The organism is Flavobacterium cryophilum (assembly GCF_048286555.1).
In the GTDB taxonomy this organism is placed as follows: domain Bacteria; phylum Bacteroidota; class Bacteroidia; order Flavobacteriales; family Flavobacteriaceae; genus Flavobacterium.
In genome coordinates, this window is record NZ_JBLVPZ010000001.1 from 692,057 (window position 1) to 922,742 (window position 230,686).

General features: G+C 34.7%; 198 protein-coding genes, 3 tRNA genes, 1 pseudogene and 1 riboswitch (2 of these 203 cut by a window edge). Of the genes and pseudogenes, 118 read left to right on the top strand and 84 right to left on the bottom strand.

Annotated features, from left to right (window positions below; all coding sequences use genetic code 11):
- A protein-coding gene (locus ACNQGJ_RS03130) for a MarC family protein (RefSeq protein WP_417970165.1) crosses the window boundary here: on the bottom strand, nt 1-95 show its 5' portion. 484 nt of this gene lie to the left of the window's left edge; 95 of the gene's 579 nt are visible here — the first part of the coding sequence; it begins with the start codon at nt 93-95; its stop codon lies beyond the left edge, outside the window.
- A gap of 268 nt (nt 96-363) precedes the next feature.
- Here ACNQGJ_RS03130 and ACNQGJ_RS03135 point away from each other — a divergent pair, with 268 nt between their 5' ends.
- The 5 genes from ACNQGJ_RS03135 to dgt all read left to right on the top strand — a co-directional run bounded on the left by ACNQGJ_RS03135 (nt 364) and on the right by dgt (nt 7,090).
- Entirely contained in the window at nt 364-930 is a 567-nt protein-coding gene (locus tag ACNQGJ_RS03135) for a DUF3109 family protein (RefSeq protein ID WP_417970163.1), read from the top strand.
- A gap of 249 nt (nt 931-1,179) precedes the next feature.
- Entirely contained in the window at nt 1,180-2,157 is a 978-nt protein-coding gene (locus tag ACNQGJ_RS03140; protein WP_417970161.1) for a ribonucleotide-diphosphate reductase subunit beta, read from the top strand.
- Between the two features lie 242 nt (nt 2,158-2,399).
- Nucleotides 2,400-4,814 (top strand): ribonucleoside-diphosphate reductase subunit alpha, encoded by a 2,415-nt coding sequence (locus ACNQGJ_RS03145; RefSeq protein WP_417970159.1) that lies wholly within the window; start codon nt 2,400-2,402, stop codon nt 4,812-4,814.
- A gap of 335 nt (nt 4,815-5,149) precedes the next feature.
- Nucleotides 5,150-5,629 carry an RDD family protein gene (locus tag ACNQGJ_RS03150; RefSeq protein WP_417970157.1) on the top strand — a complete coding sequence of 160 codons (480 nt, stop codon included), beginning with the start codon at nt 5,150-5,152 and terminating at the stop codon, nt 5,627-5,629.
- Nucleotides 5,630-5,743: 114 nt separating this feature from the next.
- Nucleotides 5,744-7,090, top strand: coding sequence for a dGTP triphosphohydrolase (gene dgt / locus ACNQGJ_RS03155; protein WP_417970155.1), 1,347 nt, complete (start codon nt 5,744-5,746; stop codon nt 7,088-7,090).
- A 3-nt stretch (nt 7,091-7,093) separates the two neighbouring features.
- Here the strand turns inward: dgt and ACNQGJ_RS03160 are convergent, their stop codons facing one another.
- The gene (locus tag ACNQGJ_RS03160) at nt 7,094-8,128 is read right to left on the bottom strand and encodes a DUF3078 domain-containing protein (RefSeq protein ID WP_417970153.1); all 1,035 of its coding nucleotides are present in this window, start codon (nt 8,126-8,128) and stop codon (nt 7,094-7,096) included.
- Between the two features lie 38 nt (nt 8,129-8,166).
- A complete protein-coding gene (locus tag ACNQGJ_RS03165) occupies nt 8,167-9,948 on the bottom strand; it encodes a 1-deoxy-D-xylulose-5-phosphate synthase (protein ID WP_417970151.1) in 1,782 nt (593 codons plus the stop codon).
- Between the two features lie 93 nt (nt 9,949-10,041).
- Between ACNQGJ_RS03165 and ACNQGJ_RS03170 the strand changes: the two genes are divergently transcribed.
- Nucleotides 10,042-10,485: a nucleoside deaminase gene (locus tag ACNQGJ_RS03170; RefSeq protein WP_417970149.1), complete on the top strand. Its 444-nt coding sequence runs from the start codon at nt 10,042-10,044 to the stop codon at nt 10,483-10,485.
- Nucleotides 10,486-10,735: 250 nt separating this feature from the next.
- Here the strand turns inward: ACNQGJ_RS03170 and ACNQGJ_RS03175 are convergent, their stop codons facing one another.
- Both ACNQGJ_RS03175 and ACNQGJ_RS03180 read right to left on the bottom strand, forming a co-directional pair.
- Complete coding sequence (locus ACNQGJ_RS03175) at nt 10,736-12,280, bottom strand: Rne/Rng family ribonuclease (RefSeq protein ID WP_417970147.1); 1,545 nt, start codon at nt 12,278-12,280, stop codon at nt 10,736-10,738.
- Between the two features lie 326 nt (nt 12,281-12,606).
- A complete protein-coding gene (locus ACNQGJ_RS03180) occupies nt 12,607-12,897 on the bottom strand; it encodes an HU family DNA-binding protein (protein WP_066080765.1) in 291 nt (96 codons plus the stop codon).
- Nucleotides 12,898-13,029: 132 nt separating this feature from the next.
- Here ACNQGJ_RS03180 and mutY point away from each other — a divergent pair, with 132 nt between their 5' ends.
- The 5 genes from mutY to gldD all read left to right on the top strand — a co-directional run bounded on the left by mutY (nt 13,030) and on the right by gldD (nt 17,430).
- Nucleotides 13,030-14,088, top strand: coding sequence for an A/G-specific adenine glycosylase (gene mutY, locus ACNQGJ_RS03185; protein ID WP_417970144.1), 1,059 nt, complete (start codon nt 13,030-13,032; stop codon nt 14,086-14,088).
- A gap of 57 nt (nt 14,089-14,145) precedes the next feature.
- A complete protein-coding gene (locus tag ACNQGJ_RS03190; protein WP_417970142.1) occupies nt 14,146-14,955 on the top strand; it encodes a tetratricopeptide repeat protein in 810 nt (269 codons plus the stop codon).
- Between the two features lie 86 nt (nt 14,956-15,041).
- Nucleotides 15,042-15,482: a single-stranded DNA-binding protein gene (locus tag ACNQGJ_RS03195; RefSeq protein ID WP_417970140.1), complete on the top strand. Its 441-nt coding sequence runs from the start codon at nt 15,042-15,044 to the stop codon at nt 15,480-15,482.
- Between the two features lie 23 nt (nt 15,483-15,505).
- Nucleotides 15,506-16,801 (top strand): gliding motility-associated protein GldE, encoded by a 1,296-nt coding sequence (locus ACNQGJ_RS03200; protein ID WP_417970138.1) that lies wholly within the window; start codon nt 15,506-15,508, stop codon nt 16,799-16,801.
- Nucleotides 16,802-16,866: 65 nt separating this feature from the next.
- Complete coding sequence (gene gldD, locus ACNQGJ_RS03205) at nt 16,867-17,430, top strand: gliding motility lipoprotein GldD (RefSeq protein ID WP_417970136.1); 564 nt, start codon at nt 16,867-16,869, stop codon at nt 17,428-17,430.
- Nucleotides 17,431-17,493: 63 nt separating this feature from the next.
- Here the strand turns inward: gldD and ACNQGJ_RS03210 are convergent, their stop codons facing one another.
- Nucleotides 17,494-17,865, bottom strand: coding sequence for a heavy-metal-associated domain-containing protein (locus ACNQGJ_RS03210; protein WP_417970134.1), 372 nt, complete (start codon nt 17,863-17,865; stop codon nt 17,494-17,496).
- A gap of 109 nt (nt 17,866-17,974) precedes the next feature.
- Here ACNQGJ_RS03210 and ACNQGJ_RS03215 point away from each other — a divergent pair, with 109 nt between their 5' ends.
- Nucleotides 17,975-18,841 carry a DMT family transporter gene (locus tag ACNQGJ_RS03215; protein ID WP_417970132.1) on the top strand — a complete coding sequence of 289 codons (867 nt, stop codon included), beginning with the start codon at nt 17,975-17,977 and terminating at the stop codon, nt 18,839-18,841.
- 70 nt (nt 18,842-18,911) lie between these two features.
- On the opposite strand, the gene ACNQGJ_RS03220 is transcribed toward ACNQGJ_RS03215, so the two are convergent.
- Together ACNQGJ_RS03220 and ACNQGJ_RS03225 are read right to left on the bottom strand one after the other, a co-directional pair.
- The gene (locus tag ACNQGJ_RS03220) at nt 18,912-20,960 is read right to left on the bottom strand and encodes a M16 family metallopeptidase (RefSeq protein ID WP_417970130.1); all 2,049 of its coding nucleotides are present in this window, start codon (nt 20,958-20,960) and stop codon (nt 18,912-18,914) included.
- Between the two features lie 13 nt (nt 20,961-20,973).
- The gene (locus tag ACNQGJ_RS03225; protein ID WP_417970128.1) at nt 20,974-22,299 is read right to left on the bottom strand and encodes a M16 family metallopeptidase; all 1,326 of its coding nucleotides are present in this window, start codon (nt 22,297-22,299) and stop codon (nt 20,974-20,976) included.
- A gap of 232 nt (nt 22,300-22,531) precedes the next feature.
- Between ACNQGJ_RS03225 and rplU the strand changes: the two genes are divergently transcribed.
- The 3 genes from rplU (at nt 22,532) to ACNQGJ_RS03240 (ending at nt 25,840) form a co-directional block, all read left to right on the top strand.
- Nucleotides 22,532-22,954, top strand: coding sequence for a 50S ribosomal protein L21 (rplU, locus tag ACNQGJ_RS03230; protein ID WP_131990334.1), 423 nt, complete (start codon nt 22,532-22,534; stop codon nt 22,952-22,954).
- Between the two features lie 23 nt (nt 22,955-22,977).
- Nucleotides 22,978-23,244 carry a 50S ribosomal protein L27 gene (gene rpmA, locus ACNQGJ_RS03235; RefSeq protein ID WP_035669638.1) on the top strand — a complete coding sequence of 89 codons (267 nt, stop codon included), beginning with the start codon at nt 22,978-22,980 and terminating at the stop codon, nt 23,242-23,244.
- A gap of 880 nt (nt 23,245-24,124) precedes the next feature.
- On the top strand, nt 24,125-25,840 hold the full coding sequence (locus ACNQGJ_RS03240) for a T9SS type A sorting domain-containing protein (RefSeq protein ID WP_417970126.1): 1,716 nt from the start codon (nt 24,125-24,127) through the stop codon (nt 25,838-25,840).
- A gap of 199 nt (nt 25,841-26,039) precedes the next feature.
- On the opposite strand, the gene ahcY is transcribed toward ACNQGJ_RS03240, so the two are convergent.
- Nucleotides 26,040-27,356 (bottom strand): adenosylhomocysteinase, encoded by a 1,317-nt coding sequence (gene ahcY, locus ACNQGJ_RS03245; protein ID WP_417970124.1) that lies wholly within the window; start codon nt 27,354-27,356, stop codon nt 26,040-26,042.
- Nucleotides 27,357-27,610: 254 nt separating this feature from the next.
- On the opposite strand from ahcY, the gene ACNQGJ_RS03250 reads away from it, so the two are divergent.
- The 6 genes from ACNQGJ_RS03250 to ACNQGJ_RS03275 all read left to right on the top strand — a co-directional run bounded on the left by ACNQGJ_RS03250 (nt 27,611) and on the right by ACNQGJ_RS03275 (nt 34,578).
- On the top strand, nt 27,611-28,240 hold the full coding sequence (locus tag ACNQGJ_RS03250) for a 4'-phosphopantetheinyl transferase family protein (protein ID WP_417970122.1): 630 nt from the start codon (nt 27,611-27,613) through the stop codon (nt 28,238-28,240).
- Nucleotides 28,241-28,277: 37 nt separating this feature from the next.
- Nucleotides 28,278-28,994 (top strand): phosphoglycerol geranylgeranyltransferase, encoded by a 717-nt coding sequence (locus ACNQGJ_RS03255; RefSeq protein WP_417970120.1) that lies wholly within the window; start codon nt 28,278-28,280, stop codon nt 28,992-28,994.
- Nucleotides 28,995-29,008: 14 nt separating this feature from the next.
- Nucleotides 29,009-29,638, top strand: a complete 630-nt coding sequence (pnuC, locus tag ACNQGJ_RS03260) for a nicotinamide riboside transporter PnuC (RefSeq protein ID WP_417970118.1) — start codon at nt 29,009-29,011, stop codon at nt 29,636-29,638.
- Entirely contained in the window at nt 29,593-31,701 is a 2,109-nt protein-coding gene (locus tag ACNQGJ_RS03265; RefSeq protein ID WP_417970116.1) for a DUF4301 family protein, read from the top strand. Before pnuC ends, ACNQGJ_RS03265 begins: the two co-directional genes overlap by 46 nt.
- A 41-nt stretch (nt 31,702-31,742) precedes the next feature.
- The gene (gene arfB, locus ACNQGJ_RS03270) at nt 31,743-32,147 is read left to right on the top strand and encodes an alternative ribosome rescue aminoacyl-tRNA hydrolase ArfB (RefSeq protein WP_417970114.1); all 405 of its coding nucleotides are present in this window, start codon (nt 31,743-31,745) and stop codon (nt 32,145-32,147) included.
- Nucleotides 32,148-32,424: 277 nt separating this feature from the next.
- Nucleotides 32,425-34,578 (top strand): TonB-dependent receptor, encoded by a 2,154-nt coding sequence (locus ACNQGJ_RS03275; RefSeq protein ID WP_417970112.1) that lies wholly within the window; start codon nt 32,425-32,427, stop codon nt 34,576-34,578.
- Between the two features lie 60 nt (nt 34,579-34,638).
- On the opposite strand, the gene ACNQGJ_RS03280 is transcribed toward ACNQGJ_RS03275, so the two are convergent.
- Nucleotides 34,639-35,052, bottom strand: a complete 414-nt coding sequence (locus ACNQGJ_RS03280) for a Rieske (2Fe-2S) protein (protein ID WP_417970110.1) — start codon at nt 35,050-35,052, stop codon at nt 34,639-34,641.
- A gap of 162 nt (nt 35,053-35,214) precedes the next feature.
- On the opposite strand from ACNQGJ_RS03280, the gene greA reads away from it, so the two are divergent.
- The 3 genes from greA (at nt 35,215) to ACNQGJ_RS03295 (ending at nt 37,418) form a co-directional block, all read left to right on the top strand.
- Nucleotides 35,215-35,691 (top strand): transcription elongation factor GreA, encoded by a 477-nt coding sequence (gene greA, locus ACNQGJ_RS03285; protein ID WP_417970108.1) that lies wholly within the window; start codon nt 35,215-35,217, stop codon nt 35,689-35,691.
- A gap of 67 nt (nt 35,692-35,758) precedes the next feature.
- Complete coding sequence (locus ACNQGJ_RS03290) at nt 35,759-36,148, top strand: HIT family protein (protein WP_417970106.1); 390 nt, start codon at nt 35,759-35,761, stop codon at nt 36,146-36,148.
- Nucleotides 36,149-36,245: 97 nt separating this feature from the next.
- On the top strand, nt 36,246-37,418 hold the full coding sequence (locus tag ACNQGJ_RS03295) for a transglutaminase domain-containing protein (protein ID WP_417970104.1): 1,173 nt from the start codon (nt 36,246-36,248) through the stop codon (nt 37,416-37,418).
- Here ACNQGJ_RS03295 and ACNQGJ_RS03300 read toward each other — a convergent pair.
- Nucleotides 37,415-38,563: a sensor histidine kinase gene (locus ACNQGJ_RS03300; RefSeq protein WP_417970102.1), complete on the bottom strand. Its 1,149-nt coding sequence runs from the start codon at nt 38,561-38,563 to the stop codon at nt 37,415-37,417. The genes ACNQGJ_RS03295 and ACNQGJ_RS03300 overlap by 4 nt on opposite strands.
- 174 nt (nt 38,564-38,737) lie before the next feature.
- Here ACNQGJ_RS03300 and ACNQGJ_RS03305 point away from each other — a divergent pair, with 174 nt between their 5' ends.
- From ACNQGJ_RS03305 to aat, 3 genes are all read left to right on the top strand, one after another.
- Nucleotides 38,738-39,619: a flavin reductase family protein gene (locus tag ACNQGJ_RS03305; RefSeq protein ID WP_417970100.1), complete on the top strand. Its 882-nt coding sequence runs from the start codon at nt 38,738-38,740 to the stop codon at nt 39,617-39,619.
- 24 nt (nt 39,620-39,643) lie between these two features.
- Nucleotides 39,644-40,024: a DUF3127 domain-containing protein gene (locus tag ACNQGJ_RS03310; protein ID WP_417970098.1), complete on the top strand. Its 381-nt coding sequence runs from the start codon at nt 39,644-39,646 to the stop codon at nt 40,022-40,024.
- Between the two features lie 81 nt (nt 40,025-40,105).
- Nucleotides 40,106-40,744: a leucyl/phenylalanyl-tRNA--protein transferase gene (aat, locus tag ACNQGJ_RS03315; protein ID WP_417970096.1), complete on the top strand. Its 639-nt coding sequence runs from the start codon at nt 40,106-40,108 to the stop codon at nt 40,742-40,744.
- Between the two features lie 3 nt (nt 40,745-40,747).
- Here the strand turns inward: aat and ACNQGJ_RS03320 are convergent, their stop codons facing one another.
- From ACNQGJ_RS03320 to ACNQGJ_RS03395, 16 genes are all read right to left on the bottom strand, one after another.
- A complete protein-coding gene (locus ACNQGJ_RS03320; protein WP_417970094.1) occupies nt 40,748-41,458 on the bottom strand; it encodes a HesA/MoeB/ThiF family protein in 711 nt (236 codons plus the stop codon).
- Nucleotides 41,459-41,628: 170 nt separating this feature from the next.
- Nucleotides 41,629-42,792, bottom strand: coding sequence for a 2-iminoacetate synthase ThiH (gene thiH, locus ACNQGJ_RS03325; protein WP_417970092.1), 1,164 nt, complete (start codon nt 42,790-42,792; stop codon nt 41,629-41,631).
- An 87-nt stretch (nt 42,793-42,879) separates the two neighbouring features.
- Entirely contained in the window at nt 42,880-43,650 is a 771-nt protein-coding gene (locus ACNQGJ_RS03330) for a thiazole synthase (RefSeq protein WP_417970090.1), read from the bottom strand.
- On the bottom strand, nt 43,637-44,269 hold the full coding sequence (locus tag ACNQGJ_RS03335; RefSeq protein WP_417970088.1) for a thiamine phosphate synthase: 633 nt from the start codon (nt 44,267-44,269) through the stop codon (nt 43,637-43,639). The genes ACNQGJ_RS03330 and ACNQGJ_RS03335 overlap by 14 nt, the downstream gene beginning before the upstream one ends.
- Entirely contained in the window at nt 44,262-45,017 is a 756-nt protein-coding gene (locus tag ACNQGJ_RS03340; protein ID WP_417970086.1) for a hydroxymethylpyrimidine/phosphomethylpyrimidine kinase, read from the bottom strand. The genes ACNQGJ_RS03335 and ACNQGJ_RS03340 overlap by 8 nt, the downstream gene beginning before the upstream one ends.
- The gene (locus tag ACNQGJ_RS03345; RefSeq protein WP_417970084.1) at nt 44,990-45,589 is read right to left on the bottom strand and encodes a thiamine phosphate synthase; all 600 of its coding nucleotides are present in this window, start codon (nt 45,587-45,589) and stop codon (nt 44,990-44,992) included. The genes ACNQGJ_RS03340 and ACNQGJ_RS03345 overlap by 28 nt, the downstream gene beginning before the upstream one ends.
- A 38-nt stretch (nt 45,590-45,627) precedes the next feature.
- A complete protein-coding gene (thiC, locus tag ACNQGJ_RS03350; RefSeq protein WP_417970082.1) occupies nt 45,628-47,472 on the bottom strand; it encodes a phosphomethylpyrimidine synthase ThiC in 1,845 nt (614 codons plus the stop codon).
- A gap of 283 nt (nt 47,473-47,755) precedes the next feature.
- Nucleotides 47,756-47,962, bottom strand: coding sequence for a sulfur carrier protein ThiS (thiS, locus tag ACNQGJ_RS03355; RefSeq protein WP_417970080.1), 207 nt, complete (start codon nt 47,960-47,962; stop codon nt 47,756-47,758).
- Between the two features lie 63 nt (nt 47,963-48,025).
- Nucleotides 48,026-48,122: riboswitch (TPP riboswitch) on the bottom strand.
- A 91-nt stretch (nt 48,123-48,213) separates the two neighbouring features.
- Nucleotides 48,214-48,774, bottom strand: a complete 561-nt coding sequence (locus tag ACNQGJ_RS03360; protein WP_417970078.1) for a DNA-3-methyladenine glycosylase I — start codon at nt 48,772-48,774, stop codon at nt 48,214-48,216.
- A gap of 2 nt (nt 48,775-48,776) precedes the next feature.
- Entirely contained in the window at nt 48,777-49,430 is a 654-nt protein-coding gene (locus tag ACNQGJ_RS03365) for a queuosine precursor transporter (protein ID WP_417970076.1), read from the bottom strand.
- A gap of 166 nt (nt 49,431-49,596) precedes the next feature.
- The gene (tsf, locus tag ACNQGJ_RS03370) at nt 49,597-50,421 is read right to left on the bottom strand and encodes a translation elongation factor Ts (protein WP_417970074.1); all 825 of its coding nucleotides are present in this window, start codon (nt 50,419-50,421) and stop codon (nt 49,597-49,599) included.
- 133 nt (nt 50,422-50,554) lie between these two features.
- Entirely contained in the window at nt 50,555-51,367 is an 813-nt protein-coding gene (rpsB, locus tag ACNQGJ_RS03375; protein ID WP_417970072.1) for a 30S ribosomal protein S2, read from the bottom strand.
- Nucleotides 51,368-51,542: 175 nt separating this feature from the next.
- Nucleotides 51,543-51,929: a 30S ribosomal protein S9 gene (gene rpsI, locus ACNQGJ_RS03380; protein WP_073204671.1), complete on the bottom strand. Its 387-nt coding sequence runs from the start codon at nt 51,927-51,929 to the stop codon at nt 51,543-51,545.
- Complete coding sequence (gene rplM, locus ACNQGJ_RS03385) at nt 51,929-52,384, bottom strand: 50S ribosomal protein L13 (protein WP_091202984.1); 456 nt, start codon at nt 52,382-52,384, stop codon at nt 51,929-51,931. Before rplM ends, rpsI begins: the two co-directional genes overlap by 1 nt.
- Before the next feature lie 230 nt (nt 52,385-52,614).
- On the bottom strand, nt 52,615-53,427 hold the full coding sequence (locus ACNQGJ_RS03390) for a ferritin-like domain-containing protein (RefSeq protein ID WP_417970069.1): 813 nt from the start codon (nt 53,425-53,427) through the stop codon (nt 52,615-52,617).
- A 19-nt stretch (nt 53,428-53,446) separates the two neighbouring features.
- Entirely contained in the window at nt 53,447-54,199 is a 753-nt protein-coding gene (locus ACNQGJ_RS03395; protein ID WP_417970067.1) for a ferritin-like domain-containing protein, read from the bottom strand.
- Between the two features lie 434 nt (nt 54,200-54,633).
- On the opposite strand from ACNQGJ_RS03395, the gene ACNQGJ_RS03400 reads away from it, so the two are divergent.
- Nucleotides 54,634-55,656, top strand: a complete 1,023-nt coding sequence (locus ACNQGJ_RS03400) for a LacI family DNA-binding transcriptional regulator (RefSeq protein WP_417970065.1) — start codon at nt 54,634-54,636, stop codon at nt 55,654-55,656.
- 85 nt (nt 55,657-55,741) lie between these two features.
- Here the strand turns inward: ACNQGJ_RS03400 and polA are convergent, their stop codons facing one another.
- Nucleotides 55,742-58,585 carry a DNA polymerase I gene (gene polA, locus ACNQGJ_RS03405; protein WP_417970063.1) on the bottom strand — a complete coding sequence of 948 codons (2,844 nt, stop codon included), beginning with the start codon at nt 58,583-58,585 and terminating at the stop codon, nt 55,742-55,744.
- 358 nt (nt 58,586-58,943) lie between these two features.
- Between polA and ACNQGJ_RS03410 the strand changes: the two genes are divergently transcribed.
- The 3 genes from ACNQGJ_RS03410 (at nt 58,944) to ACNQGJ_RS03420 (ending at nt 62,249) form a co-directional block, all read left to right on the top strand.
- A complete protein-coding gene (locus tag ACNQGJ_RS03410) occupies nt 58,944-60,461 on the top strand; it encodes a hypothetical protein (protein ID WP_417970061.1) in 1,518 nt (505 codons plus the stop codon).
- A 182-nt stretch (nt 60,462-60,643) separates the two neighbouring features.
- Nucleotides 60,644-61,879 carry a metallophosphoesterase gene (locus ACNQGJ_RS03415; RefSeq protein WP_417970059.1) on the top strand — a complete coding sequence of 412 codons (1,236 nt, stop codon included), beginning with the start codon at nt 60,644-60,646 and terminating at the stop codon, nt 61,877-61,879.
- 73 nt (nt 61,880-61,952) lie between these two features.
- Nucleotides 61,953-62,249, top strand: coding sequence for a thioredoxin family protein (locus ACNQGJ_RS03420; RefSeq protein ID WP_417970057.1), 297 nt, complete (start codon nt 61,953-61,955; stop codon nt 62,247-62,249).
- A 9-nt stretch (nt 62,250-62,258) separates the two neighbouring features.
- On the opposite strand, the gene ACNQGJ_RS03425 is transcribed toward ACNQGJ_RS03420, so the two are convergent.
- Nucleotides 62,259-62,906, bottom strand: a complete 648-nt coding sequence (locus ACNQGJ_RS03425; protein ID WP_417970055.1) for a polysaccharide deacetylase family protein — start codon at nt 62,904-62,906, stop codon at nt 62,259-62,261.
- Between the two features lie 412 nt (nt 62,907-63,318).
- Nucleotides 63,319-66,600 carry a glycosyltransferase family 117 protein gene (locus tag ACNQGJ_RS03430; RefSeq protein ID WP_417970053.1) on the bottom strand — a complete coding sequence of 1,094 codons (3,282 nt, stop codon included), beginning with the start codon at nt 66,598-66,600 and terminating at the stop codon, nt 63,319-63,321.
- 238 nt (nt 66,601-66,838) lie between these two features.
- Between ACNQGJ_RS03430 and ACNQGJ_RS03435 the strand changes: the two genes are divergently transcribed.
- Nucleotides 66,839-66,909 (top strand) — tRNA-Gln (locus ACNQGJ_RS03435).
- Nucleotides 66,910-67,050: 141 nt separating this feature from the next.
- Here ACNQGJ_RS03435 and ACNQGJ_RS03440 read toward each other — a convergent pair.
- Nucleotides 67,051-67,875, bottom strand: a complete 825-nt coding sequence (locus tag ACNQGJ_RS03440; protein WP_417970051.1) for a universal stress protein — start codon at nt 67,873-67,875, stop codon at nt 67,051-67,053.
- Between the two features lie 176 nt (nt 67,876-68,051).
- Here ACNQGJ_RS03440 and rimP point away from each other — a divergent pair, with 176 nt between their 5' ends.
- From rimP to infB, 3 genes are all read left to right on the top strand, one after another.
- Nucleotides 68,052-68,516 (top strand): ribosome assembly cofactor RimP, encoded by a 465-nt coding sequence (gene rimP / locus ACNQGJ_RS03445; protein WP_417970049.1) that lies wholly within the window; start codon nt 68,052-68,054, stop codon nt 68,514-68,516.
- 13 nt (nt 68,517-68,529) lie between these two features.
- Nucleotides 68,530-69,783 (top strand): transcription termination factor NusA, encoded by a 1,254-nt coding sequence (gene nusA / locus ACNQGJ_RS03450; protein ID WP_417970047.1) that lies wholly within the window; start codon nt 68,530-68,532, stop codon nt 69,781-69,783.
- A gap of 113 nt (nt 69,784-69,896) precedes the next feature.
- Nucleotides 69,897-72,794 carry a translation initiation factor IF-2 gene (gene infB / locus ACNQGJ_RS03455; protein ID WP_417970045.1) on the top strand — a complete coding sequence of 966 codons (2,898 nt, stop codon included), beginning with the start codon at nt 69,897-69,899 and terminating at the stop codon, nt 72,792-72,794.
- A gap of 698 nt (nt 72,795-73,492) precedes the next feature.
- Here infB and ACNQGJ_RS03460 read toward each other — a convergent pair.
- Nucleotides 73,493-73,879 carry an SPOR domain-containing protein gene (locus ACNQGJ_RS03460; RefSeq protein WP_417970043.1) on the bottom strand — a complete coding sequence of 129 codons (387 nt, stop codon included), beginning with the start codon at nt 73,877-73,879 and terminating at the stop codon, nt 73,493-73,495.
- A 215-nt stretch (nt 73,880-74,094) separates the two neighbouring features.
- Between ACNQGJ_RS03460 and ACNQGJ_RS03465 the strand changes: the two genes are divergently transcribed.
- The 10 genes from ACNQGJ_RS03465 to queG all read left to right on the top strand — a co-directional run bounded on the left by ACNQGJ_RS03465 (nt 74,095) and on the right by queG (nt 87,741).
- The gene (locus tag ACNQGJ_RS03465) at nt 74,095-75,429 is read left to right on the top strand and encodes a c-type cytochrome (RefSeq protein WP_417970041.1); all 1,335 of its coding nucleotides are present in this window, start codon (nt 74,095-74,097) and stop codon (nt 75,427-75,429) included.
- Nucleotides 75,430-75,458: 29 nt separating this feature from the next.
- A complete protein-coding gene (locus ACNQGJ_RS03470; protein WP_417970039.1) occupies nt 75,459-78,515 on the top strand; it encodes a TAT-variant-translocated molybdopterin oxidoreductase in 3,057 nt (1,018 codons plus the stop codon).
- A gap of 38 nt (nt 78,516-78,553) precedes the next feature.
- Nucleotides 78,554-79,957: an NrfD/PsrC family molybdoenzyme membrane anchor subunit gene (nrfD, locus tag ACNQGJ_RS03475; protein ID WP_417970037.1), complete on the top strand. Its 1,404-nt coding sequence runs from the start codon at nt 78,554-78,556 to the stop codon at nt 79,955-79,957.
- Nucleotides 79,950-80,474, top strand: coding sequence for a DUF3341 domain-containing protein (locus ACNQGJ_RS03480; RefSeq protein ID WP_417970035.1), 525 nt, complete (start codon nt 79,950-79,952; stop codon nt 80,472-80,474). The genes nrfD and ACNQGJ_RS03480 overlap by 8 nt, the downstream gene beginning before the upstream one ends.
- A gap of 8 nt (nt 80,475-80,482) precedes the next feature.
- Nucleotides 80,483-81,028 (top strand): c-type cytochrome, encoded by a 546-nt coding sequence (locus tag ACNQGJ_RS03485; RefSeq protein WP_417970033.1) that lies wholly within the window; start codon nt 80,483-80,485, stop codon nt 81,026-81,028.
- A gap of 27 nt (nt 81,029-81,055) precedes the next feature.
- Nucleotides 81,056-82,528 (top strand): quinol:cytochrome C oxidoreductase, encoded by a 1,473-nt coding sequence (locus ACNQGJ_RS03490; RefSeq protein WP_417970031.1) that lies wholly within the window; start codon nt 81,056-81,058, stop codon nt 82,526-82,528.
- A gap of 19 nt (nt 82,529-82,547) precedes the next feature.
- Nucleotides 82,548-83,705 carry a cytochrome c oxidase subunit II gene (locus ACNQGJ_RS03495; RefSeq protein WP_417970029.1) on the top strand — a complete coding sequence of 386 codons (1,158 nt, stop codon included), beginning with the start codon at nt 82,548-82,550 and terminating at the stop codon, nt 83,703-83,705.
- 28 nt (nt 83,706-83,733) lie between these two features.
- Nucleotides 83,734-85,530 (top strand): cytochrome c oxidase subunit I, encoded by a 1,797-nt coding sequence (locus ACNQGJ_RS03500; protein WP_417970027.1) that lies wholly within the window; start codon nt 83,734-83,736, stop codon nt 85,528-85,530.
- Nucleotides 85,531-85,687: 157 nt separating this feature from the next.
- Nucleotides 85,688-86,710, top strand: a complete 1,023-nt coding sequence (gene ruvB / locus ACNQGJ_RS03505) for a Holliday junction branch migration DNA helicase RuvB (protein ID WP_417970025.1) — start codon at nt 85,688-85,690, stop codon at nt 86,708-86,710.
- A gap of 107 nt (nt 86,711-86,817) precedes the next feature.
- On the top strand, nt 86,818-87,741 hold the full coding sequence (queG, locus tag ACNQGJ_RS03510; protein WP_417971351.1) for a tRNA epoxyqueuosine(34) reductase QueG: 924 nt from the start codon (nt 86,818-86,820) through the stop codon (nt 87,739-87,741).
- 19 nt (nt 87,742-87,760) lie between these two features.
- Here the strand turns inward: queG and ACNQGJ_RS03515 are convergent, their stop codons facing one another.
- The 4 genes from ACNQGJ_RS03515 to ACNQGJ_RS03535 all read right to left on the bottom strand — a co-directional run bounded on the left by ACNQGJ_RS03515 (nt 87,761) and on the right by ACNQGJ_RS03535 (nt 93,466).
- The gene (locus ACNQGJ_RS03515; RefSeq protein ID WP_417970023.1) at nt 87,761-88,789 is read right to left on the bottom strand and encodes a LacI family DNA-binding transcriptional regulator; all 1,029 of its coding nucleotides are present in this window, start codon (nt 88,787-88,789) and stop codon (nt 87,761-87,763) included.
- A gap of 812 nt (nt 88,790-89,601) precedes the next feature.
- Nucleotides 89,602-90,504 carry a carbohydrate kinase family protein gene (locus ACNQGJ_RS03525; RefSeq protein WP_417970021.1) on the bottom strand — a complete coding sequence of 301 codons (903 nt, stop codon included), beginning with the start codon at nt 90,502-90,504 and terminating at the stop codon, nt 89,602-89,604.
- Nucleotides 90,497-91,828 (bottom strand): sugar porter family MFS transporter, encoded by a 1,332-nt coding sequence (locus ACNQGJ_RS03530; RefSeq protein ID WP_417970019.1) that lies wholly within the window; start codon nt 91,826-91,828, stop codon nt 90,497-90,499. Before ACNQGJ_RS03530 ends, ACNQGJ_RS03525 begins: the two co-directional genes overlap by 8 nt.
- Before the next feature lie 48 nt (nt 91,829-91,876).
- Nucleotides 91,877-93,466, bottom strand: coding sequence for a glycoside hydrolase family 32 protein (locus ACNQGJ_RS03535; protein WP_417970017.1), 1,590 nt, complete (start codon nt 93,464-93,466; stop codon nt 91,877-91,879).
- Nucleotides 93,467-93,660: 194 nt separating this feature from the next.
- Between ACNQGJ_RS03535 and ACNQGJ_RS03540 the strand changes: the two genes are divergently transcribed.
- From ACNQGJ_RS03540 to ACNQGJ_RS03675, 28 genes are all read left to right on the top strand, one after another.
- Nucleotides 93,661-95,667: a glycosyl hydrolase family 95 catalytic domain-containing protein gene (locus ACNQGJ_RS03540; RefSeq protein WP_417970015.1), complete on the top strand. Its 2,007-nt coding sequence runs from the start codon at nt 93,661-93,663 to the stop codon at nt 95,665-95,667.
- A 653-nt stretch (nt 95,668-96,320) separates the two neighbouring features.
- Complete coding sequence (locus ACNQGJ_RS03545) at nt 96,321-99,290, top strand: SusC/RagA family TonB-linked outer membrane protein (protein WP_417970013.1); 2,970 nt, start codon at nt 96,321-96,323, stop codon at nt 99,288-99,290.
- Between the two features lie 11 nt (nt 99,291-99,301).
- Nucleotides 99,302-100,885: a RagB/SusD family nutrient uptake outer membrane protein gene (locus tag ACNQGJ_RS03550; protein ID WP_417970011.1), complete on the top strand. Its 1,584-nt coding sequence runs from the start codon at nt 99,302-99,304 to the stop codon at nt 100,883-100,885.
- A 299-nt stretch (nt 100,886-101,184) separates the two neighbouring features.
- Nucleotides 101,185-104,502, top strand: a complete 3,318-nt coding sequence (locus ACNQGJ_RS03555) for a VCBS repeat-containing protein (protein ID WP_417970009.1) — start codon at nt 101,185-101,187, stop codon at nt 104,500-104,502.
- Nucleotides 104,495-107,755, top strand: a complete 3,261-nt coding sequence (locus ACNQGJ_RS03560; protein ID WP_417970007.1) for a VCBS repeat-containing protein — start codon at nt 104,495-104,497, stop codon at nt 107,753-107,755. The genes ACNQGJ_RS03555 and ACNQGJ_RS03560 overlap by 8 nt, the downstream gene beginning before the upstream one ends.
- A gap of 33 nt (nt 107,756-107,788) precedes the next feature.
- Nucleotides 107,789-109,117 (top strand): vanadium-dependent haloperoxidase, encoded by a 1,329-nt coding sequence (locus ACNQGJ_RS03565; RefSeq protein ID WP_417970005.1) that lies wholly within the window; start codon nt 107,789-107,791, stop codon nt 109,115-109,117.
- Complete coding sequence (locus ACNQGJ_RS03570) at nt 109,117-110,034, top strand: GyrI-like domain-containing protein (RefSeq protein WP_417970003.1); 918 nt, start codon at nt 109,117-109,119, stop codon at nt 110,032-110,034. The genes ACNQGJ_RS03565 and ACNQGJ_RS03570 overlap by 1 nt, the downstream gene beginning before the upstream one ends.
- A gap of 134 nt (nt 110,035-110,168) precedes the next feature.
- The gene (locus ACNQGJ_RS03575; protein WP_417970001.1) at nt 110,169-111,479 is read left to right on the top strand and encodes an MFS transporter; all 1,311 of its coding nucleotides are present in this window, start codon (nt 110,169-110,171) and stop codon (nt 111,477-111,479) included.
- Entirely contained in the window at nt 111,457-112,650 is a 1,194-nt protein-coding gene (locus ACNQGJ_RS03580; protein ID WP_417969999.1) for a glycoside hydrolase 100 family protein, read from the top strand. The genes ACNQGJ_RS03575 and ACNQGJ_RS03580 overlap by 23 nt, the downstream gene beginning before the upstream one ends.
- The gene (locus tag ACNQGJ_RS03585; RefSeq protein WP_417969997.1) at nt 112,651-113,589 is read left to right on the top strand and encodes a carbohydrate kinase family protein; all 939 of its coding nucleotides are present in this window, start codon (nt 112,651-112,653) and stop codon (nt 113,587-113,589) included.
- Between the two features lie 32 nt (nt 113,590-113,621).
- Nucleotides 113,622-114,836, top strand: coding sequence for an MFS transporter (locus tag ACNQGJ_RS03590; protein WP_417969995.1), 1,215 nt, complete (start codon nt 113,622-113,624; stop codon nt 114,834-114,836).
- Nucleotides 114,833-116,698, top strand: a complete 1,866-nt coding sequence (locus ACNQGJ_RS03595) for a trehalase family glycosidase (RefSeq protein WP_417969993.1) — start codon at nt 114,833-114,835, stop codon at nt 116,696-116,698. The genes ACNQGJ_RS03590 and ACNQGJ_RS03595 overlap by 4 nt, the downstream gene beginning before the upstream one ends.
- A gap of 71 nt (nt 116,699-116,769) precedes the next feature.
- Nucleotides 116,770-117,195 carry a CBS domain-containing protein gene (locus ACNQGJ_RS03600; RefSeq protein WP_417969991.1) on the top strand — a complete coding sequence of 142 codons (426 nt, stop codon included), beginning with the start codon at nt 116,770-116,772 and terminating at the stop codon, nt 117,193-117,195.
- 161 nt (nt 117,196-117,356) lie between these two features.
- Nucleotides 117,357-119,645, top strand: a complete 2,289-nt coding sequence (locus ACNQGJ_RS03605; RefSeq protein ID WP_417969989.1) for an NADP-dependent malic enzyme — start codon at nt 117,357-117,359, stop codon at nt 119,643-119,645.
- A gap of 96 nt (nt 119,646-119,741) precedes the next feature.
- A complete protein-coding gene (gene ruvA / locus ACNQGJ_RS03610) occupies nt 119,742-120,323 on the top strand; it encodes a Holliday junction branch migration protein RuvA (protein WP_417969987.1) in 582 nt (193 codons plus the stop codon).
- A gap of 23 nt (nt 120,324-120,346) precedes the next feature.
- On the top strand, nt 120,347-127,498 hold the full coding sequence (gene sov / locus ACNQGJ_RS03615; protein ID WP_417969985.1) for a T9SS outer membrane translocon Sov/SprA: 7,152 nt from the start codon (nt 120,347-120,349) through the stop codon (nt 127,496-127,498).
- Between the two features lie 94 nt (nt 127,499-127,592).
- Entirely contained in the window at nt 127,593-127,973 is a 381-nt protein-coding gene (gene gcvH, locus ACNQGJ_RS03620; protein ID WP_417969983.1) for a glycine cleavage system protein GcvH, read from the top strand.
- Complete coding sequence (locus ACNQGJ_RS03625) at nt 127,927-128,343, top strand: VanZ family protein (protein WP_417969981.1); 417 nt, start codon at nt 127,927-127,929, stop codon at nt 128,341-128,343. The genes gcvH and ACNQGJ_RS03625 overlap by 47 nt, the downstream gene beginning before the upstream one ends.
- Nucleotides 128,344-128,569: 226 nt before the next feature.
- Nucleotides 128,570-129,313, top strand: a complete 744-nt coding sequence (deoC, locus tag ACNQGJ_RS03630) for a deoxyribose-phosphate aldolase (RefSeq protein WP_417969979.1) — start codon at nt 128,570-128,572, stop codon at nt 129,311-129,313.
- A gap of 19 nt (nt 129,314-129,332) precedes the next feature.
- Nucleotides 129,333-131,456, top strand: coding sequence for a capsule assembly Wzi family protein (locus tag ACNQGJ_RS03635; RefSeq protein WP_417969977.1), 2,124 nt, complete (start codon nt 129,333-129,335; stop codon nt 131,454-131,456).
- Nucleotides 131,457-131,537: 81 nt separating this feature from the next.
- Nucleotides 131,538-132,440, top strand: a complete 903-nt coding sequence (gene cyoE / locus ACNQGJ_RS03640; protein ID WP_417969975.1) for a heme o synthase — start codon at nt 131,538-131,540, stop codon at nt 132,438-132,440.
- A 2-nt stretch (nt 132,441-132,442) separates the two neighbouring features.
- The gene (locus ACNQGJ_RS03645; protein ID WP_417969973.1) at nt 132,443-133,030 is read left to right on the top strand and encodes a cytochrome c oxidase subunit 3; all 588 of its coding nucleotides are present in this window, start codon (nt 132,443-132,445) and stop codon (nt 133,028-133,030) included.
- Between the two features lie 42 nt (nt 133,031-133,072).
- Nucleotides 133,073-134,050 (top strand): cytochrome c oxidase subunit 3, encoded by a 978-nt coding sequence (locus tag ACNQGJ_RS03650; RefSeq protein WP_417969971.1) that lies wholly within the window; start codon nt 133,073-133,075, stop codon nt 134,048-134,050.
- A 19-nt stretch (nt 134,051-134,069) separates the two neighbouring features.
- Nucleotides 134,070-134,420, top strand: coding sequence for a cytochrome C oxidase subunit IV family protein (locus ACNQGJ_RS03655; RefSeq protein ID WP_417969969.1), 351 nt, complete (start codon nt 134,070-134,072; stop codon nt 134,418-134,420).
- A 75-nt stretch (nt 134,421-134,495) separates the two neighbouring features.
- The gene (locus tag ACNQGJ_RS03660) at nt 134,496-135,137 is read left to right on the top strand and encodes a hypothetical protein (RefSeq protein WP_417969967.1); all 642 of its coding nucleotides are present in this window, start codon (nt 134,496-134,498) and stop codon (nt 135,135-135,137) included.
- 6 nt (nt 135,138-135,143) lie between these two features.
- Entirely contained in the window at nt 135,144-135,830 is a 687-nt protein-coding gene (locus ACNQGJ_RS03665; protein WP_417969965.1) for an SCO family protein, read from the top strand.
- 2 nt (nt 135,831-135,832) lie between these two features.
- Nucleotides 135,833-136,375, top strand: a complete 543-nt coding sequence (locus ACNQGJ_RS03670) for a DUF420 domain-containing protein (RefSeq protein WP_417969963.1) — start codon at nt 135,833-135,835, stop codon at nt 136,373-136,375.
- The gene (locus ACNQGJ_RS03675) at nt 136,365-136,652 is read left to right on the top strand and encodes a hypothetical protein (protein ID WP_417969961.1); all 288 of its coding nucleotides are present in this window, start codon (nt 136,365-136,367) and stop codon (nt 136,650-136,652) included. The genes ACNQGJ_RS03670 and ACNQGJ_RS03675 overlap by 11 nt, the downstream gene beginning before the upstream one ends.
- A gap of 69 nt (nt 136,653-136,721) precedes the next feature.
- Here ACNQGJ_RS03675 and ACNQGJ_RS03680 read toward each other — a convergent pair whose 3' ends face one another.
- Nucleotides 136,722-138,131, bottom strand: a complete 1,410-nt coding sequence (locus ACNQGJ_RS03680; RefSeq protein WP_417969959.1) for a DUF4403 family protein — start codon at nt 138,129-138,131, stop codon at nt 136,722-136,724.
- A 173-nt stretch (nt 138,132-138,304) separates the two neighbouring features.
- On the opposite strand from ACNQGJ_RS03680, the gene ACNQGJ_RS03685 reads away from it, so the two are divergent.
- The 7 genes from ACNQGJ_RS03685 to tsaB all read left to right on the top strand — a co-directional run bounded on the left by ACNQGJ_RS03685 (nt 138,305) and on the right by tsaB (nt 146,254).
- Nucleotides 138,305-139,006: an ABC transporter ATP-binding protein gene (locus ACNQGJ_RS03685; RefSeq protein ID WP_417969957.1), complete on the top strand. Its 702-nt coding sequence runs from the start codon at nt 138,305-138,307 to the stop codon at nt 139,004-139,006.
- Nucleotides 138,999-140,243 (top strand): ABC transporter permease, encoded by a 1,245-nt coding sequence (locus ACNQGJ_RS03690; RefSeq protein ID WP_417969955.1) that lies wholly within the window; start codon nt 138,999-139,001, stop codon nt 140,241-140,243. The genes ACNQGJ_RS03685 and ACNQGJ_RS03690 overlap by 8 nt, the downstream gene beginning before the upstream one ends.
- Nucleotides 140,244-140,245: 2 nt before the next feature.
- Entirely contained in the window at nt 140,246-141,511 is a 1,266-nt protein-coding gene (locus tag ACNQGJ_RS03695) for an ABC transporter permease (RefSeq protein ID WP_417969953.1), read from the top strand.
- Nucleotides 141,512-141,555: 44 nt separating this feature from the next.
- Nucleotides 141,556-142,671 (top strand): efflux RND transporter periplasmic adaptor subunit, encoded by a 1,116-nt coding sequence (locus tag ACNQGJ_RS03700; protein WP_417969951.1) that lies wholly within the window; start codon nt 141,556-141,558, stop codon nt 142,669-142,671.
- Nucleotides 142,672-142,753: 82 nt separating this feature from the next.
- Nucleotides 142,754-144,190 carry a TolC family protein gene (locus ACNQGJ_RS03705; protein WP_417969949.1) on the top strand — a complete coding sequence of 479 codons (1,437 nt, stop codon included), beginning with the start codon at nt 142,754-142,756 and terminating at the stop codon, nt 144,188-144,190.
- A 6-nt stretch (nt 144,191-144,196) separates the two neighbouring features.
- Nucleotides 144,197-145,501, top strand: coding sequence for an efflux RND transporter periplasmic adaptor subunit (locus ACNQGJ_RS03710; protein WP_417969947.1), 1,305 nt, complete (start codon nt 144,197-144,199; stop codon nt 145,499-145,501).
- An 84-nt stretch (nt 145,502-145,585) separates the two neighbouring features.
- A complete protein-coding gene (gene tsaB / locus ACNQGJ_RS03715; RefSeq protein WP_417969945.1) occupies nt 145,586-146,254 on the top strand; it encodes a tRNA (adenosine(37)-N6)-threonylcarbamoyltransferase complex dimerization subunit type 1 TsaB in 669 nt (222 codons plus the stop codon).
- A gap of 20 nt (nt 146,255-146,274) precedes the next feature.
- Here the strand turns inward: tsaB and ACNQGJ_RS03720 are convergent, their stop codons facing one another.
- The 4 genes from ACNQGJ_RS03720 to ACNQGJ_RS03735 form a co-directional block, all read right to left on the bottom strand.
- Nucleotides 146,275-147,120 (bottom strand): mechanosensitive ion channel family protein, encoded by an 846-nt coding sequence (locus ACNQGJ_RS03720; RefSeq protein ID WP_417969943.1) that lies wholly within the window; start codon nt 147,118-147,120, stop codon nt 146,275-146,277.
- Between the two features lie 81 nt (nt 147,121-147,201).
- Complete coding sequence (locus tag ACNQGJ_RS03725) at nt 147,202-147,798, bottom strand: hypothetical protein (protein WP_417969941.1); 597 nt, start codon at nt 147,796-147,798, stop codon at nt 147,202-147,204.
- 321 nt (nt 147,799-148,119) lie between these two features.
- Complete coding sequence (locus tag ACNQGJ_RS03730) at nt 148,120-148,320, bottom strand: dodecin family protein (protein WP_417969939.1); 201 nt, start codon at nt 148,318-148,320, stop codon at nt 148,120-148,122.
- A 119-nt stretch (nt 148,321-148,439) separates the two neighbouring features.
- A complete protein-coding gene (locus ACNQGJ_RS03735; protein ID WP_417969937.1) occupies nt 148,440-149,339 on the bottom strand; it encodes a NifU family protein in 900 nt (299 codons plus the stop codon).
- 168 nt (nt 149,340-149,507) lie between these two features.
- Between ACNQGJ_RS03735 and ACNQGJ_RS03740 the strand changes: the two genes are divergently transcribed.
- From ACNQGJ_RS03740 to ACNQGJ_RS03750, 3 genes are all read left to right on the top strand, one after another.
- Nucleotides 149,508-150,506 (top strand): PorP/SprF family type IX secretion system membrane protein, encoded by a 999-nt coding sequence (locus tag ACNQGJ_RS03740; RefSeq protein ID WP_417969935.1) that lies wholly within the window; start codon nt 149,508-149,510, stop codon nt 150,504-150,506.
- Between the two features lie 16 nt (nt 150,507-150,522).
- Nucleotides 150,523-151,041: a gamma carbonic anhydrase family protein gene (locus ACNQGJ_RS03745; protein ID WP_417969933.1), complete on the top strand. Its 519-nt coding sequence runs from the start codon at nt 150,523-150,525 to the stop codon at nt 151,039-151,041.
- 203 nt (nt 151,042-151,244) lie between these two features.
- Nucleotides 151,245-151,391, top strand: a complete 147-nt coding sequence (locus tag ACNQGJ_RS03750) for a hypothetical protein (RefSeq protein ID WP_417969931.1) — start codon at nt 151,245-151,247, stop codon at nt 151,389-151,391.
- Nucleotides 151,392-151,487: 96 nt separating this feature from the next.
- Here the strand turns inward: ACNQGJ_RS03750 and ACNQGJ_RS03755 are convergent.
- Nucleotides 151,488-151,742, bottom strand: a pseudogene (locus tag ACNQGJ_RS03755) (glycosyltransferase); the annotation flags it as partial.
- A gap of 307 nt (nt 151,743-152,049) precedes the next feature.
- Nucleotides 152,050-152,337 carry a hypothetical protein gene (locus ACNQGJ_RS03760; protein ID WP_417969929.1) on the bottom strand — a complete coding sequence of 96 codons (288 nt, stop codon included), beginning with the start codon at nt 152,335-152,337 and terminating at the stop codon, nt 152,050-152,052.
- 476 nt (nt 152,338-152,813) lie between these two features.
- Between ACNQGJ_RS03760 and ACNQGJ_RS03765 the strand changes: the two genes are divergently transcribed.
- Nucleotides 152,814-153,452, top strand: coding sequence for a transposase (locus ACNQGJ_RS03765; protein ID WP_417969927.1), 639 nt, complete (start codon nt 152,814-152,816; stop codon nt 153,450-153,452).
- Between the two features lie 178 nt (nt 153,453-153,630).
- On the opposite strand, the gene ACNQGJ_RS03770 is transcribed toward ACNQGJ_RS03765, so the two are convergent.
- The 7 genes from ACNQGJ_RS03770 to ACNQGJ_RS03800 form a co-directional block, all read right to left on the bottom strand.
- Nucleotides 153,631-153,870, bottom strand: a complete 240-nt coding sequence (locus ACNQGJ_RS03770) for a glycosyltransferase family protein (protein ID WP_417969925.1) — start codon at nt 153,868-153,870, stop codon at nt 153,631-153,633.
- A 36-nt stretch (nt 153,871-153,906) separates the two neighbouring features.
- Nucleotides 153,907-154,290: a glycosyltransferase family 2 protein gene (locus tag ACNQGJ_RS03775; RefSeq protein ID WP_417980321.1), complete on the bottom strand. Its 384-nt coding sequence runs from the start codon at nt 154,288-154,290 to the stop codon at nt 153,907-153,909.
- Nucleotides 154,291-154,380: 90 nt separating this feature from the next.
- A complete protein-coding gene (locus tag ACNQGJ_RS03780; RefSeq protein ID WP_417969923.1) occupies nt 154,381-155,661 on the bottom strand; it encodes an HlyD family secretion protein in 1,281 nt (426 codons plus the stop codon).
- A 45-nt stretch (nt 155,662-155,706) separates the two neighbouring features.
- On the bottom strand, nt 155,707-157,923 hold the full coding sequence (locus ACNQGJ_RS03785) for a peptidase domain-containing ABC transporter (protein ID WP_417969921.1): 2,217 nt from the start codon (nt 157,921-157,923) through the stop codon (nt 155,707-155,709).
- A 92-nt stretch (nt 157,924-158,015) separates the two neighbouring features.
- The gene (locus tag ACNQGJ_RS03790) at nt 158,016-159,608 is read right to left on the bottom strand and encodes a vitamin K epoxide reductase family protein (RefSeq protein WP_417980311.1); all 1,593 of its coding nucleotides are present in this window, start codon (nt 159,606-159,608) and stop codon (nt 158,016-158,018) included.
- Between the two features lie 169 nt (nt 159,609-159,777).
- Nucleotides 159,778-160,098 carry a TlpA family protein disulfide reductase gene (locus ACNQGJ_RS03795; RefSeq protein WP_417969917.1) on the bottom strand — a complete coding sequence of 107 codons (321 nt, stop codon included), beginning with the start codon at nt 160,096-160,098 and terminating at the stop codon, nt 159,778-159,780.
- Nucleotides 160,099-160,549: 451 nt separating this feature from the next.
- Nucleotides 160,550-160,696 carry a hypothetical protein gene (locus ACNQGJ_RS03800; protein ID WP_417969915.1) on the bottom strand — a complete coding sequence of 49 codons (147 nt, stop codon included), beginning with the start codon at nt 160,694-160,696 and terminating at the stop codon, nt 160,550-160,552.
- A gap of 753 nt (nt 160,697-161,449) precedes the next feature.
- Here ACNQGJ_RS03800 and ACNQGJ_RS03805 point away from each other — a divergent pair.
- Nucleotides 161,450-161,788 (top strand): helix-turn-helix transcriptional regulator, encoded by a 339-nt coding sequence (locus ACNQGJ_RS03805; protein WP_417969913.1) that lies wholly within the window; start codon nt 161,450-161,452, stop codon nt 161,786-161,788.
- A gap of 231 nt (nt 161,789-162,019) precedes the next feature.
- On the opposite strand, the gene murI is transcribed toward ACNQGJ_RS03805, so the two are convergent.
- From murI to ACNQGJ_RS03845, 8 genes are all read right to left on the bottom strand, one after another.
- On the bottom strand, nt 162,020-162,799 hold the full coding sequence (gene murI, locus ACNQGJ_RS03810) for a glutamate racemase (RefSeq protein WP_417969911.1): 780 nt from the start codon (nt 162,797-162,799) through the stop codon (nt 162,020-162,022).
- A gap of 110 nt (nt 162,800-162,909) precedes the next feature.
- Nucleotides 162,910-163,410: an OmpH/Skp family outer membrane protein gene (locus ACNQGJ_RS03815; protein ID WP_417969909.1), complete on the bottom strand. Its 501-nt coding sequence runs from the start codon at nt 163,408-163,410 to the stop codon at nt 162,910-162,912.
- A gap of 21 nt (nt 163,411-163,431) precedes the next feature.
- The gene (locus ACNQGJ_RS03820) at nt 163,432-164,439 is read right to left on the bottom strand and encodes an OmpH/Skp family outer membrane protein (RefSeq protein WP_417969907.1); all 1,008 of its coding nucleotides are present in this window, start codon (nt 164,437-164,439) and stop codon (nt 163,432-163,434) included.
- Nucleotides 164,440-164,476: 37 nt separating this feature from the next.
- Complete coding sequence (gene bamA / locus ACNQGJ_RS03825; RefSeq protein WP_417969905.1) at nt 164,477-167,206, bottom strand: outer membrane protein assembly factor BamA; 2,730 nt, start codon at nt 167,204-167,206, stop codon at nt 164,477-164,479.
- Nucleotides 167,139-167,879, bottom strand: coding sequence for an isoprenyl transferase (locus ACNQGJ_RS03830; RefSeq protein WP_417969903.1), 741 nt, complete (start codon nt 167,877-167,879; stop codon nt 167,139-167,141). Before ACNQGJ_RS03830 ends, bamA begins: the two co-directional genes overlap by 68 nt.
- 4 nt (nt 167,880-167,883) lie before the next feature.
- Nucleotides 167,884-168,567: a type IX secretion system protein PorG gene (porG, locus tag ACNQGJ_RS03835; RefSeq protein ID WP_417969901.1), complete on the bottom strand. Its 684-nt coding sequence runs from the start codon at nt 168,565-168,567 to the stop codon at nt 167,884-167,886.
- Between the two features lie 168 nt (nt 168,568-168,735).
- On the bottom strand, nt 168,736-169,620 hold the full coding sequence (locus tag ACNQGJ_RS03840; protein ID WP_417969899.1) for an NAD kinase: 885 nt from the start codon (nt 169,618-169,620) through the stop codon (nt 168,736-168,738).
- Between the two features lie 78 nt (nt 169,621-169,698).
- Complete coding sequence (locus tag ACNQGJ_RS03845; protein ID WP_417969897.1) at nt 169,699-170,358, bottom strand: CBS domain-containing protein; 660 nt, start codon at nt 170,356-170,358, stop codon at nt 169,699-169,701.
- A gap of 114 nt (nt 170,359-170,472) precedes the next feature.
- On the opposite strand from ACNQGJ_RS03845, the gene ACNQGJ_RS03850 reads away from it, so the two are divergent.
- From ACNQGJ_RS03850 to ACNQGJ_RS03910, 13 genes are all read left to right on the top strand, one after another.
- Nucleotides 170,473-171,186 carry a pyridoxine 5'-phosphate synthase gene (locus ACNQGJ_RS03850; RefSeq protein ID WP_417969895.1) on the top strand — a complete coding sequence of 238 codons (714 nt, stop codon included), beginning with the start codon at nt 170,473-170,475 and terminating at the stop codon, nt 171,184-171,186.
- 105 nt (nt 171,187-171,291) lie between these two features.
- Complete coding sequence (locus ACNQGJ_RS03855) at nt 171,292-172,050, top strand: alpha/beta fold hydrolase (protein WP_417969893.1); 759 nt, start codon at nt 171,292-171,294, stop codon at nt 172,048-172,050.
- A gap of 54 nt (nt 172,051-172,104) precedes the next feature.
- Nucleotides 172,105-172,449, top strand: coding sequence for a phage holin family protein (locus ACNQGJ_RS03860; RefSeq protein WP_417969891.1), 345 nt, complete (start codon nt 172,105-172,107; stop codon nt 172,447-172,449).
- Nucleotides 172,450-172,534: 85 nt separating this feature from the next.
- Nucleotides 172,535-172,906: a hypothetical protein gene (locus ACNQGJ_RS03865; protein WP_417969889.1), complete on the top strand. Its 372-nt coding sequence runs from the start codon at nt 172,535-172,537 to the stop codon at nt 172,904-172,906.
- Nucleotides 172,907-173,060: 154 nt separating this feature from the next.
- Entirely contained in the window at nt 173,061-173,939 is an 879-nt protein-coding gene (locus tag ACNQGJ_RS03870) for a DUF3347 domain-containing protein (protein ID WP_417969887.1), read from the top strand.
- A 13-nt stretch (nt 173,940-173,952) separates the two neighbouring features.
- The gene (locus ACNQGJ_RS03875; RefSeq protein ID WP_417969885.1) at nt 173,953-174,423 is read left to right on the top strand and encodes a TlpA family protein disulfide reductase; all 471 of its coding nucleotides are present in this window, start codon (nt 173,953-173,955) and stop codon (nt 174,421-174,423) included.
- A 6-nt stretch (nt 174,424-174,429) separates the two neighbouring features.
- A complete protein-coding gene (locus tag ACNQGJ_RS03880) occupies nt 174,430-174,960 on the top strand; it encodes a heavy-metal-associated domain-containing protein (protein ID WP_417969883.1) in 531 nt (176 codons plus the stop codon).
- Nucleotides 174,960-175,769 (top strand): hypothetical protein, encoded by an 810-nt coding sequence (locus ACNQGJ_RS03885; RefSeq protein WP_417969881.1) that lies wholly within the window; start codon nt 174,960-174,962, stop codon nt 175,767-175,769. The genes ACNQGJ_RS03880 and ACNQGJ_RS03885 overlap by 1 nt, the downstream gene beginning before the upstream one ends.
- A 93-nt stretch (nt 175,770-175,862) precedes the next feature.
- Nucleotides 175,863-176,573, top strand: a complete 711-nt coding sequence (locus ACNQGJ_RS03890; protein ID WP_417969879.1) for a DUF3347 domain-containing protein — start codon at nt 175,863-175,865, stop codon at nt 176,571-176,573.
- A 5-nt stretch (nt 176,574-176,578) separates the two neighbouring features.
- Complete coding sequence (locus ACNQGJ_RS03895) at nt 176,579-177,139, top strand: helix-turn-helix domain-containing protein (RefSeq protein WP_417969877.1); 561 nt, start codon at nt 176,579-176,581, stop codon at nt 177,137-177,139.
- Between the two features lie 105 nt (nt 177,140-177,244).
- A complete protein-coding gene (locus ACNQGJ_RS03900; RefSeq protein ID WP_417969875.1) occupies nt 177,245-177,694 on the top strand; it encodes a heavy metal-binding domain-containing protein in 450 nt (149 codons plus the stop codon).
- A 59-nt stretch (nt 177,695-177,753) separates the two neighbouring features.
- Nucleotides 177,754-180,288, top strand: a complete 2,535-nt coding sequence (locus ACNQGJ_RS03905) for a heavy metal translocating P-type ATPase (RefSeq protein ID WP_417969873.1) — start codon at nt 177,754-177,756, stop codon at nt 180,286-180,288.
- A gap of 38 nt (nt 180,289-180,326) precedes the next feature.
- Nucleotides 180,327-182,972 (top strand): multicopper oxidase domain-containing protein, encoded by a 2,646-nt coding sequence (locus ACNQGJ_RS03910; RefSeq protein WP_417969871.1) that lies wholly within the window; start codon nt 180,327-180,329, stop codon nt 182,970-182,972.
- 245 nt (nt 182,973-183,217) lie between these two features.
- Here ACNQGJ_RS03910 and ACNQGJ_RS03915 read toward each other — a convergent pair whose 3' ends face one another.
- Nucleotides 183,218-183,964 carry a hypothetical protein gene (locus ACNQGJ_RS03915; protein WP_417969869.1) on the bottom strand — a complete coding sequence of 249 codons (747 nt, stop codon included), beginning with the start codon at nt 183,962-183,964 and terminating at the stop codon, nt 183,218-183,220.
- 119 nt (nt 183,965-184,083) lie between these two features.
- Complete coding sequence (locus ACNQGJ_RS03920; protein WP_417969867.1) at nt 184,084-185,004, bottom strand: hypothetical protein; 921 nt, start codon at nt 185,002-185,004, stop codon at nt 184,084-184,086.
- Between the two features lie 411 nt (nt 185,005-185,415).
- Here ACNQGJ_RS03920 and ACNQGJ_RS03925 point away from each other — a divergent pair, with 411 nt between their 5' ends.
- From ACNQGJ_RS03925 to serB, 7 genes are all read left to right on the top strand, one after another.
- Nucleotides 185,416-186,741 carry a trigger factor gene (locus ACNQGJ_RS03925; RefSeq protein ID WP_417969865.1) on the top strand — a complete coding sequence of 442 codons (1,326 nt, stop codon included), beginning with the start codon at nt 185,416-185,418 and terminating at the stop codon, nt 186,739-186,741.
- 398 nt (nt 186,742-187,139) lie between these two features.
- Complete coding sequence (clpP, locus tag ACNQGJ_RS03930; RefSeq protein ID WP_103998899.1) at nt 187,140-187,814, top strand: ATP-dependent Clp endopeptidase proteolytic subunit ClpP; 675 nt, start codon at nt 187,140-187,142, stop codon at nt 187,812-187,814.
- An 86-nt stretch (nt 187,815-187,900) separates the two neighbouring features.
- Nucleotides 187,901-189,133 carry an ATP-dependent Clp protease ATP-binding subunit ClpX gene (gene clpX, locus ACNQGJ_RS03935; protein ID WP_417969863.1) on the top strand — a complete coding sequence of 411 codons (1,233 nt, stop codon included), beginning with the start codon at nt 187,901-187,903 and terminating at the stop codon, nt 189,131-189,133.
- Nucleotides 189,134-189,331: 198 nt separating this feature from the next.
- Nucleotides 189,332-189,742, top strand: coding sequence for a VOC family protein (locus ACNQGJ_RS03940; RefSeq protein WP_417969861.1), 411 nt, complete (start codon nt 189,332-189,334; stop codon nt 189,740-189,742).
- Nucleotides 189,743-189,773: 31 nt separating this feature from the next.
- Nucleotides 189,774-190,214 carry an SRPBCC family protein gene (locus tag ACNQGJ_RS03945; protein ID WP_417969859.1) on the top strand — a complete coding sequence of 147 codons (441 nt, stop codon included), beginning with the start codon at nt 189,774-189,776 and terminating at the stop codon, nt 190,212-190,214.
- Between the two features lie 23 nt (nt 190,215-190,237).
- Complete coding sequence (locus ACNQGJ_RS03950) at nt 190,238-190,672, top strand: VOC family protein (RefSeq protein ID WP_417969857.1); 435 nt, start codon at nt 190,238-190,240, stop codon at nt 190,670-190,672.
- Between the two features lie 193 nt (nt 190,673-190,865).
- Nucleotides 190,866-192,104 (top strand): phosphoserine phosphatase SerB, encoded by a 1,239-nt coding sequence (gene serB, locus ACNQGJ_RS03955; protein WP_417969855.1) that lies wholly within the window; start codon nt 190,866-190,868, stop codon nt 192,102-192,104.
- A gap of 58 nt (nt 192,105-192,162) precedes the next feature.
- Here the strand turns inward: serB and ACNQGJ_RS03960 are convergent, their stop codons facing one another.
- Nucleotides 192,163-192,312 (bottom strand): hypothetical protein, encoded by a 150-nt coding sequence (locus tag ACNQGJ_RS03960; protein WP_417969853.1) that lies wholly within the window; start codon nt 192,310-192,312, stop codon nt 192,163-192,165.
- A gap of 12 nt (nt 192,313-192,324) precedes the next feature.
- Nucleotides 192,325-193,848: a GH3 auxin-responsive promoter family protein gene (locus ACNQGJ_RS03965; RefSeq protein WP_417969851.1), complete on the bottom strand. Its 1,524-nt coding sequence runs from the start codon at nt 193,846-193,848 to the stop codon at nt 192,325-192,327.
- A gap of 256 nt (nt 193,849-194,104) precedes the next feature.
- Between ACNQGJ_RS03965 and ACNQGJ_RS03970 the strand changes: the two genes are divergently transcribed.
- The gene (locus ACNQGJ_RS03970) at nt 194,105-194,899 is read left to right on the top strand and encodes a DUF2797 domain-containing protein (protein WP_417971346.1); all 795 of its coding nucleotides are present in this window, start codon (nt 194,105-194,107) and stop codon (nt 194,897-194,899) included.
- A gap of 220 nt (nt 194,900-195,119) precedes the next feature.
- Here ACNQGJ_RS03970 and ACNQGJ_RS03975 read toward each other — a convergent pair whose 3' ends face one another.
- Together ACNQGJ_RS03975 and sppA are read right to left on the bottom strand one after the other, a co-directional pair.
- Entirely contained in the window at nt 195,120-197,738 is a 2,619-nt protein-coding gene (locus ACNQGJ_RS03975; RefSeq protein WP_417969849.1) for an AsmA-like C-terminal region-containing protein, read from the bottom strand.
- A gap of 185 nt (nt 197,739-197,923) precedes the next feature.
- Nucleotides 197,924-199,684 (bottom strand): signal peptide peptidase SppA, encoded by a 1,761-nt coding sequence (gene sppA / locus ACNQGJ_RS03980; protein WP_417969847.1) that lies wholly within the window; start codon nt 199,682-199,684, stop codon nt 197,924-197,926.
- A 137-nt stretch (nt 199,685-199,821) separates the two neighbouring features.
- On the opposite strand from sppA, the gene folK reads away from it, so the two are divergent.
- On the top strand, nt 199,822-200,961 hold the full coding sequence (gene folK / locus ACNQGJ_RS03985) for a 2-amino-4-hydroxy-6-hydroxymethyldihydropteridine diphosphokinase (RefSeq protein ID WP_417969845.1): 1,140 nt from the start codon (nt 199,822-199,824) through the stop codon (nt 200,959-200,961).
- 33 nt (nt 200,962-200,994) lie between these two features.
- Here the strand turns inward: folK and ACNQGJ_RS03990 are convergent, their stop codons facing one another.
- The 3 genes from ACNQGJ_RS03990 to ACNQGJ_RS04000 form a co-directional block, all read right to left on the bottom strand.
- Nucleotides 200,995-203,175, bottom strand: coding sequence for an Ig-like domain-containing protein (locus ACNQGJ_RS03990; protein WP_417969843.1), 2,181 nt, complete (start codon nt 203,173-203,175; stop codon nt 200,995-200,997).
- A gap of 41 nt (nt 203,176-203,216) precedes the next feature.
- A complete protein-coding gene (locus ACNQGJ_RS03995; RefSeq protein WP_417969842.1) occupies nt 203,217-203,753 on the bottom strand; it encodes an RNA methyltransferase in 537 nt (178 codons plus the stop codon).
- Between the two features lie 69 nt (nt 203,754-203,822).
- Nucleotides 203,823-204,272: a DUF1573 domain-containing protein gene (locus ACNQGJ_RS04000; RefSeq protein WP_417969841.1), complete on the bottom strand. Its 450-nt coding sequence runs from the start codon at nt 204,270-204,272 to the stop codon at nt 203,823-203,825.
- Between the two features lie 159 nt (nt 204,273-204,431).
- Between ACNQGJ_RS04000 and mutS the strand changes: the two genes are divergently transcribed.
- From mutS to ACNQGJ_RS04020, 4 genes are all read left to right on the top strand, one after another.
- Nucleotides 204,432-207,038 (top strand): DNA mismatch repair protein MutS, encoded by a 2,607-nt coding sequence (gene mutS / locus ACNQGJ_RS04005; RefSeq protein WP_417969840.1) that lies wholly within the window; start codon nt 204,432-204,434, stop codon nt 207,036-207,038.
- A 148-nt stretch (nt 207,039-207,186) separates the two neighbouring features.
- Nucleotides 207,187-207,259, top strand: a tRNA-Gly gene (locus tag ACNQGJ_RS04010).
- 14 nt (nt 207,260-207,273) lie between these two features.
- Nucleotides 207,274-207,359 (top strand) — tRNA-Leu (locus ACNQGJ_RS04015).
- Between the two features lie 174 nt (nt 207,360-207,533).
- On the top strand, nt 207,534-207,881 hold the full coding sequence (locus ACNQGJ_RS04020) for a YegP family protein (protein WP_417969838.1): 348 nt from the start codon (nt 207,534-207,536) through the stop codon (nt 207,879-207,881).
- Nucleotides 207,882-208,060: 179 nt separating this feature from the next.
- On the opposite strand, the gene ACNQGJ_RS04025 is transcribed toward ACNQGJ_RS04020, so the two are convergent.
- From ACNQGJ_RS04025 to ACNQGJ_RS04040, 4 genes are all read right to left on the bottom strand, one after another.
- Nucleotides 208,061-208,252 carry a hypothetical protein gene (locus ACNQGJ_RS04025; protein WP_417969836.1) on the bottom strand — a complete coding sequence of 64 codons (192 nt, stop codon included), beginning with the start codon at nt 208,250-208,252 and terminating at the stop codon, nt 208,061-208,063.
- Between the two features lie 188 nt (nt 208,253-208,440).
- Nucleotides 208,441-210,609, bottom strand: a complete 2,169-nt coding sequence (locus tag ACNQGJ_RS04030) for a S46 family peptidase (protein ID WP_417969834.1) — start codon at nt 210,607-210,609, stop codon at nt 208,441-208,443.
- Between the two features lie 23 nt (nt 210,610-210,632).
- Nucleotides 210,633-211,079, bottom strand: a complete 447-nt coding sequence (locus tag ACNQGJ_RS04035) for a GNAT family N-acetyltransferase (RefSeq protein ID WP_417969832.1) — start codon at nt 211,077-211,079, stop codon at nt 210,633-210,635.
- The gene (locus tag ACNQGJ_RS04040; RefSeq protein WP_417971344.1) at nt 211,066-212,307 is read right to left on the bottom strand and encodes a 3-deoxy-D-manno-octulosonic acid transferase; all 1,242 of its coding nucleotides are present in this window, start codon (nt 212,305-212,307) and stop codon (nt 211,066-211,068) included. Before ACNQGJ_RS04040 ends, ACNQGJ_RS04035 begins: the two co-directional genes overlap by 14 nt.
- 257 nt (nt 212,308-212,564) lie before the next feature.
- Here ACNQGJ_RS04040 and ACNQGJ_RS04045 point away from each other — a divergent pair, with 257 nt between their 5' ends.
- Both ACNQGJ_RS04045 and galE read left to right on the top strand, forming a co-directional pair.
- Nucleotides 212,565-213,695 carry a DegT/DnrJ/EryC1/StrS family aminotransferase gene (locus ACNQGJ_RS04045; protein ID WP_417969830.1) on the top strand — a complete coding sequence of 377 codons (1,131 nt, stop codon included), beginning with the start codon at nt 212,565-212,567 and terminating at the stop codon, nt 213,693-213,695.
- Between the two features lie 71 nt (nt 213,696-213,766).
- Complete coding sequence (gene galE / locus ACNQGJ_RS04050; protein ID WP_417969828.1) at nt 213,767-214,780, top strand: UDP-glucose 4-epimerase GalE; 1,014 nt, start codon at nt 213,767-213,769, stop codon at nt 214,778-214,780.
- Between the two features lie 35 nt (nt 214,781-214,815).
- Here galE and ACNQGJ_RS04055 read toward each other — a convergent pair whose 3' ends face one another.
- Both ACNQGJ_RS04055 and fabD read right to left on the bottom strand, forming a co-directional pair.
- Nucleotides 214,816-215,067 carry a hypothetical protein gene (locus ACNQGJ_RS04055; RefSeq protein ID WP_417969826.1) on the bottom strand — a complete coding sequence of 84 codons (252 nt, stop codon included), beginning with the start codon at nt 215,065-215,067 and terminating at the stop codon, nt 214,816-214,818.
- A gap of 114 nt (nt 215,068-215,181) precedes the next feature.
- Nucleotides 215,182-216,057, bottom strand: coding sequence for an ACP S-malonyltransferase (gene fabD / locus ACNQGJ_RS04060; protein WP_417969824.1), 876 nt, complete (start codon nt 216,055-216,057; stop codon nt 215,182-215,184).
- A gap of 182 nt (nt 216,058-216,239) precedes the next feature.
- Here fabD and ACNQGJ_RS04065 point away from each other — a divergent pair, with 182 nt between their 5' ends.
- Complete coding sequence (locus ACNQGJ_RS04065) at nt 216,240-217,883, top strand: hypothetical protein (RefSeq protein WP_417969822.1); 1,644 nt, start codon at nt 216,240-216,242, stop codon at nt 217,881-217,883.
- A 38-nt stretch (nt 217,884-217,921) separates the two neighbouring features.
- Here ACNQGJ_RS04065 and ACNQGJ_RS04070 read toward each other — a convergent pair whose 3' ends face one another.
- The 8 genes from ACNQGJ_RS04070 to ACNQGJ_RS04105 form a co-directional block, all read right to left on the bottom strand.
- Nucleotides 217,922-218,239: a DUF6370 family protein gene (locus tag ACNQGJ_RS04070; protein WP_091165475.1), complete on the bottom strand. Its 318-nt coding sequence runs from the start codon at nt 218,237-218,239 to the stop codon at nt 217,922-217,924.
- A 325-nt stretch (nt 218,240-218,564) separates the two neighbouring features.
- Nucleotides 218,565-219,725 (bottom strand): formate-dependent phosphoribosylglycinamide formyltransferase, encoded by a 1,161-nt coding sequence (purT, locus tag ACNQGJ_RS04075; RefSeq protein ID WP_417969820.1) that lies wholly within the window; start codon nt 219,723-219,725, stop codon nt 218,565-218,567.
- Between the two features lie 424 nt (nt 219,726-220,149).
- A complete protein-coding gene (locus ACNQGJ_RS04080) occupies nt 220,150-220,506 on the bottom strand; it encodes a bleomycin resistance protein (RefSeq protein ID WP_417969818.1) in 357 nt (118 codons plus the stop codon).
- Nucleotides 220,507-220,726: 220 nt separating this feature from the next.
- Nucleotides 220,727-221,029: a hypothetical protein gene (locus ACNQGJ_RS04085; RefSeq protein WP_417969816.1), complete on the bottom strand. Its 303-nt coding sequence runs from the start codon at nt 221,027-221,029 to the stop codon at nt 220,727-220,729.
- 2 nt (nt 221,030-221,031) lie between these two features.
- Complete coding sequence (locus ACNQGJ_RS04090; protein ID WP_417969815.1) at nt 221,032-221,193, bottom strand: hypothetical protein; 162 nt, start codon at nt 221,191-221,193, stop codon at nt 221,032-221,034.
- A gap of 49 nt (nt 221,194-221,242) precedes the next feature.
- Entirely contained in the window at nt 221,243-221,926 is a 684-nt protein-coding gene (locus ACNQGJ_RS04095) for a hypothetical protein (protein ID WP_417969813.1), read from the bottom strand.
- Between the two features lie 440 nt (nt 221,927-222,366).
- Complete coding sequence (locus tag ACNQGJ_RS04100) at nt 222,367-223,554, bottom strand: pyridoxal phosphate-dependent aminotransferase (RefSeq protein WP_417969811.1); 1,188 nt, start codon at nt 223,552-223,554, stop codon at nt 222,367-222,369.
- 81 nt (nt 223,555-223,635) lie between these two features.
- Nucleotides 223,636-224,730 carry a fatty acid desaturase family protein gene (locus ACNQGJ_RS04105; protein WP_417969809.1) on the bottom strand — a complete coding sequence of 365 codons (1,095 nt, stop codon included), beginning with the start codon at nt 224,728-224,730 and terminating at the stop codon, nt 223,636-223,638.
- 108 nt (nt 224,731-224,838) lie between these two features.
- Here ACNQGJ_RS04105 and rsmG point away from each other — a divergent pair, with 108 nt between their 5' ends.
- The 3 genes from rsmG (at nt 224,839) to ACNQGJ_RS04120 (ending at nt 226,120) form a co-directional block, all read left to right on the top strand.
- Nucleotides 224,839-225,468: a 16S rRNA (guanine(527)-N(7))-methyltransferase RsmG gene (rsmG, locus tag ACNQGJ_RS04110; protein WP_417969807.1), complete on the top strand. Its 630-nt coding sequence runs from the start codon at nt 224,839-224,841 to the stop codon at nt 225,466-225,468.
- A 138-nt stretch (nt 225,469-225,606) separates the two neighbouring features.
- Complete coding sequence (locus tag ACNQGJ_RS04115; RefSeq protein ID WP_417969805.1) at nt 225,607-225,840, top strand: hypothetical protein; 234 nt, start codon at nt 225,607-225,609, stop codon at nt 225,838-225,840.
- Nucleotides 225,830-226,120: a type II toxin-antitoxin system RelE/ParE family toxin gene (locus tag ACNQGJ_RS04120; protein WP_417969803.1), complete on the top strand. Its 291-nt coding sequence runs from the start codon at nt 225,830-225,832 to the stop codon at nt 226,118-226,120. The genes ACNQGJ_RS04115 and ACNQGJ_RS04120 overlap by 11 nt, the downstream gene beginning before the upstream one ends.
- A gap of 176 nt (nt 226,121-226,296) precedes the next feature.
- Here ACNQGJ_RS04120 and pruA read toward each other — a convergent pair whose 3' ends face one another.
- The 3 genes from pruA to ACNQGJ_RS04135 form a co-directional block, all read right to left on the bottom strand.
- On the bottom strand, nt 226,297-227,925 hold the full coding sequence (pruA, locus tag ACNQGJ_RS04125; protein ID WP_417969801.1) for an L-glutamate gamma-semialdehyde dehydrogenase: 1,629 nt from the start codon (nt 227,923-227,925) through the stop codon (nt 226,297-226,299).
- 326 nt (nt 227,926-228,251) lie between these two features.
- Entirely contained in the window at nt 228,252-228,638 is a 387-nt protein-coding gene (apaG, locus tag ACNQGJ_RS04130) for a Co2+/Mg2+ efflux protein ApaG (RefSeq protein WP_417969799.1), read from the bottom strand.
- 81 nt (nt 228,639-228,719) lie between these two features.
- Nucleotides 228,720-229,937 carry a type IX secretion system plug protein gene (locus ACNQGJ_RS04135; RefSeq protein WP_470303334.1) on the bottom strand — a complete coding sequence of 406 codons (1,218 nt, stop codon included), beginning with the start codon at nt 229,935-229,937 and terminating at the stop codon, nt 228,720-228,722.
- Between the two features lie 216 nt (nt 229,938-230,153).
- On the opposite strand from ACNQGJ_RS04135, the gene ACNQGJ_RS04140 reads away from it, so the two are divergent.
- A protein-coding gene (locus ACNQGJ_RS04140) for a M16 family metallopeptidase (protein WP_417969795.1) crosses the window boundary here: on the top strand, nt 230,154-230,686 show its 5' end (the start). It continues 2,278 nt past the right edge of the window; 533 of the gene's 2,811 nt are visible here — the first part of the coding sequence; it begins with the start codon at nt 230,154-230,156; the stop codon falls past the right edge of the window.

Sequence of the window (230,686 nt, forward strand, 5' to 3'; positions counted from 1 at the left end):
AAATCAACAATAATAGGAATGCTTCCCACGATATCAATAACGGCAAAAAGAACCATTCCTACCGTAATTATTTCTTTAAAATCGATGTCAAACATAATTTTTTTGGTTGTAAAGGTAAACTTTTCGATAGATTTTTTGTTAAAATTAAATTTTATTACAATAATTCTGATTCATTTTTGATAGGCTTATTTTTACTAAATTTTTTGGTTTTTGAGAGTATTTTTTACGTATTGTAAGTGAGTTATATGGCTTTAAAAACGGCTTATTTCCTTGGTTTTTCCAAAAGTTAAAGTTGGTTTTATCTAAATAATTATAATGTTCTTTAACTACCTTTGCACCTTATAATCTCACTACCCCAAAATAATGTTTCAATTAGGAAAAACGATCGTCTCAGAAGATATACTTCAAAAAGATTTTGTTTGCAATTTGTCAGCCTGTAAAGGGGCTTGTTGTGTTGATGGAGATGCTGGAGCTCCATTAAGCATCGAGGAAACGAAGATATTAGAAGAAATTTATCCCAAAGTAAAACCATTTTTACGCAAACAAGGAATTGCTGCTATAGAAGCGCAAGGTACGTGGACCACTGGAACTGATGGTGATCTTGAAACCCCGTTAATTGACAATAAAGATTGTGCATATGTAATTTTTGACGGTAAAACGGCTTTGTGCGGCATTGAGCAAGCGTATAATCAAGGGGTAATTGCTTGGAAAAAACCAGTTTCCTGCCACTTGTACCCTATACGGGTAAAAGATTTTACGGAGTTTTCTGCCGTTAATTACGACAAATGGGACATTTGTGATCCGGCTTGTTCTTTAGGTCAGGAACTTGAAGTGCCAGTGTATAAATTCGTCAAAGAAGCTTTGGTTCGAAAGTTTGGTGAGGACTGGTATGCAGAGCTTGAAATAGTCGCTCAAGAACTCAAAAAATAATTTAAAATAAATTCAAATTTTCTTTTTTACTGTTTTTAAAATCCTATATTTTACAGTAGGTCGCCGGTGTTTCATAATTTTAAAACACTGATTTTAAGGTATTTAAAATACGCATAAAAAAACCTCATTTTTTTTCGTTTGTTAAAAACTAGGTAAGATTGTGAATAAGTTTGGCTTTTAATTTCGGCAATATTTTACAATCTTTGTATTCTACAAAAAGCATAAAATCTCAAAAAATAAACAATTATAATGGCACAAATTGAACCAATTTTACAAGAAAATAAAAATCGTTTCGTAATTTTTCCTATTAAACACCACGATATTTGGGAATTTTATAAAAGTATGGAGGCCAGTTTCTGGACTGCTGAAGAAATTGATTTGTCTCAGGATTTAAATGACTGGAATAATAAACTTTCTGATGACGAGCGTTATTTTATAAAACACATTCTTGCTTTTTTTGCTGCTTCTGACGGAATTGTAAATGAGAATCTGGCTGAAAATTTTGTAAACGAAGTTAAATATGCAGAAGCGAAATTCTTTTACGGTTTTCAAATCATGATGGAAAACATCCACAGCGAAACCTATTCGTTATTGATCGATACGTATGTAAAAGACGAAGCGGAGAAAGATGACCTATTCAATGCTTTAGAAGTTTTTCCTGCGATTAAGAAAAAAGCAGACTGGGCTTTAAAATGGATTGAATCCGATTCATTTGCGGAGCGATTGATTGCTTTTGCTGCAGTGGAAGGAATTTTCTTTTCGGGCGCTTTTTGTTCTATTTATTGGTTGAAAAAACGCGGATTAATGCCAGGATTGACGTTCTCTAACGAATTAATTTCTCGTGATGAAGGAGTTCATTGTGATTTTGCGGTGCATTTGCACAACCACCACTTGGTTAATAAAGTTCCAAAAGAAAGAATCAGAAGCATTATTGTAGATGCTTTGAATATTGAAAGAGAATTTATTACAGAGTCACTGCCGGTGAGTTTGATAGGAATGAATGCCGTATTGATGACACAATATTTAGAATTTGTTGCCGACAGATTATTAGTGGAATTAGGTTGCGACAGAGAATATAACACTACAAACCCATTTGATTTTATGGATATGATTTCACTTCAGGGTAAAACAAACTTCTTTGAAAAGAAAGTGGCTGAATATCAAAAAGCAGGTGTAATGAACACGGATGGTGATGCTCAAAAAATATCTTTTGACGCCGATTTTTAAAATTTGAGTTCTTATCGATCCATTAATTTATTTTTGCGCTACTCTTGCACTAGCCCAGATAGTAATGGAAATCCTTTCTAGTCCTAAACTTGTTTCAGGATCCTGAAACAAGTTCAGGACTAGAAAGATTGCAATGGATAGCTGGAAGTAGCTCCAGAAAAAGATGCTGAATCAAGTTCAGCATAAATTACAAATAACGAAAAACAGCGAAGGGATTTTCTGTTTTAAAAACAAACAAAAGTATGTACGTAGTAAAAAGAGATGGGCACAAAGAGCCGGTAATGTTCGACAAAATCACAGATAGAATTAAAAAACTATGTTATGGTTTGAATGATTTGGTTGATGCTGTGAAAGTGGCAATGCGAGTAATTGAAGGACTTTATGATGGAGTTTCTACGTCAGAATTAGATAATTTAGCGGCCGAAACTGCGGCTTCAATGACTATTGCGCATCCTGATTATGCACAATTGGCAGCGAGAATTGCAATTTCGAATTTACATTCGAATACCAAAAAATCATTCTCGGAAACTATGAATGATATGTTCCATTATGTAAACCCAAGAAATGGTCAGTATGCGCCGTTACTTTCTGAGGAAGTGCATAAAGTGATTATGGATAATGCAGAGTTTTTAGACTCACATATTATATACAATAGAGATTTTAACTACGATTATTTTGGTTTCAAAACCTTAGAAAGATCGTATTTGCTTAAAATAAACGGTAAAATCGTGGAGCGTCCGCAACATATGTTGATGCGTGTTTCCGTTGGAATTCACTTAGACGATTTGGAATCAGTGATTGAGACGTACGACTTAATGTCTAAAAAATTCTTTACGCATGCAACGCCAACGTTGTTCAACGCAGGAACACCAAAACCTCAAATGTCTTCTTGTTTCCTGTTGGCGATGCAAGACGATAGTATTGATGGGATTTATGACACGTTGAAACAAACGGCTAAAATCTCGCAATCAGCTGGGGGTGTTGGACTCTCTATTCACAATGTAAGAGCCACAGGCTCATATATACGTGGAACAAATGGAACATCTAACGGAATTGTTCCTATGTTGCGTGTTTTCAATGATACAGCACGTTATGTGGATCAAGGTGGGGGAAAACGTAAAGGTAGTTTTGCCATTTATATCGAAACGTGGCATGCGGATATTTTTGAATTCTTAGATTTAAAAAAGAATACCGGAAAAGAAGAAATGCGTGCCAGAGATTTGTTTTTTGCGATGTGGACTTCGGATTTGTTTATGAAGCGCGTGCAGGAAGACAGCTATTGGACACTGATGTGTCCTAATGAATGTCCAGGATTGTATGATGTGTATGGCGAAGAATTTGAAGCCATGTACATTGATTACGAGAAACGTGGAAAAGGTAGAAAAACCATCAAAGCACATGAACTGTGGGAGAAAATTCTGGAATCGCAAATCGAAACTGGAACGCCTTATATGTTGTACAAAGATGCTGCCAACAGAAAATCAAACCAAAAAAATCTAGGTACTATTCGTTCTTCGAATTTGTGTACCGAGATTATGGAATACACTTCAAAAGATGAAATTGCGGTTTGTAACCTGGCTTCACTTTCATTGCCAATGTTTGTAGAAAACAAGAAATTTGATCACGATTTGTTGTACACCGTTACAAAACGCGTGACCAGAAACTTGAATAAAGTTATTGACCGGAATTATTATCCGGTAAAAGAAGCTGAAAACTCTAATATGCGTCATAGACCAGTTGGTCTTGGAGTGCAAGGGTTAGCCGATGCTTTTATCATGTTGCGTTTGCCTTTTACGAGTGATGCAGCTAAAAAACTGAATCAAGAAATTTTTGAAACTTTATACTTCGCAGCTGTTACCGCTTCGATGGAAATGGCCAAAGAAGAAGGTCCTTATTCTACTTTTGAAGGTTCGCCAATGTCACAAGGAGAATTTCAGTACAATTTGTGGGGAATGAAAGATGAGGAATTATCTGGTCGATGGGATTGGGCTTCATTGCGAAAAGAAGTAATGAAACACGGAGTAAGAAACTCATTATTAGTAGCACCTATGCCAACTGCTTCTACTTCTCAAATTTTGGGTAACAACGAAGCATTCGAACCTTATACTTCTAATGTTTATACCAGAAGAGTACTTTCGGGAGAATTTATTGTGGTAAACAAACACTTATTGCACGATTTAGTGGAACGTGGCTTGTGGAACGAAACATTGAAACAAGAGTTAATGCGAAATAACGGTTCGGTTCAAGACCTGAATATTCCGCAAGATTTGAAAGAATTGTACAAAACAGTTTGGGAAATGTCCATGAAAGACATTATCGATATGTCACGTCAACGTGGTTATTTTGTGGATCAGTCACAGTCATTGAACTTATTCATGCAAAACGCTAACTATTCCAAATTAACATCAATGCATTTCTATGCTTGGCAATCCGGATTAAAAACGGGAATGTATTATTTAAGAACAAAAGCTGCGGTGGATGCGATTAAATTTACATTGAACAACGATAAAAAAGCAGAGCCAATCGAAATTAAAGAGCAATCATTTGCTGTTCCTGCAGTTGCTGAAGCAGTAGAAATGACTGCCGATGAATACAGAGCCATGCTTGAATTGTCTAAAAATGCTGGTCCAGACGAATGTGAAATGTGTGGGTCATAAGGTTTTCTGAATGATCATTTAAGATTTTTGATTTTTGATCGAAAATCAGTAATAAATAAATTTTTTGTCATTTTGACAAAGAAGAAATTTTAAGCAGTTGTGTAATGATAGCTGCTTTTTTTTGGAGCTATTTGAATTCTTTTTATTTTTAAATAAAAAATAAAAAGAATTATACTTCAAACGAAGTTCACTGAACTCCAATTAAAATAAAAGTTAAGTGAAGTAATCTGGGCTAAATTATGAAGGGGGTACTGTTCAAATTTGTAAATAATTCATTATATTTGAGAGGTTATTATTGTTCAAAACTTTTTTGAACCAATCAAAAACGATAAAAAATGGAAAATAAAAAATTCACAGTTACAGATGATTTATTAGCTTCCAAAAGCCAGCGTCTCCTGAATTTCCTTATTGATGTATTGATTATTTATATTATCGAAATTAGCCTCGGGACCACATTAATCCTAATTGCTGAAATCACTTCTTTTCCAAGTTTATCAGCAAGTATTGAATCGATGGGTATAATTGAACAAATTTTGATTGGAATTATTATTCTGATTATATATTACAGTTTGACCGAAATTTATTTTTCCAGAACTTTTGCGAAATATTTCACCAAAACAATGGTAGTGATGTATGATGGTTCAAAACCGGATAATAAAACCATTTTTATGCGCACGTTTTGCCGATTAATTCCAATAGATCCGCTTTCCTATTTTGGAAACAATCCACGAGGCTGGCACGATAGCATTTCCAATACCTTTGTTGTCAATAAACACGAGTTGTTAGAAAAAAGAAATTTGTTTCTAACTGAATAAGGGTTGCAGGTTATATTTTAAAAAAATAAAGAGTGGTCATTTTAGACTGCTTTTTTGTTTTTAAACACAACCTTTTCTTTATATTCGCTCCTTTTAAATACCAACAATAAAATAATGAACTGGGAACAACTTTTATCACTAAAACGTCAGGGAGACAAAGGCAAAAGATTGCGTATAGAACAAGATGATACGCGACTCGGTTTTGAGGTGGATTACGATCGTATTATCTTTTCGGCGGCCTTTAGAAGCTTGCAGGATAAAACGCAGGTTATTCCGTTATCAAAAACTGATTTTGTTCACACCAGATTGACGCATAGTTTGGAAGTTTCAGTTGTGGGACGTTCTTTAGGACGATTGGTTGGTAAAAAAATAATAGAAAAATATCCGCATCTGAAAGAAGTTCATGGCTATCACATGAATGATTTTGGCGCTATAGTTGCGGCGGCATCCTTGGCGCACGATATTGGAAATCCTCCTTTTGGACATTCTGGCGAAAAAGCGATTGGGGAGTATTTTTCTATCGGGAAAGGACAGCAATATAAAGACCAGCTTACCGCAAAAGAATGGCAGGATTTAATTGATTTTGAAGGAAATGCGAATGGATTTTCGGTACTTACTGCAAGTCGTCCGGGAATTGAAGGTGGACTGCGAATTTCATATGCCACGCTAGGCGCCTTTATGAAATATCCTAAAGAAAGTTTACCAAAAAAACCAACTAAAGATATTGCCGATAAAAAATACGGTTTTTTTCAAACCGACAAAGCCTTTTTTCAGGATGTGGCTGCGGATATGGGTTTGATTCCAAATAAATCAGATGGAAATATTGGTTTCGAAAGACATCCTTTGGCTTATTTAGTGGAAGCTGCCGATGATATTTGTTATACTATTATTGATTTTGAAGACGGTATCAATTTAGGATTAGTTTCTGAAGATTTTGCTTTGGAATATCTGATAAAATTGGTTAAAGATAGCATTGATACGGCTAAATACAAGACTTTGGAAACCAAAGAAGATAGAATTAGTTATTTGCGTGCGTTGGCAATCGGGAGTTTAATAAGCGATGCTGTTAACGTTTTTATTGAAAATGAAGCGCTGATTCTTAGTGGAAATTTTCCATTTGCTATAATGGATAAAAGCAAGTACAAAGCTCAAATGGATGATATAATAAAAATTAGTGTCAATAATATTTATCAAAGTCGAGAAGTAATCGAGAAAGAAATCGTGGGATATCAAATCATACAAACCCTGTTAGATAAATTCATAACTGCTTTCAATAATAAATTTAACGGAAATGCTTCTAACTACGATTCCTTAATCTTGAAAATGTTGCCTGAGAAGCATCATCTCGAAAAAGAAAACCTTTATGGGAGATTACTTCATATTTGTCATTTTATCTCTTTGCTCACTGATGGGAATGCACTTATGTTATTTGAAACTATAAATGGTAAAATGAAGAATTAAGTTTTAAAAAATATACTCGATTCCAACACCAATAGCTTGTCTTATTTGTGTTTTTGGACCTTCCGTTACTTGTATTCCGGCAATTTCTCTTTTTGATTTGATATCGTCGTCATATATTAAATGCGCTCCAATATTGGCTTTTACGTATTGATTCACTACAAGTTCGACTTGTAAATCACAGTCTACGTCTATATTTCCAAAACGATTTACATAGTCTGAATATAAGCTTAAACGGTTTTCTAGAATGACATTTTTGAAGATTTCTTTCTTGTATTTATTGGTTACTAGAAAACCAAGTTCCATTTTTGATCTTTCGCCTTCGGTGAGTAAATTTCCATCCAAGTCGTAGGTTGCTTTAATAACTCCAAAAGCACCTTGATTCGCTAAACTTTGATCTAGAACTAAAGTTGTTTTAAATGTAAATGGCGAGATATAAAATGTTCGGTTCTTATCTTTATCAATATTTTCAGCGCCTACTCCCATAAAAATATATGCTGGAGCAAAGGGTTGTGAGATTGCTTTTTCAGTATTTGGATATGCATAACCGTTCGCGAATTGTGTATTAAAGCTGAATTTAGCCGAATGATACCAGTTCGAAAGAGTGTCTTTTCTGTAGCCAAACGTGGAGTTAAATTGAAGGGCGTCTTCAGTTTTTCGTATATCAATGCCGTCTTGTTTATTCAATCCGTATTTAACGATTAACTCATTTGACCAGTTGTAATTGCTTCTATTGTAAACTCTATGAAATTTACCTTTAAATAGCCCTGAAATCGAACTGGTTCCTCCTGCACTCCAATTGATAAAGGCGACTTCAGAGATGTCAAAGCCCAAACTGTTTTTTTTACTCCAATGGGATAATGGAAGATAATGCGTCCGGGTTTGTATTTTTAAAGCTACTTTCAACGGTTTATTTTTGGTTAAAAGCGTTGTTATTGGTCTAAGTGTGTCAGATAACGGAGTGATTCGTACTTCTTGGGAGAAACAATTAAAAGAGAAAGTGCAGGTAAGTATAAGAAAGACGTAGGTTAATAATTTCATTTTGGATTAGTTGTGATTGAGGTTGCAAAATAATTATTTTAATAACTTGAAAAAAGTTTTTCAAGACTTTTAACGTCAATTTTACAATATTGTTGTAATTCAGCTACAGTTCCGTGTTCAATAAATTCATCCGGAATCCCAAGCGTCGTTATTTGTGACCTGCAATTATTCTCTGAGGCAGATTCAAGAATTGCGCTTCCAAAACCTCCTTTTACGGCGCCATCTTCTATAGTAATTATAGTTGTAAATTTAGCAAAAATTCTCTTCAATGCATTTTCGTCTAACGGCTTAACAAATGAAAAATCGTAATGCGCAATCGTTTCTGGATGCTCAATTTTGGCTATAGCCAAAGAGACATTATTGCCAATCGTCCCATTGGATAAAACCGCTACTTTTGAGCCTTCCTTGATGCAAAAACTTTTTCCAATTTCTATTTTTTGATAACTCCCAAGATGTTGAGTTTGCCAATTTGCAGTTACGCCGCGTCCTCTTGGATAACGTACAGCGATAGGATGATTTAATCCCAATTGTGCAGTATATAAAATATTTTGTAACGCTATTTCATTACGAGGCGCATAAATAATCATATTAGGTATGCAACGCAGGTAAGCCAAATCAAAAACACCGTGATGCGTCGCACCATCTTCTCCCACTAAACCGGCTCTGTCTAAACAAAAAATAACTGGAAGATTCTGTAAGGCAACATCGTGAATTACCTGATCGTAACCTCTTTGTAAAAAAGTGGAGTAAATGTTACAAAAAACAACCATTCCTTGAGTTGCCATCCCGGCCGCTAAAGTCACCGCATGTTGCTCTGCAATTCCCACGTCAAAAGCACGTTTAGGAAACGCATCCATCATAAATTTCAACGAACTTCCCGATGGCATCGCAGGTGTAATTCCTATTATTTTTTCGTTTTTTTTTGCCAAATCCAATACGGTCAAGCCAAAAACATCCTGATATTTCGGCGGTAAATTTTCTTCTGATTTAATGTGAATTTCTCCAGTTGCAGCATCAAATTTTCCGGGAGCATGGTATTTTACCTGATTGTCTTCGGCTTGCTGCAATCCTTTTCCTTTCGTGGTAATAATGTGCAGAAATTTTGGTCCTTTTATTTTTTGCAAACGTTTCAGTTCTTTGATAACGGCAAAAATATCATGACCGTCTATCGGACCTGAATAATTAAAATTTAAAGATTTAATCATGTTGTTTTGCCTCGGATTTTTTCCTTCTTTCACGGCAGTGAGGTATTTTTTCAAAGCGCCTACACTTGGGTCAATCCCGATGGCGTTATCGTTCAGAATCACTAATAAATTTGCATCAGTAACTCCGGCGTGATTTAAGCCTTCAAAAGCCATTCCTGATGCGATGGAAGCGTCACCAATTACAGCAATGTGTTGTTTGTTGAAATCGCTTTTTAAATTAGAAGCGATTGCCATTCCTAAAGCTGCCGAAATGGAAGTAGAGGAGTGGCCTACGCCAAAGGTATCATATATACTCTCACTTCTTTTTGGGAAACCGGAAATACCACCCAGTTGCCTGTTGGTATGAAAAATATCTCTTCTGCCCGTAAGTATTTTATGTCCATAAGCCTGATGCCCTACATCCCAAATTAATAAATCGTTTGGTGTGTCAAAAACATAATGCAGCGCAATAGTCAATTCGATAACTCCCAGGCTTGCGCCAAGGTGTCCTTCTTTTACAGCCACAATATCGATAATAAAATTGCGTAATTCTTGAGCGACTTGAGGAAGTTGGGCTTGGTCAAGCAGGCGTAAATCGGTTGGATTGTTTATGTTTGAAAGTAAATTATCTGACATAAAGCAAAGATACGATTTGAAATTGTATTTTTGCAGTCGATAAAAAAAGTTGTTTTACAAAGAATTTAAATTTGCGAATTCGCGGTCCATACTATGATAAATCCTTTCACGGACGAATATTTTATGAAAAAGGCGCTGCAGGAAGCCCAAATGGCTTTTGATAAAGAAGAAATTCCTGTTGGCGCCATCATTGTCATTGATAATAAAGTAATTGCTCGGGGTCACAATTTAACTGAATTACTCAACGATGTTACGGCGCATGCTGAAATGCAGGCGATTACTGCTGCTGCGAATTATCTAGGTGGAAAATACTTAATTGGTTGTACACTTTATGTGACATTAGAACCTTGCCAGATGTGCGCTGGCGCTTTGTACTGGAGTCAGATTTCGAAAATTGTTTTTGGCGCAACCGATGAAAATCGGGGTTTTACAAAAATGGGCACACAATTGCATCCTAAAACAACTGTTGTCAGTGGAGTTCTGGCGAATGAAGCTTCAGAGTTGATGAAGCGATTTTTTGTAGAGAGAAGAAAATAATTTTGTTTACGGAAACGCCCTAGCCCAGATTACTTCATTTAATATTTATTTTTCATAGGAATTCAGTGAACTTCGTTTGAAGTGAAAATCCTTTCTAGTTCTGAACTTGTTTCAGGATCCTGAAACAAGTTCAGGACTAGAAAGATTGTAACGTATAGCTGGAAATAGCTCCTGAAAATTCTAAAAAAAAGGTATAAAAAAACCGCCAATCTCACGAAAGGCGGTTTTTATTCTGAATTTATTTCAGAATCTATTCTATAATAACATTTTCTTTTTTATCGTAGAAATGATATTCTAAATACGTGTAAGCGTCACGAGGTATGATTTTCACCCATTTTTTATGTTCAAGAAACCATTTTGAACGTAATGATGGAAAACCTTTACTGAGGTATGCAGCCACAAATGGATGTACATTAAGGACAACGTCTTTGTGGGTTTTTAAAATTCGTTCTAAATCAAAAGCGATTTTATCAATGATTTGAATTGGCGCTTCAATTTCGCCGCTTTCATTGTTTGGATCTTCTTCTCTAGTTTTAATGTTTACTTCGGGTCTTACTCTTTGTCTTGTAATTTGAACTAATCCAAATTTGCTCGGAGGTAAGATCTTGTGTTTCGCTTTATCGTCGCTCATTTCTTCTTTCAAGAAGTCGAACAAAACTTTACGATTTTCAGGATTTGACATATCGATAAAATCAACTACAATGATGCCACCCATATCACGAAGACGCAATTGTCTTGCAATTTCGGCAGCTGCAATCATATTCACTTCCATGGCAGTATCTTCCTGGTTGGTGGCCTTATTAGAACGGTTTCCGCTGTTTACGTCTATGACGTGTAAGGCTTCAGTATGTTCGATAATAAGATAAGCCCCTTTACTCATGGATACTGTTTTTCCAAAAGAAGTCTTGATTTGTCGCTCTATGTTGTATTTCTCAAAAATAGGTGTGTCTTTTGATTGATAAAACTTAACAATTGATTGTTTGGATGGTGCAATTTCTTGCAAATAATCCTTTGTTTGGTTGTACAACTCTTCATCATCAATTTGAATACCGCTAAAGGTATCATTAAATACATCTCTTAATATTGATGAGGCTCTGTTGAGTTCTCCCAATACTTTTGACGGATGATGAGCAGTTGGTAATTTTTTACACATTGCAGTCCATCTGCTAAGCAGGTTCTGCAAATCTTTTTCTAATTCGGCTGTATTTTTGCCTTCGGCTACTGTGCGAACAATAACACCAAATCCTTTTGGTTTGATGGATTGTACTAATCGTTTCAAGCGTTCTTTTTCTTTTTTGTCTTCTATTTTTTGTGAAATAGAAACGCGGTCAGAAAACGGAACCAAAACTATAAATCTTCCGGCAAGAGAAAGCTCAGCGCTAATTCTTGGCCCTTTTGTAGATATAGGTTCTTTGACGACTTGTACTAAAACAGACTGATTGGAGCTTACTACATCAGTAATAGTACCATCTTTATCTATTTCTTTTTCAAACTGAAAGGTTTTTAGGGAGAAATCTTTTAATTTACCTGCGCTTACAAGTTTTATGAATTTCAGTTGGGAAGATAAATTTGGACCCAAATCGTGATAATGTAAAAAAGCATCTTTTTCGAAGCCTACATTCACAAAAGCAGCGTTAAGTCCCGCAACGGGTTTCCTGATTTTGGCAATAAAAATATCACCAACCTGGAAGTTGCTTTTTTCTTCTTCTTTGTGTAATTCAATTAGTTTTCCATCTTTTAATAAGGCAAAATCTACGGCTTCAGAACTAGATCTAATGATTAATTCTTTATTCACACGGTAAATTTTTTATCTATTCGCGACAGCGAACAAATGGATTAAACAATATTTTAACAGGTATTGTACCCGGGGAGATTCTAGATTTCTGAGTTTTGATTCTTGATTTTAGATTTTTAAAATCTGCAATCTTAAATCGGTAATCAACAATCTTAAATCTCAATTTCAATGAACGTTTAAAAAAGAAAAAAGTAGTTTAAAACTACTTTTTCTTTTTGTGACGGTTAGCTCTCGCTCTTTTTTTGCGTTTGTGCGTTGCTACCTTATGTCTCTTTCTTTTTTTACCACTTGGCATGTCTTGTAGATTTTATGATTAATTAATATTGTTATTTTGCTTCGTTATTTGTTTTCACTCCTTCTACAAAAACTTTTGCAGGTTTAAATGCAGGAATGTTGTGTGCAGGAATTTTTATTGTGGTATTCTTGGAAATATTTCTTCCTGTTTTTTCTGCTCTAGTTTTTACTATAAAACTTCCAAAACCTCTTAAATAAACATTGTCTCCAGTTTCTAATGAATTTTTTACTTCATTCATAAAAGTCTCTACAGTTGCCTGTACATCTCCTTTTTCAAGACCTAATTTTTCTGAAATTTTTGCTACGATATCTGCTTTCGTCATTTTCTTTCCTATTTATAATGTTGTACTGTTTTTTGAGTTTGCAAATATAGGAATTTAAAAAACAATTATTCAAGCTAATTCATTAAATTTTAATCACATAAACTTTTACTTTTGCTAACAAATAATTAAAACATGATTTTTTCTAACGCGTTAATACAATGGTATTTGCAAAATAAACGTGATTTGCCCTGGAGGAATACCACGAATCCGTACGCTATTTGGCTCTCTGAAATTATGTTACAGCAAACTCGGGTTGCACAGGGAATGCCTTATTTTTTATCTTTTACCACCGCTTTTCCTACCGTTTTTGATTTGGCAAAAGCCAATGAAGAACACGTTTTGAAACTGTGGCAAGGTTTAGGATATTATTCCAGAGCGCGAAACTTGCATAAAACTGCGCAGCATATTGCTTTTAATTTATCGGGAATCTTTCCCGGGAATTATAATGATTTATTGCAGTTAAAAGGAGTGGGAGAATATACAGCAGCTGCCATCGCTTCGTTCTCTTATAATGAAGCCGTTCCGGTTGTTGATGGAAATGTGTTCAGGGTTTTATCGCGTTATTTCGATATCAATACGGATATTGCTCAGGCTTCCGCCAAAAAAGAATTCGCTGCACTGGCTTTCGAACTTATGCCAAAAGATAATCCGGCTACGTTCAATCAAGCCATTATGGAGTTTGGAGCAATGCAATGCATTCCTAAAAATCCTAATTGCGGCAGTTGTGTTTTCAACGAAAGTTGCGCCGCTTTACAAAATAATAAAGTCGATCAGTTGCCTGTAAAGTCCAAAAAACTAAAAGTGAGGATCCGATACTTTAATTATCTGGTTGTTGCCGATGAAATGGAAAATACCATTATTCAGAAACGAACGGACAAAGGAATTTGGCAGAATCTCTATGAATTTCCTTTGATCGAAACAGAAAAAGAAGAAGATTTTAATTATGTTAGTGAATCTGTTCAAGATGATTATTTTAAAGACAATACTGTCATCAGCATGTTAGAATACAACGAAAAAAGTATCATTCATAAATTGTCACACCAGCATTTACACATCAAGTTTTGGAACGTAAAAGTAAAAGGAACCATTGAAAACGGAATTGATGCGGAAACTTTGAGAACTTTTCCTTTTCCAATTGTAATTCATAATTTTATTGAAAAGAATTTAAGTACGGAAAGACTTTTGATTTGATTATTCGTAGGTTTTTTCTATCTTTAGAGCTTTTAAAACCCAAAATAAGAAATTCCTTTGAGAAAACTACTCCTATTAATTGCCACGCATTTTGTAGCAATCTCTTTAGCACAAACGCCAGAAAGTAAAGCAGAGACAATTAAGAAAAATCAAGAAGCCATTATTGAGGAATTCGTTACCATTTGTGCCCAAAAATACAATTACAATTACAATATGGCTGAATGGCAGGCCTGTTTGGATGAAGGATTAAAAAAAGACAGCACAGTTGCTTATTTGTGGCAGCAAAAGGCGATGCTATATTTTAAAGCAAAAAAGTATGAAATAGGGATGCGGTACATTGATAAAGCGGTGCAATATAATCCTGAAAGATGGCAGTCCTACAGAGCTTTTATCAAATGTATTTTTGCCAAAACCTACAAACAAGCCATTTTAGACTTTGAAGATTGTCAAAAACGTTTTGGTAATGGTTACGTGATGGATCATACCTATGGGTTTTATATCGGCTTGTCTTATTTGCAACTTAATGAGTATGCAAAAGCCGAGCAGCTTTTTAAGGAATATATAGATGATATTTTTAAAAACAGACAAGGATTAGAGCATCCGACAGTTCTATTTTATCACGGAATTGCAAAATATGAACAGAAAAAGTTGGATGAGGCTATCGTAGAATTTAATAAAGCCTTGAAAATAGATCCCAATCTCTCGGATGCAAAATATTACAAAGCCATTTGTTTAGCAAAACAAGGAAAAATTGAAGAGTTTAAAATACTGGTAAAAGAAGCCCAGGAAGCTGGGAAATTAGGTTATACAATTAACGAAGATAATACTGTTTATGAAACCTATCCGTATCAGATAAAATGGAAATGATATTGAAACAGTACAGAAAACAAAATTAAATTTTTTAAAAAAGTTTTCTAAAAAATGTACCTTTGATATAAATACCAAATCCTAAAATGAACGGAACATTAAATAAGGTTATGCTAATTGGTTTTCTTGGCGATGACATCAAAATGCATTATTTCGACGGAGGCAATTGTATCGGAAGATTTCAGTTGGCAACAAACGAAGTGTATATCAACAAAACTACGAATGAAAAAATCACTTCTACAGAGTGGCATAATCTGGTAGTACGCAATAAAGCGGCTGAACTTTGTGAAAAATACCTTTCAAAAGGCGATAAAATATACATCGAAGGACGAATTAAGTCCCGTCAATGGCAGTCAGAGGATGGAAGCACAAAACACACCAGTGAAATTCAGGTAACCGAATTCACTTTTCTTACAACCAAAAAAGACAGTGAAAACAACAGACAAATTCCTGTAGCTGATGTTGCTAAAAACACTAATTTTGACCCAGAAAATAATGTCCTGCCTATTAATGACTTGCCATTTTGATTGTTTAATTAATCTTAACTAATTTGGACCCAGAGCCCAGTTTATTTTTTGCGTACGCTATTGATACTAATGGAGTGATTGGCTTTACAGGAATAGTTGTTTTGCTATTTTGTTCGGCATTAATCTCAGGTGCTGAAGTAGCCTTATTTTCCTTGTCACAAAAGGATATTGATGAAACAGTTCAGGAAAATAACTCCAAAGGAAAAATTATTGCTAAACTTTTAGAAAAACCAAAAAAACTGCTGGCGACACTTCTCGTCGCTAACAATTTCATCAATATTTCTATAATACTGTTGTTTTCATTCGTTGGGAAAACTATTTTTTCGGGAGTAACGGTGCCACTTTTAAAATTTATTCTGGAAGTGCTGACAGCCACTTTTTTGATTTTATTATTTGGAGAGGTCTTGCCTAAAGTATATGCCAGCAGAAACAATACAAAATTTGCCAAGCTTGTTGCGTACCCCGTTGCTTTTTTGGATAAATTGCTTTCGCCAATAAGTTTGCCACTTCGCGCTGCCACAATTTATTTGCATAATAAATTAGGAAAGCAAAAAACAAATTTTTCTGTTGATCAGTTGTCTCAAGCCTTAGAATTAACAGCTTCAGATGAAACTTCGACCGAAGAGCAAAAAATTTTGGAAGGAATTGTAAGTTTTGGAAATACCGATACGAGGCAAGTGATGAGTCCTAGAATCGATATTTTTGCTTTAGAAATAGACGAATCTTTTTCTGTTATTTGTCCCAAAATCATAGAAAAAGGATATTCCAGAATTCCGGTTTATCGAGACAATATAGACCAAATAGAAGGCGTTTTGTTTGTCAAAGATTTACTTCCGCATATTAATACAAATGAATTTGACTGGAAATCATTGTTGCGAGAACCTTTCTTTGTTCCTGAAAATAAAAAACTGGACAATTTACTGAAAGACTTCCAGCGGATGAAAAGGCATTTAGCGATTGTAGTTGATGAATATGGTGGAACGTCAGGATTAGTGTCACTTGAAGATGTCATTGAAGAAATTGTAGGGGACATCAGCGACGAATTTGACGATGAGAATCTTAATTTTTCTCAAATAGACGATAGGAATTACCTTTTTGAAGGAAAAATAAACCTTAAAGATTTTTACAGAATAATTGATGTGGACGAAGAACTATTCGAAATAAAAAAAGGAGAAGCCGAAACACTGGCTGGTTTTATTCTTGAAATTTTAGGAAATTTTCCAAAAAAAAATCAGAAAATTTTATTCGAAAACTGTGTGTTTACAATAGAATCAGTTGATCAAAAAAGGGTGAAGCAAATAAAAGTAACTATTGAATAATCCTTTCTACAGTTCCCTCCGAATGAAAAGGAATCAATGAAAGATTAAATAAATTTAGTATAGAAATGTTAAAAAGAATAATCACTTTTTCCGTAATAGTAATAATGTCAGTGTTGAGTTTTAGTTGCAAAGACGATAGTATACCAAAACCAGCAAGCTATTTGCGATTGGATTATCCGGAAGCCAAATATGTAAATTTTGAAAATGAATGTCCTTTTACTTTTGAAATGAATTCAGATGCCATTATTAAAAAAGACACAGATTGTGGTTTTACGATTATGTACCCAAAAATGAAAGCAACTATTTATCTTACCTATAAACCAGTTGCTCAAAATATTACAGAACTGCTGCGTGATGCGCAAAAATTGACTTATGAACACGTGATAAAAGCGGATGATATCCTGGAGCAACCGTATTTAAATTCAGATAAAAAAGTCTATGGCATGTTTTACAAGGTAGAAGGAAATGCTGCTACAAACTCCCAGTTTTACGCTACAGACAGTACGAAGCATTTTATAACAGGCTCTGTTTATTTTTATGCAAAACCCAATTATGACTCTATTATGCCGGCGGCGAGTTATATCAAAAATGACATGCAGCGACTGATGGAAACCTTGAAGTGGAAATAATATTGTATAAAAAAAGCATTCGCTAGTAATCGAATGCTTTTTTATACAATTTGAAAGTTTGAATTACGACTTCATATTTAAAACTTTGTATGTTTTCCCGTCCGCAACTGATTCGATAACTTTAGTCAATTTTTCGGGAGTTTGAACTGTTTTGTCAAAAGTTACTTTGGCTAATTTTGTGTCGAAATTTACCGTTGCTTCTTGAACACCATCCAGCTTGGTCAAATCTTCTTGAATCGTTTTGGCACAACCGATGGCACATGTCATTCCTTCTACGGTAAAACTAGCCGTTTGAAGATTGGCAGCTGCGATTTCTTTTTTAACTATTACAGTGGTCGTTTCGGTAGTTTCGTTTGAAACAATTTCAGTTGATTTCTGTTTACAGGCTACCAATAAAGAAGCTGCAAGTGCTACCGTTACGATTGATTTTTTCATTAGGATCTAAATTTAAAAGATTAAAAGCGTATTTCTGAAATGCAAAATTAATTAAAAAAAGGAGGACTAATTCATAAAATAATTACAATTTTGGGGCAAAAATTTCTGTATGGAATCGAAGCAATTAAAATGGGTGTATTTGACAGTTCTTGCCTTGGTTTGGGGAAGTTCATTTATATTAATAAAAAAAGGGCTAATTGGTTTAACAGCGCTGCAACTGGGATCATTGCGAATTATTTTTGCAGCTGTTTTTTTAGTGTTGATAGGTTTTAAAAGTGTATCTAAAATCCCTAGGAATAAATGGAGATACATTGCCTTAACATCTCTATTTGGCACATTTGTACCTGCATACTTATTTGCGATTGCTCAAACCGAAATTGATAGTTCTGTGAGTTCTATTTTGAATTCTCTGACCCCATTAAATACGTTGATTTTAGGCGCTTTGGTTTTTGGGTTGCAGTTCAAAAAAAATCAAATTTTTGGTATTCTAATTGGTTTAATAGGAAGCGCCTTGTTGATTTTGAATGGCGCTATTCATCATCCGGAACAAAACTATTATTATGCTATTTTGGTTTTAATAGCTTCAATATGTTACGCGGTTAATGTGAATTTAATTAAGAAATACTTGCATGATTTGAGTCCGTTGAGTATTACTACCGGTAATTTTATGGTGTTGTTGATGCCGGCATTCATCATCTTGTTTTACTCCGGTTTTTTTGACGTGGCATACGATGTGAAAGTACAGGAATCAGTTTTGTTTATCATAGTTCTTGGAGTAGTAGGAACGGGAATTGCCAATATTCTGTTCTTTAAATTAATCCAAATGTCTTCTCCTGTTTTTGCCACTTCAGTAACCTATTTGATTCCTGTTGTTGCTTTTTGTTGGGGATTATTAGACAATGAAATGCTTACGCAAGTTCAGTTTTTTGGTGCCTTTATTATTTTAATCGGAGTGTATTTGTCGGCTAAAAAATAGCGTCTAAAACTTTATAAAACAATTAAGGCTGCCTAAAAAGACAGCCTTAATTCCGTATTTCAAATTTTGATTATTGAAAATCAGCATCTAAAACACCTTCATTAATTTTCACATCAGATATTTTTATATCCAATTCAAATCCTACATTTTGGATGATGTTAAAAGGAATTTTAACCCCTTTCACTTCTTTGTAATCCGCATAATTTGTAGTTTGAGTGATGCTTTGACCACCTTGTTCTACTACTTTAGATTCTGCCAGTTTTAGTCCCGAAGTCACATCGTAATAGAATGTTGTTTTTTCATTTTTTACAGCGTAGGCGTCTTTTCCATTGATTGTTTCAATACCGCTCAATACCAATCCTTCTTTTTTAGAAAGTAATAATTCTTCAAAAGTCGTCGCGCTTGCTTTCATGGTGGCAAGTGTCGTTCCTTCGATGTTTTGACGCTGTCCTTGTTGCATTACGTAAGCTCCTTTTTCATTTACGACCTGTTTCATCAAGCTCATGGTTCCCATCGCTAATTCAACCATTAATTTGCCTTTAACGTCAATTTTTGACGTAAAATTTAATGGAGAAGGCGCTTGTGGAATAGTAGTTGTTCCGGTCATCGCAATTGTTTTAACTGCAGAAGCTGCTTTTTCTCCACCAATTGCTTTGATGTAATTGTCAATCACTCCTTTTGCAGTTACGCCAGCGGGAATGTCTTTTTTGAAAACTGGTTTTTCTAATGGATTTCCGTATTTGTCAAAGTAAAACATTGGGATTTTTAGTTTTTCTAAAGTGGGAATTACTTCCGATCCTTTTCCGGCAATAATGATGCGTTTATTGTCTAATAGGAAATATTTGTTAGCTGCACGAAGTACATCATCGGCAGTTACCGCATTGATAGTTTTAATATAGTTTTCATAAAAATCTTTTGGAAGATCTTCTGTCTCTATATTTAAGGCATAACGGGCAATTGATTGTGGTTTTTCTACCTGCATTACAAATCGCCCTATGTAACCCGCTTTAGTGTTGCGCAGTAATTCCTCACTTACTTTCTCCGTACGTATTTTTTTTATTTCTTTGATGAATTCAACTACTGCGCTATCTGTAACTACGTTTCTTACGGCTGAAGTCGACCTTAATTTAGTCACATATTTTCCGCTTCCTATTACGGAACTGGCGCCGTAAGTCCATGCGTGGTGTTCTCTCAAATTCATATTAAGGTAACTATTGAAGTCACCGCCAAGAATAGAAGTGGCAATTACAGCAGGGAAGAAATCAGGATCACTCATTTTTAAATTCACAGTGTTCACTAATGAAATCTCTGATTGAACAGCATTAGGCACGTCGACAAAATTGATTTGAGTAAACGGTACATTTTCTGGAGCCGCGTAAGTCAGTTTTGGCGTGTTTCTTTTTTGCCATGATCCAAATAGTTTCTCTACAATTGGTTTTGCTTCTTTGTATTTAATGTCTCCAATAATTACTAAATAAGCATTCTCGGGAACAAAATAATTGGCATAGTTGGCTTGAATATCCGCAAGCGTTACGTTTTTAATTGTTTCTTCGGTCATGTATTCTCCAGAAGGATGGTTTTTTCCAAAGGCAAGTGCGTCAACAACTCTGTTTGCAATTGCAGCAACACTTTTTTCTTGCGATTTTAGTCCCTCTAATAGTTTCGCTTTTTCTTTCTCGAATTCTTCTTGTGTGAAATTGGGATGTAAAGCTCCTTCTGCCATCAATTCCAAGATTCGTTTAGAATATTTGGAAAGGGTACTTGCATAAGCGCCATGCGAATTAAAATTAAGATCAGCTCCTAGAAAATCGATTTCTTCATTGAAAACATCTTTTGCTAGTTTTTTACTTCCGTTTCCTATCATGCTGCTCGTCAAGTCATCGACCCCTTTTTTATTGCCCTCGGCATAAGGAGCATTGTCTAGCGAAAGACTGAAACTAACTTTTGGCAGTTTGTGATTTTCAACAATCATGACCTTCAAACCGTTTGACATAACAAAAGTTTGTGGTTTTTTAATGTTTACTATTGGGGAAGCTCCCGGTTTGGGTTGTGTGCGCTCTTGTGCCTGCATAATTCCTGTTACCAACAAAATGAATAATAATATATTTGTTTTTTTCATGATTTAAAATGTCTTAGTTTTTAACCTGTTCTGTGGAAGGAATATAATCCAAAAGCAATCTTTGGTTTGGATTCAAATATTTTTTTGCTACCTCTCTAATTTCCTCACGAGTAATAGAATGTAAAAGTTCTATCTCGGTGTTTATTAAATTGATGTCTCCGTAAAGCATATAATAGGTTGCAAGATTTTCTGCAATTCCTTCTACATTTGCATTGGCATTCACAAAATTATTATCAAACTTATTTTGTAATTTTTGGAAATCTTTTTCAGAAATTAATTCGGTTTGAATTTTAACAATTTCTTCATCAATTTCTTTCAATACATCGGCAGCGGTATTTGTTCCCATTGGTAAACCGTACAAGATATACATTCCGTAATCTTCCTGACTAAAACCTACGGCACCTATTTGTAATGCCATTTTTTTCTCGTCAACGATTTTTTTATACAATTTAGAGCTTTTCCCATCACTTAAATAAGAAGAGATGAAATCCAATACTCTGGCATCTCTAGTTTTCATTGATGGTGTTCTGTATGACGCAACTAACATTGGAATCTGGATGTTAGCATCCTGATACGTTGCTTTTATTGTTTGAGTAATTGGTTCTTCAATAAAAGTTTGTTTCGTTACATCAGTCCCTTTTTTTATTGGTCCAAAATATTTCTGAATCCATTCTTTGGCCTGGTTTTTTTCGAAATCACCGGCAACGACTAAAACAGCGTTATTTGGAATGTAGAACTTTTTATTAAATGCTTTAAATTCTCCCAAGGTTGCGGCATCTAAATCTTTCATGGAACCAATGGTAGTCCATCGATACGGATGATTTTTGAACATGTTTTCTTTGACAACCGTAAGAATGTTGCCATAAGGGCGATTGTCAAAACTGGTTCTTTTCTCCTCTTTTACGACTTCATTTTGGGTGTTAACACCAATTTGATTGATTACAGGATGCATTAATCTTTCGGATTCCATCCAAAGGGCTAATTCTAAATTATTAGAAGGAAATACTTCATAATAATATGTTCTGTCATCCGAAGTGTTAGCGTTATTTGTTCCTCCGTTTGCACTTACAATTTTCATCCATTCACCGCGTTTAATGTTTTCGGTTCCTTCAAATAATAAATGTTCAAAGAAATGGGCAAAACCAGTTCGGTCTGGTTTCTCGTCTTTGGAGCCCACATGATACATTACAGAAGTTACAACTACAGGCGCAGAAGGATCGTTGTGTAAAATGACGTGCATGCCGTTGTCTAAATTATACTCTTCGAAAACTACTTTTTGAGCCGAGGCTACTCCACCAAGCATGAGCGCTGTGCTTAAGGCCATTATTGATTTTTTCATATTGGATTAATAATTTTTTATTTACTATAAGTACCGATAAAGGGGGTATTGTTACACCAAAAATACTACGCACTAAAACTTTAACAATTGTTCGCTTCAAATTTTCTCAATTAACTTCAAAAGTATGATAAATAAGGGTGTTAGGTTCAGTAAATATTTTTTGTTTTATGAATTGCAGGTTAGATATTTAATTGTATATTTGCAACCTTAAAAATTATTAAAACAATTCAGTATGTATGCAATCGTAGAGATAGCAGGGCAACAGTTCAAAGTAAGCAAAGACTTAAAGGTTTATGTTCACCGTTTGACTAATGAAGAAGGTTCAAAAGTTTCTTTTGACAAAGTTCTTTTATTAGATGATAACGGAACAATCACTTTAGGCGCCCCAGCTATAGAAGGTGCTTCAGTAGAAGCCAAAGTGTTACAACACTTAAAAGGAGATAAAGTTATCGTTTTCAAAAAGAAAAGAAGAAAAGGATACAAAAAGAGAAACGGTCATAGACAATATCTTACTCAAATTGTAATTGAAGGTATTACTGGTGTTGGTGCAAAAAAAGCAGCTCCTAAAAAAGCAGCAGTTGAAGCAACTACAGAAGAAGTTGAAGCTCCTAAGAAAAAAGTAGCTAAAGCTAAAAAAGAAGATACACAAGAATAATAACAAAATAAAACTAATACGTCATGGCTCACAAGAAAGGTGTCGGTAGTTCGAAGAATGGTAGAGAATCAGAATCAAAACGTTTAGGTGTTAAGATTTTTGGTGGTCAAGCTGCTATTGCTGGGAACATCATCGTAAGACAAAGAGGTTCAAAACACAATCCAGGTGAAAACGTTTACATCAGTAAAGATCACACACTACACGCAAGAGTAGATGGAGTTGTTTTCTTCCAAAAGAAAAGAGATAATAAATCGTATGTTTCTATCCTTCCATTTGAAGTTGAAGCATAATTGATTTTATCAATTAGTACCAAACCCGTTTCTTTCGAAACGGGTTTTTTTGTGCCAAATAAACAATTGTATTTGACTTACTTTCACTCAGCTCTCGCAAATCGGAATAACGGATTAGTAATATTCAATTTTGTTATTATTAAATAAAACTATGTTTTAATTATTTGTTAATGAGCTAGTTAATAAAAAAAGTATTCTGACAGTTTTTATCTTTTGTGTTAAAGTTCCTATCGGTTATGTTTTTTATCGGATAAATTCGAAGTCTAACGATGTTTTATATGTTTCAATATATTATGGTCATTTGTTTGTTATCTTTAGTCATTATTTTGAAAACGTGATTGTAGTTATTTGATAAAATAACTATGAAAATTAATAAAATAACTTGGTTATTGATCTCAGTGATAAGTTGTTTTTGTAGCGTTGATGCTTCAAATTTTTTTTGAATTTGATACTATTTCTGTAAGTTGCACTCCCCAATGTGTAAATTTCAGGTTTTAGCCTATTTATTGGTTTGCAAATTTTTTTAATTGAGTTTTTTAAATTTTTTGATGTTGTGCCCAATAGAGTGTTTTTTTAATATTTGAGTTCTTCATAAATGTAATTTTTGAAGTTGTCCCTCGCACTGTAAATTGCATTTCTCCAATGTGTAATTTTTCGGTTTTCTTCCTACTTTATTTATTATGAGATTTAATGGAAATTGATAACGTATTCTATTAAATCGTGTTCTACTAAAAATAGTTGTGATTTGCCACGTTTCATTTGGCAAGTCATTAGAGTATAATTTATTTAAATATAAAAAGACTGTGGTTGATGTTTAGTTAAACAAGCAGACTTTGCAAATCAATTTTTAAAGGAGTATTCAAACTAAATCTTAGATATCGTGAAATCAAATTTTACCCTTTTTTTACTGGCATTTTTAATCTTTGTTGGTAATGTAAATTCGTATTCAAATGGTGTTAAAATTGACCCTCCAAAAGTGTCAATTTTAAGTAATGGAATTGTTCAAGTATGTCCAACCCTTGCAGTAACAGCCACTGTTGGAACAGCGATCAGCTGTACCGGCGGAACAACCACGTTGACAGTGAGTGCAACGGGTGGTGCTTCTCCCTATACCTTTAGTATAAATGGTGGAGCGTTCCAGTCCTCAAACATCTTTACCAATGTAACGGCAGGAGCTTATGTGATCATCGCCAAAGATGCCAACGGATGTTTGGGATCTACAGCAACAATAGCGGTGATTCTTAGCGTACCGGCAGCACCGGTAGCGGCAATGGTGACCCTAACGCAGCCAACTTGTTCTCTGCCAACTGGAACTATTACGGTTAGCGCTCCAATAGGTACTGGATTGACATACAGCATCAATGGTATTAATTATCAAAGCACTCTTGTCTTCGCTAATCTTGCAGTGGGCAGCTATAACGTAACGGTAAAAAATAGCGCAGGTTGTATCTCTACAGCAACAGTAGCGGTGATTCTTAGCGTACCGGCAGCACCGATAGCGGCAACAGTGACCCTAACGCAACCCACCTGTCTATTGGCTACGGGAACCATTACGGTTACCGCTCCAACAGGTACTGGATTGACTTTCAGCATCAATGGCAGTACCTATCAAAGCAGCAATATCTTCACTGGTCTTGCAGTGGGCAGCTATAGTGTAACGGTAAATAGTGGTGGATGTATTTCCACAGCCACAGTAGCGGTACTTCTTAGTGCACCGGCACCAAGGGCAGCCATTGTTTATGCAGGAGCGTCATTATGTACTACAGAGACTATGGCAGCCGTAACCTTAACTGGAACGGGAGGTGGAACATTTACTTCTTCACCTGCAGGATTAACAATTAATAGCGCAACGGGATTAATAACACCAAGTGCGAGCGTTGTAGGTACGTATCTAGTAACTTATACCATTGCGGCGAGTAGAGGCTGTCCGGCAGCAGTAGCTACCACATCAGTATCAATTGAATCTTGTAATGTTGCAGAAGGTTGTACTTTGGGATACTGGAAAAATCACACCAATAGATGGTGTTCAACCTATACCCCTTCAATGTTGTTTGGTAGTGTGTTTGTAAATGCACCATCTAGTCTTGCTAATTTAACTTTATTACAAGCTCTAAATTCACATGGCGGAGGTATTTATAATTTAGCTCGTCAAGGGGTGGCCGCTTTATTGAATGCTTGTAGTGAGGAGGTTGATTATCCAGCACCTTATTCTAGTAATCCTCAATTAGTGGTAAATGCTGTTAATGTGGCATTTGTTACTGGAAATAAAGCACCAGGAACGTTAGCAACTCAATTGGATATTCTTAATAATTCAGGTTGTCCTTTAGGTGGAACTAGTGCAACAACGAAATCTCCTGACATGAAAGTTACTGTAGCTCCAAATCCATCTTCAACTGATTTTGGGTTGTTTATTACACCTTTAAGTGATGAACCAATCACAATAAGAATAGTAGATATACATGGAAGAATCATACGTCAATTTAATTCAGAACCTAAAGAGAATATTCGTTTTGGAAATGAATTGAGTGACGGAATGTATTTTATTGAAGTAATTCAAGGAGCTAAAAGAAAAATAGTTAAAGCTCAAAAATTATAAAGCAACAATTAATTTATTTACAAGGGGTAATGAGATAAAATCTTGTTACCCTTTTTTATTAAATGTAAAGAGGGTAGGTGTATAATTCTGGTAACCTTTATAAAAATCCGATTGTAAAATCTATAAGTTTAATACAAACAAAAAACCCTCACATTTCTGCAAGGGCTGTATCTTAGTACTTAGTAGCACATTCTTACTACTAGTATCTGTAATATTCTGGTTTGAATGGACCTTCAACTGGAACACCAATGTAATCAGCTTGATCAACACGTAACGTTTCCAATTCAACACCTAATTTAGCTAAATGTAACATAGCTACTTTCTCATCTAAATGTTTTGGTAACATGTATACGTCATTGTTGTATGCCGCGCTGTTTTTCCACAATTCGATTTGAGCTAGCGTTTGGTTTGTAAATGAGTTACTCATTACAAAACTTGGATGACCTGTAGCGCAACCAAGATTTACCAGACGACCTTCGGCAAGGATAAGAATATCTTTTCCGGCAATCGTATATTTGTCAACTTGTGGTTTGATTTCAATTTTTGATGCACCGTGGTTTGTGTTCAACCAAGCCATATCAATTTCGTTGTCAAAGTGTCCAATGTTACAAACGATAGTTTTGTCTTTCATTTTTTCGAAATGAGAACCTAAAACGATATCTTTATTTCCAGTAGTGGTAATAATAATATCAGCAGTAGCAATAACTGTGTCTAATTTCTTTACTTCAAAACCGTCCATTGCAGCTTGTAAGGCGCAAATTGGGTCAATTTCAGTAACCGTAACAATAGAACCAGCACCTCTAAAAGAAGCAGCAGTTCCTTTACCTACGTCACCATACCCACAAACGATTACTCTTTTTGCGGCAAGCATAATATCAGTTGCACGACGAACCGCATCAACTGCTGATTCTTTACAACCGTATTTGTTGTCAAATTTCGATTTTGTAACCGAGTCGTTTACATTAATTGCCGGCATTGGCAATGTTCCCGCTTTTACTCTTTCGTACAATCTGTGAACTCCTGTAGTAGTTTCTTCAGATAATCCTTTAATTCCAGCAACCAATTCTGGGAAACGGTCAATAACCATATTAGTCAAATCTCCACCGTCATCAAGAATCATGTTTAGTGGTTTTCTGTCTTCCCCAAAAAATAATGTTTGCTCAATACACCAGTCAAAATCAACCTCGTTCAAACCTTTCCAAGCATAAACTTGAATTCCTGCAGCAGCAATCGCAGCAGCAGCTTGATCTTGAGTAGAGAAAATGTTACAAGAACTCCAAGTCACTTCAGCACCTAGAGCGATAAGTGTCTCAATCAAAACCGCAGTTTGAATTGTCATGTGCAAACATCCAGCAATACGAGCACCAGCAAGCGGTTGTTCGTTTTTATATTCCGCACGAAGCGCCATTAAACCTGGCATTTCAGCTTCAGCTAGTTCAATTTCTTTTCTTCCCCAAGCCGCTAGAGAAATGTCTTTTACTTTGAAAGCCACAAAAGGCGTAGTTGTAGTACTCATTTATAGTATATTTGTAAGTGTAAAATTTTTTGCAAATTTACGTAATAACTTTAGAATTTTACTGTTTTCTAAAAGATTTATGAATTGTTTAATTCGCTAATCTTTTGAACATTAACTAAATAATTTTTTTAAACTGTACTTATTTCAGTTTTTGAAGCTATTTCCCGTTATCCGCTATATCTTTTTCTACGCTAAAAAAAGCGTAAAAAAAGGATGCCGCTGCTACCGGGGCTAAAAAACGAAACCTAATCACGATGCCACTTTTTAAAATCATAAATTTCAATTCTACAACTAAAATCCTCGTTTGGAAAGTAACCGAATCCGTTACCGAATTGTTAGAACAAGTGGTGTTAAACAATAGCAATCGCATCCGGCTCGACGGAATGAAATCTGACATGCACCAGCGCGCCTTTCTCAGTGTTCGCAAGTTATTACAGGAAACGAACCACACGGATTTAGACTTATATTATGATGAATTAGGTAAACCACATCTTCATGGAGAACAGCATATTTCGATAACACATTCCCATAATTTTTCGGCAATTATCATCAGTGATGAAACCGTAGGAATTGATATTGAATTGCAAAGAGACAAAATCATTGGGATCGCCGATAAATTCTGTAACTCAGAATTTCAATTCCTAGATCGGAATGATGATGAATACGTACGGAAATTAACGGTAATTTGGGGTGCGAAAGAAGCCATTTTTAAAATTCGAAACGAAAAAGGAATTAGCTTCAAAGATCATATAAATGTTCAATCATTCGAGTTAAATGTTAAACAAAATAATGCTAAACTTCATTTTTCTAATGTAGTAAAGGATTTCAATATTCATTTTGAAGAAATAGAAAATTTCACTCTAGTTTACGCCTTCGAAAATTAAAAACAAACCGCAAATTAGCGAATTAGCGGTAAAACTTATGACGAACCTATACAGCCAAATAATAAAAGCCAAAACGAATAACCAAAAATTACTGGCTATCCTTCTCGACCCCGACAAATTAGTTTTAGAAAACCTAAATCTTTTAATTTCAAAAATAAAGCAATCGCCTGCGACCCATATTTTCATTGGCGGAAGCCACGTTACAACTACTATTCTTGACGAATTAATTATAAAAATTAAACAAAACTGTAATTTACCAATCGTTCTTTTTCCTGGAAACCCATCCCAGATTTCAGATAAAGCCGATGCAATTTTGTTTCTGTCTTTAATCTCAGGACGGAATCCCGACTATTTAATAGAACATCAGGTAAATGCTGTTCCACTTTTGAAACAAACAAATTTAGAGGTAATCCCGACTGGTTACATTCTGATTGAAAGTGGCAATGAAACCGCAGTAGAACGCGTTAGTAAAACCAAGCCATTAGACCGCAATAATATTGATTATATAATTCAAACCGCGCAAGCTGGCGAAATGTTAGGAAATAAGCTGATTTATCTGGAAGCAGGAAGCGGTGCAAAACAAGCCGTGCCGTTAGAAATGATTGCATTAGTTTCTCAAAAAATTGAAATTCCAGTACTTGTTGGTGGCGGAATTGTAGATTTACAGGGAATTCAAAAGGCTTGTGATGCAGGAGCTGATTTAGTAGTTATAGGGACTGCTTTTGAAAACGATATGAATTTTTTTAATCAATAATTTAAGATTGACTAATGATAGAATATTTTTTTTCTCAGTATAGAGATTACCCAACATTCGATATTGTTCTAGAAATTGTGGCAGTTATATTTGGTTTATTAAGTGTTTGGTACGCTAAAAAAGACAATATTTTGGTTTTTCCAACGGGATTAGTGAGTACATTTATTTATGTTTATTTACTTTGGAAATGGACTTTGTGGGGCGATATGATGATCAACGGGTATTATTTTGTGATGAGTATTTATGGTTGGTACCATTGGACCAGAAAAAAAGAGGATACGGTTGAGTTCCCAATTTCAAAAATTTCGAGTACTGAAAAACGAATTGCGATAATTCTTTTTATATTTACGGTCGTTTTTGTGGTTTCGGTGTATCAATATTTTGATAAATTCACCACTTGGTATGCTTACGTAGATACATTTATCACAGGGATTTTCTTTGTAGGAATGTGGCTCATGGCCAAAAGGAAAGTAGAAAACTGGGTATTTTGGATTATTGGAGATGTAATTTCTATTCAATTATATTTTTCAAAAGGATTTACTTTTACAAGTTTTCAATACATAGTATTTACAATAGTTGCCGTTTTTGGCTATTTAGAATGGAAGAAAATCTCAGACAACTCTCAAACGGAGTTACAAAAATAATTAAAATTGCGTTGTTTGGTCCCGAAAGTACAGGGAAAACCACATTAGCAAAACAACTCGCTGAACACTACAGAACAGAATGGGTTCCTGAATACGCACGAGAATATCTGCAAGAAAAATGGGATATAAACCAGCAAATTTGTGACGTTGACGACATGCTTCCTATTGCTTTAGGGCAAACAAAATTAGAAAATGAAAAGGCTTTAATCGCTAATAAATACCTTTTTTGTGATACTAATTTATTGGTGACTAAAGTTTTTTCAGAAGTATATTATGACTATTGTGATCCATTATTAGAGCAAGCAGCTCTGGAACATCAGTACGATTTGTTTTTTCTAACGGATATCGACGTTCCGTGGGAAAAAGATGATTTAAGAGATCGTCCTGAAGAAAGAAAATCTGTATTTGCAATTTTTAAGCAATCCTTAATTGATAATAAAAAACCATTCGTAATTCTTTCCGGCGATAAAAAATTACGATTGAAGAAAGCTGTTGCTATCGTCAATGATTTGTCAAAAATCAGAGAAATGGGGCTTTCTTCTCTTGATTATATTCAAATTTATAATAAAGGAATTCCAATAAAAAATATTCAGCAACAGCTAAGTTTTTTTACGAATGGGATAACAAGGAGTACACTGGTGGAATCGGCAACTTTATTGAATGGTATTTTAAAATTATCAGATAATGATTTTAGACTAAAAGCAGCGTATTTTGAAGCCAATAAATCCAGTTTAAAATTGGAGAAATTTGTTCCTGCATCGGGAGCGGCAAGTAGAATGTTTACGTTTTTAAGTACCTTTTTGAATGAATTTGATGTCGAAAATGAAAGTATCAACGCTTACATCAACAGGAAAAAAGATGCTGAATTATCGATTTTTATAGTTGGCATGGATAAATTTCCTTTTTTTGCAGCAATTGATAAGCAACTTAGAGAGGAGTTTACTGATTTTAATTCTTTAGATAATAGCGATAAAAATTATTATTTTATAAAACTACTTTTAGCTCCGGAATACTTTGATTTTGCCGGTAAGCCAAAAGCAATTCTGCCTTTTCATAAATACAAAACACACATTGCAACTCCTGTTGAAGAACATTTGAATGAATGTGTTCATTATGCAAATTCAAATTTACATTTTACTGTTTCTGAATCACATCAAAAACAAATTGAAAGTGTTATTGATGACATTAAAAATAAAATAGAAAATAAATCCGGCACTGTAATACACACCAGTTACTCCTATCAAAATGAGAGTACAGATACTCTTGCTGTAGATTTTGAAAACAAGCCCTTTAGAGATGAAAATGGTACGTTATTTTTTAGGCCGGGTGGGCATGGCGCATTGATAGAGAATTTAAACAGTCTTGATGCTGATATTATTTTTATAAAAAATATTGACAATATACTCCAAAACAACATTCAGAAAATTGCTTTATATAAAAAAGCATTGGTGGGAATTTTAATAGAATTACAACAGCAAGTATTTAAGTATTTACATGCTATTGATGCGGAGGAAATTCAACAAGAGGAAAGTGAAGAAATTTTACTTTTTTTAGCCGAAAAATTAAATATTAGAATCCCTAGCCGTTTTTATACGCTAAGTTTTGAAAACAAAATAATTGAAATCAAAGCTATTTTGAACAGACCTATCAGAGTTTGTGGAATGGTAAAAAATGAGGGTGAAGCAGGAGGTGGCCCTTTTTGGGTAAAAGATAAAAAAGGTTCCATTTCACTGCAAATTGTTGAGAGCTCCCAAGTAGATTTATCAGATGATAACCAAAGAAAAATAGTGAATGCTTCCACGCATTTTAATCCTGTTGATATCGTTTGTGGAATCAAAAATTATAAAAATGAGAAGTTTGATTTGGCTCAATTTGTAGACCACAATAGTGGTTTTATAGTAGAGAAAACTACTTTTGGAAGGGATTTTAAATCCTATGAATTGCCTGGTTTATGGAATGGCGCCATGGCAAAATGGATTACCGTCTTTGTCCAAGTGCCTTTGATTACTTTTAATCCGGTAAAAACGGTCAATGATTTATTAAAACCAGAGCATCAGCCGTAATAATCATATTGAAACAATCCTGAAACTTCGGGACAGCATAAATGGAAAACCAAAAAATCATATCGGAGTTAAGTTTTAAAGCCGTTCGCAGTAGTGGCGCCGGTGGTCAAAATGTAAATAAAGTTTCTTCAAAAGTCGTACTGACTTTTGATTTGAAAAATTCTCAGGCTTTAACTGACGAAGAAAAACTTTTGGTTGAAAGCAAATTATCTTCTAGGTTAACAACTGATGCTGTTTTAATCTTGAATTGTGATGAAGACCGAAGTCAGTTTAGAAATAAGGAAATTGTAACCAAACGATTTTTGGAACTTATAAAAAACGCATTGCATATTCCTAAAGAGCGAAAACCGACTAAAATTCCAAAATCAGTTATTAGAAAACGAATTAAGAATAAAAAAAACATGTCTGAGGTTAAGAAAAACAGGAGAAAACCTAATTTGGAGTAAGTGTTTTATTTTTATTTTATAAAATTTAAAACTTTAAACAAAAAAAACTACTTTTGCGCTGTCTCAAAGGGGTGCTTAAAATCTGGATTTATTTCAGATTCTGAATCAAGTTCAGAATAAAGCTGAGATTATACCCAAAGAACCTGGACAAGTAATGTTGTCAAGGGAAAAAATGACAAACAAATAGCGTGCACACTACTTTATTTGTCATAGGAAACAATCATTTTTTAATTTAACAAAAGAATAATTCCCCCTTTTATTCGTAATCTTTTTACGAATGAATACTTTATTTTATTTTATTGGCCGCAAAGGCACAAAGACGAAACCCTCAAACTTACTTAGGATTCGCCTATTTTCTCTTTTCTTTTCTCTCTTTTCTTTTCTCTCTTTTTCTCAAGTCAAAGACACTACAGAAGTAAACCAACTTGATGAAGTCTTAATTTCAGCAATTCGTGTTACTTCAAAAACGCCAGTTAGTTTTAGCAATTTAGATAAAAAGGAAATCAAATTTCGAAACTTAGGACAGGATATTCCTATCCTGATGAATTATTTGCCGTCAGTTGTAACGACTTCTGATGCTGGAAATGGAGTAGGGTATACCGGAATTCGGGTTCGTGGTAGCGATGCAACAAGAGTGAATGTCACTATCAACGGAATTCCTTACAATGATTCTGAAAGTCATGGAACCTATTGGGTAAATATGCCGGATTTTGCCTCATCGCTGGAGAGTTTGCAATTGCAACGTGGTGTGGGAACTTCTACGAATGGAGCAGGAGCTTTTGGTGCCAGCTTAAATATGCTTACCGATAATTTTGCCAAAGAAAGCACAGGAGAAATCTCGAACTCTTTTGGAAGTTTCAATACTAGGAAACACACGGTAAAATTTAGTACAGGTTTGATGAACGATCATTTTGAAATTGCAGGACGCCTGTCCGCTTTGAATTCAGATGGATATGTGGATCGCGGCGCATCTGATTTGAAATCCTATTTTCTTCAAGGGACTTATGTAGGGAAAACAACGTTAATCAAAGCATTGGTTTTTGGAGGTACTGAAAAAACGTACCAATCTTGGAACGGAATTGATGGCGACATGCTGAACAGTGACCGAACGTTTAATTCAGCAGGAGCGTTTACGGATGAACAAGGAAATGCTCGTTTTTATGACAATGAAACCGATAATTACCAGCAAGATCACGCTCAGTTGCATTGGAACGAAAAAATATCTGAAAACTGGAGTACTAATTTTGCTTTGCATTATACCAAAGGAAAAGGATTCTATGAAAATTATAAAGAAGATGCTGATTTAGCTGATTATGGATTAGAGCCTGCTGGCGCAATAACAACTACGGATTTGATTCGTCAAAAATGGTTGGACAACGATTTCTACGGAACTACATTTTCTGCAAATTACAAGAAAGATAAACTGGATGTGATTTTTGGTGGCGGATGGAATAAGTATGAAGGCAGTCATTTTGGAAAAGTTATTTGGGCACGATTTGCTTCGCAGAGTGAATTAGGAGATCGTTATTATGATGATTATGCCGTTAAAACGGATGGGACTGTTTTTGCCAAAGCCAATTATCAAATTACAGCGCAATTAAGTTTATTTGGAGATTTACAATACCGCACGGTTAACTACAAAGCTAACGGCGTACAGCCAACAATTGTAGATGACACTTTTAATTTTTTTAACCCCAAAACGGGATTAACCTACGCAATCAATTCTGGGAATTCCGTGTATTTTTCATACGCCAGAGCCAATCGCGAACCGAATAGGAGTGATTATGAAGGCGGAAACGTAAAGCCAGAGAAACTGAATGACTTTGAATTGGGTTGGAGATATAGTGCAGAGAAAGTAAAATTCAACTCAAATGTGTATTATATGGCCTATAAAGACCAATTGATTTTGACAGGAAGTTTAGATGATGTAGGTGCTCCAATACGTTCCAACAGCGAAAAAAGCTACCGTTTAGGACTGGAAGTTGATGCTACAATAGCATTGACAGACCAATTGATTATTCGTCCTAATTTTACGTTGAGTGCCAATAAAAATATTGATTTAGCAGTTGAAGGTCAGGATTATGGAACTACGGATATCGCATATTCACCATCAATTATTGCGGGAAATATTTTGGTATACACACCTGTAGAGAATCTTCATATTTCATGGTTGCAAAAATTCGTTGGGGAACAATACATGAATAACATTGAATTGCCGGCAGCAAAGTTGGCAGATTATTTTGTGAATGATTTGAACGTTGCGTATGAGTTTAAACCAAAATCGGTTTTTAAATCAATTATTTTGACAGGTTTAGTGAATAATTTTTTAGATAAAAAATATGTTTCTAATGGATACATGTATGATGTGTATCCGTATTATTACCCGCAAGCGGGAATTAACTTCCTTGCCGGTTTGACGCTAAAGTTTTAGAATGTTGTTTTAACTATAATGAGAAAAATCCTGATGGTTTACCTGTCAGGATTTTTTGGTTTAATTATAAACCCGAAGCACATTTCCGTTTACTTGAACGCGATATTGTTTCATAGGATATTGTAAAGGGCCTTGTCCGGTAAATAAACTGTATTCTTTACTGTCACATCCGCAAACGGCATTGATCCCATTTATGGTCATGGTAGAACAAGAGCTCATAGCTTGATTGGGGCAAGCGGCATCAAAAGCATTGTAACCACTGCCGGTATTAAAAATAATAATGCCACGTGCGCCTGCTCCGGGATAATAAATGGCATTGCTTACATATTTGAGATTCGAATATGCCGGCAGATTCATATTAATATCTACCGTAAAAGTATAATTAGGAACAAAAGGATTCGTGTTGTCAAAACCTGCATCACTACACGAAAAAAAGAAAGGCATTATAAAGGAAAGCAGCAGGTATTTTTTCATTTTAAAATAGTGTCAAAGTATTAGTGAAACAAATTTAATTTATTTAACTTTGAATTATATATGATTAACATATATTTATAGATGAAAAAATAATAATAGTATCTTTGTGGAAAGAAATCCCGTGCTGATGGGATTTTTTCTATTTATATAAATGATGAAGTTATGAGTACAGTATCGTATTACACCGCAGAAGGGTTAAAGAAATTAAGAGAAGAATTAGATCATTTGAAAAGCGTGATGCGTCCAAAAGCATCTGCTGATATAGCCGAAGCAAGAGACAAAGGCGACCTTTCTGAAAATGCCGAATACGATGCTGCGAAAGAAGCACAAGGAATGCTGGAAATGCGTATTGCTAAACTGGAAGAAGTCCATTCTAATGCCAGATTAATAGATGAAACACATCTTGATGTTTCTAAAGTATTAGTACTATCTAATGTGAGAATCAAAAGTCAAACCAATGGAATGGAAATGAAATATACATTAGTAGCAGAAAGTGAAGCCGATTTAAAAACGGGAAAAATCTCTGTAACCTCTCCAATTGGTAAAGGTTTACTAGGAAAATCAGTAGGGGAAGTAGCAGAAATCACCGTTCCAAATGGAGTATTGAAATTTGAAATTTTAGAGATTTCTCGCGATTAAATAGTTAGAGGTTTAAACGGTTAATTGTTTAACCGTTTAACCGATTCAACAATTAACCAATTCAACAATGTCAAGTATATTTACCAAAATTATAAACGGAGAAATTCACTGTTACAAAATCGCAGAGGATGAAAATTTCTTGGCGTTTTTAGATGTAAATCCAAATGCAAAAGGCCACACGCTTTGTATTCCGAAACAGGAAATAAATAAGATTTTTGAGTTGGAAGATGATTTGTATATGGGACTGATGCAGTTTTCAAAGAAAATTGCAGTTGCGCTTGAAAAAACGGTTCCGTGTAAACGAATCGGAATGGCAGTTGTAGGACTTGAAGTTCCTCATGCACACGTTCACTTGATTCCCTTGAATGAAATGGACGAAATGCGTTTTCAAAATAAAGTATCCTTGTCCAAAGATGAATTTGAAGCATTGGCAGAAAGCATAAAAATCAATTTATAATAGTTACACAAATAAAATAAATTGGTATGGTTTTAGTTTAGAAAGGGGATGGGTGAAAACCTATCCCCTTTTAATTTTTTAGCCTACAGTATATACTATGAAAAACATTTCTTTGGTACTTTTTTTCTTTTTAACACTGCAGTGTATTGGTCAGGTCAATGCCCAATATCATTTGGTTGATGCTAAAATGGCTGCTATTCCAGTTAATTTAACAACTTCAACCGATGCAATTGCCACTTATATTAATGCTAATTTCAAAACAGAAACGGATAAAATTAGAGCTGTTTTTTACTGGACCACATCAAATATCAGCTATGATATCGCAAATATGTACACTATAAATTTTAGTGAAACAGTACAAGAAAAAATCGTGCGAACGTTAAAGACTAAAAAAGGGGTTTGTATTCATTATGCTGTTGTTTTCAATGAGCTTTCGCAAAAAATAGGCATTCAATCCTGCATAATTGAAGGATATACAAAACAAAACGGAAAAGTAAGTGATTTAGCTCACGCGTGGATCGCTGCAAAAATTGACAAAAAATGGTTTTTATTTGATCCAACTTGGGGCTCTGGCTACGTCAATAATGGGCGATTTTTCAAAAAAATAAATAATTATTATTTCAAAGGGGAGACTGCTAAAATAATCGCTTCGCACATGCCATTTGATTATTTATGGCAATTTTCGAATTATCCCATTACCAATAGTGAGTTTTATGAGGGAAAAATTCAAATCAATAAAACCAAGAAATACTTTGATTTTGAGAAAGAAATCATCAAATACAATGCCTTGTCTGAAGCCGATCAATTATGGGCTTCGGCAGAAAGAATAGAGAAAAATGGATTGAAAAACGCTATGATTCTCGAGCGTTACGAAGGGAAAAAGCAACAGCTGACCTATTTGCGACAAAATACAAATATTGAAAAATTGAATGCCGTTGTGACTGAAATGAATTTGGCGGTTGTTCTATTGAATGATTTTATTCGTTACAGGAATAATAAGTTTAAGCCTGCTTTATCAGATGATGAAATTAGTGGAATGATTGAAACACCAAAAAAGAAACTAGCCAAATGTCAGAACACTATTTATAGCGTGGGTTCTATTGGCAGTCAAAATGCAGCTAATGTAGCATCGATTAAAAAATCGATTGAAGCAGCTTTGGCGCAAGCCGAAGAACATTCATTGTTTGTAAAAAATTATTTGAGTAAATCTAAAATAGTCAGAAAAACGATGTTTTCTAAACTAGCTCGGTTTGGCGTCCCGTTAAATTAAATTGTTTTTTTAAAACTGACTTGCATTGTTGTTCCTTTTCCAATCTCGGAATTCAACACTTTTATGGTTCCTTTATGGTATTCCTCCACGATTCTTTTAGTCAATGACAGACCTAATCCCCAACCGCGTTTTTTAGTAGTAAAGCCAGGTTCAAAGATACTTTTGAATTGATTTTTATGAATTCCACTTCCTGTATCTGAAACGTTTATTTTTACGGAATCACCTTCTTGATCAATTTCCAGTGCTAATTTTCCTTTTCCTTTCATAGCATCGATGGCATTTTTTACGAGATTTTCAATGGTCCAGCTGTGTAAAGTTGGATTCAGAGAGACCAGGATTGGAGCTTTTGGTGCTTTAAAGGAAAACTCAATTTGTTTAGAAAATCGGGATTGGAGATAGTCGTAAGATTGAAAGGTTTCTGCTATGATGTCTCTATTTTCTAATCTTGGTTCAGAACCTATTTTAGAGAAACGGTCTGTTATGGTTTGTAAACGTTCAATGTCTTTTTCAATTTCAAAAGTGGTGCTCTCGTCCACATTTTCGGATTTCAAGAGTTCGACCCAGCCAATCAAAGATGAAAGCGGAGTTCCTATTTGGTGTGCGGTTTCTTTAGCCATTCCGGCCCAAAGTTTGTTTTGCGTGGCCATTTTTGTACTTCTGTAAAAATTGTAAACGAGTGCTGCAAAAAGTACAATGATAAGCACTAATGCAACAGGGTAATACTTCAATTTTGTCAGTAATGCGGAATTGCCGTAATATAAATTTTGGAATTTTCCTGGGACATATTCAATAACAATAGGTTCATTTTCGCGTTTTAATTTAGATAAAAAATCCTTGGCCTTACTCTCGTCTTTTACAATAGCATCGTCAATGTTTACCGTATTTATGATCCGGTCGTTTTCAGTGACAATTATTGGAATAGTAGTATTGTTGCTGAAAATCTGAAGTGGAAGTTCTACATCGGTATTTTCACCGGCATTATTAAGGGTTTTTTGAGCTTTTGCCCAAAGATTCATTTTTAATCGTTCTTCATTTTTGAAGATTTGAAAAAAGGTATAGGTGTTCCAAAGAATTAATGAGATGATTAAAAAGGATGCAAAAACAATAACCCAACGAGTTGTATTTCTTCTTTCAGAAAACTGCATAAATATTATTTAGAGGCGTAAATATAACGAAATAAATGCTTTTGTATTTTAGTTTTAAAGAAAGAATTTATTTTGTGAAAATCAAACCTATATTTTATTCAAATTTGGGGTTACACTTCTTAAACTTAATTCATTTGTCTACTTTTGTATCTTTCAGCAATAAATTAAAAACGTATGATTACCATTGATCCTAAAAGTATTGAAACCGCAAAATTACAAGGGTATTTGCAAAGTTCCATTGGGCCACGACCAATTGCTTTTGCCAGTACGATGGATGCGAATGGGAATCCTAATGTTTCGCCTTTTAGTTTCTTTAATGTGTTTAGTGCTAATCCACCAATTTTGATATTTTCGCCTGCAAGACGCGTTCGGGACAATTCGATAAAACACACGTTAATCAATGCCGAAGCGACCCGCGAAGTAGTGATTAATGTAGTGAATTTTGATATGGTACAACAGATTTCCCTGGCAAGTACAGAATATGCTGATGGAGTTGATGAGTTTGTAAAATCTGGCTTGACGCCAATAGCTTCAGAAGTGGTAAAACCTTTTAGAGTGAAAGAATCACCCGTTCAATTTGAGTGCAAAGTAACTCAGATTATTGCTTTAGGAACAGAAGGTGGAGCTGGAAATTTAGTGCTTTGTGAAGTGGTGCGCATTCACATTGACGAATCCGTTTTAGACGAAAAAGGAGCAATTGATCAGCATAAAATTGACTTGGTTTCGAGATTAGGAGGCAATTGGTATTCAAGATCGAATCAAGGACTTTTTGAAGTACCGAAACCATTGTCTACATTAGGAATAGGAGTTGATTCGATTCCAAATTTTATAAAAGAAAGTCCTGTGTTTGACGGAAATGATTTAGGAATTTTAGGAAATATTGAAGTCTTGCCTACAACGGAAGAAGTTAGTATCTTTGTAAAACAAAATTTCGCTGTAAAAGGAGTTTTAAGTTCCGATGATGCCGAAACAGTACATTTGGAAGCTAAAAAATATTTAAATTGTAATGACGTGTTGTCAGCATGGAAAGTCCTTTTAGCGGAACGAAAAAAATAGAGCAAAACAATTAAAACATAGAAGATGGAAGTAACAGGAAAAATTAAAATGATCGATCAAACTAAAGAAGTTGGATCTGGAGGTTTCAAAAAAAGAGATATAGTTGTTACAACTGATGAGCAGTATCCGCAACATATTCTAGTTCAATTTGTTCAAGATAAATGTGACTTACTGAACGGTTTTCAACTAGGAGAAGCTGTAAAAATTGATATTAATTTAAGAGGTAGAGAATGGACAAATCCTCAAGGGGAAACAGTTTATTTTAATACGATCCAAGGATGGAGAATAGGAAAATTGCAAGCTGAAGCTCCTTCTGCAGCACAAATGCCTCCAATGCCAACTGCCGAAGCATTTGCACCAGCAACAAACCTAAATGAAGAAGAAGCAGACGATTTACCTTTTTAATCATTTGAATTTTTATTGCTATAGTAAAAACAAACCCGACAGGTATTCAAAATACGGTCGGGTTTTATTTTTTAATAAAGAATGTATTATTTAACTGAAGTATTATCCTTTCCGCCCGTTTCTCAGACTAGTTCCACAGGTATTCTTGCTCTTGGCGGAGATTTGTCAGCTGCGCGTTTACAGCTTGCTTACACGAATGGTATTTTTCCATGGTTTGAAGATGGAGAGCCTATAACTTGGTGGTCACCAAATCCTAGAATGGTTTTATTTTTGGATGAATTGATTGTTTCCAAAAGCATGCGAAACATTTTGAATCGGAATATTTTCAAGGTCACTTTTAATCAAAATTTCAGGGACGTAATTTCGAATTGTCAAAACATAGTGCGCGACGGTCAAAACGGAACTTGGATTACTAACGACATGATTGACGCCTATTGTAAACTAAATGAATTGGGAATTGCAAAATCAGTTGAAGTCTGGCAAGAAAATGTTTTGGTTGGCGGTTTATATGGTATCGATTTGGGACATGTTTTTTGTGGGGAGAGTATGTTTTCTAAAGTTTCTAATGCTTCAAAAGCGGCTTTCATAACATTGGTTCACCAATTAAAAAGAGAAAATTACAAATTGTTAGATTGCCAAGTTTACAATCCGCATCTTGAAAGTTTGGGTTGCAGGGAAATTGACAGAACCGATTTTATGGAAATTTTAAAAGGGAAATAACTCTTAAAATTTCAACTTCTTTAAGCTCCAATCCATAGTATTGTAAAGTATTAATTCATTTTCTAAAGTAGGTAAATCCACAATCAGTTTCAATGTTTCATGTGCCATCATGGTTCCTATAATTCCTGGAAGCGTACCTAATACACCGTTCAAATTACAATTGGGAACTTCTTTTGGATTTGGTGGTTCGGGGAATAAATCGCGAAGATTTTTATTTCCATTATGATTGAAAACCGCCATTTGTCCCTCAAATTTTAAAATACTGCCGTAAATCAATGATTTGCCTAACATCACGCAAGTATCGTTTACTAAATAACGAGTAGCAAAATTATCACTCCCATCAACAACTATATCAAAATTCATGATAATTTGCGTGGCATTTTCCATCGTTAGTTTTTCTTCAAAAGCAATAACATGAATTAATGGATTTAAAGTTTCTAAAACCGATTTGGCTGTAATTGCTTTTGATTTGCCAACTTGCTTCTCCGTATATAAAATTTGACGGTGTAAGTTGTGCAATTCGATTTTGTCAAAATCAATTATGCCAATAGTTCCTACTCCGGCGGTTGCCATATAGTGCAAAATAGGACAACCCAATCCACCTGCGCCAATCACTAAAACTTTAGCTTTTTTTAGTTTTTCTTGTCCCGAATCACCTATTTCCGGCAGCATCATCTGGCGGTTATAGCGTAAAAAATCTTGAATAATACTCATTTTTTTTAGTCTTAAAGTTGGAAAGTCATAAAGTCATAAAGTCATAAAGTTTGGAAAGTCATAAAGTCTATAAGTCAAAAGTTAAAAACATGTGAGTTCGAGCGCAGTCGAGAACTTTTTAAAGTCGGTTGCTATTAGTAAAAATATAAGGTGTTGACCCATGTTGTTTTCTAAATTTTTAGACTCTTGTCTCTTGTCTCTTTACTTTCGACATTCGACTTTTGACTAAAACTTCTGTCCCAATCCTTCCAAACGGGTTCGTATCCTTTGCTGGAAATAATTTTTGCAATCTCGGCAGCAGAACGTTCATCACTAATCTCAAATTGCTCCAAAGATTGTGGATCAACTACATAACCTCCGGGATTAGTTTTGGAACCGGCACTCATACTGGTAATTCCAATTGGAATAATATTATCTCTAAATTTTTCGTTCTCACGGGTTGACAGAGAGATTTCTAAATCTTCATTCCACAAACGATAGGCACAAATGAGCTGGGTCAAATCAGCATCATCCATGATAAAGTTGGGTTTAATAACTCCTTCTGCCGGTCGTAATCTGGGAAATGAAACTGCATATTTCGTTTGCCAATACGTTTTTTGTAAATAATCTAAATGTAAGGCATTAAAAAAACTGTCAGTGCGCCAATCTTCTAATCCTAATAAAACACCCAATCCAATTTTATGAATACCGGCAGTTCCTATCCGGTCCGGTGTTTCCAAACGAAAGTCAAAATTGGATTTTTTGCCTTTTGTATGGTATTGTTTATAAACATCACGATGATACGTTTCCTGATACACTAAAATCGAATAAATACCAGCATCATGCAATTGCTCGTATTCTTCTGTTGAAAGTGGTTGCACTTCGGCTGAAATAGTAGAAAAATCGTTTTTTATCTGAGCAATTGCCTTTAGAAAATAATGAATATTTACCGTGTGATTGGCTTCGCCAGTAACCAACAAAACATGATCAAATCCCGCTTTTTTCAAAACCTCAATTTCTTGCGTAATCTCATTTTCGGTAAGCGTTTTTCGTTTGATTTTGTTGTCTAAACTAAACCCACAATACGTACAAATGTTTTGGCATTCGTTACTTAAATACAAAGGGACATACATTTGAATTGTTTTGCCAAATCTTTTTTTGGTTAGTTCATGTGCCAGTTGCGCCATTTTCTCTAAGTAAGGTTTGGCAGCTGGTGAAACTAATGCCAAGAAATCATCGAGACTGCGTTTGTTTTTGGCTAACGTAGATTCGACTTCTTGGGCAGTGGTACTGTATATTTTTGTTTTGACTGTTTCCCAATCGTAGTTGTCTAAAACCAATTTAAATGTTTTCATTTATTAGATAATGAGTTAATTTTACTTTGCTCCATGTTTTTATACGGCTGTGGCTCCCCTCTCCTTTGGAGAGGGTTGGGGAGAGGATTACTCATACAAAAACGCTGTCAAAGGACTTGAAGCCATCGCGCGATTTACTTTTTGAGCCAACTGCGCCTCGTAGGCTTTTCGGCCTGCAATGACGGCTTCTTTAAATGCTTCTGCCATCAATATAGGATTTCCTGCAACGGCAATTGCTGTGTTTACCAAAACGGCATCAGCTCCAAGTTCCATTGCTTTTGCTGCATCGGATGGTGCGCCAATTCCGGCATCTATAATCACGGGAACTTTGCTCTGTTCGATAATTATTTCTAAAAAATCGATGGTTTTCAATCCTTTGTTACTGCCAATAGGTGACCCCAGTGGCATTACAGCCGAAGTTCCAGCGTCTTCCAGACGTTTACATAAAACCGGATCTGCATGAATATAAGGTAAAATAATAAACCCTAATTTGGCTAGCGCTTCCGTGGCTTTTAAGGTTTCAATTGCATCGGGCATTAAATATTTTGGATCCGGATGAATCTCGAGTTTAAGCCAGTTAGTTTCTAATGCCTCTCGCGCTAATTGTGCTGCAAAAATCGCTTCTTTAGCATTCCTTGCGCCAGAAGTATTGGGTAATAAATTAATTAGCGGATGTTTTAGATGTGATAAAATTGCATCTGTTTCAGTTTCTAAATCAATACGTTTTAACGCTACGGTTACTAACTCGCTCCCAGATGCTAAAATGGCTTCTTCCATTTGTTGATTTGAACCGAATTTTCCTGTGCCTAAAAGCAAGCGGGATTGAAAGGTTTTGTCTCCTATTTTAAATGGTACCATATAATTTGTCGTTAAGTTGAGTGATAAGTTGTGATGGGTTTTCGCTTTGGGTGATCAAACCAGAAACGGCAATACCCTGAATTCCGGTTTCCATCAGGTCTTCAACGTTTTCCAGTGTGATTCCTCCAATGGCATAAATGGGAATTTGGATGTTTTTTATTGTCATTTGTTGGATAATCAATCTATACCCTTTAAGTCCTAAAATTGGGCTTAAATTTTGTTTGGTAGTTGTGAATTGGAATGGACCCAAACCAACATAATCACAGTTTTGGGCTGTTCTTTGGAGGACATCTTCAAAAGTATTTGCAGTTCCACCAATAATTTTTGTTTTTCCTAAAATTAGTCTTGCTTCTTCCACTTTCATATCACTTAAACCCAAATGAACTCCATCTACATCTAATTGTTTTGCCAAATGGACGTTGTCATTGATGATAAAAGTGGCTAAATATTCTTTGCATAAAATTTTTATGGCTTCCGCCAAAGTGAAAACTTCAAGCGCATTTTGATTTTTGAAGCGCATTTGTATCCAGTCACAGCCATTATCCAGTGCTTTGTGAATGTTGTGCAATTGTTCTTCGACTGTATTTCCTTGCGAAATGTATTGCAATTGATTATACATGATGGTATCCTAATTTTGTTTGGTTCGATTCTAAGTACGTTTCTATATATATTTTCGCATTGATGCAAGCTGTTTTCAGGTCTAATCCCAGAGCTAAATTGGCAGTAATCGCGGATGACAATACACAGCCTGAGCCATGCTTTTCGAAAACCAAAGTGTTATTTGGCACAAGCCTGAAGATTTCCTTTTCGGTATATAAACAATCAACACCGATTGCCAGTGGATTGTGACCGCCTTTTAGTAATACAGCACAATATTTTGACAGCTCGTGAGCAATTAAATCAGGATTTTTTTCTGCTGCTGAAAGCTGTAAAATTTCATTGTAATTGGGTGTTATTAAGTCTATTTTTTTTAATATTTCAGTCAAAACAGCTTGATTTTCTATAGTTATAAAACGAAATTCGGTTGTAGATTTTAAAACGGTATCCCAGACGATCTTTGTTTTTGGCGAAAGCTTTTTTATAACGAAAACAATATCTTTTAAATAATCCAGTGAAGGAACAATTCCAATTTTTACGGCTTTGATAGCATAATTTTCAAATAATTTGTCCAGTGATCTCATAACAAAAGCTTGGTCAGTCCAGTGCATTTCGAAAAACTCCTTTTCGGTTTGAATGGTGTTGCCAGTATTGACAGCAAAACCATACACATGATGTTGTTCGAATGTCTTGATGTCTGCTAAAACGCCTGCACCTCCAGTAGGATCAAAGCCTGCAATTGTTACTGCGAAAGGTCTGTTTTCTTGCATTGTTTAAAATTTTCTATTGGATGGTTACTGTTCCAAAGGGTGCCTAAAAGTGCCACATCATCAAAGCCATATTCTAATGCGGTTTTGATTTTATCTGATGTAATTCCTCCGAGTGCTACTAATGAAGTTTTGTTATTCTTTCTTTGGTGCAAATCTTTTTTAAAGTCAAGTTTTGAAATGTAATTTAGTTTAGAAATACTTTCGAAAACGGGTCCGAAAAGCGCATAGTCGAAAGCATCAAATAATTTTTCAAAATCAATCATTTGATGAATTGAAGTAGAGAGTGTAAATCCATTTTTCTTCCAGTTTTTTAAACTTTCCTCGGATGTTTCAATTCTTGCTTTTTCTGTAAAATGAATCCGATGTATTCCAGATGTTGAAGCCAGTTGATGATGACTGTGCAAAACCAACTGCTGTTTGAAATCGGATTTTATTTCGGATAAAAAAGCGTTCATTTCTGTTTCTGAAAAATCAGGTTTCCGAATATGAAGCAACTCCAGTCCATTCTCAAAAAGAGAATGAATGGTGTCGATTTCATTAATTACAGGAATTGGATTTGTGATTACGATCATGACTTTGCTTTATTCTCTTTTCTAGAACTTCTAATTTTTTATATGTAAATTTCCTTTCCGCTTTCTAGAAATTCTTGTGATTTTTCTTTCATTCCTTTTTCGGCTTCGGCTACATCACGAATTTCCTGTGAGATTTTCATAGAACAAAATTTTGGTCCACACATGGAACAAAAATGAGCTACTTTGGCACCATCTGCAGGTAACGTTTCATCATGAAATTCACGAGCTGTATCGGGATCTAAGGACAAGTTGAATTGGTCTTCCCAACGGAATTCAAAACGTGCTTTGCTCAAGGCATTGTCACGGTATTGCGATCCGGGATGACCTTTGGCCAAATCAGCGGCATGAGCCGAAATTTTATAGGTGATAACGCCGTCTTTTACGTCTTTTTTGTTGGGTAAACCAAGGTGTTCTTTTGGAGTCACATAACACAGCATTGCACATCCATACCAGCCAATCATTGCAGCGCCAATGGCAGAGGTGATGTGGTCATAACCCGGAGCAATGTCCGTAGTTAATGGTCCTAAAGTATAAAAAGGAGCTTCATCACAGTGTTCTAATTGTTTTTCCATATTTTCTTTTATCATGTGCATCGGTACGTGACCAGGGCCTTCAATAAATACTTGAACATCATGTTTCCAAGCTATTTTTGTCAGTTCGCCAAGTGTTTCTAATTCGGCAAACTGAGCGGCATCATTCGCATCGGCAATAGAACCTGGGCGCAAACCGTCTCCTAATGAAAACGCCACGTCATACTGTTTCATGATTTCGCATATGTCCTCAAAATGGGTGTAAAGGAAATTTTCTTTATGGTGAAACAAACACCATTTTGCCATGATAGAGCCTCCACGGGAAACAATTCCGGTAACACGGTCAGCTGTCAAATGAATGTAACGCAATAAAACACCAGCATGGATTGTAAAATAAGAAACACCTTGTTCCGCTTGTTCGATCAACGTATCACGATACACTTCCCAAGTGAGATCTTCGGCAACACCATTTACTTTTTCTAAAGCTTGGTAAATAGGCACCGTTCCAATTGGCACAGGAGAATTTCGGATAATCCATTCTCTGGTTTCGTGAATATTCTTCCCAGTTGATAAATCCATAATCGTGTCAGCTCCCCAACGGCAAGCCCAAACTGCTTTTTCTACTTCTTCTTCGATCGTTGAGGTTACGGAGCTGTTCCCGATGTTAGCATTAATTTTTACCAAAAAGTTACGTCCCACAATCATTGGTTCGCTTTCGGGGTGGTTGATATTATTTGGAATAATGGCACGACCTCTGGCTACTTCGCTTCGGACAAATTCAGGTGTGATTTTCCCCACCCCGGCCCTCTCCGAAGGGGAGGGAGTGTTTGCGCCCCAACTGTTTCCTTCGTGTTGATGTTGCATTGCTTTAGGTTGGTCATTTAATTGTTCGATGCGCTGGTTTTCACGAATGGCGATATATTCCATTTCGGGAGTAATAATTCCTTGTTTTGCATAATACAATTGAGAGACGTTAGCTCCTTTTTTGGCACGCATGGGTTTGTGCAAATATTCGAAACGAAATTCGTTTAGTTTTTCGTCGTTAAGGCGCTTTTTCCCATATTCAGATGAGATTTCAGTTAACTCTTCTACATCATTACGATCCAGAATCCATTGTTCCCGAATGCGGGGCAATCCTTTTCGAATGTCAATTTCGATATTTGGGTCGGTAAATGGGCCGGAAGTATCATAAACGGTTACGGGCGAATTTTTTTCTATTCTGCCGTTTGACATTTTAGTGTCAGCCAATGCAATTTCTCGCATCGCTACTTTTATGCGATGAATGGTTCCGTCTACGTATATTTTTGTAGAGTTTGGAAAAGGAGTGGTTGATATTTTTTCTTCGGATTTCATTTATAGATGTCTTAAAGTTTATTGAGCGATTTTTATTTCACGCAGAAATTGGAGATTGAGCAGATTTTTTTGTTTTATTTTTTAAAGCTTATATAGTTTCTTGTATTAAAATAATTTTTTCGTATTCAGAGTTCTGCTAGGGATAATAATGGAAAGCCCGCAAAGGGGAAAGCCAAATAAAACAAGGATTAGTGAAGCGACCTTTAGGAAGCTTTGACTAAGACTATGTTTTATAGGATTGCAACTGCGGACTTGAAATGGATAGCCCGCCCGAGCAGCCAAACTATCCTCCTTGAGTTGCAGAAATGATGAGAATGTCGTCAGTTTCTTGAATGATGTGGGAATTCCAGTTGGATTTTGGAATTATAATATTGTTTATGGCAAAGGCAATTCCGTTGTGTTTTATGGGAATTTCCAAGTCAAGAAGTGCCTGAACAGTTAGACTGTCAGTTGCAAATTGTTTCGTTTGATTGTTGATTTTGAGTTCCATTCCTTTTGAATTTAGTATACAATTATACTTTAGGAATGGCTATAGGAGTACATAAATGTACAAGGAAGTCATCTTACTTTTCCCTACGCTAGTATGAACTAGATCAGGTTCAGAGGGTAATTCTCAGCCTACAATGTTGTAGACACCCCTAAAGTGTGAAACAAATGTAGGATATTTTTTTAGATGTGATTCTTAAATTTTGAAAAAAAAAGAAACTTTTTATACTTTTTTTGTTATTGATTTTTAAAAAATTACCTTTTTTTCCAGCAATCTGCTACATGATCATCAACCATTCCGGTTGCTTGCATGTGTGCATAAACTACCGTAGAACCAACGAATTTGAATCCGCGTTTTTTCAAATCTTTGCTTATTTTATCTGAAAGTGGAGTGGTAGAAGGAACTTCTTTTAAAGATTGTCGGTTATTTTGATTGGGTTGTCCATCAGTAAATTGCCAAATGTAATTTGAAAAACTACCAAGTTCTTCTTGTACTTTCATAAAGGCAATCGCATTTGAAACTGCTGCACGAATTTTTAATTGATTGCGAATTATTCCTGCGTTTAGAAGTAATTCCTGGATTTTATCTTCGGTGTATAGTGCGACTTTTTTATAGTCAAAATTATCAAAAGCTAATTGGAAGTTTTCTCTTTTTTTTAGGATCGTAATCCAACTTAGTCCAGCTTGAAAAGTTTCCAAGATTAGAAATTCAAATAATTTTTGGTCATCATAAACCGGAACTCCCCATTCTTCATCATGGTATTTTTCGTAAATAGCAATACCAACACACCATTTGCATCTTGTTTTTTCTTCCATGATTATTCTTTTTCAGAGGCTAAATAGTTTTTTATAATATAATGACCCAAGTAAATTAAAGGAGTCAAGAGAATGGCAATTCCGAGTTTAAAGGTGTAACCCGTCAATGCGGAAGTGATGAAAGTATCAAAATTTATTTTTCCGGGCAACCAAAAAGCAATTCCCAAAACAATAAAAGAATCGAATAATTGCGAAATAATAGTAGAACCCGTGGCTCTGAGCCAGATTTTTTTATTTCCTGTACGGTTTTTGAAAAACCAAAAAACAGCTACGTCAATTAATTGAGAAACCAAGAATGCGATGATGCTTCCAACGATGATCCACATGCTTTGCCCAAAAACTGCAAAGAATTGGTCGTCATTTACTGGGCTTATTCCTTTTGCGGCGGGAATATTGATGGCTAAAAACAGGAGGACGAACGCATAAGCAATTAAACCAGCGGTAATTAAAGATAGTTTTTTTACTCCTTTTTCTCCAAAATATTCATTGATTAAATCAGTAGTCAAGAAAACAATAGGCCAAGGCAAAATACCGATGCTCATGACGAATGGACCAACTTGTATCAGTTTCCCACCAATGAGTTCTGCCGTAACGGCATTAGTGATAAAGATTCCGGCGAGAATAACAAAGACAAGCTCTTTTTTGGTTTTAAACATAAAAAATAATTAGTATTCAAATTTAGTATTTTAATTTGAAATTTATGTTTGATAAACCTGACGGTTAATTTAAAATATAAAATCCCATTCGAGTGAACAAATGGGATTTTATATTTATAGTCAGAATTTAAAATAAATTTAGAATCCTGTAATTATTTTAGAACGATTATCCTAAAGCAGCTCTTTTGAAACCGGTAACGATAAGGTCTTTATCTAAAGATTTTACATAATTAGCAACGCTTAATTTGTTGTCTTTGATGTAATCTTGGTTTACTAAAGTGTTGTCTTTAAAGAAACGAGCTAATTTACCTTTAGCAATATTGTCTAACATTGCTTCAGGTTTACCCTCTTGACGTAGGATGTCTTTAGCAATTTCGATTTCTTTAGCAATAGTTTCTGCATTAACACCTGCCTCATTTAGTGCAATTGGAGCCATAGCTGCAGCTTGCATAGATACGTTTCTTGAAACTTCTTCAGCACCTTCAACATTTTCTGAAAGAGCAACTAAAGTAGCGATTTTGTTTCCAGAGTGGATGTAAGAACCAATAAAAGCGCCTTCTAATTTCTCGAAAGTTCTAATTTCTAGTTTTTCACCGATAACTCCTGTTTGCTCAATTAATTTATCAGCAACAGTGATTCCGTTGAAATCAGCCGCTAAAAATTCTTCTTTAGTATTGAAGTTCAATGCTAAATTAGCCATTTCAGTAGCCATTTTTACAAAGTTTTCATTCATTCCTACGAAGTCAGTCTCACAGTTCAATGTGATAACAACTCCGGCAGTTTTGTCAGCATTTACAACGGCAATTGCAGCGCCTTCAGTAGATTCTCTATCTGAACGGTTAGCAGCCACTTTTTGTCCTTTCTTACGTAAGTTTTCGATAGCTAAATCAAAATCTCCGTCTGCTTCAACCAAGGCTTTTTTGCAGTCCATCATTCCTGCACCAGTGATTGTTCTTAATTTATTTACGTCTGCAGCAGTAATTGTTGCCATATTGTATTATTTTTTAAGGTTAAAAGTAAAAAATTCCAAGTGTTAAATCCAATTTCCAATTTTATTAAATTATCAACTTTAGGTTTCTAATTTTTTTTGGAGAGGAATTTAAAACTTGGAATTAAATGTTAATTTATTCTTCAGTTGCAGTTGGAGCAGCAGCTTCTACAGCAGGAGCTACTTCTACAGCAGGAGCAACAACTTCAGTGGCAGCAGGAGCAACAACTTCAGCAGGAGCTTCACCTTCTTTGTCAGAACCTCTATCAGAAAGTCCTTCAACAATTGCAGCGGTAACTAAAGATAAAATTTTATCAATTGATTTAGAAGCATCATCGTTAGATGGGATTACAAATTCAACCTCTCTTGGGTCAGAATTGGTATCCACCATTGCGAAAACTGGAATGTTTAATTTTTGAGCTTCTTTTATTGCAATGTGTTCCGCTTTGATATCAACTACGAACAATGCAGCTGGTAGTCTAGACATGTCAGCGATTGAACCTAAGTTTTTCTCTAATTTAGCACGAAGACGATCTACTTGTAAACGTTCTTTTTTAGAAAGGGTCATGAATGTACCATCTTTCTTCATTTTATCAATAGTAGCCATTTTTTTAACAGCTTTACGGATAGTTACGAAGTTAGTTAGCATTCCACCAGGCCATCTTTCAGTAATGTAAGGCATGTTTGCAGCTTTTGCTTTTTCAGCAACGATGTCTTTTGCTTGTTTTTTGGTAGCAACGAATAATATTTTTCTACCTGATGCAGCGATTTTTTTCAAAGCTTCATTCGCTTCTTCAATTTTTGCTGCCGTTTTATATAGATTGATAATGTGAATACCATTACGCTCCATATAAATGTAAGGAGCCATATTTGGATCCCATTTTCTAGTCATGTGTCCGAAGTGAACACCTGCTTCTAGTAATTCTTTTACTTCTACTTTGTTTGCCATTTTTGTTCTAGTTTACGTTCTGTTGATTAGCAATGAATAAATGGCGATTGCTCGGCTTTATACATTTAGATGCTAAACTATTTCCTACCTCGATAGGAGAGCAACAACAACTTTGTTTTTTAAATTCAATAATAAATGAACGATATCTTGTCCCATTTGAACAAGACAGGTAATATTAACGTTTAGAGAATTGGAATCTCTTACGAGCTTTCTTCTGACCGAATTTCTTACGTTCAACCATTCTTGGATCTCTTGTCAATAAACCTTCTGGTTTCAAGATAGCTCTATTTTCAGCATTTACTTCACACATAACGCGTGCCAATGCCATTCTTACAGCTTCTGCTTGACCAGTTGAACCACCTCCGTAAACATTAACTTTTACGTCAAAGTTGCTTACATTTTCTGTCATAGACATTGGTTGTAAAACTTTATACTGTAAAGTTGCTGTTGGGAAATAAGTTTCGAATGGTTTTTTGTTTACAACGATTACTCCTGTTCCTTCCGAAACATAAACACGTGCAACAGCGGTTTTTCTTCTACCGATTTTGTGAATAACTCCCATTACTTAAGATCGTTAAGGTTAACTGTTCTAGGTTTTTGAGCGCCTTGTTTGTGCTCTGATCCTACAACAACATTTAAATTTCTAAAAAGTTCAGCACCAATTTTATTTTTTGGCAACATCCCTTTTATTGCTTTTTCTACTAGTAATGCAGGATTCTTCGCTTGCAATACTTTAGCAGTTAAAGTTCTTTGACCTCCAGGGTAACCAGTGTGACGGATGTATGTTTTTTCATCCATTTTGTTACCTGTTAGGTTAATTTTTTCTGAGTTGATAACGATTACGTTATCTCCGCAGTCCACGTGTGGTGTGTAACTTGGCTTGTACTTACCTCTCAAAATCATAGCGACTTTTGAAGCAAGACGACCTAAGTTGTGACCATCAGCATCTACAACAATCCACTCTTTTGTAACGGTGGCTTTGCTTGCTGATTGTGTCTTGTAGCTTAATGCGTCCATAATATATTTTTAATTAAACATTCCATCCCCAATAAAGGGGTTGCAAAAGTACAATTAATTATTTTAAATACAAACACCTGTAAAAGATAATTTTAACGATGAATCTATAGATTATTATTTTATGAAAATAATGATAATAAATGTAATAATATGGTAATATTTAGTGTGATACACAAAAAAACCATTTGAATTGTAAATTCAAATGGTTTTAATAAGGAATGGAATTATTTTTATACGATAAAAATATTTGCGATTGCTACCGCTTGAGCTGTAGTCAGTGGCTCGTCATAAGATTCTGAACCTGCATCTGCTCCAAATAATGAAGCTGTATTGTATCCTGCTTGCACTGTAACTTCTTCACCGTCATATACGGCTTGTGTTGCTGCTGGCATACCTGCACCTCTTTGATTTCCTGTAATCCAGCCTTTTAATCCTCTTAACCTTCTTACTTCCGATGCATGTCGGGCTTCAACAGAGTGAATTTGTAATGCCGCGGTTAACAAGTCGGGAGTTGAAATTAGATTTCCAGCCTGTCCTTTGTAAGCTCTTACTCCTGTGTCTTCGAAGGCTTGTGCCAAGGCAAGAAATGTTGGGTAATCGGTAAAGGGTTTAAAAGCACCATTAACGGTGAAATCAAAAGTGGGTTTAGGGACAAAGTTTGCACTTGCGGTACCTCCTAATCCTGCGATTAGAAAAGTCACATGGCTGTTTTCGTGTTTAGAAATCTGTTCAAAAACCTTTCTATCACGTCCTGCATTTTCAGATAAAGGTATTACATTAGAATCTAAAGCCATCTGGTAAAATTCTTTTTCAAGATATTCTAATGTCAAGGCTAATTGTAAAGCCCCAATTGGCGTACTCGGCGTTGGCGAAATATCCGCCGCATAAGCTGAAGTTGATACTGATGCTAATCCGAATGGAATCGCAGCTAATGCTAAATTTTTACCTAATTTACTGAATTGGCCTAAACTTTCTCTTCTGGAGCCTTTAGCTTGCATTACACTTTCATCTGCAAGAGACTCTATAAATTTTAATATGTTCATAATTTCTAAGTTTAAAAGTTTAAGGTAAATACTGAGCAGTAAATTTTGTGGTGATAAATCCTCCAGCAATTGGAATTACTTGCGATGGATTACTTGCAACATCTAATCCCGTAGTGACATTTACAACATCATCGCCTGCAAAATCTTTTGAATTTGGATTGATTAAACTTCTAATAGCTGATGCATGTCTTGCTTCAACAGAAACTATTTTCCCTGCTAACAAAAGGTAATCGGGACTTTTTAATAATTTACCAGCACCGTTGTAAGCAGCTACTCCAGTGTCTTCCAGGGCTTTGGCTGTAGCTAGGACTTGAGTGCGGTTGCTGAAATTCAAGGTTCCATAATCAAAAGCTAAGCTGGGTAGCAACTGGGTTTTAGCGTCTGGTAGAGCACCTGTTAAGGCAGTCTTGAAAAATTCTCTGTGAATAACTTCATGACGATACAAATCAGTAAGAACTATTTGATCTTGCGCTGTGAAATTCGTCGTGAATCCTGAAGCGTTTACTACTTTAGTATAAAAATCAGCTTCTAATTGTTCCAATGCATAAGCATAGGATAAGACACCAAAATCTCCGCCACCTAAATCAAAAACTCCATTTCGCAGTCCAGGGAACTTATTTACCGGATCATTCCCATCATCCCCATCATCGTCATTATTACAGCCCGCTAATAACAAACTGGTGCCCACAAGTGTGAGGCCACTAATTTTCAGGAAGCTCCTTCTGTTTGTCAAAGATGGTTTTACTTCTTGAATCGAAACTACATTTTTCATAATTTACTTTCTTTAAAGGTTATTAATAGTAATTATATGTTTAATAGGTATAAACGAAATTTTAAGGTGTTCAGTTTTAGAATTTTATAAATTTTTTAATAATAATACTTAAAAAAGTTAATTACAGAAATTTTCGGGCATGTTACGGGTAGTTTTTGGTCCTATTTATTGAATCAAAACTTCATTTTTTTCATACTCTTAACATTTAAAAGGTTACTAGTTGTATTCTTTCTGTTTAATGATTTAATATGTATATTTGCGATCAATCATTTGTTATATGCAAAAATAATAACAAAAACAAACATCTTTGTTGTTGATTTCCAATTAATTACAATGTAAAGGTGGTTTAATTTTAATGGACATTATTATAAAATTATTATAATAGTTTGTATAATTACCATATAATCGTCCTGGTTTGTTAATATCTTAAATCTATGAAAGCTAAAGCTACATTAAAACAAATTGCTAAAGAACTTAATGTTTCGGTTTCAACAGTTTCGAAAGCGTTGAACGATAGCCCCGAGATTAGCGAGCAGACGAAGGTTAAAATTAAAGAATATGCTAAGCTTAAAAATTACAAACCCAATATAATTGGTCTAAATCTTAAAAATAGGAAGACAAAAACCATTGGTGTAATTATTCCAAATATTTTAAATTCTTTTTTTGCTAAAGTATTTAGCGGTATCGAAAAAGTAGCCGATGAAAAGGGGTACAATGTTATTATGTGTATCTCTAACGAATCATCAGAAAAAGAAGCACATACGCTGGAAATGCTGAGCAATGGAACGATTGACGGATTTATTGTTTCTGTTTCTGAAGAAGCGCAAAAAAATCTGGAATACGAACATTTCTCTGCAATCATTAATGATGGAACTCCAATAGTTATGTTTGATCGCATTGCTGATGGTGTAGATTGTGACAAAGTAATTGTTGATGATTTTGATTCAGCCCTAAATTCTACTCAGCATTTAATTGATTTAGGATGTAAGAATATCGCTTTGTTATCCTCCATTGATAATTTAAGTGTAGGGAAACTAAGAACTGAAGGATATCTAAAAGCACTTGAAAATAATAATATTCCTGTAATTGATAATATTATTTTAAGAACGGATTCTGAAGATGATTTAAAGGATAAAATTGAAAAAGTTTTTGAAAATAAAATTGATGGGATTTTTGCTCTTGAAGAAAATGATTCTGTTGCCGCTTTACGTATTGCGCTTAAAAAAGGATTTAAAGTTCCGGAAGATATTTCTATTATTGGTTTTGCCGATGGAATTCTTGCTTCCCGAAGATTATCTCCAAGTTTAACGACAGTGAGTCAGCACGGAATAGAAATAGGAGAAGTGGCTGCTAAATTGCTGATTGACAGATTAGAATCTAAAGAAGAGCATCTTCCTTATGAAACTGTGGTAATCAAAACCAAATTGAAAGAAAGAGAGTCAACAAGAAAATTGTAAAAACTCAAATAATATAACTATAAAAAAATCTCTACTCGTTTTTAAATGAATAGAGATTTTTTTTATAAGTATAATGGAAGATATTTTAATGTGCTTCCAGCCAATCTTTTCCTGCTCCTAAATCAACATCCAACGGAACATCAAGCGTAAAGGCATGTTCCATTTCGTATTTTATCATCGGTTTAATTTTTTCTAGTTCCGAATTATGCACATCGAAAACAAGCTCATCATGAACCTGTAACAACATTTTACTTTTCCAGTTTTCTGATGTTAGTTTTTGATGAATATTAATCATCGCAATTTTGATGATATCGGCAGCACTTCCTTGTATTGGCGCGTTTACCGCATTTCGTTCTGCACCACCACGAACGATGGCGTTTTGTGAATTGATATCTTTCAAATAGCGACGACGCCCAAGGATTGTTTGCACATAACCATTCTCTCTTGCAAAATCTATTTGTTCCTGAATATACGATTTTAATCTTGGATAAGTTTGGTAATAGGCTTCAATCAAAGCCGCACTTTCACTTCTGGACAACGAAGTTTGATTGCTCAGTCCAAAAGCCGAAACGCCATATATAATTCCGAAATTTACCGTTTTGGCGTGACTTCGTTGCTCACGAGTCACTTCTTCAAGTGGAACATTAAATACTTTTGAAGCGGTAGATTTGTGAATGTCTTCATGATTTTGGAATGCCTTTATCATGTTTTCTTCCCCACTTAATGCAGCAATTACACGCAATTCTATTTGAGAATAATCCGCAGAAACTAAAGTATAGTTTTCATCTCGTGCCACGAATGCTTTCCGGATTTGTCGGCCTCGTTCGGTACGAATGGGAATATTCTGTAAATTTGGATTATTGGAGCTCAAACGCCCTGTTGCGGCAACAGTTTGCATATAATCGGTGTGAATGCGGCGAGAGATTTCATCTACCTGATTGGGCAGCGCATTAACATACGTGTTTTGCAGTTTCACTAATTGTCGCCAGTCCTGAATGTCTTTTACAATTGGGTTTTCGGCGGCTAAATAACTCAGGATTTCTTCCCCGGTGGCATATTGACCGGTTTTGGTTTTCTTTTGTTTGGTTCCGCCAATTTTCAATTTATCAAATAAAACATCGCCTAATTGTTTTGGTGAAGCCAAATTAAATTTCTCACCAGCAGTTTCAAATATGTTTGCTTCCAATATTTTAATATCATCATCTAATGTTTTTGATAATGATTTCAAGAAATCTACGTCTGCACGAATTCCTTCTTTTTCCATGTCAGCCAGAACTTGTACCAATGGAATTTCAATTTCCTCAAAAAGCTTCTTGGTTCCGGTTTTGTCTAATTCTAAAATGAATATTTCTTTGAGTTGCAAAGTAACATCAGCATCCTCAACGGCATATTCTTTAATTTCTTCCAGTTCAACGTCACGCATTGATTTCTGGTTTTTCCCTTTTTTTCCTATTAAGTTTTCTATCGATTTCGGGGAATATTTTAAATAGGTTTCTGCTAAAATATCCATATTATGACGCATATCCGGATTGATCAAATAATGGGCAATCATGGTGTCAAATAATTTTCCTTTTACGGAAACATTGTAATTAGAAAGAATTTTTAAATCATATTTTAAATTCTGACCAATTTTCTCAATGCTTTCATTTTCGAAAAACGGAATGAATTTTTCGATTAAAATTTGTGCTTCTTCACGGTTTTCCGGAAACGGAACATAAAATCCTTTTCCCTTTTCATATGAAAATGAGATTCCAACTAATTCCGCATGCAAAGCATCTAAACCCGTTGTCTCTGTGTCAAAACACACCGATGATTGATTTTGTAAATTTTGCAACAGCAATCTCAGCCCTAAATCCCCTTGAATTATCTGATACGAATGTTCGGTGTTTTCTAATGAATTGTAAAATTGATGACGTGTCTCTTCTGAAGAATTATCCGGTATAGTACTTCCAAAAAGATCAAATTGCTCTTCGTTTTTTGGTTGTGGTTTTTTGTACAGTTTGCTCTCGTCACTGGGATTGTTGTTAGCGGTCGCAGTTCCGCCTTTTTTAAACATGGCGTCAAATTGTTCCGCCATTCTTCTAAACTCTAATTCATTGAAAAGGGCATCTGTTTTTTCAACATCAGGAGTTGATAATTCATAATCTGTTTCGTCAAAAATAACTGGACAATCCAGTAAAATTGTCGCCAAAGTTTTGGATAATAATCCTTTTTCTTTATTGGCTTCAATGTTGTCTTTCATTTTTCCTTTTAGCTTGTCAGTATTGGCTAGAAGGTTTTCCATGGTTCCAAATTCTTTCAAAAATTTCTTAGCCGTTACTTCGCCTACTCCGGGAAGTCCCGGAATATTATCAGCGGCATCGCCCATCATACCAAGAAAGTCAATTACTTGTTCTGGTCGCTCGATTTCAAATTTTGCTAGGACCTCTGGGATCCCCCAAATCTCTATTCCATTGCCCATTCGGGCAGGTTTGTACATGAATATATTCTCAGAAACGAGTTGTGCAAAATCCTTGTCTGGGGTTACCATAAAGACTTTATAGTTTTGTTTTTCGGCTTGTTTAGCAATCGTTCCAATTAAATCATCAGCCTCATATCCTTTTACTTCTATGATAGGTATGTGCATGGCTTTCAATAAATCTTGTATGTACGGAATTGCAATTTTAATAGCTTCAGGAGTGGCATCGCGATTGGCTTTGTACTCTGGAAATATATCATTTCTCAATTGGCTTCCGCCATTGTCGAAGGCAACGGCTAAATGGTCTGGTTTCTCTCTTTTAATAACATCCATTAAGGAGTTCATAAATCCCATAATAGCTGATGTGTCCATCCCTTTCGAGTTGATTCTTGGATTTTTTATAAAAGCATAATAGCCTCGAAAAATTAAGGCATAGGCATCAAGAAGGAAAAGGCGTTTTTGTTGTGACATAAGTGTGATTTTGTAAAGTTTTCAAAAGTACAAAACTTGGCAGATAAAGGAGTGAAAAATTTCTTGTGATTGAAACTGGTGTGTTTTTTTTTAAATTGATAAAATTTCTCGTAAACTTATTTTTGTAATCCATTCGACTAGGCCGAAAAATAATGAATACTTATTTGAAAGAAAATAATTATTAATCTTTAAACACAAGTTTATCCAGAAATATTGTCTGTAAGAATTGAGATATCATTTTGCCAAAATAATGCATTTAAACGATTATTTATGTACTTAAACGTTGCTTTTCGTAAATTTACAAAGGAGATTTTGAGTCCGATGAAGTTCTTTATGTTAATCTTTAATTCGTAATATTATGAGAAAAAATTATTTTTCAAAAAAGGTATTACAAGCCTGCATGTTATTTTTCATAATAATAACTGCAAATGTGTCTGCCCAAGTGGGTATCGGAACTATTACACCCCATGCAAGTTCCGTATTGGATGTTTCGTCGACGACGCAAGGTATGTTAACACCCAGAATGACGACTTTACAAAGAACGGCTATTGCGTCTCCAGCCGACGGTTTAATGGTTTACGATACGGATTTGAAATCGTTTTATCATTACACTACAGGCACAAGTTCTTGGAATGTATTGAATAGTGGTGGTAATGGGAGACTTAAATTTAAACGTATAAAATCTTCGGATGTTTTAGCAACAGTTTTAGCAGCTGAACTTGCTTTAGGTGGAGGAAGTAAGTATGTTTTGGACTCTAGTACTTTGTATGAGATTAACGGAACTGTTGTTTTTAATTTTCCTATTGAATTGAATAATGCTTATGTTGCTGGTTTAGATTCTGGAGAGGATAAATTGGTTAAACTTAGCGGAGATCTTTTTACGGGAACAACAGGTGGGTCAATTAGGGTATTAACTTTAGTGGCATCTGGTGCGGGTGGTAAGGTTTTTAATATTACAGGAGACGGAACCCCAAATTTAATTTTTAGAGATGGTATTGTCGCAAATTCAGCTAATGTAGGTCTTATCAAAGGTTTCTCATTGGTGTTTGTAAGTATTGTACAATATGTAGGTAATACAAATGGAATTATTTATGAAAATATCACTAAATTATTGATTAATAATGCAGGTTGGTTTGGGGGCAGCTTACCTCTTGGTAATTCTGGGACTTATGAAAAGATTGTTGGTACATTTGGACAAGTAGCCAAACAAGGAGGATTTAGTGAGGTTACAGGAAGTAGTATTGGATTTGATGTTGCATCTAACCCTCTTATAGATGGCAACGCTACTATTGAATCAGTAGTTTTTTCAGGGGTTATTACTACTGGTAAATATGTGAATGGGTATACGGGAGTAGGCACTTATGTAGGGTACAATTTTAATAATAAGTGGTATATTAGTTGCCCGGGAATTTCTGAAGAAAAAGATTTAGCAGCTACTGGAGGATTGGCTTTTAGTTATGATGTAGGCTTTGGTGCTTCTACTACTTTTAGTTCCAGCAGTCCAAGTAATATTGTGAAAGTTGGAGGTGATTCAGTTGCTTCCAATCTTTTTAGATTTTCTACTGATGATCCAGCCGTTAATAATAGACTTAGGTATTTGGGTAGTGGTAAAAGATTTTTTAATATTAATGGATCAATTTCTTTCCAAGTTTCAGGAGCTTCAATTTATATCATTTATGTTGCTAAAAATGGATTTACGACGGGTTTGACACAATATAAAGTTTATGGAAGAGGAACAGCTAATGGTGATATTGTAGTAGTGCCCATAAATGCTATTGTTGAATTATCTAATGGTGATTATGTTGAGGTTTTTGCCCAGAAGTATTCAGGTCCTACTTCATTTTTAACGACAAATATGACACTTATAATAAATTAGAATAATAAAAAGAAGTATCAGTTTGAAATTCTTAAAAATTGCATTATTCGAATTACAGAATAATGCAATTTTTTTATATGTCTACTTTGGTTCTTTTTTAAGTTTAATCAACCGTTAAATTTTAATTAATTAGAAGCCGTTTTCATCAATTGTTTTGTTATTTTGTGTAAAATTTTTTTAAAATGATCTTTCGTATCGTATTCTTGGGCTTAATTCTTCTTATTATTGAGCTTTACACTTTTCAAGTACTAAAAACTTTAATAAAATCAAAGCCTGTATTGTTTTCAATTCAGCTTATAAGCCTATTGGTTTTAGTATATATTATCTATTCTTTGATGCAATTTGACCGAAACTCCGGGCAAACTAGGCAATTGATGGGTGTTGTGGGCTTACTGCTTATTGTTTATGTTCCAAAATTAATGTTGACATTGCTATTAATGGGCGAGGACATCTTTAGATTAGCTGCGGGAACTGTTAACTATTTTGTCAATTATGATAAAGACACGGATTTTCTAAATTCAAGAAGAAAGTTTGTCAGTCAAATAGGACTAGGATTAGCAGCGGTTCCATTTTTGTCCTTAATATATGGAGTTACAATAGGGAAATACAATTATAAAGTCATTAAACAACGTATATTTTTCCCGGATTTACCCGATGCTTTTGATGGGTTTACGATTACTCAAATATCAGATGTTCACAGCGGAAGTTTTGATAATCCTGAGAAAATTAATTACGCAATTGATTTAGTCAACGAACAAAACTCAGACCTGATTTTGTTCACCGGAGATATTGTTAACACTGATGCCAAAGAAATGCATCCTTGGATAGAAACTTTTAATAGGATTAAAAAACATGAATATGGTAAATATTCGGTTTTAGGGAATCATGATTATGGAGAGTATGTAACTTGGCCTTCAGAGGCGGCAAAAGAAGCTAACTTTCAAAACATTAAAGATCTGTATGGACAGATTGGCTTTAAATTAATGTTAAACGAACATACTTTTATTGAAAAAGGCGATGCTAAAATTGCATTAGTCGGCGTAGAAAACTGGGGTCATAATTTTAAAAAAGCAGGTGATATTAATAAAGCTTCTGCACTTGTAAATAAAGAAGATTTTAAAATTTTGATGAGTCATGATCCTTCACATTGGGAACGAGAAGTGCAACATCATGATAAAAATTTTCAGCTTACACTCTCAGGTCATACACACGGAATGCAGTTTGGCATAGAAATACCTGGTTATTTTAAGTGGAGTTTGGCACAATACGTTTACAAGCAATGGGCGGGATTATATGAAAATGTTGGACGATACGTTTATGTAAATCGAGGTTTTGGTTTTCATGCATATCCGGGTAGAGTAGGAATTATGCCGGAAATAACAGTGATTGAACTAAAAAAAGGTGTTAATGTGGCATAATTCGTTTAAAATGCTACATTTGTAAAATAAATATCTCTTTTTAGTGAATTTAAAAAATTAAATTTTTAGTTTTATGTCAAAATTTGGAGAACTTATAAATACTCAAGTACCGGTGTTAATAGACTTTTACACTGATTGGAACGAGCCTTCAGTTTCAATGCATCCTGTAATTAGAGATGTTGCAGCCGCTCTTGGCGATAAGGCAAAAGTCATAAAAATTGATGTGGATAAAAATCAAGAATTAGCCGATGCATTACGCATTAAAGGCTTGCCTACCTTGATGATTTATAAACAAGGTCAAATGATATGGCGACAATCTGGAGAATTAGATGCGAATACGATCATCAGTATTGTTCAAGACCAATTGTAACCAATTTCACTACAATACCTCACAATTAAAATTATTTTCTTTTAAATAAGCTAACGTTTTCGGCAATACGTGTTTTAAGTTTTTGAAGGCTTTTATGCTGTCATGGAAAACAATTATACTTCCAGGTTTTACATTTGTTAACACATTATTTAAGCATTGTTCCTGCGATACAGTTTGGTCAAAATCAGCACTTAGTACGTCCCACATAATTATTTTGTAACCCTGTTTTCGGAGTTTTCTAGATTGAGATACTTTTAACTTGCCGTATGGTGGGCGAAAGATTTTAGATTTTAGAGTAGGAGTGCTATTTTTTTGAATTGCGTCTTCACATAATTTAGTGTTTTCTACGTACGCTTTAGATGAAGTTTTCCATCCGTTCAAATGATTAAATGTGTGATTTCCGATTGAATGACCTTCGCTAATCACTTTCTTAAATAAGTCAGGGTTTTTATCAATATTATCTCCAATGCAAAAAAAAGTGGCTTTTACATCGTACTTTTTTAATTCATTCAAAACCCATTCCGTAATTTCTGGAATTGGTCCATCGTCAAATGTTAGATAGACTGTATTGCTATTTCTGGTAGTGGGAACATCCCAAGTATAATTAGAGAATATTTTTTTTATAATCCAATTCGTCTTTATCCAGTAAAATTTCATTTTTTAGTTTTAAAATTATAGGACTGTCCGTTTCTAATACCAAAAAAATATTTCAATCTCGTTATTAAAATTCAAACTTGCAAAAGTACTTTGTGAACCCCTGTAAATACTGAATTTAACAAAGAAAACATTATAATTTTTAAACAGTGAGGTTTAGATATGTGGCTTTGTCCTGTTTTAACAATGAGGTTTAGCTTTTTTTTTAACAAAGAAATAAAGATATCAAGTGGCATTCACGACATTCAGTTATTTTTTTTAGAATTTTTTCACAATATTGACTCTTAATCTCATTGTTGATGATAGTAAAAAAACAATCGTGGTCCGTTTAGCGGACAGTCCTATAAAATTAAAAAAAAATAGCGACATTTTTCAATATCGCTACCTTTTTTAATCAGGATCTTTTTGTTTAAAATTATTCTTTTTCGCGTCCAAAGCGGTCAAACATTTTAATGTAAGTATTGAATACAATTTTATTTTTATTATAGAAATCTAAATCGCCATTTTCTTTCATTACCGTCAAAAGACTTCTGTATCGTTCGATATCAGTGATGATAGGTATGGCAATGCTCGTTTGCTCGGAAGATTTTAGATTACCGTAATAATTAAGGTTTTCTTGATACTTTAGGATTAATTTGTCCAGCAGTTGTTGTGCTTTTGCTTTCTCATCGATTTTGTAATATCCGCCAGCGAAAGGTTCTACTAATGAATAATAGTCGAAATATTCTACCGGCATTTTTGTCATTGCCAATTCGATAATGTTTTTTGCTTTGTCTTTTTGTCCTTCAGCAATTAATTGATTCATTAATCTGGAAAGGTTTGCTCTGTAGGTTATGCTATTTCTACGAGTTTCAGGGTCGTGATAGATAGTACTGCTTTCACTATTACCCCAATCCCATTTCATAACTTTTGCATACATTTTATCCGTGTCTATTTGTCCCATATTAAGAGGACTTGCGTCTTTTGGTAAAGCGGTTCTTATTGGAACCAGTTTATATATCATTCCTTCTAATTGGAGATACTCTTTCATCCAGAGATACTCTTCTCCGTCAAATGCACCTCCGCTAAAATAGATTGGTCTTTTCCAATTGTTATTAGCAACAATATCAAGCATCATCAATCTGTTTTTGTACAATGCATTTCCTTTTATGTCCAAGTCAATGTACGGCACAATAGAATCATTGTGTTTAGGATTAACAACCTTGTTTTGTATAATTATATTTTTGTCAACAGGAATTCGGATTTTGTTTGTAGGGTAAAAATGAATGGTTTGTCCATTTTGCATCTCTACAGTTGATTTTGGATTTTTGATAAAATTGATAAAATCTTTTATATCCCATCGACTGTCAACTTTTGGAATGTGAGCTACATAATCTAATTTATCGCCTACATACTGGTCGTGTGTAAATGAAATAGGCAAAGGATCTGATTCGTATGTTTTGGTTTTCATCTGATCAATGTACCAGTCGGTCATAAAAAGGCTCGTGTTTACAATTTTGACATCCGTTCGCACTTTTTCGATTTCTTGTGCGTACCAAAGCGGGAATGTATCATTATCGCCAATGGTAAATAATATAGCATTTGGATCACATGATTCTAAATATGCTTTTGCCATTGCCAGCGCAGTATATTTACCCGAGCGGTCGTGATCATCCCAGTTTTGAGAAGCCATAAGAACCGGAGCTGCCAATAAACTTGCAACGATGATAATTGGGCCTGCCAGTTTTGGGGCTAAATATTTCGTGGCACTTTCGTACAATGCATAAACACCAAAGCCTATCCAAATGGCAAATACATAAAAGGAACCTACTAAAGCATAATCTCGTTCTCTAGGTTCGAAAGGTCTTTCGTTTAAGTAGATTTTTAATGCTATTCCTGTGAAAAGGAATAAGGCCAGCAGTACATAGAAACTTTTTAAGTCTTTATTGGCGTGATACATTAAGCCGATTAAACCGAGTATAAATGGCAGAAAGAAATACACATTTCGACCTTTATTGTTCAATACATCTGATGGTAGATTGTCTTGACTTCCTAAATGTAATTCATCTATGAATGTTATACCGCTAAGCCAGTTCCCATCCAGATAGTCGTATTTTCCCTGAACGTCATTTTGTCTTCCAACGAAATTCCACATCAAGTATCTCCAGTACATGTACCCAAATTGGTATTCAACCATAAATCCTAAATTGTCAGCAGTTGTCGGTTTTTCCACAATTAAATAATCACCATAGCTTTTCAGGAACGTAATATATCCTTCGTTGTCAATTTGTTGTTGAGCATAAGCTTGTCTGAATTCCGTAACTATTTTTTCGGTTTCGTTTTTTAATTGAGCGATCGCCTTATTGTAATCTTCCTCACTCAATTGACTTGGATCGATGCCGTATTTGGCTAGATCATCCTCATATGGATAATTAGGATTTAATCTGAATTGAGGCGGATTTGTGAAATTCATGTAGTTTTCGATGTGATCACCGCTCCACATTCTTGGCAATATAGTTTTTTGATTGTTGTCCGTATTTTGTTCGGCATTTTTGAAATTATTAGTAATAATATATTGCCCTGTTTTATAGTCTCTTTCGTAATTGGGCGCTTTATCCAAGTACGGATTATTTTTGTCTAAACCAGCAAAAGCTTCAGTATATTGAGGGCCGTAAAACAAAGGATTTACACCATATTGTTCTCTATTGTAGTAAGCAAGAACTTCTGCTGCATCAGATGGTTTGTTTTCGTTGATTACGGTATTTGCATTTGCTCTGATGGGTAGCATCATCCATGTCGAGAAACCAATTAAAATAAATAATATACAAAGGATTATAGTATTGTAGAATACAAAACCTTTTTGTTTGGTGTATTTTAATCCAAAGTAAAAGAAAGCAATTACCGCTAAAGTGACAAAAATAGTCCCCGAGTCAAACGGTAACCCTAAACTGTTGACCATGAAAACTTCGGTTTTACCAAAAAATCCCATAGTCATAGGAAGAAGTAATTTGAATATAAATAATAAAATGGCGATAACAACAACATTAGCAATGATGAAATTTTTGAGGGTAATTACTTTATAGTTTTTGAAAAAGTAAAGAAAACCTATCGCAGGAATTGTCAATAATGCCATGAAGTGAACGCCAAATGAAAGTCCAACGACAAGGGAAATAATTAACAGCCATTTGTTTCCTCTTGGCTTGTCCATGTCTTGTTCCCAGCGTAATCCCAACCAAAATAGTAATGCGATAAATAAAGATGCCATCGCATACACTTCGGCTTCTACAGCGTTAAACCAAAAACTATCTGAAAAGGTATAGGCTAAAGCTCCTACAAATGAACTTCCAAGAATAACAATGTCATTGTTTTTAGTAGTTTCAGAAAATCTAGAAATTAATTTTTTCAAGATTATCGAGGATGACCAAAATAAGAATAAAATAGTAAAGGCACTGGAAAATACAGACATCATATTTACCATTAAGGCAATTTTTGTATTATCTAAAGCAAACATGGCAAAAAAAGCACCAATCATTTGGTATAGTGGAGCTCCGGGAGGATGGCCTACTTCCAGTTTTGCTGCTGTGGCAATGTATTCTCCACAATCCCAAAAACTCATGGTGGGTTCAACAGTTAAAGTGTATGTTAATAATGCTATTCCAAATGTAAGCCAACCAATAATTGTATTCCATTTATTGAAATTGAATGCTGCTTTATCCATGTACTAAAATTTAATTTAATTTTGAGTTACAAAGAAAATGTTTTTTTGTTTAACCTTGCTAGCATTAACAATATTTTCTGGAAAAGTATTACATTTCAATAACACATTGATTGTAAAGGGTTTTTGTGTTTTTTTAGAGTTGGTTTGTATTTTCAGTAAATTTTTTTTCATAAAAAGGCAAAATAAATTTGTACAAACTAAAATTTATTTTAAATTTGCACTCGCTTAGCAGCAATGCTGGTCTATGGTGTAATGGTAACACAACTGTTTTTGGTGCAGTCTTTCAAGGTTCGAATCCTTGTAGACCAACGTAAAACCCCTCATTTTTTGAGGGGTTTTTTTTTATGCCACAAATCCAGAGGATTGTTTTTGGAATTTAATTCGTTGCAGTACTGGCGGTAAACCTGATGTTGGCCTAGGGTGTTTTGATTTAAATTTTATTTGGAGTACTTAAATCTTGAAAGTTAGTACAGGTTTGACAGTGTGGTTTACCAGGTCTTCACTGATGCTTCCGTTAAAGAAATGAGCAAAGCCAGTTCTTCCATGAGTGCAAAGGCCAATCAAGTCAGCATCAACGCTGTTAGTGAAATTAATGATTCCGCTTTCTATATTAGCGTCATTGTAAATGTGTGTAGAGTAATTTTCTATATCAAAAGAGGCGATAAATTTTTTCATTATTTCCTCAGACGTTTTTGTAGTTTTAAAACTATTGGGAGTGCAAATCATGACTAAGTATAAATTCGCATTAAATATTTTAGCGAATTCTATCATTTTACTGAACGGTTTCTTAGTTTCTTTCGAAAAGTCAGAAGCAAAGACGAAGTTGTTGAATTTAAAGTTTCGAATGTTCTTTTTTATAACTAGTACCGGGATTTCTGAGAGCCGTACCACTTTTTCAGTGTTTGATCCAATTAATACTTCTTCGATGCCTGAAGTGCCGTGAGAGCCCATCACAATTAAATCAATTTCATTTTTTTTATTAAAAGATAAAATACCACTAAAAGCTCTTTCGAATTGTACAGATGCGTTTACTGAAATTTCGTTTAAGTAGGGTTGATCTTTGATTTTTTGGAGCGTTTCGTTCGCTTTTTTTATAAACAACATCACTTCGGGGATGCTTCTTCCACCGGTTACTGCATCATTCATTTGGTGGGGTAATTCCAATAAATGCAATAAAAAGATTTCACAATTATTTTTTTTTGCAATTATGGCTGCAACTTTTAAAGCGTTTTCAGCATCTTCAGAAAAATCGGTAGGAACTAAAATTCGTTTCATACGAAAAAGTGTTAAATTATGATAAAAAACTGTCGTTTTAATGCTTTCATAAAGATAAGAAAATATTTTACAGCAATCGATTATTTTAGTTTATAAAAAAAAACACTATATTTGCACGGTTATTTATTAAAATCTAGATAATGAGGGGACTAAATGTCCCCTCTTTTTATAAAAATATGACATTTAAAGAAAAAGTAAATACGTCGTTGACGGAAGGCCTGTTAGAAAAGCCATCAATTTTTTTGATAGACCTTGTCATTACTGATGCTTTCAAGGTTATTGTGACTTTGGACGGAGACAATGGGGTGGCACTTCAAGATTGTATTGATGTGAGTAAATTCATAGATAGTCATCTGGATCGAGAAGAACAAGATTATTCTTTAGAAGTAGCTTCAGTTGGGGTTGGATCGCCATTGAAATTAATAAGGCAATACAAGAAAAATATTGGTCGAACATTGATTGTGAAGACTTCAGTGGAAATTATTGAAGCAGAATTAGTGAATGCTAATGATGATTTTGTAGTTTTGTCTTGGAAAGCAAGAGAGCCTAAAAAGATAGGAAAAGGGAAGGAAACAGTTCAAAAAGAACTTAAATTGCCTTACGCAGATATAAAAGAAGCAATTGTTACAGTAACATTTTAATTAAAGAATTCGCATGGAAAATTTAGCATTAATCGATTCATTCTCAGAGTTTAAAGATGATAAACTTATTGATCGTGTAACGCTTATGGCAATTTTAGAAGATGTATTTAGAAATGCATTGAAGAAAAAATACGGTTCAGATGATAATTTCGATATCATTATAAATCCTGATAAGGGAGATATGGAGATATGGCAGAGAAGAGTTATCGTTGCGGATGAAGACTTAGACTTTGATCATCTTGAAATTACTCTAACTGAAGCTAGAAAAATTGAACCTGATTTTGAAATTGGTGAGGAAGTTTCCGAAGAAGTGAAATTAATTGATTTAGGAAGAAGAGCAATTTTGGCTTTGCGCCAGAATTTAATTTCTAAAATTCATGAGCATGATAACACAAATCTTTACAAGCAATTCAAAGATTTAGTAGGAGATATTTATACTGCTGAGGTGCACCATGTACGTCCAAGAGTTGTGATTTTGGTTGATGATGAAGGGAATGAGATTATTCTGCCAAAAGAAAAACAAATTCCTTCTGACTTTTTCCGAAAGGGAGATAACGTTAGAGGAATAATAGAAAGCGTTGAATTAAAAGGAAACAAGCCGCAAATTATAATGTCAAGAACTTCTGAGAAGTTTTTGGAAAAATTATTTGAACAAGAGATTCCAGAAGTGTTTGACGGTTTAATCATGGTTAAAAAAGTAGTAAGAATTCCAGGCGAAAAAGCAAAAGTAGCCGTTGACTCTTATGATGATAGAATTGATCCGGTAGGAGCTTGTGTGGGTATGAAAGGGTCTCGTATTCATGGAATTGTTCGTGAATTAGGAAACGAAAATATCGACGTAATTAATTATACAAGTAACATACAATTATTTATAACAAGAGCATTAAGTCCTGCAAAAGTATCTTCTATAAAAATTAATGAAGAGACAAAAAGAGCAGAAGTTTTCTTGAAACTTGAAGAGGTTTCCAAAGCAATTGGTCGTGGAGGACACAACATTAAATTAGCAGGTTTATTGACTGGTTATGAACTAGACGTTATTCGTGAAGGAGATGTTGCAGGCGCTACAGCTGATGAGGATGATGTTGAATTGACTGAGTTTTCAGATGAAATCGAAGACTGGGTTATCGAAGAATTTGCGAAAATTGGTTTGGATACAGCAAAAAGTATCTTAAAACAAGAAGTCGAAGATTTAGTAAGAAGAACAGACCTGGAAGAGGAAACTATTCTAGATGTAATGAGAATATTGAAAGAAGAATTTGACAGTTAGTCAATCTGTCTTCAACGATAAACATGCCATTTTACACTAAAATTCTAGCTCGGTAGGTATCGGGTTGGGAGTAAAATGAGGAATAACAAAAAAGATAATAATAAAAAGGTTTTATGTCTGAAGAGAGAATTATTAGAATAAACAAAGTTTTAAGGGAATTGAATATTTCATTAGAAAGAGCTGTGGATTATCTAAAAGATAAGGGGATTGCTATTGAAGCAAATCCAAACGCAAAAATTTCTGATGATGTATACAATGTCTTGTGCGGTCAGTTTGCAGGTGACAAAGGGAATAAGGAGGCTTCTAAAGAAGTAGGGGAAGAGAAAAGAAAAGAAAAAGAAGCTTTGCGTTTAGAACGAGAGAAAGAGATCGAAGACAAACGTAAGATTGAGGATGAGCGAGTAAAACAACAAGAGGTTATAAAAGCAAGAGCGGTTATAGCTGGTCCGGTTCAAGTGGGTAAGATTGATCTTAATCCAAAAAAACCGACAATTGTTGCGCCTGTAAAAGCTGTTGAAAAAGCAGAGGTTATAGCAGCTAAAGCACCTGAAGTAAAAGCAGTCTCAAAAGAAGTTTCACCTGAGAAACCGTTAGCTGAAAAACCGACAATTGAGAAACCTGTTTCAGATAAAAAAGAGGTAAAACCTATTGTTGGAATAAAAGAGGTTAAAGCCGATACTGGGAAAGAAATTGTTGCAGAACCCAAAGTTGTTGCAAAACCTGAAGCAGTAAAAGCTGATGAAGCGCCTGTTGATGAAACCATCACTACACAGTATCAAAAACTATCAGGAACTACTTTAACGGGGCAGATAATTGATTTGTCTCAATTCAATAAACCAAAAAAGAAAAAAGAAGAACCAAAAATCACTCCGAATAAACCGGGTGCTCCAGGTTCGGCTGCAGCTAATGCAAATAAAAACAAGCGTAAAAGGATTGCTCCTAAACCGGGTGCTCCTAGACCGCCGGCTATACCGGGAGTTCCTGGTGCGCCAAATCCTAATAAGATTACACCTAATACAGGTGGTGGTGGATTTAATGCAAACAGAAGTGCAAGACCTGGTTTTGTAAAAGGAAACAGACCTGCAATTGTTGCAAAAGTGGAGCCTACTGAAGAAGAGGTTAAAAATCAAATTAGAGAGACTTTAGAGAAACTACAAGGTAAAGGTGGTAAATCTAAAGCAGCTAAATATAGAAGAGATAAAAGAGATACACACCGTCAGAAATCTGATGACGAGCAAAGAGCTATTGACGAAGGAAGTAAAACTATTAAGGTTACTGAATTCGTAACCGTAGGTGAAATTGCTATCATGATGGATGTGCCAATTACTAAAGTTATTGGTACCTGTATGTCGCTTGGAATAATGGTGACTATGAATCAGCGTCTTGATGCAGAAACGTTGACTATCGTTGCGGATGAATTTGGTTATGAAGTTGAATTTATTACTGTAGACATCGAAGAAGCGATTCAAGTAGTTGCGGACAGAGAAGAAGATCTAGTCTTTAGAGCGCCGATTGTAACGGTAATGGGTCACGTCGATCATGGTAAAACATCGTTATTGGATTACATTCGTAAAGAAAACGTAATCGCAGGGGAGTCTGGAGGAATCACGCAGCATATTGGTGCTTACGGAGTAACTTTGGATAACGGACAGAAAATTGCATTCTTAGATACACCAGGTCACGAAGCGTTTACTGCGATGCGTGCGCGTGGTGCTCAAGTTACTGATATTGCTATTATTGTAATTGCAGCTGATGATGACATCATGCCACAAACCAAAGAAGCTATTAGTCATGCTCAAGCAGCAGGAGTTCCTATCATATTTGCTATCAATAAAATTGACAAGCCAAACGCTAATCCTGAAAAAGTAAAAGAAAGATTAGCAGGTATGAATTTACTTGTTGAAGATTGGGGTGGAAAAATTCAATCTCATGATATTTCTGCGAAAGTGGGAACAGGTGTCAAAGAATTATTAGAAAAAGTATTGTTAGAAGCGGAGCTTTTAGATTTGAAAGCAAATCCAAATAAAGCGGCTTCCGGAACTGTTGTTGAGGCTTTCCTTGACAAAGGAAAAGGATATGTTTCTACAATATTAGTTCAAAACGGAACGTTGAAAATTGGTGATTATATGTTAGCCGGGAAGCATCATGGTAAGATTAAAGCCATGCATGACGAAAGAGGAAATATTGTAACTGTTGCGGGGCCTTCGACACCGGTTTCAGTTCTTGGTCTTGATGGAGCAGCAACTGCGGGTGACAAGTTCAATATTTTTGAAGACGAAAAAGAAGCGAAACAAATTGCTTCAAAACGTTCTCAATTGATGCGTGAGCAATCTGTACGTACACAACGTCATATTACATTGGATGAAATTGGACGTAGAATTGCATTGGGTCAGTTTAAAGAATTGAATATTATCCTTAAAGGAGATGTCGATGGTTCAGTTGAAGCATTGTCTGATTCATTCTCTAAATTATCTACTGAGGAGATACAAATTAATATTATCCATAAAGGTGTTGGAGCAATTACAGAAACTGACGTAATGTTAGCCTCTGCATCTGATGCAATTATTATTGGATTTAACGTTCGTCCTGCTGGAAATGCAAGACAATTAGCAGACAAAGAAGAAATCGACATCCGTTACTACTCTATTATTTATGCCGCTATCGATGACTTGAAAGATGCCATGGAAGGAATGCTAGCTCCTGAAATGAAAGAAGAAATTTTAGGTACTGCTGAGATTAGAGAGATATTCAAAATCTCTAAAGTAGGTTCAATTGCTGGAAGTATGGTTATGGATGGTAAAATTGTTAAGAACGCCAAAATGAGAATCATTAGAGATGGTGTGGTAGTCTTTACCGGAGAGCTTTTAGCTTTGAAGCGATTTAAAGATGATGTACGAGAAGTTGCTAAAGGTTACGATTGTGGTATTCAAGTAAAAGGATATAACGACATCGAAGAAAGAGATGTTATTGAATCGTACCATGAAGTTGCAGTTAAAAAGAAGTTGAAATAGAATTTCAATATATTTATATTTAAAATCCCGATTCGTCGGGATTTTTTAGTTTCATATGGTTTTTTACTTAACCCCGATTGTCAGTTCGTGAGAATCGAAAATCCTTATAATTAGATATGGATATGCCAACAGCTTGAGAACAGGACAAGCTACATTTAGTTCCTTGCCCTTTTGCTAGCTGCTCGCGCGCTATACGCATATACTTTAACTCACGGGCGGACAATCCGTATGGCGCTCGTTTGTGCACCTTCTTCAGTACCAATAATGTCCAAGTGCCTTCGTGAAGTAAATTGTAAATTAGGGCGTCTGTGACGCGGTTATAGAGCATTTTAGAAAAGTAGAACAACGAAAAAATTATATTCATATACCGGGTATAGGACTAAATCATTTCTCATAAAATAGATTATATGAATAGTAGTTGCAGGAATTAAAAAGTATAACATTCTACATATGGTAATGTAAATATTGAATCTTTGATGCAAACATTCTATTCAGCGACCTTTCCAGCACGTAGTGTGATTAATTGAAATCGAAAGTATACGAAATGAAAGCGAGCGTCATGATGCAAACAACCCTGACTTTGCACTCCAATGATGTTTGATAAACAAAAAAAGCAACTCTATTAGAATTGCTTTTTTATACTTTGTTTACTGGTGATCCCTTATCATTAATACGATTTGAAAGAACGATGAATTTTATTAATTGGGCTTTATTAAATGTACATTGCTGTAGCTTTTTTTTATTTCTATAAGATTACGTTCTGCTTCAATTCGTGTTTGGAAACTCCCGACCCAAACTTTATAATTCGGAGTAAAAAAAATAATTGTCCCGTCGATGTCTCTAAATTCTTGTTTAAAATCATTCAGCGTTCTTTTTGCTTGTTCTGTTTCTCCACTGAAAATTTGAATTTTATAATAGTCATTTAAAGTGTTTGAAATATTTGTTTTTCTCTTTTCATCTAATAATTGTTCAAATTTTGAGTCTTGATTTACCCTGACGTTTCCATCTTGAGCGTTTACATTACAATAGGAAATAAATAAGGTAAGAGCGATAAAAAATGCTTTTCGAATGGCTAAAATTCTCATAATGTGATTGTTTTTGTGCAAAAGTAATATTTAATGATTGATACCAAATGGCAAATGTTATTTAGAATAGATATAAATTGAAATTAAGACTATTTTAAGGTTTTGAGAACAGTTCTTAAGTCGTATTTTTGTCGAAGTTTTAAAATAAAGGATCAGTTTTCATAATTCAATTAGAAAAAACTGTGCCAATTTTTAGTAGATAATCATTATACTATATGAAAAAGGTGGGTAACCATAATTCGATCTCAAGGAAATTATTTTTTAGCGTAGCTTTAATGCTATCTTTTTCCTTTACTTCATTTGCTCAAGAAGCTACTCCTGAAGCTGACGCTGCAACTCCGGATGCTTCTGCTACTTCGCAAGGTGCAGACCCTGTGAAAGGTAAAGAGCTTTTTAATGCAAACTGTGCGGCATGTCACAAACTTGATGCTAAAGCAACAGGTCCTGCTCTTAGAGGTGTTGGGGCTAAATATGATGCTTCTTGGCTTCATGAATGGGTGCGTAATAGCTCAGACTTAATTAAATCCGGGGATGCTCAAGCTGTAAAAGTGTTTGAGGAAAACAATAAGGCTGTGATGTCTGCTTTTCCTCAATTGTCAGATGCGGATATTGATAATATCATTGCATACACTTCTGAGCCAAAAGCCGAAGCTCCTGCAGCTGCTGCTGGAACAGTTGCGGTTCCTGGAAGTGCTTCTGGGGATGGCGGAATGTCCAATGTTATCATATTAGGTGCTTTAGCGCTTGTCATGGTTGTATTGGTAGTGATGTTGTTTTTGGTGAATAATGTTTTGAGCAAAGTCGCGAAAGCGAATGGTATTGAAATAGCTCCTAAAACACCAACGACTCCGATATGGAAGGCGTTTGTTAGAAATCAATTTTTAGTGTTGGTGACTTCAGTGTTTCTGATTTTGGCAAGTGCTTATTTTGTTTACGGCTATTTGATGCAAATCGGCGTAGATCAAAATTACGAACCAATACAGCCGATCCATTTTTCTCATAGGATACATGCTGGTGACAATGAGGTCAATTGTAAATATTGTCACTCTGCTGCAAGAGTTAGTAAGAATGCTGGAATACCTTCGTTGAATGTTTGTATGAACTGTCATAAGAATATTGCTGAAGTTGCTGAAACTACTGCAACTCCAGAATACAGCAAGGCATTTTATGATGAGCAAATTCAAAAATTATATACTGCGGTAGGTTGGGATAAAACATCTCAAAGTTACACTGGCAAAACGCAACCTGTGAAATGGGTACGCATACATAATTTACCTGATTTTGTTTACTTTAATCACTCTCAACACGTAACTGTTGCTGGAATTGAATGCCAGACCTGTCACGGTCCAGTGCAAGAGTATGAAATTCAAAAACAATTTGCTCCATTAACAATGGGTTGGTGTATTGACTGCCACAGAAAAACAGATGTTAAAATGGAAGGCAATGAATATTATACTAAAATTCACGAAGAACTTTCTAAAAAATACGGTGTGGACAAATTGACTGCAGCGCAAATGGGAGGTTTAGAATGTGGTAAATGCCACTATTAATCAAATTATTAAGATTTTAATATTTATATATGTCATCAAACAAAAAATACTGGAAAAGTGTTGAAGAACTAGACAAAAATAGTTCTATTGTTGAGGCGCTTAGAAATAACGAATTTGTTGAAGAAATTCCTACTGATGAGTTTTTAGGAAATAATGACACTTTGTCGTCTTCGTCAACATCACGTCGTGATTTTTTAAAGTACGTTGGTTTTAGTACTGCAGCAGCTACGCTTGCAGCTTGTGAAGGTCCTGTGAACAAGTCGATCCCTTATGTGCTTCAGCCGGAGCAAATCATTCCGGGAGTGGCAGATTATTATGCAACTTCTGTTTTCGATGGATTTGATTTTGCTAATCTTTTAGTAAAAACTCGTGAAGGGCGTCCTATTAAAATAGATAATAATACTATTGCTGGCGCTAAGTTTAGTGCTAATGCAAGAATTCATGCGTCTATTCTGTCTTTATATGACAGTATGCGTTTGAAGGAGCCAAAAATTGATGGTAAAAAGTCATCTTGGTCTGCTGTTGATTCTAAAATTAAATCAAGTATAGTTGATGCTGCTGCAAAAGGGGGTCAAGTAGTGCTTTTGACAAACACCTTGGCAAGCCCGTCAACGGAAAAATTGATTGCGGAGTTTATCGGTAAAAATCCAAATGCTAAACATGTTGTCTATGATGCGGTTTCTGAATCGGATGCTTTAGATGCCTTTGAAACGATTTACGGAGAAAGAGCTTTGGTTGATTATGATTTTTCAAAAGCTTCCCTTATAGTTTCTGTTGGCGCTGATTTCCTTGGAGATTGGCAAGGTGGAGGATATGATTCCAGTTACGCTAAAGGAAGAATACCTAAAGCCGGAAAAATGTCTCGTCATTTCCAATTAGAAGCAAACATGACGTTGTCTGGTGCTGCTGCTGATAAGCGTGTACCGATGTCTACGGCTAATCAGAAACAAGCATTAGTTCACATATATAATATTGTAACGGGTTCTTCTGTTGCAGTAAGTTTAGAAGATAAATTTAAAACAGAAGTTACAAAAGCAGCTCAACAATTGAAAGCTGCAGGTTCAAAAGGTGTTTTGGTGTCTGGTATCCAAGATAAAAATGCTCAATTGTTGGTTTTGGCTATCAACCAAGTGTTGGCAAGTGAAGCTTTCAGTACTTCTGGAACACGACAAATCAGAAAGGGATCAGATGCAAAAGTTATTCAATTGATCAATGATATGAAAGCAGGAAGCGTTCATACTTTGATAATGAGTGGTGTTAATCCAGTTTATACTTTGGCGGATAGTGCTTCTTTTGTTGAAGGACTCAAAAAAGTAAAAACATCAGTTGCGTTTACTTTAAAAGAAGATGAAACGGCCTTAGTAAGTACTATTGCAGCAGCTGTTCCTCATTATTTAGAATCTTGGAATGATGTAAGTATCACAAAAGGGACTTATGGTATTACTCAGCCTACAATTCGCACTCTGTTTATTACAAAACAATTTCAAGATGTCTTGTTGTCTTTAAATGGATTGACCGGTACATTCTATGATTATATTAAGGCTAATGCATCCACAATAATAACTGGTTCTTCTTGGAACAAAGTATTGCATGATGGTATTTACGTAGGTGTTATTCCTGCAGTATCTGCCGGTTCTGCTAATTATAGCGCTGCAGCCAATACGTTGGCAAAATCGAAAGCATTCCAAGGACTAGAACTTGTTTTATATACTAAAACAGGTATGGGAGATGGAAGGCAAGCTGAAAACCCTTGGTTACAAGAGTTTCCGGATCCAATTACAAGGGTATCGTGGGATAACTATGTTACTGTTTCGAATGCTGATGCAAAGAAATATGAACTTTCTAATGAAATTGTAGCAAATGGTGGTTTAAACGGAAATTATGCTACTATTACGACTGCCGATGGAGTTAAATTAGAAAATGTTCCCGTAATTGTTCAGCCAGGTCAAGCTGTAGGAACAATAGGTTTAGCATTAGGTTACGGTCGTAAAGCGGCTTTGAAAGAAGAAATGATGGTGGGTTTAAATGCCTACTCTTTATATAAAGGTTTTAATAATGTACAGTCTGTAACATTAGCGAAAGCTGGAGGAGAACATGAGTTTGCTTGTGTTCAAGGTCAAAAAACGTTGATGGGAAGAGGGGATATCATTAAAGAAACTTCTTTAGAAATTTTCAATACTAAAGATGCTCACGTTTGGAATGAACAACCAATGGTTTCGTTGGATCATAAAGAAGTGGAAGCAACTAAAGTAGATTTATGGGGTTCATTCGATCGTTCAACGGGACATCATTTTAATCTTTCGATTGACTTGAACGCTTGTACCGGTTGTGGTGCTTGTGTAATTGCTTGTCATGCAGAAAACAATGTTCCAGTCGTTGGAAAATCAGAAATAAGAAGAAGCCGTGATATGCACTGGTTGCGTATTGATAGATATTATTCTTCTGAAAGTACTTTTGAAGGAGATAACGAAAGAAAAGAAAATATTGCAGGTTTATCAAGTTCATTGTCTACATTTAATGAAATGGAAAAAGCGGGTGATAACCCACAAGTATCTTTTCAACCGGTAATGTGTCAACATTGTAACCATGCACCTTGCGAAACGGTTTGTCCAGTTGCTGCAACTTCGCACTCTCGTCAAGGTCAAAATCATATGGCTTACAACAGATGTGTTGGAACGCGTTATTGCGCTAACAACTGTCCGTATAAAGTGCGTCGTTTTAACTGGTTCTTGTACAACAAAAACAGTGAATTCGATTATCATATGAATGACGATTTAGGACGTATGGTATTGAATCCAGATGTTAACGTTCGTTCTCGTGGAGTTATGGAGAAATGTTCTATGTGTATTCAAATGACACAAGCGACCATCTTGAACGCAAAAAGAGAAGGAAGAGCAATCGTGGATGGTGAATTCCAAACAGCATGTTCGAATGCTTGTTCTACTGGAGCAATGAAATTTGGAGATATAAATGACACAGAAAGCGAAGTAGCAGAATTAGTTGCTGACGAAAGAATGTATCATTTGTTGGAGCATGTTGGAACAAAACCAAATGTGATTTACCACGTTAAAGTTAGAAATACCTAGTACAAAAAATAATTAATTAAGAATCAATATAAAGGATTATGTCGTCTCACTACGAAGCAACCATTAGAAAACCCTTAGTTATAGGTGATAAATCATATCACGATGTAACTGTAGATGTAGCTGCGCCTGTTGAAGGGAAAGCAAACAAACATTGGTGGATTGTATTTTCAATTGCATTAATAGCCTTCCTTTGGGGACTTGGCTGTATTATTTACACCGTCTCTACAGGTATAGGAACGTGGGGATTAAATAAAACTGTAGGATGGGCTTGGGATATCACAAACTTTGTTTGGTGGGTTGGTATTGGTCACGCAGGAACACTTATTTCGGCAGTATTATTACTTTTCCGTCAGCGATGGAGAATGGCAATTAACCGTTCTGCTGAAGCAATGACAATTTTTTCGGTTATTCAAGCGGGTTTATTTCCAATCATTCACATGGGGCGCCCATGGTTAGCGTATTGGGTTTTACCAATTCCAAATCAATTTGGTTCTCTTTGGGTAAACTTTAATTCACCATTACTTTGGGATGTATTTGCAATTTCTACCTATTTGTCTGTTTCACTAGTATTCTGGTGGACTGGTTTATTACCTGATTTTGCTATGTTACGTGATAGAGCAATTACTCCTTTTAATAAAAGAGTGTATTCTATATTAAGTTTCGGATGGAGCGGTAGAGCAAAAGATTGGCAACGTTTTGAAGAAGTATCTTTAGTACTTGCAGGTTTAGCTACTCCACTTGTACTTTCAGTACATACTATTGTATCGATGGACTTTGCTACTTCTGTTATTCCAGGATGGCATACTACAATTTTCCCTCCGTACTTTGTTGCTGGAGCGGTTTTCTCCGGATTTGCAATGGTAAACACTTTGCTTATTATTATGAGAAAAGTATCTAATCTGGAAGCTTACATAACAGTTCAACATATTGAGTTGATGAATATAGTGATAATGATTACTGGTTCTATTGTTGGGGTTGCCTATATCACTGAATTATTTGTTGCATGGTATTCTGGTGTAGAGTACGAACAATATGCGTTCTTAAACAGAGCTACAGGACCTTACTGGTGGGCCTATTGGTCAATGATGACATGTAATGTTTTTTCTCCACAGTTTATGTGGTTCAAAAAATTAAGAACAAGTATCATGTTCTCGTTTATAATTTCGATAGTTGTAAATATTGGAATGTGGTTTGAGAGGTTTGTAATTATCGTAACTTCGTTACACAGAGATTATTTACCATCTTCTTGGACAATGTTTTCACCGACGTTTGTTGATATTGGAATTTTCATCGGAACTATTGGTTTCTTCTTTGTATTGTTCTTATTGTATGCAAGAACATTCCCTGTAATTGCACAAGCAGAGGTAAAAACAATTTTGAAAGCAACTGGAGATAATTACAAAAGAGAAAGAGAAGCAAATAAAGATTCACATCATGAGTAATAAAGTAATATACGCCATTTATAATGACGATGATATATTGATGGATGCGGTTAAAAAAACCAGAGCAGCTCATCATCATATTGAAGAAGTTTTTACTCCATTCCCTGTACACGGTTTGGATAAAGCTATGGGAATTGCACCGACAAGATTAGCGATTTGTGCTTTTCTGTATGGTTGCGTTGGTATCTCGGTAGCAACAGCTATGATGAATTATATTATGATTCAGGATTGGCCACAAGATATTGGTGGAAAGCCAAGTTTCAGTTATATTGAAAACATGCCTGCTTTCGTTCCAATTATGTTTGAACTTACCGTGTTTTTTTCTGCTCACTTAATGGTGATTACTTTTTATATGAGAAGTAAATTATGGCCTTTCAAAGAAGCGGAAAATCCCGATGTAAGAACTACAGATGACCATTTTTTAATGGAAGTTGCTGTAAATGACAACGAAGAAGAATTAGTTTCTTTTTTCCAAAGCACGGGAGCTGTAGAAGTTAAAGTAATAGAAAAGCATTAATTATAGATATGAAAAGCGTATATAAAATAACACTTTTATTTGGTATAACTATTTTAGTTTCCTCTTGCCATAATAATGCGGCACCAAACTATCAGTATTTTCCAAATATGTATGAGTCAGTAGGGTATGAAACTTATTCTGAATCAAATGCATTTAAAGATGGTAAAGAAGGTCAACTTCCAGCGGAAGGAACTATCAACAGAGGGTTTGAACCTTTTGAATATGAAAATTCCACCGCAGGGTATGAGTTAGCAAAAGCAAATCTTAAATCTCCATTAGATTCTTTGAGCAGAGACGCCGAAAAAGGCACAGCCCTTTATGAAATATATTGTATCAGTTGTCATGGTGCTTCTGGAAACGGTAAAGGAAAGCTTGTAGAAAGAGAAAAATTTCTGGGTGTTCCTAGTTATAAAGATAGAGTTATCACTGAAGGAAGTATTTTTCATGTTGTAACTTATGGTTTAAATTCAATGGGTTCACATGCGAACCAATTGAATGCCCATGAACGTTGGTTAGTTGCTGACTATGTTCTAAAACTAAAAAGCGAATTATAATTGTTGAACAAACTGATCGTAATAGATATGTATACATTTTCAAGTAAATTAAAAACTTTTTCTTTCATCTTAATGGCTGTAGGTCTTTTGGGAATTGGATATGGTTTTTTAACTGCACCTAAAGATATTCAAGAAGTTGAAAAACTTCTTGCGGCAGAAAGTCATGGTGGTCATGGTGAAGCTAAACATGAAGCGACAACTTCTGCTGAACCTTCGCATGCTACTGTCAACCATAGCGAAGCTGTTGAAGAAAAAATAATAGAGGAATCTAATGTAGCCGTTGCTCCAACGGATGATACTGCTACAGTTGCTGAATCGATTCCTGGTGAAATAGTTCACGCAGAGACAGCTGTGATAAAAAAAGTTCATGAAGTGAGTGAAGAGGCAGAACATACGGAGCATTTGAATCACGTTTTGCACCAACTACAAAACAAACCTTGGTCTGCTTTATATGTTGCTTGTATTTTCTTTATGCTTGTTTCTCTTGGCGTTTTAGTCTTTTATGCAATACAACAAGTGGCTCAGGCGGGTTGGTCTCCGGTATTATTTAGAGTAATGCAAGGTATAACATCTTATTTACCAGTTGGTTCTGTTATCTTTTTTGTTATTTTAATACTATGTGGTTTACATTTGAATCACATTTTTATATGGTTAGATCCTGAAGTTGTTGCGAATGATAAATTGATCGCTAATAAAGCTGGTTATTTGAATTTTCCGTTTTGGATTGTTAGAGCGGCTATATTTTTGACTGTTTGGAGTTTATATCATTACTTTTCAAGAAAAAACTGTTTGGCACAAGATGAAGCAAATGATGACTTGTTCTACAAGAAAAATTTCAACATATCAGCTATGTTTTTAGTGTTCTTCATAGTGTCTGAATCTATTATGTCATGGGATTGGATTATGTCTATCGATCCTCACTGGTTTAGTACTTTGTTTGGATGGTATGTTTTTTCAAGCTTCTTTGTTAGTTCAATTACTACAATTGCGTTAGTTACTTTATATTTGAAAGCGAAAGGTGTTCTGGAACATGTTAACACGAGTCATATTCATGATTTAGCTAAATTCATGTTTGGTTTTAGTATTTTTTGGACGTACTTATGGTTCTCGCAGTATATGTTGATATGGTATGCTAATATCCCTGAAGAGGTAACATATTTTATCACCAGAATCGAATTGTACAATCTTCCATTCTTTGGTGCCGTAGTACTGAATTTTGTATTCCCATTATTAATTTTAGTTAATACGGATTTCAAGAGAATTACTTGGGTAATGGTTATGGCGGGAGTTGTTATACTAGTGGGTCATTATATTGATTTCTTTAATATGATTATGCCGGGAACTGTAGGAGACAGATGGTTTATTGGTATACCAGAAATAGCATCCGTTCTTTTCTTCTTAGGTTTATTTATTTATGTTGTTTTCAATGCATTAACTAAAGCTCCTTTGTTAGCAAAAAGAAATCCTTTCATAGAGGAAAGTAAACATTTTCATTATTAATATTTAAAGAAAAAAACAGATGACAAGTTTGTTGGTAATTATAGTTTTAATTTTATTAGCAGTTGCTTTATGGCAATTGACTAAAATATTCGACCTGACGCAAGTTGGATCTAATTCAGATAGTTCACAAATAGCTACAGATAACGACAATAACGTTCAAGGTTATTTCATGTTCGGTTTTTTGGCTTTCCTTTATATCTTTTCAATTTACGGGTTGTTTAAATGGGGACCACTTGTGCTTCACACACCTGCTTCAGCACATGGTGGTGATGTCGATAATTTAATGAATATTACTTGGGTTCTTATCTTTATAGTTCAAGCGATAACGCAATTTTTGTTGCATTATTTTGCGTTAAAATACAGAGGTAAAAAAGACCAAAAAGCACTTTATTTTGCAGATAATAATAAGCTAGAAGCTATTTGGAGTGTTATTCCAGCTGTGGTTTTGGCAGGATTAATTCTGTACGGTCTCTATGCATGGACAAACATTATGTTTGTTGATGAAGATGAGGATACCGTAGTTATTGAATTGTATGCGCAACAGTTTAACTGGAAGGCTAGATACTCTGGGGAAGATAATGTCTTAGGAAAAGCTAATGTTAGGCTTATTGAAGGTGTAAACGTTGTAGGAGTTGATTTAGGCGATCCTTATGCGCAAGATGATAAAGTAGTAACAGAATTGCATATTCCTAAAGGTAAAAAAATTCTTTTCAAAATGCGTTCCCAAGATGTGTTGCATTCAGCTTATATGCCTCACTTTAGAGCGCAAATGAATTGTGTTCCAGGTATGGTCACTCAGTTCGCTTTCGAGCCTATTTACACCACAGTAGAATATAGAGAATTGCCATTTATGATCGAAAAAGTGGCTAATATTAATGCTTTAAGATCAAAGAAAAGTATAAAATTAGTAGCTAAAGGAGAAACAGCTTTAGATCCGTACACGTTTGATTACTTATTGCTTTGTAATAAAATTTGTGGAGCTTCTCATTATAACATGCAAATGAAAATAATCGTAGATACGCCGGAAGACTATAAAGCATGGTTGAAAGATAAAGCTACAATTGTAAGTGAAGTAAAAGCTGCAATGGCTGAACCTGAAGCTATTGATGGAGCATCTGGTACAGATTCTACAAATGCAAATGATACTGCAGCGGTTGCCGTAATGGCCATGAAATAATTAATAAGAAAATTTAAAGTAAACATATATGTCAGCAGAAGGTCACGATCACGCAATAGATCACGAACACGAACATCACCATAAAGACACTTTTATTAGTAAATATATTTTTAGTATTGATCATAAAATGATTGCCAAACAATACCTAATAACAGGTATTCTTATGGGGATTATTGGTGTTGGTATGTCTATGCTTTTTAGAATGCAATTGGCATGGCCAGAAGAAGCATTTAAGATTTTTAATGTATTACTTGGTGATAAATGGGCTCCAAACGGGATAATGACAAATGATATTTACCTTTCATTGGTTACTATACATGGTACAATAATGGTATTTTTTGTTCTTACAGCAGGGTTAAGTGGAACATTCAGTAACTTATTGATTCCACTACAAATTGGAGCAAGAGATATGGCATCAGGATTCATGAATATGATTTCGTATTGGCTATTCTTTTTGTCAGCGGTAGTTATGTTGTGTTCCTTATTTGTTGAAGCTGGTCCTGCATCAGCTGGATGGACAATTTATCCTCCTTTAAGTGCATTGCCACAGGCTATTCCTGGTTCAGGAATGGGAATGACATTATGGTTAATTTCTATGGCTATATTTATTGCATCTTCTTTAATGGGTTCATTAAATTATATTGTCACTGTTATCAATCTTAGAACAAAAGGAATGTCAATGACAAGATTGCCATTAACAATTTGGACTTTCTTCGTAACTGCTATTATTGGAGTTGTTTCATTTCCAGTATTGTTATCCGCGGCTTTATTGTTAATCTTCGATAGAAGTTTTGGTACTTCTTTCTTCTTGTCAGATATCTACATCGCTGGTGAAGTATTACATTATCAAGGTGGTTCTCCAGTATTGTTTGAACACTTATTTTGGTTCTTAGGACACCCAGAAGTATATATCGTAATTTTACCTGCAATGGGAATTGTATCTGAAGTTATGGCTACCAATTCACGTAAACCAATTTTTGGTTACAGAGCGATGATTATGTCTGTTTTGGCTATTGCTTTTTTATCTACAATAGTTTGGGGTCATCATATGTTTGTTTCAGGAATGAATCCATTTTTAGGTTCAGTGTTTACGTTCACTACCTTATTGATTGCAATCCCTTCTGCTGTAAAAGCTTTTAACTGGATTACAACTTTATGGAAAGGTAACTTGCAATTAAACCCTGCTATGTTGTTTTCTATCGGAATGGTTTCTACATTTATCACAGGTGGATTAACAGGAATTATTCTTGGAGACAGTACTTTAGATATTAATGTGCACGATACGTATTTTGTTGTTGCTCACTTTCACTTAGTAATGGGTATTTCTGCTCTTTACGGGATGTTTGCTGGGGTTTACCACTGGTTCCCTAAAATGTATGGACGAATGCTTAATAAAAACTTAGGATATATTCACTTTTGGGCATCAGTAGTTTGTGCTTATGGTGTGTTTTTTCCAATGCACTTCATCGGATTAGCAGGTTTGCCTAGACGTTATTATACAAACACTAACTTCCCACTATTTGATGATTTACAAAACGTAAACGTTTTGATTACAACATTTGCATTAATAGGTGGAGCTTTTCAATTGGTGTTCTTGTATAACTTTTTCAGCAGTATTTTTTACGGTAAAAAATCGGTTCAGAATCCTTGGAAATCTAATACACTAGAATGGACAGCGCCTATAGAGCACATACACGGTAACTGGCCAGGTGAAATTCCTCACGTATACCGTTGGCCTTATGACTACAGTAATCCTGCTCACGATGAGGATTTTGTACCTCAAAACGTACCGATGAAAGAAGGTGAAGAAGTTTTACATCACTAAAATATAAACAAAAGCCTCTGCGAAAGTAGAGGCTTTTTTTGTGGTGTATATTATTAATTTCATTCTTTACCATTCTTTTTCGCCGTTACTTTTTTAATTTTGTTGCATTTAAAATTTTAAAATTTATAATTCAAAATTGCTTTGTTATCTTTGTTACATGAATGAAAATTTAGACCCAACATCAAATGGTTACAATTCTGAAGAACTTGATCTAGAAAAAAAATTAAGACCGCTTTCTTTTGATGATTTTGCAGGGCAAGACCAAATATTAGAAAACCTGAAAGTGTTTGTGCAAGCGGCTAATCAACGTAATGAAGCACTTGATCATACCCTTTTTCATGGCCCTCCAGGTTTAGGAAAAACTACTTTGGCTAATATACTTGCTAATGAGTTGCAAGTAGGAATCAAAATTACTTCTGGTCCAGTGCTAGACAAACCCGGAGATTTAGCGGGTTTATTGACTAATCTTGAAGAAAGAGATGTTTTGTTTATTGATGAAATTCATCGGTTGAGTCCTATCGTGGAAGAATATTTATATTCTGCAATGGAAGATTTCAAAATTGATATTATGATTGAGTCGGGACCAAATGCAAGGACCGTACAAATCAATCTCAATCCGTTTACATTAATTGGAGCCACGACGCGTTCCGGTTTATTAACCGCTCCTATGAGAGCTCGTTTTGGAATATCTTCTCGTTTACAATATTATACAACAGAGTTGCTGACCACAATCGTGGAACGAAGTGCTACTATATTTAAAATGCCAATATCACTGGAAGCCGCCATAGAAATTGCTGGCAGAAGCAGGGGAACTCCACGTATCGCTAACGCATTGTTGCGTCGTGTGCGTGATTTTGCCCAAATTAAAGGCAATGGCACTATCGATATCGAAATTGCCCGTTACGCCTTAAAAGCGCTTAATGTTGACGCACACGGTTTGGATGAAATGGACAACAAAATTTTAACCACAATTATCGATAAATTTAAAGGAGGACCGGTGGGATTATCTACTTTGGCGACTGCCGTATCTGAAAGTAGTGAAACAATAGAGGAAGTCTATGAGCCGTTTTTGATTCAGGAAGGATTTATTATGAGAACGCCACGGGGTAGGGAAGTTACCGATAAAGCCTACAAACATTTAGGAAAAGTAAGGACAAATATTCAAGGCGGTTTATTCTAATTTTTCAGGAGCTATTTCCTGCTATCCGCTATATCCGCGCAGAAAAAGCGCGGGATGCCGCTGCTATCAGGGCTAGGGAATTCCATTTATTAACTTCTATTTTTGTAATCATTAACCACAAGGCTACATACACGCAGTTTATCAAATCCGAAGCCCAACGTCTCGGGTTTTTATCTTGTGGAATATCCAAAGCAGGGTTTTTAGAACAAGAAGCACCACACTTAGAAAACTGGTTGAAAAACAATAGAAACGGACAAATGTCCTATATGGAAAACAATTTTGACAAGCGCCTAAATCCAACTTTGCTAGTTGATGACGCTAAAAGTGTTGTGTCGTTATTGCTTAATTATTATCCTGAACAACTCCAAAATACAGACTCTTTTAAAATTTCAAAATATGCGTATGGCGCCGATTATCATTTCGTAATTAAAGAAAAACTTAAAGAATTTTTATTCTCCATTCAATCAACTATTGGAGAAGTTTCGGGACGGGCCTTTGTAGACTCCGCACCAGTGCTTGATAAAGCTTGGGCTGCCAAAAGTGGTTTAGGTTGGAGAGGTAAGAACAGTAATTTATTGACGCAAAAAGTAGGCTCTTTTTACTTTATAGCAGAACTTATTATCGATTTAGATTTAGACTATGATAACCCTACAACGGATCATTGCGGTACATGTACTGCATGTATTGACGCTTGTCCTACGGAGGCTATAGTTGCGCCTTATGTGGTTGATGGCAGCAAATGCATTTCTTATTTCACGATTGAATTAAAAGAAAATATACCTCAAGAGGCGAAAGGAAAGCTGGATGACTGGGCTTTTGGATGCGATGTATGTCAGGATGTTTGTCCTTGGAACAAGTTTTCGAAAGCACATAATGAATCTTTATTTAACCCAAATCCAACATTGCTTTCCATGTCAAAAAAAGACTGGATTGAGATAACAGAAGAAACATTTAAAGCAGTATTTAAAAATTCGCCGCTTAAAAGAGCGAAATTCCAAGGAATAAAAAGAAATATTGATTTTCTAAAATAGCGGTAACTTAGTACTTAATTTATTTGAATTTTATAGAAGATTCTCTAACGATAACGGTAGTTTTTAATTCAATAGTTCTTGGAGTAAATGGAATTCCTTCTTTGTGACAATTCATTTCTTCTAACAACAAATTAAAAGATTCAATACCCATCTCGTGGCTTGGTTGATCCACTGTACTTAATTTTGGAGTCAGTACTTGTGACATAAACCAATTACTAAAGCCAATTACGGCTACCTGTTCTGGAACATTGATTTTATTTTCATTGAAATAGGCTAATACGCCCACCGCAACCAAGTCTGTGATTGCAAAGACGCCATCTACGTCCGGATGTTCATTAATGATTTGCTTCGCAAAATCTCTACCTTCTTCAAAAGTTACCGTTTCACACGTGTAGACTAATTTATTATCAAAAGGAATGTTGTTTTTTTCCAACGCTTTTTTGTAACCAATGTAACGATCTATGGCATTTTGAGGATTCAATGGGCCACGAATATGGGCTATCTTCTTGCAACCATTATCAATTAAGTGTTGGACAGCATTAAAAGCTGCTTTTTGGTCGTCAATTACTACTTTAGAGCATTTTGAAAGTTTAGCAATCTTATCAAACATTACAAAAGGAATATTTCTATTAATGATTTCTTTTATATGATCGTCGTTGTTAGATTCATTGGAAAGCGACATAATAATGCCGTCTACTCTCTTGTTTATAAGCAGTTCTACTTGTTTTTTTTCTAAAGCCAATGTTTCATTAGACTGTAAAATGATCACTAGATATCCATTTTTTTCGGCTTCATTTATAATGGCATTTACCACATTCGAAAAAAAGTGATGTACTACTTCAGGTATAATTAAACCAATGGTTTTTGATTCTTTTGTTCTCAAATTTACAGCAAAACTATTTGGGGTGTATTGTAGTTTTTGAGCAAGTTCAATTACCGCGCTTTTCGTTTTCTCACTAACATCCGGATAATTTTTCAGCGCTTTAGAAACGGTGGTTATTGAAATTCCCAGTTTTGTTGCAATTTCTTTAAGAGTAATATCTTTCATGAGTCGAATTTCTACGTATTTAATTTTAGGAAAATATTTTTAGAAACGACTTTGCTGTGAGTCTTTAAGAGCTTAGTTAATGTCTTTAAAAAACGACTCTAACTTAAAATATTCTTTACCAAGATATTAATTATTATCTTATTTCCGGTTTTTTTACCAAAATAAACAAATTAATATGGATTCGTTAAATTAAAGAAACAACCGTGTGTTATTTATAAAGGATTTAAATTTTTGACGTTGATTCTCTTTCAATTATGCTGGTTTTTAGTTCAATGGACTGAAAAATTACGATTTTATTGTCCTTTTTTAGGTTGATTTCATCAACTAAAATCGATGCAGATCTTCTTTCAAAACCATTGCTTTTATTTTTAGCGGTGTCCTATTGACACGGTGTGTTCTTCAATTTTTACTTGAAGTTTGTTTTGCTCGTCAAAGAATGCTTCCAAATCTCTTTTTTTTATTTGATCTATAATATTTGTAGCGAGTATCCAAATCGTGATAATCGTCTAAAGAATCGAAATAAATGTTGGCCATCGCTAATTTTCACCATAATTGAATTGAGAGTTTCTCGCGTGGTTATTATAAATATAGAAAAGATTTTACAGAGATTCCGCTGTATTCAGTAATATCACGGGTATGATTTACCACTAAAACAGGATGAGTAAAATCTTTTGCTCCTACATTCGATACAGCAAAAGATTAAAGCCTCCCTTAGTTTCAAAATCCTGCATGATTGCTCGGTACTCACTGATGTCATACTTATTATGATAGATTGAGGAAGTATAAATAGGACATTTTAAAATTGGGCCGCATTATAAAGGATTCATAAATGCATTGATTTCGGTACTGGAAATTTGTGGATTTGCTCCTTCTTTTTTAGCTACAATTGCCCCTAGAGCACAAGCAAAATTAATCGCTTCTTGGGGATTGCCATTGATCAGCAACTCGCTCAACAATCCTGCTAAAAAGGAATCTCCTGCGCCCACAGTATCGACCACAGCAATTTTGTAGCCACTATTGTAGTACATCTTTTCATTATAATATAAAACGGCACCATGACTTCCTTTAGTCACACAAATGTGTTTTGTGTTTGTCTGTTTTGCAATAAAAAGTATGTTTTGTTCTAATGAGTGGTAAGGAGAGTTCATAAAAGCGCTTATTTCGTACAATTCATCATCGTTAAATTTTATAAAATCAGATTGCATCATCAAATTTAGCAGTATTTCCTTAGCGTAAAAAGGAGCACGTAAATTAACATCAAAAACAGCGTATTTTGCATAGTTTATTATTTCTAAAAGAGAATTTTGCGAAATTAAATCCCTACATACAAGACTCCCAAAAACTAATGCATCTGCTTTTTTGACCATAATCTCGTCTTCCGGAATACAAACAATTTTATCCCAGGCAACCGGGTAATTAATGGTGTAGGAAGCAGAACCCTTTTCATTTAATTCTACTAGTACTTCGCCCGTATTAAAGATTTCGTCAACTTGAATCGAAGCAGTATTTACGCCATTCGTACGGACATAGTCAATCAATTCACAACCTATCGTATCCTTGCCAATTCTACTTATTATATGAGAATTAACTCCTAGTGACGCTAGTCGTAACGCGACGTTCAGTGGTGCGCCACCAATTTTTATATGTGTTGGAAAAACATCAAATAACACTTCTCCAAAACAAACAATGTTGAGTTTTTCTTTGGGATTATTCATTATTTACCATTTTATGTTCTAATTCTTCTAGGGATAAACCTTTGGTTTCGGGCATCATGAATAATACAAAAACCAACTGTAAGACCATCATAAAAGCAAAAAAAGCAAAGATTGGCCAAGGATTTATCTTGAATAAGTCAATGACCACGGGTCCGGCCAAGGTTATTAATGCTGCAAAAATCCAGTGAATTCCTGTTCCGAAAGATTGGCCATTAGCCCTAACATTGTTCGGGAATATTTCTGAAATAAACACCCAAATCACCGCACCTTGTCCAATAGCATGAGAGGCTATAAACAGCATGATTGAGGCCATCAAAATGATAGCTCCCAGATTGTTGTAGAAAGCAAGTGCGACCATGCCTAAACTGATAATGTAGCCTAAAGATCCTATGATCATGAGTTGTTTTCGTCCCAAAACATCGATTAGTCGCATTCCGGCAATGGTAAAAATCAAATTTGTTACGCCAATTAAGATGGAGTTCATTAAAGATTCTTTAGAACCTAATCCTGCCATTTCCAATATTTCAGGGGCGTAGTATAGAATAAAATTAATTCCTGATAGCTGATTGAAAAACGCCAGTAAAAAAGCTAAAATTATTGGGAGTTTGTATTTTCTGGAAAAAATAGATTCTTTTACAGAAGTGTCAAGTATATCTTTTTTTATTTCTTTAAAACTTTCCAAGGCTTCCTCTTTGCTGTAAATCATTTCCAAAACCTTCATGCCTGCTACGTCATCTCTTTTTTTCAAGATTAACCAGCGTGGACTATCCGGAATTTGTATAATGATTAGGCTGTAAATAAATGCGGGAAGGGCAACAATACCAATCATCCAGCGCCAGTCATTTTCTCCTCCAACGCCTTCGAATAAATAATTAGAAAAGAAGGCAATCAAGATACCAAATACAATATTAAACTGAAATAGTGTTCCTAGTTTCCCTCTATTTTTTGGAGTGGAAATTTCTGAAATATAAATTGGTGCGGCCACGGATGAAGCTCCGACACCAATACCGCCAATGAAACGAAAAAATGAAAACGTGTAAGGATCTTGGGCGAATGCTGAACCTAAAGCCGATACTAAAAACACGATTCCAATCCAGAATAATGTTTTTTTGCGGCCCCATTTATCACAGGGAATTCCTCCTAATAAAGAACCTAACACAGTTCCCCACAAAGCCATGGACATGATAAAAATCCCATGAAATAATGGAGTGGTGTGCCATAATTCTTTGATGGGTAAATTGGCTCCAGATATTACAACGGTGTCAAAGCCAAATAAAAATCCCGCAGCAGCTACAGTTAGGGACCAGTTTCGAACGTTATTCATTTTTTTTAGTTTATGGTTAATAGTTGGTTTTATAACGAATTGGTATTGTTACCAGATTCCTTTTATTCGATGTACAGTAAAGTTTTTTATTGTTTGTTTTTCATCGGATTGGATGCGCAGTTTGGTATACGGTTTAGTAGGGAAAATTTGTTCCGTAAAACTATATATTCCCTCATTTAGGAAAATTTCTATAGACGACCAATCTAAAATAATTTGGTAATCAATCGTTTCCGTAATAATATTGGGTGTTGCCGTTTTATGGATTTCCTTTCCAAAGTCTTCTTGGAAATTTACTATTCCGGAATGGCGTCTGTCAATTGAAAAGGTTTTTTGCGAAGCATCATAATTCAAAACCAAAGAATCGTTCACTTCATTAGAAAAAATCAGTTTCAGATTTTTTGAAGCTGCGTTAAATTTTATTTCAGATTGATTGAAATTGTCATAATTAAAATTGATTTGTTGCTGTGGTTTATTATTCAATAAATCCTTTGAAAATGCTGAAACTAATTGTTTTTGGAACGGTTGAACAGGGCTATTTTTCAAAACATAATTGGTGTTTATTTTTGTAAGAGAGAGCTCTCTAGGTAGTGTCATGGCACTTCTCCAGTTTTTTGTAGGCGTGTTTCTGGCGTAAAGCCAATTGCTCATCCAGCCTACAAATATGCGCTTGTTGTCTGGAATATTATTATAAGTGACTCCCGCATAATTATCAGTGCCGTTATCAACCCATTTAATTTCTTTTTGGATGGTTTTAAAACTTTTTCCATCAAAATCGCCTATAAAATATTGTGTTCCGGAACCGCCATGTGGTGCGCCAGGATTTATGCTTATGAGTAAAACCCATTTTTCTTCTTTGGAACCCACAACTTTTAATTTGAAAATATCAGGACATTCCCAAACACCGCCATGCGCACCTATATTTTTGCCAAAATCACTTTCGAATTTCCAATTAGTTAAATTTTCCGAAGTGTAAAATTGAGCATGATCTCCGGCTACCAACACCATATTCCAACTATCGGTTTCGGTATTCCAGAAAATTTTCGGATCTCTGAAATCTTTTATACCAGAATTTTTAATAATTGGATTTTTTCCATATTTCAACCATGTTTCACCTTCATCGAGACTGTAAGCCAAACCTTGTGTTTGATAATTGGCTTTGCCTGATTTTTCGCCTTCCATGTCATGATAGGTGAAAATGGCAATCATCGGAGGATTTTCTTTTGTTCCTAAGCCGGAAGTGTTATTTAAATCAACAACCGCACTTCCTGAAAATATCATTCCTAGTTGATCAGGAAATAAAGCAATTTTTTTGTGTGTCCAATGAATCAAATCTGGGCTTGTAGCATGTCCCCAATGCATCGGTCCCCACACAATATCGTTTGGGTAATATTGATAAAATAAATGATAAATACCTTTGTAAAACACCATGCCATTGGGGTCATTCATCCATTTTTTTTCGGGAGAAAAATGAAATTGCGGTCTAAACGGTTCTTTATATTTCACTGAGGAATCAATTTTTATTTTTTCAGAAACGTTAATGGCAATAATTGTGTCGCTTTCTTCTTTTTTACAAGAAAACAAGAATAATGCGCTACTTAAAAGAAAGAAAATTAGTATTAATTTATTTGTAAACTTCATTAAAACGGAATTTATTATAATATTATCTTAATAAAAATAGAATTCTATTTTTTAAATCGTCAAAATTGTATAATTAAAACCGTTTTGGTATGTCGAAAACGTTTTCGATTTGTATTCAAGGTACTATATGGAACTATTCAATATTTTAAGCAATAATTTATATAAGTTTGAGAATATTATTAAAAAATATACTTATGATTTCAACATTTAAGAGTCTAGTCATCTTGCTTTTAGTAGCTCCAGTTGTTTTTAGTCAAACTAAATCCGACGAATGGCATTTACTGGCAAATTCCAGAGAAAATTATTTTGGCGTAGCGATGGCGAATGGTCAAATAGGAATTGTTACGGATGATACGCCTTTAAAAACAAAAGAAATTATTCTGAATGGCGTTTACGATGGTAGTCCCGAAAATGGAATTAGTAGAATTGTTCGGGGAATTGAGTTTTTGAATCTGCATTTGAACATAAATAATCAAGAAATCAAATCAGACAATATTGATAATTGGAGCCAAGTCATTTCGATGAAAGAGGGGACAAGTACCACTTCATTTTCATTTAAAGATTTAGCCAATATCAATTATACGATTTTGGCAAATAGGGCAGTTCCTTTTTCAGCGATGGCAATTGTCGAAATCACCCCTCTTCACGATATCGAAATTTCCGCTAATAATTATGTGGTAGTTCCTGATGAACTGAAAGAGGCAAAAAGTCAGTTTAGGGTTTTAAAAGACAATCAGTATTTAATGCCAGTTTTTGGAACAGTCGCCAAAACGCGAACCGGGAAATATACGGTTGCTGCTTCGACAACATTTCTTTTTGACGGACCGGGCGAAACCTTAAAGCAAACCGGGAATGAAGTTGGTTTCACTAAAAAATTAATGAAGGATAAAAAATATCGTTTTGCAGTAGCAGGAGGAATTTGTACGTCAAAAGATGTTACGGATCCTCTAAACGAATCCGAAAGACAACCAATATATGCTTTACAGGAAGGAATTGATAAATTATTGAACCGTCACAAAAAAGCGTGGGCTGAATTATGGAATACGGGAGATATTCAAATCGAAGGTGATTTGGATGCGCAACAACGGGTGCGTTTTGCGTTATACAACTTGTATTCATACGTGCGCCCAGGAACTAGACAAAGTATTGCGCCTATGGGATTATCCTCTCAGGGATACAATGGACATATTTTTTGGGACACGGAGCTATGGATGTATCCAACGCTTTTGGCTTTGCAGCCTGATATGGCTAAATCATGTTTAGACTACCGTTCAGATCGTTTGCAAAAAGCAAAACAAAAAGCTTTTATATATGGTTATAAAGGAGCAATGTATCCTTGGGAGTCTGACGATACAGGAGAGGAAGCAACGCCAACTTGGGCATTGACCGGAATTTTTGAACAACACATCACGGCGGATGTTTCGATTGCATTTTGGAATTACTACAGCTATACGCAAGATAAATCATGGTTAAGAAAAGAATGGGACGTTCTAAAAGAAACAGCTGATTTTTGGGTAAGCCGTGTAATTGAAAATCAGGATGGAACTTTTTCTATTTTAAATGTTGTTGGAGCCGATGAATATGCGCAGCATGTAGATGACAATGCTTTTACAAATGCATCAGCTATCGAGTCTTTAAAAAATACGATTAAAGCAGCAACAATTTTGAATGAACCAATTAATCCAAAATGGACAGCAGTATCCGAGAAATTAGTCATTCACAGAGAGAATGGAATAACTCAAAATTATAAAGGCTATCAGGGCCAAATGATAAAACAAGCTGATGTGAATTTGTTAGCGTATCCCTTACACATAATAACAGACAAGGCTCAAATTGAAAAAGATTTAGAATATTACGCGGAAAAAATTGATAAAAAAGATGGTCCAGCAATGGCCTCTGGCGTTTTATCTATTTTATATGCACGATTAGGCGAGAGAGAAAAAGCGTATAGTTATTTTGTTAAATCCTATTTGCCAAATAGCCGTCCTCCTTTTGGAGTGTTTTCAGAATCAGCTAATAGTAACAATCCGTATTTCGCAACAGGAGCTGGAGCTATGCTTCAAGCTGTCATCTACGGTTTTGGAGGCGTGGAGCAAACTGATATGGGATTGAAATACAACAAAGGATTGTTGCCAAAACAATGGAAATCATTAAAGATAATTGGAATTGGAGCTGACAATAAAACAATTGTTATCAAATAATTACGTTATTTTTTTTTTTTTTTGCCACGAATATATTTGCAGTTCATCTTGAGGATTGTATTTAGTATTTGTGGCTTTTTTTTCGATTTTTTAATACTGCAAATGCAGTGAATACGCTAAACAGTAGACGTCTTTAATTCATGAATTAATGTGAAGTAAAACAAATTGATGTTTTTTGCAAAAAATATATGGCGTGGGATTTTAAAATTTCACAATAATGCGCTTTAATTACATTACTTTTTTTTCTGTTATAAAGTAGGAAATTAAGCAACTGCATTTTTTTTATTCAAATAGTTGGGATGTGTTTGTTTATGGAGCTTCGAATTGTTTAATTACAGCACAAAACGGTGTTGTTTAAACAATTCGCAATGTTCTTTTTTAATAAACGCAAATAATAGTTAAAACGCAATAATTTTTCGATATATAAGTAAAAATACTATAGAATTGACTTTTATGACGCTTTTTTTTTATGGTTGTTATAATTTTAGTATTAATTTTTTAAGGATTAATTTTAAAATCGAAAACGTTTTCGGAGCAACGAAAACGTTATAGTTTAGTAAATCTTAATATTATCATAAAATTATAATTATGTTTGAACTTAATATTTAAAACAAACCATTAAAACAAATTACTAACCAACTTATTTATTACGTATGAAAAATAGTCTAATTAAAGGCTTGATGGTGTTTCTAACGATGCTATGTACAAGTTTAACATATTCGCAAGATGTGTCTGGAACTGTATCTGATGCTAGCGGTCCGCTTCCAGGGGCTTCTATCATAGTAAAAGGAACAACAAATGGAGCACAAACGGATTTCGATGGAAAATTTACTATCAAGAATGTTGGCTCAAACGCAGTTTTAGTTTTTAGCTACATCGGTCTTAAATCTCAAGAGATAACTGTGGCTGGAAAAACTACAATTAATGTGGAATTAACAGAAGATTCGGCTGAATTAAAAGAAGTTGTAGTTATAGGCTACGGAACAGTTCGAAAGAAAGATGCAACGGGTGCAGTAGATCAAATTGGTGCAAAAGATTTTGACAACGTATCGGCTCCATCGCCAGCTCAATTATTGAGAGGTAAAGTAGCGGGTGTTCAGGTTACACAGTCGAGTGGAGAGCCAGGTGCTGGCGTTGCTATTAGAGTTCGTGGTAACTCATCTATTCGTTCTGGAAACGGACCATTAATCGTTATCGATGGTGTGCCATTGGATGGTGGAAATGTTTCTGGTGGAGGAGCTGATTTATTAGGATCTTCATCGGCAAGAAACCCATTGAACTTTATCAATCAAAATGATATCGAAAGTATATCTGTGTTGAAAGATGCTTCGTCTACTGCTATCTACGGTTCTCGTGGAGCAAATGGAGTTATTGTTATTACAACTAAAAAAGGTAAATCTGTAGAACCGCAATTAACGTACAGTACTTCATTTCAATTTAGTAAATTATCAGGTAAATTGGATGTGATGACTGGTGATCAATTTGCTGCCGCTGGTGGCGATGATAAAGGATCTAGATCCTACAATTGGAAAGATGCAGTTTTAAGAAATGGATTTTCTATGAATCATGATTTATCTTTTAGCAAGACTACAGAAAATTCAAATACAAGAATATCTTTTGGAGCATCTAATACAGATGGAATTGTTAAAAACACTGGTTTAGACAAATATAGCGCATCAGTTTATAATTCTAATGACTTTTTTGGAGGGGCTGTAAAAGTAGAGTCAAGAATTATTTATGCTTCTTTAAAGGATCAAGCGACTCTTTTGTCAAATAATGCAGGTTTTATAGGTAACGTTATTGGAACTGCTCTGTATTGGAATCCAACTTTGCCGATAAGAAATACAAATGGATCGTATAATGTCGTAGGTGATGATTATTTAAATCCAGTACAATTATTAGATTCATATACAGATTATACGAATACTAATAAATTGTTGGGAAGTATCAATACTACATGGAAAATCAACAGCAAATTGAAATACCAATTCTTATTTGGTATCGAAAGTTCTACTTCTAGCAGAAAAAGCCAGTTGTTACCAACTATGGAAATTTCAGGAGGAGCATTTCAAGCAACTGTACCTGGTTCTACTGAAGTTAAATTTGGGACGGCTTTTATCAACAATCAAAATAAATTTAATAAAACGTTTGAACATACGTTGAATTACAATAATGATTTTGGTGACAACTTCAATTTAGATGCATTAGTTGGATATTCATACTATGATTATACTGCCGATGGAAATTTTGCAAGTGGTAAGGGGTATGATGTTAACCAAACTAATTTGATTGACAATATTGAAGGAGGTCTTCAAAATGAGTACAGAGTTTCTTCCTATAGAAACAGAGTGGAATTGCAATCTTATTTTGGTAGATTAAATGCTACTTTGTATAAAAAATTAATTGTTACCGCCACATTAAGGGCAGATGGATCAACAAAACTAGGAATTAATAACAAATACGATTATTTCCCATCTGTAGGTGTAGCTTATAAAGTTGTGGAAGATAAACAAGGTTTAGTGAATAGCTTCAAAATTAGAGGTAATTATGGTATCACAGGAAACCAGGAATTTGCACCAAACTCTGCAATTGCCAGAGCGTCTTATGGTAACAATGGTAATTTAAATGTTGATACAAACTCTAACGCTGATTTGAAATGGGAAACTACTAAATCATACGGTGTAGGTGCTGATTTTGAATTTCTTAACAACAGATTGTCAGGTTCAGTAGATTATTTCCAAAGAGATACTAAGGATTTAATTTTTCCTGTACCGGCGGCGGCAACTCAACCAGGTCCACCATCTCCACGTTTCAAAAACTTACCAGGAAACTTAATCAATAAAGGTGTTGAAGTATCTTTGAATTATAAAGTAATTGATACTCAGGATTTAACTTGGGATATTTCAGGAAACGCTTCTTTCTTAACTAATGAGGTTAAAAACTTTGCCGGATTTATATCGACAGGAGGATTAAACGGTCAAGGGTTAAGTGATGCTTATGCTCAAGTAATTACAAACAACCATCCTGCATACACTTATTATTTGTACGAATGGAGAGGATATGACGCCACAGGTAATTCTATTTATGCTGATGCGGCAGGAAATGATACAGGTTTAGGTACTGCAGCTAAACAATTATTGGACAAACAACCATTGCCGAAAATCAATGTTGGTTTTACTACTAATGTAGCTTACAAAGGATTTGATGCAAGTGCTTCTTTCTATGGCGCATTCGGTCACTACATTTACAACAATACAACGAATGCGTATTTCTTTAAAGGTGCTTTCCTTGGAGGGAGAAACACAACTTTAGAAGCTGCAACTTCTCCTCAAGCGCAAGGAGATCCAAACTCTCCATCTACTAAGTATTTAGAAAAAGGAGATTTCTTGAGAATGGGTAATCTAACGTTTGGTTATACTGTAAATTCTTTGGAAAGATTTAGAATTAAATCAGCTCGTTTCTTTGTAAATGCATCTAATTTATTTATTATTACTAGTTATTCAGGATCTGACCCAGAGGTAGATACTGATAAATCATTAAACGGAGTGCCTTCGGCAGGGATGGAGTATTTATCTTATCCTAGAGATAAAAGTGTATCACTTGGACTTAACGTAACATTTTAATTAAAAAAACAATGAAAAGAATAAATATTATAAAAAGCATCTTGTTTACTAGTACTATTATTCTAGGAGTAAGTTGTACTAATCTAGATGAGGAAGTTTTAGATGGTGTAGTCATTAGCAATACCGGAGGAGCAACAGTTAATTCTGCTTCATTATTGGTTAGTGCTTATGAAGGATTAAGAGGTTTTCAAGATCAAGACAAAATGTTTGCCTTAGATGAAATGTCAACTGATGCGCTGGTTGGGCCTACAAGAGGTGGTGACTGGGATGATAATGCAAAATGGAGACAAATACATACTCATACTTGGGCACCAGATAATATTGAGATTAGAAATGCTTGGAACTCATTGTTGTCACAAGTGTATAATTGTAACTTAGTTATAGAAAATGGTACTGCTGCACAAATAGCTCAAGCTCGTTTCTTAAGAGCATTTTACTATTACAATGTAATTGATTTATATGGTCAGGCACCTTACAGAGAAGCTGGTAGCTCTCTGGAAGCAGATCCTAAAGTTTGGACAAGACAAGAAGCGACAACTTTTGTTATCACCGAACTTGAAGCAATTATTGGAAGTTTACCTGCTCGTGCTACTAATGAGGCCAATATTGTTAATGTTGATGCAGCTCACTTTTTATTGGCTAAATTGTACTTAAATAAAGGAGTTTTTAATGCTACTGATGCAGCTGGGCCTTATACTTTTGATTCTGCTGATATGACTAAAGTTGTGACTCATGTAGATGCAATTAATAGCTTTTTAGCAATTGATTATTGGGATAATTTCAAACCAACAAATAATACTTCTCCAGAAATTCTTTTCTCTTCTAAAAATATTAGAGGTGGTCAAGGTGGAGGTATTCAATCAAGATGGAGAATGGGTATGCATTACCAACAAACACCAGATGGATGGAATGGTTTTGCAACTGTAGCTGAATACTACAACAAGTTTAATCCTAATGATAGACGTATTAAAAATTCAGATCAATATATTATTAATGCTTTTGGTAATAATGTTGGATTCCAGGTAGGTCAAATGAAAAACGGTAAAAACCGTGACGAATTTGGTAGAGATAAAGATTCGAAAGGCGCATTTTATACTAATATACCAGCTGGTACTGTAAATCTAAAAGATAGAAAAGGAAATCCTTTAGTGTTTACCGCAGCCTTGACTTTGATTACTGGGGGTGCTACACTTGAAACTGCAGGGATTAGAAGTCAAAAATACATTCCAGATGTGGATAATTTAAGTAATCCTGAAAATGATTATGTATTGATGAGATATTCTGATGCTTTAATGATGAAGGCAGAAGCAATTGCTAGAGGTGGAGCGGGTGCCAATGCTGTGGGTAAATTAATACAAATTGTATCAAGATCAGGACAGACAGGTGTTTTTCCTACAACATTGGACGGTATTTATCTTGAAAGAGGAAAAGAATTATGGTATGAAGGATGGAGAAGAAATGACATGATTCGTTTTGGTAAATTTTTGGAACAAAGAGAGTTGAAGCCTTATGTTTCAGATGCTAGATATCTTTTATTCCCAATTCCAGCGGATGCTTTGTTCAATGCTAATTTAAAGCAAAATCCAGGGTATTAAGAAATTGTTTTCAATAATTATTTTTTGAGTTAGTTTTAAAGAGGGTATTTATTACCCTCTTTATTTTTTTATATAAGTTTGATTCTTAATTTGCGCATCATTTATTGAGAGATAAGTTTCTTTTTAAATGACAAACAATAGAAACTTATAGGCCTTTTCTTATTCCTCTTTATTAGTAGTCTAAACTTATTTATTTTTAACGTTTTTCTATTTTCTTTATTGGTTTATTTATTTTTTTATATAGTGAATATTACATAAATTGGCATCGTATAATTACCTAATCAAATAGTATTTTAAATATGTTTAACCGTATTATTTTATTTTTCCTTTCTCTCTTTTTTTTTACTAATTGTTCCAAAGAAAATTCAGAAAATAAAGACGCCTTATTCTCCAAATTAGATGTATCACAGACCGGAATTAATTTTCTTAATGAGGTTAAAAATGGTGCTGACATGAACATATTTAAATACAGAAATTTTTATAATGGTGGAGGTGTCGCTATTGGTGATATCAATAATGATGGTCTTTCTGATGTGTATTTTACTTCAAATCTCGGTACTAATAAACTCTACTTAAATAAAGGGAATTTTAAATTTGAGGATATTTCTAAAATTGCCGGTGTTGAAGGAACTAAAACCTGGTCAACCGGAGTTGTAATGGTTGATTTAAATGCCGATGGTTTCCTTGATATATATGTTTGTAATGCAGGAAATAGTTTGGGTAATCAACAAAAAAACGAACTTTTTATTAATAATGGCAATAATACTTTTACTGAAAAAGCAGATGAATACAATCTAGCGAACACAGGAATTACAACCCATGCGTCTTTTTTTGATTATGATAAAGATGGCGATTTAGATGCTTATATTCTAAATAACAGTTTTATCCCAGTAAGTAGTCTTAATTATTCCAATAAAAGAGATTTAAGAGATAAAGACTGGGATGTGGCCGAAATATTGAAAGGCGGAGGAGACAAATTAATGCGAAACGACAACGGAAAATTTGTTGACGTAAGTGAAGCATCAGGTATTTATGGGAGTCTGATAGGCTTTGGTCTGGGAGTTACGGTAGGTGATGTAAACGGAGATTTGTATCCTGATATTTATATTTCGAATGATTTTTATGAAAGAGATTATTTGTACATAAACAATAAGAACGGATCCTTTACCGAACAAATTCAGGGATGGACGTCACACATTAGCCAATCCTCTATGGGTGCTGATATGGCCGATGTAAACAATGACGGGAAAGCCGATATTTTTGTAACCGATATGTTACCGGAAGCGGACGAACGCTTAAAAACGACTACAAATTTTGAAAATTATGATTTATTTACAAGAAAAGTAAATCTGGATTTTTACAACCAATACATGCAAAATACGTTGCAAATTAATAACGGCGACAATCAATTTCTTGAAATAGCAAATCATGCTGGCGTTGCCAAAACAGACTGGAGTTGGGGCGCTTTGTTATTTGATATGGATAATGATGGATACAAAGACATTTATGTTTGTAACGGAATTTATAACGATTTAACCAATCAAGATTTTGTTGACTTTTTTGCCAATGAGTTTATGCAAAAAATGGTGGTTACCGGTAAAAAAGAAGAAATTCAGACTATTATCAGTAAAATGCCAAGCACACCAATTCCAAATTACGCTTTTAAAAACAACAAAAATCTGACCTTTAGTAATGAAGCGATGCAATGGGGACTTGATACTCCAAGTTTTTCTAATGGTGCGGCGTATGGAGATTTAGATAATGATGGGGATTTAGATTTGATTGTCAATAATGTCAATATGGAATCTTTTGTATATCGAAATAACTCGGATAAGAACAAAAAAAACCACTACGTTAAAGTAAAACTGAAGGGAGATAAGCAAAACAAATTTGCTATTGGAAGTGTTGTTGAATTATTCTCAGGCAAAGAAATTCTCAGACAAGAGTTGAGTCCTTCCAGAGGTTTTCAATCGTCTGTTGACTATATAATGACATTTGGAATTGGAACCAAAAAAATAGATTCATTACAAGTTATTTGGCCAAATGGTAAATTTCAGACGATTAAAAAAATCACCAATAACAATACTATAAATTTAGATATTGCAAATGCTAAAAATGATTATGTTCCTAAAAATAACAAGCAAAAACCATTGTTTGCCGAAAAGAAAAATCAATTTTTAAAACATAAAGAAAATGATTATGTTGATTTTGATTATGAAGGTTTAATTTCTAAAATGCTTTCTCAAGAAGGCCCGTCATTGTCAGTTGCGGACATAAATGGCGATGGAAATGAGGATGTTTTTATTGGTGGAGCCAAAGGTCAAGCCGGTACAATATATGTAAATAAAGGGAATGGTAATTTTTTAATTACGAATCAAAAAGACTTAGAGGCAGACGCAAATTTTGAAGATACAGCAGCCAGTTTTTTTGATGCTGATAATGATGGTGATTTGGATTTATTAGTTGGTTCCGGTGGTAACGAAAAAGCGGATCAGGCCAATTATAAAAACCGATTGTATTTGAATAATGGGAAAGGTATTTTTATCAAAAGTAAAACCAATATTCCAACAACGAATAATAATGTTTCTGTAATTGCTTCAAACGATTTTGATAATGATGGCGATACTGATGTATTCATTGGAAGCCGCAGCGTACCAGGTGTTTATGGGATTGATCCTAAACATTTATTATTGGAAAATGACGGAAAAGGGAATTTTTCTAATGTAATTGATAAAAAAGGGTTTCTAATTAACTCGTTTGGAATGATAACCGATGCAACTTGGGAGGATATTGATAACGATTCTAAAAAAGATTTGATTTTGGTCGGCGATTGGACAGCACCACAAATTTTCAAAAACACTGGGCGTCGATTGGCAGAATTCAAATCAAATCTTACAGACTATGAAGGTTTTTGGAATGCAGTAAGTTGCGTAGACTTGAACAATGACGGTAAAAAAGATTTAATTCTGGGTAATAAAGGAACCAATACGAACTACAAAGCGACCAATGGAAATGCGATGAAATTGTTTATTAATGATTTTGATGATAACGGAACTATTGAACAAATAGCAACCAGATCTATTGATGGGAAGGATATGCCAGTAAACCTAAAACAGGAATTAGCAAAACAAATTCCTTCGATAAAGAAGAAAAATTTGAGCTATGCGGATTATGCTAAGAAAACATTTCAGGAATTATTTGCAAAAGAAGTAGTCGATAATTCGATTCAAAAGACTGTAAATATTCAGGAAAGTGTAGTTGCAATTAACAAAGGAAATGGCAAGTTTGAGATAAAAGTGCTTCCAAAAGAAGTTCAGTTTTCCTGCGTGAACACCATTGCGACAATGGATATAAACAATGATGGGATCTTGGATTTAATCTTGGGTGGAAATCAATATGAATTCAAACCACAATTCTCCAGATTGGATGCTAATTATGGTAGCGTACTTCTAGGAAGCAAAAACGGAACTTTTTCATGGCTGCCTTATAATCAGTCCGGTTTCTTCGTAAAAGGGGAAGTTAAAAAGGTGCAAAAAATAAAAGATAAAAATAATACGGTTTCAATTATAGCTGTTGTAAATGGCAATACTCCTAAAATATTTAGACGCAATGAATAATTTTTTTAGAATAGGACTAGCTTCATTGTTATTTATTGGTTGTTCCAAAAAAGAGGGACAACTATTTGAAAAATTGTCTTCAGAGGAAAGCAATATTACATTCACAAACCAATTATTAGAATCCAAAAACATTTCGATTTTAGATTATCTCTATTATTATAATGGGGGAGGCGTATCGCTGGGGGACATCAATAATGATGGTTTAGTAGATATTTATTTTACTTCAAATCAAGGAAAAAATAAATTATATTTAAACAAAGGCAATAATAAATTTGAAGATATTTCAGTAAATGCAGGTGTACAAAGTCAGAGTGATTGGAATGCAGGAACAGTTATGGCTGATGTAAATGGAGATGGGTATCTTGATATTTATGTTTGTTCGGTTGTTGGAATTAATGGTTTTGAAGGTCAAAACGAATTATTCATCAATAATAAAGACAATACATTTACCGAAAGCGCGACGGAGTACGGATTAGATCTTGATAATTATAGTTCTTCAGCAGCGTTTTTTGATTATGATTTAGATGGCGATTTAGACATGTATTTATTGAATCATGCCGTTCACTCTGAATTATCTTTTGGAAATGCCAGTATACGAAATAAAAGAAGTTACGAGTGTGGAGATAAATTATTTCGCAATGATAATGGAAAGTTTATTGATGTAAGTGAGCAGGGAGGAATTTTTGGCGGTGCCAATGGCTACGGGTTAGGATTGGCAGTTTCTGACTTTAACTTAGATGGGTATCCAGATATTTATGTAGGGAATGATTTTCATGAAGATGATTATTACTATTTAAATAATGGCGATGGCACTTTTACAGAAAGTTTAAAACAGTATTTTGGTCATACAAGCCGATTCTCTATGGGAGTTGATGTGGCAGATGTTAATCACGATGGCTTTCCAGATATTATGAGTTTAGACATGCTCCCAGAAGATGAAAAAGTGTTGAAAACATCATTAGGTGATGACAATACCCAAATGTTAAAAATGAGAACCGAAAAATTAGGGTATCAATTTCAATATTCCAGGAATACATTGCAGTTAAATCAAGCTGGAAATCATTTCACCGAAACTGCTCTGTTGAGTGGCGTTGCGGCAACTGATTGGAGTTGGAGTACTTTATTTGGGGATTATGATCAAGACGGAGAACAAGATATTTTTGTTAGTAACGGAATTGCAAAGCGTCCAAACGATTTAGATTATGTGAAATACTATTCAAATGATCAAATAAAAAGCAAAATCAGTACGACGAAGTTACTGGATAAAGAAGCGTTGAAGCGCATGCCAAAAGGAAATGTGACCAATTATGTTTTTCAAGGCGCAGCTGATTTGCAGTTTAAAAACCGCTCCAGCGATTGGATAGAAAATGATTCTATAATTTCAAATGGCAGTGGTTATGCTGATATTGATAATGATGGCGATTTAGATGTAATTACCAACAATACCAATGCTATTGCTTCGCTTTATATCAATAAAACTGATGCTAAATCAAACTATTTAAAATTAAAATTGCGTTTTACAGGAAAAAACACTTTTGGAATTGGAGCCAAAGTGATTTCTTATTCCAAAGGAAAAAAACAATTTAAAGAACTGCAGACTACGAGAGGATTTCAGTCTTCATCGGAGCCAATAATTCATTTTGGTTATGGAAAAACAGTGAAGGTTGATTCGTTAGTGGTGATTTGGCCGGATAAAACATATCAAACATTGAAAAATGTTAAAACGAGTCAAACCCTTACTATAAAAGCCAGTCAAAAAAGAAAAGCTTTTGATTACAAAAAATTGCATCCCGCTGTTTTACCTATTTTCAAAAAGGTAGAAAATGGTTTAGGAATTGATTTCACACATCAGGAAAATGATTTTATTGATATTTTGTCCCAAAAATTGATTCCATACCAACGCAGTGATCGTGGTGCCGCAACTGCAGTGGGGGATTTAAATGGCGATGGAAAAGATGATATCTTTTTTGGGGCTTCAAAAGATAAAAAGGCATCAATCTACATTCAGAATCTAAATGGATTTAGCCAAAATGGATTTGCTGCAATCGAAAAAGATTCTGTTTTTGAAGATGCCTCAGTGGTCATTGGTGATTTCAATAATGATAAAACCAATGATGTATACGTGGCTTCCGGTGGAGGTGAAAATGCATCTAATCTTCAGGACCGTTTATATTTAAATAAAAAGCAGCAGTTTTATAATGCGGTTCTGCCTAAGCTGACTCAAAACGCATCGGTTGTAAAGACTTTTGATTATGATAAAGATGGTGATTTAGATATTTTTGTGGGCAATAATTCAATAAATAATAGATTTGGAAGTATGCCGGATTGTTATTTGTTGAATAATAATAAAGGAACTTTTACTATTGTTCAAAATAAAACTTTTGACAGAATAGGAATGGTTACGGATGCTATATTTAATGATTTTAATAAAGACGGGAAAATAGATTTAATTATAGTGGGTGAATGGATGAAACCTACTTTCTTTGCTAATAAAAATGGTGAATTCACGGATGTAACAGCAACGGTTTTTCCGGAAAAAAGTAATGGATTGTGGCAATCAGTACTTTCTTTTGACATAGATCAGGATGGTGACGAAGATTATTTGGTTGGAAACTGGGGAATGAATTCTAAATTTAAAGCTTCACAGGACTTTCCCATGAAGATGTATTACGATGATTTTGATACTAATGAATCTTTTGAAACCATCGTGGCAATAGAAAAGAAAGGGCAATATTATACCACAATGGGTCTCGACGAATTAGCCGAACAATTCAGCGGGATGCTAAAAAAGAAATTCAATAGTTACAAATCCTTTGCAGGAAAAACACTGGAAGAAGTTTTTGATCCAAAAATGCTTGAGAAAGGAAAATTGTTCGAAGTTCATAACTTGAAATCTGGCTATTTGAGAAATGATAAAGGAAAGTTTACTTTTGTTCCTTTTTCGAATAAAATGCAAGTGGCTCCCATTACAAGTTTTCTGAAATCTAATTTTGATTCAGATGCGAAAGAAGAAGTTTTTGCAGCAGGAAATTACTTTGGAGTTTCTCCGCATCACAGTAGATTTGATGGGTTTTCAGGCGCGTTGATTAAAAATGCTACAACCATATTTTTAGGCAATCAAATAGGGATTGATTTGACTCAAAAAGCAGTTAGACACTTGGATATTGTCAATTTCAAAGGAAAGAAATACATGCTGATTACGATCAATAATAAAAAGGCTGAATTGTTTGAAATGCCTTCAAGAAAGGAATAATAGCACATAAAATAACCTATAAATCAATAAAAAATGAAGACGAAAATTATAAGTATTGCGGTGATTTGCCTTCTTTTTATTTCGTGTAATAAGAATAAGTCCATCGTAGTTACTACAGATGATTATCATGCGGCAATAGATAATGTAACTCAAATTATGATTCATGATATTTTCTCGCCACCCGTTGCCAGTAGAATTTTTGTTTATCCAAATATTGCGGCTTATGAAATTATAGCACAAAATAGCAAAACCTATACAAGCCTTCAACATCAATTGAACGGATTAGATTCCATTCCAATGTTAGACCCTAAAAGTGGCGTAAACCAACCTGTTGCTGCACTTATTGCGCACATGGAGTTGAGTAAGCAATTGGTTTTTTCAGAAGAAATAGTGGAGAAGTTCAGAGATAGTTTGTATGAAAAATGGAACGATGAAAATGAAGAAGAGTTTCTAATTTCTAAAGAATACGGACTAAAAGTTGCTGAACATATTAAGAAATGGATGGGACAGGACAATTACAAACAAACCCGTACCATGTCTAAATTTTCGGTGTATGCCAATCAGCCAGGAAGATGGCAGCCAACTCCGCCCGCTTATATGGATGCCATAGAACCACATTGGGGTGAGATTAGAACTATGGTTCTTGATTCTGCTGCACAGTTTAAACCAGTACCGGCTTTTGCCTTCTCGTTAGATAAAAAATCACCTTTTTTTAAAGAAGTACAAGAAGTGTATGACATCAGTAAAGAGATGGTTAAGAAAGGCGATAATTCAGAGGAAATTAAAATTGCTCAATTTTGGGATTGTAATCCGTATGTTTCGGTAAGTCAGGGTCACATGATGTTTGCTAAAAAGAAAATCACTCCTGGAGGACACTGGATGGGAATTGTGAAAATTGCAAGTAAAAAATCAAAAGCAGATTTTGCTAAAACAGTTTTTGCCTACACCAAAACTTCAATAGGAATTTTTGATGGTTTCATCAGCTGTTGGGATGAAAAATTTAAGAGCAATGTAGTGCGTCCAGAAACAGTTATCAATCAGAATATTGATGAAAACTGGAAACCTTTGTTGCAAACACCTCCTTTCCCCGAGTATACCAGTGGACATTCAGTAATTTCAATGTGCTCGGCTTCTATTTTGACGTCTGTTTTTGGAGATAATTTTGCGTATACCGATGATACTGAATTGCAATTTGGATTACCAAAAAGAAAATATGCATCCTTTGATGCTGCTGCTAAAGAAGCCGCGATGAGCCGTCTGTATGGGGGAATACATTACAAAGCTGCCATAATTAACGGTATTGACCTTGGTCAGAATTTAGGAGATTTTATTGTTGGAAAATTAAAGATGATTAAAAAGTAATGACAGTCAGAAAAAAAATTATAATAGGTTTTAGTATTTTTTTATCGTTGTTTTTAATGTGGTATCTCTTCATAAAGGAAGCAGATTATTGTATATCATTTAAAGTAAAAACAGCTACAGGAACCGTTTTTCAAGGGATTCAGGAATGGGCGGCGGCTCAATTGTTAAAAGATAAAGAAAATTATATCATTCTGGAAAAAAGAAACTTTGACTTTATCAAACAAGAGATGACAAAAGGAAAAGTTCGAATGAAATATACTTGGGAAATCACTTCTATAAATGATTCAGTGACAAAAGTGAGTGTTGGTATTAAAGATCTCAATCATAGTTGGTTTAATAAACTAACCGTGCCATTTTTAAATACAGAATTCAAACAAGAACAAATCCGAAAAATTACTGATTTTAAGAAAGGATTGAGTGATCATTTAAAAAACTTTAAAGTAAGAATTGATGGAGAGGGTTCCTCAGCGGAAACATTTGTTGCGTACATCAGTTTAAAAAGTGTTTTGCAGGAAAAAGCACAAAGCATGATTGCGAATGATGCGGACATTACGGGCTTTTTATTAGATAACAAAATTGAGATAATAGGGAAACCATATTTAGAGATTACAAATTGGAATTTTGATAAAGAAACCATCGCTTTTAATTATTGCTTTCCAATTGATAAAAACACTAAAATTGTTACTGATGATAGTGTGAAATTCAAAACCTTACCTGCAGTAAAAGGATTGAAAGCGACTTACTATGGGAATTTTAGAACATCAGACAGGGCTTGGTTTGCCATTATGGATTATGCAAAAAAGCACAATCTTAAATTGGAAAATAAAGTTTTGGAACATTTCTTATCAAATCCATTTAATGGAGGAGAAGAGCTGCAATGGGAAACCAAAATAATTATCCCTTTTGCGTCGAAGTAAAAGCTAATATGTAGGTAATTTGAAATTATCGAAAACGTTTTCGGGTCTTCCGAAAACGTTTTTGTTTTTATTCTGTTTTTAATTGGCAATTTTAAAATTAATTTTAGAAATAATTAACAAATTTACCACACAGAATGAGTTTAAAAGTAAAATTGAGTTTTTGGCAGATCATCAATATGAATGTTGGTTTTTTTGGTATACAATACAGCTTTGGCTTGCAACAAAGTGCCGTAAATCCTATATATGATTTCTTACATGCTAGTCCAGATCAAATTCCAATATTAAATCTTGCAGGCCCTTTAACGGGCTTATTGATTCAACCCATAATTGGTGCGATGAGTGATAAAACGTGGCATCCAAGATGGGGAAGGCGAAAACCTTACTTTTTTATCGGAGCAATAATTTGCAGTATCGCTTTATTTCTATTTCCATTTAGCAGTTCATTATGGATGGCCGCAGGTTTACTTTGGATTCTGGATGTAGGGAACAACACCGCTATGGAACCATACCGTGCTTTTATTGCTGACACATTAGACGAAGAGCAGCAACCCATGGGTTTTCAGGCGCAAAGTTTCTTTACTGGTTTCGGACAGTTTCTAGCTTATATTTCGCTATTTCTATTTCCTCTTGTTTTTATTGGTTATACTGGATCATTGCCCACTTGGATTTATGCCTCCTTCTTTTTAGGAGCGATCCTCTCTGTAACCTCCATTTGGTGGAGTATGGGTAAAACAAAGGAAATCCCGCCAACTGCAGAAGAATTGGCCATTTTAAAAGCAGAACCTCTAAATATTTTTTCGCCTTTCATAGATATCTATAACGCAGTTTTACAAATGCCCACGGTTATGTGGCAATTATTTTTGGTGTACTTGTTTCAGTGGTATGCCATGATGTGTTATTGGCAAAACAATTCAAAAAGTATTGCTTTATCCGTATGGAATGTAACCCCCATGAATGCAATGGGCTATGAGAAAGCCGTAGAATGGAATGGATTAATCGGTGCTTTTGGATTTATAGTTACTTTTTCGATTGCCTTTTATTTGGCAAAATTAGCCAAAAAACACGGTGCAAAAATGATTCATTTTGTTTGTCTGTTATTTGGAGCCGTTTCGTTTTTATGGTTTCCAATGGTGCAAAATCAATACATGTTTTTTGCAGTGATTATTGGTTATGGAATTGCTTGGGCAAGTATGATGGGCATTCCGTATTTGATGGTTGTCGCTGTTGTTCCAAAAGAACGGTATGGGGTTTATATGGGAATTATAAATATGATGATTGTAATTCCAATGATTATCCAAAACCTATCCTTTGGTTATATTTTAAAGAACTTTTTAGATAACGATCCTCGTCAAGCTATTAGTTTTGCTGGAGTATTATTACTCATCAGTGCTTTTTGTACGCTTTTGATTAAAACAAAAAAAAATGCAACCCAACAATATGAATAGTGATCTGAATTACACAAAAGCAATTGAGTTGCTTGAAAAAGTCTCCTCGTCAGAAGGGTTTATGGCGAGTGCCCAAAATATTTCTAACTATAAAAGAGTCTGGGCTAGGGATGGAGTGATTTGTGGCTTAGCGGCTTTGGCTTCGGGAGACGAAAAATTAATTGAAACATTTCGTAAAACATTAGAAACATTAGCAAATAATCAACATCAAAGCGGAACTATTCCGTCAAATGTGATGACAAATGGTGACCAAGTTGAAGTAAGTTATGGCGGATTGGCAGGAAGAGTAGACGCGGTAACTTGGTTTGTAATTGGGATCTGTCAATATGCCTATTATACAAAAGACATCACCTTTGTGGCAAAATATGATACTGAAATTGAAAAGTGTTTTGCGCTCATGGATGCTTGGGAATTTAACAATAAAGGTCTTTTATATGTGCCGCTATCAGGAAACTGGGCAGATGAATACATAACTGACGGCTATGTTCTATACGATCAGCTGCTTCGAATTTGGGCTTTAAAAAGCTACAATCATTTCGCACACGACGAGGATATTATCGTAAAGATTGCCACAATAACAAAGCAACTGGAAATTAATTTTACACCAAATTCTGCAGGTGAAAAATACCACGAACGAGCGTACAACGAACTAAATATTCAAAAATACATGCCGTGTTCCTTTTCACCTGCTGGATACAAAACTCAATTTGATGCTTTTGCAAATTCGCTGGCTTTGTACTTAAACATTGGTCCCGAAAATTTTCAAAATACAATTTTAGCGTATTCGATAGCACTTAAAAATGAAATGAAAATGCAGTTGTTACCTGCTTTTTGGCCTCCAATAAAAGAAACTGATTTAGACTGGAATCTGCTAAAAAACAATTGTAAATACGAGTTTAGGAATTACCCGAATGAGTTTCATAACGGAGGAAGTTGGTCAATGGTTAATGGCTTTTATGGACTGGCATTGCTTTCGAAAGGTGAAGACAAGGAGGCTCTTGCGCTTTTAAATGCAATAAACGAAGCCAATGCTGTGGAAGATTTTAGTTTCTACGAAAATTTTAACAGTGAAACCAAAGCCCCAAATGGCGTTCCTTTTTGCGCTTGGAGTGGGGCTGCAACGGTGTTGTTATACCAAAGTTTACATACAAATTTTAAATTATTAGTTTAATTGGAAAAAACAATAGACATACTATGCGTGGGCGAAGTTTTGATTGATTTTATTGGTCATGAAATGAATACGTCTATAAATAGAACCAAAGATTACCATCGTTTTCTGGGAGGATCGCCAACGAATGTTGCAGTAAATGCGACGCGTTTGGGGTTGAAATCAGTACTAGTGGCTACCTGTGGGGAAGATGGTTTAGGCGAATATATTGTTCGGAAGTTAAAAACGAATCATGTAAGTACCTCGCAAATTAGAAAATTAGAAAGTCATCCTACATCTGTAATATTTGTTTCGAAATCGACTGGTACGCCTGATTTTATCCCGTACAGAGAGGCTGATTGTCAAATTGAGCAAAGTCAAATACCGGATGACCTGCTGGAAAGTGCTAAAATTTTTCATACAACTTGTTTTGCTTTAAGCAAAAATCCGGCTCGGACAACTATTGTGGAAAGTGCCAAACGAGCAAAAATGTTAGGATTACAAACCAGTATTGATATCAATTTCTCGGAAAGAATATGGCCGAATCGGGAAGAGGCGAAGCAGGTTTTGAAAGATTATTTATCGACGAATCCTTTAGTAAAATTGAGCGAAGATGATTGTTACCGTCTTTTTGCGGAAGCAAAAACTGAGGATTTCATTTTTGATTATTTTCATGGCTTAGGCGCTTCAACCATTTGTCTGACAAAAGGGAAAGACGGCGTAGTATTGTCTAATATAGACAGCGGAATGTTTCATCAAAAAGCGTTACCCGTGGAGGACATCAAAGATTCAACTGGAGCTGGTGACGCTTTTTGGACTGGTTTTTTATACGCACAATTATTGAATAAAAACTTTGAGGAAACCATTACAATCGCTCAAAAACTGGCAGTCTTGAAACTTCAGAATGTAGGCAGATTGCCAGAAGGAATCGATATAAAGGAATATTTGAATACCGATTTATAATGCAAAGAATAATTCAACTCAAATTGTAAAAGATGAAAAAAAGTACGGTTAAAATTGCCATGTATCTCAATTACTTTGTATTTGCAATTCTGCTGAACAGCGTAGGAATTGTGATATTAAAGGCGCAAAAAAATTATGGTGTAGATGAATTGCAAGCAAGTGTCTTAGAGGCTTTCAAGGATTTACCCATTGCCATTGTTTCGTTTTTGATCGCTTCGTTTTTACCTAGAATTGGGTATAAGAGAGCCATGCTCGTTGGTTTGGCTTTGGTTTCGGTAGCGTGTGTAAGTATGTATTTTGGAAATTCTTTCGGAACCGCAAAATTGCTTTTTGCTACCGTTGGCGTTTCTTTTGCGCTGATAAAAGTATCCGTTTATTCGCTTATTGGAACCATAACGGAGAATCAGCAGCAACATAATAGTTTGATGAGTAGTATTGAAGGCGTGTTTATGATAGGGATTGCATTGGCGTATTTCTTGTTTCCCGCTTTTAATTCAGAAGTGAATCCAGATGCTTGGTTGAATGTATATTGGTTATTGGCAGGAATTTCAGCAGTGTCTTTTGGTTTTTTATTTTTCACCAAATTCGAAAATCAAACGGACATTCCGGGTGTTGATCTAGCCGATGACTTCAAACAAATGTTCAAATTATTCGCAAAATTTTTAACCATTGTTTTTGTAATCAGTGCATTCTTATTTGTAATGATTGAGCAGGGAATTATGTCTTGGCTTCCTACTTTCAATAGTAAAGTGTTACACCTTCCGGAGAATATTAGTATCATGATGGCAAGTATTTTAGCTATTTCATTAGCTGTAGGACGACTCGTGGCGGGGGAAATTACTAAACGAGTCAATTGGTTTTGGGTACTTAGTTTTTGTATAGTAGCAGCGATGCTAATTGTTATTTTTGTACTGCCTAAAACGATTGGATTGACCGTCAAGGAAATCAATTCGCTTGGAGATATCCCTTTGATAGGATTTGCCTTTCCGTTAGTGGGGCTTTTTATTGCACCAATTTATCCGCTTTTAAATTCCGTAGTTTTAAGCGCTCTACCTAAAAAACTGCATAGCTCAATGACGGGTTTAATTGTGGTTTTTTCTGCACTTGGCGGCACTTTGGGTTCCAGAGTAATTGGCTATTTGTTTAAAAATGAGGGACCGGAAAATGCGTTTTATTACACATTGATTCCCATGTCATTATTACTTATTTCTTTCGTTATTCTAAAAAATTTAACTGCTAAAAAATGAAATTCTTACTTAATATAGACAAAGTTTTCCAGGAACTATTGCTTCAGGAAGATACTGATCAGGACAAAAAGATCACTAAAGACGATACAGGACCTAAAAAATTTGTGTTAGTTGACGAGGCTACTAAGCAAGAACAAATTATTGTAGGGACCTATTACTTATCAAATTTATTACAGGAACTAGCCCAACTTAAGGAAACAAATCAAGTAGTGGGTGAAGTTGATCTTGACCGAATTCAAGAAAATCCAGTAGACCGAATTTCAAGAAAAATCAGAGACGATTATTGGAATGAACTGACCAGGACTATTGACAAAAAAGGGTTGAGCGAAATTCTTCGGGATGAAAAAACGACCAATGAGGTTCCTACACTTTATGTTTCGGCAAAAGACAAACAGGGTGTTTCTTATTTTTTGGAATTGGAAAAAGAACTTAAAAATTTTAAAGTAGGTATTTTGCCGGAAAATTTTTCGATGGAGTATGTGGAGGTTTTAAATACAAAACCGGGAATTTTGGCTTTAGCTTTAGAACAAAAAACATACAGTCTGCAAGGGATTCCTTTTGTGGTTCCTGGCGGAAGATTTAATGAAATGTATGGTTGGGATAGTTATTTTATTGGTGTTGGTTTAATAATTGACAATCAACTGGAGAAAGCGATGGCCATTGCGGACAATTTTAAATATCAGATATTACATTACGGTAAGATTCTAAATGCGAATAGAAGTTATTACTTAACAAGAACGCAGCCACCATTGTATTCTTCATTATTAATCGCAATTGTAAAAAAGAAAACGCCAAGTTTAGAATGGTTGAGAAGTCATTTAGAAACAGTAATCTTGGAATACAATACCGTTTGGATGGTTCAGGGAAAACGATTGACACCAACAGGTTTAAATCGATATAAAGCGGACGGGGTAGGAATGCCATTTGAAGTAGAACCTGGTCATTTTGATGATATTTTAGAGCCGTATGCTAAAAAATACAATTTGCCAATTCGAGAGTTCGAAAAACAATATTTAAACCGAACTCTTGTTGATGCTGATCTTGATATGTATTTTGTTCATGACCGTAGCTTGAGAGAAAGTGGCCATGACACAACCGATAGGCTTATAAATACGTGTGCCAATTTAAACTCGGTAGATATAAATAGTTTTCTTTATAAATACGAAAAAGATGTCGCTTACCTAATAGCAACCTATTTCGGGAACACTTTCCAAGTTGGTGATGTAGCTCATACTTCGGAAGAATGGGAGCAAAAAGCGCTTTTCCGCAAAGATAAAATGAATGAATTGTGCTGGAACGAAAAAGCAAGCATGTATTTTGATTATGATTATGTGAATCAAGAGCAATTTCCATTTGAAGCGGCGACAACATTTTTTCCTTTGTGGGCTGGGTTGTGTAATGAAAATCAGGCTAAAAAATTAGTTGAAGTAGCCTTGCCACAATTTGTAAAAACAGGAGGAATTACGGGAAGTACTAAGGCAAGTATTGCTACTGCTCCAAAAAAGGCTTCGCAACGACAATGGGATTATCCTTTTGGTTGGGCACCGCATCAAATATTATTATGGGAAGGGTTAATTAACTATAATTATTTGGATAAAGCACAAGAAATGGTGTACCGGTGGTTGTGGCTAATTACTAAAAACGCAGTGGATTTTAATGGAACGATTCCGGAAAAATATGATTTGGAAATCAGTTCGCACAAGGTTTTTGCTGAATATGGTAATGTAGGAACTGAATTTGATTACATCGCAAAGGAAGGTTTTGGCTGGGTGAATGCATCCTATCAATATGGACTGCAAATTTTGAACGAAGAATTAAAAGCGAAATTAGGAGAATTGACTTCTCCTGATGATTTATTTTAAAACTGAAAAATATTTTTTGTTATTTGAACGCATATTTTTTTTAACTTTATGATTCACTAAATGAATCTATTATGACTGTTAATCAAATTTTAAGCACAAAAGGAAAGGACGTTTATTCCATTCTTTCCACTAACACTGTATACGAAGCATTGACAGTGATGAGCGAAAAAAACATCGGAGCAATTTTAATTATAGAAGATACTGTTCTCAAAGGAGTTTTGTCTGAAAGAGATTATGCTCGAAAAATTGTTTTGAAAGCAAAGTCTTCTAAGAAAGCCTTTGTTCATGAAATCATGGAAACAGATGTGGTTACAGTGAGTCCAGCGGATAATTTAGAGTACTGCATGGAATTAATGAGTACCAAAAGAGTTCGTCACCTGCCTGTTTTGGAAAATGAAATTGTAATTGGAATTGTTTCTATAAGTGACGTGGTAAAAGCCATTATCGACATGCAAAAAGATACTATTCAACATTTAAACTCTTATATTACACAATAAAAAAAACCAAAAAAAAGTATAATTCTATAAAGCTGCCATCAGTGCAGCTTATTTTTTTTGGAATCACAACAGGCTTTTTTTAGACAAAAGAATGGGAGAAAAGTCCTCTTTTTCTAAATCAAGACCCCTATCTTTGTAAGCTAGAATAAAATCTAAAAACAATGGACAAAAATAGCAAAAGAAGAGAAGCATTATTATACCACGCAAAGCCAACTCCTGGTAAAATTCAAGTAGTTCCCACTAAGAAATATGCAACACAAAGAGATTTATCTTTGGCCTATTCTCCTGGTGTAGCTGAGCCGTGTTTAGAAATAGCCAAAGACGTAAACAACGTTTATAAATATACTGCAAAAGGAAATTTAGTTGCGGTGATCACTAATGGAACGGCAGTTTTAGGACTGGGAGACATTGGTCCGGAAGCATCAAAACCAGTAATGGAAGGGAAAGGACTGTTGTTTAAGATTTTCGCTGATATTGATGTATTTGACATCGAAATTGGAACAAAAGATATTGAAGAATTCATTCAAACTGTTAAGAATATAGCACCAACTTTTGGAGGTATTAATCTGGAAGATATTAAAGCGCCAGAGTCTTTCGAAATTGAAAGACGATTGGTTGAAGAGTTGAATATTCCTGTAATGCACGACGATCAGCATGGTACTGCCATCATATCATCTGCGGCACTGTTGAATGCATTAGAATTAGCAGGTAAAAAATCAGAAGATGTAAAAATGGTTGTTTCTGGAGCCGGTTCTGCTGCCTTAGCTTGTACTAATATGTACGTTTTATTAGGTGTGAAAATTGAGAATATATTGATGTTTAACAGTAAAGGAGTTTTGACAAAAGACAATCCTTCTTTATCTCTTTTACAACAAAAATATGCCCAAGATATAAAACCGATAAGTCTTGAAGAAGCATTAGTGGGCGCAGATCTTTTTTTAGGATTGTCATCAGGCAATATCATGACTCCAAAAATGTTGCTGGGAATGGCCGAAAATCCTATCGTTTTTGCGATGGCAAATCCAGATCCGGAAATAGATTATAACCTTGCGATTGCAACTCGTAAAGATATTATAATGGCAACAGGACGTTCTGATTTTCCTAATCAAGTAAATAATGTTCTTGGATTTCCTTATATTTTTAGAGGCGCATTAGATGTTCGTGCTACCAAAATAAATGAGGCTATGAAAATGGCAGCAGTGAGAGCCCTAGCTGCATTAGCAAAAGAATCGGTTCCAGAACAAGTGAATATAGCTTACGGTGCTACTAAATTGGTTTTTGGAAAAGGATATATTATCCCTTCTACATTCGATCCTAGATTGATAACTGTTGTTGCGCCAGCCGTTGCAAAAGCAGCTATGGATTCTGGTGTAGCGTTAAATCATATTACAGATTGGAAAAAATACGAAGAAGAATTATTAGACCGCTTAGGGAATGATAATAAAATGGTTCGTTTGGTTACCAATAGAGCTAAGATGGATCCTAAAAAAATTGTTTTTGCTGAAGCAGATCATTTAGATGTTCTTAAAGCAGCGCAAATTGTATGGGAAGAAGGTATCGGTTTCCCGATTTTATTAGGGAACAAAGAAATTATTTTAGAATTAAAAGCAGAAATAGGTTTTGATGCCGATGTTGAAATTATAGATCCTAAAATTAACGAAGAAGAAGCACGAAGAAATAAATTTGCAAATACGTATTGGTCTACGCGACAAAGACGCGGTATTTCCTTTTTGGACGCACAAAAATTAATGCGCGAAAGAAACTACTTTGCCGCAATGATGGTCAATGAAGGAGAAGCTGATGCCTTAGTTACCGGACATTCCAGAAGTTACCCGTCTGTTGTCAAGCCAATGCTACAGCTTATTGAAAAAGCACATGGAGCCTCCATTGTGGCTACCACAAATATGATGATGACGGCTCGCGGGCCAATGTTTTTATCGGATACCGCAATAAACATTAACCCATCTGCAGATGATTTAGCTAAAATTGCCATTATGACGGCGAAAACCGCCAGAATGTTTGGGGTTGAGCCAGTAATAGCAATGGTATCATTTTCTAATTTTGGATCCTCGACGAATGAAAGTGCGGGTAAGGTTAGAGAAGCAGTAGCTTATTTGCATAAAAATCATCCTGACATGATTATTGACGGTGAACTTCAAGCAGATTTTGCACTGAATCCTGAAATGTTAAAAGAAAAATTTCCTTTTTCTAAGTTGGCTGGTAAAAAAGTAAATACATTGATTTTTCCTAATTTGGAATCAGCAAATATTACCTATAAATTATTGAAAGAACTGAATAAGGTAGACTCAATTGGACCTATAATGTTAGGAATGGGAAAACCAGTTCATATATTTCAATTAGGTGCAAGTGTTGAGGAGATGGTCAACATGGCGGCAATTGCGGTGATTGATGCGCAGGAGAAAGGAAAGAAAAAATCAAATTTAATCTAGTTTAAAAATCTATATAGTATAAACGAAGTTAAATTGATGAATATGATTCAATTATGTGCTAATTTTATTATATTTGATAATATATTTTAAGAATAAATGATCGCACATTTACAAGGAAAATTAGTAGAGAAATCGCCCACGCAAATAATTATTGATTGTGGAGGAGTTGGTTACCATGTAAACATTTCTTTACATACTTATTCTTTACTCCCAAATACGGATTTTATAAAAGTATATACGTATCTTCAAATCAAAGAAGATGCGCATACACTTTTTGGTTTTGTGGAAAAGTCAGAACGAGAGATTTTCAAAATGTTATTATCAGTCTCTGGAATCGGAGCGAGTATAGCAAGAACAATGCTTTCATCATTAGACCCAAAACAAATTACCAATGCAATAGCGTCTGGGGATGTTGTAACCATTCAATCTATAAAAGGGATAGGAAGTAAAACAGCGCAAAGAGTAATACTGGATTTGAAAGATAAAATATTAAAATTGTATGATTTAGATGAAGTTTCTATGTCGCAAAGCAATACAAATCGCGATGAGGCGTTATCAGCTTTGGAAGTTTTGGGATTTTTACGAAAATCTTCAGAAAGAATCGTAGAAAAGATTGTCAAAGATGACCCAGAGGCTACTGTGGAGTCCATCATCAAGAAAGCTTTAAAAAATCTATAGAGTATTCAAGTAACACGAGTTGTATGCATAAAATTTACATTTTTTTGCTTGTATCATTCTGTGGTTTTGCATCGCAAGCCCAAGTAAATCCTGCAGCTCAGGATACCGTTAAAACTGGATTTTCTACAGGAAAAGTCCAGCTGAAAAACCCAAAGAGTATTCTTTCCGCTTACACTTATGATCCTATTACAGATCGGTATATATACACCAATTCTGTTGATGGATTCTCTATCAATTATCCTATTATATTGACCCCTAAAGAATATGAAAAATTAGTTTTGAAAGAATCGATGCGCGATTATTTCAAAAAAAAGGTGGATGCTATAGACGGAAAAAAACAAGGCAGTGAAGCCGCTAAAAAAGATTTATTACCCCGATATTATGTTAAATCAGGGCTTTTTGAATCTATTTTTGGAAGTAATACCATTGATGTAAAACCAACAGGATCTATAGAAATGGATTTAGGAATGCGTTATACAAAACAAGATAACCCTTCTTTTTCACCCAGAAATAGGTCGAATCTTTCCTTTGATTTCGATCAAAGAATAAGTATGAGTTTAATGGGTAAAGTAGGAACACGACTTAATGTAAACGCTAATTACGATACGCAATCAACATTTGCTTTTCAAAACCTGATTAAGTTGGAATATGCACCTTCAGAAGACGATATAATCCAAAAAATCGAAGTAGGTAATGTAAGTATGCCTTTGAATAGTTCTTTAATTCGAGGAGCGCAAAGTTTATTTGGTGTGAAAACACAATTACAATTTGGGAAAACAACTATTACAGGAGTTTTTTCGGAGCAGAAATCACAAACTAAAAGTTTAATCGCTCAAGGCGGAGGGACAATTCAAAATTTTGACATGTTTGCATTGGATTACGATAATGACAGACACTTTTTTTTATCTCAATATTTTAGAAACAGATACGATAAATCATTAGCAAATTATCCTTTAATAGACAGTAGAGTTCAAATTTCCCGACTGGAAATTTGGGTAACCAATAAACAAAATAGGGTCGTAGTAACGAATAATAACCTCCGAAATATTATTGCACTTCAGGATTTAGGAGAAGCTCAATTTAGTGGTGTAGCGGATAATGAAGTCGTTGTCTTGAATCCGATTCCTTCCAGTCCTCCCTTTTTTATTGCTGGACCGAATACTCCGACAGATAATAAAAACAATGCATATAATCCGGAATTAATAAAAGTTGGAGGTGGTTTGTTGAACCCAAATATTCGTGAAATCGTAACATCAAACTCCGGTTTTAATGTCACGGTAAGCGAAGGACAGGATTATTCTAAATTAGAAAATGCTCGAAAGCTAAATCCAAATGAATACACTTATAATCCCCAGTTAGGATATATCTCCTTACAGCAAAGATTAGCGAATGATGAGGTTTTGGCGGTTGCCTATCAATATACAATTGGAGATCAAGTGTACCAAGTGGGCGAGTTTGGTAAAGATGGAGTAGATGCGACAGTAGTCACAGGAGACAGTCCTTCCAATCAAGCTATTATTTCTCAAAGTTTGATTTTGAAAATGCTGAAAAGTAATTTGACCAATGTTAAAAACCCGGTTTGGAACCTGATGATGAAAAATATCTATCAGATTCCGGGTGCGTATCAAGTAAAACAAGAGGATTTTAGATTTAACATATTGTACACGGATCCTTCACCTTTAAATTATATTACTGAAGTTCCGGGAAGCCCTTTTCCACCGAATCCATTGCCTCAAAATGAAGTTGCCGAGACGCCTTTATTAAAAGTGTTTAACTTGGATAAATTAAATTATAATAATGATCCTCAAGTTGGAGGAGATGGTTTTTTTGATTTTTTACCCGGCTTAACGATAGATGCTCAATATGGAAAAATTATTTTCACTACCAAAGAGCCATTTGGAGAACTATTATTTTCTAAATTATCAACAGGTTCTGTTGAAAATTATAATAATGCAAGTTCTTATAATGAAAATCAAAAGAAGTACGTGTTTGCCAGTATGTACCGAAACACACAATCAGGAGCTTTACAGGACAGCGATAAAAATAAATTTTTATTAAGAGGGAAATATAAATCATCTGGAGGGGACGGAATACCAATTGGTGCATTCAATGTGCCGCAAGGTTCTGTTGTGGTCACCGCTGCAGGTAGGGTTTTAATTGAAGGGATAGATTACAGTGTAAATTATCAGTTGGGACGAGTTCAGATTTTAGATCCGTCACTTCAAGCGTCTAATACGCCTATCGAAGTGTCATTGGAAAATAATTCCGTTTTTGGTTTACAAACCAGAAGGTTTATGGGAGTAAATGTGGAACATAAAATTTCTGATAATTTCTTGATTGGAGGGACTTTCCTTAAGATGAGTGAAAGACCATTTACTCAAAAATCCAGTTTTGGTCAGGAATCAGTAAACAATACGATCTATGGATTCAATGCGAATTATTCAACGGAAGTTCCTTTCTTGACCCGATTGGTTAATAAATTACCAAATGTAGATACTGATGTGCCTTCTAATCTTTCTGTAAGAGGTGAAATCGCTTTTTTGAAACCAGATACTCCAAAAGCAGATCAATTTCAGGGGGAGTCTACCATTTATGTCGATGATTTTGAGGGGTCTCAATCCACCATTGATATGCGATCACCGTATGCTTGGAGTCTGGCATCCACACCAGAAAGAAATGCCGCGAGCACTTATGATTTCAATGCGAGTGCGAATGATTTAAGTTATGGGTTTAAAAGAGCCAAATTAACCTGGTATTCAATTGACCCGATTTTTTATGCGCAAAAGCCAGCAGGAATTTCAAATGAAGATTTGTCATTTAACAGTACCAGAAGAATTTATAATGAGGAATTGTATCCGTTGACTGATATTGCGCAAGGACAATCCCAAGTGATAAATACGTTGGATTTAAGTTATTATCCTTCTGATAGAGGTCCCTACAATAACAGTTCAAATTCGGCTGTAAATCCAAGAGATAATTTTGGTGGAATTATGCGATCTTTAAATTCAACTAATTTCGAACAGGGAAATGTTGAATACATACAGTTTTGGGTTTTAGATCCTTATGTCGGAAACGGTCAGATGCCACAATCCAATACTGGTAAAATTTATTTCAATTTGGGTGAGATATCTGAAGATGTTTTGAAAGACGGAAGAAAACAATATGAAAACGGACTTGGACCCGATCAAATAGTAGTTAATCCACAACCATTATGGGGAGATGTTCCGGCCTCTCAATCTTTAATTTATGCTTTTGACACTAATGTTGCAAACAGAACAAATCAAGATATTGGTCTAGATGGCTTGACAAATACCAATGAAGGAGCTGTGTATACTAGTTTCGCTTCTGAGTTAGATCCGGCGGCAGATGATTATACGTTTTATTTAAATGCTTCAGGAGGAATTCTGGACCGATATAAAATGTACAATGGTACTGATGGAAATTCGGCAGTTGATATTAATGACCCTAATAGAGGATCGACAACCGTTCCCGATGTAGAAGATATCAACAGGGATAATACCATGAACACGATTAATGCGTATTACGAATATAGCATTGATGTACAACCCGGAATGAATGTTGGACAAAACTACATTACTGATATAAGAAATACCCAAGTGACTTTGCCAGATGGCTCAACCACAGAAGCGAGATGGATGCAATTTAAAATTCCGGTTTCTCAACCTGAAAATACGATAGGAAACATTTCTGATTTTAGATCTATTCGCTTTATGAGAATGTTTATGACCGATTTTAGTGATGCAGTAACCGTTCGTTTTGGTGCATTGGATCTAGTAAGAGGAGAATGGAGGCGATACACCAATACGCTTGATTTTAATGACACTAATGTTGCTGATGACGATACCAATCTCGATGTTTTAGCGGTTAATGTTCAGGAAAATAATGAAAAATGTCCCATAAATTATATCACTCCTCCAGGCGTACAAAGGGAACAATTGTACAACAACAATACTGTTATCAATCAAAATGAGCAGTCGTTGGCGTTGCGAGTATCTGGAAACGGATTAGAGCCAGAAGACTCCAGAGCAGTTTTTAAAAATGTAAGTATTGATATGCGTCAATTCAAGAAACTAAAAATGTTCTTACACGCAGAATCATTGCCAAATGAAGTTGTGCTTCAAGACAATCAAATGGTTGGATTCATCCGTTTTGGAAATGACTTTACTCAAAATTTCTATCAAATTGAAATCCCTTTAAAAGTGACGAGTCCATCTTCTGCTTCAAATTCAGATTGTTCTCCTGTGAGCGCTGAAGAGGTTTGGCCGGAAGAAAATGAGATTGATTTATCATTGGCTTTATTGACAAAATTGAAAATTATAGCAATGCGTATTAATCCGAGTACATTACCACTGGATGGTATTTATTATGCAGATAGTGATCCGACAAATCCTGACGGTGACGGAAATGATAGGTTGAGGTTAGGAATTAAAGGAAATCCTAATTTTGGATTAGTGCGAACTCTTATGGTTGGTCTAAAAAACAATGAATCCCGAAATGATATCAAAGGAGAAGTTTGGTTCAATGAACTTCGCTTAGCTGACATGGATAATCAAGGCGGAATGGCAGCTGTATTGAATGTAGACACAAATTTAGCTGATTTTGCTACAGTTTCTGCATCAGGTAAAAAGAGTACTATTGGTTTTGGAACTTTGGAACAGGGTCCCAATGAAAGAAATAGAGAGGATACAGAGCAATATAGTATTGTGACCAATGTAAATCTTGGTAAATTATTGCCTCCAAAATGGCAAATTAATGTACCGTTCAATTATGCTATTGGAGAAGAAACCATAACTCCGGAATATGATCCTTTTAATCAGGACATACGTCTAAAACAATTGCTTGATAATACGGCTGATCAAAACGAAAAAGACAATATCGAAAAAAGAGCTATTGATTATACAAAACGTAAAAGCATAAACTTTATTGGGGTTAGAAAAGACAGAGGTCCAGAACAAAAACAGCATGTTTATGATATAGAGAACTTTACTTTTTCCCAGTCGTTTAATGAAGTGGAAAGACATGATTTTGAAATTGAAGATTATGTTGATCAACAGGTAAACACATCGGTAGATTATGGATACACTTTTAAACCAAAATCAATAGAGCCTTTTAAGAAGACCAAATTCATGAAAAAAAGTACTTATTGGAAATTGTTAAGTGATTTCAATTTTAATTATTTGCCTTCTAATATATCGTTCAATAGCAATATTATCAGACAATACAACCGTCAGCAATTTAGACAGGTAGATGTCGAAGGAATTGGGTTGGATCCCCTGTACCGTAGAAATTTTGCTTTCAATTATCAATATGGATTTAATTACAATTTGACTAAATCTTTGAAATTAAACTATACGGCATCTTCCAGCAATATCGTAAAAAATTATTTGAATGAAAATAATGAACCTATTGATACTTTTACGATATGGGATAGTTATTGGGATATTGGAGACCCAAATCAACACATGCAGCAATTGGTTGTGAATTATGAAATTCCAATTAATAAAATTCCATTATTTAGTTTTATCAAAGCCAATTACTCATACACGGGAGACTATAGCTGGCAACGTACTTCTAATGCGTTATCTCAAATAGAAATTGACGGGATCAATTATAATTTAGGGAATACCATTCAAAATGCGAGTTCAAGCAATTTGAATGCGACTTTCAATATGGATATGTTGTATAAATATTTAGGACTTACGAAAAACATCAATAAAACAGTTCCAAAACCTAAAACAACACCTCCAAAACCAGGGGAAAAAATAGTAAATACAAATGCTACTCAAATACCCAAAAACAATGAATTTGTAGATGGTTTTATAGGTATTTTGACCAGTGTTAAAAATATTCAGATTAATTACACCTATAACAGCGGTACGGTTTTACCGGGATATACCCCCGGTGTAGGGTTTCTGGGATCATCAAGACCGTCGTTAGGATTTATTTTTGGAAGTCAAGATGACGTACGTTATGAAGCGGCAAAAAATGGTTGGTTAACTAATTATCCTGATTTTAACCAAAATTTTTCGCAAGTGACCAATAAATTATTTAGAGCTACGGCAAATGTTGATTTATTGCCTGATTTAAAGATTGATCTGACATTAGATCGCGCGTTTTCTGATAATTTTTCAGAACAGTATGATGTTACAGATGGTATTTACAATCCTAGATCGCCATATAATACCGGTATTTTTTCAATTTCTACGGTGTTGATAAGAACTTCGTTTTCCGCGAGTGACGAAAATTCATCAGTTGCATTTGATGATTTTAGAATGAACAGGCTTACAGTAGCCAATAGATTAGCGTCGCAACGCGGAATTGACATTAATAATGCGGGTAATTTGGATCAAGATGGATTTCCAATAGGGTTTGGCAAAAATAATCAAGCAGTATTGTTGCCGGCATTTTTAGCAGCGTACTCAGGTGGAAATGCTTCTGATGTTTCGCTTGGTATTTTTAGAAATTTCCCAATTCCGAACTGGTCGATAAAGTACAGCGGTTTGATGCGTTATGGACTCTTTAAAAAGAATTTTAAACGGTTCTCTTTGCAGCATAATTACAGAGCTTCTTATACGATTAATGCGTTTAGATCAAATTTTGAATACGACAAAGATCCAAATGGAGTGGATGCGAGTGGTAACTTTTTCAATCAGACCATAATGTCAAATATTAACTTGGTAGAACAATTCAATCCTTTACTAAGAATGGATTTTGAATTGAAAAGCTCATTGAAAGTATTAGCCGAAATCAAAAAGGACAGAGCGTTATCAATGAGTTTTGATAATAATTTGTTGACAGAAGTTAAAGGGATTGAATATGTTGTAGGACTGGGTTATCGTATTAAAGACGTAGTTTTCTCTTCCAGGATGGCTGATAATCCAACAGGAATAATTAAAAGTGATATCAATTTGAAAGCTGACGTCGCCTATAGAAACAATCAAACGATTGTAAGATATTTGGATTACGACAACAATCAATTAGCAGGGGGACAAAATATCTGGTCTTTGACGGTCAAAGCAGATTATGCTTTCAGTAAAAACCTAACAGCTATTTTCTATTATGATCATTCTTTTTCGAAAGCGGTAATATCTACTTCTTTTCCGTTGACAAATGTTCGTTCCGGAGTTACACTTCGGTATAATTTTGGGAATTAATTTTTCCCAAAGAGAACAATTTTTGAATAGAAGATTATTACATTTGTGGCATAAAATTTAAATTATCAATAAATAATTATCAATTACAATTTATATGAACATACCAGTAAATTTAAAGTACACTAAGGATCACGAATGGATTAGTATTGATGGCGATACTGCAACTGTAGGAATCACTGATTTTGCACAAAAAGAATTAGGAGACATCGTTTATGTTGAAGTTGAAACTTTGGACCAAACTTTAGACAAAGAAGAGGTTTTTGGGACAGTTGAGGCTGTTAAAACTGTTTCTGATTTGTTCCAGCCTTTAACAGGTGAAATTATTGCTTTCAACGATGCTCTCGAAGCTTCTCCTGAGAGTGTTAATTCTGATCCTTATGGAGCGGGATGGATGATCAAAATAAAAATTGCAAATATGGCTGAAATAGATGAATTATTATCTAGTGACGCTTACAAAGAACTTATTGGTGCCTAAACAACTCTATTTTTTGGCCGCTTTATTATGGGCTGGAGTTATTGGCTTTTTTTGTTTGGTTCAACTCAATAACGTTCCGCTAGGAGAGGTTTCAAATTTGGATAAAGTAGTGCATGTCTTTTTTCATTTTGTTTTAACGTTGCTTTGTTTTTTGTTTTTTAAAAAAAACACCAATGCGGTCAACAGTTTAAAACCCATGATAATTTCGTTTCTGTTTTCTGTTTTTTTTGGAATAAGTATAGAAATTGCACAAGAATTATTGACCACTACCAGGCATGCAGATGTATTTGATGTTTTAGCAAATTTAGTCGGTGCAATTTTAAGCATCGTTTTTATCATTTTATTTGATTTAAAAACAAAATTCAGATAAACTTCCATATGTAATATAGAGTCCCACTTTGGTGGGACTTTTTCATTTTATAACATTCAGAATGACAAATGTTTATTTCGCTTAGCTGGTCTTTTCTTTAAAAGAATGTAAAAACTTAAGTTCTAGCTTTAAAAAAATAAAATAGTGAAATTTTATAGTAAGGTGGTGTTCATAAAAATGTATTTTTGTGCGTGGTACTCTATTCTAATTAAGAAATCAAAAGCGCATGAATATTAAGCAATATTTAGATTCTACCTACTTAAAAACGGCAGAACAAGCGGGACTCAGTGAAAAAGAAAATACTTTGGTAGTCAAAGGATTTATTCAAGAAGCCATCGAGGAACATTTTAAGCTAATTATGATTCGCCCTAATATGGTTTCATTGGCAAAAAAAATGATAGTTGAGGCAAATTCAATAGTGACAATAGGAACTGTAATTGATTTTCCGGAAGGCAAATCTTCATTAGAAAATAAACTTAATGAAGCTCTTCAAGCGATACAGGATGGCGCTGATGATTTAGATTTTGTATGTAATTATGAAGCTTTTAAAAGAGGAGAAGCAGACTTGGTAAAAGAAGAAATTCTGAAATGTTCCCAATTGGGTTTAGCTAATAATAAGGTAGTAAAGTGGATTATAGAAGTGGCAGCTTTAAGCGATAAGGAGATTATTCAGTTGTCTAGTTTGATAAAAAATATAGTTGTTTCTAATTTTAAACAGGAGCATTTCACATCGGTTTTTGTGAAGTCCTCGACAGGATTTTATAAAACAGAAAATAATTTGCCAAACGGCGCCACTATTCCGTCAATAATGATGATGCTTGAAAATGCTTCGCCTCTTCAGGTTAAAGCTGCAGGAGGTATAAAAACGTATGATGAAGCAGTTAAAATGATTCAATTAGGAGTAAAACGAATAGGTACATCAGGAGCGAAATTTATAGCTAACGGACAAAATTCAAATAATGAATATTAAATTCACAAAAAATACAAATATGAAAAAAGGCTTGCTGGCTTTCTTTTTATTTTCGTGTTCCTTTTTTGCATATTCTCAAGATTTAAATACTGCCACAGGGCAATCGGGTAATTCAGCGGAGCGGTTTCCTGTTTTTCCTGATTGTGTAAATTTACAGTCGAAAGTGTTAGAAAATTGTTTCTACAATCAAGTTCAGGATTTTGTTTTTCAAAATTTTCAAGTTCCGGATAATTTAAAACAAAATAATTTTAAGGGAAATGTAAAAGTTCTTTTTGAAGTGGACAGCAATGGTGTTTTTAAAGTGATTTATGTTGATGCTGTTGATGAGGTGTTGATAAAAGAAACGAAAAGGGTTTTTGGTGAATTTCCAAAAATTCAACCGTCAACGTATAATGGAAAGCCAACCTATTCTAAGTTTACCATTACGATTGCTGTACCGTTAAAAAGTAGGGCAGAACTCGAAGCTGAAGCTTTGGCGAAAGCTGAGATTGTCTTTAATAATAAACCGAAGCTTACTGAATTAGATAGTATTGTATATAAAAAATTTACTAATCCGGAGTTTGAAAGTCATTTAAATGTTCCTTTTTCGCATAGTTATTACGCGCAGTTTGATGGTTCTTTAAATCAAGTGGGGAGTAATAATCATACCGCATCAAAACCATATACGTACGCTGAGGTTTCCAAATATTATGATCTGAAAGCGGTTAATGAAAAGATAAAAAAGAAAGCTTCAGGGTGGTGGGCAAGAAAATTATGGAATGAAAGTACTGTTGAAATCCAAGGTGAAGGGTATTGGTTTACACTAAATCCAATACTTGATTTGCAGGTTGGTACAGCTTCTAAAAGTGAGGCGTCTTACACTTATGTAAACACACGCGGAATCAATTTCAGAGGTGGTTTGGGTAAGCAGCTTAATTTTTCTACCACGGTTTTCGAGAGTCAAGGGCGTTTTGCAGGCTACTTCAATCGTTACGCTGAATCTATCAAACCTGCCGGCGGAAATCCTGCTATCATTCCGGGGATAGGAATTGCAAAAGACTTTAAAACGGATGCTTATGATTTTCCTCTGGCGGAAGCCAATTTGACGTTTACGCCAAGTAACTATATTGATATGCAATTGGGTTACGGCAGAAATTTTATTGGTGATGGGTACCGTTCTTTATTAGAAAGTGATGGTGCGAGTCCGTATCCGTATTTTAAATTGAATACTAATTTTTGGAAAATTAAATATACCAATACCTATATGTGGCTCAAAGATGTTCGTCCTGAGGTAACATTAGAAAGAACGTATGCAACAAAATTTATGGCAAATCATTATTTGAGTTGGAATGTTTCTAATAAATTAAATCTTGGTTTCTTTGAATCGGTAATTTGGACCAATTCGAATGACAGAGGATTTGATGTGAATTTTGTGAATCCCATTATATTTTATCGTTCGGTTGAATTTGCTTCTTCGGCACGAAGTGGGAACGCTGTTTTGGGATTGACTTTTAAGTATAAATGGAACAATCAAATCAATTTGTACGGACAGTTTATACTGGATGAGTTTTCTCTTGGAGACATCAAAAAAAGAGACAATAGTTGGAAAAATAAGTACGGTTATCAATTAGGTATTAAGTATTACAATGCGTTCAAAGTAGATAATTTACTATTGCAATTAGAGTATAATCATGTGCGTCCTTATGTGTATTCCCATAGCATGCCAATTACAAATTACGCCCATAACAATCAAAGTATAGGGCATCAATGGGGTGGAAATTTTAAGGAATTTATTGCTATCGCCCGTTATCACAAAGGAAGACTTTTTGCTGATGCAAAAGTTACAGTGGGAAGTCGAGGACTGGATTTTGATACTACGGAAGACAGTTTTAATTACGGAGGGAATATCTATAAAGATTACGATGAAAAAAGGCCTTTTGATAGTGGTGTAAAAGTAGGTCAGGGAAATAAAACGGCTGTTTTTATTGCTGATTTTCAAGGGGGATATTTAGTGAATCCTTCGACTAATCTAAAGCTTTTTGGAAGTTATATTTATAGAAGTTTCGATCCTGCAAAAAATACGGCAACCACTTTCACCGAAAGTACTAATTGGTTTACTTTGGGGATTAGAGCTGATATTTTTAATTGGTATTTTGATTATTAATTTTTTGTGAATTGTTTTTTGTCAAATCCCTTTTGATAGACTACTTTTGCAAAAGTTTTTAAAAACAAAAAACCGCTAATATTGAACGCAACACAAAATTCAATTTCAATAAAATCCATTTATGTTGATTTCCGAGAGATCACTAAAGCACGTTTGGCTGTTAGTGTCGTGTTTTCGTCAATCGCCGGATTTATGCTTGGGATTTATGATTTGCATGCATTGGATTGGATGGTTTTGATAAAATTGGCAGTTGGTGGTTACTGTATGGTGGGAGCATCAAATGCTTTTAATCAAGTGATTGAGAAAGATTTAGACGTTTTGATGGATAGAACGAAAAATCGTCCCGTTCCAGCAGGCAGAATGTCTCCAGCTACGGCTTTGATTATTGCGAGTTTTTTAACGGTTGCTGGAATTGCGTTGCTGTATACCATCAATCCAAAAACCGCGATGTTTGGGGCAATTTCAATATTTTTATATACGAGTGTTTACACTCCTTTAAAAACGATGACCTCGTTGTCTGTTTTTGTGGGAGCTTTTCCCGGAGCGATTCCTTTTATGTTGGGTTGGGTTGCTGCAACGGGAGAATTTGGAATAGAAGCAGGAACCTTATTTTTAATTCAGTTTTTTTGGCAGTTTCCACATTTCTGGGCGATAGGATGGTTTTTGTATGAAGATTATGAGAAAGCGGGTTTCTTTATGTTGCCTACAGGCAAAAAAGACAAAGGAACGGCCTTGCAAATTATTTTATATACGGTTTGGTTAATTTTAGCATCACTGTTACCGGCTTTAGGTTATACAGGACGTTTGTTCATTACGCCAATTGCCGCAATTGTTGTATTTTTGTTAGGGTTATGGATGCTTTTTTATGCGATTCGATTGTACAAGTTAAGAACTCCAAAAGCAGCGAGAACTTTAATGTTAGTTAGTGTTTCATATATTACATTGTTACAATTGGTTTATATATTTGATAAATTTTTAAGATAGTTATGGAGATGATAATGACAACGGAGGAACAAAATTCCAGAACGGCAAGATCCTATAAATTGATTTTGTTGTTTGCAATGGTAAGTATGATTATGATGTTTGCGGGATTAACGAGCGCTTTTGTAGTGAGTAAATCCAGAGCAGACTGGTTGAAGGATTTCGAATTACCAATAGCGTTTTTTTACAGTACTATTGTAATAATAGGATGTAGCGTTACGTTTCATTTGGCTAAAAAAGCGATTCAGAAAAACAATCAAAGTAAAACGAGAATTTTTCTTTTGACTACATTAATTCTAGGAATATTGTTTGTAGTTTTACAGTTCGTAGGATTTGGGCAAATAGTGAAAAACGGGTATTATTTTACGGGAAGCGGAAGCTCAATAACCACGACATTTTTATACGTTGTTACGGTTGTGCATTTGATTCACCTTGCTGGTGGCGTGATTTCACTGCTAATTATAATTTATAATCATTTTAAACAAAAATACAATTCATCTCAAACCCTTGGAATTGAACTTGGTGCAATGTACTGGCACTTTCTTGACTTATTATGGGTTTATTTGTTTTTGTTTTTATATTTCTTTAAATAAGAAAAAAACGTAAATTTGGGAACTTTTTAACGAATAACTTTTATGGAAGCGACAGTTACTATTGCAAATAGTGAAGAAAAAACTTGGGGAGGCGGCAATGAGCCAATGGGAGCAAGTTATGGCAAATTGATGATGTGGTTTTTTATCGTATCGGATGCTTTAACGTTCTCTGGATTTCTGGCAGCGTATGGTTTTTCTCGATTTAAATTTATTGAAACATGGCCATTAGCTGATGAAGTGTTTACGCACTTCCCGTTTATGCATGGAGTATCTGCTCCGATGTATTATGTGGCATTAATGACTTTTATTTTGATCTTTTCATCTGTAACAATGGTTTTGGCTGTTGATGCAGGTCATCAAATGAAAAAGAACAAAGTAGTTTTTTACCTGTTTTTAACCATTATCGGTGGTTTGATTTTCGTAGGATCTCAAGCCTGGGAATGGAAAAATTTTATTAAAGGAGAATACGGTGCTGTTGAAACAAGTGGAGGTAGTTTACTTCAATTTGTTGATAAAGACGGTAAGCGTGTTGCTTTAGCTGAATTTGCTGCTGTTTTGCCTGAAGAAAGAGAACAATTGACAAGAAGTAAAGGGAAATGGTTTATGGATGAACCAAGTTTGCCTACTTATTCAGTTGCTGAAGTGCAAGCGGGTTTTAAAGCACATCCTGAACTTTTAATTAGAACCGAGGTTATTAACAAGGAGAAGAGAAAAACAATTCTTTCACGAGCAGAGTCGGAATCTAGATTGAGTCAAGCTCATTACGTTGTGGAAGGGGCAAACTTGAAAAGAAACGAATACGGAAGTAAATTATTTGCTGACTTCTTTTTCTTTATCACTGGATTTCACGGATTTCACGTTTTTTCTGGAGTAATGATCAATATTGTCGTATTTTTTAATGTGTTGATTGGAACATACGAAAAAAGAAAAAGTTACGAAATGGTAGAAAAAGTGGGTCTTTATTGGCACTTTGTCGATTTAGTTTGGGTATTTGTATTTACAGTTTTCTATCTAGTTTAATTTTCAAAAAGTAATTATCATGTCACACGAACACGTATCTAATATAGGTAGAATCTGGAAAGTTTTCGGAATATTATCTGCCGTTACAGTAGTAGAAGTTTATTTGGGTATATTAAAACCGGATTTTCTTTTTATGAATGATTTTTTAAGTATGAATTTACTTAATTGGATATTCTACGCTCTTACTATTTTTAAAGCTTATTACATTGTATTTGCATTTATGCACATGGAGGGTGAAAAAAGTTCTTTAAAAAATTCAGTTGTTCTTCCAGTAGTTTTTCTGATATTATATTTGCTCTTTATTCTTTTGACCGAAGGGGATTATATTTATGAGGTTTTTAAAAATTCTACCATTAAATGGAATTTTTAACAAGATATTAATTCAACAAAAGGGTACGCATTGCGTACCTTTTTTTATTTTTGTACTTTAAATAGTAGCATTACAATGAAAAAAAATATTATTCTTTTTGTTCTTTTTGTTTTACCTATCGTAGCCTATCTTTTTTTCGCTTCTGGGGTAAATGGCTTTACTAAATTGCCGACAGTAACACCTAAGACTGCTGATTTGGGTAATTGGCAATCTTTAGACGGTAAAAAAGTTAGTTTGAATGGCAAAGTAACAATTCTTGGTTTTATGGGCTCTGAGCTTTTAGTAAACAGAGGAAATCTTTTCAATCTAAATCAAAAAATTTATCAAAGGTATCATGAGTTTAAAGATGTTCAATTTGTAATGATTTGTCCAACTGGAACTGAAAATGATGCTAAAAAAGTAGTCAAAGCTTTGGGTGCCTTTACTGATGTTAGTCAGTGGCGCTTTGTATTTGCTTCAGTAGAAGACATTAATACGTATTATACGCAATTAAAATTAGTGGAGAAGTTAGATGAGAATTCGGGTACACCAAAAGTCTACATCATTGATAAAGAACGAAATCTTCGCGGTCGAAAACTTGAAACAAATGGCAAAGAGGGATACAATACATTCCATCCAGCGGAGTTGAGTAACGAAATGCTGGATGATTTTAAAGTCATTCTTTATGAATACCGTGCCGCTCTTAAAAAGAACAATAACGCCACCAGAAAAATTTAATATTTTATGTTCAAAAATAAATCATACATAGGAATCTCTTTTATTATTTTGATTTTTGGGATTTACGCAGTACCAAAAATAGTAGAAAAGATTAAAAACGATAAAGTGGTTCAAGGAGATAGACTCGATAGTGTTAATCCAGCAACTGCAGAGGAAGGTCGATTGATTAAAATAGGTCCTGCTCCTAAATTTGAATTAACTAATCAAGACAATAAGACGATTACTAATGAAACCTACAAAGGAAAAGTATATGTATTAGAATTTTTCTTTTCTACCTGTCCTACGATTTGTCCGAAAATGAATGAAAGTATGTTGGTTTTAGAAAAGAGTTTTTTTGGAAATCCTAATTTTGGAATTGTCTCTATTACTATTGATCCAGAACATGACACTCCAAAAATATTAAAAGAACATGCTAATTTTTTGGGAGTACAATCCTCCAATTGGAATTTTTTAACCGGAGACAAAGCCTATATTTTTAATTTAGCCAATAAAGGGTTTAATCTTTATGCTGGCGAAAATAAAAAAGTTGAGGGTGGTTTTGAACATTCAGGATTGTTTGCGTTGATTGATAAAAATGGAAACATCCGCTGTAGAAAGGATGATTATGGAAATCCAATTTTATATTATGATGGTTTGGATAAAAAAGGAGTCAGAAACATTCAGCAAGATATAAATATTTTACTAGAAGAATAAGAATGGAAAATAATTCGTTAGAGCAGAAATTCAGTAAGTTAATAATTGGAGTTTCAATTTTAATACCGGTTGTGGTTGCCATACTTTTTGGAGTAAAATTAAAAGATTTTGGATATGATGTTGAACCACTTTCCTTTTTGCCGCCAATCTATGCAACTACCAATGGAATTACTGCAATTATTTTAATTGCTGCTGTTGTAGCCATTAAAAACGGAAAAAGAAAACTTCATGAAAGGTTGATGACTTCGGCTATTGCATTGTCACTTGCTTTTCTGGTGATGTATGTTGCGTATCACATGACTTCTGATTCAACAAAATTTGGCGGAGAAGGAACAATTAGATATGTTTATTTCTTTATATTAATCACCCATATTGTTTTGTCGATTGCTATTATTCCGATGGTTTTAATAACATATGTTAGAGCATTGGCAGAAAATTTTGACAAGCATAAAAAAATTTCCAAAATTACTTTTCCAATTTGGTTGTACGTTGCCATAACGGGAGTAGTTGTTTATTTAATGATTTCACCGTATTATGTATACTAAAGATAAAATAACGACAATCAAAGTCGGTGCCTTAAAAAGAGAAAAAGGAAATGGTAAATCGTACCTTTTTACTCTAGTGTTATTTCTGGTGTTAAATCTCTTTTCGCTAACAGCAAATGCGCAATGTGCCATGTGTCGCGCTGCGTTGACTAGTAAAGAAAATACGACCAAAGCTGCAGCGGTAAATGACGGTATCGTTTATTTAATGGTAATTCCGTATCTGCTTGTCGCAGGAATAGGGTTTGCGATCTATCGAATGAAAAAGAAAAAAGATTAAGGATTGAAAATTTAATAAAATATCCAAATTCCATTTTGTCAAATGACTCCTTTTTTTTGGTCTGGTATTTTACTTCAATCCGTCTACGGAAACATTTATAGTTCCTTTTACTTTTATAAAGGCTATGATGGCCTGATTTGTCAATTGTATTTTTTGAAATTGAATCTCTTCCAATTTTCCATTTACAAAAACACCTTGCATAGGAGAATAGTTTTTTAAATACGTCATCATGCTTTTTTGACCTTCTTCAAGATTTGGTTTAATGGAGTAGCGACAACTTTGTTCTATTTTTTTTAAAATTAATCCTTGCGCTAACCAATTGGCAGTTCGCATTAATTTGTTTTTTGTGTCTAAAGCATAATCTAATTGATCAAAAAAAACTTCTTTGGTTTTGTCGTTATATTGCGGAAAACCGGATAGATAAAGGGTTCCATTTACAGATCCCAATACATCTAACGCGATTATCATTTTCCCGTTTTTGTGCCAAATAGCAACATTGTTAACTTTCATTTTCTTAGAACCTGTGCCAAATTCTTGTCCAGCAAAATTCTTGGTAAGTAGTTTTGAAGCTTCCAGATACGTAGAAACAGCCACAATATTTGCGGTGATTTCCTTCGGTATTTTAGATACAGTTTTTAAAACAATTTTACTGGCATTAAATTTAGATTCGGGTTGTTTTCCTATAAATGTTTCCATGTTGCATTTCATTCCCATTTCCAATACAAAAGTGTCATTTTTGAGTTTTGCATTAGTAGAATAAATTTCAATAGGAACAATACGAAGCCAACTTTCATACGTGTCGCTCATTTGAAAAGGCGCACAAATTTTTTCCAATGCAGCCAATACATTCGGTTTAAAATCCATTGATTTTGCAATAGCATCATCAATTTTATTTTCTATTTTAGATTTGAAAAGCTTTATTCCCGGATTGATAAGATAGGTTACTGGTAGATTTTTTCCAAAAACGGACATCGTGGGGCTTTCGTTCCAATCCAATGATTTTAGTTCCGTTTTGGTATTCATTTTCCAATTAGTCAACCCTACATCACTAAGCAAAGTTACCACGCCATCGAGATTAAATTCTTTAGTGTTGTATAATTCCACTCCCATTTTCTTTGTTCCAATCCTGTATTTTACAATAGCCTTTAAAGGAAAGACGGTTCTTATTTTTTGACCATTGTCCCCGTTGTCGTTTTTGATGGTAATTGGTGCCAATTTCCAAATCTTCATTTCAATATCATCATCTTCAATATTGTTGTCTTCATAAATTAGCCCATTCAAAAGGAAGTTTGTTTGGTTTTCGATATCTTTCAGTTTTACGCTGATGGGTAAATTGATAAAGGAAGGTGAGTTTTCGTAAATTAAAGGGGTAGCATCGTCTGGTTCTGGCTTTAAAGTAGCTATTTTATTTGTTGTAGAGCAACTCGTAATTAATGTGGTAAACAAAAATATAAGTAGGGCTGAAAGATATTTAGGCATTTTATTTTAGTTTGATGCGGCAAAATTAACCAAACAATTCTTTTTTAGGATTAATGTGTAACATTTTCACAAGAATTAAGACTTATGGTTAAATTCCTGATACGTGGATTACCGGTTTCTTATTACAATTTCTTTTAGAGAAGAATTAATATTGTTTTAAAATTAACATAATTATGATTGAAATTAAAGATTTGCATAAGTCCTATAAGATGGGAAATTCTGAATTACATGTGTTAAAAGGAATTAATTTCAACATTAAAGAAGGGGAATTGGTGGCCATTATGGGGTCTTCCGGTTCTGGAAAATCTACTTTGCTTAATATTCTGGGAATTCTTGATGAAGCTGATTCGGGAAATTATATTTTGGATAAGGTGCCTATTAAAAATCTCAACGAAACTATTGCGTCAAGGTATCGCAACAAATTTTTGGGTTTTGTTTTTCAATCTTTCAATTTGATTAATTATAAAAGCGCTTTGGATAATGTGGCTATGCCATTGTATTATCAAGGCATAAAAAGAAAAGAACGCAATGAAATTGCGATGAATTTTTTAGAGAAAGTGGGTCTGTCATCACATTCACATCACTTACCAAGCGAACTTTCCGGCGGACAAAAACAACGTGTCGCTATCGCAAGAGCATTGGCCTCAAATCCTAAAGTACTATTGGCCGATGAGCCTACAGGAGCGTTGGATACCAAAACATCATATGAAGTTATGGAGTTGATACAGGGAATTAATGATGAGGGGAAAACCATTTTGATTGTAACGCATGAGCCTGACATTGCTGCTATGTGTAAAAGAAACGTAGTTTTAAAGGACGGTTTAATTATCGATGATAAATTAGTAGAACAAGTAAGAGCATCCGCTTATGTTTAATGTAGAACGCTGGCAGGAAATTTTTGAAGCTATAGCCAAGAACAAACTGAGAACATTTCTCACGGGAATTTCTGTGGCTTCTGGAATTTTTATTTTAGTGATTCTCCTGGGAGTTGGAAAAGGACTTCAAAACGGTATTGAAAAACAGTTTGAACGTGATGCCGATGGTATAATTGAAGTTTGGACAGGAACCACTGCCAAAGAATACAAAGGATTAAATCCTGGAAGACAAATTCAATTTCGCAACAGTGACTATAACATTGCCGTGCAAAAGTTTGGCGACTTATTAGACAAAAAAGCGGCTACCTATAGTTTTTGGAACGGCATAATTGTATATGGTAAAGAAACGGGAAATTATCAATACAGAGGCGTTTATCCCGATTATCAGGCCATCGAGAATGCAACAATTGTAAATGGAAGATTCATTAATAATAATGATTTGGTAAGCAGTGAGAAAGTTGCGGCCATTGGACAAAAAGTAAAGTTGGATTTATTCAAAGACAAGAATCCTATTGGAGAGCAAATCGTAATTAACAATATCAATTTTAAAGTTGTTGGTGTTTTTACAGACCCAGCTGGAGAACGAGAAGAATCCAGAGTGTATCTGCCCATAACGACCACGCAACAAGCATTTGGGATTGGCGACAAGATAAGTAATTTGTCTTTTACCTTAACTAAAAAGGCGACGTACGAAGAAGCTTTAGCGCAGTCAAATAAGTTTACAAAGGAATTAGATCAATTGTTAAAAAGTAAAAATACAATTGCGCCGGATGATGAAAGTGCCATAGGAATTAATAATTCCATAAAAAATGCAAAACAGTTTTATGATTTAAATCTCTATATCCGATTGTTTTTTTGGTGGGTTGGAATTTGTACTATTATAGCTGGAGTCGTTGGAGTTAGTAATATTATGCTGATAATCGTAAAAGAAAGAACTAAAGAAATTGGTATTAGAAAAGCACTTGGCGCATCGCCCGTTTCTATAATTGGGATGATTTTGCACGAATCCATTTTTATAACAACAATAGCAGGATTTGTAGGTCTTTTATCAAGTTTATTATTATTGGAGTTAGTAGGACCGCAGGTATCCAGCGATTATTTTCTGAATCCCGAAGTTGATTTTAGTATCGCTTTAACCACTTTGATATTACTAGTTGTTGCCGGAGCTTTAGCGGGGTTTTTTCCAGCATACAGAGCAGCGAAAATTAAACCCATTGTAGCACTTAGAGACGAATAGTTATGTTTGACAGAGATAAATGGAACGAAATTTTAGAGGCCTTAACGGCTAATACCTTCCGGACGATCCTTACGGCGTTTGGTGTTTTTTGGGGAATATTTATTTTAGTGATATTACTCGCCGCAGGAAATGGATTGGAAAATGGCGTTAAAAAAGGTTTTAACGGAATTGCCACTAATACCATGTTTATGTGGTCACAAACAACTTCAAAACCGTTTAAAGGATTGCCTACAACCAGACAATTCAATTTTAAAAATGCCGATATTAATGCATTGAAAGCGAATTTCCCGGATTTATTATACGTTTCACCTAGAAATCAATTGGGAGGTTATGAAGGAGCGAATAATGTTGTGAGAGGAACTAAAACGGCGGCTTACACCATTTACGGAGATTACCCGGAATTGATCAAGCAAGAATCGATGGATATTATAAAAGGACGTTTTGTGAATCAACAGGATATAGCATTGAAGCGTAAAGTTGCCATTATTGGTCAAGGTGTAATCAGCGAAATGTATGATAAAGCAGAAGAGGTTATTGGCACTTATATCAAGATTAACGGCGTAAATTTTATGGTTGTGGGTGTTTATAACTCAAAATCCAGAAATAATGGCGATGCTGAATCTGCTCAAAAAAATATTTTTATGCCATTTACTACTTTTCAACAAGCCTTTAATTATGGGGATACTGTAGGATGGATGGCGCTTACTGCTAATGACGATGCGTCAATTACGGAGTTAAAACCTAAAATTTTAGACTTCATGAAATCCAGACATTCAATCAATCCTCAAGATGATAGGGCAATTGGGAATTTTGATTTATTTCAGGAGTTTAGTAAAATTCAGGGATTGTTTTTTATTCTTAGATTCATTGCTTATTTTGTAGGAACATTGGTATTACTTTCCGGAGTAATTGGAATTTCTAATATCATGTTGATCGTTGTTAAAGAGCGTACAAAAGAAATAGGAATTCGAAGAGCATTAGGCGCAACACCGGGTGCGATTCGGTCCCAAATTTTATCTGAAGCTATTTTCCTGACTATTATAGCAGGAATGTTTGGAATTGCATTGGCCACTGGATTACTGGCGATTATCAATATGGTTTTAGATTCGATGCCAAGTGAAGGAATGATGTTTGCCAATCCAAGTGTGGATTTGACCGTCGTTTTTATTGCATTGGTCATTCTCATTGGTTCGGGTTTACTAGCAGGATTAATTCCGGCTCAGACCGCCATAAACGTAAAACCAGTAGACGCATTAAGAACAGAATAAGTATCAATCAAAATTTTTTTATAATCGATTAAACAATAAGCAAAATGAAAAAAGGATTAACCATAACCATTTTAATTACAATCGCACTGGTGTTTTTTGGTGCGTTGTATTATTTGTATGCCAAGAATCAGGAATCTCCCATTGTTTTTGAAACCGATAAGGCAGAAACAAAAACCATTGTGAAGAATACCATTGCCACAGGTAATATTGTTCCTGATGAAGAGGTGCTTATCAAACCTAATATTTCAGGTATTATTGAAGCGGTTTATATTAAGGCCGGTGAAAATATAAAAGCGGGTGATTTAATTGCAAAAATTAAAGTTGTTGCTAATGTATCTAATTTGAGTAATTCTCAAAACCAAGTTCAAACTTCCAAAATTGCCTTAGACAATCAGGAAAAAGTATTTTTACGACAAAAAACATTGTTTGATAAAGGCGTTATTTCTGCGAATGATTTTGATGCGGCTCAATTAGCGTATAAGCAAGCCAAACAGAATTATACTGCCTCTCGACAAGGATATGATATTGTGAAAACAGGAACAACATCTGGATTAGGCAGTTATGCCAATACGTTGATTCGTTCTACAGTAAACGGAATGGTACTGGATGTTCCGGTAAAAGTAGGAAACCAAGTAATTGAAAGTAATAATTTCAATGAAGGCACAACAATAGCAAGTGTTGCCGATGTTGGGCGTATGATATTTGTTGGAAAAATTGACGAATCAGAAGTAGGTAAAATAAAAGAAAAATTACCCATCGAAATAACTATTGGCGCCATTGAAAACAAAAAATTCGATGCTATTTTGCAATATATTGCGCCAAAAGGAAAAACAGAAAATGGAGCGATTCAATTCGAAATAAAAGCCTCTTTAGATAATAATGACGAAACATTTATCAGAGCTGGTTTAAGCGCAAATGCTTCCATTATTTTGGAAAAAGCGGATAAAGTTTTAGCGGTGAAAGAATCCCTGATTCAATTTGATAAAAAAACACAAAAACCATATGTAGAGGTTGAAACCGGAATACAAGAATTTACAAGAAAAAATTTAATCTTGGGTGTTAGTGATGGGATTTATGTAGAAATAATAAGCGGAATTAAAGCTTCGGATAAGATAAAAGTATGGAATCAAGGGTTAAAAAATGAAGAAATAAAACCGTAAAAACACCCTCAAAAAAGAATTTTAGTTTTTTTAAAAATGTTAAATATGTGTAGTACCTTTGCTACACTTTCATTCAAAATATATGAAAAAAAATAGTTGTATCAGTTTCGTTTTTATCGTGCTATTTGGTTTTTCCGTTCAGGGACAGTCTAAAAAATGGACTCTGGAAGAATGTGTGAAATATGCCATTCAAAATAACATCTCTATCAAGCAATCCGAGTTAGATACCAAAACGGCAGCCATTAACAAAAAAGGAGCGTTTGGAAACTTCCTTCCGTCATTGAATGCCAATGCCTCTCATTCTTGGAATATCGGTTTGAATCAGGATATTACAACAGGTTTACTTCAAAATCAAACAACTCAATTTACCTCTGCCGGTGCCAATATTGGGATCGATATTTACAAAGGGTTGCAAAATCAGAATACACTTCGTAAAGCAAATCTTTCAATAATGGCGGCCAAATATCAGTTGTTGAAAATGCAGGAAGATGTTGCTCTGAATGTGGCAAATGCTTTTTTACAAGTACTCTTTAATAAAGAAAACTTAAAAGTGCAGAATGAACAAATGGAGATTAATGAAAAGCAATATGCACGTTCAGAAGAATTAGTTAGAGCGGGTTCTATTCCCCGTGGCGATTTATTGGATATAAAAGCCACTGTAGCATCAAACAATCAAAATGTTATTGCTGCTGAGAATGCATTACTGATTTCAAAACTAAGTTTGGCGCAATTATTACAGTTAAAAGACTTTGAGAATTTTGATGTTGTTGACGATACGGAAATAAAAGACGAAAATAATATTATGTTACAATCTCCGGCTGTTATCTATGATAAAGCAAAAGAAAGTAGAACAGAATTGAAAATTGCAAGAACAAATTTAGAGATTTCTCAAAAAGATTTAGCAATCGCAAAAGGGGCTTTTCAGCCTACTTTACAAGGGTTTTACAGTTTTAATTCCAGGGTTGCGTACAGTGACAGAGTTATAAGTGTTATTCCAAACACCTTAAATCCTACTTCGACCGTCGGGTATGTACAGGGTACAAATCAAAATGTTTTGACGAATAACTTCTCTCCGGTGTTAGGAAATCCATCTCCGTTTTTTAATCAATTTGGGGATAATAAAGGGCAGTCTTTTGGAATCCAGCTTTCAGTGCCAATTTTTAATGGGTTTTCTGCACGAAATAATGTAGAACGTTCAAAAGTAAGTTTAGAAAGATCAAAAATTGCTGTAGAGCAACAAGATTTAGATTTACAAAGAAATGTTTTTACTGCATTTGCTGATGCTAGAGGGGCGCTAAATGCGTATGAATCTTCGGTGGTGGCACTTGAATCGCGACAAGGAGCTTATGATTATGCCAACGAAAAATACACAGTTGGTTTGATGAATTCTTTTGATTTTAATCAATCACAAACTTTACTTACTAACGCTCATTCAGATGTTCTAAGAACAAAATACGATTATATTTTTAAAATTAAAATATTGGAATTCTATTTTGGAATTCCACTTATCAAAAACTAATTTATCATGTCAAAGAAAACAATTTATATCCTAGTAGGTGGAGCAATAATAATTATTGTTGCGTTGATAGCACTTTCTAAATCTGGAGTTATCGGGAACAAGGACAAGGGAACCGAAGTTGAAATTGCCCGCGTTAATCCTATAACTATTATTGAAACAGTTTCGGCTACAGGAAAAATTCAACCAGAAATCGAAGTTAAAATTTCATCTGAGGTATCAGGAGAGATTATTTCTTTAAACGTTAAAGAAGGCCAAGTTGTAAAAAAAGGAGATTTATTGGTAAAAATAAATCCAGATTTATACACTTCGGGGTACAATCGGTCGGTTTCAAATTTATCAGGAACCAAAGCAAATTTGAGCCAGGCAGATGCTTCGTTTAGGGAATCTAAATCAAGTTACGACCGAAATAAAACATTATTTGAAAAAGGAATTATTTCAAAGGCAGATTGGGATAAAGCACTTGCTTCTTACGAAGTGGCAAAAGCAGCCAAGCAAACGGCTTATTTTAATGTTCAAAGTGCCTCGGCAACCGTAAATGAAGCGAAAGATAATTTAGGACGCACTACAATTTATGCGCCTGCGGATGGAACAATTTCGATGTTAAATGTAGAATTAGGAGAACGTGTTTTAGGAACGCAACAAATGACTGGAACAGAGATTTTGAGAGTCGCCAACTTGAATAATATGGAAGTGGAAGTAGATGTCAATGAAAATGATATTGTAAAAATAAAAGTAGGTGACGATGCTAATGTTGAAGTTGATGCTTATCTTAAAAAACAATTTAAAGGAACAGTAACTAGTATTTCTAATTCAGCAAGCTCCGCTTTGACGGCTGATCAGGTAACTAATTTTAAGGTTAAAGTAAGAATTCTTAAAGAATCATATCAAGATTTATTAGAGGGAAAACCAAATACCTATTCTCCTTTTAGACCCGGAATGACTGCAACGGTAGATATCATTACGGAAACAAAAACGAATATACTGTCGGTTCCCATTAGTTCAGTAGTGGTAAAATCAGATACGGCGGCTGTTAAAGAAATTAAAGTGGAAGACCCTAACGAAGATCAAAAAGGAGCTGCACCAAAAAGTGACAAGAAATTTGAATGCGTATTTGTAAAAGTAGGTGATAAAGCTAAAATTAGAATCATCAAGACCGGAATTCAAGATGATACAAATATTGAGGTTATAACAGGTCTTAAAAAAGGAGATATTGTTATTACCGGACCTTACAGCACCGTTTCTAAAGACTTAAATTCGGGAGATATGGTAACCTTAAAAACGGATAAGGATAAGGCAGAAAGTAAAAAATAATAGAAAACATTACTATTTAAAAAATCACAATTATGAAGACCTATTTCATGATTGTGATTTTCATGTTAAAATAAAATCTGAAAATTGGAATACATTCTCAACATCGAAACCGCTACAAAAAACTGTTCAGTTGCTCTTGCAAAGGACGGTAAAACAATCATAAGTAAAGAAATTGCAGAAGAAGGATATTCTCATGCAGAACGACTTCATGTTTTTATAGAAGAAATTATAAAGGAGGCAGGAATTACGCTCAATGATTTATCTGCCGTCGCAGTGAGTCAGGGTCCAGGTTCTTACACCGGATTGCGTATCGGAGTTTCGGCTGCCAAAGGACTGTGTTATGCGCTGGATATTCCATTAATTGCTGTAGATACTTTGCAAGCTTTGGCGTCGCAAGTAACCATTTCCAGCGGATTGATCATTCCTATGATTGATGCTCGAAGAATGGAAGTGTATAGTGTTATTTTTGCGCCAAATTTGGAACGAAAAAGGGAAGTTCTGGCCGAAATAATTACGGAGAATTCCTTTGAAAATTTGGAGGAAACGCTTTATTTTATTGGCGATTGTGCTGAAAAATGCAAGTCGGTTTTGACCAAAGAAAATTATATATTTCTTGATGGAATTGTATATCCTTCTGCCAAAGAAATGAGCGCCATAAGTTTTGAGAAATTCAAAAAAAGCGACACCGTAGATGTCGCTTATTTTGAACCTTATTATTTGAAAGACTTCATGATTACTACTTCGAAGAAATAGAGAATTCCTGTGTGAATTAATTATTCTAAGGAATCAGTTGGGCTATTTTTTTTTGAAAATTCTTTTACAAATGGCTGAATAACAATTCCTGCTGTATCAAAAGCTTGTTTGCAATTTTGCAGTGTATCAGCGTAAACTCCCCAAAAATCTTCGCTCGCGGCCCAAGGTCTTACCGCTAATTGGATTGCATTATCGGTCAGGTTTTTTACAGAAACTTCAGCGGCAGGGGCTTTCAATACCTTTGGGTTGTTGTTTAAGACGTCAATTATGATGTCTTTTGCTTCTTTAATGTTCGTGTCATAAGAAATAGCGATAGTTAGATCAGCTCTTCTAATTTTTTCCATCGAATAATTGATGATGTTGCCATTGGACAGCGAACCATTAGGAACAAAAATAGTTTGATTGTTAGCCGTAAGTAATTTTGTTACAAATATTTGTATTTCGCTGACTGTTCCTATTACTCCTTGTGCTTCAATGGTGTCGTGTACCTTAAAAGGTTTAAAAAGAATAATCAACATGCCGCCAGCAAAATTCGATAGGGAACCTTGAAGGGATAATCCCACTGCGAGGCCCATCGCACCTAAAATTGCAACAAATGACGAGGTTTCTATCCCTAACTTTGAAATGAAAGACACAAACAAAAGTACTCTCAAAACCCAAAGTAAAATATCGGCAAGGAACTTTGTCAAGGTAGGATCTAAATTTCTTTTTATCATTAGTTTTCTAATGAATCTATTGATAAGCCTACTCACATAAAGGCCAACAAATAAAATGAGAAAAGCAGAAATAAATTTAGGAGAATAATCAATCAATACGGTGATAAATGTATTGGCATAATCAGTTAACTGATCTGGGTTTAAGTTCATTTTTTATCTAATAAAAAACCTTCTCAAAAGAGAAGGTTACATTTGAAGTGCAAAAATACAAATAAATTATTTTTTTATAAATTAATCGGCGTCTTCTTCTATTTTAATTATAGTTTCTTTAACAATTTTAGTAGTGCTGGCATTGTCGTCATTTTCTAAAGAGCTTACTTTTTCAGAAACATTTTCCACAGCATCACTCACTGTTGCTTTAGCATCACTTGTTATTTCTTCGACTTTTTCTGCGGCTGTTTCGGTTTTTTCTTTTACGGATTCTACTACGTTTCCTAGCGTATCACCTGTTTTTTCTGAATGTGCATTGACGGTTTCTTCTGTATGGTCAGCAAAACCCTCTGCTTTATCTAAAACTGGAGTTGTAGTTCCTTTTATTTTTTCAAATGTTTCTTCTACAAAAGTTTCCGCTTTTTCAAGGTAAGGAGTTGCAGTTTCTTTTGCTTTCTCAAATGTTTCTTCTACATATGTTTCCGCTTTTTCAAGATAAGGAGATGCGGTTTCTTTTGCTTTTTCAAATGTTTCTTCTGCAAATGTTTCCGCTTTTTCAAGATAAGGGGCTGCAGTCTCTTTTGCTTGCTCAAAAGTAGTTTCCGCTTTGTCAGCTAATTCGCGTGCAGTTTCTTTGGCTGAGCCAAATAAATTTTTAAAAAATGAAGATAGTCCCATATTTATTTTATTTGATTAGACTGACAATATTAAACATTTTTTTTTAAGATTACGGTATTAAACAATTAATAATTTACTGAAAATCAGCATTTGGCATCAAGTACCTTCCGCGATGACAACTGGAAACTCCGGTTGTTTAGCTATGAAGTGTGCGGATAAAAATCCAAATTTGATATTTTTTGATTCATCGAAAACCATCCGATTTGTAACTTAAAGAAGAATAACTAATGCCAGAAAGTAGTGCAACCAATGGTAGTGAATAACGTCTAAAAATAAAAAAAGCGTTTCAACAGAAACGCTTTAATAATTCATTACAGTAAGCTATTCGAGCTCGAACGTTACTTTTAAGTTTACTCTGTATTCTAAGATTTCGCCGCCACTTACAGCGGCACTTTGGTCTTTAATGTAAACAGAACGTATGTGGTTTATGGTTTTAGCCGCCTTTGCAACTCCTTTTTTAGTTGCATCTTCCCAACTGATATCTGAACTGGAAAGCACTTCAATTACTTTTAATACTGACATAATTTCTATTTGTTACGTTAAAGATTAAATCTACCTATTTTATTTAATATTTCGATTTAAAACGGCAAGTATTTTTATGTAACTATTTGATAATAATTAAAATAGATATTATTTTTTGCTTATGCGTTTATAGCTTCTACTTTAATTGATTCGTCGTTTAACATGCTTTTTAACATGTTTTCAATTCCGCTTTTTAAAGTAAATGTTGATGACGGACAGCCGCTACAAGCGCCTTGAAGGATTACTTTTACGGTCTTGTCAGCTTCATTATATGAATCGAATGCAATATTACCACCATCAGCTTGTACTGCGGGTTTTACATACTCCTCTAATATGTTGATAATTTGTTGCGACGTCACATCCAGATTATCAAACTCTTTTGCTTTGGTATCTTCTTTTGCAGTAACTGCTTGAATGAAATTTTCATCCAGCACTGTTCCTCCGTTTTCAATATACTGCTTTATATAACTTCTTAGTTCTAATGTAATTTCCTGCCATTCGTTGATTTCATATTTCGTTACCGAAATGTAGTTTTCATCAATGAAAATCTCTTTCACGTAAGGGAATTTAAAAAGCTCTTTTGCTAATGGAGATGCCCCTGTTTGATCAATATTTTTGAATTCGATAGCATTCTTAGTCAGCATTTTACTCACTACAAATTTTAAAGCAGCTGGATTTGGAGTGCTTTCTCCATAAACAGTCACAGGCTGTTTTTTGGTTTTATTCTCATCAATCGCAATGATTGTCCCACCATCGCTAACAAATGTATCTATTTGTTCTGCTACGGCATCTTTGACATCGTCCCATTCAACGATATTATATTTTTCGATTGCTATAAAATTTCCAGAGATGTAAATTGTTTTTACAAAGGGAAGGTAGAATAATTTTTGGGCTAGTGGAGATGTTTTAGCCTCATCAATGTTTTTAAATTCAAAACTTTCATTTTGGGTTATAAAATCCTGAAATTCAAACTTTAATATAGTTGGGTTTTGTGTTTCTTTTATGCTAACTTTGTTCATGACTTTTAAATTTTTACAAATTTACTAAAGTTATTTTCTACGAATAACTATATTTGATTTTTTAATGAATAAATTAACTTTAGTTTAATTTTTAGTTAAGCTGTTTGGCTTTGTTACCGTAAAACTTTTATTGATTTAGAATTTTCATCCTCATTAAAAAGCAACTAGATGTATAATAAAATTAAATTTTTCTCGGTTCTTTTTTTCATATCCTTTTATTCCTTTTCACAGGAAGGAATTCCTGTTTACTCCGATTATCTTTCAGACAATTATTATTTAATCCATCCTTCTATGGCAGGCGCCGCAAATTGTGCCAAAATTAGATTGACAGGACGTAAACAATGGTTTGATCAGGAAGATGCACCAGAATTGCAAACATTAAGTTTTAACGGACGAGTAAGTGAAAAGGCAGGTGCGGGAATTATACTTTTCAATGATAAAAACGGATATCATTCTCAAAAAGGTGTCAAATTTAGTTATGCGTACCATTTAATGTTTTCAAGAAATGAAATAGATTTAAATCAATTGTCTTTTGGAATCAGTGCAGGATTTATTCAAAGTCAATTAGACGAAACAGAATTTCGTCAGTCTGGTGATTTTGATCCCATTATTAATGGAACTGTTGTGCAAAAAGATTCTTATTTTAATGTAGATATAGGAGCATCATACAACTACTTGGATTTCTACGCTCATGGAACAGTAAAAAATGCTATCGAGACCAGAAGAGATATTTACACGGAATATGAAAGTGATAATTTACGAAAGTACTTGTTGAGTGCCGGTTATATCTTTGGTGACAGAGATAAAATTATATGGGAGCCTTCTATTTTGTTCCAAATGGTGGATAAAACCGGAGAAAAGGCGATTGACATTAACTTTAAAGCTTATAAAACCTTAGATTTCGGAAAACTATGGGGTGGATTATCTTACCGAAGAAGTTTTGATGGTGCTGAATATCGTAATGGAAATTCTGTTTCCATACAAAAGCTGCAATACATAACGCCAATAGTAGGTGTTAACTTTAACAAATTTATGTTTGCGTATACCTATTCTCAGTTGACAGGAGCTGTTAAATTTGATAACGGTGGCTATCACCAAATTACTTTAGGAATTGATTTGTTCTGTAAACCTGTAAAATACGATTGCAATTGTCCTGCTATTAATTAATATTTATACTTTTTCCATGCTAATTAAATCTGTTAACGGTAAGTCTCCTTCAATTCCAAAGGATTGCTATGTTGCCGAAAATGCAACCATTGTAGGCGATGTTTCTTTTGGAGAAAATTGTAGTGTTTGGTTTAATACCGTTATTAGAGGTGATGTAAATTTTATCACAATTGGTAATAAAGTAAACATTCAAGATGGCGCAGTAATTCATTGTACATATGAAAAACATCCAACAATTATAGGAAATAATGTTTCCATTGGTCATAATGCCATTGTTCATGGATGTGTCATTCACGATAATGTGTTAATAGGAATGGGAGCGATTGTAATGGATAACTGTGTTATCGAAAGTAATTCAATTGTGGCAGCCGGTGCTGTTATTACTCAAAATACAGTTGTAGAATCAGGGTCTATCTGGGCGGGAGTTCCTGCCAAGAAAGTAAAAGATATCAACCAATCTGATTTTGCTGGAGAAATTAATCGCATTTCGAATAATTATGTAATGTACTCGAGTTGGTTCAAAGAAAAGGAATGAAAATATTTTACTTTTCGTTAATTAAAAAAATGGGCAAAAAAAAGGATAAAGCTTCGCATATATTAAATACTTCGGCAACATTATTTGGAATCTGTTTTATTGTTCTTACCTCTATACATTTAAATAATACTAAAGAAATTACTATTGTTGATCAACCTCTGTGGTACTAACCGGTCCAGTTCCCACTTGAAACCATAAGTAAAATGCTCGGTCATAAAAACATACAGACTACTCAGCAATATGCTAAAATACTAGATAAAAAAGTGAGTGAGGATATGATGGTTTTGCGAGATAAATTGGATTTCGCAAAAAGCCCCATAAATGAATTGGTAAAAGTAAATTCCAATTAATAGCAAATAACCCCAGTATGAAACCATATTTTCAAACACTTTAAGCTCAATTTCATAAATATGCTCCTTGGTTATATTACTTAATCCTATTTCACATTAATCCCCAGACAATCTAACCAATTGAGCGCCAATATTCTCTAATAAAAATTTTTCAACACTTTTTAGTGCATTTTCTTTACATTTAGAATACAAATTCTCATCTGCAACAAAAAGATTCATGGCCTCTGTGAGTTTTTCAAAATTTTGATTATCTACTAAAAGACCATTATGTTTATCAGTTATGATTTCACTTGGAGTGGAAAAATAATCAAAAGAAACGACGGGAGTATTACAAGCAAGTGACTTAATAAGAACGTTAGGAAACCTTCATTTTTACTACATAAAACACTAAAAAGCGCATTTTTAAAATACGGGAATGGATTTACTAAAAACCCTTTGAATTCAACACTAGATTCCAATTCTAATTGAAAACATAATGACTTATAATTATTTGGACCTTCCCCAATAATAAGTTTAATCCCTTTTTGAGGTAAAATAGAATGCGAATACGCTAAAATCAATTGGTCAAATTGTTTTATCCCAATCCAATCTGCCAACGGCTAAAATGTAATTTACATCCTTTTCCAATATAAAATCATTTTCCAACCTAGCTATTGATTCAAAAATTTAAAGGATTATATATACAATTTACCTTATCTGTTATTTTTCTAGATAAAATGGCTTCTTTTACCCCTTTCAAAACAGTTACAATATTTCTTTTTTTATAGATTAATTTAGATAAAAACGATGATTTTGGAAAATAAAAATCTAAAAAACCACTATGTACGGTATAAAATACATTTTGGGTATACGTAAACCTAGAAATTAAAAATTCTTGCAAAAAATCCAGACCTATTCTAAAATCAATAATATAATTAAATAGATTCTCTTGAATAGCCTTTCTCATTTCACTTCTTGTATGAATAATTTACAACGAGCCAGCATATTCATAGGTCACCAAATCCCATAAATAATGTTACACACTTCTAACCCTGTGCCATGAAAATAGATAGACAATAAAGCATACACTTTTTCAACACCACTATTACCCAAGGTATCTCCAATAAGTGCTATTAATTAATTAATAATGCGAATCAAGGGTTGACTAAATAGTTTCAAATGTATTTAAAGAACGAGATATCTTTCAAATAATTTGTTTTAAAGTCTGAAAATTAGTACATTTGAGGTGCATCCGAAATGCTTTTAAACATATGATTATTCAGACTAAAGCCCTAAAATTAGTACAAATTTAGATTTGAAAAAGATTTAAAATATACTTGCGAGCGATTTAGTAACAACGGTAAGCAAATTTACCGATTTACTAATGAATATTTGCATTCTTGGTTTCCAAAACTCGGATCCTATTCTGCATTTTCCAACAGATTGAAGCGCCTCTCTGAAGCTTTTAAAGATTTGGTAACAGGTTTAATTACAGTATTCTATCCAAAAGATTGTTTTTCTAATCAAAGCTCGTTAAACTCTATGCCTATTGTTGCTTGTTCTGGAAAGCGTTCGGGAAAAGTAGCTAAAGAGACAACCGACAAGGGATATTGTTCTACAAAAAGTATGTATTATTATGGAGTTAAACTTTACGCTTTAGCTTTTAGACGAGAATTCACAATTCCTTTCGCAGAAGAAATACAAATAACTCAAGCTTCGGTGAATGATTTAACCGTTTTTAAAGAAGTATGGTCATTTAAAGAAAATAGATGTTTTTTTGGAGATAAAATCTATCAAAACAAAGACTTTTTTTCTGATTTTGAAAAAGAAAAAAACTCAGTAATGATGACACCTGTTAAAGCGGTAAAGGGAGAATGTCAAGAAATTAGAAATAGAGTCAAAGCATCGAACGACCTGTATTCAACGGCTGTTTCAAGGGTCAGACAGCCTATCGAATCTTTTTTTAATTGGCTAATTCAAAAAACAGATATTCAAAGAGCTAGCAAGGTTAGATCCACAAAAGGGCTATTAGTACATCTGTTTGGTAAAATTGCTTCGGCTTTTATTAACTTAATATTTTAACCCTTGATTCGAATTATTAACTAATACTTTTAAATGGCTTGTATTCAACTGGTAAACAATTTGCAAAAAACTTTCAAAGGCCAAAAGATCCAACTCCAATAACTGCACTGCCTGCTCTAATAATCCCAATACCGTTCATTCTCTTCACTCATCCTATTTATTAAACCTTCAGCATATTCTAATCTAATTTTATAACTAGAATGAGACATCTTATCCCGATATTTATTCGTGATTTGGTTTGAGGAAGATCGATAACGTAATAATACTTCAGAATATTAGCCAAACGAGCCCCGGCCAAAGCCAAATCAGTCCATAGTTTATAATCTTCCGTGCAAGCATAATCCAAATAACTCAGAAACATTTGTTCTAAAGTTGATTTTCGAATCATTACGGTTGGCTGAATCAGACTGCTATACATAAGCAAGGAACTTATAATAACTTCATGATTACTTTCCTACTGCATAGTTCCACAGGTATTTCCAAAGCTTTCGGCACAATTTGCACATATATCTACATTAAATTTTCTCTCCATAAAATCATGTTGTATTTGTAATCTATTGGGCAACATAATATCATCGGCATCCATTCGGGCAATGAATTTGCCTTTGGAAATTTTTAAACCATAATTTAGCGACGCAATAAAATTATGTTCGAGAGTAATTAGGTGTATTCTTTTGTCATTAAAGGATTTAATCACAGCGACACTGCCATCAGTTGAACCATCATCAATCGCTAACAATTCAAAATCCGTAAAAGTCTGCTCAATATACTTTCTATGGATTCCAACAAATATGCCTCTGCATTGTAGAATGGCAGTATGACACTTATTTTTACATATATAATTCTATTGTATTTAGTATAATTGACGCTAATAATTTATTTGGAACACCGCTATATCTCGTCAGAATGAAACAATTTTAAAAACTTATTATCTTCTGAAAATATCCCTGAACTGATATAATAATCGTTCCGTCAATCTTAAATCTTCCGTAACAATTTCGGCACTTCCTTTCATTTCTTGCTGAAAAGGGATTTCCTTATGATAGGACGTTTCTAATCCTTTTGGTAATCCTACATCGAGCAACAAATTGCCGTCTTTGTCAGGAACAAGAGAAATATTTTTGATTTCCCCTTTAAGAATGCCAAATTCTCTATCGGGAAAATTAGCTAATCGTATATTAACTTGTTGTCCTATTTTAATTTTACCTGAATTCAATGCAGGAGCTTTCAATTTTCCAATGTATCCTTTTTCTATTGTGGGAATTACAGAAAAAACATTATCACCAGCGATTATGTTTTGGTTTTCTGTCCAAATTTGTAAAAATGTAACTTTTCCGCCAATTGATGATTTCAATACGTAGGACAATTCCCAGTCTTTTATCACTTTCTGCAACTGATAAAAGGACTGCATTTTGCTACTCTCTAAATTGACTTCTTCTTTAGTTCCGCTAATTTTTGTTCCTTTACTGGTTCTGCTGTTATCAATCAAGGATGATTTTAATTGTGAAATGCTACTCAGTAAATTTTTATAGCTTTTCTGGGCTTGTAGATACCCTAATTTTTTATTCTCAAAATCTTGCGCAGAGATAACACCTTTATTAAACAACGTTTCATATCGGTTTACATCATTTTTCTGCAAATGCAATTCACTTTCATTGAGATCTTTTTGTTGTTGCAAAAGGTTTAACCGTTCTCTGATTTGAGTGCTTTCTGAATTCTGAGCATCTGCTTCAACTTGAAAAGGTTGCAAATTCCTGTTTAATTCATTGGCAATATAAGCGGCATGAAAAAGAGCATAAGCACTTTCTATATCTCCGAGTTGCGCATTTTTTAATTTTTCAAATTCAAATTTATTTCTTTCTGAATGATCTTCTATGATGCTTTTAAGCAAAAAAACATCTTTATAATTAGCCGTATTTTGAATAATCGCCAAGGGTGCGTTTTCCTGCACTATAGCCTTGTCATGCACCAACAGCGTTTCTATCTTCCCTGAAGTTCTGGCAACTAATTTTTCGGGAGGAACTGTAGTTGTAATTACAATTTCGGTTGAAACAATATCAGGATACTTAATAAACCAAGACACAAAAAACAGCATCAAGATAATCCCAAAAATCAAAACTGTTCCCCAACGTATCATCCAGTTTGGAACTTGGGAAAGGATTTCTTGCACTTCTTCACTTCTTAATTCTATTTCTTTATTTTCTGGCATTTTTATATCATATATTATTTGTGACCCTGAGCGCAGTCGAAGGGCTTAATTCCCTAACTGCAATTGATTCCGAACCAATTCAAAATAATTCCCTTTTTGTTCTACCAATGCGGAATGACTACCAACCTCAATGATTTTCCCTTTATCCAAAACAACAATTTGATCTGCATTCATTACCGTACTTAATCGATGCGCAATTACAACCACAGTTTTATATTTAAAGAAAATATCCAGTTTATTCATGATTACTTTTTCATTATTGGCATCCAACGCCGAAGTGGCTTCGTCAAAAAATAACATTTCAGCGTTTTTATATACAGCTCTGGCAATCAATAAACGCTGTTTCTGTCCTGTACTCATGCCTAATCCTTCTGAACCTATTTTGGTGTTATATCCTAAAGGCAAACCCGAAATATATTCCTTAATATTAGCAACATCTGCGGCATACACCAGCCGCTCTTTATTAATAATATCCACTCCCACAGCAATATTATTGGCAATGGTATCATTAAAAATGAATCCTTCCTGCATTACCGCTCCAATGTTGGCGCGCCATGCTTTTTGTGTTGTCATTGCGAGTGACAGCGAAGCAAACTCATTCCCATTGCGTGCTACAAGATTTATCTCCCCATTATTCGGTTCATAAAATTTAAGCAACAGCTTCATTAAAGTAGTTTTGCCGCTTCCGCTCACCCCAACGATTGCGGTTACTTTATGGGCAGGAATGGTTAAATTTAGATTTTCTAAAACCGGAATATCGGAACCCAAATACCGATAAGAAAGATTCTTTATTTCAATAGCACAATCTTTTGGGATATTTTGGGTTTGATGCAATTCTTGTTGCGTTTCATCTTCCTTATCGTGAATTTCCGATAAACGGGCTAATGATATTTTGGCGTCTTGCACTTCTCGAACAAAACCAATAAGTTGTGCTATTGGGCCGTTCAAACTTCCCACAATAGAACTTATCGCCATCATCATCCCTAAAGTAATGGAGCCATCAATAACCAATTTTGCAGAAAGAAAAATGATGAAAATATTTTTCAGTTCGTTAATTACAGACGATCCTATGGTTTGCGTTTGCTCTAAAACCAAGCCTTTTATAGAAACCCGGAACAATCTCGCCTGAACATATTCCCAGCCCCAACGTTTTTGTTTCTCGGCATTATGCAGTTTTATCTCTTGCATCCCGTTGATGAGCTCCATTACTTTACTTTGCTCCTGACTGACTTCTGAAAAGCGTTTATAATCCAGCGCTTTTCTCCTCTTTAAAAACAAAGTAATCCAAGCAAAATACAATAGGCTACCGGCAAAAAAAATAAAGAATATTTGAAGATTATAGTAGGCCAGAATTCCTCCCATAACAAACATGTTGATAGTCGAAAACAAAACGTCCAATGATGAAGTGGTTAGAATGCGCTCAATACGGTGATGATCATTAATACGCTGCATGATATCACCTGTCATCCTAACATCGAAAAAGGAAATAGGCAATTTCATTAACTTGATAAAGAAATCTGATATCAAGGAGATATTTATTCGTGTAGAAAGATGCAACAATATCCAACTCCGAATGAGTTCTAAGCCTGTTCTTCCTGCAAAAATAAACAATTGCGCAAACAGAATCAAATAAATAAAATGAATATTCTGATTCTGAATCCCAACATCTACAATGCTTTGCGTAAGAAAAGGAAAAATAAGCTGCAGCAAACTGCTGGCTAACAAACCAATGCTTAGCTGCATTAAAAATGATTTGTACCGCAACACATATTGGGATAATAAGCCAAAACCTAATCCTTTCTTGTCTTCCTTATCAAATTCCGATTGGTAGAATTTTGGGGTAGCCTCTACCAATAAAGCAATACCTTCTTCTGTAACTTCATTGGCATTATTCCCTATCCAAAATTTCAAAAAGTCTTTTTGGGCATATTCCAGTAAACCAAAAGCAGGGTCAGAAATAAAATACTTGCCTTTTTTTATTTTGTAAAGTACCACATAATGATTCTTGTTCCAATGTACTATACAGGGAAGAGAAACTTCTTCCAGCCTATCTAAACTTAGTTTTACACCCAAGGTTCTAAAACCTACTTTCTCTGCTGCATCACTTAGAAGCAACAAATTACTACCTTCGCGAGTGGTTTCACTATAATCCCTTAAGTCTTGAATGTTAATCGTTTTACCATAATGTTTGGCAATAATTTTTAGACAGGTAGGACCGCAGTCTTTTGAGTCGGCTTGAATGTAGTTTGTGAATTTTTTCAATTTTGAAATAGCTATTTTTTGAGCCAGCAAATTAATTATTTAACATCTATTTTTTATACAACAAAACATTCAATGGTTATTTCTTATGCGATCTATACCAATTCGAAAAAATCATCTTCTACCAGTTCATTTACAAAAAACTCAAGATTTTCTTTACTATACGTCTTTGGATATTGAAACCCATTTACAAAAATGGCAGGAGTGAAGTTGAAGTTATTATTTTTACACCACTGATTTTGGTGTCTAAATATTGAATCCATTTTCTCACCATCAAAAGGCAATTCGTATATTTTTATCCAATCTTTCAAATTTTTAGTTTTAAACCAATAATTCAAAGCTTCCAGAAAAGAAGCGTCTCCTTTTTCTACATAAATGGACAGTAGGCTTCTAAAAAAGTCTTTCTTTTCTTTATCTAAATTATCAATATCAGCATTAAAAAGTACTTTTATTTTTAGATTATCTTGGTTTGCAGTTAAAATTTTCTCCAAAATTTTTTGGGCGTTTTCACAATGTCCACAAAAAGGACTCGTAATAATGGTTATCTCGGTGTCGCTTTCTTTGTTCCCTAAAACAATAGGACTGTTAGGTAAATCAATACTATTTTTTGCCAATAATGAGTTTTTAAAAATTTCATAATTACGCATAAATCGGGTACCTGCTAACTGAAATTCTTTTAGCTCTTTTTGTTTTGTAAGCGTAGTTTTTAAAACTGTCCAAACAAATGCGATAGTAAAAAATACAAACCCAAACAGAACTGATGATTTTAAAGAAATATTGAAACTATTTTCTTGAAACAATAGTAAAATACCTAATTCTAAAACCAAAATAGAAACGATTGCCAAACAAATGGGACACCATTTCTTTTCGACAAATTTTTGATAATAAACAGACAGCAATACAACTGGAACAGCACTAAAAAGCAGGATTTTTTGTATATAAAAATACTCGACTGCGTTATTTGATAAGAGAAACATAAAAAGCGCCACGAGCTGCGTAGAATAAAACACAATACTTAAACTACTTAAATCTACAAAACTGAAAATTTTCCATTTATTAGAACCAATAATCGTTGAACAACTTGTAGTAGACGAAATATTGCAAAAGTTATTTATTAACTCGCTTTTAGCTCCAAATAAATCTTTAAGAGCCGCAAAAGAAAATAAAATGCCAATTATTGGAAAAATAAAAAAAAGTTTTGTTTCTAAGTTTTCTTCAACCATAAATAGTATTGACAAAAACAACCCAATACATAACGATGGTAAGACCCAAAACAAATTATCTTTCTCTACATCAACTGCATTCCCTATTTCTTCTTTTTTAACCAAAAGTACAATCTCGTTCCATCTTGATTCTAGTAAAGGTTTGGATATTTCAATGATTTTTTTATCTTTTGTGCAAAAATACTGAATACCCTTTTGTTCAATATAATAAAGTTGAGAATCAAAAGTAGGCTTGTCGTTTTCCTCTATCAAAAGTGCAATGTAACGTTTTGGCAATAATTCTATTTCCGACACATCAACTCGAACAACACCATTTCGAATATTGAAAAATGTTAAAACATCAGCTATCGCCAATATAGAAGGATAATCGGGGTGAGATTGAATCTGAAATAAGAATTCAACTTTGTCAACTTTTATATCTTCTTTTTCCAAATATTGAAAAAGGCAATTGAAATTTTGTGTCATAAATCTAGGGGATTATTTTAATATTTCTTTCCTTAAGGCAATTTCTAATTCTTTGTAATTGTTTTACAACTTCAGAAATTACACATTCTTATTAATAATCATAGGGGGTTGAAAATAATTCTATTTCCAAATCTTTTAATAAATAATTTTCTTGATTACCAACAAAAGCTTAATTGAATCTTTTCATTATCAAGATTTTTTTTAAATTTTCATTTTTATCAAATGCCAAACTTAAAAATACAACATTATTTCGATTTTTTCTTACCAACTTATTAAGATTAGGCATTTCCTGTACAGATCTCTGGCAATGACTAAACCAGAATTTGAAGATAATAATTTTTCTTCGAGTCGTTTCTGAATTATAAATTTCACCTTCTGAAACTTCAAAGTGGATTGAGAAATAAAGTAGTCTAATTTCGTTATTTCTCGCAAAAAGATAGCCTGCATAGGTTTTATCTTCTGTTCTTTTGATCCCGTAAGTAGATTTCATGATGAAAACCTCTGTTCAAGTCCAAACTATTGGGCTTTGAAGTTTAACTTTTAGGTTAATCCTTAGTGTCGTTTTTCTGTCAATCTAATCACCGAATTGCCTCTGTTTCTTTTAGATTTGAAATCACCCTCAATACCCTTGTTTTTACTAGCGATTCCTGTTGGAAGGCTTGCAAGTAACTTATATCATTTGTATTCCAAGCGTAGCGAAAATTAAAAGAGACTGTCTTTTGGAGACAGCCTCTTTCTAAAACAATAATGCAGTTAAATAATGTTTTCGAAAATTGACCATTTAAAATATTGCAATATTTTGAACCAAACAATTGTCTTCAGTTTGAGTGCTTTTTAACCAAGAAATACAAGATCTTAAAGAGCGAACACTAAAAAGCACCTTGTTTTAGATTAACAACCAATCATTACTTACAAGCAATGGTTGGTTGTTAAATTTAGAATTACCAAGCTGCACAAATATCTATGCAATTAGTAGCGCTGTATGAGGTCCAAGTAACACCATTAGCACAGGTACATGTAAAACCACCCTCGGCCTGACGGCCTGCCATAACGCCTCTCATTTCATTTCTTGTAAGTTTACCTGTCATGTTTGAAAGGCTAATTTTTGCTTTTTTCATAATTTGTTTTAAATAATTAGGTTAAAATTAATTTATTATCGACAATCGATAATCCGCCACGTGCACTTGGTTTCTTTTATTAAAAAACGAATGTAAGATAATTTCATCAAATATAGTGAACGAGCAACATAATCCTTATGCGAATTTATGCGAATTTATTTAACAAAATATTTAGATATGAAAAACTTATTAAATCAACCTGTTGGGTGCATTTATTAAAAAAATTAGTTAGAATGTTTTTTACGTAGTAAAATTGATCAAAGAAAGTATGAGACCTGTTCATAAAACTAATTTTCTAATTGTCAATACAATTTTGCAGTAAAAACCAATCGAACTTACAAAAGTTAACATCAAGCAACTGGTTCCAATTTGACCTCTTCACAATTATTAAATAATTTAAAATTTTGCTACAAACAAAAACAATTTTAATTCATTTAATGCGTTAGAACACATTTCTATCTTTTTTTGTTTGCTTAACAAAAATATAATCCATATTATTGTAATATTATTCTCCTATATTTGTAATTATTAAAAATTTTGGGTCCTGTGTTTTTTGTACAGTAAAAGTAAAAAGGAAGGAAGAGATATCGAGAATCATTTAAGTAATTGATTTGCTGGTTATAGATATGATTTTCTATCTAAAATTAATAGAAAAATAAAAATTATCATAAAAACCAAATTACACCCAACGAGTTAAATTATATTTTAAAAAAAAGTAATATTATGAAAAATAAACTGCGAAAAGCCAGACTAAACAAAGGGTTTTCTCAAGAAGAAATGGCAGATTTAATAGGAATGTCTCAGCCTAACTACTGCCGAAGAGAAAAAGGTTTGAAAAAAATTTTGGATACTGAATGGATCAAAATGGCCCAAGAATTAGGCGTAAAAAAGGAAGACATTTACGAATCAGACGATCAATTAATGCTAAATAAAAATATAGAAGAAAACAACTCACGCAATAATCGTTCTTTTATCGTCCCAGATTTTGTTATAGATCATATTAAATTATTAAAAGACGAAAATAGGGAACTTAAAGAAAAATTAAAAAAATACGAAATCTAGAAATGGTTAACAAAAACATTTTTACTATTCTTTACGGATTGTTTATTAAAACAATGTTGATTACCTTGAATAATATTAAATAATTATTTCCAATAAATTTAAGAAACTATAAATTGATCTTCTCGAAGAAAGAGTTTTTATAACTCTCACTTATCGGGATGCTTTTTTCGGCAATGATTACTTTATTTTTCTGGGTGGGATTTGGTTTGTCAAAAGGAAATTTGAATAAGACTAAAATTCTTTCTCTTCAATAATATATTTATGCTCCAAAATTTCAGTCAAAACTTTCGGATTTGTATTCGTGTAAAAAACAGGTTCGCTGTTTTCTGCCGATGAAAAACCTACTTTATCTTGCAAGATATTTTGTGTTTGTTTAGCAACAGCTTCACCAGAATCTATAATTTGAATGTGTTCTGGCAGAATTTTTTTTATTTGAGGAATTAGATAGGGATAATGACTGCAGCCTAATACTAAATAATCAATGTTGGCTTCAATCATTGGAGTCAGGTAGGAGTGAAGCAATTTATCCATTTCTGGTGAATTGATATCCCCGTTTTCAATTAATTGAACTAGTCCGTGACCTACTTGCTCTATTATTTTTGTGTCTTGGTACTTTTCGGTCGTTTTATTGAATAGTTCACTGTTCAAGGTTCCTTGTGTCGCCAGAATGCCTATTATTTGTGTTTTAGAATGGATCACTGCTGGTTTTATTGCAGGTTCTATTCCAATAAAAGGAATGCCGTATTTTGCTCTTAACTCCTGAATAGCATTGGTGGTTGCAGTATTACACGCTACTACAATTAATTTACAATCCATTGCAAGCAATAAATCGGTGTTTTTCATACTCAGGGCAATTATCTCTTGTTTAGACTTTTGTCCATATGGGGCATTTTTACTATCTGCTAGATAGATGGTTCTTTCATTGGGTAGTAATTTATGGATTGCTTTCCAAATGGAAGTTCCGCCAATCCCTGAGTCAAAAATTCCTATAGGTTGATTATTGCTATACATAAAAACAAAGTTACGTGCTGGAATTTGAATTTCCTAAAATTTATTTTAAACAAAAAAACTGCTCAAGCCTAAAATAAGGGTGAGCAGTTTTGTACGCGTATCGATTTTTCTTAGAAACCTAAATCTTTTTTTACATCAGCAGTCAAGTTTGGACCGTCTGCAAGTAATAGAGATGCACCATCTAAAACATACTGGAATCCTTTAGCTTTACCCACTTTTTGGATTGAAGCTTTTACTTTATCCATTAATGGGTTTATAATGTCAGATTGTTTTTGTTGCAATTCTTTTTGAGCATTGTCTCTAAAGTCTACAATTCTTTTTTGCATGTCTTGAACTTCTTTAGAACGCTCTCCATTTACAACTTCAGTAACTGTCGCAGCTTCTGTTTCGTATTTTTTCAATTTTCCTTGGTATTCTTCAACCATTTTTTTGTAGTCAGCATCATACGTAGTACTCAATTTATCCAATTGTTTTTGAGCGTCTAGCATTGCTGGCATTTTTGTCATAATCTCAGTTACATCAACATGAGCAGTTTTTGCTTGTGCAATAATTGTTTGGTTTGCTCCTAAAATAAAAATTGCAGCAATAAATAGAGTTTTAATTTGTTTCATCGTTTTTAAAATATTTAATAATTAATTTTTGTTTGTATTTTCTTTTAATTTTTCTTCTCTCGCTTTTCTAATGGCTTCTCTGTCTTCCAGTATTTTTTTTCTTTTTTCGTCCAATGCCTTCTTACGGTCTTCTAAAACTTTCTTGCGATCTTCTAATGTTTTTGCTCTTGCAGCTGCTTGTTTTAGTTTAATATCTTCAACCACTAGCCTCGTGCTGTCTTTAACTGTTGCTGTTTCTATACCGCCTATTTTAGCATTTGCAGAAACCGTGCCATTTTTTTTAGCTTCTCTATCGGCTATAATTTGTTTTCTTTTATATTCAAATTCTTGTTTCTTTTGCTCTTGAAGCAATTTTCTATCAGCGAGTATTTGATCTCTAGTCGTTTTTTTATCATCCAAGAGTTTTTGCCTTTCTACTAATGCTGGATTTTGATCCAATGCATCTTCTTTTTTCTCTTTGGTTTCTTCTTCTTTTAGTTGTTTTTTAGTCAACTGTTCTCGTTTTTCTGTTCTGTTCAATGTGCGTAAAATTTGATCGCTGATATCAAATCTTTTTGCGGCAAATAACATAGTCAAGTCAGACGTCTTGTCAAATATAAAATCATATTTTAATCTTTCTGCAATATCTTGGACAGCTGTAAAAACTTGATCTTGTATTGGTTTTACCAAAACAGATTTTTGTAGCATCAAATCTCCATTGGCGCCAAATCTTTTTTGTTGGTAATCCAAATTTTCGTTTTCAAGAAAATTAATTTCTGTTTCTCTTTCATCAATTAATTCTTTGGTCAATAAAGCTCTTTCTGCTTTCAAGGCTTCCTTTAATTTATTGATTTCAATTTTCTTAGTATCAATCTCCAGTTTCCATTTTTCAGCCTTTTGCTCTAATTGAGAATTTGCTTCCGTATAATCGGGTACATTTTGTAAAATGTATTCCATATCAATGAAGCCTAGCTTAGTTCCTCTGGTTTGTGCGTCAATTGTTTGTACAACGACTAACGCTAAAAATAGATATAAAAATTGTTTTCTCATAACGGTACTGTATTAGAAAATTTAAAATCAATTTTTTTTAGAATTGTTGCCCAATGATAAAATGGGTTTCCCATCCATTAGCTTTTGCTTGCCCTGGCAATGTGTCAAAACCGTGACCAAAATCAATTCCCAATAAACCAAATGCTGGCATAAATACACGTAATCCAACTCCGGCAGAACGATTTAAGGCAAAAGGATTATAGCTTTTAAAATCCCTAAACGACGATCCTGCTTCCATAAATGCCAATGCATAAATTGAAGCCGATGATTTTAACGTAATCGGATAACGTAATTCCATTGAGAATTTATTAAAAACAGTGGCTCCAATTTGATCTCCTACAGCATTTACTGGCGTTAGTGAGTTGTTAGGATATCCTCTCAATTGTATTGTTTCTCTACCATCCATTGAATAATTTGCTAGTCCGTCACCACCAAGATAGAATCGTTCAAAAGGAACAACTCCTCTGTCTTGATTGTAGGCCCCAAGGAACCCAAACTCTGTTAAAGTTCTCAGTACTAATTTACCATAAATTTTTGTATACCAGTCTGCTTTGAACTTTATTTTATAATATTCTAACCATTTAAAACGCTCTTGATCTACTTTGCTGACATTTGTAGCCGCAAGTGTGTAGTCAGAAACTTTGTTTCCATTGGTATCAATATAATCTCCTATCTGTACAATATTGCCATTTGCATCTGGAACATTTAAGCGGTCAACAGTATTTTTCAACTTGTATTCTTCTTGATCGCCTAATGTTGAGTAATTAACTCCGTTTAATAAGGAATATGGAGGGGTTAATTTAGCTGAAATACTAAACTCCGATCCGTACGTTGGGAATATTGGATTTACCCCTTTATTACTTCTTGTTAATCCTATGGTGTACGCCATATTTCTAGAGGTACCGTCTCCAAAAGTAAATAAGCCGGTATTGTAATTATTTAAATCATAATGTTGGTAACTTAAGGATTGTGACAACACAAAGAAATCATCTGGAACTGTCAGTCTTTTGGCTAAACCAACGGACAATGTCATGATGTTAAAACTTTTGGTTTTATCGGCTCTTTGTGTAACAAAATTATTTAAAAATTGTTTACTGTACGATATTGAGCTACTAAATTGAACCGGTTTTTTTCCGCCAAACCAAGGTTCTGAAAATGAAACACTATACGTTTGAAAAAATGTGCTGGCTTGTAAACGTAACGATACTTTCTGACCGTCTCCCATCGGTAATGGTTTGTAAGCATCTTTTTTAAACATATTTCGCGCAGAAAAGTTGTTGAAAGATAATCCAAGAGTACCAATAAAACCACCTCCACCATAACCTCCTTGAAGTTCAATTTGGCTAGAACCTTTCTCTACAAGTTGATATTCAATATCAACCGTTCCTGCGCCTGAATCAACATTTTTAAACGCTGGATTGATAGCTTCCGGGTCAAAAAATCCTAATTGTCCAATTTCACGAATGGTTCTTACTAATTCTTCTTTGCTGTATTTTTCTCCTGGTTTTGTTCTTAACTCACGATAGATTACGCGGTCATTTGTTTTGTCATTTCCAACAACAGTAATTTTGTTAAAATAGGCAATCGGGCCTTCAGTGATTCGTATTTCAAAATCAATAGTGTCATTAGCAGTCCTTACCTCAACCGCATTTATATTTGAAAATAAATAACCACTATTTTTATATAAATTGTCAATGTCGTCCCCATCCGGTTTAGAGGCATCAGCGATTCTTTTTTGTAACAGCACACCATTGTAAGTCTCTCCTTTTTTAACACCTAATACTTGGCTTAATCCTTGATCGGTGTAAACGGTATTTCCTAAAAATTTAATGTCTCCAAAGTAATATTTATTGCCTTCCTCTACATTTATTGTAATAGCTAATGCGTTCTTTTCTTTATCAAAAGTAACGGAGTCCGATAGTATTCTGGCGTCTCTATATCCTTTTTCTTTATAAACCGAAATTACTTTTTCTAAATCAGTTTTATATTTTTCTTTTATAAATTTAGATGCTTTTAAGACTCGAAGGAAATTCTTTTGTTTCGTATCCTTCATCGCTTTTCGCAAGGCTTTGTCGGACAGTTTTGTATTTCCTACGAAATCAATTTTTTGAATTTTTACTTTCTCTCCTTTGTCAATACTGACAAGCATGTTTACGGAATTTACTGTTGATGTATCTTTAACAGTGTTTATGTTTACTTTAGTGTTATAATAACCGTCTTTTTTATATTTATTTTCTATGTAGTTTCTAGTCGTGGTAATCAAGTTTTCGTTTACTACTTTACCTTTATTTAAACTATTGTCTTTTATTAAAGCTTCTGTTTTGGTCTTCTTAACCCCTACAAATTTTACTTGGTTTAACTTTGGTAACTCTACAATATTTAAATCAAGATAAATACTGTCATTCTGTACCTTATTTATATAAAATGAAATTTCATCAAAGAGACCCAGTTTTCCCAGTTTTTTAATTGCAGCACTAATTTCTTCACCCGGGATTGTTATTTCTTGTCCTTTTTCTAAACCTGCAAAAGTGACTACCGTTTGAGAGTTGAAACTGATATCTCCAACAACGGTTACATCGGCTAAAATGTATTTTTTTCCCTGATCAAAAGGAACTCTTTCTTGCGCTTTAACTTGTGTAAAACTTCCAAAAATCAAAACGGTAAGGACTATTTTTATGCTTTTATTTAACACTAAAAAATTATTTAATTTGTTCACTTGTTTTTCCAAATCTACGTTCTCTTTTTTGATAACTAATGATAGCCTCATATAAATCTTGTTCTTTAAAGTCTGGCCACAATATATCCGTAAAATATAATTCTGAATAGGCAATCTGCCACAACAAAAAATTACTTATCCTATGTTCTCCACTTGTTCGTATTAATAAATCTACGTCCGGTAAATTTTGCGTGTAAAGATGCTCATTAATAATGGAATCGTCAATACTGTCTATTGAAATTATATTATTTTTAACTTTACTGCAAATGTTTTTTACAGCAGTGACAATTTCTTCCCTTGAACCATAGCTTAAAGCCAGTGTCAATGTCATTTGTGAGTTGTCTTTTGTTTTATCAATAACATCAAGTAGTTCTTTTTGCGCTGATTTTGGTAATTTTTCTAAAGTACCAATAGCATTCAGTTTGATGTTATTTTTTTGGAGTGTTACAAGTTCTTTTTTCAAGGAGTTGATGAGGACTTTCATTAAAGTTTCAACTTCTAGTTTTGGTCTGTTCCAGTTTTCAGTGGAAAAAGCATATAAGGTAAGAAATTCGATGCCAAGTTTAGCACTGGCTTCGATTATTACTTTAACTGATTTTGTTCCGCTTTCATGACCTAAAGCTCTCAAAAGTCCTTGTTGTTTTGCCCAACGACCATTACCATCCATTATAATGGCTAAATGTTTCGGCAAGTTATTCTTGTTAATTGTCTCTAGTAAATTCATTTTTTTATTCTGCACAATAACAGGGTTTATTCCCAAAGGTGTAGGTTAAAGTTACGCCTGAAAAAACATACCAATCATTATTATTTATATTTCCAAATCGGAGCGATTCCAAATTTTTGTTTTCGGGATTACTTCCGTCTATGTTATCTGTCAACGTATATCTTGCGCCTACTTCTGCAGCCAAGATTAAATTAGGAGTAATATTCGATTTTATTCCTACAGTCATTGGGACTGCAAACGAGCCTGTGTTTTCAATTTTTTCAGTTTCTCCGTCTAGTACATACAATGCGTGATATCTAAAATAACTTATGCCGGAATGTACATAAGGAGTGATTTTAGTACTGGAATCATGAAGATTAAAATCAAAAAAGTTGAATTCAAGGCCTAAAGATACTTCTTTTATAGTGTTTTTAAAATTATAGCCTCTTTGGTTTCTGCCTGCTTCTTTTGAATCTAAATCATTGGAAGCGATACTTGATTGCGTATAAGAAAATCGATACGCATGTCTGGCGCTTTTATTCCATTTATATAGCAATCCAAAAGCAGGTTCATTTGGTGATATATAAGTAGTAGGGCCAACATCTCCGATAAAATTACTTCCGCCTAAAAAAACACCAACCTCATGTATCTGAGCATTGGTAGCCATTAATGGGAAAAAGCAAAAAAATAAATAAAAAATTTTGTTCATTTAATCAAAAATTGCGTGCAAATATAATAATTATCAATTCGATTCAATACCCAATCAGTTAAATGTGTGTTTTTTTAATAATTAACTGCTAAACTCACAGGAAGTAAATATTTATTATACTAAAACGGGGAAAATTGATAAAATCGTATAGGGCTTGATTAAAATGATTTAATTCCTTTTGTCTTCTCCCCAAAGTAGTTTGTTGCGGAGTGTTTTCAAAAATGTTTCCTCGGGAATTTCGACCATATTAATTTGAAAAGGAGTTTTCTTTAAAGTCAGAATCGATTCATTTTTGACCGAGGTAACTCTAGAATCTAAGGATACCAAATAGTATTCCTCTCTTCCTGAAACTTTTAAACGGATTTCAGTTTCATCAGGTACTACAAGAGGTCTTGCGGTAAGATTGTGAGGGGCAATAGGAGTAATAACCGTGCTTTTTACATCAGGTGTTAAAATCGGGCCACCACAGCTGAGGGAATATCCTGTTGATCCAGTTGGTGTTGAAATGATTAAACCGTCAGCCCAATACGAAGTCAGATACTCGTCGTTCAAATAGGTGTCAATCGTAATCATCGAAGTGGTGTCTTTTCGACTGACCGTAATTTCATTCATGGCAAAATTAATTGCGTCAATAGATTCATTTGGTGGCGTACACGTCAAACTCAGTAAAGCTCGTTTAGAAATCGTGTACTTTTTATCGATAACAAATTGCATAAATGAGGCAATATTCTCTTTTTGTACCGATGCTAAGAAACCCAATCTGCCGGCATTTATACCTAAAATAGGGATGCCGGAATCTCGGACTAATGTTGCGGCTCTTAATATAGTGCCGTCTCCGCCGATGCTTATCAGCATATCAAAACTGTCATCTAGTTCCGTATGGGATGTGAACGTTTTGTATTTTTTTTCTACAATTTTCCTTTCGTTTAGCATCTCTAGAAAATGAGTCTCAATAATCATTTCTACATTGTTCTTGTTAAAAAAAACAAAGATGTCGTTTATGATGGGTTCCGTACTGTTTTGATAATATTGACCGTAGATAGCTACTTTCATCTTTTTGATTAATCGTTTAATGGTGATATGTTTATTTTGGCATTTATCTGATCCGACTAATAATCGGCTAAATAAAAACTATATATTAAGGTACTTGTCTAAATAATCAGAGCGCTCTTTTAAATTATTGATATAATTGTCCTCCTGATGCTCTGAAATGATTTCGTAATTGTATCTTCTGAAAGTTTGTATGATTTCATTCATCGCGCCCAGAGTTATTTTCACAGTAACTTCAACACTCTCAACATCCGCTTCTGAGATGAACAGACCTAAAAGTTTTCCGTTATTGCTTTCTATAATTTGGGTAATTTGACTCATAGAGTAATCTAAAACCCCTTTTTTAACCACAATTATTCCGCCTGGTTCTTTTAAAAAAGGTGTTTCATGAAAAAACTTCATTATGTCTTCTATTTCATAATATCCCACGTAAGTATTGTTTTCGTCCAAAACAGGAACTAAATTAGTATGGTTTTTTGCGAAAACTTCTAAAACATCCAGCCATATCGTGTTTGTTCTGGCGAAAAATCCTTCAAGAGTAAAGCGATAATCCACTACTTTTTTTTGACTTTCAAAAGTCTCTAAGTCTTCGGATGCAATACTGCCAATGTAAACTCCCTCTTCAACAATCGGAAAATGTGAAAAGTGTAACTCGCTAAAAAAGTCTTGAACGGCCGCAACAGAATCGTGGCTGTCAATCGCTTTAAAATCATTGGTAATATATTCTGTAATTTCTGTCATAAATCAGTCGGCAATATTTCATGCAAAATAATCAAAAATAAGCAAAATCTCCTAAGTTTTACTTTGTATTTTTGCTCCAAATAAATACTACTATCAAAATCAAAAAGTGTTCTAATGACAAAGTTAAGTGTAAACATCAATAAAATAGCTACTTTGCGAAATGCTCGCGGAGGAAATGTTCCTGATTTATTAAGAGTAGCCACCGATATTCAAAAGTTTGGTGCCGCGGGAATCACCATTCATCCCCGTCCGGATGAACGTCACATACGTTATCAAGATGCCCGAGATTTAAAGTCTGTTGTTTACACCGAATATAATATTGAAGGAAATCCAGAGCAAACATTCATTGATCTTGTTCTCGAAATAAAACCTACTCAAGTAACTTTGGTGCCAGATGCAATTGATGCCATAACTTCTAATGCAGGTTGGGATACTATAAAGCATGCTTCGTATTTAACCGAAATTGTTCAGGAATTTCAACGCAACGGAATAAGAGCTTCCATTTTTGTAGATCCTGTTCTCGAAATGATTGAAGGCGCAAAAATAATTGGAGCCGAAAGAATCGAGTTGTACACCGAGGCATTTGCGCATCAATACAGTTTAGGAAATCCAGATGCAATAAAACCGTATGTGGAATCATCAATTTTAGCCAATGAACTTGGATTGGGAATCAATGCAGGTCACGATTTAAGCTTGGACAACATTCAGTTTTTTAAGCAAAATATTCCGGGACTACTCGAAGTTTCTATCGGTCATGCTTTAATTTCCGAAGCTATTTATTTAGGCTTGGATAATGTGGTAAATATGTATTTGCAAAAATTAAAATAGTTTTTTAAACCATTAAGAAATTAAGATGGATTAAGTCAAAAGCTTGATAACTTTAATTTCTTAGTGGTTTGTAATTTAAATTATAACGTTAAAATCTAAAATCATATGCTTTTTTCAAAAATAGAAGGCTCAGGGCAACCGCTTTTAATCCTCCACGGATTCTTAGGAATGTCTGATAATTGGAAAACACTCGGAACGCAATTTGCGGCTGATTTTCAAGTTCATTTGCTCGATTTGCGCAACCACGGTCGAAGCTTGCATTCCGAAGAGTTCAGTTATGAGATCATGGCTCAGGATGTTTATGACTATTGCCAAGCTCATACTTTAGAACACATTAACATCATTGGTCATTCGATGGGCGGAAAAGTAGCCATGCTTTTGGCCGCAACTCATCCAGAATTAGTGCGTAAATTGGTTGTAGCTGATATTGGGCCAAAATTTTATCCGGAACACCATCAGGATATTCTGGCGGGATTGAATGCCGTTGATTTTTCAAAAAAACCAAGCCGCAACGAAGTCGAAGCAATCATGACTAGTTATGTTCCTGATTTTGGAACCAGACAATTCTTAATGAAAAATTTATTTTGGCAAGAGCCGGGACAACTCGCCTTCCGATTTAATTTGGCAGTCTTCAATAATAAAATGGATGAAATAGGAATTGCATTACCCGAGTATTTAATTTCTAAAGTACCAACATTGTTCATCCGTGGTGGAAATTCCAAATATATTTTAGAAAGCGATTTCGAAAATATTAAACAACAGTTTCCTGATTCAAGCATTGAAACAATTCCGAATGTAGGGCATTGGCTGCATGCCGAAAACCCGACCGCGTTTTATCAAAAGGTGACTTCTTTTTTGAAATGAACTTGATAATTTTAAATTTTCACTACATTTATTAAAATTTTAAAACAAAAATTCATGAATTTATTGATCAAAATTCTTATCACTTCAGGCTTAGTATTGCTTATTGCGAATTTTATGCCGGGTGTTCATGTGACTGGATTTACTACAGCATTAATTGTAGCAATAGTGCTGGGGTTACTTAATATCTTTATCAAACCAATTTTAGTAATACTTACATTACCGGTTACCATTATTACTTTAGGTCTGTTTTTATTGGTTATTAATGCACTTATGATTTTGTTGTGTTCAAAAATTGTGGGAGGATTTAGCGTCGATACGTTTTGGACTGCCTTATTTTTCAGTATCATATTGTCAGTATTACAGTCCATAATGAATGGAATATTAGGCGAAGGAAAGTAACGAATTCTTTTTAACACGTATTTGTGAATGAATTAATTTACAGTATTTGTTAATTTGATACCTTTGTCATTCTATAATTTAAACGATGTCTAAAAAGTTTTACATAGTGTTATTAGTTATGCTTGGTTTCTTTACGACACCAAGTGTGGCTTTTGCATCTGGGATAAAAACGGAGAAGGCATGTTGCAAAAAAGAATCTGCGTCAAAAAAAGATAAAAAAGAGTGCTGTAAAAAGGAACCTTCCTCAAAAGAGGATTCTCATGAAGGCTGCACTGGCGCTTGTAAAAATAGTACTTGCAGTAGTTCATCCTTTTATCTGGGGATTTCTTCGTTGTTTTACACCGAAGTGAAAAAGCACCTCTTTAGTTTTTCTACTGAAAAACAAAATTATTATTACTCAGAAATCTTCATTTCCTCTGATTTTCGTTCTATTTGGCTTCCCCCTAAAATAAGCTAAATTCCTTTTTTGACAGCCAAAAAACTGTCTTCCTGAAAGCAAATTATGCTTTTCAAATCATTAATTTTTTGTCGTTTACAATATGGAATATAGCAAAACAGGCTATTATTTTCACTATAGTTTGCGACGCATTCACCTCAAAATTATTCATACAATGAACTCAATAAAAAGAATATTGATGGCAATAGTTGTGTTGCTTTCAGTTACAACAGCAAGTGCCCAAATTAAAAACGCTACAACAGAAACGGTAAAAATATACGGAAACTGTGATATGTGTAAAACAACTATAGAAACCGCCGGAAACCTAAAAAAAATGGCGAAAGTCGAGTGGAATAAAGACACCAAAATGGCAACCCTTACGTATGATTCCACTAAAACAAGCCAAGACGAAATATTGAAACGTGTTGCTTTAGCGGGTTACGACAGTGATAAATTTCTTGCTCCGGCTGCTGTTTACGACAAATTACACGGATGTTGTCAATATGAAAGAGAAGCTAAAGTAGCTGTTTCAACAGAAATGAAAATGGAAACCACTACTACAGAAAATCATGCAAACCACGCCAATCATTCTGATACTGCAGCTGCAAAACAACAGCAGGTTGATACTAAATTAAAAGTTGTTTTTGATAGTTATTTTCTTTTGAAAGATGCTTTGGTAAAAACTGATGGCAAAGCTTCTGCTACTTTAGCGAAAGACGTTTCAACAGCATTAAATGCAGTAAAAATGGACGAGCTTGCAATGGATGTTCACATGATTTGGATGAAAGAAATGAAAGGTTTAATGGCTAGTGCCAAGAATATTTCAGAAACTCAAGATATCAAACGTCAAAGAGAATTTTTCATTCCTTTTTCAAAATCGATGTATGAAGTGATAAAAGTAGCTAAATACGACACTCCGGTTTACCTTCAGTTTTGTCCAATGGCAAATGACGGTAAAGGAGCAAACTGGCTGAGCAAAGAAAACGCGGTTAAAAATCCATATTACGGTTCTCAAATGATGTCTTGTGGAAAAACGGTCGAAACCATTCAATAAATAAGAATATAAAATGAAAAAGATAATCCTGTTACTCAGTTTAGTAATCAGTATTTCAACTGCAACTGCCCAAATAAAAATTGGAGATAATTTGCCTGATTTTGAACTTAAAAATAATAAAGAGACAGCAATAAATTTGGAGACTTTAAAAGGGAAAACGGTCTTAATTGACTTTTGGGCTTCATGGTGCGCACCTTGTAGGCTGGCTAATAAAAAGTTAGCTCCTTTATACAATCAGTATAAAAATGAAAACTTCGAAATCGTAGGAATATCGTTGGATACCGATAAAACGAAATGGATGAATGCCATAGAGAAAGATAAATTGGTATATGAGCAATTAATCGATTATAGAGGTTTTGATGCAAAATCAGCCCTTCTTTTTGGAGTAGAAGCGCTACCCAATTCGTATTTATTTGATGTATCAGGGAAGTTAGTTGCCATCAATCCTACGGAGGAACAAATAATAATGCAAATAAAAAAATAAAGGAAAATGAAAAAAATAATTTTAAAATTCATTGGTATCGCTTGTTTGGTTTTAATATCAAGCGCAAACTCTTATTCTCAAATCTCAAAAGCGGAAATAATGGCAACCGGTTTAACGTGTTCTATGTGTTCCAATGCTATTAACAAACAACTGAAAGCAACAGTAGGTGTGGATAGCGTGAGTACTGATTTGAATACGAATACTTTCACGGTTTATTTAAAAAAAGAGAGTAAAATAACGCCACGAGTATTGAAAGAAGGCGTTGAAAAAGCAGGCTTTTTTATCGGTTCATTAGTAATTACTGTGCCTACAGAAAGCCTAAAACCAGAAGGCAATAAAACTATTTCATTCAACGGATCAACTTTTATTTTATTGAATGAAGAACTTAAAAACAGTACCGGAGAGACTAAATTAAAGATTTTTGACAAAGGATATGTAACTCAAAAAGAGTACAAAAAATTGCTCAAAACGTTTTCAAAAACAGCCTCATATTCATTAGATAACGAAGATGATTACCATATCAAAACTGTAATTTAATGAGAAAATTTTTAATCGTATTCACGTTTTTTATTGTTCAGGGGATATCGGCTCAGGAGCTTTTTGTAGTTACGGATCCGGCAAGCAATGTTCCTGCGGGTTCACTAGGAATTCGTTTGGGGCAATCCATTTTTAAGGAACAAATGGAATCAGGATATAGTTATCACTTCATGCCCGAAGTTACTTGGGGTGTCAATAAAAATTTGATGGTTAGAACATCAATGTTTGTGAGCAGTAGAAGCAATAAATTGGTGGCAGAAGGCGCTAGTTTTTACACTAAATATCGTTTCTTTTCCACGGATGACTTGCAGAGTCATTTCCGAATGGCAGCATTTGGAAGATATAGCTTTAACAATGCAGATATCCATCAGGAACAAATAGAAATTATGGGACACAATACCGGTTTTGAAACGGGAATTGTAGCTACTCAACTTATAAAAAAGATAGCCATAAGCGCTTCTGTTAGTTTTGAAAAAGCCTTTGATAATAAGCCGGATTATAGATTTCCTATTGCACAAAGCGATAACGCCACTAATTATACATTGTCGTTTGGGAAATTGGTGTATCCAAAAAAATATACTAGTTTTAAGCAAACAAATATTAACACGATGCTGGAGTTTGTTGGACAAACCTTAAACGAAAACGGAAAATCGTATTTAGACATTGTGCCCTCTATTCAATTTATTATCAACAGCCAAGCACGAATTGATGTTGCTTATAGACACGAATTATACAGTTCTATGTTGCGTTCTGCGCCAAATGGATTTTATTTAAATTTAGAATATAATTTTTTCAATGTTTCAAAATGATACAGGTGATGATCATTTTCCTTTAAATTTCAGAAATAATAGTCAACCAGCAGAGCAATTCACTACAATAATTAACAATTAATACTTTATTAAATGAAAAATATATTTTTATCAATAATGACATTAGCCCTTGTGTCAGTTTCATGTAACCAAAAGAATAAAGAAACAACAAGCGATTCACCAGTTGCAACCAAAACAACTTCGGAATTGTATTCGTGTCCGATGCATCCCGAGAGTATTGGCGAAAAAGGTGCAGAATGTCCCGAATGTGGTATGGAACTCACCGAGAAAGTGAAGCAAAAAAAAATATTGAAAAAAAATGTTCCTAATACGACTGCTGTTAAAACGGAAAATACAGCTGCTGCAAATTCGTTTTCTATTAATGAAATAGTAAGCAGTTATTTAATGCTTAAAAATGCATTGGTTAATGATGATTCTGATGGCGCTGCCAATGCTGGAAACGCGTTGTACACCACGTTTGAAAAAGTAAATTCTAATACTATTTTAAATGAGAAGCTGAAAAACAAATACAATGACATCGCTGTAAATGCAAAGAAACAAGTGAAATATATTGGTAAAAACGCCGGGAAAATAGCTCGTCAAAGAGAATATTTTGCCTTGGTGAGTAAAGAAGTACATGATTTGATAAAAACTTTTGGAACAAATCAAAAACTGTATCAGGATTATTGTCCAATGTACAATGAAGGAAAAGATGGGTATTGGATAAGCGAAACTAAAGAGGTTAAAAATCCCTACTATGGTTCTGAGATGCTGAGCTGTGGCAGAATCGTTGTGGCAATTTAATCGCGATGAAACTCGCTATTAAAAATATGGTGTGCGATCGCTGTAAAATGGTTGTGAAATCAGAGCTTGAAAAAATGGGAATATTTCCTGTTTCAGTGGAATTAGGAGAAGTGGAACTTTTAGAAAATTTCAAAGAGAATCAAAAGCAAGAGTTACAAATAAAATTACAATCGCTAGGATTCGAATTGTTAGAGGATAAAACAACGATACTTACAGAGAAAATAAAATGTCTTATTATTGATTTGGTACACCATCAAAATAATAAATTAAAAACTACTTTATCACATTATTTATCAGAACAATTAGTGCAAGATTACAGTGCTTTGAGTAGTTTGTTTTCAGAAGTTCAAGGCACAACTATTGAACATTATTTTATTGCTCAAAAAATTGAAAAAGTAAAGGAGTTATTAATGTATAAAGAATTAACTTTAAGTGAAATTGCAATTAAATTAAATTACAGTGATGTAGCACATTTGAGCAATCAATTTAAAAAAATCACGGGCGTAACGCCAAGTCATTTTAAACAATTAAAAGAAAATAACAGATTGCAAATTGATGAGTTGTAAAATTTACAAATCATTTCCAAAATTCTACAACAGTCAAAATATTAGGTCGAGTACCTTTGAGCTGTAGAAATAGATCTTTAGTTTAATATTTTAATAATAGAAAAAATGAAAACATTAATTATTGTACTGAGTGTATTCTTAGCAGTAAATTCAGTGGCATCAGCGCAAGAAGCTGTTAAATCTTCGCAAAAAGAAACCCAAAAAGAAATGTATACATGTCCCATGCACCCAAAAGAGATAAGTAGCAAAGAAGGAGATTGCAGTAAATGTGGAATGACATTAGTAAAAACACTAAAACACGACACCTCAGGTAAAGGGAAAAAAACAGAAGTTGTTACAAAATACGTTTGCAAAATGGATGGTACAACTGCTGACAAACCAGGGAACTGCTCTAAATGTGGAATGAAGATGACTTCTCAAGAAATTCAAAAGCTCACTTATTCTTGCCCGATGCACCCAAATGAAATGAGTGATAAATCAGGAAAATGTTTCAAATGCGGTATGCAAATGACTCCAAAAGAAAGTGACAAAAAAGAAGAAAATCATCAACACTAAAGTTTTTTTTAAATCGGTTCTATACTTTTTGTAGAACCGATTTTTTTTAATTCAACATTATGAAACATACGTATACAATCACTGGAATGTCTTGCGACGGTTGTCGTTCCAAAGTCGAAAAAACACTGAATGCTATTGATGGGATTCAAGCGACACTTACTTTGAATCCGCCAATAGCAACAATAATAATGGATAAACACATTCCCACTGCTCAATTACAAGAGGCTTTAACTGCCGCTGGAAAGTATACCATTGCAATGAACAATGGAGTTGATTCTCACGGAACGGCTGCAAAGCCAATCGAGAAATCTTGTTGCAGTTCGAATAAAAGTCATGAGAAACCACTTGAAATAGTATCCTCTAATGCGCACGGAAAATACTATTGTCCGATGCATTGCGAGGGCGAAAAAGTCTATGATAAACCGGGAGATTGTCCGGTTTGTGGAATGGATTTAGTTAAAGAAGCGGAATTGGCAAGTAGTAAAACAATGTATACTTGTCCCATGCATCCCGAAGTTGTCAAAGAAGGTCCGGGTTCTTGTCCCATCTGCGGAATGGATTTAGTGCCAATGGAACCCACCGATTCTGAAGAAAATAAGGTGTATAATGATTTGGTGCGCAAAATGAAAATAGCGGTAGTTTGTACTGTTCCCATTTTCATTATTGCGATGTCAGATATGATTCCGAATAATCCAATAATGAAAATTATGGATTTAGAAAAGTGGAATTGGGTACAACTAATTTTGTCGCTTCCAGTCGTTTTTTATGCGTGTTGGATGTTTTTTGAGCGTGCATGGAAATCCATTGTTACTTGGAATCTCAATATGTTTACGTTGATTGGGATTGGTTCTGGAGTCGCTTTCTTATTTAGTTTATTTGGATTATTTTTCCCGGCTATGTTCCCCGACGAATTCAAAACACCTAACGGAGCGGTTCATCTTTATTTTGAAGCAACAACGGTCATACTAACATTGGTTTTATTAGGTCAATTACTCGAGGCCAGAGCGCACAGCCAAACGAGTGGAGCCATAAAGGAATTGTTGAAATTAGCACCAACCGAAGCCACTTTAATTATTGATGGCGCGGATAAAGTAATCTCAATTCACGACATCAAAAAAGGGGATTTACTGCGTGTTAAACCGGGCGACAAAATTCCCGTGGATGGAAAAATAACCGATGGAGAAAGTACCATTGATGAATCGATGATTTCCGGAGAGCCTATTCCGGTTGATAAAAAAACAGATGATCCTGTTATAGCAGGAACCATAAACGGCAACAAATCCTTTGTGATGATTGCCGAAAAAGTAGGGACAGAAACTTTGCTGTCGCAAATCGTAAAGATGGTAAATGATGCGAGCCGTTCCAGAGCACCCATTCAAAAACTTGCGGATAGTATTGCTAAATATTTTGTGCCAATTGTAGTTGGGGTTTCCATAATAACCTTTTTTGTTTGGTCACAATTTGGTCCTGAACCCGCAATGGTTTTTGGATTTATTAACGCTATTGCGGTACTGATAATTGCTTGTCCTTGTGCTTTGGGATTGGCTACGCCAATGTCAGTGATGGTTGGAGTAGGGAAAGGGGCGCAATCAGGAGTTTTAATAAAAAATGCCGAAGCATTGGAAAACATGAATAAAGTTAATGTTCTTATTACCGATAAAACAGGAACAATTACCGAAGGAAAACCTTCTGTTGAAAAAGTATTTTCCTTGAATAATGACGAAAATGAACTATTGCAAAAGATCGCATCTTTGAATCAGTATAGTGAACATCCTTTGGCGCAAGCCGTGGTCAATTTTGCGAAAGCGAAAGAAGTCACTTTAATTGAAGTAAAGGATTTTGAAGCAATTTCAGGCAAAGGCGTGATTGGGACAGTGACTAATAAAAAAGTGGCGCTGGGAAATAAAAAACTGATGGAGCAAGTGAACGCCACGGTATCGGATGAATTAGAAATGAAGATCACAGCCGAACAGAAAATGGGAAAAACCGTCTCTTATATCGCCGTTGATGGAATTGCAGTGGGATTTGTATCAATAGCGGATGCCATAAAAGCGACAAGCAAAGATGCCATAAAAGAACTGATGCGTCAGGGAGTTGAAGTAATCATGCTAACAGGCGATAACGTAAACACGGCCCAGGCTGTGGCAACAGAACTGAATTTAACTTCATTTAAAGCGGGTTGTTTGCCAGAAGACAAGCTGAAAGAAATAAAACGATTACAATCCGAAGGAAAAATTGTAGCTATGGCAGGCGACGGAATCAACGATGCTCCAGCTTTGGCTCAAGCTGATGTCGGCATTGCCATGGGAACAGGAACTGATGTGGCAATAGAAAGTGCGAAAATAACGTTGGTGAAAGGTGATTTACAAGGAATAGTAAAAGCCAAAAACTTAAGTCACGCGGTGATGCGAAATATCAAACAAAACTTATTCTTTGCGTTTTTCTATAATGTGTTAGGAATTCCAATTGCCGCGGGTGTTTTGTATCCGTTTTTTGGAGTGTTGCTTTCGCCAATGATTGCTGCTTTGGCCATGAGTTTCAGTTCGGTTTCCGTAATTGTTAATGCGTTGCGATTGCGTGGTTTAAAACTTTAAACAAAAATATTTAAGAGTTTCTTTATAAATTAAAAAATATGAAAAGTACGATCCTATTAATTTTATTCCTGATGCTTATTCCTCCTTTTGCAAAAGCAGAAAATAAAAATGGAAATACGATTTCCAGAAAAGCATCCATTATTCAGGCTCAACCTGTAACGTATACTTGTGAAATGCACCCGGAAATTCATGCGAATAAACCCGGAAAATGTCCCAAATGCGGGATGGATTTAATCAAGGAAAAAGTTAAACCAGTAAAAAAAGCAGTTGCCAAAAAACAGTTGCCAAAAGCAATTGTTAAAAAGCAAATGCCGTTGCGAACCAGCTCCAATCAATCTAACGCAGCAAGTGAGGGTATGCATCAAAATCATACGGATGTTCCCGCAGATAACACTAAACTCAAAGAAGAACCCGTTAAAAGAACAGCGAAAAACGCACCTCCCAAAACGGTTCGGTATGATTTATATGTTCGCGACACAATTGTCACTTTTGGCGATACGCCTAAAAGAGCGATTGCCGTAAACGGACAAATTCCGATGCCGACACTTACTTTTACCGAAGGCGATATTGCCGAAATATATGTGCATAATGAGTTGGATGAAGAGACTTCGTTGCACTGGCACGGATTGTTTTTGCCTAATAAAGAAGATGGTGTGCCTAATTTGACCCAAATGCCAATTGAACCACACACGGTTCACAAATATACATTTCCGATAATTCAACACGGAACGCATTGGTATCACAGTCACACGGGTTTGCAGGAGCAAATTGGGATGTATGGTTCTTTTGTCATGAATAAAAGAAATGAAGACCCCACTTTTAAAACAGGAATTGATGATTTGCCAACGGTACCAATCATTTTGAGTGAATGGACGGATTTGAATCCAAAAAATGTCCATCGCATGCTTCACAACGCAACCGATTGGTTTGCGATTCAAAAAGGAACTACACAAAGTTATGCAGAAGCCATTAGAGCGGGACATTTTAAGACCAAAGTTGCCAACGAATGGAAACGAATGAATGCGATGGATGTAAGCGATGTTTATTACAATAAGTTTTTGATTAACGGTAAAAATGAAACTCAACTTTCGCAGTTCAAAGCGGGCGATAAAGTGAGATTGCGGATTGCCAATGGCGGCGCCTCGACCTATTTTTGGCTGACATATGCCGGTGGAAAAATTACCGTGGTGGCCAGTGATGGAAATGATGTGGAGCCAGTTGAAGTGGATCGTTTGATTGTTGCTGTATCTGAAACTTATGATGTTGTCGTGACTATACCTGCTGAAAAGACGGCTTTTGAATTTTTAGTCACTTCTGAAGATCGCACAAAATCTGCTTCGTTATATTTAGGGGATGGTGTGAAACAACTGATGTCGCCTTTGCCAAAATTAAAATATTTTGAAGGGATGAAAATGATGAACGGCATGATGAAAATGAATGGCGATTTAGATGATATGGGTATGAAAATGTCGCTGAACCAAATGGATATGAATGTAGTTATGTATCCTGAAATCACCGGGCCGATAGATTCTAAAGATGGAACGCAAAAAGAAGTTGAAATGGATCATTCCTCTCATGATATGGGAAAAATGAAAATGGAGGAAACTTCTCCAAAGATGGATAATATGAAAATGACGGAGGAGGATTATAATAGTAATGCATTATCTGATATTACTACCTTGAATTATGCCATGCTGAAATCACCCACTAAAACAACCTTGCCAAAAGACGCACCAGTAAAAGAATTGCGGTTTGAATTGTCTGGAAACATGAATCGCTACGTGTGGAGTTTGGACAATAAAGTGATTTCTGAAGCCGATAAAATACTAATTAAAAAAGGAGAGAATGTTCGAGTTGTACTTTTCAATGGTTCCATGATGCGCCACCCGATGCATTTACACGGACATGATTTTAGAGTCCTGAATGGTCAGGAAGAGTTTGCTCCCATGAAAAACATCATTGACATTATGCCCATGGAAACCGATACGATTGAGTTTAATGCAAATGTTAAAGGCGATTGGTTTTTTCATTGTCACATTCTCTATCACATGATGGCGGGAATGGGTCGTGTTTTTAGTTATGAAAATCAAGAGCCTAATCCTTTGATTCCAAATCCAAAATTAGCGCAACGCAAATTATTCGCTGATGACAGAGCCTTTCATGTGATGGCCGAAAATGATTTTGCCACCAATGGGAACGATGGAATGCTGATGATTCAAAATACACGTTGGAGTATTGGTACCGAATGGCGTTTGGGTTATACCGATCATCACGGTTATGAAACCGAAACACACATTGGACGATACATTGGTAAAATGCAATGGCTGATGCCGTTTATTGGTTTTGATTGGCGGTACAGAAAAATGGAAATGGGAGAAATGGAAGAGAATCTTTTTGGTCAAACTAATACCAAAGACAATCGCGCTGTTTTCAGTGCCGGAGTCGAATATACGTTGCCAATGCTCATCAAAGCACAAGCTGAAGTGTATACCGACGGAAATTTCAGGTTGCAATTTGAGCGCATGGATATTCCAGTTTCCAAAAGATTACGCATGAATTTAATGTGGAATACGGACAGAGAATATATGGCAGGTTTACGGTATATCTTCAAAAGGAATTTTGGAATTACAACGCATTACGACAGTGATATGGGAGTTGGTTTTGGTTTGAATGTGAATTATTAGATGTATTGAAAGCCTAAGCGATTTAATTCTAGTCGAATCGCAATTTGCGATTTAAAATTGTTGTAAAATATCGAGAGCATCGCTGTGTAAAATCTGCGCTGTGCGAAGTCTCCCGACTTTGTACCCATGTCTATAGGCCGTTAACACTTTACGTTTATTGTATTATTTGCTTATTATTGTGGGCGCAAAGTCAGAGACGTTTGCGCAGCATAAAAGATTTTTGAATGTACTTTACGAATTGATAATTATATAACAATCTTCATTAACTTATCTGTTATTTGACTGTTTATTTGAAAAAATTCGTCCATTTGAGGGTTTTTAAGGATTTGACGTGTTTCATGATCCTCATTACTTTCTATATAATTAAAATGATGCCCAATGTTGGTCAGATAAGTATATGATAGTATAGTTTTTAAATTTACTTTGTCTTCAGAAGGAATTTGTTCATGTTCAATTTTATGGATAAGCTGTTGTGTCATTATCAATAAATATTTAAGTTTTCGAATATGATAAATTTCTACCACTGCATCTTCTAATTTATCATATTTTACGATTATATACAGTCTTATAAAATTTGCGACGGCATCGCTTCCGTGATATATATTAATAATTTCTTCTCTTATACCATTCCTCGTACGTTTTGTTGTGTCGCGATAAGTAAATTCTTTTATTTCAATTTGAATGATCTCTAGTAGTTTTGTTAGATGATAAACAATTTTTTGTTGTTGTTCTCGTATTCTTTGTTCTTGTAGTTGAGATTGTACAATTTCATTTGCCTCAATTTGAGCTTTTAATGCATAGTACACTAGAATCGATCCTATTATGCTAGATATTGGAGCGGTAATTCCACCGATTGTGTCGCCGATTTCTCCCGTATCTGAAAAATCGATTATTCCGAAGACCCTAGTAAATATGAATGGTGAAATAATTATTAAGATTATCCCAATAATTAATGTGATGGCAATGAATTTTCTGTTTTTGTATTTCCTCATAAATCTTAAATGAATGTTTCGTTTATTTTATTAAATAATACCAGGACATTTGCGCAGCTTAAATGACAAATTTATTCTTTGAATTAACACTTTGCGGAGCTGGGTGTTACCAGACGTAGCTAATTCTCACCCGCTGATAACATTTTTATGCCTTCAAATTCAGATAAAAGCTTCTGATTATTAACTAAATTAGATTGTAATACTATTTGTTTTGGCATTACTTTCATTCCTATTAAATCATCTGTTCTCGTTTTAATCATATGTATATATTCTGTAGCTTCTTCTTTAGTAATAACACCGTCTTCTACTTTTTTCATAATTTCGGCTCTTATCGATAAACTTTCCAAAAGTGTGTTTGATTTCTGTGCTTGTTTATAGAACTTATAATTTGCTATAAAATCCCATACTTCTTTAAAAATGAGAAATAAAGATTTAGCAGTTTCAATTCCTGTCTTAACACCAATATTTGTATCACTCCCGCTATCCAATAAAACAATTTCAGATTTCTCTTCCTCATCTGATATTTTATTTATTATTTCAATAAGTTCATTTAATGCACTTAAAATCTTAATATACTTTTCGGTTTCCAAACCTTCGCCTTCAATAACAATTTGAAAAATTATAATTCCATTATCCATATCTTTATTTAAGTCCTCACTTAAATTTGTTGTGTCCAAAAGATTTTTAGAAAGTTGTAAAGTTTGAATTAATGTGTTGTGAAAATTAAATAATGAAATTGCATTTGAATAAGGAATAATATTATTAGCAGTTGTATTCTTTAGAATTACTGTTAGACTTGAAAGATTAGATTCCGCGTATACCTTCTCGGCTTCTAATGTTTCCAATATTAGCTTATAACGAAAATCGTATCTAATATTATCATAACTACTTTTTGATTGAAATAATATTGGTACAATGTTGTTATAATTATAGTCTACATTTGGACTTGCAAATCCCGATTTGTAGTGTTGAACAATTTCGACTGACTTAAGCTTAGATGTTAAATCTTCTAAATTTTTAATGAAATCAATTTTTTGCATAATATAATTGTTGAGTTTTTTCTATGTCTGCTAACTTGTACATAGGTCTCATAGCATCCGACTTATCCACCTTAAATTAGGCTGCTTTGTCTGACAAGCGTCAGTGTTTATCTATTTTCAAATATATAATAATTATCTTATAAATTATTATGAGACTTTATATTATTGAATACCTCTATTCGCGTGAAGGATGGCAGTGAAAATCCTTTTATGAAGCGAAGCGCAATAAAAGATTGCAACGTACAGCCTGACCCGTAGTTTTACGGAGGGACACGCCCAAATTATTTTTCTTTTCTGGCCTGTGATTTTTTCAAATAACCGCCTAAAATTCAAAATGGTAAAATACTTGTTTGGGTTGCAAAAATTTTATAATTTTGCAGTCCAATTTTATTATGTAAATTAAAGAAGAAGATGGATATCAAAAGAGTAGCAATAGACGCTGTGAATGAAACAATTGTAATGACTGTTGTTCACATGGATTACAAAGGACAAGTAGCAAAAAGAATAAACGAAAAAATGCCTTTGGCAACGGTTAAGGGATTTAGAAAAGGTGCGGTGCCTAAAGATCTTGTTGAAAAACAGTATGGTAAAGCGATCAAACAAGAAGAAATTCAAAAAGTGGTTGATTTAGCATTAGAGCGTTTCGTACAATCAGAAAGATTAAACCTTCTTGGAACACCACTTCCTAAAGTAGACGAGCATTTTACTTGGGATGCTGAAGAACTGGTTTTCGAATATGAAATTGGTTTGGTACCTGACTTCGAATTGGATTTAGAAGCTAAAAATGACATTGTAAAATATGTAGTTTCAGCGGATGATAAAATGATTGACGGTCAGGTAGAACGTATTCAAAAACAATTTGGGACTGCAATTCCTCAAGAGGTTGTTGCTGCAGATTCAGATGTAACGGGAACATTCACTAATGAAGAAAAAGGAATTAATAACGCGACCACTATTGCTGCTGATCTTTTCAAAGACAAAGCGACTTTTGATTTATTCATCGGTAAAAAAGTAGGAGATGTTGTGACTGTAAATACAAAAGATTTATTTGAAGACGTACATCAATTGATGGACGTGTTGAAAGTAAGTCATGATGAAGTTCACGAATTGGCGGTTGACGTAGCTTTCACAATCGAAGCGATAAACACTGCTGAATTAGCTGAATTGAACCAAGAATTGTTTGATAAACTTTTTGGAGCCGGAACTGTTTCTTCACTTGAAGAATTAAAAGCAAAAATTAAAGAAGATGCTGAGACTCAATTTGCACAACAAGCAGACCAAAAATTATTAGGGGATGTAACTGAGTTTTTAATCGAAAGTGCCAAATTCGATTTACCAGCTGAATTCTTGAAAAAATGGTTGCAAACTGTAGGAGAGAAAAAATTGTCTCCTGAGGAAGCTGAAGTGGAATATGTACGTTCTGAAAAAGGATTGCGTTTTCAATTGATCGAAGGTAGAGCAATGGCTCAATCGGACATCAAAATCACTTTTGAAGACTTGAAAACATTCACTACAAAAAACATCCGTCAACAAATGGCGCAATTCGGGCAAACAAATCCTACTGACGAAGAAGTTCAAGGAATTGTAGCTAGAGTTTTGTCAAACCAAGACGAAGTAAAAAGACTTTCAGACCAAGTTGTTGCTGAGAAGCTATTGGACTTATTCAAAGAAAAAGCAAATCCTACCACTAAAGAAGTAACGTACGAAGAATTTATTGCTGCGTCTTACGGAGAATAAATAGGAGTTTGTACTGTCATAAAGTCGAAAGTCAAAAGCTCCAAGAGCGTAAGTGATTATTAAAATTTTATGATTTTATTACAAATACTAAACAATAAAAAATAGTTATATTTGAGCGTCAGAAAAAATATTTTTTTGACGCTCTTTTGTTTCAATTAGTTGCGGGAGCCAATCCAGCTGTACGTTACAAGTTTTTTCTTCCGTTGCAGTTTTTTAAATTCCTGCAAGAGCTTCTTTCAGGCGCTTTGCAAGAATAAAAAAACTAAAAATCGGAATTCAAAAAGCTTTTTACTCCCATCTGGGCTTAAAATAAGACATAATGACATCATTTGGAAATAGGTATGACCTTTGCATTAAATCGAATCACAAGATATTACGAAAACTTAGAACAAAAAAATATGAACTACGGTAAAGAATTTAAAAAATTTGCTACAAAGGACCACGGCGTAAACTCGATGTATTACGATAAAATCGTAGGCGCAATGACTCCTAAAAACATGACTCCATATATCATCGAAGAACGTCAGTTGAATATTTCACAATTAGACGTTTTCTCCAGGCTGATGATGGACAGAATTATATTCCTTGGAACAGGAATTGATGACCAAATTGCAAACATCGTTCAAGCACAGTTATTGTTCCTTGAGAGCGCCGATGCTTCTAAAGATATTCAGATTTATTTGAATTCTCCTGGAGGAAGCGTTTACGCAGGATTAGGGATTTATGACACAATGCAATACATCAAACCAGATGTAGCAACTATTTGTACCGGAATGGCAGCTTCCATGGGAGCAGTGCTTCTATGTGCAGGTGCAGCAGGAAAACGTTCGGCATTACCACATTCAAGAGTAATGATTCACCAACCATCAGGTGGAGCGCAAGGAGTTGCAACGGATATGGAAATCAACTTACGCGAAATGTTGAAACTAAAAGATGAGTTGTACAAAATTATCTCGCAGCACTCCGGACAAACTTTCGATAAGGTTCACACGGATAGTGAACGTGATTATTGGATGATTGCCGAAGAAGCAAAAGCATACGGAATGATTGATGAAGTTTTAGTAAGAGGATAAATTATTAGTCGAAAGTCAAAAGTCGGAAAGTCAAAAGCATTGCTCAGACTTTACGACTTTTGACTTTATGACATTAGACTATAAATATGGCAAAAGTAATATTAGAATGTTCGTTTTGTGGAAGAAAGAAGCCAGAAACCCAATTATTAATTGCTGGTATAAATGCACATATTTGTGATAAATGTATTGAACAAGCACACGGAATTGTTTTAGAAGAATTAAAGTCCAGCGGAAGTTCAAAATTAGTTGGAGATTTGATTTTGAAGAAACCAAAAGAAATCAGAGCTTTCCTTGATCAGTACGTAATTGGACAGGACCAAACTAAAAAAGTAATGTCGGTTGCGGTTTACAATCACTACAAACGTTTGATGCAACAGCAATTAGACGATGAGGTTGAGATTGAAAAAAGTAACATCATCATGGTGGGACAAACAGGAACAGGAAAAACATTAGTGGCAAAAACCATTGCAAAAATGTTGGATGTGCCTTTAGCGATTGTTGATGCGACTGTACTTACTGAAGCAGGTTATGTGGGAGAAGATGTCGAAAGTATTTTGACGCGTCTTTTGCAAGCTGCTGATTATGATGTAGCCAAAGCCGAACGCGGAATTGTATTCATTGACGAAATAGATAAAATTGCACGTAAAAGTGACAATCCGTCTATTACACGTGACGTTTCAGGTGAAGGTGTGCAACAAGCATTATTGAAATTATTAGAAGGAACGGTTGTAAATGTACCACCAAAAGGAGGACGCAAGCACCCAGACCAAAAATTTGTGGAGGTAAATACACAGAATATTCTGTTTATTGCCGGTGGTGCTTTTGATGGAATCGAAAGAATTATTTCGAAACGATTGAACCGTCAAGCCGTGGGTTATTCTACGTCAAAAAATGTGGACAATATTGACAAAGATAATTTGTTGCAGTACATTATCCCAAAGGATATCAAAGATTTTGGATTGATTCCGGAGATTATTGGTCGTTTGCCCGTTTTGACACACATGGATCCTTTAGATAGAGAAACCTTGCGAGCCATTTTGACACAACCTAAAAATGCGTTAATCAAACAATACGAGAAATTGTTTTTAATGGATGATGTTGAATTCACTATTACCAATGCAGCACTGGATTTTATTGTGGATAAAGCGTTAGAATACAAATTAGGCGCTCGTGGATTGCGTTCTTTATGCGAAGCTATCTTAACCGATGCGATGTATGAATTGCCAAGTTCTGATGAAAAAATATTAGAAATTGACGTAGATTATGCTAAAGAAACGTTGAATAAAAATTTATTGAAACGTTTGGAGATTGCATCTTAACAATTGTTTTTTATAAAATAGTGGAAACCTGTTCGTTTATTTGAGCAGGTTTTTTTTTTATGAATTATTTTTCGTAGCGCTATCAAAATCAAAATTTTGATTAGAAAACAAATCGGATTTAAATAATTTGTAAATTTATAGTTGTAAATTTTACTGCAAATTAGAAAGCTGAGAATTTTAAATTCCCAATACAAAAAAATGATAAAAAAAGTTTGGCTTAATTTACCCGTTAAAAACATTGAGGTTTCGAAGAAATTTTTTCTTGAAATTGGTTTTTTATTTAATGAGCAGTACGGTACGCCTCATTCTACATGCCTGTTAGTAGGTGAAGTAAATTTTGTAGTAATGCTTTTTGAATCGGCGCAATTCGCGAGCTGTGTTCAAAATGTGGTTACGGATACTGCCAAAAGCTCTGAAATTTTAATTTCTATTGATGCAGAAAGTAGAGACGAAGTAGACAAATTTGCAAAAAAAGTAGAACAAGCCGGAGGAATTGTTTTCGCTAAACCAGCCGAAAATCAGGGTTGGATGTACGGCTGTGGTTTCACAGATTTAGACGGGCATCGCTGGAATATGTTGTATATGGATTTTAGTAAAGTGCCAAAGTAGGAGGTTTTAAGTTAATCGTAAAAAATACAAGATGATACCACTGGAATTTAAAATCGAGATCAATGCGCCAAAAGAAAAAGTTTGGGACGTTTTATGGAATGAAAAAACATACAAAGATTGGACATCCGTTTTTTGTGAAGGAACTTATGCCGTCAGCGATTGGCAAGAAGGCAATACAATTCATTTTCTATCTCCAAATGGAGACGGGATGAACAGCATTATTTACAGGAAAATTGATAATGAATATATTGCTTTTAAACATTTGAGTGAAATCAAAAACTTTCAGGAAATGCCTGTTGATGCTGCTGCTCAAGAATGGGCTGGCGCGATGGAAACCTATCTTTTGATGGAAATTAATGGTATGACTATTTTAGAAACGAAAATGGATTCCCTCGAAAAGCATGTTGATTATTTCAAAACCACATTTCCTAAAGCCCTAGATTTGGTAAAGAAACTTGCAGAAGAAAAATAAAATATTAATTTAAAATCACAATTATGGCATCAATTAATCCGTATTTAATTTTTAATGGAAATTGCGAAGAAGCATTTCTATTCTATCAATCTGTATTTGGCGGGGAATTCCCTTATATTGGCAAATATAAGGATATGCCACCAAAGGAAGGCAATCCTGTGCTTTCTGAAGTAGATGGAAATAAAATCATGCATGTTACTTTGCCAATAGGTGATGGATCTGTATTGATGGGAAGCGACAGTAATTCCGCAGGTGGAGCAGTTGCTATTGGACAAAATATTTCAATTTCAATTAATGCCTTAAGTGCAGCGGAAGCGGATAAATTGTTTGATGGGCTTTCGGCTGGTGGAACGGTTACTATGCCGATGAATCAAACCTTTTGGGGTGCTTATTTTGGAATGTTCGTTGATAAATTTGGGATCAATTGGATGGTAAATTTTGATGAGAATGAAGAATAATTAGCGTTAAAAAGTATTCTGGTTTACTGGTGGATTGCGTTTTTCTCATAAATACTAACCTGTTCATTCATTTGGATAGGTTTTTTTATGGGTAATTTGAAGTATTTGTTATTGTTAAAAAAAAGGAACATTATTTTTTTTTATCAACGTCAGATTGTCGATTTTTGTCCATTCTAAATCAAATAATTATAAAATGCAAATAGAAGAAATAGAGGTTATTTTATTAAAAGTTTCTGGTCAGGACAAACCCGGTGTGACTGCTGGTTTAACATCCATTTTGGCGACTTATGATGCCATTATTTTAGATATAGGACAAGCGGATATTCATGACACCTTGTCGTTAGGTATTTTATTTGAAATAAAAGCGGGTTCTTCGTCTGCTCCTGTTTTAAAAGATTTATTGTTTAAAGCATATGAATTGGGTGTTAAAGTAAAATTTATTCCGATTTCTATTGCTGAGTATGAAATATGGGTCAAAGCACAACGCAAACAACGCTATACCATTAATGTTTTGGGAGAAACACTGACCGCTGTGCAAGTGGCAGCTGTGACGAGGATTTTGTCAAACCAAAATTTAAATATTGACGCTATCAAAAGATTGACAGGTAGGGTTTCTATTATTGATAAAGAAGAATTTCCTCGTTCGTGTATACAATTGTCGGTAACGGGTACCATTGTCGATAAAACGTTCATGACTGCCAGTTTTATGGAAATTTCCAGAACGTTAGATGTGGATATTTCTTTTCAAGAAGATAATATGTATCGAAGAAATAGACGTTTGGTGTGTTTTGATATGGATTCGACCTTGATTCAAACCGAAGTAATTGATGAATTAGCGGAGTTAGCGGGTGTGGGTGAGCAAGTACGTGCGATTACAGAATCAGCGATGAACGGCGAGATCGACTTTAGCGAAAGCTTTAAGCAACGAATGGCCTTGTTAAAAGGGTTGAGCGAAGACGTGTTGCAAACTGTTGCTGAAAATTTGCCCATAACAAAAGGAGCGCATCGCTTAATGAAAGCCTTGAAATATTACGGCTATAAAACCGCTATTTTGTCCGGAGGCTTTAGCTTTTTTGGAAAACACCTTCAAAAGGAATTAGGCATTGATTATGTTCACGCCAATGAATTAGAGATTGTTGACGGAAAATTGACGGGTAATTATCTCGGAGAAATTGTCGATGGTAAAAAGAAAGCAGAATATCTGCAAGCCATTGCCAATAAAGAAGGCATTCACATCAACCAAACCATTGCGGTGGGTGATGGTGCCAATGACTTGCCGATGTTGAATTTGGCAGGCTTAGGAATTGCTTTTCATGCTAAACCTACCGTAAAAGAAAATGCAGCTACTTCAATTTCTAGCTTGGGTCTCGACGGTGTTTTGTACCTGTTAGGTTACCACGACAGGCATATTGATATGATGGAGGAGGAGTAAAATACGACAATAATTATAAAAAGAGGCTGTTCAAAAAGTGATTTTCGGACGGCCTTTTTTATACTTTAATGCTAAATATTTTTTCAGGTTTTTCCAGTGTTTGTTTTTCGGGAGATTTACAAATTCCTCTGACGCCACAACTCATTCTATGCGGCCCGCAGGAACTCAAGAAAAAAAGGGTAATCAAGATGTAGAAGGTATTTTTCATCTTTTCCAATCTTTATACAGTTTCCAACTGCATGCTTTTTAGTTGTTCCAAATAATCTCTTTGGTTAGAAAGTCTTGGAATTTTGTGTTGCCCACCCAATTTGTCCTTGCATTTTAACCAATCATAAAACAAATTTTTTCGGGCTACATTGATGACAAGCGGATTTAATGTCATGTTGTTGTAACGCTTCGCTTCATAATCTGAATTTAAAGATTGTATGGATTCATCTAATGCTTTCTGAAATTGAGATACATCCGCGGGATTGTTTTTGAATTCAATCATCCATTCATGGGCGCCTTTTTCTTTGCCCTCCATAAAGATAGGCGCAACGGTGTAATCCACTACTTCCATCTGGGTCAGTTTACACGCTTTGGCAATAGCCTGATCCGTGTTTTCGACCATCAATTCTTCGCCAAAAACATTAATGTGATGCTTGGTTCTTCCCGTTACCCGAATCCGGTAGGGATTCAATGACGTAAAACGAACGGTGTCGCCAATCAAATAGCGCCATAAACCCGAATTGGTGGTAATTACCAAAGCATAATTTTTGCAAAGTTCTACATCTGCCAATCGAATTGCTTTTTGATTTGGTGTCCCAAAAGTATCCATTGGAATAAATTCATAAAAAATTCCGTAATCCAACATTAATAATAAATCACTGGAATAATTTAAATCCTGAATGGCAAAAAAGCCTTCGGAAGCATTGTATATTTCGTAATATTTAAATTCTTTTTTCGGTAGTATTTTTTTGTATTGCTCTCGGTAGGGTTCAAAATTTACGCCTCCGTGAAAGTAAACTTCTAAGTGTGGCCAAAGTTCAAATAAATTTCCCTTTCCGGTTTCTTCCAGCATTTTATTCATTAAAACTAACATCCAAGAAGGAACTCCAGCAAAACTGGTTACATTTTCATTTTTTGTTTCGTTTATAATCGCAGCAATTTTGGTTTCCCATTCGCTCATAAGGGAAATCTTGTTGCTGGGTGTACTGCTGAACTCAGCCCAAATAGGCATATTCTCGATTAAGATCGCCGATAAATCTCCAAAGAACGTGTTATTGTCCTCATAAATTTGGGAACTTCCGCCTAGACGCAGACTTTTTCCAAGAAACAGTTCTGAATCTTCGTTGTTGTTTAAATACAAACACAACAAATCTTTACTTCCTTTATAATGACAATCTTCCAAGGCTTCATTACTTACCGGAATAAATTTGCTTTTGGCATTTGTTGTTCCGCTAGATTTTGCAAACCATTTTATGGGTGTTTCCCAAAAAACATTTTGTTCTCCTTTTCGGGTTCTTTCAATCAGAGGATGTAATTCTTCGTAAGTGGAGATAGGAATTCTTTCGGCAAAAGTCGCGTACGAATGTATCGAAGCATAATCATATTCTTTGCCTATAACCGTATTTTTGGATGACTGAATTAAATTCATAAGCAATTCTTCCTGAACTTCATTTGGATATTTTAGGAAAAGTTCGATCTGATGGATTCTTTGTTTTAGAACCCAAGAGGCAAACGAATTGATTATGGTGAGTGGCATATAGATTTTAGATTGTTGATTAACGATTGTTGATTTCAGATTTTTTCCATGTGAAAAAGACTAAAATTTAAGATTTGAATATCAATTGACAAATACTAACTTTGTCAAAGTATCAAAAATAGTGTTTTTTTATAAAAAACAATTCTATATTTTGGTAAAGATTTAAACTCAGAAAAGGGACTCTAATAATTTAAATCCTAAAAGCGTGGTGTTAAATCTAAAATCAGAACTAGTTAATCAACAATCTAAAATCATAATGACTTACGAAGGTGTACTTACAAAAATGCAAACCGAATTTGGAAACCCAATTCAATATTATTTAGTTTTTGAAAATAACTTTTTAAATATGAATCAGTTGCTGAATAAAAGCATGGAAATTAATTTTGTTGGATACCAATGTTTGAATTGTGGCAAGAAGAAAAAAATATTTCGTCAGGGATTTTGTTATGATTGCTTTTATTCCAGTGCAGCTGTTGGAGATTGGATTATGAAACCAGAATTGAGTACCGCGCATCTTGGAATTCAGGACAGAAATTTGGTGTATGAGGAAAAAGTGCAATTGCAACCGCATATTGTATATTTAGCTTTGTCGAGCGAAGTCAAAGTAGGAGTGACCAGAAAAACACAAATGCCAACCCGATGGATTGATCAGGGCGCAACCCAAGCGATTTCGATTGTGGAAGTTCCCAATCGATATTTGGCAGGAATTACAGAGGTGGCGCTGAAAAATTATTATGCCGATAAAACCAATTGGAGAAAAATGCTGACGAATAATGTCGGGCAAATTGACTTAGTTGCAGAACGATTGAAAGTTGAGAATCTTATTCCAACCGAAGTTCAGGAATATTTCTATTCGCAAAAAAACGATTTATGTGAGATGCTTTATCCTGTAATGCAGTATCCAAGTAAAGTAAACAGTTTGAGCTTGGATAAAACACCGCACTTTCAGGGAAAACTTACCGGAATAAAAGGGCAATATTTGCTTTTTGAAGATGGAACAGTTTTTAATATCCGTGGTTCAGAAGGATATGTGGTACAGATTAATGTGTAAAATTTACAAAAAAGCAGGAATCTCTTAAAATAGAGATTCCTGCTTTTTAGAATTTAGAAAACCTACCGTTTTGGTTCTAATGCCTTTTTTGGAGTTTTTTTAACCATTAAGAAATTAAGTTTCGTTAAACTGTAGGGCTTAATTTTTCTTAATTTCTTAATGGTTTAATCATAAATACAAGTTATTTTCATTTTTAGTGAAGCCGGTATTTTTATTCAAATTATTCTTGTTGCACTTTAGGCTCTTCTACTTTTTTCTTTTTATTAAACAATCCATTTAGTAATTCTGTAGCCTTAGCTTTCACCTCTTCTTTAGTTGCTGGAGTAGCCGCTTTTGTGGTATCGCTTGGTTTTTTATTTTTATTGATATAATCCGTCAAAGCCGACGTTCCTTGTTTTACTAGTCTGTCTTTTTGCTGGTTTACTAATTGAGTAGTCAATTTTGTTACCGCAGTATTGATGTCGGTAGTGATTTTTGGATTTGTAAAATGACCCACTAATACGGCATTTATCGGAAAGCTTTCTAATTTTGCCGCGTCGGCAGCAGATAACTTTGCAATTAACGCATTCGCTTCTGAACCCAAATATTTAGCGGGAACATCAAATTTTAAATTATAATTCATGCTTTGGTCAAAACCATGCGTTCCTCCAATAGTCGCTTTGATATCTTTGTACTTAATATCAAATGGTTTTACATTTACTTTTCCATCTTTGAACGTAACAGCAGCTTTCAAATCATTCAAATTGATTTTACTCACGTCAATGAATTTCAAGTTAGCACCTAGAGCAGTCAGTAAAGTCGAATTACTTGAATTGACTGTCGTTGAAAGCAGTTGCCCTAATAAATCTCCGGTTAGCGTTGCCAAGTCTGGAGTCAACTGTGTTGCATCCAGATTTCCATTCAATTTGATGCTTGAATTTAATTTCCCATTGATTATTCCGGCGATTGGCGCAATTTTTTTCAGCATATCCAGTTGGGTAAAAGACTGTGCGATATCGACTTGATTTAGTTTCAAATCCATATTGAAAACGGGCGTTTTTCCTTTTGTGGAAACAGCTCCATTTACGCCAATTGTTCCTCCAAAAATTGATGTTTTTACATTTTCTAAAGTAACTTTTTCGTCTTTCACAATCAGTTTTCCCGAAACATCTTTCAGGGTCAAATTATCATATAGAACCGTAGTTGCTTTTGCGGTAAGCGTACAATTTAAAAAAGCGGGAATCTTCATTGCATCTGCTTTTTTATCCGCAACCGCTGGGTTCGTTTGACTCGTTTCTCCGGTTGTCATAAAATCATCAACGGCTAATTGTTTAGAATTCATGTTGAAGTTTCCTTTCAATTCTTGATTTCTAAATATAAATCCGTAGAAATTCTCTAAAACTCCCGTTACACTAATATCGCTTTTTCCTGTAGTCGCGTTCAGCTCTTTTAAATTGACTTGACTGGGATTAAACTGAACTAAAGCAGTGCTAATGTTCATTGTTTTGCCGTTCTCATCCACATAGTTGAAACCGGATAAACTCATTGTTCCCGCGTTATTTATATTTTGATACTGACTTTTCTCTACGGATAGCATATCAAATTTGGTAGTCACATCGGCCTTTAAAATCCCGGATAATGGTTTGTCCAACTTTATCGGATAGGCTTTAGAGAGATTGGCTAAGTTGATAGTTCCTTTTAAAGCAGCATCAACAAATGCATTTTGTGTTATGTTTCTAATGTTGGCTTTGGCGTTGAAAACATCTTGATCTATTTTGAACGAAAGTTGATCAATGTTGACATAAGTGTCATTCAAGATACCGGTTTCATTTACAATTTTAGTGTCAATACTGATATTTTGAACCGTTTTTGGTAAATTAGGATACTTAAAGGAAGCGTTATTGGATGTGATTTTAACATTAAATTTGGGCACCGTTGTATCAGTATAGAAGCCTTTTGCAAAACCCATTACGGTAAAATCTCCCGTTGTTTTAACGTTATCCAAACTCGATGCATATGCGGCAGGGATAATTCCTAAGAAGTTTTTGAAAGAAGATGTAGGCGTTTTAAATTTCAAATCATATTCTTGACCCGCTTCCACCATTTGAATAAATCCATCAAATTCCAGCGGTAGCTGATTGACTAACGCTTTATTTTTTTTGAAAGTGTATTTGCTTTTTTCTAAATCGATTCCCAAAACTGCGTCTAGAGTCAAAGCAACATCATTCATGTAATTGACTTTGTCTAAATCTAGCGAAACTTTCGCAGTTGATTTAGTTACCAAATCTAATTTTTGGGCTGCAAAATCGCCAGTTCCTTCGTGGTTTAAACTGTCAATTACCATTTTTATTTTTGAACTTTCATCAAAATATCGGAACTTGAAATTCTCAATTTTGTAATCTTGAATTTTTAAGGATAACGGGCTGCTTTTTCCATCGTCTTTGGTTTTTTCCTCTTTCAAAGCTATGTCGTAATTCCCGATTCCGTCTTTATTAAAAATGATATTGATTAATCCGTTTTTCGAAGTGATCCCATCAATAGCTATCGCTTCGTTTTTACCTTTGAAAAGTTCCTTGATTGACATTTTTAAATTTAGTTCGCCTAGTGAAATCAATGTGTCACCTTCAAAAGGAGCTTTGTTTATAATGACTAACTTTTCCAACGTAACATTCGCATTTGGGAAATTTTTGAATAAGCTTAAATCCGCTTCTGCAAAAGAGACTCTGGCATCTACTTTGGCATTGATGGCTTCAGAAATTTTCGCATTTATTTGGCCCTTAAAAAGATAAGGCGCGGCAAATAAAGTCACGACGAGTAGGATAATCAGAATTCCAATGATTTTTAAAATTTTCTTTACCATAATTTAATTTCTTTAAATTCTATAAGTGGAGCAAAAATAATGCCTTATATTCTTCTGTAAAAATAGTATTTTTAGGACAGAGTAATTTTTTTGGTGTTTTTTATAAACAATAATTTAACTTTCTGCTAAAAAAAATCCGTCTAAACAATTGATTAAACGGATTTCTTAGTGAATTATAAAAGTTCTTAATGAATATTAATTTCAAAAGGCATCAGCGCTTGAACTCCTTTTTGCGCTTGTAATTTTTTAATTTGTTGCATAATTCTATAGTTTTCTTCTCCTATTTCTTCTTTTATAAAGTTCTCTTTTGATTTCACGAAAGGAAGATTAGCTAACAGGTCATCAAAGTTTTTTTCGTATTCCGGATAATTTTGTGTGCTAAAACTTTTTATTTTTGCCAATGAAGCCGCTTTTGCAACCGCGTCATCTAAACCTCCGATTTTATCTACAAGACCAATTTTTAATGCCTCTGCACCAGTCCAAACTCTTCCTTGTGCAATAGCATCCACTTGTGCAAAAGTCATTTTTCGACCTTGTGCCACGTGGGTGACAAAGGTTTTGTAAATGTGTTCCACACCTTCTAACGTCACGGCTTTGAAATTTTCATCGATAGGAACAAAAGGACTATAATTAGCTGAGTTTTGATGTGTTTTAACTTGTTCGGTATGAATTCCTATTTTAGTAGCCAATGGTGTGAAGTTGGGTAATATTCCAAAAACGCCAATAGAACCGGTAATTGTATTTTCCTCGGCAAAAATAGTGTTAGCATTACAGGCAATATAATACCCGCCTGAGGCGGCATAATTACCCATAGAAACCACTACGGGTTTTACTTTTTTAGTCAATTCAATCTCTCTCCAGATCAAATCGGAGGTCAAAGCGCTTCCGCCAGGACTGTCAATACGAAGTACAATAGCTTTTACATTTTTGTTTTTTCGAGCCTCTTGTAACGAGCGGCGCATAGAGCCTTCGCCAATAACATTTACATCGCCTTCGCCACTCAGAATTTCACCTTGGGCATAAATTATGGAGATTTCGTCTTTACTGTCAAAAGTTTGGGATGTGGTAGCAACTTTTTGAGCATAATCTACAACAGATACTTTATTGTATTCTTCATCATTGGCTACTTTAAGTGCTTTTCGGATGGCGTTGTGATACACATCTTCATAGGCAATAATGTCAACTAATTTTTGGGATTTTGCCATTTCGGGAGTTCGGGCGAGAAGTCCATTGGCAATTTCATTTAATTTAGCCACAGATATATTTCGGCTTTTAGAAATGTCAGCAGTAATGGAATTCCAAACTGAATTTAATAATGCAGTAGTTTGTTCTCGGTTAGCATCGCTCATTTCGTTTTCTAAAAACGGCTCAACAGCACTTTTATATTTTCCATGGCGAATTACTTCCATTTTCAATCCCGATTTTTCTTGAAAATCTTTAAAGAACATAATTTCAGATGACAATCCTTTAAAATCCATTTCTCCAACCGGATTTATGTAAATTGGGCTGGCAACAGAATTTAGATAATATTCTTTTTGCGAATACGAATTGGCATAAGCCATGACGAATTTTCCTGATTTTTTAAAGCTTTCCAACGCATCTCTTAAGGCCTTGCTTTGTGCCATCCCTAATGACGAAGTATTGTTTAGGATCGAAATTCCTTTAATGTCAGCATCCGTTTTGGCTTCTTCAATGGCATTGATAATATCTGACAAACCTACTTTTTTGTTTTCTGAAAAAATAGTAACCCAAGGGTCCTTATATTTTCCGGCATAATCGTTTCTGATGTCTTCCAAATCTAATTCAATAACAGAATTATTTTTCACTGTAACGCCTTCAGATTCACCGCCAAAAATTGCTCCAACAAGGATGATTCCAAAAAAGAACAACATGAAAAAAACAAAAATACCTATAATGGTCGCCAATACATTTCCTAAAAATCTCATAATTATATTTTTTAATATGTCGCAAAAAAGATAAAAAGGTTACAAACAATTATTAGAAATTTCTAAGTCTAATTATCAATACAGGATACAAATATATTGCTAATTCTAAAATTCTTTTAGTTAATTTGCGCCTAATTATGAAATCACAACATCAGGTCATTTTATCTATAGGCAGTAATCAAGGCAATCGTTTGGATAATATCGAGCGCTGCTTAGAATTGATACATCAAGAAATTGGTACTGTAATCAAAGTCTCCAGATTATATGAAACTCCAGCTTGGGGTTTTGAAAGTGATGCTTTTTACAATTGCGCGTTGGTTTTGCACACTTTTTCCTCTGCTCATAAAATTCTTACTTCGGTTTTGAAAATCGAAAAACGATTGGGACGCATACGAAACAATACGCAGGAATACCAATCTCGTACTATTGATATTGATTTAATTGCTTTCGATTCAGAAATTATTGCTACCGAAAAACTACAAATTCCACATCCGCTGATGCACAACAGGAATTTTGTTCTGTTGCCCATTCAGGATCTGAATTTAGATTGGCATCATCCCATACTTCAAAAAAGTATTGCTGAATTATTAGTGTTGACCCAAGATAAAAGTGTTTGTACAGTAGTTCAGAATTTAGTAAATCCTTTGCAGAATATTCCGTTAGAGCAATTTAATTATGTCGCTTTCGAAGGGAATATCGGAGCGGGTAAAACTACCTTGGCCACAAAAATTTCTGAAGATTTTAATGCGAAAACGGTATTGGAACGTTTTGCAGATAATCCGTTTTTGCCTAAATTTTATAAAGATCAAAACCGATATGCATTTCCGCTTGAAATGTCATTTCTTGCAGATAGATACCAGCAATTATCAGATGATTTAGCGCAGTTTGATTTGTTTAAAGACTTTCTAGTTGCCGATTATCATATTTTTAAATCGTTGATTTTTGCGAAAATAACCTTGGCCGAAGACGAGTATCGTTTGTATCGCAACCTGTTTGATATCATTTATAGAGAAATGCCAAAACCAGATTTGTACATTTATTTGTATCAGAATTCAGAAAGGCTGTTGCAAAATATTAAGAAACGCGGTAGAAGCTACGAACAAAAAATCCCAACTGAATATTTGGATAAAATCAATAGTGGTTATCTGGATTATATTAAATCACAAACCGATTTGAATGTTCTAATTATTGATGTTTCTAATAGGGATTTTGTAAAAAATCAAGAAGACTATCTTTATATTTTGGAACAAATACAGAAGAAGATTAATCAACAATAAACACTGCTGTTTGAACTATTAAGATGGATTCAATTACCTTTTTAGAGAAAAATGCCCCTTCTTTACAAGGCTTGTGTCGTCAATTTTTAATGCATACCAATAATCGTCAGCGGGTAAAAGATTTTTATTAAAAGTTCCATCCCACGATTGATTGGTTGCACTTAGATTAATAATTAATTTTCCATAACGATCAAAAATGGTGACTTCGGCTCCCGGATAATTAATTAATCCTTTTATTTCCCATACGTCATTATAGGAGTCATTGTTAGGAGTGAAGAATTTTGGAGCAATCAAAACTACAAATGTTTTACTGTCTGCCCCGCAATGATTGATTTCCCTGACAGACGCCGTTTGTAAACCGCTCGACACATTGAAAAATACGTTCGAACTTTGATAGTTGATTCCGTCAACAGAATATTCAAAATAATCTTCTGATTTTTTTAAATAAATCACCACTGTTGTAGCGTTAACGTCAATGCTATCTATTTTTGGAGAATCATGTTCCACAACAGTAATTTTTTTTCTGCTGGTACAATTTTCAGGTGCAGGACTTTTTACATCAACGGTGTAAATCCCAGTAGTAGCAACAGTAATTGTTGCCGTAGTTTCGCCAGTGGACCATAAATAAGTCATATTAGGGATTTGTGCATCAAGTATTAAAGTGCTGGATTTGCACAGTGTCACTTCCTGATCCATAACAACTGGAGGAGTATAAATGTTAACTTCAACCAAAATTCGGTTACCATTAGTGCATCCGTTATTTATGGCTTCTGCGTAATAAGTTGTGTTTTGAGTTACATTGGGTACAGTCAGACTTGTTCCGTTTCCTATAATAGTGCTGTCAGTTAAACTGGAATACCAGTTTACATTGCCAGTAGAAGCGGTTGCTTCCAGCGTTACAGTTCCTGCTCCACATGTAGAAACGGGAGAATTGGTAGCTGTTATAGTAGGGATTGTATTTATGGTGGCCGTAATTGCTGTTCGAGGGGCACTGCAATTAGCACCTGCATCCACATAATAGGTTGTGGTTGTAGATAAATTTGGCGTTGAGTAGGAGTTTCCTGTTGCTAATAGATTCCCTCCAGTTGCAGTATCGAACCAATTAACAGTTCCGTCAGACGCTGTGGCTTTAAGCATCACGCTTCCTGAATCACATCTTTCTAAGGGAGATGTATTTGTGATTTTAGGTATCCTGATTGTTGTGCTTGTTGAAATTAGTAATGGCAGTTCTCCGGGCATTCCACCGTATTCTACAATGTATCCTTTGGCTTGATAGTTTCCTGTTGCATCCCCGTTCAATTGTAAATCATTCCACGATCCAGGTGTTCCTGGAACGTCAGGTGCTTTAACGTGTGCATAATGTTCAACTCCATTACTGTTATTCGGTTCTCCGTTGTTCCAATTTGAATAAGTTGGTGATGTGCCGTTCGCTCCTCCATTCCAAAATACAACTCTGTCAATATCTGGTCCAGTTACCCATTTCCAAAGGCCCTCTGTTTCGGCATCGCTGCCACCGATCCATCCATTTCCGTTTGCTTGTGCTCCGCAAAGTTGTGCTTCATCTTGGGCTGTAATTGTAGCTAAATAACCTTGTAGTCCAAAATAAGTGCTATTCTCTGCGGCTGCTTTTGCTGCTGTCCAACTGATTCCGGGATTCGAAATGTATTCATAATAATGACCGTTTCGGGCTAAGTAATTTGCTTTTCCTATTGTAATTGAGAAACTACGAATTCCGGAAGGAGATGTGTTGCTACTGGAATATGTTATGTCTTTTATGGCGGCTATGAAGGCTGCAGTGCTCGGTTGTCCTGTTGATCCGGTTAAGGTAAATTTCCCTGATAAACCATCCCAACCACTTGTAATTGATGGATGAATTCCTGCCAAAGACAATAGATCTTCTCCATTCACATAGCCAGAAGAAATTTGGATATATATGGATGTAATTGCATTTTCAGTATCCGTTATTGACATATCACTTACAATATTCAAAAAACTTCCAGGACAGTAAGGTTGATTATTGTTCTGAGCATTTAGAACAGGAGCAGTATTAGCAACTGATTTCTTAGCTCTTTTTTTATCAAAAAAATTTAAAGTGTTTCGTGTTTTACTGGAAATGTTTTTTTTTGTCGAATAATCAAAGTTTGTGGCGTAATTTACATTCGAAGTAAAAAATATTAAAACTAAAATTATTTTAAAAAAAACATGTTTTCCCATTTTATAAAAGTATTGTTTTTCTTGTTTGAAAAAACATTAATTTATTTTGGCCAGTTCATTTTTTGAAATAAATCCCAAACTACGATTCCTGCACTTACGGAGATATTCAAAGAATGTTTGGTGCCTAATTGTGGAATTTCAATACAACCATCACATAACGCCACTGCTTCTTGTGAAACGCCATGTACTTCATTTCCAAAAACTAAAGCATATTTTGCTCCTTTTTGAACTTTAAAATTTTGAAGAAAAACGGCACTCTCCACCTGTTCTATGGCGAGCGTCATTACATTTTCTGCTTTTAGTTTTTTGATAACTTCAAGAACATTTTCCTGATGTTCCCAAGTTACTGTTTCTGTTGCGCCCAGTGCTGTTTTATGGATTTCCTTATTTGGAGGTGTGGCTGTAATTCCACACAAATATATTTTTTCAATTAGAAACGCATCGGCAGTTCTAAATACGGATCCTATATTATGCAAACTGCGGATGTCGTCTAATACTAAAATCAGCGGTGTTTTTTCAGATTGTTTAAATGCTTCAATAGACTTTCGATCCAGTTCGCTGTTTTCTAGCTTTCTCATATTTTGTGAATTATTCAAAAAAAAAGCTTCCGAATTTAATGGAAGCTTTTGTGTGTATTAAGTAAAAATTTAGCTTTTTGAAGGTTCAGCGGCTAAAACATTTCCTTTTATTGTAAGTGTCTTGTTAGGCACAACCGCATTAGTTGTCAATGTTACTGTTTTAGTAAAAGCCTGGCCACCTCTGGAAGTGTCGTATTTTACTCCAATAACTCCTTTTGCTCCAGGAGCAATTGGTTCTTTAGGATAAGTAGGAACTGTACAACCACAAGATCCTTGAGCATTAGTAATTATTAAAGGTTTGTTACCGTTATTTGTGAAAACAAATTCGCGTTTACCATCAGAGTTATGGGCAATCGTACCGTAGTCAATAGTTTCAGTTACGAAAACCATTCCTGCACCATTTACTTTTGCAGTAGCCACTTTAGTATTTGTTGCTTTTAATTTTTTTGAAGTTTCTTGTGCAGTAGAAGTTACAACTCCTAAAACAACTAGCATAGCTAGGGTAATTATTTTTTTCATATCTATTTATATTTAAAAGTGTATACAAATCTAAATAAAAAATAGAAATTAAAACTTAAATCTTTCTTAAAATAGTTTAATTTTTTGAACTCCTTATTTATTTGTTTTTAAATATATAAATTCGCTGATATTTTTTTCATTTTTTAAACACTCATACAATTGGCATCTAAAGATAAAGTAGTTAAGGAAACTCCGTTAATGAAGCAGTACAATGAAATAAAAAGAAAGTATCCTGATGCTTGTCTTTTGTTTCGCGTCGGAGATTTTTATGAGACATTTGGAGAAGACGCAGTTCGTGCTTCAAAAATTTTAGGAATTGTCCTAACTAAGCGTGGAGCGGGCTCTGAGACTGAAACGGCTCTGGCTGGTTTTCCGCATCATTCCCTGAATACATACTTGCCAAAATTAGTAAAAGCAGGGCTTCGTGTGGCAATTTGCGATCAGCTCGAAGATCCAAAAATGACTAAAACTATCGTGAAACGTGGCGTTACGGAACTGGTGACGCCCGGTGTTTCAATGAATGATGAGGTGTTACAATCTAAAACTAATAACTTTTTAGCTTCCATTTTCTTTGCCAATAAATCAATAGGAATTTCCTTTTTAGATGTTTCTACAGGTGAGTTTTTAACGGCACAAGGAAATGCAGAATATATCGATAAATTGCTGCAGAATTTTAACCCAAGTGAGGTTCTGATTCCTAAAAATAATAAAAATGATTTTCGGGAAATTTTCGGGGATGACTATCATAGCTTTTATCTGGAAGATTGGATTTACAAAGAAGATTATGCATTCGAAACCTTAACCAAGCATTTTCAAACCGTTTCTTTGAAAGGATTTGGAATCGAAGAACTGAAAGAAGGAATTATTGCTTCGGGTGCAATTTTGTATTATTTATCCGAAACGCAACACAATAGAGTGCAACATATCACGGCCATTCAGCGTATTGCCGAAGACGCTTATGTTTGGATGGATCGTTTCACCATTCGAAATCTGGAGTTGTACCACAGTTACAATCCCAATGCGGTAACGCTTCTTGATGTTATTGATAAAACGCTTTCCCCGATGGGCGGTCGTTTGTTGAAACGCTGGTTGGCATTGCCATTGAAAGACAGCCATAAAATACAGAGCCGCCATCAAGTGGTTTCTTATTTAAAAGACAATCCAGCCGTGCTGAAAAACATTCAGAATCAGATCAAGCAAATTTCTGATTTGGAACGTTTGATTTCGAAAATTGCAGCTGGAAAAGTATCCCCTCGCGAAGTGGTTTATTTAAAAGAGTCCTTGGATGCCATTATTCCAATAAAAACTTTGGCTTTAGGAAGCCCGCAAGAAGCCGTAAAAATAATCGGTGACAGTTTGCACAGTTGCGAATTATTACGTGAAAAAATCAAAACCGTTTTAAATCAAGATGCTCCCGTGGCTATTGCCAAAGGAAACGCGATCGCCAAAGGAATCAATGCAGAATTAGACGATTTACGTGCAATATCAACTTCCGGAAAGGAATTTTTGGACGGAATCGAAAAACGCGAATCACAGTTGACAGGAATTTCGTCTTTGAAAATATCTTTCAACAACGTTTTTGGTTATTATATCGAAGTGAGAAACCTGCATAAAGATAAAGTGCCTGCTGAATGGATTCGAAAGCAAACCTTAATCAATGCGGAACGTTACATTACTGAGGAATTAAAAGAGTACGAAACTAAAATCCTTGGTGCCGAAGAGAAAATTCATAAAATAGAAGTAGAGTTATTCGAGCAATTAGTCAATTGGATTGCTACATATATAAAACCAGTTCAGATGAACGCTAATTTGGTGGCCCAGTTGGATTGTTTGTGTTCTTTTACCCAATTGGCAATCGAAAATAAATATGTTTGTCCAGAACTAGACGAAACGTTCGAACTGGAAATCAAAAACGGAAGGCATCCAGTCATTGAGAAACAATTACCGGTTGGCATGCCTTATATTGCCAATGATGTGTTCTTGGATCGTGAAACGCAACAATTGATCATGATCACGGGGCCTAATATGTCTGGAAAGTCAGCTATTTTACGTCAAACCGCATTAATTGTGCTCTTGTGTCAAATGGGGAGTTTTGTCCCTGCAGACAGTGTGAGAATGGGAATTGTCGATAAAATATTTACCAGAGTAGGCGCCAGTGATAATATTTCGATGGGAGAATCTACATTTATGGTCGAAATGAATGAAACAGCTTCTATCTTGAACAATATTTCCGATCGGAGTTTGGTGCTGTTGGATGAAATTGGAAGAGGAACGAGTACCTATGACGGAATTTCAATCGCTTGGGCCATTGCGGAGTTTTTACATGAACATCCTTCAAAACCCAAAACATTATTCGCCACGCATTATCATGAGCTGAATGAAATGAGTGAATCACTACCAAGAATTCAGAATTATAATGTGGCGGTCAAAGAATTGAAAGATACAGTGCTTTTTATTCGAAAATTGGTAAAAGGAGGAAGTGCCCACAGTTTTGGAATACATGTGGCAAAAATGGCCGGAATGCCTCAAATCGTCATTTTGAAAGCACAGAAACTATTAAAAAAATTAGAAAAAAATCATTCGAGTGATGCGTTGAACGGAATTAAAGCTGCAAAGGACGAAATGCAAATGAGTTTCTTTAATCTGGACGATCCTTTATTGGAGGAAATCAAAGAAGAGATCTTAAATCTGGATATCAATACCATTACACCTATGGAAGCGCTGATGAAACTCAATGAAATTAAAAGAATGTTGACCAGAAAATAGTTTTGCAAGTTTTAAAGTAGACGTTATCAGAAGGTTAAGATTTATGTGTAATTTTTTTGTAAAAAAGGCTTGTGTAATTCAATAAATGTCCTAAATTTGCATCCGCAATACAGAACAAGTATCGCGGTTCTTTCTAAAAATTGAAAATGCGAAAATAGCTCAGTTGGTAGAGCGCGACCTTGCCAAGGTCGAGGTCGCGGGTTCGAGCCCCGTTTTTCGCTCGACACCACATAATGCTCGGATGGTGAAATTGGTAGACACGCTGGACTTAAAATCCAGTGAACAGCAATGTTCGTGCGGGTTCAAGTCCCGCTCTGAGTACTAAAAAAGCTTCAAACTATGTTTGGAGCTTTTTTTATTTTACAACAAATCCATCTTTAGTTTGTGCCACTTATGAAAAACCTTATCGGTTGGCGTTTTTAGAGTGGCTTAAAAGCAATAATAATCAGTATTGAGGCTTTGGCTTCAATGATGCAATTCATTTCAAAGTAGATTATGGGAGCTTTTGTAATTAGTAAACGATATAACGACGAATATAAATTTGTTTTTACCTCAAGAAAAGGAAAAGTTGTTTTTACAAGTTTAAGTTATGAACTCAAGTTTGAGTGCGAAGAAGATATTGAAAAATTTAAAACTTCTATGCATTCCGCTGACTTTTTAAAATTTAAATCTACAAGTGGGAAATTCTATTTTAAATTGATGATAGGAGCAAATCATTTTGCAACCAGTAGAAAATATACCACATCGTTGCGTTTGCAAAAAGGAATTGATGAAATTGTACGATATGGGGCAAATTCAGAGGTATTAGATTTCTCTGGAAATGATTTTGTATTTATTGATTAAACCTCTTAGATGAGTATATAAAGAAGGTCTTGACTAATTTGTTATGACTCTCTTTTTGTTTTCCTACAGATCAATAATTGAATCTTGGAATAAAGCTCAAATTAATTTAAAATATTTTTAAAATAAAACAAAAAAAAGCCGCGCAATGCGCAGCTTATTTTTCAGTGTAATTTTAAAAATTACTTACTTTCTGGAGTAACAGCAGTTGTGTCAGTAACAATAGTTGTAGAATCAGTAACTACAGCAACAGTGTCAAGAACTACAGCAGTAGTGTCTACAGCTACAGTGTCTTCAGCAGGAGCGTCAGCTTTTTTACATGATACAACAGTCAAAACAGCAACAGCAGCTAAACTTAAAAATACTTTTTTCATCTTAATTTAATATAAAAGGTTAATTATTAATTCGTGGCAAAGATATAAATTTTTTAATACGTAAAATATTTTTTTATTTTTTTTTTAAAAAATAATATTTTTTGTCAACGCCGAAACAAATTACAATTATTATGCCAGTTACGGCAAATAATTATTAAATGCGTTATATCAATGTTAACTCCTTGATTTTAGTTTAAGTTTTTCTTTTTCAGCGGTTTGCTTTTCTTTGGATGAACCAATTTCAGTTCACTTATCAAGTTTTTTGCACCCGCATATTTATCCATAATAAACAATACGTAGCGTATGTCAACCATAATGTTTCTACAAATACTAGGGTCGTAATAGATATCGCTCATAGTTCCTTCCCAAACCCTGTCAAAATTAAGTCCTATTAAGTTTCCGTTAGCGTCTATCGCAGGGCTTCCTGAGTTGCCTCCCGTAGTGTGATTTGTACCAATAAAACATACCGGCATTTTTCCGTTTTCACCATATGGACCGTAATCTTTAGTTTTATAGAGATCTATCAATTTGGTAGGAACATCAAATTCATAATCTCCGGGAATGTATTTCTCCATTACGCCATCTAAATAGGTTACAGGTTTGTAAAACGTAGCATCTTTCGGTTCATATCCTTTTACTTTTCCATAAGTAATTCGTAATGTGCTATTGGCATCGGGAAAAATTCTGCTGTCTTTATTTAATTCCAATTGCGCTTTCATATAGGTACGTTGTAATGCTGTGATCTTTAAATTGATTTCGTCGTATTTTGGTGCGATTTCTATCAAGTATTTATCAGCTAATTCTTTCACCATCAGAAAACCGGGGTCATTATTTAAACTTGTCAATACGGTTTGTACATCGCCAGTTAATAAATCTTTCAGACCTGCATAATTTTTAAGTTTGGATTTGGTATATATTTCCGAGGCCAAACTTTTAGAATTCACTTGAAGTAAACTTTGGGTTAAGAATTGTTTTGGAGATTTGGTAGCATACAATTCAATCAACTGTTCAAAAACTTTTTCATCAACAGTTGCATTAAAATCTTTGTAAAAAGCTTCCTGACCCGTTACTAAATTGTTTTTTCGATCTGTGAACGCTTGTTCTCCTTTGGTTTTGTAAACTTGCTCCAGCTGATATAATTTATAACCAACACTTAGTAATTCGGTGTTCAGTTGTACCACTTCTGTAAAATAATCTCTGGCAGCGGCATAGGGCGCTATTTCTTCATAGTTTTTTTCGAAATCAGCTAATAATCTACCGTATTCTTTTTCTTTGCCTGCTTTGGTTATTTTCTGCTGAAAGGCTTTTTCAGATTCTCGTTTAATAGCAATGGCATTTGATTTTTTTAATCCTTGAGTCTCGCCAATCCATTTTTTCCAATAATTAGCAATTCGGGCATATTTTGAGGCGTATTGAATTTTAATAGCATTGTCTTTTCTCATGAAGCCATCGGCTACTTTCAATGCTTTATCTCTAATTTCAATTTTAGCCGGATTTAATTCGTTTACAATTTGCTCAATCGCAACAGAAGGTAAATATTCATTCGTTTTTCCCGGATAGCCAAAAACCAATGTAAAATCATCTTCGGCTACGCCATCAAGTGAAATTGGCAGAAAGTGTTTTGGAGTGTACGGAACATTGTCTTTTGCATAAGGAGCAGGACGATTGTTTTTATCAGCATAAATTCTAAACAAGGAAAAATCTCCCGTATGACGCGGCCAAACCCAGTTATCTGTATCAGAACCAAATTTTCCTATTGAGGATGGCGGAGCACCAACTAAACGCACATCAGTAAAGGTTTCCGTTACAAATAGCATGTATTGATTGCCTTCATAAAACGTACGAATTTTATTTTCCTGCCAATTTTCCTTTGGTAACGAATTAGTAAGTGCCGTAATATTCTCTTGAATTTTCTTTTGTTTTTCTGATTCGCTGGTCAAAGCAATAGTTCCCTCTAAAACTAATGTGGTTACATCTTCAATTTTCACAATAAAGGCAACGGTTAAGTTTTTATTAGGCAATTCGTCTTCCATTTTGTACGCCCAAAAACCATCCGTCAGGTAATCATTATCTACCGTAGAGTGCGATTGAATTTGCGAAAACCCGCAATGGTGATTCGTTAAAATTAATCCCTTAGGAGAAATAACTTCGGAGGTACAGCCACCATTAAAGTGTGGAACCGCATCTTTTAAACTCGATTGATTAACATCATAAATCTCCTTCACAGACATTTTCATGCCTAAATTTTTCATTTCTGTTTCATTCATTCCCTTCAAAAGCGAAGGAATCCACATTCCGCCCTGTTGCGCTTGCGACTGAATGAAAAATAATAATAAGACTAATTTTAAAAATTTCATGGTAATTAATTTAGGGTGTGATTTTATTTAATTTTATATTTCATCAGTTTTCTATTGTGCAACTCAAAACGACTTGTAAGGTACAATTTTTGTGCTTTTTCGTTATGCTGTTCCACTTCCAGATAAATTAGTTTCAACGATAGTTTTTGACTTTCACTTTGAACGAATTCAAGGGCTTTGGTGCCCAATCCTTTTCCTCTCATTTTTTTGATAAGAAATAATTCGTCTAAAAAAGCAATTTTTCCTTGGTATTCAAAACTAAAAATAAAGGTGAGAATAATATATCCTACGATTTCATTATCGGATAAAATGAGCCATGATTGTCCCAGATTTTCATTGGAAATAAATTCTTGCAATAACGCTTTAGAAACGTCAATATTAATGGGGTAATTGTCAATTGCATAAAACTCTTGCATCATGGGTACAATCGTTTCAACGTCAGTGAGGACTAATGGTTTAAATTGAATCATTCAAGATGTGTTTTAGAATAATAGCTGTAGCTCCTTTATTCATTTGTACAAAAGTGCTGCACATATGTCCTTTTTCGTGCCGTATATCGTCATTCCTGATGAGGTTTGTCAGTGCGTCGTCAAGCTCTTTACTATCGGTAATAGCAATACACGCTTCCATATTAACCAATGCGGTTGCTTCTGCAAAATGCGAATAGTTGGGGCCGATGAGTATTGGAACTCCAAAGGTTGCCGGTTCCAATACGTTATGAACTCCGGGGTTTCCAAAACCACCGCCTACATACACAATATCGGCATAACTGTATATTTTTGTCAAAACACCAACGGTGTCAATTATAAAAACGTCAAAATCAGCAAGGTTTTTTCCTTCTTTTTCAGAGAATAAAACGGTTTTTTTAGTGATGTTGTTTTGTAACTGCTGAATTTGTTCGTTTTTAATATTATGTGGCGCAATGATAAATTTGACCTTTACGGTATTCGAATTAATGAAATCCGCTATTATATTTTCATCTTTCGGCCAAGAACTTCCTACGACAATAGTTATTGTATCGTCTTTAAATTGAGAAATATAATCCAAGGAATTGTCTTTTTCTAAAATTGCGACAACGCGGTCAAATCGAGTGTCTCCAGAAACGGAAACATTCGTTTTTCCTACTTGTTGCAGTAATTTTTTTGACGTTTCATTTTGCACAAAAAAGTACGTGAATGCATTTAATGCGTCTCTGTAAAAGCCACCATACCATTTGAAAAACAGTTGATTTTCTCTAAGAATTCCCGAAATTAAATAGGTTTTGGTATTTCGTTTTTTGAGTTCCGCTAAATAATTGGGCCAATATTCATATTTGATAAAAAACACTAAATCCGGATGAAGGAGTTTTAAAAATTGCTGTGCATTTTTCTTGGTGTCCAAAGGCAAATAAACAGTGACATCAGCAACGGTATTATTTTTACGCACTTCATAACCGGAAGGCGAAAAAAAAGTAATGACGATTTTATGGGATGGGAATTGTTCTTTTATTTTTTCAATCACAGGCAGGCCTTGCTCATACTCTCCTAATGAGGCGGCATGAAACCAGATTGTTTTGTCGGTAGGTTTTATTTTTTGTACCAATGTTGTGAAAACCTGTTTTCGACCTTCTACGAAAAGTTTAATTTTTGGACTGAAAAGAGCCACTATTTTTAATAAAAATGTAGCAATTTGAACAAGTAACGTATAAAGAAAAAGCATCATCAAAATTTTGGGCTAAAATACGTTTTCTTTAGGTTTGTTTCTCCCGAAGAAATATATAAATTTTGGTTGCTAGGAACCCACTTTTTATTTCATTGGAATAATATCTTTTTTATTGTGGGTTGCATTGGTTTAAACTCATAAATTGCTATTTTTGTTACTCGTTTTAAGAAAGCGATTGTTGTTTCTTAAAACCTTAAAATAACGTCACTCTGAGCGTGAGCGCAGTCGAAAGGCGAACTTTAACAAAAATTTCAATGAAAAAAATCCAAATGGTTGACTTAAAAAGTCAATATAATAAAATTGCAGCTACTGTAAATGCCTCTATTCAGGAGGTTCTGGACACAAATACTTATATTAATGGGCCTCAAGTTCATCAGTTTCAAAAATCTTTAGAAGAATATCTTGACGTAAAACACGTTATTCCGTGCGCTAATGGAACCGATGCATTGCAAATTGCAATGATGGGATTAGATTTAAAGCCAGGAGATGAAGTAATCACTGCTGATTTTACTTTTGCAGCGACAGTGGAAGTAATTGCATTACTGCAATTGACTCCCGTTTTAGTCGATGTAGATATGTACAATATGAATATCTCTATCGAAGGGATTAAAAAAGCGATTACACCAAAAACAAAAGCGATTGTTCCTGTACATTTGTTTGGCCGTGCCGCCAATATGGAAGCTATTATGGCGATCGCCAAAGAATATAATTTATATGTTATTGAAGATAATGCGCAAGCCATTGGTGCCAATTGCAAATTTTCGGATGGAACAAAAAAGAAAGCAGGAACGATTGGACATGTTGGTGCGACTTCATTTTTTCCTTCCAAAAACCTGGGATGTTATGGCGATGGCGGAGCAATTTTTACAAATGAAGATGCATTAGCGCACAAACTTCGCGGCATTGTAAACCACGGAATGTATGAACGATACCACCATGATGTAGTGGGGGTGAATTCACGTTTAGACAGTATTCAGGCGGCGGTTTTGAATGCTAAATTACCTTTATTAGATCAGTACAGCAAAGCCAGACAAGATGCAGCCCGAAAATATTCGATTGCTTTTGAAGGACATAAAAATATCATAGCACCAAGCATTTGTGATATTTGTGATTGCCATGTTTTTCACCAATATACCTTGCGAATTATTGATGCTGATAGAAATGGCTTACTGAAATATTTGTTAGACAAAGGCATTCCATGTGCTATTTATTATCCAATTCCGTTGCATTCACAAAAAGCATATCTGGATTCTCGTTACAAAGAAGAAGATTTTCCCGTTACCAATCAATTGGTTAAAGAAGTAATTTCGTTACCGATGCATACAGAATTGGATGACGAGCAAATTAAGTTTATCACAGATAGCGTTTTAGCATTTTTGAAATAATGTAGAGACGCGATTTATCGCGTCTTTTTTTACAAAGAATAGTAATAAGATACTATTTAAAAAAAGGAACTATGAAAATACTAGTTACAGGAGGTTTAGGATTTATTGGTTCACACACTGTTGTAGAATTGCAAAATGAAGGTTTTGAAGTAGTAGTTATAGATAATTTATCAAACACTTCATTGGATGTCTTAGATGGAATTCAAAATATTACCGGAAAAGTTCCGGCATTCGAAAAATTAGATTTACGCGACAAGGATAAAGTTCAGGACTTTTTTAAAAGGCATGACGATATTTCAGGCGTCATACATTTTGCAGCTTCAAAGGCGGTGGGTGAAAGCGTGGCGAATCCATTGTTGTATTATGAAAACAACATCCATACTTTAGTTTATATTTTACAGGAATTACAGCAAAAACCAGAGGCGAATTTTATTTTTAGTTCCTCTTGTACGGTTTATGGTCAAGCTGAAACAATGCCTATTACAGAAAATGCTTCGATTCAAACGGCCATGTCTCCCTACGGAAACACAAAACAAATAGGAGAAGAAATCATTACCGATACCGCCAAAGTAACGAATGTCAATGCCATTTTATTGCGTTATTTTAATCCAATTGGCGCACATCCATCTACTGAAATCGGAGAACTGCCTATTGGAGTTCCTCAGAATTTAGTGCCTTTTATTACGCAAACTGGTTTTGGCTTACGCAAAGAATTAGCAGTTTATGGAAATGATTACCCTACTCCTGACGGTACAGCAGTGCGGGATTATATTCACGTAGTAGATTTGGCGAAAGCCCACGTGATTGCGTTGCAACGATTATTGAATAAAAAAAATACCGATAAAGTAGAAACTTTTAATTTGGGAACTGGAACAGGAAGCTCCGTTTTAGAGGTGATACATACTTTCGAAAAAGTAAGCGGTAAAAAACTGCCGTACAAAATAGTAGCACGTAGAGAAGGCGATATTACCTCGGCTTACGCCAATACAGATAAAGCCAATACGGTTCTGGGATGGAAAGCACAATCCACGCTTGAAGAAGCGATGGCCAGTGCTTGGAAATGGGAACAGAAATTAAGGAAGTAAAAAAGGAGGCTATGTACAGGCCTCCTTTTATGGAATTATTTTTTTGCTGCTTCTTTTAATTTTTCAGCGGCCTGATTCATTTTGTCAGCTCCTTTTTTAAGAACTTCTCCTGCTTTTATCCTGGTAGAATCAGCGGCAGCATCAACTTTTACTGCCGCAGTATCGATAGCGTCTTCCATTTCATTACCAACGGCTTCTCTAGCTTCTTTTACTTCCTCTTTTGTTTCTTCTTTGCAAGAAGTCATTAAAGTGGCAACAAATGCTAATCCTAAAAGTGCTTTTTTCATTATTTTCATTTTAAAAAATTGATAGTTGAGTGAATTCATTGTATAAAGGTAAACAAAATCTCCACAAACATACGTTTAGAAAATTTCGCTTATTGGCAACAAATGACTGCTATTTTATACATTAGCAGTAACCGCTTCTCTGTCAATTTTCCCGATTAATCCAGCTAATACTTTTCCAGGACCTACTTCCGTAAATAAAGTTGCTCCGTCTTTTATCATTTGTTGTACAGACTGCGTCCATTTTACCGGAGCAGTTAATTGGATGATTAGGTTTTTTTTAATTTCGGCTGGATCAGAAACTGCGGCAGCCGTTACGTTTTGGTACACCGGACAAATAGGAGTAGAGAACGTCGTTTTTTCAATAGCTGCAGCCAGTTCTTCCCGAGCGGGTTCCATCATTGGAGAATGAAAAGCACCACCCACCGGTAACAATAATGCGCGTTTTGCACCAGCAACTTTCATGGCTTCACAGGCTTTTTCTACTGCTGATGTTTCTCCTGAAATTACTAATTGTCCCGGGCAGTTGTAATTTGCAGCTACTACAATTCCGTCAATCGAAGCACAAACTTCTTCTACAATATTGTCGGCCAATCCTAAAACGGCGGCCATTGTTGAGGGTTTTATTTCGCAGGCTTTTTGCATTGCCAAAGCGCGTTGTGAAACCAGTTTTAATCCGTCTTCAAAAGATAAAGCACCATTTGCTACTAAAGCTGAGAATTCACCTAATGAATGTCCTGCTACCATTTCTGGTTTGAAATCCTCACCTAACGTTTTTGCTAAAATCACCGAATGCAAGAAAACGGCCGGTTGTGTCACTTTGGTTTCTTTCAATTCTTCGGCTGTTCCTTCAAACATGATGTCTGTAATGCGGAAACCTAAAATTGCATTGGCTTTCTCGAATAATTCTTTTGCAAGCGCAGAAGTTTCATATAAGTCTTTACCCATTCCTGTGAATTGTGCGCCTTGACCTGGAAATACATATGCTCTCATGTGTCTAATTTAAAGATTGAAAAATTTAAAGATTGAAAAATTAATTTTACTTGGGCTGCAAAAATACTGTTTTTTGCGGTACTGTAAATAAGGTTCCTGTTTTCTTTAAAATTGACACTTTCATTAGTGTAACATTTATAAGCATTAAAGACTAATGTTTCATATATAAAGACTAAAATATTATGAAAAAGATCTTCACCATTGTATTCTTACTCCTTTTTGGGTTTTTGCTTTTTTACATCAACCTGCCAGTAATTAATTATGGATTTACGGGTTTTGCGATAATCTTGTTATTATTAGTTATTCTCGGGATCTTGTTTTCCCTTGGACTAACCGTTTCGCAACAAACGAAACAAGTCAAAATTGTGTCCCGGCCTCATAAAATTTTGTATGTTTTGGCAGGAGTGCTTTTAGTGTATTGTATCGCACTTCCTTTTGCGACCAGCCTAAAAATGTTTAGAAGCAACTCGTATCAAAAATTAATAGGCGAGGTTAAAAATGGCCAAAAAATAACCAACCATATTGCTCCCATTTCTATTGATAAAATCCGTGTGGTCGATGAGGAATTAGCGCATCTTTTGGGAGAGAAAATTTTAGGTTCTCAACCCGCTTTGGGAAGTCAAGTAGAATTAGGGGAATTTTTCATCCAAAAAGTAAATAACAACTTGTACTGGGTTGCGCCATTACTGCATTCGGGTTTTTTAAAATGGTTTAACAACCAAGAAGGAACCGCGGGATATGTTATGGTTTCTGCAACAAATGAACGCGATGTAAAACTAGTTCAGAGTTTAGGAAGAAAGGAGATTAAGATAAAGTATCAACCAGGAGCGTACTTCCAAAGTGACATTCACAGACATGTTTACTTTAATGGAAATGCTACTGTTGGTTTGGCTGATTTTAGTTTTGAGATTGATGATGCTGGAAATCCGTTTTGGATTGTTACAAAATATGTAAAAAAAATTGGTTTCTCAGGAAAAGACGCTGTAGGTGTAATCGTGGTTGATGCGCAATCTGGAGCTACAACGGAATATATAATAGCTAAAACTCCAAAATGGGTGGATCGAATTCAGCCTTTGGATTTCGTAGAAGATCAATTGAATAATTGGGGTGAATATGTTCATGGATATTGGAATTTTTCCAATGCAGATAAACTTAAAATTACCGAAGGATTGACATTGGTTTACGGAAAAGACAATAAATCCTATTGGTATACCGGATTGACTTCGGTCGGGAAAGAGGAATCTGCTGTGGGTTTTGTATTGGTGGACACCAGAACCAAAGAAACAACCTTTTATAAACAAGGTGGCGCTACGGAGTTTGCTGCTCAAAGCTCTGCACAAGGAAAAGTACAGGAAAAAGGATATAAAGCGTCGTTGCCTATTCCGTATAATATCAATAACATTCCCACGTATGTAATGACGCTTAAAGATGACGGCGGATTAGTTAAAATGTTTGCGATGGTGGCCATTTCAGATTATACTATTGTGGGCGTGGGCAATACGATGCGAGAAACCTTGACTTCGTTTAAAAACGTCTATAATATGGCGGATAATAAAATAAACCCAAATAGTGTTTCTAACAAGAAATTATTAAAATCAGTTGTAACCCGAATTCAGAATGATGTGAAAAACGGGAATAGCTTTTATTATTTTAAGGTGAAAGATTATCCTAATATTTTTGTGGGTTCGTCACAAATATCCAATCAATTGCCGGTGACAATGGTGGGTGACAGTGTAAAAATTTCTTTTGATGTAGACATGGAAGAAGTGATTGATGTTTCGAGTTTTGAAAATATCAATCTGAAAGTGAGTATGATACCGAAGTAATTCAAAAGGGCTCAAAGAATTTTCTTTAAGCCCTTTTTTTATTTTTTGGGTAGTAATTTAAATGAGGTGACTTTGAATTTATTGTCCACCACTTTACCAACGACTTCCGCTTTTCTTATAGCAGCACAAAAGCCGTCACTGGCATGCGCATCACCATGGGAGTCGATGGAACTTCCGTCAACAAAATAGGATTTTCCGTCGATGCGAACGGCTAATTCACAACCGTGCCCTTCCATTCCAAATTGGCATTGTCCGCAGGAAGCTTCGACAATTTGAGGTTTTGGTTCTTCTTTTTTATCTTGGGCACTTGCAAGTGTTGCGGAGAATAAAATAGCTAAGTATAGTATCTTTTTCATAAATGATTAAATTTTTACTTTAGCTAAGATACTGGTTTTTTACTTCACAATAATCTGGAAAGACAAATATTGATAGAAGCCATTGCAATAATCACAACAGTCATAATTGAAATAATTCTTAATTAAAAGCTTCGGTTAAAAAGAATTGGGCAAGAACATAGGTGGCAATTCTGGGGGTTACAATCAAATTTAAAGGTTCAGGAAAAACTTTCGAATGGTTAGACGATAACTCACAAGATGATAAAAGGGAACGCTGATGACACTGATTTAGTGGATTTTTCTTCATCTTGTTTTCGTTGTAATATTGGAACTTTATTAACTGTAATTACGAATGCACGGTAATCAACCTGGCTGCATTTTTTGCTTTTTCTACCACTTCTTCAATTGGAGTTTCTACGGTATCACTCACTAAAGCCACTGCCATTCTACGGTACGGTCTTGACGTTGGTTTGCCAAAAATCCTGAAATCAGTTTTGGGTAAAGCCGCAATTTTTTCAATCCCAGAAAAGGTAGGATTTGTGGAGTTTTCCGAAGCTAAAATGACTGCACTGGCTCCCGCTTTTTCTAATGTGATTTCGAAAATAGGCAAACTTAAAATAGCGCGTAAATGCAGTTCAAATTCATTGAAGTTTTGTGTTCCGGCTAATGTTACCATTCCGGTATCATGCGGACGAGGCGATAATTCTGAGAAATAAACACCATCATCAGTCAAGAAAAATTCGACTCCAAAAAGTCCTGCGCCACCCAAAGCTTCTGTTACTTTTTCGGCCATGTCTTGCGCTTCGTATAAATCCTTGTCGGAAATCCTCGCGGGTTGCCAGCTTTCCTGATAATCGCCACGCTCTTGGCGATGACCAATTGGTGCACAAAAAAGTGTCGGATTATTGTTTTGAACAACGGTTAATAAAGTAATCTCCGAATTGAATTTGACAAACGCTTCTACAATCACTTCTACGACATCTCCACGGGAACCTTCCACAGCGTACTTCCATGCTTTTTCGACATCGGCTTCGGTTTTTATGGTGGATTGTCCTTTTCCGGACGAAGACATTAAGGGTTTTACCACGCAGGGCATTCCAACGGCTTCAACGCCTTTTTGTAATTCCTCGGCAGTAGTGGCGTAGCGGTAGTTTGCGGTTTTTAATCCTAATTCTTTAGAAGCTAAATCACGGATTGCTTTTCTGTTCATCGTGAAGTTTGCCGCTTTCGCAGAAGGAACTACGGTAATTCCTTGCTTTTCATAGTCATAAAAACGCTCGGTTCTGATGGCTTCTATTTCTGGAACAATAAAATCAGGTTTATGTTTGGCGACGATTCGGTCTAAGGCTTCTCCGTCGAGCATATTGATGACTTCAAAATCATGGGCAACTTGCATAGCCGGAGCATTTTCGTAACTGTCAACTGCAATTACGATTTGCCCGATGCGTTGTGCAGCGATTGTAAATTCTTTACCTAATTCGCCTGAGCCGAGAAGTAGTATTTTCATATTTATCTTGTTAGGGACAGATTTCGAGCTGTCCGTACTGTTTGAGTAATGCAGTTAAAATTCTATTATTCCCGGAGTGATAACGGTGAAATTAAATGATTGTAAAGTTCTTATAAATTATTTGAGATTTCTAATTCAGAAAGGAGTTTTTTGAAATAAAACTATCCAAATAAAACGGATGATTTAGAAAGGAAGAATGTAGTTGAGGATCTCTTTTTTTATAATCTGAGTTCGATTATTGAACTATTGATTTTATTGTTGTTCGTAATCCTGCAAGGTTCCCAAAACCTTGTAGGTGTTATTTTTTTAGATTTACATACCTACAAGGTCAAAAAAGATCTTGCAGGACTTAAATTTCATTAAAAATCAAATTTTCAAGAGTTTATTAACTGTGGCTCATTTTTACTGTTTTGATGCAGATTCTCTACAAACTTTGCCCGAAAGTAAGAAGATTATGATCTGGATCCAATATCGAAAATTCTTTTTGTCCCCAAGGTTTGATTTCCAAAGGACCATTGGGATGAATGGTAACGCCGTTGTTCAAGAAGTTTTTATAAACGGTTTCAATAACCTGCACCCGAATGTAAACTTGACCATAATTCTCAGCAGGATTAATGGTAGCAAATTCAAAAAAATGAATTTCAATGGTGTCTTTTTGCACCATTAAATACCCGTCAAAGTTTGCACTACCCAATTCCTGAAAACCCAATTGGTTCACGTAAAAATCCCGTGTAATTGCTTTGTTGCGCATGGGTAACTTTGGGTTTATGGCGGTTAGCATGATTTTTGGGTTTAATGTGAATAAGGAATTGTTTTTTAAAATAGAGTGCTTGAGTTTACTAGGTTTCTCTTAGTATTAAACATTTATTTTTTCTGATTTTTTTTTATAAATATTTCAAGTGACATTTAAACGTTCTCGCGCTACAAGCAGGCTGGGAGTAAGGAAGCCTAATGCTTCGGAATATAACAATTTTCTGCTGATGCAAAATCATCATTCAGTGTTAGCTGTTGTTTTTTTTCTCTAATTCTATTAACTCTTGTATTTTCTTTTTTGTTGCAAATCGATTAATTATAATGTGTGACTCAAATACAATTATAAATGGAACTTCGATTCCTGTAACATCAACTACTTTACAATTGTTAGGGATTTCAAATTCAGTTTTGATATGTCCATCTTGATTTTTAGTTTCTTCATTTATTTTTATAAATTCATTGGTAAGTTCTTTTGATTTTATACTTGAAGTTAAATATTCCCATCCTTCCATTTCTCCAATATATCTTAATCGCTCGTCAGATATTGGCATAATTAAATAATTCCACCTTCCAAATGAAGATTTCCAATTATTAAACCTCCTTGGGTACCATTTGCTACTATTTTTTGAGCTATTAATTTGTCTAATTCTTCTAAAGTTAATTCGAAATAATCCTTAAAATCTTTTTCGCACCAAGTCCATTCTCCAATTTTCATTTTCTTACAAAAATTTAAACAAGTATTTCCAAGTATCATATTCCTTGATTTATGTGATGTTTTTCTTTCCGATTTCTAAAGTATAATAGTTTCTGTCTTTTGATATTAGTTTAATTTCAATTTCGTGTTCTGAATAAACTGCTCTTAATGTTTTGATTATGTCTGCTGTATATGAAGAATTTTCAATTTCCAATTTTTCTCCATCAAGATTTTCAAGCCAAATTAAATCACTTGTTTTGTTATAATAGTTACTTACGTTTTCTTTTTCTACGACTTTTATCTTTAATTTTGACTTATCCAACTTGTTTTCAGAATAGTAACGTAAATACCAATTTGTTTTTGGACTGTATTTTGACAATATTTTTTTCAACCATTCATCTTCGTATTCTTTTTGGCTATCAAGAATTGCTCCTTTATCCACGTACATTTTTATTTTTAATGTAATGTAATTACTGTCAATTTCAATTACCTCATTCTCAACGAATAAATAATCTGTGTTTTCAAGATGAGTATTTATAAACTTATTATTTGTTGAACCGATTATTCCACTTCCGCCAACAGAACCTTTTGCATATAAATTTATGATTTGTGAATTAGGTTTATTCCAAATATTTAGCTCTTGTCCAATTTCGATTTGGTATTCACTTTTAATTCTATTAAATCTAACATTACCTTCAAAAGGTAATTTTTCTGAACTTTTCGTTGTTCCAAATAAAAATGAAAAAAATCCCATATTTCTAATGTTTTATCTCCTGTTCTGCGCTAAAATAACAGCCAACTCGTTTATACAGGCCATAAACTTGCTCCAGTCCACCTAAAGTAGGGTGGGTTTGTGCAACAAAAAAGAGTTTAATTTATTTTCTTAAAAATATAAAATTTAAAACATAAATCATCAGAAATTTCATTGTTTTTCTGTTTGTGTTGATAATCATAGGCGCAGCACACGAACATTCCGTACTAGATTAGGATAAATAGATTTTAGCAAGGTGTGCGTGAGGGAGTGCAGCGGAAATCCTTTATATTTTTTCTTTAAAAATATAAAGATTGTAGCGAAAAGCCCGACCCTTGTGGTCACGCCCAAATAGTAAAAAGCCCCAAGAAAATCTTGAGGCTTTGTTTGTATACTGGAAGTTGGATTTTTGACTTTCCAACTTTCAACTTTATGACTTTTGACTATAGAGCCACCGCTTCTTTAATTCGGCGTAAGGCTTCAATTAGCAATTCTTCGCTGGTTGCGTAAGAAAAACGGATACAGCTTGGATTTCCAAATGCGTCACCGGTTACAGTTGCTACATTAGCTTCGCCCAAAAGATACATAGAAAAATCATTGGCATCCTTGATAAACGTTCCTCTTAGTGTTTTTCCGAAGAAAGAAGAAACGTCTGGGAATACATAAAAAGCACCTTCGGGAACGTTGATTTTTACTCCTGGAATGTCTTTTAATAATCCAACGACTAAATCTCTACGGCTATGGAAAGCGTCCACCATGTGTTTTAGAACACTTGGATCAGCATCAACAGCAGTAATGGTAGCGCGTTGAGCAATACTATTGGCACCGCTTGTTACTTGACCTTGAATTTTTGTACACGCTTTAGCGATGAATTCAGGAGCTCCAATATATCCAATTCTCCATCCTGTCATGGCGAAAGCTTTTGCTACTCCATTCACGGTGATTGTTCTTTCTAACATTCCCGGGATGGATGCGATGCTGCAAAAAGTTCCGGAGAAATTAATGTGCTCGTAGATTTCGTCAGCAACAACATATACGTGAGGGTGTTTTTCCAACACTTTGGCAAGAGCCGTTAATTCTTCTCTGTTGTATACCGATCCGCTTGGGTTACAAGGAGAACTGAACCACATCATTTTTGTTTTTGGTGTGATAGCTGCCTCTAATTGTTCTGGTGTGATTTTGAAATCGGTATCTACAGAAGTCGGAACTTCTACAGGAACTCCGCCTGATAATTTTACAATTTCGAAATACGAAACCCAGTAAGGAGCCGGTAAAATTACTTCGTCACCATCGTTTAGCATTACTTGTGCGATGTTGTATAACGATTGTTTTGCTCCTGTTGATACTACAATTTGAGAGGGTTTGTACTCTAAATCATTGTCTCTTTTAAATTTTCTACAGATTGCTTCTTTTAATTCTAGATATCCTTCTACTGGAGAATAGGTGCTGTAGTTTTCGTCAATCGCTTTTTTTGCCGCTTCTTTGATGAAGTCAGGCGTATTAAAATCAGGTTCACCTAAGCTTAAACTGATAATGTCTTTTCCTTGTAATTTTAATTCTCTGGCCAAAGCAGCCATTGCTAATGTTTGAGAAGTAGATAAATTGTTTATTCTATCGGATAATGGATTCATTCGTAATAGGTTGTAGTTAGTTTTTTATTTAATTTATTCGATAGGTCGATGTGCAACACATCATCTCTACCAAAGACACTTTTAGGTAAGCTCAGGTTTCATTCCCAACTCTTTTAAATGTTTGAAATGGGCAATAACAGCACTTCGCATTGTTTTGTATTCATAGTAGGGCAAGTTGCATTCTTCTGCAGTTTCTTTTACGATTTTTGCAATTTTGCCATAATGTACGTGGCTGATATTTGGAAAAATATGGTGCTCAATTTGGTGATTCAGTCCGCCAGTATACCAGTTTACAATTTTGTTTTTTGGAGCAAAATTAGTTGTGGTAAACAATTGGTGGATAGCCCAAGTATTGTCCATTTCGCCTAATTCATTTGGAGATGGATTAGTTGTTTCCTCAACAACGTGTGCCAATTGGAACACAACACTTAAAATTAAACCGGCAGTATAATGCATGATAAAAAATCCTATAAAAACTTTCCACCACGTGATTCCAATAACAATTGGTAACACGATCCAAATAGAAACGTAAATTATTTTAGTGATGATTAACGTCGTCCAAAGTGTTTTTGGGCTTTTTGCTTCACCATACGATAATTTTCTTTTCAAGTAGCTTCTCATCTGTTTGAAGTCAGTTGTGATGGCCCAGTTGAACGTTAATAATCCATATAAAAACACCGAATAATATTGCTGAAAACGATGAAAATTGTACCATGTTGCTTCTTTTGTAAAACGAATCACACGTCCGGCATCTAAATCCTCATCATGACCTGGAATGTTTGTGTACGTATGGTGCAAAACATTGTGTTGAACTTGCCAGTTGTAGACATTTCCTGCCAGAACATAAATAGTTCCACCCATGAATTTGTTAACCCAAGTTTTATTAGAATAGGAGCCATGATTTCCATCATGCATGACATTCATTCCCACTCCAGCCATTCCAATTCCCATAACAATTGTTAATAGAAGATGTGCCCAAAAAGGCATACCTAATGTCAGAATTAAAAAATAAGGCGCCAGGAAAACCGAAAAGAGAATCATGGTTTTTACATATAGTTTCCAGTTCCCTGTTTTTTGTATGTTGTTTTCTTTAAAGTAGTTGTTAACCCGTGAGTTAAGTGTTCTAAAAAACTTTAGGCTATCTTGCTTAGCAAATGTTGGTGCACTATTAGTCATATATTTTTAATAAAGTTCAAAGGTAATTATTATAAATTTTTGGATATACAAAATTGAGATAAATATTTTAACTCTAAAGTATTACTTTTGTTAAAAAAAAATTAATAGATGGACGAGATTCTTAAGTATTTTCCTGATTTAACTGATATTCAAAAAGAGCAGTTCGAAAAGCTCGATTTTTTATACCACGATTGGAATGAAAAAATCAATATTATTTCGAGAAAAGATATCGATGCTTTATATACCAAACATATTTTGCACTCGTTGGGAATAGCCAAAATAATAAAATTTGAACCGGGAACTTATGTTCTTGATGTGGGAACTGGCGGTGGATTTCCGGGAATTCCATTAGCAATTCTTTTTCCAGAAACACGTTTTTATTTGATTGACATTATTGCCAAAAAAATCAAAGTGGTTCAGGCTGTTGCCGAAGGATTGGGATTGAAAAATGTAAAAGCGGAGCAATTGCGCGCCGAAAATGTAAAAGGAGATTTCGATTTTATCGTGAGCCGCGCCGTGACGAATATGCCGGATTTTGTTTCTTGGGTGAAAACTAAAATCAAGAAGAACAATAAACATGAATTAAAAAATGGAATTTTGTATTTAAAAGGTGGCGATCTAACCGAAGAATTAAAGGACTTTCCAAAATCAACAGAATATAATTTATCCGATTTTTTCAAAGATGAATTCTTTGAAACTAAAAAAGTGGTGCATGTGCCGTTGAAGTTTTCGGTTTAAAAGCAATTACTGAATTGTTAAAGTCTTCACTTTTGAAAACTATTTTGGTGTTTTTTAGTAAATTTGTTAAGCTTTAGTAATAGCGACATATACAGTGTAAAAGCAGTCTTTTGGGTTAATTTTTAAAAATAGAACAATATGTATACAACGTATCATTTAGCATCCGCACAAGATATTAATACCGATATTTTAGAGGCAATTAAAATTGCTTTTAAATCAAGACCTATCATAATCACAATTGAGGAAGAAGAAGATTTTGAGCTTACCGAAGAGATGAAAGCGATTTTAGAGGATAGACTAATGGAAGATGGAAGCGATTATCTTTCCGCCGAAGAATCTATTTGTCAGCTAAAGTCGAAATATGATTTATAAAATTATCGTTTCGCCTCGTGCTCAAAATGAAATTATCAAGGCAATAGATTTCTATAGTTTACATAGTGTTTATGCTCCAAATAATTTTATATTACAACTGCAAAAAGGCTATAAAATTTTAGCGATAAGTCCTTTTTTTAAAATCTACTATAAAGGTGTAAGAGCATTAAAACTAAAAAAATCCCCGTATTCCCTTTATTATGCAATTGACGAAAAACAAGGGTGCATTCGTGTTCTCTCCTGTTTTCATAACAAAATAAATCCTAAAAAAAGACCGTAGTGTTGATGTGATTTAAGCTGCTTTTTTGAGACTAAGAAGGTGGTGCATTTGCCGTTGAAGTTTACGAATTAGGATTTAAAGCAAACCCCACAAGAATTCAAAATCATTTGAATTCTTGTGGGGTTTTTAAATCTAAAATCAAGAATTTTTATTCGAAAATCCTCAATCTTTTAAAACTATTCTCCTAAAAATGCGTATCTATAATCTTCTGGAGTAATAAACGTTTCTTTGATGGTTCTTGGCGAAGCCCAACGCAATAAGTTCAATGCTGAACCCGCTTTGTCGTTAGTTCCTGAAGCTCTGGCACCACCAAAAGGTTGCATTCCTACAACTGCTCCGGTTGGTTTGTCATTGATATAGAAGTTACCGGCAGCATTTTGCAATTTGGTAGTAGCCTGCTCGATAGCATAACGATGTTGACTGAAAACCGCACCTGTTAACGCATATTCTGAAGTCGTGTCAACTAGTTCCAAAGTTTCTTCCCATTTGTTGTCTTCGTAAACGAAAATCGTCATTACCGGTCCGAATAACTCCGTTTCCATAGTCGTGTAATGTGGGTTTGTCGTAACGATAATTGTTGGTTCAATAAAATAACCAACTGATTTGTCGTAATTTCCTCCAACGATAATTTCGGCATCAGCATCTTTTTTGGCTTGGTCAATAAAATTGGCCAATTTGTCGAATGAACCTTCGTGTATCACCGCAGTAATAAAGTTACCAAAATCTTCCGGAGAACCCATTTTCATAGATTTGGTATCCGTGATTAGTTGTTCTTTAATTGCTGGCCACAAACTTCTAGGTACATAAGAACGTGAAGCGGCTGAACATTTTTGACCTTGAAATTCAAAAGCGCCACGTACAATTCCAGTTGCAACTTGCTTCGGATTTGCACTTGGGTGCGCGATGATAAAATCTTTTCCTCCAGTTTCACCTACAATTCTTGGGTACGTTTTATAATGGTGGATGTTTGTTCCAATTTTTGCCCAGATACCTTTAAATACTTGAGTAGAACCAGTAAAGTGAATTCCTGCGAAATCACGGCTGGCCAAAACAGTGTCAGTAATCATTAAAGCATCGCCAAAAACAACGTTGATAACGCCATCAGGAACACCTGCTTCTTTAAATACTTCAATAATGATTTGTGCAGAGAAAATTTGGCTATCGCTTGGTTTCCAGATCACAACATTTCCCATCATTGCAGCACTTGCAGGAAGATTTCCGGCAATAGCTGTAAAGTTAAATGGTGTAATCGCGTAAACAAAACCTTCAAGAGGTCTGTATTCTAAGCGGTTCCACATATCCGAATTTGAGTTAGGCTGATCACCGTAAATTTGGGTCATAAACTCTACATTGAAACGTAAAAAATCGATAAATTCACATGAAGCATCAATTTCGGCTTGATGTACGTTTTTTGACTGCGCAATCATTGTTGCGGCATTTATTCTTGCTCTGTACGGACCTGCAATCAATTCAGCTGCTTTTAGAAAAATAGCGGCTCTTTGTTCCCAAGCCATATTGGCCCATGCTGTTTTAGCTTCTAATGCATTTGCAATTGCTTTTTCAACATGAGATTTTTCAGCAAGATGATAAGTTCCTACGATATGTTTATGATCGTGAGGAGCGGTCATATTTTTTGTGTTGCCAGTTCTAATTTCTTCGCTTCCGATATATAATGGCACATCGATTTTAGAATTCCACATTTTTGTGTAAGCTGCTTGTACAGCTGCTTTTTCTGGTGAATTTGGTGCATAACCTTTTACAGGTTCGTTTACAGCTTTTGGTACATGAAAAAATCCTTTTAACATATTTGTAAAATTATAAAATTAGAAATCCTTGTAATGTGTTTTTTAAATACGGCACAAAAGTACGAAGGATTGTTTGAAAAAAGACCTTTTTTGCTATAAACTAAAAGTAATGAGTTTCGAATATTGTGTTTTAGCCCAGGTAGAAATGGGAAGCTTTTTGTGGTCTTTTCTGTATTTCTACTAGTGAAAATAGGGCGACTTTAGAGGCTCCTTACTTTACTTAGAAAAAAATAATGGGATGACGAAAACTTGAAATGAATTGCTTCGCCTATTTACACTTTCAGGCTCGAGTGCTGGATGAGCTACTAAAAAAAATGATGTGAATTTTAATTCAAAGCAAAGGGGGCACATAACCTAAAAGTAGGGACAATAACTTTAAAGTTTTTAGTAGAGGTGAAGTTAATCATGTTGAAATATCCTTTCATTGCGCCATACGGTGAAGAAAGTAAACAGCCAGAACTGTACGTATGCAATTCACCAGGTTTTAAGACTGGTTTTTTTCCAATTACACCCTCTCCGTCAACTATTTCTATCGCATTTAATGAGTCAAAAATTTCCCAATGACGAGAAATCAACTGAACGGAATCTTTGCTGTGATTTTCAATTGTAATTACATAACTAAAGGCAAAATGAATCTTATAGTTTTTGAAGTAAGTGCCTTCAAAACTAGTCAAAACTGAAATTTTTATGCCTCTTGTTATTTGAGAAACCATGATTTAAGGGATGAATAGGGGTTTAATATTGACAAATTTACAAAAAATTGAACTTGTTTTGGCAAATTCTGATATGTTTTTTTAGTTAATGATGTTTAACGAATTCGCAATTCCTTTCCCAACAACTCTATCGTATCGATCCGTATTCTCTCGATAATATACGAGTGCAGTGTAATCATTTTCAGTTTGATAAAAATTACCGTCAACGGCATTTTCGTAGTCAATAATTCCTTTTTCGTCAGCAACAATGTATTGGTAGTTTGTAAATCCCTGCTTAACTAAAATCGCTTTCTCGTAAACTCCCTTTTGAGAATTATAATCCATTTTGTATTCAGGAGTCAGGTTGTAATTATTGAACATTCCGCCAACATAAATATTCTTTTTTAGTCTGAAAGTAGGGGCAGTTAGAGTGAAATAAACCCAAGCATAATCCGCTTCAATTTCGGGAGTAGTGGCATTTATATTATTAACTACAAAATCACCATTCACATCTTGGGTAAACGAGTAAGGGAAATTGGTTCGTGCCTCGTTAGCATACAAATTAGAACCGTATATAGCAGTATTCGAATCTACACGAGAAATGTTATTACCTGCGGATCTTATGTCTTTGTTTTCAAAAAACAAAAATTCATTTCCTGCCCAAAATTGTGTTTCAGTATCGTATTTATAAATCAAGTCATTTCCAATAGTGTATTGTGGAACCACATTTTTTATGGCGGTATTAAATTGTCCGTTTTGAAGCAGAACGACTCTAACGTTTTTCAAAGGATTTTGAAATGTTATCACGCTTGATTTTACAGTGAATTCTAAATTGTGTTTTAGTTCTACGTTGCTTACCGTTCGTGCTCGTTTCACTTGCATTGGAACGGTAACTAGATCTTCATACAAAATGAATTTTCTGGAAAACAACACTTCTTTATTCTCGTCTAAAACTTTAATGATATAATTTCCGCTAATTCGCAATTGCTGGGTAAACTGATTGGGAATTGATAATTTGTAGTGCGAATAAATTTGTAATGTATTGAATGAATTAGTGTAATCTTGAATTCGCTGATTGTCAAAACCTTGTAAATATTCATTTTTTGGAATTCCGGTAGGAGCCCAGTTGTAATCGCAATGAATTATTTCGTAATAATAATTAGCTTCATTACCAAAAAGGTCATCAAACTGCAATTGAAATCCTTCTCCTAATTTAAAAATTGGAACCACATTACGATCACTTTGTAAAAAAGAAATCGTTTTGATGTGGTAGGGGGCAACTATTTCTTTTTCTGCTTGTGCAGAGGAAGAAATAGCCATGAATACAAAAAGGAAATAGGGTACTATTTTAAAGAAAGAGTTTATCATTTTGCAGCAATTAAGATAGTGTAAATATAAGGAATACTCTCCATTTTTATATGGGAATGTAATTTAAAGGTTGAGTATATTTTGTGTGTATTTTCTGTTAATTAAAACACAATATTCAAAAATATTAAGAGTTATCTTATTAGTTTTACTTCAAATATATCTAACCCTATGAAAAAAATCAACAATTTAGTATTCGGAATTATGCTATTTCCTTTCGCTGTTTTTGCCCAGCAAATGGATTACTCAAAAGCAATTCCATTTGATCCTAGTGTAAAAACAGGTACTCTTGAAAATGGCTTAACCTATTACATCAAGAAAAATGCCAAACCGGAAAAAAAAGTAGATCTTAGACTGGTTGTAAATGCTGGTTCGATCCTGGAGGAGAATGATCAACAAGGATTGGCGCATTTTATGGAGCACATGTGTTTTAATGGAACAAAGCGTTTTCCAAAAAATCAATTAGTGGATTATTTGCAAAGTATTGGCGTAAAATTTGGGCAACATTTAAATGCATACACCAGTTTTGATGAAACGGTTTATTTTTTACCAATTCCGTCTGATAATCCTGAAAAATTAGAAAAAGGATTTCAAATTATAGAGGACTGGGCATTTAATACCGTTTTGACACCAGAAGAAATCGATAAAGAAAGAGGCGTAGTTCTAGAAGAATACAGATTGGGTTTAGGCGCTCAAAAAAGAAT

What these genes read in the sequence shown, in the direction of transcription:
- ACNQGJ_RS03655 (WP_417969969.1), top strand. Translation starts at nt 134,070, where the DNA reads ATGTCACACGAACACGTATCTAATATAGGTAGAATCTGGAAAGTTTTC.
- ACNQGJ_RS03795 (WP_417969917.1), bottom strand. Translation starts at nt 160,098, where the DNA reads ATGAAATCTACTTACGGGATCAAAAGAACAGAAGATAAAACCTATGCA.
- ruvA (WP_417969987.1), top strand. Translation starts at nt 119,742, where the DNA reads ATGATCGCACATTTACAAGGAAAATTAGTAGAGAAATCGCCCACGCAA.
- ACNQGJ_RS03750 (WP_417969931.1), top strand. Translation starts at nt 151,245, where the DNA reads ATGCTCGGTCATAAAAACATACAGACTACTCAGCAATATGCTAAAATA.
- ACNQGJ_RS03975 (WP_417969849.1), bottom strand. Translation starts at nt 197,738, where the DNA reads ATGGTAAAGAAAATTTTAAAAATCATTGGAATTCTGATTATCCTACTC.
- ACNQGJ_RS03145 (WP_417970159.1), top strand. Translation starts at nt 2,400, where the DNA reads ATGTACGTAGTAAAAAGAGATGGGCACAAAGAGCCGGTAATGTTCGAC.
- rpsB (WP_417970072.1), bottom strand. Translation starts at nt 51,367, where the DNA reads ATGGCAAACAAAGTAGAAGTAAAAGAATTACTAGAAGCAGGTGTTCAC.
- ACNQGJ_RS03605 (WP_417969989.1), top strand. Translation starts at nt 117,357, where the DNA reads ATGGACAAAAATAGCAAAAGAAGAGAAGCATTATTATACCACGCAAAG.
- rpmA (WP_035669638.1), top strand. Translation starts at nt 22,978, where the DNA reads ATGGCTCACAAGAAAGGTGTCGGTAGTTCGAAGAATGGTAGAGAATCA.
- ACNQGJ_RS03820 (WP_417969907.1), bottom strand. Translation starts at nt 164,439, where the DNA reads ATGAGAAAACAATTTTTATATCTATTTTTAGCGTTAGTCGTTGTACAA.
- ACNQGJ_RS03250 (WP_417970122.1), top strand. Translation starts at nt 27,611, where the DNA reads ATGCCACTTTTTAAAATCATAAATTTCAATTCTACAACTAAAATCCTC.
- ACNQGJ_RS03845 (WP_417969897.1), bottom strand. Translation starts at nt 170,358, where the DNA reads ATGACAGAAATTACAGAATATATTACCAATGATTTTAAAGCGATTGAC.
- ACNQGJ_RS03990 (WP_417969843.1), bottom strand. Translation starts at nt 203,175, where the DNA reads ATGGGAAAACATGTTTTTTTTAAAATAATTTTAGTTTTAATATTTTTT.
- deoC (WP_417969979.1), top strand. Translation starts at nt 128,570, where the DNA reads ATGAATATTAAGCAATATTTAGATTCTACCTACTTAAAAACGGCAGAA.
- ACNQGJ_RS03645 (WP_417969973.1), top strand. Translation starts at nt 132,443, where the DNA reads ATGGAGATGATAATGACAACGGAGGAACAAAATTCCAGAACGGCAAGA.
- ACNQGJ_RS03880 (WP_417969883.1), top strand. Translation starts at nt 174,430, where the DNA reads ATGAAAAAAATAATTTTAAAATTCATTGGTATCGCTTGTTTGGTTTTA.
- ACNQGJ_RS04045 (WP_417969830.1), top strand. Translation starts at nt 212,565, where the DNA reads ATGAAAAAAATCCAAATGGTTGACTTAAAAAGTCAATATAATAAAATT.
- ACNQGJ_RS03340 (WP_417970086.1), bottom strand. Translation starts at nt 45,017, where the DNA reads ATGCAAGAAAACAGACCTTTCGCAGTAACAATTGCAGGCTTTGATCCT.
- ACNQGJ_RS03960 (WP_417969853.1), bottom strand. Translation starts at nt 192,312, where the DNA reads ATGAAAAATACCTTCTACATCTTGATTACCCTTTTTTTCTTGAGTTCC.
- ACNQGJ_RS03865 (WP_417969889.1), top strand. Translation starts at nt 172,535, where the DNA reads ATGTCTAAAAAGTTTTACATAGTGTTATTAGTTATGCTTGGTTTCTTT.
- murI (WP_417969911.1), bottom strand. Translation starts at nt 162,799, where the DNA reads ATGTATAGCAATAATCAACCTATAGGAATTTTTGACTCAGGGATTGGC.
- ACNQGJ_RS03925 (WP_417969865.1), top strand. Translation starts at nt 185,416, where the DNA reads ATGGATATCAAAAGAGTAGCAATAGACGCTGTGAATGAAACAATTGTA.
- ACNQGJ_RS03945 (WP_417969859.1), top strand. Translation starts at nt 189,774, where the DNA reads ATGATACCACTGGAATTTAAAATCGAGATCAATGCGCCAAAAGAAAAA.
- ACNQGJ_RS04135 (WP_470303334.1), bottom strand. Translation starts at nt 229,937, where the DNA reads ATGGCTATTTCTTCCTCTGCACAAGCAGAAAAAGAAATAGTTGCCCCC.
- folK (WP_417969845.1), top strand. Translation starts at nt 199,822, where the DNA reads ATGAAATCACAACATCAGGTCATTTTATCTATAGGCAGTAATCAAGGC.
- gcvH (WP_417969983.1), top strand. Translation starts at nt 127,593, where the DNA reads ATGAACATACCAGTAAATTTAAAGTACACTAAGGATCACGAATGGATT.
- ACNQGJ_RS03895 (WP_417969877.1), top strand. Translation starts at nt 176,579, where the DNA reads ATGAAACTCGCTATTAAAAATATGGTGTGCGATCGCTGTAAAATGGTT.
- ACNQGJ_RS03920 (WP_417969867.1), bottom strand. Translation starts at nt 185,004, where the DNA reads ATGCAAAAAATTGATTTCATTAAAAATTTAGAAGATTTAACATCTAAG.
- ACNQGJ_RS03170 (WP_417970149.1), top strand. Translation starts at nt 10,042, where the DNA reads ATGATAAATCCTTTCACGGACGAATATTTTATGAAAAAGGCGCTGCAG.
- ACNQGJ_RS03575 (WP_417970001.1), top strand. Translation starts at nt 110,169, where the DNA reads ATGAGTTTAAAAGTAAAATTGAGTTTTTGGCAGATCATCAATATGAAT.
- ACNQGJ_RS03465 (WP_417970041.1), top strand. Translation starts at nt 74,095, where the DNA reads ATGAAAAAGGTGGGTAACCATAATTCGATCTCAAGGAAATTATTTTTT.
- ACNQGJ_RS03485 (WP_417970033.1), top strand. Translation starts at nt 80,483, where the DNA reads ATGAAAAGCGTATATAAAATAACACTTTTATTTGGTATAACTATTTTA.
- rplU (WP_131990334.1), top strand. Translation starts at nt 22,532, where the DNA reads ATGTATGCAATCGTAGAGATAGCAGGGCAACAGTTCAAAGTAAGCAAA.
- apaG (WP_417969799.1), bottom strand. Translation starts at nt 228,638, where the DNA reads ATGGTTTCTCAAATAACAAGAGGCATAAAAATTTCAGTTTTGACTAGT.
- ACNQGJ_RS03470 (WP_417970039.1), top strand. Translation starts at nt 75,459, where the DNA reads ATGTCATCAAACAAAAAATACTGGAAAAGTGTTGAAGAACTAGACAAA.
- ACNQGJ_RS03950 (WP_417969857.1), top strand. Translation starts at nt 190,238, where the DNA reads ATGGCATCAATTAATCCGTATTTAATTTTTAATGGAAATTGCGAAGAA.
- rimP (WP_417970049.1), top strand. Translation starts at nt 68,052, where the DNA reads ATGACATTTAAAGAAAAAGTAAATACGTCGTTGACGGAAGGCCTGTTA.
- ACNQGJ_RS03320 (WP_417970094.1), bottom strand. Translation starts at nt 41,458, where the DNA reads ATGAGTATTATTCAAGATTTTTTACGCTATAACCGCCAGATGATGCTG.
- ACNQGJ_RS03180 (WP_066080765.1), bottom strand. Translation starts at nt 12,897, where the DNA reads ATGACGAAAGCAGATATCGTAGCAAAAATTTCAGAAAAATTAGGTCTT.
- ACNQGJ_RS04040 (WP_417971344.1), bottom strand. Translation starts at nt 212,307, where the DNA reads ATGCTTTTTCTTTATACGTTACTTGTTCAAATTGCTACATTTTTATTA.
- ACNQGJ_RS03265 (WP_417970116.1), top strand. Translation starts at nt 29,593, where the DNA reads ATGGAAGAAAATCTCAGACAACTCTCAAACGGAGTTACAAAAATAATT.
- ACNQGJ_RS03515 (WP_417970023.1), bottom strand. Translation starts at nt 88,789, where the DNA reads ATGAAAGATATTACTCTTAAAGAAATTGCAACAAAACTGGGAATTTCA.
- ACNQGJ_RS03635 (WP_417969977.1), top strand. Translation starts at nt 129,333, where the DNA reads ATGAAAAAAGGCTTGCTGGCTTTCTTTTTATTTTCGTGTTCCTTTTTT.
- ACNQGJ_RS03480 (WP_417970035.1), top strand. Translation starts at nt 79,950, where the DNA reads ATGAGTAATAAAGTAATATACGCCATTTATAATGACGATGATATATTG.
- ACNQGJ_RS03700 (WP_417969951.1), top strand. Translation starts at nt 141,556, where the DNA reads ATGAAAAAAGGATTAACCATAACCATTTTAATTACAATCGCACTGGTG.
- ACNQGJ_RS03745 (WP_417969933.1), top strand. Translation starts at nt 150,523, where the DNA reads ATGCTAATTAAATCTGTTAACGGTAAGTCTCCTTCAATTCCAAAGGAT.
- ACNQGJ_RS03150 (WP_417970157.1), top strand. Translation starts at nt 5,150, where the DNA reads ATGGAAAATAAAAAATTCACAGTTACAGATGATTTATTAGCTTCCAAA.
- ACNQGJ_RS03670 (WP_417969963.1), top strand. Translation starts at nt 135,833, where the DNA reads ATGGAAAATAATTCGTTAGAGCAGAAATTCAGTAAGTTAATAATTGGA.
- ACNQGJ_RS03850 (WP_417969895.1), top strand. Translation starts at nt 170,473, where the DNA reads ATGACAAAGTTAAGTGTAAACATCAATAAAATAGCTACTTTGCGAAAT.
- ACNQGJ_RS03555 (WP_417970009.1), top strand. Translation starts at nt 101,185, where the DNA reads ATGTTTAACCGTATTATTTTATTTTTCCTTTCTCTCTTTTTTTTTACT.
- nusA (WP_417970047.1), top strand. Translation starts at nt 68,530, where the DNA reads ATGGAAAATTTAGCATTAATCGATTCATTCTCAGAGTTTAAAGATGAT.
- ACNQGJ_RS03665 (WP_417969965.1), top strand. Translation starts at nt 135,144, where the DNA reads ATGTTCAAAAATAAATCATACATAGGAATCTCTTTTATTATTTTGATT.
- rpsI (WP_073204671.1), bottom strand. Translation starts at nt 51,929, where the DNA reads ATGGGAGTTATTCACAAAATCGGTAGAAGAAAAACCGCTGTTGCACGT.
- ACNQGJ_RS03995 (WP_417969842.1), bottom strand. Translation starts at nt 203,753, where the DNA reads ATGAGAAAGCTAGAAAACAGCGAACTGGATCGAAAGTCTATTGAAGCA.
- ACNQGJ_RS03420 (WP_417970057.1), top strand. Translation starts at nt 61,953, where the DNA reads ATGTCAAAATTTGGAGAACTTATAAATACTCAAGTACCGGTGTTAATA.
- sppA (WP_417969847.1), bottom strand. Translation starts at nt 199,684, where the DNA reads ATGAGATTTTTAGGAAATGTATTGGCGACCATTATAGGTATTTTTGTT.
- ACNQGJ_RS03695 (WP_417969953.1), top strand. Translation starts at nt 140,246, where the DNA reads ATGTTTGACAGAGATAAATGGAACGAAATTTTAGAGGCCTTAACGGCT.
- gldD (WP_417970136.1), top strand. Translation starts at nt 16,867, where the DNA reads ATGTTAAAAAGAATAATCACTTTTTCCGTAATAGTAATAATGTCAGTG.
- ACNQGJ_RS04085 (WP_417969816.1), bottom strand. Translation starts at nt 221,029, where the DNA reads ATGCCAATATCTGACGAGCGATTAAGATATATTGGAGAAATGGAAGGA.
- ACNQGJ_RS03540 (WP_417970015.1), top strand. Translation starts at nt 93,661, where the DNA reads ATGATTTCAACATTTAAGAGTCTAGTCATCTTGCTTTTAGTAGCTCCA.
- ACNQGJ_RS04080 (WP_417969818.1), bottom strand. Translation starts at nt 220,506, where the DNA reads ATGCTAACCGCCATAAACCCAAAGTTACCCATGCGCAACAAAGCAATT.
- ACNQGJ_RS04055 (WP_417969826.1), bottom strand. Translation starts at nt 215,067, where the DNA reads ATGAAAAAAGCACTTTTAGGATTAGCATTTGTTGCCACTTTAATGACT.
- ACNQGJ_RS03780 (WP_417969923.1), bottom strand. Translation starts at nt 155,661, where the DNA reads ATGCCAGAAAATAAAGAAATAGAATTAAGAAGTGAAGAAGTGCAAGAA.
- ACNQGJ_RS03330 (WP_417970090.1), bottom strand. Translation starts at nt 43,650, where the DNA reads ATGGTACCATTTAAAATAGGAGACAAAACCTTTCAATCCCGCTTGCTT.
- ACNQGJ_RS03290 (WP_417970106.1), top strand. Translation starts at nt 35,759, where the DNA reads ATGTCAAGTATATTTACCAAAATTATAAACGGAGAAATTCACTGTTAC.
- ACNQGJ_RS04100 (WP_417969811.1), bottom strand. Translation starts at nt 223,554, where the DNA reads ATGAATCCATTATCCGATAGAATAAACAATTTATCTACTTCTCAAACA.
- ACNQGJ_RS03815 (WP_417969909.1), bottom strand. Translation starts at nt 163,410, where the DNA reads ATGAAACAAATTAAAACTCTATTTATTGCTGCAATTTTTATTTTAGGA.
- ACNQGJ_RS03335 (WP_417970088.1), bottom strand. Translation starts at nt 44,269, where the DNA reads ATGTATAATCAATTGCAATACATTTCGCAAGGAAATACAGTCGAAGAA.
- ACNQGJ_RS03415 (WP_417970059.1), top strand. Translation starts at nt 60,644, where the DNA reads ATGATCTTTCGTATCGTATTCTTGGGCTTAATTCTTCTTATTATTGAG.
- ACNQGJ_RS03495 (WP_417970029.1), top strand. Translation starts at nt 82,548, where the DNA reads ATGACAAGTTTGTTGGTAATTATAGTTTTAATTTTATTAGCAGTTGCT.
- clpP (WP_103998899.1), top strand. Translation starts at nt 187,140, where the DNA reads ATGAACTACGGTAAAGAATTTAAAAAATTTGCTACAAAGGACCACGGC.
- mutY (WP_417970144.1), top strand. Translation starts at nt 13,030, where the DNA reads ATGATTTTTTCTAACGCGTTAATACAATGGTATTTGCAAAATAAACGT.
- ACNQGJ_RS04030 (WP_417969834.1), bottom strand. Translation starts at nt 210,609, where the DNA reads ATGAAATTTTTAAAATTAGTCTTATTATTATTTTTCATTCAGTCGCAA.
- ACNQGJ_RS04035 (WP_417969832.1), bottom strand. Translation starts at nt 211,079, where the DNA reads ATGATTCAATTTAAACCATTAGTCCTCACTGACGTTGAAACGATTGTA.
- ACNQGJ_RS03550 (WP_417970011.1), top strand. Translation starts at nt 99,302, where the DNA reads ATGAAAAGAATAAATATTATAAAAAGCATCTTGTTTACTAGTACTATT.
- ACNQGJ_RS03760 (WP_417969929.1), bottom strand. Translation starts at nt 152,337, where the DNA reads ATGAGAAAGGCTATTCAAGAGAATCTATTTAATTATATTATTGATTTT.
- ACNQGJ_RS03830 (WP_417969903.1), bottom strand. Translation starts at nt 167,879, where the DNA reads ATGAATTTACTAGAGACAATTAACAAGAATAACTTGCCGAAACATTTA.
- ACNQGJ_RS03910 (WP_417969871.1), top strand. Translation starts at nt 180,327, where the DNA reads ATGAAAAGTACGATCCTATTAATTTTATTCCTGATGCTTATTCCTCCT.
- ACNQGJ_RS03560 (WP_417970007.1), top strand. Translation starts at nt 104,495, where the DNA reads ATGAATAATTTTTTTAGAATAGGACTAGCTTCATTGTTATTTATTGGT.
- ACNQGJ_RS03940 (WP_417969861.1), top strand. Translation starts at nt 189,332, where the DNA reads ATGATAAAAAAAGTTTGGCTTAATTTACCCGTTAAAAACATTGAGGTT.
- ruvB (WP_417970025.1), top strand. Translation starts at nt 85,688, where the DNA reads ATGAATGAAAATTTAGACCCAACATCAAATGGTTACAATTCTGAAGAA.
- ACNQGJ_RS03525 (WP_417970021.1), bottom strand. Translation starts at nt 90,504, where the DNA reads ATGAATAATCCCAAAGAAAAACTCAACATTGTTTGTTTTGGAGAAGTG.
- ACNQGJ_RS03915 (WP_417969869.1), bottom strand. Translation starts at nt 183,964, where the DNA reads ATGAGGAAATACAAAAACAGAAAATTCATTGCCATCACATTAATTATT.
- ACNQGJ_RS03135 (WP_417970163.1), top strand. Translation starts at nt 364, where the DNA reads ATGTTTCAATTAGGAAAAACGATCGTCTCAGAAGATATACTTCAAAAA.
- ACNQGJ_RS03770 (WP_417969925.1), bottom strand. Translation starts at nt 153,870, where the DNA reads ATGTATAGCAGTCTGATTCAGCCAACCGTAATGATTCGAAAATCAACT.
- arfB (WP_417970114.1), top strand. Translation starts at nt 31,743, where the DNA reads ATGGAAAACCAAAAAATCATATCGGAGTTAAGTTTTAAAGCCGTTCGC.
- thiC (WP_417970082.1), bottom strand. Translation starts at nt 47,472, where the DNA reads ATGAAATCCGAAGAAAAAATATCAACCACTCCTTTTCCAAACTCTACA.
- ACNQGJ_RS03970 (WP_417971346.1), top strand. Translation starts at nt 194,105, where the DNA reads ATGACTTACGAAGGTGTACTTACAAAAATGCAAACCGAATTTGGAAAC.
- ACNQGJ_RS03500 (WP_417970027.1), top strand. Translation starts at nt 83,734, where the DNA reads ATGTCAGCAGAAGGTCACGATCACGCAATAGATCACGAACACGAACAT.
- infB (WP_417970045.1), top strand. Translation starts at nt 69,897, where the DNA reads ATGTCTGAAGAGAGAATTATTAGAATAAACAAAGTTTTAAGGGAATTG.
- polA (WP_417970063.1), bottom strand. Translation starts at nt 58,585, where the DNA reads ATGTCACAACAAAAACGCCTTTTCCTTCTTGATGCCTATGCCTTAATT.
- pruA (WP_417969801.1), bottom strand. Translation starts at nt 227,925, where the DNA reads ATGTTAAAAGGATTTTTTCATGTACCAAAAGCTGTAAACGAACCTGTA.
- ACNQGJ_RS04090 (WP_417969815.1), bottom strand. Translation starts at nt 221,193, where the DNA reads ATGAAAATTGGAGAATGGACTTGGTGCGAAAAAGATTTTAAGGATTAT.
- ACNQGJ_RS03855 (WP_417969893.1), top strand. Translation starts at nt 171,292, where the DNA reads ATGCTTTTTTCAAAAATAGAAGGCTCAGGGCAACCGCTTTTAATCCTC.
- ACNQGJ_RS03395 (WP_417970067.1), bottom strand. Translation starts at nt 54,199, where the DNA reads ATGAAAAATGTAGTTTCGATTCAAGAAGTAAAACCATCTTTGACAAAC.
- ACNQGJ_RS04120 (WP_417969803.1), top strand. Translation starts at nt 225,830, where the DNA reads ATGATTTATAAAATTATCGTTTCGCCTCGTGCTCAAAATGAAATTATC.
- ACNQGJ_RS03885 (WP_417969881.1), top strand. Translation starts at nt 174,960, where the DNA reads ATGAGAAAATTTTTAATCGTATTCACGTTTTTTATTGTTCAGGGGATA.
- ACNQGJ_RS04065 (WP_417969822.1), top strand. Translation starts at nt 216,240, where the DNA reads ATGAAAAAGATCTTCACCATTGTATTCTTACTCCTTTTTGGGTTTTTG.
- serB (WP_417969855.1), top strand. Translation starts at nt 190,866, where the DNA reads ATGCAAATAGAAGAAATAGAGGTTATTTTATTAAAAGTTTCTGGTCAG.
- ACNQGJ_RS03215 (WP_417970132.1), top strand. Translation starts at nt 17,975, where the DNA reads ATGGAATCGAAGCAATTAAAATGGGTGTATTTGACAGTTCTTGCCTTG.
- aat (WP_417970096.1), top strand. Translation starts at nt 40,106, where the DNA reads ATGTATTATTTAACTGAAGTATTATCCTTTCCGCCCGTTTCTCAGACT.
- ACNQGJ_RS03430 (WP_417970053.1), bottom strand. Translation starts at nt 66,600, where the DNA reads ATGGATAAAGCAGCATTCAATTTCAATAAATGGAATACAATTATTGGT.
- clpX (WP_417969863.1), top strand. Translation starts at nt 187,901, where the DNA reads ATGGCAAAAGTAATATTAGAATGTTCGTTTTGTGGAAGAAAGAAGCCA.
- ACNQGJ_RS03725 (WP_417969941.1), bottom strand. Translation starts at nt 147,798, where the DNA reads ATGGGACTATCTTCATTTTTTAAAAATTTATTTGGCTCAGCCAAAGAA.
- ACNQGJ_RS04095 (WP_417969813.1), bottom strand. Translation starts at nt 221,926, where the DNA reads ATGGGATTTTTTTCATTTTTATTTGGAACAACGAAAAGTTCAGAAAAA.
- ACNQGJ_RS03360 (WP_417970078.1), bottom strand. Translation starts at nt 48,774, where the DNA reads ATGGAAGAAAAAACAAGATGCAAATGGTGTGTTGGTATTGCTATTTAC.
- ACNQGJ_RS03875 (WP_417969885.1), top strand. Translation starts at nt 173,953, where the DNA reads ATGAAAAAGATAATCCTGTTACTCAGTTTAGTAATCAGTATTTCAACT.
- ACNQGJ_RS03310 (WP_417970098.1), top strand. Translation starts at nt 39,644, where the DNA reads ATGGAAGTAACAGGAAAAATTAAAATGATCGATCAAACTAAAGAAGTT.
- ACNQGJ_RS03720 (WP_417969943.1), bottom strand. Translation starts at nt 147,120, where the DNA reads ATGAACTTAAACCCAGATCAGTTAACTGATTATGCCAATACATTTATC.
- ACNQGJ_RS03730 (WP_417969939.1), bottom strand. Translation starts at nt 148,320, where the DNA reads ATGTCAGTATTAAAAGTAATTGAAGTGCTTTCCAGTTCAGATATCAGT.
- ACNQGJ_RS03545 (WP_417970013.1), top strand. Translation starts at nt 96,321, where the DNA reads ATGAAAAATAGTCTAATTAAAGGCTTGATGGTGTTTCTAACGATGCTA.
- ACNQGJ_RS03690 (WP_417969955.1), top strand. Translation starts at nt 138,999, where the DNA reads ATGTTTAATGTAGAACGCTGGCAGGAAATTTTTGAAGCTATAGCCAAG.
- ACNQGJ_RS03675 (WP_417969961.1), top strand. Translation starts at nt 136,365, where the DNA reads ATGTATACTAAAGATAAAATAACGACAATCAAAGTCGGTGCCTTAAAA.
- ACNQGJ_RS03410 (WP_417970061.1), top strand. Translation starts at nt 58,944, where the DNA reads ATGAGAAAAAATTATTTTTCAAAAAAGGTATTACAAGCCTGCATGTTA.
- ACNQGJ_RS04020 (WP_417969838.1), top strand. Translation starts at nt 207,534, where the DNA reads ATGGGAGCTTTTGTAATTAGTAAACGATATAACGACGAATATAAATTT.
- ACNQGJ_RS03890 (WP_417969879.1), top strand. Translation starts at nt 175,863, where the DNA reads ATGAAAAATATATTTTTATCAATAATGACATTAGCCCTTGTGTCAGTT.
- ACNQGJ_RS03735 (WP_417969937.1), bottom strand. Translation starts at nt 149,339, where the DNA reads ATGAACAAAGTTAGCATAAAAGAAACACAAAACCCAACTATATTAAAG.
- ACNQGJ_RS03390 (WP_417970069.1), bottom strand. Translation starts at nt 53,427, where the DNA reads ATGAACATATTAAAATTTATAGAGTCTCTTGCAGATGAAAGTGTAATG.
- ACNQGJ_RS03840 (WP_417969899.1), bottom strand. Translation starts at nt 169,620, where the DNA reads ATGAAAGTAGCTATCTACGGTCAATATTATCAAAACAGTACGGAACCC.
- ACNQGJ_RS03870 (WP_417969887.1), top strand. Translation starts at nt 173,061, where the DNA reads ATGAACTCAATAAAAAGAATATTGATGGCAATAGTTGTGTTGCTTTCA.
- ACNQGJ_RS03255 (WP_417970120.1), top strand. Translation starts at nt 28,278, where the DNA reads ATGACGAACCTATACAGCCAAATAATAAAAGCCAAAACGAATAACCAA.
- ACNQGJ_RS03570 (WP_417970003.1), top strand. Translation starts at nt 109,117, where the DNA reads ATGACAGTCAGAAAAAAAATTATAATAGGTTTTAGTATTTTTTTATCG.
- ACNQGJ_RS03365 (WP_417970076.1), bottom strand. Translation starts at nt 49,430, where the DNA reads ATGTTTAAAACCAAAAAAGAGCTTGTCTTTGTTATTCTCGCCGGAATC.
- ACNQGJ_RS04115 (WP_417969805.1), top strand. Translation starts at nt 225,607, where the DNA reads ATGTATACAACGTATCATTTAGCATCCGCACAAGATATTAATACCGAT.
- ACNQGJ_RS03530 (WP_417970019.1), bottom strand. Translation starts at nt 91,828, where the DNA reads ATGAATAACGTTCGAAACTGGTCCCTAACTGTAGCTGCTGCGGGATTT.
- ACNQGJ_RS03490 (WP_417970031.1), top strand. Translation starts at nt 81,056, where the DNA reads ATGTATACATTTTCAAGTAAATTAAAAACTTTTTCTTTCATCTTAATG.
- ACNQGJ_RS03650 (WP_417969971.1), top strand. Translation starts at nt 133,073, where the DNA reads ATGGAAGCGACAGTTACTATTGCAAATAGTGAAGAAAAAACTTGGGGA.
- ACNQGJ_RS03345 (WP_417970084.1), bottom strand. Translation starts at nt 45,589, where the DNA reads ATGATCGTAATCACAAATCCAATTCCTGTAATTAATGAAATCGACACC.
- ACNQGJ_RS03900 (WP_417969875.1), top strand. Translation starts at nt 177,245, where the DNA reads ATGAAAACATTAATTATTGTACTGAGTGTATTCTTAGCAGTAAATTCA.
- ACNQGJ_RS04070 (WP_091165475.1), bottom strand. Translation starts at nt 218,239, where the DNA reads ATGAAAAAGATACTATACTTAGCTATTTTATTCTCCGCAACACTTGCA.
- ACNQGJ_RS03660 (WP_417969967.1), top strand. Translation starts at nt 134,496, where the DNA reads ATGAAAAAAAATATTATTCTTTTTGTTCTTTTTGTTTTACCTATCGTA.
- bamA (WP_417969905.1), bottom strand. Translation starts at nt 167,206, where the DNA reads ATGAGGCTATCATTAGTTATCAAAAAAGAGAACGTAGATTTGGAAAAA.
- ACNQGJ_RS03300 (WP_417970102.1), bottom strand. Translation starts at nt 38,563, where the DNA reads ATGCAGTTTTCTGAAAGAAGAAATACAACTCGTTGGGTTATTGTTTTT.
- ACNQGJ_RS03535 (WP_417970017.1), bottom strand. Translation starts at nt 93,466, where the DNA reads ATGAAGTTTACAAATAAATTAATACTAATTTTCTTTCTTTTAAGTAGC.
- ACNQGJ_RS03680 (WP_417969959.1), bottom strand. Translation starts at nt 138,131, where the DNA reads ATGCCTAAATATCTTTCAGCCCTACTTATATTTTTGTTTACCACATTA.
- ACNQGJ_RS03425 (WP_417970055.1), bottom strand. Translation starts at nt 62,906, where the DNA reads ATGAAATTTTACTGGATAAAGACGAATTGGATTATAAAAAAAATATTC.
- ACNQGJ_RS04000 (WP_417969841.1), bottom strand. Translation starts at nt 204,272, where the DNA reads ATGAAAAAAATAATTACCCTAGCTATGCTAGTTGTTTTAGGAGTTGTA.
- ACNQGJ_RS03210 (WP_417970134.1), bottom strand. Translation starts at nt 17,865, where the DNA reads ATGAAAAAATCAATCGTAACGGTAGCACTTGCAGCTTCTTTATTGGTA.
- ACNQGJ_RS03800 (WP_417969915.1), bottom strand. Translation starts at nt 160,696, where the DNA reads ATGACAGGTAAACTTACAAGAAATGAAATGAGAGGCGTTATGGCAGGC.
- greA (WP_417970108.1), top strand. Translation starts at nt 35,215, where the DNA reads ATGAGTACAGTATCGTATTACACCGCAGAAGGGTTAAAGAAATTAAGA.
- ACNQGJ_RS03295 (WP_417970104.1), top strand. Translation starts at nt 36,246, where the DNA reads ATGAAAAACATTTCTTTGGTACTTTTTTTCTTTTTAACACTGCAGTGT.
- nrfD (WP_417970037.1), top strand. Translation starts at nt 78,554, where the DNA reads ATGTCGTCTCACTACGAAGCAACCATTAGAAAACCCTTAGTTATAGGT.
- thiH (WP_417970092.1), bottom strand. Translation starts at nt 42,792, where the DNA reads ATGAAAACATTTAAATTGGTTTTAGACAACTACGATTGGGAAACAGTC.
- thiS (WP_417970080.1), bottom strand. Translation starts at nt 47,962, where the DNA reads ATGGAACTCAAAATCAACAATCAAACGAAACAATTTGCAACTGACAGT.
- sov (WP_417969985.1), top strand. Translation starts at nt 120,347, where the DNA reads ATGCATAAAATTTACATTTTTTTGCTTGTATCATTCTGTGGTTTTGCA.
- rplM (WP_091202984.1), bottom strand. Translation starts at nt 52,384, where the DNA reads ATGGACGCATTAAGCTACAAGACACAATCAGCAAGCAAAGCCACCGTT.
- ACNQGJ_RS04025 (WP_417969836.1), bottom strand. Translation starts at nt 208,252, where the DNA reads ATGAAAAAAGTATTTTTAAGTTTAGCTGCTGTTGCTGTTTTGACTGTT.
- ACNQGJ_RS03220 (WP_417970130.1), bottom strand. Translation starts at nt 20,960, where the DNA reads ATGAAAAAAACAAATATATTATTATTCATTTTGTTGGTAACAGGAATT.
- ACNQGJ_RS03165 (WP_417970151.1), bottom strand. Translation starts at nt 9,948, where the DNA reads ATGTCAGATAATTTACTTTCAAACATAAACAATCCAACCGATTTACGC.
- ACNQGJ_RS03275 (WP_417970112.1), top strand. Translation starts at nt 32,425, where the DNA reads ATGAATACTTTATTTTATTTTATTGGCCGCAAAGGCACAAAGACGAAA.
- ahcY (WP_417970124.1), bottom strand. Translation starts at nt 27,356, where the DNA reads ATGAGTACTACAACTACGCCTTTTGTGGCTTTCAAAGTAAAAGACATT.
- ACNQGJ_RS03625 (WP_417969981.1), top strand. Translation starts at nt 127,927, where the DNA reads ATGAATTATTATCTAGTGACGCTTACAAAGAACTTATTGGTGCCTAAA.
- porG (WP_417969901.1), bottom strand. Translation starts at nt 168,567, where the DNA reads ATGAACAAAATTTTTTATTTATTTTTTTGCTTTTTCCCATTAATGGCT.
- tsf (WP_417970074.1), bottom strand. Translation starts at nt 50,421, where the DNA reads ATGGCAACAATTACTGCTGCAGACGTAAATAAATTAAGAACAATCACT.
- ACNQGJ_RS03460 (WP_417970043.1), bottom strand. Translation starts at nt 73,879, where the DNA reads ATGAGAATTTTAGCCATTCGAAAAGCATTTTTTATCGCTCTTACCTTA.
- ACNQGJ_RS03580 (WP_417969999.1), top strand. Translation starts at nt 111,457, where the DNA reads ATGCAACCCAACAATATGAATAGTGATCTGAATTACACAAAAGCAATT.
- ACNQGJ_RS03400 (WP_417970065.1), top strand. Translation starts at nt 54,634, where the DNA reads ATGAAAGCTAAAGCTACATTAAAACAAATTGCTAAAGAACTTAATGTT.
- ACNQGJ_RS03440 (WP_417970051.1), bottom strand. Translation starts at nt 67,875, where the DNA reads ATGAAACGAATTTTAGTTCCTACCGATTTTTCTGAAGATGCTGAAAAC.
- ACNQGJ_RS03280 (WP_417970110.1), bottom strand. Translation starts at nt 35,052, where the DNA reads ATGAAAAAATACCTGCTGCTTTCCTTTATAATGCCTTTCTTTTTTTCG.
- ACNQGJ_RS03965 (WP_417969851.1), bottom strand. Translation starts at nt 193,848, where the DNA reads ATGCCACTCACCATAATCAATTCGTTTGCCTCTTGGGTTCTAAAACAA.
- ACNQGJ_RS03590 (WP_417969995.1), top strand. Translation starts at nt 113,622, where the DNA reads ATGAAAAAAAGTACGGTTAAAATTGCCATGTATCTCAATTACTTTGTA.
- ACNQGJ_RS03860 (WP_417969891.1), top strand. Translation starts at nt 172,105, where the DNA reads ATGAATTTATTGATCAAAATTCTTATCACTTCAGGCTTAGTATTGCTT.
- purT (WP_417969820.1), bottom strand. Translation starts at nt 219,725, where the DNA reads ATGAAAATACTACTTCTCGGCTCAGGCGAATTAGGTAAAGAATTTACA.
- ACNQGJ_RS03790 (WP_417980311.1), bottom strand. Translation starts at nt 159,608, where the DNA reads ATGACACAAAATTTCAATTGCCTTTTTCAATATTTGGAAAAAGAAGAT.
- ACNQGJ_RS03305 (WP_417970100.1), top strand. Translation starts at nt 38,738, where the DNA reads ATGATTACCATTGATCCTAAAAGTATTGAAACCGCAAAATTACAAGGG.
- ACNQGJ_RS03740 (WP_417969935.1), top strand. Translation starts at nt 149,508, where the DNA reads ATGTATAATAAAATTAAATTTTTCTCGGTTCTTTTTTTCATATCCTTT.
- ACNQGJ_RS03600 (WP_417969991.1), top strand. Translation starts at nt 116,770, where the DNA reads ATGACTGTTAATCAAATTTTAAGCACAAAAGGAAAGGACGTTTATTCC.
- pnuC (WP_417970118.1), top strand. Translation starts at nt 29,009, where the DNA reads ATGATAGAATATTTTTTTTCTCAGTATAGAGATTACCCAACATTCGAT.
- ACNQGJ_RS03805 (WP_417969913.1), top strand. Translation starts at nt 161,450, where the DNA reads ATGAAAAATAAACTGCGAAAAGCCAGACTAAACAAAGGGTTTTCTCAA.
- ACNQGJ_RS03905 (WP_417969873.1), top strand. Translation starts at nt 177,754, where the DNA reads ATGAAACATACGTATACAATCACTGGAATGTCTTGCGACGGTTGTCGT.
- dgt (WP_417970155.1), top strand. Translation starts at nt 5,744, where the DNA reads ATGAACTGGGAACAACTTTTATCACTAAAACGTCAGGGAGACAAAGGC.
- ACNQGJ_RS03710 (WP_417969947.1), top strand. Translation starts at nt 144,197, where the DNA reads ATGTCAAAGAAAACAATTTATATCCTAGTAGGTGGAGCAATAATAATT.
- ACNQGJ_RS03225 (WP_417970128.1), bottom strand. Translation starts at nt 22,299, where the DNA reads ATGAAAAAATCAATAATGGCCTTAAGCACAGCGCTCATGCTTGGTGGA.
- rsmG (WP_417969807.1), top strand. Translation starts at nt 224,839, where the DNA reads ATGGACGAGATTCTTAAGTATTTTCCTGATTTAACTGATATTCAAAAA.
- fabD (WP_417969824.1), bottom strand. Translation starts at nt 216,057, where the DNA reads ATGAGAGCATATGTATTTCCAGGTCAAGGCGCACAATTCACAGGAATG.
- ACNQGJ_RS03685 (WP_417969957.1), top strand. Translation starts at nt 138,305, where the DNA reads ATGATTGAAATTAAAGATTTGCATAAGTCCTATAAGATGGGAAATTCT.
- ACNQGJ_RS03195 (WP_417970140.1), top strand. Translation starts at nt 15,042, where the DNA reads ATGAACGGAACATTAAATAAGGTTATGCTAATTGGTTTTCTTGGCGAT.
- galE (WP_417969828.1), top strand. Translation starts at nt 213,767, where the DNA reads ATGAAAATACTAGTTACAGGAGGTTTAGGATTTATTGGTTCACACACT.
- ACNQGJ_RS03595 (WP_417969993.1), top strand. Translation starts at nt 114,833, where the DNA reads ATGAAATTCTTACTTAATATAGACAAAGTTTTCCAGGAACTATTGCTT.
- ACNQGJ_RS03705 (WP_417969949.1), top strand. Translation starts at nt 142,754, where the DNA reads ATGAAAAAAAATAGTTGTATCAGTTTCGTTTTTATCGTGCTATTTGGT.
- ACNQGJ_RS03565 (WP_417970005.1), top strand. Translation starts at nt 107,789, where the DNA reads ATGAAGACGAAAATTATAAGTATTGCGGTGATTTGCCTTCTTTTTATT.
- ACNQGJ_RS04105 (WP_417969809.1), bottom strand. Translation starts at nt 224,730, where the DNA reads ATGACTAATAGTGCACCAACATTTGCTAAGCAAGATAGCCTAAAGTTT.
- ACNQGJ_RS03140 (WP_417970161.1), top strand. Translation starts at nt 1,180, where the DNA reads ATGGCACAAATTGAACCAATTTTACAAGAAAATAAAAATCGTTTCGTA.
- ACNQGJ_RS03160 (WP_417970153.1), bottom strand. Translation starts at nt 8,128, where the DNA reads ATGAAATTATTAACCTACGTCTTTCTTATACTTACCTGCACTTTCTCT.